Source organism: Pseudoalteromonas sp. GB56, assembly GCF_054923835.1.
Genome location: NZ_JBPCHK010000003.1, coordinates 115,343 through 346,028, shown reverse-complemented (window position 1 = coordinate 346,028; position 230,686 = coordinate 115,343). Strand labels below are relative to the sequence as shown.

At 45.3% G+C, this 230,686-nt stretch carries 194 protein-coding genes, 3 tRNA genes and 5 pseudogenes (2 of these 202 cut by a window edge); 94 read left to right on the top strand and 108 right to left on the bottom strand.

Annotation, left to right across the window (positions count from 1 at the left end; all coding sequences use genetic code 11):
- Positions 1 to 377, top strand: partial view of a diguanylate cyclase domain-containing protein gene (locus tag ACH19P_RS16915; protein ID WP_462159775.1) — the end only. It extends 970 nt beyond the left edge of the window; only the last 377 of its 1,347 coding nucleotides appear in the window; the start codon falls outside the window, past its left edge; the stop codon is at positions 375 to 377.
- A gap of 1 nt (position 378) precedes the next feature.
- Here the strand turns inward: ACH19P_RS16915 and uvrB are convergent, their stop codons facing one another.
- Complete coding sequence (gene uvrB / locus ACH19P_RS16910; protein ID WP_462159773.1) at positions 379 to 2,382, bottom strand: excinuclease ABC subunit UvrB; 2,004 nt, start codon at positions 2,380 to 2,382, stop codon at positions 379 to 381.
- Positions 2,382 to 3,742, bottom strand: a pseudogene (locus tag ACH19P_RS16905) (MATE family efflux transporter). Before ACH19P_RS16905 ends, uvrB begins: the two are co-directional and overlap by 1 nt.
- A 721-nt stretch (positions 3,743 to 4,463) precedes the next feature.
- On the opposite strand from ACH19P_RS16905, the gene ACH19P_RS16900 reads away from it, so the two are divergent.
- The 7 genes from ACH19P_RS16900 (at position 4,464) to bfr (ACH19P_RS16870) (ending at position 10,430) form a co-directional block, all read left to right on the top strand.
- Positions 4,464 to 4,540 (top strand) — tRNA-Asn (locus tag ACH19P_RS16900).
- 24 nt (positions 4,541 to 4,564) lie between these two features.
- Positions 4,565 to 4,641 (top strand) — tRNA-Asn (locus ACH19P_RS16895).
- 19 nt (positions 4,642 to 4,660) lie between these two features.
- Positions 4,661 to 4,737 (top strand) — tRNA-Asn (locus tag ACH19P_RS16890).
- Between the two features lie 348 nt (positions 4,738 to 5,085).
- Positions 5,086 to 7,032, top strand: a complete 1,947-nt coding sequence (locus ACH19P_RS16885) for an EAL domain-containing protein (protein WP_462159772.1) — start codon at positions 5,086 to 5,088, stop codon at positions 7,030 to 7,032.
- A gap of 149 nt (positions 7,033 to 7,181) precedes the next feature.
- A complete protein-coding gene (locus ACH19P_RS16880) occupies positions 7,182 to 9,296 on the top strand; it encodes a TonB-dependent receptor (RefSeq protein ID WP_462159771.1) in 2,115 nt (704 codons plus the stop codon).
- A 184-nt stretch (positions 9,297 to 9,480) separates the two neighbouring features.
- Positions 9,481 to 9,969, top strand: a complete 489-nt coding sequence (gene bfr, locus ACH19P_RS16875) for a bacterioferritin (protein WP_462159770.1) — start codon at positions 9,481 to 9,483, stop codon at positions 9,967 to 9,969.
- Positions 9,966 to 10,430 carry a bacterioferritin gene (bfr, locus tag ACH19P_RS16870; protein WP_462159769.1) on the top strand — a complete coding sequence of 155 codons (465 nt, stop codon included), beginning with the start codon at positions 9,966 to 9,968 and terminating at the stop codon, positions 10,428 to 10,430. The genes bfr (ACH19P_RS16875) and bfr (ACH19P_RS16870) overlap by 4 nt, the downstream gene beginning before the upstream one ends.
- 51 nt (positions 10,431 to 10,481) lie before the next feature.
- Here bfr (ACH19P_RS16870) and ACH19P_RS16865 read toward each other — a convergent pair whose 3' ends face one another.
- Both ACH19P_RS16865 and ACH19P_RS16860 read right to left on the bottom strand, forming a co-directional pair.
- Positions 10,482 to 12,035: a phospholipase D-like domain-containing protein gene (locus tag ACH19P_RS16865; protein ID WP_462159768.1), complete on the bottom strand. Its 1,554-nt coding sequence runs from the start codon at positions 12,033 to 12,035 to the stop codon at positions 10,482 to 10,484.
- A gap of 100 nt (positions 12,036 to 12,135) precedes the next feature.
- A complete protein-coding gene (locus tag ACH19P_RS16860; protein WP_462159767.1) occupies positions 12,136 to 12,330 on the bottom strand; it encodes a (2Fe-2S)-binding protein in 195 nt (64 codons plus the stop codon).
- Positions 12,331 to 12,649: 319 nt separating this feature from the next.
- Here ACH19P_RS16860 and ACH19P_RS16855 point away from each other — a divergent pair, with 319 nt between their 5' ends.
- Positions 12,650 to 13,351, top strand: coding sequence for a TorF family putative porin (locus tag ACH19P_RS16855; protein WP_462159766.1), 702 nt, complete (start codon positions 12,650 to 12,652; stop codon positions 13,349 to 13,351).
- 15 nt (positions 13,352 to 13,366) lie between these two features.
- On the opposite strand, the gene ACH19P_RS16850 is transcribed toward ACH19P_RS16855, so the two are convergent.
- A complete protein-coding gene (locus ACH19P_RS16850; protein ID WP_462159765.1) occupies positions 13,367 to 13,909 on the bottom strand; it encodes an isochorismatase family protein in 543 nt (180 codons plus the stop codon).
- Positions 13,910 to 14,104: 195 nt separating this feature from the next.
- On the opposite strand from ACH19P_RS16850, the gene ACH19P_RS16845 reads away from it, so the two are divergent.
- Positions 14,105 to 18,664, top strand: coding sequence for an EAL domain-containing protein (locus ACH19P_RS16845; protein WP_462159764.1), 4,560 nt, complete (start codon positions 14,105 to 14,107; stop codon positions 18,662 to 18,664).
- Between the two features lie 30 nt (positions 18,665 to 18,694).
- Here the strand turns inward: ACH19P_RS16845 and ACH19P_RS16840 are convergent, their stop codons facing one another.
- The gene (locus tag ACH19P_RS16840; protein WP_462159763.1) at positions 18,695 to 19,621 is read right to left on the bottom strand and encodes a cation diffusion facilitator family transporter; all 927 of its coding nucleotides are present in this window, start codon (positions 19,619 to 19,621) and stop codon (positions 18,695 to 18,697) included.
- Positions 19,622 to 19,814: 193 nt separating this feature from the next.
- On the opposite strand from ACH19P_RS16840, the gene ACH19P_RS16835 reads away from it, so the two are divergent.
- The 6 genes from ACH19P_RS16835 to ACH19P_RS16810 all read left to right on the top strand — a co-directional run bounded on the left by ACH19P_RS16835 (position 19,815) and on the right by ACH19P_RS16810 (position 25,781).
- Entirely contained in the window at positions 19,815 to 20,495 is a 681-nt protein-coding gene (locus ACH19P_RS16835; protein ID WP_462159762.1) for an ABC transporter ATP-binding protein, read from the top strand.
- A complete protein-coding gene (locus tag ACH19P_RS16830; RefSeq protein WP_462159760.1) occupies positions 20,483 to 21,454 on the top strand; it encodes an HlyD family secretion protein in 972 nt (323 codons plus the stop codon). Before ACH19P_RS16835 ends, ACH19P_RS16830 begins: the two co-directional genes overlap by 13 nt.
- Positions 21,447 to 22,451, top strand: coding sequence for an HlyD family secretion protein (locus ACH19P_RS16825; RefSeq protein WP_462159759.1), 1,005 nt, complete (start codon positions 21,447 to 21,449; stop codon positions 22,449 to 22,451). The genes ACH19P_RS16830 and ACH19P_RS16825 overlap by 8 nt, the downstream gene beginning before the upstream one ends.
- Positions 22,448 to 23,653: an efflux RND transporter periplasmic adaptor subunit gene (locus ACH19P_RS16820; RefSeq protein WP_462159758.1), complete on the top strand. Its 1,206-nt coding sequence runs from the start codon at positions 22,448 to 22,450 to the stop codon at positions 23,651 to 23,653. Before ACH19P_RS16825 ends, ACH19P_RS16820 begins: the two co-directional genes overlap by 4 nt.
- Entirely contained in the window at positions 23,650 to 24,885 is a 1,236-nt protein-coding gene (locus ACH19P_RS16815) for an ABC transporter permease (protein ID WP_462159757.1), read from the top strand. The genes ACH19P_RS16820 and ACH19P_RS16815 overlap by 4 nt, the downstream gene beginning before the upstream one ends.
- Before the next feature lie 62 nt (positions 24,886 to 24,947).
- A complete protein-coding gene (locus ACH19P_RS16810; protein WP_462159756.1) occupies positions 24,948 to 25,781 on the top strand; it encodes a patatin-like phospholipase family protein in 834 nt (277 codons plus the stop codon).
- Here the strand turns inward: ACH19P_RS16810 and ACH19P_RS16805 are convergent.
- The 4 genes from ACH19P_RS16805 to ahpC form a co-directional block, all read right to left on the bottom strand.
- Positions 25,778 to 26,980: a methyl-accepting chemotaxis protein gene (locus tag ACH19P_RS16805; protein ID WP_462159755.1), complete on the bottom strand. Its 1,203-nt coding sequence runs from the start codon at positions 26,978 to 26,980 to the stop codon at positions 25,778 to 25,780. The genes ACH19P_RS16810 and ACH19P_RS16805 overlap by 4 nt on opposite strands.
- Positions 26,981 to 27,024: 44 nt before the next feature.
- Positions 27,025 to 27,402, bottom strand: coding sequence for an MCP four helix bundle domain-containing protein (locus ACH19P_RS16800; RefSeq protein ID WP_462159753.1), 378 nt, complete (start codon positions 27,400 to 27,402; stop codon positions 27,025 to 27,027).
- Positions 27,403 to 27,647: 245 nt separating this feature from the next.
- Complete coding sequence (gene ahpF / locus ACH19P_RS16795) at positions 27,648 to 29,198, bottom strand: alkyl hydroperoxide reductase subunit F (RefSeq protein ID WP_462159752.1); 1,551 nt, start codon at positions 29,196 to 29,198, stop codon at positions 27,648 to 27,650.
- A 74-nt stretch (positions 29,199 to 29,272) separates the two neighbouring features.
- Complete coding sequence (ahpC, locus tag ACH19P_RS16790) at positions 29,273 to 29,842, bottom strand: alkyl hydroperoxide reductase subunit C (protein WP_347389532.1); 570 nt, start codon at positions 29,840 to 29,842, stop codon at positions 29,273 to 29,275.
- Positions 29,843 to 30,143: 301 nt separating this feature from the next.
- Between ahpC and ACH19P_RS16785 the strand changes: the two genes are divergently transcribed.
- From ACH19P_RS16785 to ACH19P_RS16775, 3 genes are read left to right on the top strand one after another with little or no spacing between them, the layout of a single operon-like run.
- Positions 30,144 to 30,467, top strand: coding sequence for a hypothetical protein (locus ACH19P_RS16785; RefSeq protein WP_462159751.1), 324 nt, complete (start codon positions 30,144 to 30,146; stop codon positions 30,465 to 30,467).
- Positions 30,418 to 31,464, top strand: a complete 1,047-nt coding sequence (locus ACH19P_RS16780; RefSeq protein ID WP_462159750.1) for an ATP-binding protein — start codon at positions 30,418 to 30,420, stop codon at positions 31,462 to 31,464. Before ACH19P_RS16785 ends, ACH19P_RS16780 begins: the two co-directional genes overlap by 50 nt.
- Complete coding sequence (locus ACH19P_RS16775; RefSeq protein WP_462159749.1) at positions 31,461 to 31,871, top strand: response regulator; 411 nt, start codon at positions 31,461 to 31,463, stop codon at positions 31,869 to 31,871. Before ACH19P_RS16780 ends, ACH19P_RS16775 begins: the two co-directional genes overlap by 4 nt.
- 39 nt (positions 31,872 to 31,910) lie before the next feature.
- On the opposite strand, the gene ACH19P_RS16770 is transcribed toward ACH19P_RS16775, so the two are convergent.
- Positions 31,911 to 32,333, bottom strand: coding sequence for a GNAT family N-acetyltransferase (locus ACH19P_RS16770; RefSeq protein WP_462159747.1), 423 nt, complete (start codon positions 32,331 to 32,333; stop codon positions 31,911 to 31,913).
- Positions 32,334 to 32,513: 180 nt separating this feature from the next.
- On the opposite strand from ACH19P_RS16770, the gene ACH19P_RS16765 reads away from it, so the two are divergent.
- From ACH19P_RS16765 to ACH19P_RS16745, 5 genes are all read left to right on the top strand, one after another.
- Entirely contained in the window at positions 32,514 to 32,933 is a 420-nt protein-coding gene (locus ACH19P_RS16765) for a DUF3429 domain-containing protein (RefSeq protein ID WP_462160191.1), read from the top strand.
- Positions 32,934 to 32,993: 60 nt separating this feature from the next.
- Positions 32,994 to 33,362 (top strand): hypothetical protein, encoded by a 369-nt coding sequence (locus tag ACH19P_RS16760; RefSeq protein ID WP_462159746.1) that lies wholly within the window; start codon positions 32,994 to 32,996, stop codon positions 33,360 to 33,362.
- 12 nt (positions 33,363 to 33,374) lie between these two features.
- Complete coding sequence (locus ACH19P_RS16755) at positions 33,375 to 34,178, top strand: class I SAM-dependent methyltransferase (protein ID WP_462159745.1); 804 nt, start codon at positions 33,375 to 33,377, stop codon at positions 34,176 to 34,178.
- Between the two features lie 230 nt (positions 34,179 to 34,408).
- Complete coding sequence (locus tag ACH19P_RS16750) at positions 34,409 to 35,890, top strand: FG-GAP repeat domain-containing protein (protein WP_462159744.1); 1,482 nt, start codon at positions 34,409 to 34,411, stop codon at positions 35,888 to 35,890.
- Positions 35,891 to 36,088: 198 nt separating this feature from the next.
- Positions 36,089 to 36,652, top strand: a complete 564-nt coding sequence (locus ACH19P_RS16745) for a DUF2799 domain-containing protein (RefSeq protein ID WP_462159743.1) — start codon at positions 36,089 to 36,091, stop codon at positions 36,650 to 36,652.
- 41 nt (positions 36,653 to 36,693) lie between these two features.
- Here the strand turns inward: ACH19P_RS16745 and ACH19P_RS16740 are convergent, their stop codons facing one another.
- From ACH19P_RS16740 to ACH19P_RS16715, 6 genes are all read right to left on the bottom strand, one after another.
- On the bottom strand, positions 36,694 to 38,073 hold the full coding sequence (locus ACH19P_RS16740; RefSeq protein ID WP_462159742.1) for an SLC13 family permease: 1,380 nt from the start codon (positions 38,071 to 38,073) through the stop codon (positions 36,694 to 36,696).
- A 169-nt stretch (positions 38,074 to 38,242) separates the two neighbouring features.
- Positions 38,243 to 39,694 (bottom strand): SLC13 family permease, encoded by a 1,452-nt coding sequence (locus ACH19P_RS16735; protein WP_462159741.1) that lies wholly within the window; start codon positions 39,692 to 39,694, stop codon positions 38,243 to 38,245.
- 8 nt (positions 39,695 to 39,702) lie between these two features.
- On the bottom strand, positions 39,703 to 40,650 hold the full coding sequence (locus ACH19P_RS16730) for a porin (RefSeq protein ID WP_462159740.1): 948 nt from the start codon (positions 40,648 to 40,650) through the stop codon (positions 39,703 to 39,705).
- Between the two features lie 165 nt (positions 40,651 to 40,815).
- Positions 40,816 to 42,171: a sigma-54-dependent transcriptional regulator gene (locus ACH19P_RS16725; RefSeq protein ID WP_462159739.1), complete on the bottom strand. Its 1,356-nt coding sequence runs from the start codon at positions 42,169 to 42,171 to the stop codon at positions 40,816 to 40,818.
- Entirely contained in the window at positions 42,171 to 43,676 is a 1,506-nt protein-coding gene (locus tag ACH19P_RS16720; protein WP_462159738.1) for an ATP-binding protein, read from the bottom strand. Before ACH19P_RS16720 ends, ACH19P_RS16725 begins: the two co-directional genes overlap by 1 nt.
- Positions 43,677 to 43,687: 11 nt before the next feature.
- A complete protein-coding gene (locus ACH19P_RS16715; RefSeq protein WP_462159737.1) occupies positions 43,688 to 43,876 on the bottom strand; it encodes a hypothetical protein in 189 nt (62 codons plus the stop codon).
- 171 nt (positions 43,877 to 44,047) lie between these two features.
- Here ACH19P_RS16715 and ACH19P_RS16710 point away from each other — a divergent pair, with 171 nt between their 5' ends.
- Positions 44,048 to 44,920, top strand: coding sequence for an EamA family transporter (locus ACH19P_RS16710; RefSeq protein ID WP_462159736.1), 873 nt, complete (start codon positions 44,048 to 44,050; stop codon positions 44,918 to 44,920).
- Between the two features lie 148 nt (positions 44,921 to 45,068).
- On the opposite strand, the gene ACH19P_RS16705 is transcribed toward ACH19P_RS16710, so the two are convergent.
- The 4 genes from ACH19P_RS16705 to ACH19P_RS16690 form a co-directional block, all read right to left on the bottom strand.
- A complete protein-coding gene (locus ACH19P_RS16705) occupies positions 45,069 to 45,620 on the bottom strand; it encodes a GNAT family N-acetyltransferase (protein ID WP_462159735.1) in 552 nt (183 codons plus the stop codon).
- A complete protein-coding gene (locus ACH19P_RS16700) occupies positions 45,617 to 45,997 on the bottom strand; it encodes a VOC family protein (protein WP_462159734.1) in 381 nt (126 codons plus the stop codon). The genes ACH19P_RS16705 and ACH19P_RS16700 overlap by 4 nt, the downstream gene beginning before the upstream one ends.
- 34 nt (positions 45,998 to 46,031) lie before the next feature.
- Positions 46,032 to 46,259: a hypothetical protein gene (locus tag ACH19P_RS16695; protein WP_462159733.1), complete on the bottom strand. Its 228-nt coding sequence runs from the start codon at positions 46,257 to 46,259 to the stop codon at positions 46,032 to 46,034.
- Between the two features lie 64 nt (positions 46,260 to 46,323).
- The gene (locus tag ACH19P_RS16690; protein ID WP_462159732.1) at positions 46,324 to 46,731 is read right to left on the bottom strand and encodes a GFA family protein; all 408 of its coding nucleotides are present in this window, start codon (positions 46,729 to 46,731) and stop codon (positions 46,324 to 46,326) included.
- Positions 46,732 to 47,042: 311 nt separating this feature from the next.
- Between ACH19P_RS16690 and ACH19P_RS16685 the strand changes: the two genes are divergently transcribed.
- The gene (locus ACH19P_RS16685; protein WP_462159731.1) at positions 47,043 to 48,542 is read left to right on the top strand and encodes a M4 family metallopeptidase; all 1,500 of its coding nucleotides are present in this window, start codon (positions 47,043 to 47,045) and stop codon (positions 48,540 to 48,542) included.
- A 101-nt stretch (positions 48,543 to 48,643) separates the two neighbouring features.
- Here ACH19P_RS16685 and ACH19P_RS16680 read toward each other — a convergent pair whose 3' ends face one another.
- Genes ACH19P_RS16680 through ACH19P_RS16670 form a run of 3 tightly spaced genes read right to left on the bottom strand, consistent with a single transcriptional unit; the run spans position 48,644 to position 49,570 of the window.
- Entirely contained in the window at positions 48,644 to 48,892 is a 249-nt protein-coding gene (locus ACH19P_RS16680; protein WP_462159730.1) for a transcriptional regulator, SarA/Rot family, read from the bottom strand.
- Positions 48,868 to 49,086 carry a hypothetical protein gene (locus tag ACH19P_RS16675; RefSeq protein ID WP_462159729.1) on the bottom strand — a complete coding sequence of 73 codons (219 nt, stop codon included), beginning with the start codon at positions 49,084 to 49,086 and terminating at the stop codon, positions 48,868 to 48,870. Before ACH19P_RS16675 ends, ACH19P_RS16680 begins: the two co-directional genes overlap by 25 nt.
- 1 nt (position 49,087) lies before the next feature.
- The gene (locus tag ACH19P_RS16670) at positions 49,088 to 49,570 is read right to left on the bottom strand and encodes a glutathione peroxidase (RefSeq protein ID WP_462159728.1); all 483 of its coding nucleotides are present in this window, start codon (positions 49,568 to 49,570) and stop codon (positions 49,088 to 49,090) included.
- Positions 49,571 to 49,712: 142 nt separating this feature from the next.
- Here ACH19P_RS16670 and ACH19P_RS16665 point away from each other — a divergent pair, with 142 nt between their 5' ends.
- The 3 genes from ACH19P_RS16665 (at position 49,713) to ACH19P_RS16655 (ending at position 52,651) form a co-directional block, all read left to right on the top strand.
- Entirely contained in the window at positions 49,713 to 51,428 is a 1,716-nt protein-coding gene (locus ACH19P_RS16665; RefSeq protein WP_462159727.1) for a collagenase, read from the top strand.
- A 198-nt stretch (positions 51,429 to 51,626) separates the two neighbouring features.
- Positions 51,627 to 52,127 (top strand): GNAT family N-acetyltransferase, encoded by a 501-nt coding sequence (locus ACH19P_RS16660; protein WP_462159726.1) that lies wholly within the window; start codon positions 51,627 to 51,629, stop codon positions 52,125 to 52,127.
- 26 nt (positions 52,128 to 52,153) lie between these two features.
- A complete protein-coding gene (locus ACH19P_RS16655; protein WP_462159725.1) occupies positions 52,154 to 52,651 on the top strand; it encodes a nuclear transport factor 2 family protein in 498 nt (165 codons plus the stop codon).
- 4 nt (positions 52,652 to 52,655) lie between these two features.
- Here the strand turns inward: ACH19P_RS16655 and ACH19P_RS16650 are convergent, their stop codons facing one another.
- On the bottom strand, positions 52,656 to 53,042 hold the full coding sequence (locus ACH19P_RS16650; protein WP_462159724.1) for a TonB-dependent receptor: 387 nt from the start codon (positions 53,040 to 53,042) through the stop codon (positions 52,656 to 52,658).
- A 149-nt stretch (positions 53,043 to 53,191) separates the two neighbouring features.
- On the opposite strand from ACH19P_RS16650, the gene ACH19P_RS16645 reads away from it, so the two are divergent.
- A complete protein-coding gene (locus ACH19P_RS16645) occupies positions 53,192 to 54,397 on the top strand; it encodes an iron-containing alcohol dehydrogenase (protein ID WP_462159723.1) in 1,206 nt (401 codons plus the stop codon).
- Between the two features lie 27 nt (positions 54,398 to 54,424).
- Here the strand turns inward: ACH19P_RS16645 and ACH19P_RS16640 are convergent, their stop codons facing one another.
- Positions 54,425 to 55,303, bottom strand: a complete 879-nt coding sequence (locus ACH19P_RS16640) for a LysR family transcriptional regulator (RefSeq protein WP_462159722.1) — start codon at positions 55,301 to 55,303, stop codon at positions 54,425 to 54,427.
- Positions 55,304 to 55,499: 196 nt separating this feature from the next.
- Between ACH19P_RS16640 and ACH19P_RS16635 the strand changes: the two genes are divergently transcribed.
- Entirely contained in the window at positions 55,500 to 56,195 is a 696-nt protein-coding gene (locus tag ACH19P_RS16635; protein ID WP_462159721.1) for a cation transporter, read from the top strand.
- A gap of 6 nt (positions 56,196 to 56,201) precedes the next feature.
- On the opposite strand, the gene ACH19P_RS16630 is transcribed toward ACH19P_RS16635, so the two are convergent.
- The 5 genes from ACH19P_RS16630 to ACH19P_RS16610 all read right to left on the bottom strand — a co-directional run bounded on the left by ACH19P_RS16630 (position 56,202) and on the right by ACH19P_RS16610 (position 62,604).
- Positions 56,202 to 56,495 (bottom strand): hypothetical protein, encoded by a 294-nt coding sequence (locus ACH19P_RS16630; protein WP_462159720.1) that lies wholly within the window; start codon positions 56,493 to 56,495, stop codon positions 56,202 to 56,204.
- Positions 56,485 to 57,435 carry a bifunctional Delta(1)-pyrroline-2-carboxylate/Delta(1)-piperideine-2-carboxylate reductase gene (lhpI, locus tag ACH19P_RS16625; protein WP_462159719.1) on the bottom strand — a complete coding sequence of 317 codons (951 nt, stop codon included), beginning with the start codon at positions 57,433 to 57,435 and terminating at the stop codon, positions 56,485 to 56,487. The genes ACH19P_RS16630 and lhpI overlap by 11 nt, the downstream gene beginning before the upstream one ends.
- A gap of 2 nt (positions 57,436 to 57,437) precedes the next feature.
- Positions 57,438 to 58,523 carry a M24 family metallopeptidase gene (locus ACH19P_RS16620; RefSeq protein ID WP_462159718.1) on the bottom strand — a complete coding sequence of 362 codons (1,086 nt, stop codon included), beginning with the start codon at positions 58,521 to 58,523 and terminating at the stop codon, positions 57,438 to 57,440.
- Complete coding sequence (locus tag ACH19P_RS16615) at positions 58,520 to 59,545, bottom strand: proline racemase family protein (protein ID WP_462159717.1); 1,026 nt, start codon at positions 59,543 to 59,545, stop codon at positions 58,520 to 58,522. The genes ACH19P_RS16620 and ACH19P_RS16615 overlap by 4 nt, the downstream gene beginning before the upstream one ends.
- 68 nt (positions 59,546 to 59,613) lie before the next feature.
- The gene (locus tag ACH19P_RS16610) at positions 59,614 to 62,604 is read right to left on the bottom strand and encodes a TonB-dependent receptor (protein WP_462159716.1); all 2,991 of its coding nucleotides are present in this window, start codon (positions 62,602 to 62,604) and stop codon (positions 59,614 to 59,616) included.
- 599 nt (positions 62,605 to 63,203) lie between these two features.
- On the opposite strand from ACH19P_RS16610, the gene ACH19P_RS16605 reads away from it, so the two are divergent.
- The 3 genes from ACH19P_RS16605 (at position 63,204) to ACH19P_RS16595 (ending at position 66,641) form a co-directional block, all read left to right on the top strand.
- Entirely contained in the window at positions 63,204 to 63,773 is a 570-nt protein-coding gene (locus tag ACH19P_RS16605; RefSeq protein ID WP_462159715.1) for a hypothetical protein, read from the top strand.
- A gap of 14 nt (positions 63,774 to 63,787) precedes the next feature.
- Entirely contained in the window at positions 63,788 to 65,332 is a 1,545-nt protein-coding gene (locus tag ACH19P_RS16600) for a S8 family serine peptidase (protein ID WP_462159714.1), read from the top strand.
- Positions 65,333 to 65,522: 190 nt separating this feature from the next.
- The gene (locus ACH19P_RS16595; protein ID WP_462159713.1) at positions 65,523 to 66,641 is read left to right on the top strand and encodes a hypothetical protein; all 1,119 of its coding nucleotides are present in this window, start codon (positions 65,523 to 65,525) and stop codon (positions 66,639 to 66,641) included.
- Positions 66,642 to 66,686: 45 nt separating this feature from the next.
- Here ACH19P_RS16595 and ACH19P_RS16590 read toward each other — a convergent pair whose 3' ends face one another.
- The 4 genes from ACH19P_RS16590 to ACH19P_RS16575 all read right to left on the bottom strand — a co-directional run bounded on the left by ACH19P_RS16590 (position 66,687) and on the right by ACH19P_RS16575 (position 70,935).
- Positions 66,687 to 67,355 (bottom strand): GntR family transcriptional regulator, encoded by a 669-nt coding sequence (locus tag ACH19P_RS16590; RefSeq protein ID WP_462159712.1) that lies wholly within the window; start codon positions 67,353 to 67,355, stop codon positions 66,687 to 66,689.
- A 153-nt stretch (positions 67,356 to 67,508) separates the two neighbouring features.
- Positions 67,509 to 69,005, bottom strand: a complete 1,497-nt coding sequence (locus ACH19P_RS16585; protein ID WP_462159711.1) for an aldehyde dehydrogenase (NADP(+)) — start codon at positions 69,003 to 69,005, stop codon at positions 67,509 to 67,511.
- Positions 69,006 to 69,015: 10 nt separating this feature from the next.
- The gene (locus tag ACH19P_RS16580) at positions 69,016 to 70,017 is read right to left on the bottom strand and encodes a 4-hydroxyproline epimerase (protein ID WP_462159710.1); all 1,002 of its coding nucleotides are present in this window, start codon (positions 70,015 to 70,017) and stop codon (positions 69,016 to 69,018) included.
- Positions 70,018 to 70,020: 3 nt separating this feature from the next.
- Entirely contained in the window at positions 70,021 to 70,935 is a 915-nt protein-coding gene (locus ACH19P_RS16575) for a dihydrodipicolinate synthase family protein (protein ID WP_462159709.1), read from the bottom strand.
- A 178-nt stretch (positions 70,936 to 71,113) separates the two neighbouring features.
- Here ACH19P_RS16575 and ACH19P_RS16570 point away from each other — a divergent pair, with 178 nt between their 5' ends.
- From ACH19P_RS16570 to ygjK, 3 genes are all read left to right on the top strand, one after another.
- Positions 71,114 to 72,394, top strand: coding sequence for an NAD(P)/FAD-dependent oxidoreductase (locus tag ACH19P_RS16570; RefSeq protein ID WP_462159708.1), 1,281 nt, complete (start codon positions 71,114 to 71,116; stop codon positions 72,392 to 72,394).
- Positions 72,395 to 72,411: 17 nt separating this feature from the next.
- Positions 72,412 to 73,623: a M24 family metallopeptidase gene (locus ACH19P_RS16565; protein WP_462159707.1), complete on the top strand. Its 1,212-nt coding sequence runs from the start codon at positions 72,412 to 72,414 to the stop codon at positions 73,621 to 73,623.
- Between the two features lie 84 nt (positions 73,624 to 73,707).
- Positions 73,708 to 76,002 carry an alpha-glucosidase gene (gene ygjK, locus ACH19P_RS16560; RefSeq protein ID WP_462159706.1) on the top strand — a complete coding sequence of 765 codons (2,295 nt, stop codon included), beginning with the start codon at positions 73,708 to 73,710 and terminating at the stop codon, positions 76,000 to 76,002.
- Positions 76,003 to 76,101: 99 nt separating this feature from the next.
- On the opposite strand, the gene ACH19P_RS16555 is transcribed toward ygjK, so the two are convergent.
- From ACH19P_RS16555 to ACH19P_RS16530, 6 genes are all read right to left on the bottom strand, one after another.
- Positions 76,102 to 76,503, bottom strand: a complete 402-nt coding sequence (locus ACH19P_RS16555; protein WP_462159705.1) for a cupin domain-containing protein — start codon at positions 76,501 to 76,503, stop codon at positions 76,102 to 76,104.
- A 66-nt stretch (positions 76,504 to 76,569) separates the two neighbouring features.
- Entirely contained in the window at positions 76,570 to 76,857 is a 288-nt protein-coding gene (locus ACH19P_RS16550; RefSeq protein ID WP_462159704.1) for a hypothetical protein, read from the bottom strand.
- 15 nt (positions 76,858 to 76,872) lie between these two features.
- Positions 76,873 to 77,328 carry a GNAT family N-acetyltransferase gene (locus ACH19P_RS16545; protein ID WP_462159703.1) on the bottom strand — a complete coding sequence of 152 codons (456 nt, stop codon included), beginning with the start codon at positions 77,326 to 77,328 and terminating at the stop codon, positions 76,873 to 76,875.
- A gap of 76 nt (positions 77,329 to 77,404) precedes the next feature.
- Positions 77,405 to 78,466 carry an ATP-binding protein gene (locus ACH19P_RS16540; RefSeq protein WP_462159702.1) on the bottom strand — a complete coding sequence of 354 codons (1,062 nt, stop codon included), beginning with the start codon at positions 78,464 to 78,466 and terminating at the stop codon, positions 77,405 to 77,407.
- A 20-nt stretch (positions 78,467 to 78,486) separates the two neighbouring features.
- On the bottom strand, positions 78,487 to 78,825 hold the full coding sequence (locus ACH19P_RS16535) for a hypothetical protein (protein ID WP_462159700.1): 339 nt from the start codon (positions 78,823 to 78,825) through the stop codon (positions 78,487 to 78,489).
- Positions 78,826 to 79,500, bottom strand: a complete 675-nt coding sequence (locus ACH19P_RS16530) for a response regulator transcription factor (RefSeq protein ID WP_462159699.1) — start codon at positions 79,498 to 79,500, stop codon at positions 78,826 to 78,828.
- Positions 79,501 to 79,758: 258 nt separating this feature from the next.
- Between ACH19P_RS16530 and ACH19P_RS16525 the strand changes: the two genes are divergently transcribed.
- Both ACH19P_RS16525 and ACH19P_RS16520 read left to right on the top strand, forming a co-directional pair.
- The gene (locus tag ACH19P_RS16525; RefSeq protein WP_462159698.1) at positions 79,759 to 81,393 is read left to right on the top strand and encodes a phosphoethanolamine transferase; all 1,635 of its coding nucleotides are present in this window, start codon (positions 79,759 to 79,761) and stop codon (positions 81,391 to 81,393) included.
- Between the two features lie 15 nt (positions 81,394 to 81,408).
- Entirely contained in the window at positions 81,409 to 81,801 is a 393-nt protein-coding gene (locus tag ACH19P_RS16520; protein WP_462159697.1) for a diacylglycerol kinase, read from the top strand.
- 65 nt (positions 81,802 to 81,866) lie between these two features.
- Here ACH19P_RS16520 and ACH19P_RS16515 read toward each other — a convergent pair whose 3' ends face one another.
- The 3 genes from ACH19P_RS16515 to ACH19P_RS16505 all read right to left on the bottom strand — a co-directional run bounded on the left by ACH19P_RS16515 (position 81,867) and on the right by ACH19P_RS16505 (position 83,956).
- Positions 81,867 to 82,538: an alpha/beta hydrolase gene (locus tag ACH19P_RS16515; RefSeq protein ID WP_462159696.1), complete on the bottom strand. Its 672-nt coding sequence runs from the start codon at positions 82,536 to 82,538 to the stop codon at positions 81,867 to 81,869.
- Between the two features lie 145 nt (positions 82,539 to 82,683).
- Positions 82,684 to 83,097, bottom strand: coding sequence for a hypothetical protein (locus ACH19P_RS16510; protein WP_462159695.1), 414 nt, complete (start codon positions 83,095 to 83,097; stop codon positions 82,684 to 82,686).
- The gene (locus ACH19P_RS16505) at positions 83,090 to 83,956 is read right to left on the bottom strand and encodes an alpha/beta hydrolase family protein (protein ID WP_462159694.1); all 867 of its coding nucleotides are present in this window, start codon (positions 83,954 to 83,956) and stop codon (positions 83,090 to 83,092) included. The genes ACH19P_RS16510 and ACH19P_RS16505 overlap by 8 nt, the downstream gene beginning before the upstream one ends.
- Before the next feature lie 71 nt (positions 83,957 to 84,027).
- On the opposite strand from ACH19P_RS16505, the gene ACH19P_RS16500 reads away from it, so the two are divergent.
- Positions 84,028 to 84,393 (top strand): MerR family transcriptional regulator, encoded by a 366-nt coding sequence (locus tag ACH19P_RS16500; protein ID WP_462159693.1) that lies wholly within the window; start codon positions 84,028 to 84,030, stop codon positions 84,391 to 84,393.
- Positions 84,394 to 84,442: 49 nt separating this feature from the next.
- Here ACH19P_RS16500 and ACH19P_RS16495 read toward each other — a convergent pair whose 3' ends face one another.
- Entirely contained in the window at positions 84,443 to 86,173 is a 1,731-nt protein-coding gene (locus ACH19P_RS16495; RefSeq protein WP_462159692.1) for an MFS transporter, read from the bottom strand.
- 140 nt (positions 86,174 to 86,313) lie between these two features.
- Between ACH19P_RS16495 and ACH19P_RS16490 the strand changes: the two genes are divergently transcribed.
- Positions 86,314 to 87,963 (top strand): sensor histidine kinase, encoded by a 1,650-nt coding sequence (locus ACH19P_RS16490; RefSeq protein ID WP_462159691.1) that lies wholly within the window; start codon positions 86,314 to 86,316, stop codon positions 87,961 to 87,963.
- A 30-nt stretch (positions 87,964 to 87,993) separates the two neighbouring features.
- On the opposite strand, the gene ACH19P_RS16485 is transcribed toward ACH19P_RS16490, so the two are convergent.
- A complete protein-coding gene (locus tag ACH19P_RS16485) occupies positions 87,994 to 90,456 on the bottom strand; it encodes a S9 family peptidase (RefSeq protein WP_462159690.1) in 2,463 nt (820 codons plus the stop codon).
- A gap of 264 nt (positions 90,457 to 90,720) precedes the next feature.
- Here ACH19P_RS16485 and ACH19P_RS16480 point away from each other — a divergent pair, with 264 nt between their 5' ends.
- From ACH19P_RS16480 to ACH19P_RS16470, 3 genes are all read left to right on the top strand, one after another.
- Positions 90,721 to 91,740 carry a LacI family DNA-binding transcriptional regulator gene (locus ACH19P_RS16480; protein ID WP_462159689.1) on the top strand — a complete coding sequence of 340 codons (1,020 nt, stop codon included), beginning with the start codon at positions 90,721 to 90,723 and terminating at the stop codon, positions 91,738 to 91,740.
- On the top strand, positions 91,737 to 92,966 hold the full coding sequence (locus ACH19P_RS16475) for a glycosyltransferase (RefSeq protein WP_462159688.1): 1,230 nt from the start codon (positions 91,737 to 91,739) through the stop codon (positions 92,964 to 92,966). Before ACH19P_RS16480 ends, ACH19P_RS16475 begins: the two co-directional genes overlap by 4 nt.
- A gap of 92 nt (positions 92,967 to 93,058) precedes the next feature.
- Positions 93,059 to 94,285 (top strand): threonine/serine exporter family protein, encoded by a 1,227-nt coding sequence (locus tag ACH19P_RS16470; RefSeq protein WP_462159687.1) that lies wholly within the window; start codon positions 93,059 to 93,061, stop codon positions 94,283 to 94,285.
- A 126-nt stretch (positions 94,286 to 94,411) separates the two neighbouring features.
- Here the strand turns inward: ACH19P_RS16470 and ACH19P_RS16465 are convergent, their stop codons facing one another.
- The gene (locus tag ACH19P_RS16465) at positions 94,412 to 95,050 is read right to left on the bottom strand and encodes an MlaC/ttg2D family ABC transporter substrate-binding protein (protein ID WP_462159686.1); all 639 of its coding nucleotides are present in this window, start codon (positions 95,048 to 95,050) and stop codon (positions 94,412 to 94,414) included.
- A gap of 202 nt (positions 95,051 to 95,252) precedes the next feature.
- Between ACH19P_RS16465 and ACH19P_RS16460 the strand changes: the two genes are divergently transcribed.
- Positions 95,253 to 95,792, top strand: coding sequence for an acyloxyacyl hydrolase (locus ACH19P_RS16460; RefSeq protein ID WP_462159685.1), 540 nt, complete (start codon positions 95,253 to 95,255; stop codon positions 95,790 to 95,792).
- A gap of 124 nt (positions 95,793 to 95,916) precedes the next feature.
- A pseudogene (locus ACH19P_RS16455) lies at positions 95,917 to 96,869 on the top strand (LysR family transcriptional regulator).
- 2 nt (positions 96,870 to 96,871) lie between these two features.
- Here the strand turns inward: ACH19P_RS16455 and ACH19P_RS16450 are convergent.
- Entirely contained in the window at positions 96,872 to 97,774 is a 903-nt protein-coding gene (locus ACH19P_RS16450) for a response regulator (RefSeq protein WP_462159684.1), read from the bottom strand.
- Complete coding sequence (locus tag ACH19P_RS16445; protein WP_462159683.1) at positions 97,764 to 98,903, bottom strand: histidine kinase dimerization/phospho-acceptor domain-containing protein; 1,140 nt, start codon at positions 98,901 to 98,903, stop codon at positions 97,764 to 97,766. Before ACH19P_RS16445 ends, ACH19P_RS16450 begins: the two co-directional genes overlap by 11 nt.
- A gap of 327 nt (positions 98,904 to 99,230) precedes the next feature.
- Here ACH19P_RS16445 and ACH19P_RS16440 point away from each other — a divergent pair, with 327 nt between their 5' ends.
- The 3 genes from ACH19P_RS16440 (at position 99,231) to ACH19P_RS16430 (ending at position 102,846) form a co-directional block, all read left to right on the top strand.
- Positions 99,231 to 99,806 carry a hypothetical protein gene (locus ACH19P_RS16440; protein WP_462159682.1) on the top strand — a complete coding sequence of 192 codons (576 nt, stop codon included), beginning with the start codon at positions 99,231 to 99,233 and terminating at the stop codon, positions 99,804 to 99,806.
- Positions 99,807 to 99,867: 61 nt separating this feature from the next.
- On the top strand, positions 99,868 to 100,617 hold the full coding sequence (locus ACH19P_RS16435; RefSeq protein WP_462159681.1) for a hypothetical protein: 750 nt from the start codon (positions 99,868 to 99,870) through the stop codon (positions 100,615 to 100,617).
- Positions 100,618 to 100,782: 165 nt separating this feature from the next.
- A complete protein-coding gene (locus ACH19P_RS16430; protein WP_462159680.1) occupies positions 100,783 to 102,846 on the top strand; it encodes a S9 family peptidase in 2,064 nt (687 codons plus the stop codon).
- Between the two features lie 63 nt (positions 102,847 to 102,909).
- Here ACH19P_RS16430 and ACH19P_RS16425 read toward each other — a convergent pair whose 3' ends face one another.
- From ACH19P_RS16425 to ACH19P_RS16400, 6 genes are all read right to left on the bottom strand, one after another.
- Complete coding sequence (locus ACH19P_RS16425; RefSeq protein ID WP_462159679.1) at positions 102,910 to 103,689, bottom strand: alpha/beta hydrolase family protein; 780 nt, start codon at positions 103,687 to 103,689, stop codon at positions 102,910 to 102,912.
- Positions 103,676 to 104,833 (bottom strand): hypothetical protein, encoded by a 1,158-nt coding sequence (locus tag ACH19P_RS16420; RefSeq protein WP_462159678.1) that lies wholly within the window; start codon positions 104,831 to 104,833, stop codon positions 103,676 to 103,678. The genes ACH19P_RS16425 and ACH19P_RS16420 overlap by 14 nt, the downstream gene beginning before the upstream one ends.
- Positions 104,834 to 104,903: 70 nt before the next feature.
- Positions 104,904 to 108,092 carry a TonB-dependent receptor domain-containing protein gene (locus ACH19P_RS16415; protein ID WP_462159677.1) on the bottom strand — a complete coding sequence of 1,063 codons (3,189 nt, stop codon included), beginning with the start codon at positions 108,090 to 108,092 and terminating at the stop codon, positions 104,904 to 104,906.
- Positions 108,093 to 109,068: 976 nt separating this feature from the next.
- Positions 109,069 to 110,991, bottom strand: coding sequence for an alpha/beta hydrolase family protein (locus ACH19P_RS16410; protein ID WP_462159676.1), 1,923 nt, complete (start codon positions 110,989 to 110,991; stop codon positions 109,069 to 109,071).
- Between the two features lie 71 nt (positions 110,992 to 111,062).
- Positions 111,063 to 114,251 carry a TonB-dependent receptor domain-containing protein gene (locus tag ACH19P_RS16405; protein ID WP_462159675.1) on the bottom strand — a complete coding sequence of 1,063 codons (3,189 nt, stop codon included), beginning with the start codon at positions 114,249 to 114,251 and terminating at the stop codon, positions 111,063 to 111,065.
- Positions 114,252 to 114,732: 481 nt separating this feature from the next.
- Entirely contained in the window at positions 114,733 to 115,272 is a 540-nt protein-coding gene (locus ACH19P_RS16400) for a flavodoxin family protein (protein WP_462159674.1), read from the bottom strand.
- Positions 115,273 to 115,345: 73 nt separating this feature from the next.
- On the opposite strand from ACH19P_RS16400, the gene soxR reads away from it, so the two are divergent.
- Positions 115,346 to 115,801: a redox-sensitive transcriptional activator SoxR gene (gene soxR, locus ACH19P_RS16395; protein ID WP_462159673.1), complete on the top strand. Its 456-nt coding sequence runs from the start codon at positions 115,346 to 115,348 to the stop codon at positions 115,799 to 115,801.
- 54 nt (positions 115,802 to 115,855) lie between these two features.
- Positions 115,856 to 117,055: an Nramp family divalent metal transporter gene (locus ACH19P_RS16390; protein ID WP_462159672.1), complete on the top strand. Its 1,200-nt coding sequence runs from the start codon at positions 115,856 to 115,858 to the stop codon at positions 117,053 to 117,055.
- Here the strand turns inward: ACH19P_RS16390 and ACH19P_RS16385 are convergent, their stop codons facing one another.
- Entirely contained in the window at positions 117,056 to 117,292 is a 237-nt protein-coding gene (locus ACH19P_RS16385; RefSeq protein ID WP_462159671.1) for a hypothetical protein, read from the bottom strand.
- Between the two features lie 160 nt (positions 117,293 to 117,452).
- Here ACH19P_RS16385 and ACH19P_RS16380 point away from each other — a divergent pair, with 160 nt between their 5' ends.
- The 4 genes from ACH19P_RS16380 to ACH19P_RS16365 all read left to right on the top strand — a co-directional run bounded on the left by ACH19P_RS16380 (position 117,453) and on the right by ACH19P_RS16365 (position 120,200).
- On the top strand, positions 117,453 to 117,968 hold the full coding sequence (locus tag ACH19P_RS16380; RefSeq protein WP_462159670.1) for a hypothetical protein: 516 nt from the start codon (positions 117,453 to 117,455) through the stop codon (positions 117,966 to 117,968).
- Positions 117,969 to 117,988: 20 nt separating this feature from the next.
- Positions 117,989 to 118,486 carry a GNAT family N-acetyltransferase gene (locus tag ACH19P_RS16375; protein ID WP_462159669.1) on the top strand — a complete coding sequence of 166 codons (498 nt, stop codon included), beginning with the start codon at positions 117,989 to 117,991 and terminating at the stop codon, positions 118,484 to 118,486.
- Between the two features lie 39 nt (positions 118,487 to 118,525).
- Positions 118,526 to 119,596 carry a TonB family protein gene (locus ACH19P_RS16370; RefSeq protein ID WP_462159668.1) on the top strand — a complete coding sequence of 357 codons (1,071 nt, stop codon included), beginning with the start codon at positions 118,526 to 118,528 and terminating at the stop codon, positions 119,594 to 119,596.
- A gap of 127 nt (positions 119,597 to 119,723) precedes the next feature.
- Positions 119,724 to 120,200, top strand: coding sequence for a hypothetical protein (locus ACH19P_RS16365; RefSeq protein WP_462159667.1), 477 nt, complete (start codon positions 119,724 to 119,726; stop codon positions 120,198 to 120,200).
- Here ACH19P_RS16365 and ACH19P_RS16360 read toward each other — a convergent pair.
- The gene (locus tag ACH19P_RS16360) at positions 120,197 to 121,402 is read right to left on the bottom strand and encodes an anhydro-N-acetylmuramic acid kinase (RefSeq protein WP_462159666.1); all 1,206 of its coding nucleotides are present in this window, start codon (positions 121,400 to 121,402) and stop codon (positions 120,197 to 120,199) included. The two genes, ACH19P_RS16365 and ACH19P_RS16360, sit on opposite strands and share 4 nt — an antisense overlap.
- 214 nt (positions 121,403 to 121,616) lie before the next feature.
- On the opposite strand from ACH19P_RS16360, the gene ACH19P_RS16355 reads away from it, so the two are divergent.
- Entirely contained in the window at positions 121,617 to 122,918 is a 1,302-nt protein-coding gene (locus ACH19P_RS16355; protein ID WP_462159665.1) for an NAD(P)/FAD-dependent oxidoreductase, read from the top strand.
- A gap of 3 nt (positions 122,919 to 122,921) precedes the next feature.
- On the opposite strand, the gene ACH19P_RS16350 is transcribed toward ACH19P_RS16355, so the two are convergent.
- The 6 genes from ACH19P_RS16350 to ACH19P_RS16325 form a co-directional block, all read right to left on the bottom strand.
- Entirely contained in the window at positions 122,922 to 123,683 is a 762-nt protein-coding gene (locus tag ACH19P_RS16350; RefSeq protein ID WP_462160190.1) for a substrate-binding periplasmic protein, read from the bottom strand.
- 125 nt (positions 123,684 to 123,808) lie between these two features.
- The gene (locus ACH19P_RS16345; protein ID WP_462159664.1) at positions 123,809 to 124,567 is read right to left on the bottom strand and encodes a substrate-binding periplasmic protein; all 759 of its coding nucleotides are present in this window, start codon (positions 124,565 to 124,567) and stop codon (positions 123,809 to 123,811) included.
- A 94-nt stretch (positions 124,568 to 124,661) separates the two neighbouring features.
- The gene (locus ACH19P_RS16340) at positions 124,662 to 127,277 is read right to left on the bottom strand and encodes a glycosyl hydrolase family 18 protein (protein ID WP_462159663.1); all 2,616 of its coding nucleotides are present in this window, start codon (positions 127,275 to 127,277) and stop codon (positions 124,662 to 124,664) included.
- Between the two features lie 117 nt (positions 127,278 to 127,394).
- Entirely contained in the window at positions 127,395 to 128,990 is a 1,596-nt protein-coding gene (locus tag ACH19P_RS16335; protein WP_462159662.1) for a lytic polysaccharide monooxygenase, read from the bottom strand.
- A gap of 127 nt (positions 128,991 to 129,117) precedes the next feature.
- Positions 129,118 to 132,222 (bottom strand): glycosyl hydrolase family 18 protein, encoded by a 3,105-nt coding sequence (locus ACH19P_RS16330; protein WP_462160189.1) that lies wholly within the window; start codon positions 132,220 to 132,222, stop codon positions 129,118 to 129,120.
- A 423-nt stretch (positions 132,223 to 132,645) separates the two neighbouring features.
- The gene (locus ACH19P_RS16325; RefSeq protein WP_462159661.1) at positions 132,646 to 134,199 is read right to left on the bottom strand and encodes a methyl-accepting chemotaxis protein; all 1,554 of its coding nucleotides are present in this window, start codon (positions 134,197 to 134,199) and stop codon (positions 132,646 to 132,648) included.
- 694 nt (positions 134,200 to 134,893) lie between these two features.
- On the opposite strand from ACH19P_RS16325, the gene ACH19P_RS16320 reads away from it, so the two are divergent.
- From ACH19P_RS16320 to pelG, 8 genes and pseudogenes are all read left to right on the top strand, one after another.
- The gene (locus ACH19P_RS16320; protein WP_462159660.1) at positions 134,894 to 137,653 is read left to right on the top strand and encodes an endo alpha-1,4 polygalactosaminidase; all 2,760 of its coding nucleotides are present in this window, start codon (positions 134,894 to 134,896) and stop codon (positions 137,651 to 137,653) included.
- A complete protein-coding gene (locus tag ACH19P_RS16315) occupies positions 137,650 to 141,147 on the top strand; it encodes a tetratricopeptide repeat protein (protein WP_462159659.1) in 3,498 nt (1,165 codons plus the stop codon). Before ACH19P_RS16320 ends, ACH19P_RS16315 begins: the two co-directional genes overlap by 4 nt.
- Positions 141,148 to 141,162: 15 nt before the next feature.
- Positions 141,163 to 141,642, top strand: a complete 480-nt coding sequence (locus ACH19P_RS16310) for a hypothetical protein (protein ID WP_462159658.1) — start codon at positions 141,163 to 141,165, stop codon at positions 141,640 to 141,642.
- 38 nt (positions 141,643 to 141,680) lie between these two features.
- Entirely contained in the window at positions 141,681 to 143,048 is a 1,368-nt protein-coding gene (locus tag ACH19P_RS16305) for a PelD GGDEF domain-containing protein (RefSeq protein ID WP_462159657.1), read from the top strand.
- Positions 143,011 to 143,988 (top strand): tetratricopeptide repeat protein, encoded by a 978-nt coding sequence (locus tag ACH19P_RS16300; RefSeq protein WP_462159655.1) that lies wholly within the window; start codon positions 143,011 to 143,013, stop codon positions 143,986 to 143,988. Before ACH19P_RS16305 ends, ACH19P_RS16300 begins: the two co-directional genes overlap by 38 nt.
- Positions 143,975 to 144,601, top strand: a pseudogene (pelF, locus tag ACH19P_RS16295) (GT4 family glycosyltransferase PelF); the annotation flags it as partial. The gene ACH19P_RS16300 and the pseudogene pelF (ACH19P_RS16295), both read left to right, overlap by 14 nt.
- Positions 144,602 to 144,690: 89 nt before the next feature.
- Positions 144,691 to 145,479, top strand: coding sequence for a GT4 family glycosyltransferase PelF (pelF, locus tag ACH19P_RS16290; RefSeq protein ID WP_462159654.1), 789 nt, complete (start codon positions 144,691 to 144,693; stop codon positions 145,477 to 145,479).
- Positions 145,467 to 146,834: an exopolysaccharide Pel transporter PelG gene (pelG, locus tag ACH19P_RS16285; RefSeq protein ID WP_462159653.1), complete on the top strand. Its 1,368-nt coding sequence runs from the start codon at positions 145,467 to 145,469 to the stop codon at positions 146,832 to 146,834. The genes pelF (ACH19P_RS16290) and pelG overlap by 13 nt, the downstream gene beginning before the upstream one ends.
- A gap of 202 nt (positions 146,835 to 147,036) precedes the next feature.
- Here pelG and ACH19P_RS16280 read toward each other — a convergent pair whose 3' ends face one another.
- Complete coding sequence (locus ACH19P_RS16280) at positions 147,037 to 147,861, bottom strand: endo alpha-1,4 polygalactosaminidase (RefSeq protein WP_462159652.1); 825 nt, start codon at positions 147,859 to 147,861, stop codon at positions 147,037 to 147,039.
- A gap of 142 nt (positions 147,862 to 148,003) precedes the next feature.
- Between ACH19P_RS16280 and glsB the strand changes: the two genes are divergently transcribed.
- Complete coding sequence (glsB, locus tag ACH19P_RS16275; RefSeq protein WP_462159651.1) at positions 148,004 to 148,924, top strand: glutaminase B; 921 nt, start codon at positions 148,004 to 148,006, stop codon at positions 148,922 to 148,924.
- Here the strand turns inward: glsB and ACH19P_RS16270 are convergent.
- From ACH19P_RS16270 to ACH19P_RS16245, 6 genes are all read right to left on the bottom strand, one after another.
- Entirely contained in the window at positions 148,910 to 149,872 is a 963-nt protein-coding gene (locus tag ACH19P_RS16270) for an ATP-grasp domain-containing protein (protein WP_462159650.1), read from the bottom strand. The genes glsB and ACH19P_RS16270 overlap by 15 nt on opposite strands.
- A gap of 86 nt (positions 149,873 to 149,958) precedes the next feature.
- A complete protein-coding gene (locus tag ACH19P_RS16265) occupies positions 149,959 to 150,138 on the bottom strand; it encodes a hypothetical protein (protein WP_462159649.1) in 180 nt (59 codons plus the stop codon).
- A gap of 7 nt (positions 150,139 to 150,145) precedes the next feature.
- Complete coding sequence (locus ACH19P_RS16260) at positions 150,146 to 150,811, bottom strand: methyl-accepting chemotaxis protein (protein ID WP_462159648.1); 666 nt, start codon at positions 150,809 to 150,811, stop codon at positions 150,146 to 150,148.
- 38 nt (positions 150,812 to 150,849) lie between these two features.
- Positions 150,850 to 151,893: a cache domain-containing protein gene (locus ACH19P_RS16255; protein WP_462159647.1), complete on the bottom strand. Its 1,044-nt coding sequence runs from the start codon at positions 151,891 to 151,893 to the stop codon at positions 150,850 to 150,852.
- 99 nt (positions 151,894 to 151,992) lie between these two features.
- Entirely contained in the window at positions 151,993 to 154,149 is a 2,157-nt protein-coding gene (locus tag ACH19P_RS16250) for a putative bifunctional diguanylate cyclase/phosphodiesterase (protein ID WP_462159646.1), read from the bottom strand.
- A 380-nt stretch (positions 154,150 to 154,529) separates the two neighbouring features.
- Positions 154,530 to 155,996 (bottom strand): sensor domain-containing diguanylate cyclase, encoded by a 1,467-nt coding sequence (locus ACH19P_RS16245; protein ID WP_462159645.1) that lies wholly within the window; start codon positions 155,994 to 155,996, stop codon positions 154,530 to 154,532.
- Between the two features lie 461 nt (positions 155,997 to 156,457).
- Between ACH19P_RS16245 and ACH19P_RS16240 the strand changes: the two genes are divergently transcribed.
- The 3 genes from ACH19P_RS16240 (at position 156,458) to ACH19P_RS16230 (ending at position 159,917) form a co-directional block, all read left to right on the top strand.
- Complete coding sequence (locus ACH19P_RS16240) at positions 156,458 to 156,652, top strand: hypothetical protein (protein WP_462159643.1); 195 nt, start codon at positions 156,458 to 156,460, stop codon at positions 156,650 to 156,652.
- A gap of 134 nt (positions 156,653 to 156,786) precedes the next feature.
- Complete coding sequence (locus ACH19P_RS16235; protein WP_462159642.1) at positions 156,787 to 159,309, top strand: NERD domain-containing protein; 2,523 nt, start codon at positions 156,787 to 156,789, stop codon at positions 159,307 to 159,309.
- Positions 159,310 to 159,404: 95 nt separating this feature from the next.
- A complete protein-coding gene (locus ACH19P_RS16230) occupies positions 159,405 to 159,917 on the top strand; it encodes a GAF domain-containing protein (protein ID WP_462159640.1) in 513 nt (170 codons plus the stop codon).
- Between the two features lie 59 nt (positions 159,918 to 159,976).
- On the opposite strand, the gene ACH19P_RS16225 is transcribed toward ACH19P_RS16230, so the two are convergent.
- Positions 159,977 to 160,393 carry a hypothetical protein gene (locus tag ACH19P_RS16225; RefSeq protein WP_462159639.1) on the bottom strand — a complete coding sequence of 139 codons (417 nt, stop codon included), beginning with the start codon at positions 160,391 to 160,393 and terminating at the stop codon, positions 159,977 to 159,979.
- A gap of 250 nt (positions 160,394 to 160,643) precedes the next feature.
- On the opposite strand from ACH19P_RS16225, the gene ACH19P_RS16220 reads away from it, so the two are divergent.
- Positions 160,644 to 162,620, top strand: a complete 1,977-nt coding sequence (locus ACH19P_RS16220) for a GGDEF domain-containing protein (RefSeq protein ID WP_462159638.1) — start codon at positions 160,644 to 160,646, stop codon at positions 162,618 to 162,620.
- A 1-nt stretch (position 162,621) separates the two neighbouring features.
- Here the strand turns inward: ACH19P_RS16220 and ACH19P_RS16215 are convergent, their stop codons facing one another.
- Complete coding sequence (locus ACH19P_RS16215) at positions 162,622 to 164,097, bottom strand: cytochrome-c peroxidase (RefSeq protein ID WP_462159637.1); 1,476 nt, start codon at positions 164,095 to 164,097, stop codon at positions 162,622 to 162,624.
- 201 nt (positions 164,098 to 164,298) lie between these two features.
- On the bottom strand, positions 164,299 to 165,327 hold the full coding sequence (locus ACH19P_RS16210) for an NADP-dependent oxidoreductase (protein WP_462159636.1): 1,029 nt from the start codon (positions 165,325 to 165,327) through the stop codon (positions 164,299 to 164,301).
- Between the two features lie 258 nt (positions 165,328 to 165,585).
- Between ACH19P_RS16210 and ACH19P_RS16205 the strand changes: the two genes are divergently transcribed.
- From ACH19P_RS16205 to ACH19P_RS16190, 4 genes are all read left to right on the top strand, one after another.
- Positions 165,586 to 167,928, top strand: a complete 2,343-nt coding sequence (locus ACH19P_RS16205; RefSeq protein ID WP_462159635.1) for a TonB-dependent receptor domain-containing protein — start codon at positions 165,586 to 165,588, stop codon at positions 167,926 to 167,928.
- A gap of 213 nt (positions 167,929 to 168,141) precedes the next feature.
- Complete coding sequence (locus ACH19P_RS16200; RefSeq protein WP_462159634.1) at positions 168,142 to 169,251, top strand: alkaline phosphatase family protein; 1,110 nt, start codon at positions 168,142 to 168,144, stop codon at positions 169,249 to 169,251.
- A complete protein-coding gene (locus ACH19P_RS16195; RefSeq protein ID WP_462159633.1) occupies positions 169,248 to 170,321 on the top strand; it encodes an alkaline phosphatase D family protein in 1,074 nt (357 codons plus the stop codon). Before ACH19P_RS16200 ends, ACH19P_RS16195 begins: the two co-directional genes overlap by 4 nt.
- 98 nt (positions 170,322 to 170,419) lie before the next feature.
- Complete coding sequence (locus ACH19P_RS16190; RefSeq protein WP_462159632.1) at positions 170,420 to 171,328, top strand: histone deacetylase family protein; 909 nt, start codon at positions 170,420 to 170,422, stop codon at positions 171,326 to 171,328.
- Positions 171,329 to 171,481: 153 nt separating this feature from the next.
- Here ACH19P_RS16190 and cyoE read toward each other — a convergent pair.
- From cyoE to ACH19P_RS16160, 6 genes and pseudogenes are all read right to left on the bottom strand, one after another.
- Positions 171,482 to 172,370 (bottom strand): annotated as a pseudogene (gene cyoE / locus ACH19P_RS16185) (heme o synthase).
- Between the two features lie 17 nt (positions 172,371 to 172,387).
- The gene (cyoD, locus tag ACH19P_RS16180) at positions 172,388 to 172,744 is read right to left on the bottom strand and encodes a cytochrome o ubiquinol oxidase subunit IV (protein WP_462159631.1); all 357 of its coding nucleotides are present in this window, start codon (positions 172,742 to 172,744) and stop codon (positions 172,388 to 172,390) included.
- Positions 172,744 to 173,367 carry a cytochrome o ubiquinol oxidase subunit III gene (gene cyoC, locus ACH19P_RS16175; protein WP_462159630.1) on the bottom strand — a complete coding sequence of 208 codons (624 nt, stop codon included), beginning with the start codon at positions 173,365 to 173,367 and terminating at the stop codon, positions 172,744 to 172,746. The genes cyoD and cyoC overlap by 1 nt, the downstream gene beginning before the upstream one ends.
- Positions 173,364 to 175,352: a cytochrome o ubiquinol oxidase subunit I gene (gene cyoB / locus ACH19P_RS16170; RefSeq protein WP_462159629.1), complete on the bottom strand. Its 1,989-nt coding sequence runs from the start codon at positions 175,350 to 175,352 to the stop codon at positions 173,364 to 173,366. The genes cyoC and cyoB overlap by 4 nt, the downstream gene beginning before the upstream one ends.
- A 2-nt stretch (positions 175,353 to 175,354) precedes the next feature.
- Entirely contained in the window at positions 175,355 to 176,260 is a 906-nt protein-coding gene (cyoA, locus tag ACH19P_RS16165) for a ubiquinol oxidase subunit II (RefSeq protein ID WP_462159628.1), read from the bottom strand.
- A 345-nt stretch (positions 176,261 to 176,605) separates the two neighbouring features.
- Positions 176,606 to 177,016 carry a hypothetical protein gene (locus ACH19P_RS16160; protein ID WP_462159627.1) on the bottom strand — a complete coding sequence of 137 codons (411 nt, stop codon included), beginning with the start codon at positions 177,014 to 177,016 and terminating at the stop codon, positions 176,606 to 176,608.
- Between the two features lie 298 nt (positions 177,017 to 177,314).
- Here ACH19P_RS16160 and ACH19P_RS16155 point away from each other — a divergent pair, with 298 nt between their 5' ends.
- The 5 genes from ACH19P_RS16155 (at position 177,315) to ACH19P_RS16135 (ending at position 185,223) form a co-directional block, all read left to right on the top strand.
- A complete protein-coding gene (locus ACH19P_RS16155; protein WP_462159626.1) occupies positions 177,315 to 180,071 on the top strand; it encodes a cadherin-like domain-containing protein in 2,757 nt (918 codons plus the stop codon).
- Positions 180,072 to 180,093: 22 nt separating this feature from the next.
- A complete protein-coding gene (locus tag ACH19P_RS16150) occupies positions 180,094 to 182,793 on the top strand; it encodes a TonB-dependent receptor plug domain-containing protein (protein WP_462159625.1) in 2,700 nt (899 codons plus the stop codon).
- Positions 182,786 to 183,877 (top strand): cytochrome-c peroxidase, encoded by a 1,092-nt coding sequence (locus tag ACH19P_RS16145; protein WP_462159624.1) that lies wholly within the window; start codon positions 182,786 to 182,788, stop codon positions 183,875 to 183,877. The genes ACH19P_RS16150 and ACH19P_RS16145 overlap by 8 nt, the downstream gene beginning before the upstream one ends.
- Before the next feature lie 81 nt (positions 183,878 to 183,958).
- On the top strand, positions 183,959 to 184,699 hold the full coding sequence (locus tag ACH19P_RS16140) for a ferredoxin--NADP reductase (protein ID WP_462159623.1): 741 nt from the start codon (positions 183,959 to 183,961) through the stop codon (positions 184,697 to 184,699).
- A gap of 14 nt (positions 184,700 to 184,713) precedes the next feature.
- Positions 184,714 to 185,223: a nuclear transport factor 2 family protein gene (locus tag ACH19P_RS16135; protein WP_462159622.1), complete on the top strand. Its 510-nt coding sequence runs from the start codon at positions 184,714 to 184,716 to the stop codon at positions 185,221 to 185,223.
- A gap of 46 nt (positions 185,224 to 185,269) precedes the next feature.
- On the opposite strand, the gene ACH19P_RS16130 is transcribed toward ACH19P_RS16135, so the two are convergent.
- Entirely contained in the window at positions 185,270 to 186,196 is a 927-nt protein-coding gene (locus ACH19P_RS16130) for a tetratricopeptide repeat protein (RefSeq protein WP_462159621.1), read from the bottom strand.
- Positions 186,197 to 186,451: 255 nt separating this feature from the next.
- Here ACH19P_RS16130 and ACH19P_RS16125 point away from each other — a divergent pair, with 255 nt between their 5' ends.
- From ACH19P_RS16125 to ACH19P_RS16115, 3 genes are all read left to right on the top strand, one after another.
- Positions 186,452 to 187,141 (top strand): substrate-binding periplasmic protein, encoded by a 690-nt coding sequence (locus tag ACH19P_RS16125; RefSeq protein ID WP_462159620.1) that lies wholly within the window; start codon positions 186,452 to 186,454, stop codon positions 187,139 to 187,141.
- A 182-nt stretch (positions 187,142 to 187,323) separates the two neighbouring features.
- The gene (locus ACH19P_RS16120) at positions 187,324 to 188,028 is read left to right on the top strand and encodes a spondin domain-containing protein (RefSeq protein WP_462159619.1); all 705 of its coding nucleotides are present in this window, start codon (positions 187,324 to 187,326) and stop codon (positions 188,026 to 188,028) included.
- Positions 188,029 to 188,040: 12 nt separating this feature from the next.
- On the top strand, positions 188,041 to 188,766 hold the full coding sequence (locus ACH19P_RS16115) for a spondin domain-containing protein (protein WP_462159618.1): 726 nt from the start codon (positions 188,041 to 188,043) through the stop codon (positions 188,764 to 188,766).
- Positions 188,767 to 188,854: 88 nt separating this feature from the next.
- On the opposite strand, the gene ACH19P_RS16110 is transcribed toward ACH19P_RS16115, so the two are convergent.
- Positions 188,855 to 189,244, bottom strand: a complete 390-nt coding sequence (locus ACH19P_RS16110; protein ID WP_462159617.1) for an ExbD/TolR family protein — start codon at positions 189,242 to 189,244, stop codon at positions 188,855 to 188,857.
- 202 nt (positions 189,245 to 189,446) lie between these two features.
- On the opposite strand from ACH19P_RS16110, the gene ACH19P_RS16105 reads away from it, so the two are divergent.
- Both ACH19P_RS16105 and ACH19P_RS16100 read left to right on the top strand, forming a co-directional pair.
- Positions 189,447 to 189,737, top strand: a complete 291-nt coding sequence (locus ACH19P_RS16105; RefSeq protein ID WP_462159616.1) for a hypothetical protein — start codon at positions 189,447 to 189,449, stop codon at positions 189,735 to 189,737.
- Positions 189,738 to 189,840: 103 nt separating this feature from the next.
- Entirely contained in the window at positions 189,841 to 190,533 is a 693-nt protein-coding gene (locus ACH19P_RS16100; protein WP_462159615.1) for a tellurite resistance TerB family protein, read from the top strand.
- Positions 190,534 to 190,588: 55 nt separating this feature from the next.
- Here ACH19P_RS16100 and ACH19P_RS16095 read toward each other — a convergent pair whose 3' ends face one another.
- The 5 genes from ACH19P_RS16095 to ACH19P_RS16075 form a co-directional block, all read right to left on the bottom strand.
- Positions 190,589 to 191,053 carry a hypothetical protein gene (locus tag ACH19P_RS16095; RefSeq protein ID WP_462160188.1) on the bottom strand — a complete coding sequence of 155 codons (465 nt, stop codon included), beginning with the start codon at positions 191,051 to 191,053 and terminating at the stop codon, positions 190,589 to 190,591.
- A 34-nt stretch (positions 191,054 to 191,087) separates the two neighbouring features.
- Complete coding sequence (locus ACH19P_RS16090) at positions 191,088 to 191,579, bottom strand: hypothetical protein (protein ID WP_462159614.1); 492 nt, start codon at positions 191,577 to 191,579, stop codon at positions 191,088 to 191,090.
- A gap of 2 nt (positions 191,580 to 191,581) precedes the next feature.
- Positions 191,582 to 192,361: a hypothetical protein gene (locus ACH19P_RS16085; RefSeq protein WP_462159613.1), complete on the bottom strand. Its 780-nt coding sequence runs from the start codon at positions 192,359 to 192,361 to the stop codon at positions 191,582 to 191,584.
- Positions 192,362 to 192,567: 206 nt separating this feature from the next.
- Positions 192,568 to 193,269: a purine-nucleoside phosphorylase gene (gene deoD, locus ACH19P_RS16080; protein WP_347389637.1), complete on the bottom strand. Its 702-nt coding sequence runs from the start codon at positions 193,267 to 193,269 to the stop codon at positions 192,568 to 192,570.
- A 14-nt stretch (positions 193,270 to 193,283) separates the two neighbouring features.
- Positions 193,284 to 194,504 carry a phosphopentomutase gene (locus ACH19P_RS16075; RefSeq protein WP_462159612.1) on the bottom strand — a complete coding sequence of 407 codons (1,221 nt, stop codon included), beginning with the start codon at positions 194,502 to 194,504 and terminating at the stop codon, positions 193,284 to 193,286.
- Between the two features lie 301 nt (positions 194,505 to 194,805).
- On the opposite strand from ACH19P_RS16075, the gene udk reads away from it, so the two are divergent.
- The 4 genes from udk to ACH19P_RS16055 all read left to right on the top strand — a co-directional run bounded on the left by udk (position 194,806) and on the right by ACH19P_RS16055 (position 198,400).
- Positions 194,806 to 195,435 carry a uridine kinase gene (gene udk, locus ACH19P_RS16070; RefSeq protein ID WP_462159611.1) on the top strand — a complete coding sequence of 210 codons (630 nt, stop codon included), beginning with the start codon at positions 194,806 to 194,808 and terminating at the stop codon, positions 195,433 to 195,435.
- 14 nt (positions 195,436 to 195,449) lie between these two features.
- Positions 195,450 to 196,673, top strand: a complete 1,224-nt coding sequence (locus ACH19P_RS16065; protein ID WP_462159610.1) for a NupC/NupG family nucleoside CNT transporter — start codon at positions 195,450 to 195,452, stop codon at positions 196,671 to 196,673.
- Between the two features lie 306 nt (positions 196,674 to 196,979).
- Positions 196,980 to 197,657: a substrate-binding periplasmic protein gene (locus ACH19P_RS16060; RefSeq protein WP_462159609.1), complete on the top strand. Its 678-nt coding sequence runs from the start codon at positions 196,980 to 196,982 to the stop codon at positions 197,655 to 197,657.
- Positions 197,658 to 197,665: 8 nt separating this feature from the next.
- On the top strand, positions 197,666 to 198,400 hold the full coding sequence (locus ACH19P_RS16055; protein ID WP_462159608.1) for a hypothetical protein: 735 nt from the start codon (positions 197,666 to 197,668) through the stop codon (positions 198,398 to 198,400).
- Here ACH19P_RS16055 and ACH19P_RS16050 read toward each other — a convergent pair.
- The 13 genes and pseudogenes from ACH19P_RS16050 to agaR form a co-directional block, all read right to left on the bottom strand.
- Positions 198,383 to 199,075 carry a hypothetical protein gene (locus tag ACH19P_RS16050; RefSeq protein ID WP_462159607.1) on the bottom strand — a complete coding sequence of 231 codons (693 nt, stop codon included), beginning with the start codon at positions 199,073 to 199,075 and terminating at the stop codon, positions 198,383 to 198,385. The genes ACH19P_RS16055 and ACH19P_RS16050 overlap by 18 nt on opposite strands.
- Positions 199,072 to 199,788, bottom strand: a complete 717-nt coding sequence (locus ACH19P_RS16045) for a hypothetical protein (protein WP_462159606.1) — start codon at positions 199,786 to 199,788, stop codon at positions 199,072 to 199,074. Before ACH19P_RS16045 ends, ACH19P_RS16050 begins: the two co-directional genes overlap by 4 nt.
- Positions 199,785 to 200,126 (bottom strand): cupredoxin domain-containing protein, encoded by a 342-nt coding sequence (locus ACH19P_RS16040; protein WP_462160187.1) that lies wholly within the window; start codon positions 200,124 to 200,126, stop codon positions 199,785 to 199,787. Before ACH19P_RS16040 ends, ACH19P_RS16045 begins: the two co-directional genes overlap by 4 nt.
- A complete protein-coding gene (locus ACH19P_RS16035) occupies positions 200,111 to 201,397 on the bottom strand; it encodes a sensor histidine kinase (protein ID WP_462159605.1) in 1,287 nt (428 codons plus the stop codon). Before ACH19P_RS16035 ends, ACH19P_RS16040 begins: the two co-directional genes overlap by 16 nt.
- Positions 201,394 to 202,067, bottom strand: a pseudogene (locus ACH19P_RS16030) (response regulator). Before ACH19P_RS16030 ends, ACH19P_RS16035 begins: the two are co-directional and overlap by 4 nt.
- Before the next feature lie 9 nt (positions 202,068 to 202,076).
- Entirely contained in the window at positions 202,077 to 202,721 is a 645-nt protein-coding gene (locus tag ACH19P_RS16025) for a tetratricopeptide repeat protein (protein ID WP_462159604.1), read from the bottom strand.
- A gap of 3 nt (positions 202,722 to 202,724) precedes the next feature.
- Positions 202,725 to 203,510, bottom strand: a complete 786-nt coding sequence (locus tag ACH19P_RS16020) for an SDR family oxidoreductase (protein WP_462159603.1) — start codon at positions 203,508 to 203,510, stop codon at positions 202,725 to 202,727.
- Positions 203,507 to 204,196, bottom strand: coding sequence for a TenA family transcriptional regulator (locus ACH19P_RS16015; protein WP_462159602.1), 690 nt, complete (start codon positions 204,194 to 204,196; stop codon positions 203,507 to 203,509). Before ACH19P_RS16015 ends, ACH19P_RS16020 begins: the two co-directional genes overlap by 4 nt.
- A gap of 6 nt (positions 204,197 to 204,202) precedes the next feature.
- Positions 204,203 to 205,636, bottom strand: a complete 1,434-nt coding sequence (locus ACH19P_RS16010) for an AMP-binding protein (protein WP_462159601.1) — start codon at positions 205,634 to 205,636, stop codon at positions 204,203 to 204,205.
- Positions 205,633 to 206,349, bottom strand: coding sequence for a thermostable hemolysin (locus tag ACH19P_RS16005; RefSeq protein WP_462159600.1), 717 nt, complete (start codon positions 206,347 to 206,349; stop codon positions 205,633 to 205,635). Before ACH19P_RS16005 ends, ACH19P_RS16010 begins: the two co-directional genes overlap by 4 nt.
- 342 nt (positions 206,350 to 206,691) lie before the next feature.
- Positions 206,692 to 206,847, bottom strand: coding sequence for a twin-arginine translocase TatA/TatE family subunit (gene tatA, locus ACH19P_RS16000; RefSeq protein WP_347389653.1), 156 nt, complete (start codon positions 206,845 to 206,847; stop codon positions 206,692 to 206,694).
- A 59-nt stretch (positions 206,848 to 206,906) separates the two neighbouring features.
- Positions 206,907 to 209,726 carry a TonB-dependent receptor gene (locus ACH19P_RS15995; protein ID WP_462159599.1) on the bottom strand — a complete coding sequence of 940 codons (2,820 nt, stop codon included), beginning with the start codon at positions 209,724 to 209,726 and terminating at the stop codon, positions 206,907 to 206,909.
- 304 nt (positions 209,727 to 210,030) lie between these two features.
- A complete protein-coding gene (agaR, locus tag ACH19P_RS15990) occupies positions 210,031 to 210,795 on the bottom strand; it encodes a transcriptional repressor AgaR (protein ID WP_462159598.1) in 765 nt (254 codons plus the stop codon).
- A gap of 148 nt (positions 210,796 to 210,943) precedes the next feature.
- Between agaR and ACH19P_RS15985 the strand changes: the two genes are divergently transcribed.
- Positions 210,944 to 212,275 carry a sugar MFS transporter gene (locus ACH19P_RS15985; protein WP_462159597.1) on the top strand — a complete coding sequence of 444 codons (1,332 nt, stop codon included), beginning with the start codon at positions 210,944 to 210,946 and terminating at the stop codon, positions 212,273 to 212,275.
- A 38-nt stretch (positions 212,276 to 212,313) separates the two neighbouring features.
- Here the strand turns inward: ACH19P_RS15985 and ACH19P_RS15980 are convergent, their stop codons facing one another.
- Genes ACH19P_RS15980 through ACH19P_RS15950 form a run of 7 tightly spaced genes read right to left on the bottom strand, consistent with a single transcriptional unit; the run spans position 212,314 to position 219,033 of the window.
- Positions 212,314 to 212,814 carry a hypothetical protein gene (locus ACH19P_RS15980; RefSeq protein WP_462159596.1) on the bottom strand — a complete coding sequence of 167 codons (501 nt, stop codon included), beginning with the start codon at positions 212,812 to 212,814 and terminating at the stop codon, positions 212,314 to 212,316.
- Positions 212,815 to 212,816: 2 nt separating this feature from the next.
- The gene (locus ACH19P_RS15975) at positions 212,817 to 214,358 is read right to left on the bottom strand and encodes a GMC oxidoreductase (RefSeq protein WP_462159595.1); all 1,542 of its coding nucleotides are present in this window, start codon (positions 214,356 to 214,358) and stop codon (positions 212,817 to 212,819) included.
- Positions 214,325 to 214,516 (bottom strand): FAD-dependent oxidoreductase, encoded by a 192-nt coding sequence (locus ACH19P_RS15970; protein WP_462159594.1) that lies wholly within the window; start codon positions 214,514 to 214,516, stop codon positions 214,325 to 214,327. Before ACH19P_RS15970 ends, ACH19P_RS15975 begins: the two co-directional genes overlap by 34 nt.
- A 14-nt stretch (positions 214,517 to 214,530) precedes the next feature.
- Complete coding sequence (gene nagA, locus ACH19P_RS15965; RefSeq protein ID WP_462159593.1) at positions 214,531 to 215,703, bottom strand: N-acetylglucosamine-6-phosphate deacetylase; 1,173 nt, start codon at positions 215,701 to 215,703, stop codon at positions 214,531 to 214,533.
- Positions 215,687 to 216,604, bottom strand: a complete 918-nt coding sequence (locus tag ACH19P_RS15960) for an ROK family protein (RefSeq protein ID WP_462159592.1) — start codon at positions 216,602 to 216,604, stop codon at positions 215,687 to 215,689. Before ACH19P_RS15960 ends, nagA begins: the two co-directional genes overlap by 17 nt.
- Before the next feature lie 21 nt (positions 216,605 to 216,625).
- A complete protein-coding gene (locus ACH19P_RS15955; protein ID WP_462159591.1) occupies positions 216,626 to 217,741 on the bottom strand; it encodes an SIS domain-containing protein in 1,116 nt (371 codons plus the stop codon).
- 23 nt (positions 217,742 to 217,764) lie between these two features.
- On the bottom strand, positions 217,765 to 219,033 hold the full coding sequence (locus tag ACH19P_RS15950) for a D-tagatose-bisphosphate aldolase, class II, non-catalytic subunit (protein WP_462159590.1): 1,269 nt from the start codon (positions 219,031 to 219,033) through the stop codon (positions 217,765 to 217,767).
- A 280-nt stretch (positions 219,034 to 219,313) separates the two neighbouring features.
- Here ACH19P_RS15950 and ACH19P_RS15945 point away from each other — a divergent pair, with 280 nt between their 5' ends.
- On the top strand, positions 219,314 to 220,810 hold the full coding sequence (locus ACH19P_RS15945; protein WP_462159589.1) for a Gfo/Idh/MocA family protein: 1,497 nt from the start codon (positions 219,314 to 219,316) through the stop codon (positions 220,808 to 220,810).
- 69 nt (positions 220,811 to 220,879) lie between these two features.
- Here the strand turns inward: ACH19P_RS15945 and ACH19P_RS15940 are convergent, their stop codons facing one another.
- Positions 220,880 to 222,331: a RimK family protein gene (locus tag ACH19P_RS15940; protein WP_462159588.1), complete on the bottom strand. Its 1,452-nt coding sequence runs from the start codon at positions 222,329 to 222,331 to the stop codon at positions 220,880 to 220,882.
- A gap of 73 nt (positions 222,332 to 222,404) precedes the next feature.
- Between ACH19P_RS15940 and rimI the strand changes: the two genes are divergently transcribed.
- On the top strand, positions 222,405 to 223,496 hold the full coding sequence (rimI, locus tag ACH19P_RS15935) for a ribosomal protein S18-alanine N-acetyltransferase (RefSeq protein ID WP_462159587.1): 1,092 nt from the start codon (positions 222,405 to 222,407) through the stop codon (positions 223,494 to 223,496).
- A gap of 91 nt (positions 223,497 to 223,587) precedes the next feature.
- On the opposite strand, the gene ACH19P_RS15930 is transcribed toward rimI, so the two are convergent.
- Positions 223,588 to 227,577 carry a rhombosortase-dependent M36 family metallopeptidase gene (locus ACH19P_RS15930; protein WP_462159586.1) on the bottom strand — a complete coding sequence of 1,330 codons (3,990 nt, stop codon included), beginning with the start codon at positions 227,575 to 227,577 and terminating at the stop codon, positions 223,588 to 223,590.
- A gap of 79 nt (positions 227,578 to 227,656) precedes the next feature.
- On the opposite strand from ACH19P_RS15930, the gene ACH19P_RS15925 reads away from it, so the two are divergent.
- The 4 genes from ACH19P_RS15925 to ACH19P_RS15910 form a co-directional block, all read left to right on the top strand.
- Positions 227,657 to 228,079: a hypothetical protein gene (locus ACH19P_RS15925; RefSeq protein WP_462159585.1), complete on the top strand. Its 423-nt coding sequence runs from the start codon at positions 227,657 to 227,659 to the stop codon at positions 228,077 to 228,079.
- A gap of 183 nt (positions 228,080 to 228,262) precedes the next feature.
- Positions 228,263 to 229,444 (top strand): BamA/TamA family outer membrane protein, encoded by a 1,182-nt coding sequence (locus ACH19P_RS15920; RefSeq protein ID WP_462159584.1) that lies wholly within the window; start codon positions 228,263 to 228,265, stop codon positions 229,442 to 229,444.
- A gap of 55 nt (positions 229,445 to 229,499) precedes the next feature.
- Entirely contained in the window at positions 229,500 to 230,285 is a 786-nt protein-coding gene (locus tag ACH19P_RS15915; RefSeq protein ID WP_462159583.1) for a hypothetical protein, read from the top strand.
- 268 nt (positions 230,286 to 230,553) lie between these two features.
- Positions 230,554 to 230,686: the start of a tetratricopeptide repeat protein gene (locus ACH19P_RS15910; RefSeq protein ID WP_462159582.1), read on the top strand. The gene runs 2,060 nt beyond the window's last position; only the first 133 of its 2,193 coding nucleotides appear in the window; it begins with the start codon at positions 230,554 to 230,556; its stop codon lies off the right edge, out of view.

Below are 230,686 nucleotides of genomic sequence, written 5' to 3'. Positions count from 1 at the left end.
TCGATTTAAATGACTTTAAATCGGTTAACGACAGCTATGGGCATGATACGGGTGACGCTCTATTGGTTCATGTCGCGAACGAATTAGATGAACAACTCAGAGACACAGATATAGTCGCTCGACTAGGTGGTGACGAATTTTTGATCCTGTTACATCGAGTAAAAGATGAGGAGCAAGTGGTCGCTATCGTAGAAAAACTCCGAGAACATATGGCGCAAACGCCACTGCACTTCAAAGGTCATGAAGTGTATGCATCATTAAGTTTTGGTTACAGCTGCAATAGTGAGCTAACACTTGATTTGGAGAACCTATTAAGCGAAGCGGATGCTCGCATGTATGAGGATAAGCGGCGACAAAAATCCGCCGCGACACAATAGTCTAGCTATTAATCAGTTGCTGCTGCAAAGCGTGTACTTCATCTCGCACTTTGGCCGCTTTTTCAAATTCCAGTTCTCTGGCAAATTCATGCATTTGCGATTCTAAGCGAGAAATTTCTTTCGCCAATTGCTCTGCATTCATCGCGCTGGCCTTAGCAGGCTTCGCGGTTGCTTTGCGTGCACTGGATGTCTGTTTCGGTGAGTCGCCTGTGTCCATCACATCCGTGATGCGTTTTTTCAGCGCTTGCGGTGTTATGCCATGCGCTTCATTGTGAGCAATTTGCTTTTCACGACGTCGATTCGTTTCATCAATTGCTTGTCGCATGGAACGTGTAACTACATCTCCGTATAGAATAGCCTTACCGTTAATATGTCGCGCTGCACGACCAATGGTCTGGATAAGCGAGCGCGCCGAACGCAAGAAGCCTTCCTTATCTGCATCCAAAATAGCGACTAAAGAGACCTCTGGCATGTCCAAGCCTTCTCGTAATAAGTTGATTCCAACCAATACGTCAAACACACCCGCACGCAAATCGCGAATTATCTCCATCCGCTCAACTGTATCTATATCGCTGTGCAAGTAGCGCACTTTAACATCATGATCGCCCAAGTAATCGGTCAAATCTTCCGCCATGCGTTTAGTTAAAGTGGTCACCAGTACGCGTTCGTCAATGTCCACACGCTTGTATATTTCTGATAATAAATCATCAACTTGCGTGCTAACTGGGCGAACTTCTATTTCTGGGTCAACAAGACCTGTTGGGCGAATTACCTGTTCAGCCACCTCGCCCGCTGATTTATTGAGTTCGTAGTCACCTGGTGTTGCCGACACATAAATCGTTTGTGGCATGATGGACTCAAACTCTTCAAATTTAAGTGGGCGATTGTCCATGGCTGAAGGCAAACGGAATCCATACTCAACTAAGTTTTCTTTACGTGAACGGTCACCTTTGTACATAGCGCCAATTTGCGACACGGTGACATGGGATTCATCAATGATCATCAATGCGTCATCAGGCAAGTAATCGAGCAGTGTCGGCGGTGGCTCGCCTGGTGCTCGTCCTGATAGGTATCGGCTGTAGTTTTCGATACCGGAGCAATAGCCAAGCTCTTGCATCATTTCAATATCGTATTGGGTGCGCTGTGCCACGCGTTGCTCTTCTATTAAACGATTGGCGTCAAGCAACTGCTGACGACGGTCTTTGAGTTCAACTTTGATGTTGTCGATGGCACCTAAGATTTTTTCCCGAGGCGTCACGTAGTGTGTTTTCGGATAGATAGTGGCACGAACCAAATTTTTCTCTACGTGCCCAGTCAATGGGTCAAACAAGCTTAATCGTTCAATTTCATCGTCAAACATTTCTACACGCACGGCGATATCATCAGATTCAGCAGGGAAAATGTCGATAACTTCTCCACGCACTCGATAAGTACCACGGCTAAAGTCAATATCATTGCGTATATATTGTAGCTCCGCGAGGCGGCGCAGCATGTCACGCTGGTCTACGGTATCGCCGACTTTAAGCAACAGCATCATCTTCATGTAAGAATCAGGGTCACCCAGACCATAAATAGCTGACACCGATGCCACAATCACGACATCACGACGCTCCAGCAACGCTTTGGTCGCTGACAAGCGCATCTGCTCTATGTGTTCATTGATAGAGGCATCTTTTTCAATAAAGGTGTCGCTGGCAACCACATAGGCTTCTGGTTGATAGTAGTCGTAATACGAAACGAAATATTCCACGGCGTTATGTGGGAAAAACTCTTTCATCTCGCCGTATAATTGTGCGGCCAAGGTCTTGTTGTGCGCCATGATGATAGTAGGACGGTTTAAGGTCGAGATGATATTCGCCATAGTAAACGTTTTGCCCGTCCCCGTGGCTCCAAGGAGCGTTTGGTGAGCAAGGCCCGCCTCGAGGCCATCGACCAATTGGGCAATCGCTGTGGGTTGATCACCCGCTGGGGAATAACTTGATTTTAATTCAAACACATCTTTCATTATGTCGCCTCTTGAGGTTCGACCTCAGTACACTTAAGCCCTTGCGAAAACCAATAATACGCAATGATTGCTGTGAACAGATTACCAATGGCTGCACCAACAAATAAACCTTCGAGGTCAGCCAGCAAACTGCCGACATAGGCAATGGGTACATAAAATACAAACAAGCGTATTACGCTCAGTGCCAACGCGTTCATTGGTTTATGAACAGCATTAAAAGATGAATTTGTAAGAATAATCACCCCTTGCAATCCATAAGTAAGCGGCAGGATGTACATAAACAGCTTAATTAAATCGCGGACGTTGTCGTCGTCAGCAAACGCATTTGCGATAAGTGGTGCCACTGCTATTAGGACTAAATAAATAAAGAACTGCCAAATCATTACAAACTTGAGCGTTTGCTGATAGGCCTCCTTCACACGCTCTTTTTTTCCTGCACCGAAATTTTGGCTAATAAAAGGCGGCAAGGTCATCGATAATGCCAACACCACAAGTGACGCTATCGACTCAATACGGCTGCCTACCCCGAACGCGGCTACCGCTGGCGCGCCAAAGTGAGCAACAATCGCAGTCATCACAGCCATTGCCAATGGAGTCAACATATTTGCCCCCGCAGCCGGCAGGCCGATTTTCAAAATCTTTCTGATAGCGTTTGAGTAAGTCTGTTTTGCGCAGCGCAAACTGATGAGCTGGCGTTGCACTATTAATATATACAAAATAGCCACGACACCAATGATCCAAGAAATAGCACTGGCAATGGCTGCACCTTGTACCCCCATAGGTTCGATTGGACCAAATCCAAAAATCAAAATAGGGTCAAGTATTGCGTTGACTAGACCTGAAGCGCCCATAACTATACTGGGGTTTTTGTGTCGCCATTCGCTCTCAGCACTGAGTTACCTATCATAGGAGTAACAAGCAACACACTCGCTAAGAACCACACGCCCATGTATTCGTGAATAACCACGAGTAAATGTGGCTGTGCACCCAAGAGTAAAAAAATCTCATCAATGAAGATAAAGCCGACAATTGACAATGCAGTTACCATTACTGCCGACATCGCAATTGCGACCCCTCCATGAAAACGAGCTTGGCTCTGACTCCCCGATCCCAATTCGGTGGCAATAACAGCTGACGTACCAATACCCAATCCTATGGCTAGGCTAATTACGGTAAAGGTAACTGGAAACGTAAAACTAATTGCAGCCAACGGCTCAGTGCCTAGCATACTGATGAAGAAGGTGTCGACTAGATTAAACAGCATTAAGAAAATCATACCGAAGATCATGGGGATGGTCATCTTGCGCAATGTAGGCACGATAGGAGCAGAGAGGATCATTGATGATTCGGCTTTTGCCATGACAACACTTATTTGCTGTTTGAGTGAAGGTCTATTCTAAAGCATCCGTGCATCCCCTTCCATGGTTAATTGGCGCATAAAAAATGTTCATTTCTCGTATTTGGATAATTTTTCAAGGTGAAAGCACTCAAAAAACAATTAATTTACACCTTTGAAACACACTTGTTGAATAGTGCTTTATTTTTGCACAGCAGAAAAAATCCTGTGGGCAAACACATTATAAAAAACATTTCTTTAGTAACTTTTAAGAATAAACACGTAACCACTTGTTTTTTATTGAAAATATATTTTACACAGAACCCCTTGCATTATGCTTAACCGCTTGTCGGAGCCTGATTTCTCTGCATTCTCAACATTCATAAACAGAGTTATCCACAGATTTCGTGGATAAGTTAACCGAGCCCTTTAAATATAAGGGATTACACAATATCAGAAAAAAGTAATGCACTATCAACTCCGACGCCTAAGCAAACTACATGCAAATTACTCATCATTTAAATCTGATTAAGTACTTGATAGTTAGGCAAGACGTACAAAAATACAGCGTTTAGCTTGCGTGATTATATGTGCATACCCAATAAAGTTAAGAATTTCGCTTGCTTTACAATCAATTTGAGTGAAAAAACGGCGAACGAGCTGTTTTTTTTATTTTTGCGAGTTTTATTAGTTGACACTAAGGGGTGTCGTCATTAATATTTCGCCCCGTTGAGAGACAGGCGCTTCCCCCTTAGCTCAGTTGGTTAGAGCGACGGACTGTTAATCCGCAGGTCCCCCGTTCGAGTCGGGGAGGGGGAGCCAAATATCTTTCAGCACTTAGGTTGTTCCCCCTTAGCTCAGTTGGTTAGAGCGACGGACTGTTAATCCGCAGGTCCCCCGTTCGAGTCGGGGAGGGGGAGCCACTTCCTAAGACGTAATTGTTCCCCCTTAGCTCAGTTGGTTAGAGCGACGGACTGTTAATCCGCAGGTCCCCCGTTCGAGTCGGGGAGGGGGAGCCAACTACGCTCCTAAATCTATCTAAATAAAGCACCTATTCCCTAGACATCACTCCGTGAGTGAACTACTCTTCTTCTATATTTCTGTTTAGATTCAACACAATACTAAATGTAATTCATTCCCCTGTTTTATAACAAATTGTATCAATGCATTGTCATATTCATGCTGCTGGTTAATAATGCGCACTTGATTCATGACGATAAGCCGTTGTGAATTCAGGGAATTTTTACGGATAACGCTTCAAACACTAAGAAGTATAAACAAACTCGCGTAGTTTCCGAGTTCATTGCATTGGTCGGTGACGATATACTACATCGCTGACTGCTTAGAAGAGTAAAGGATAGGCAACTTTGAAACGGTTCACTCTCTTACAATTTACATTATGGCTGTTGGCGCTGTGTGCGGGGATAGTGGCTAATATCATGGTTTTCCATGCATTTAGTACGCAACAGCAGGATAATATGCAAGCTCAACTGCAACGCTATCTTGATACGCACGCTCAAATTACTGCTGGCGAAGCAGCTGAGCGAGCAACTGTAATAGCCGATCAATTAATCGCGTTAATGCCTATACAAAAACTTTGGGTTCGCAGTAGTGAAGGCGACGTACTCGCCACCAAAAGTAAGAAATCAGAAGATGCTTTGATTTCGCAAATTTCCCAGTCCCAGTTTGAGTCCATTCGCAGCCAATTTGCAATCAGTGAAAATGGCGAACTGAGGATAGAATTCATTGCCGATTTAAGTGAAGTTGCAAAAGCTTTTGAGCAAGGACTCATCTATTTCGTTCTTGTGATTACCTTTATATGTTTTGTGCCAATCGCCAGTCTAAAGACCGCGTATCGTGGTTATAGACGTCGCATAGCTGATTTAGTCACCGCAATCATTGACCAGTTTGTTGTTAGTAACGACCTCCCTGATCATTTCAGCCATGCATTTGCTGATGACAAAGAAAAGCTAAAAATTGCCAACCAAATCTCCCCTGCCCTAAGTCGATTAAATACTCACCTCGGCAGGCAGATGGACAACATTGCCAGTTCGGCAGTGGAGATCAAAAAAGAAGCATATAAAGATGTAGTGACTGAGTTGGGTAATCGCAATATGTTTGTCGAGTACTACGAGCGACATATTGAACATGCTGAAGCTGATTGCTTTGGGTGTATCGCGCTTGTGCGTGGTACTGAGTTACAACACATCAACCAGTCCAGTGGATACCAACAAGGTGATGAGTATATTCGTAGTATCGCAGAGATGCTCTCCGGCGCCGTTAGCAATTACGCGGGTAGTCATGTGTTTAGGTTAAATAGCTCTGACTTTGCGGTGGTACTACCCAATATTCCCCCAAAAGAAGCTGAGCGCTTTGCATCCTCTGTTCAGGCCAAACTGAATCAATACCAAAAAGTACATGAACTACCATCCGTAGCTTACACAGGTATCGTTCCTTACGAGCAACACAAGCCTCTTGGTGAACTACTCGCTAACGTAGATGTAGCGATGAATATTGCACAAAGCAAGCAAGCAAACGCTTGGCATATTCAACGACCTGAAGACGTGAGTGAGAGCTCAGTGCAAGGAACTCAAAACTGGCGCAAAATGATCAACGACTTGATTGAAAAACAATCCGTTGAACTTGTGATTCAAGCCATTATGCCGTTAGGCAAAAGCAATGTCGCCTACTCTGAAATTCAGGCTCGCTTTAGAGACAACGAAGAGCATATCTTGCCCACATCTTCATTTATGGCGATGGCAGATCAACTCGGTAAGTCTATCGAGCTTGACCAGATGATCATTGAGCACTCACTCAGAGCAATTAAGAGTAAGAACTTAAACGCTCAGTACTTCGGGGTGAATGTATCGGCTGCCAGTGCCCATGACGATAAGTTTTTAATCTGGCTAGAGCGTCGTTTACTTAAAGAGGGTGAATTCGCGTCACGATTGGTATTTGAAATATCAGAATTGGGACTGCAACAAAACATTATCGCGAGTAAGCGTTTCATTTCCATGCTTCATCGCTGTGGTGCACGAATCACCGTTGAGAAATTTGGAGTGGGTCTGACCTCGTTTAAATTCTTTAGAGAGCTTAAACCCGATTACATTAAGATGGATGCGAGCTACACACGCGGTCTTGAAGATGACAAGAACAACCAGTATTTCATGCGCTTAATGGTCGATTTAGCGCATAGAATCGGGGTTCGAGTGTTTGCTGAAGGCGTTGAAAGCCAAGAAGAAAAACATATCATCGAAGTTCTGTGTCTTGATGGCGCTCAAGGGTATTACATAGAAAAACCCAGAGAGCTGTAGAATAAAAATTCTATAATAGGAGGGAGTTCCCTCCTATTTTTTTGCTTAAAATTCAATTTAATGGCTTCATTTTCGACACCATAAAAAACTTGTTATTGAGATTGATTTGCATTACTATTCGCAAAAATATCAATATCAAGGAATTTGTTGTGCGTTTTCCCCTTTCTTTACTAACTCTCGCGCTTAGCGCTTCTGTGTATGCTCAACAGCCGACTGAGGACTTAGAACGAATAATCGTCACTGGCAGCCGTGTTGTCGAGAATATTGATGAAGTTCCCGCATCAGTTACCGTTATTACTCGTGAACAAATTGAAGCACAATTAAAAGTAAGTCCAGAACTACAAAATCTGTTAGAAGTGCTGGTTCCAGGTATGGCACCAAGTACCAACAGCTCAAGTAACACAGGCCAAACCCTGCGTGGCCGCGCCCCATTGGTAATGATTGATGGCGTGCCTCAGTCTACGCCTTTACGTAACGGCTCGTTGGGTATTCGTACACTTGATCCTAGCGTCATAGAACGTATCGAAGTAATTAAAGGTGCCACTTCCGTTTTTGGTAATGGTGCAGCAGGTGGTGTTATCAATTACATCACAAAAAAACCACACACAGGCAATGGTGCAACAGTGTCGGTTGACGCCTCAAGCCGATTCAGTGCTGTTAAGGCGGATGAATCAATGGGTGGAAGATTAGAGGTGTCAATCAACGGTCGTCAGGAGAAATTCTCTTACCTCGCCACTGTCAGTGTTGAAGAAAATGGTGTTCAACGGGACGCCGAGGGCGATATTTTAGGTTTGCAATACGGCCTGAGCGATGTAGAGACACAAAACTACTTCACCAAACTGGGTTATGACTTCGACAATGAAAAGTCACTGTCACTGACGTATAACTACTATAAATCACAGCAAAAAACAGACTTGGCGGATGTATTCGGCAACGTTAACACGGGTGAGAAGTCCTACGCGATACACGTGCCAAAAGAGCAACAGAAACAAGGTCTACCGCAAGGCCCAAGCGGTAATACCAATATCATGCTCAAGTACACCGACAGTGAAGTATTCAAAATGACGGCACTGACACTCGATGTTTACGCTCAAGACATCGAAAACGTATTCTTTTTCTCTCCTAATCTAGCTAACCCCACAGAAGGTTACGATGGAGGGCAATCGATCATTGCTTCCGAGAAGAAAGGTCTTAGAGCGACCTTCAATACCCTCTTCGATGTTAAAAGCGCTGAAGCGACGCTTATTTACGGGGTTGATATCCTCAACGATGTCACGTCACAGCCTTTAGTAGACGGGCGAGTATGGGTACCAGAAATGGACATGAGTAATTTTGCTGGATTCTTACAAAGTAAATGGGTCTTCAATGACCATTACGTGCTCAAAGCGGGTGTACGCCACGAAGACATTGATTTGAAAGTCGACGATTATCGTACGTTAGAGCTTTGTCGCAGCGAAACCCAGTGCTCTGTGCCAATAGATGTACGTGGCGATACCCTCAACTACACCGCCACGACGTACAACATCGGTCTGAAGTACAATGCCTATGAAGCATTTAGTCCATTTGTTAGTTACTCTCAAGGCGCTGATATTTCAGATATTGGCCGCCTATTGCGCACTGCAACCGTCAATGACATTGCGCTCATTCATACGCAAGCATCGGTGATAGATAACTATGAAGTTGGCTTCACATCTGTGATTGACAAGTTACGCGTTGAAGGCTCTTTGTATCGCAGCACATCAGAGCTTGGCACAACGAATTCATTTGACCAGACCACTGGAGTCTATATGCCAGTGCGTGCACCTCAAGAGATTTGGGGATATGAATTGCTGGCTGACTACCGCTTTAATGAGGCGTGGCGTACAACATTAACGTATGCCTATGTAGAAGGTAAAAATACAGAAGATGATATCTACTTAGGCGCGCGCCAAATCAGTCCACCAAAAGCAACGGCTAACGTCCAATGGCAGCCTACTCAAAAAACATCGTTGAGCCTGTCAGCCTTGTATGTAGGTGATAGAAAGCGATTTGACGCCGATGAGGCTGGCAATTATGTGGGCGATCAAGCGCCTATTGACGATTACCTCGTATTGAATATGAGTGGCCAACATCGCTTTAATGATCAACTTAAAGGTTACCTCGGTATCGAGAACCTATTAAATCGCGACTACTACCCTGCCCGAGCACAGGCATATACCTATGGCGGTTACAACATAAAAGGTCTTGGCACAACCATAACTGCTGGTATTAATTACCAATTTTAAGTCTTCAATAATACCTGCCCACGTTGCATACGAATGTGGGCATTTTTTACTTAAAAGTAGACATAAATCTTAATTGGAATGCGAATAAGTCACAATTGTAACTGGCTGATTTTTAAGAAAATAATTGATTTATGAAGGAAATAAACTAGAATTGTGGCATCACATAACTACGAGGCCGTAGCAAATGCAAGGTAAACAACGAGTTATAGACAGCCTGAATAAATTACTCGCAAATGAGCTGGCTGCAATCGACCAATATTTTATCCACTCTCGCATGTACGAAGATTGGGGATTAAACAAATTATACGTGCGATTAGAGCATGAACGTGAAGAAGAAACCGAACACGCAGACTGGCTAATCAAGCGCATTTTATTTCTTGAGGGCGTACCTAACATGACAAAACGTCGTGATTTGTTGGTAGGTAAAGATGTAAAAGAAATGATGGCGAACGATTTAATCCTAGAACTTGAAGTAGTCCAAAGCGTTAAAGAAACCATCAAAATCTGTGAAGAAGAACAAGATTATCAATCTCGTGAAGTATTGGAAAAACTGCTTTTTGACACGGAAGAAGACCATGTTTATTGGCTTGAGCAACAGTTAGGTCTGATTGAAAAAATTGGTATTCAAAATTATCTACAATCGCAAATGGGTGAGTCTGAGGTGCCGTCATGAAAGGTGATAAAGACGTCATAAGCGCATTGAATAAGGTACTTGCGAATGAGCTTGTTGGTATTAATCAATATTTTCTGCACGCACGTATGTTTAAAGATTTTGGATTTTCAAAATTAGACAAAGCAGATTACAAAGTGTCTATCCAAAAGATGAAGAATGCAGATCGTCTAATCGAACGCATCTTATTTTTAGAAGGTTTACCTAATCTACAAGATTTAGGCCGACTGCGCATAGGTGAAGACCCAGAAGAGATGATAGCTGCCAACATGCATTTTGAAACTGAGTCTCTTAAAGATTTACAAGCAGCTATAAAGCTGTCAGAGGACCGTTTAGACTATATTAGTCGCGAAGCACTCGATGCTATTCAACATGAACAGGAAGAGCAAATCGACTGGCTTGAAACGCAACAACATCTAATTAAAGTGACCGGCATAGAAAATTATCTGCAGTCACAAATGTAGTCCCTGCATTATAAAAAAGCCGCAGATTATGCGGCTTTTTTTATGCGCTGATTACAATGCTTTTTCTATGGGCAAAATTGACATAAACCATACTGTGAAGCGCTGCCATCCAGTAGTTTCAGGTTCATCATGCAAAACCGTGCCACTGGTATCTTGCCACTGCAAATCCCCATTTTCATCGAGTGTCACTCGCCAAGCGAAATCAGGCATGTTGTCTTTAACCCAATCACGTAGCATTTTGTTGAAGCGATGAGATTCCATCACCACACCTTGTTCGGTATTCAAATTAAATGAACGTGGGTCCAAGTTCAACGAGCCAATAAAAATGCGGTCATCGTCAAATGCCATTGTTTTGGCGTGTAAACTGGCTGTGGAAGAACCACCGAAACTCTTAATCTTTAAAGGTTCATCAGTGTCCTCAAAGTTACGCTTTAATTCCCATACGTTTACACCCATTTCCAGTAATTCTTTACGATAATTAGAATAACCAGCATGAACGACAGGTACATCCGTTGCAGACAAAGAATTGGTTAAAATCGTTACATCCACTCCCTTATCTCGCCAACGCTTGATAAGATCGACGCCGCTTTTACGAGGAATAAAGTAGGGTGAAACAATAACCGCTGACTCTTTAGGTGTTCCCATCGCAGTGAGCATTTTTGGTGCCATATGCGTGGTTGTGTCGCGGCTATCTGTTATTAACTTATTCGGATCATCGACGTACAAGTATCCCTGTGACCAATCCAAGTTCAATTTTCCTTGGCGCAGTTGGGCTACAATATCAGAATCTTTTAAACGCTTAACATAAGGGCTGTCTAGACCATAGTCCTTCGAGCTATAACGCTGCAAATTTTCAGTAAGTTGCTTATAGTGACGCTCGTCACCTTCGCCATATAAACCCTCAATCGTCTCCGCTAAAGGGTTATTCCAGTACAAGTCAAACGCATGCGCGGCCTTTTCGACGATGGGGCCAATGCCAAGTACATCTAAGTCCACAAACTGCGCATGGTCTTCACCAGAGAAATAGGCGTTACCTATGTTTCGGCCACCTGTAATGAACACTTGGCTGTCAACGATAAAGGTTTTGTTATGCATCCGTCTTGAGACCCGAGGATAATCAGTCAAAAAGCTTAAAAACCGCAAATTACGGTGACTCAAGGGGTTAAAAAGTCTGACTTCAATATTTTTGTGAAGAGCCAGGGCCGCCAAGTCCTGTTCTGATTCTGCTTGAGACATATCGTCGAGCAAGATTCGAACACGCACGCCTCTGTCTGCAGCTTTGTGAAGATAGGCCGCCAATAGCGCGCCGCTTTCTTGGCGATGATATAAATAATATTGAATATCAACTGATGTATCTGCCGCCTCTATCAGAGCAATGCGGGCGGCAAACGCATCTAACCCATCTATTAGGGGATAAAAGCCTGACAGGTCTGGGTCAGGTTGATCGTCGAAGAATTTTTCAACCAACTGGGTATCCTCCACTGATAAGGCATAGCTTGGCTCCTGCACTGACACCGACTCATATTCAGGTACAGAAGTGCACCCCAAAAGGTACCCTAAAACGAAGAAGATAAAAAGGAAACGAAAGTAAACGTGTTGATCCATGCTGCCTCGGCCGATTGCCGTAATCCATGTTTATAAAATATAACAAAGACGCACAGATATAAAAGGATTTAACTGATTAAAAGTTAAACGGATTTAAGAGTTAAGCGACTTCTTCTGTCACATCAACAATGTCGATAAGTTTTTGGTTAAGAATTTTTTTAGCGCAATTACAACACTTACCACATTGAGAGCCCACTTTAAGCTCCGAGCTTAAATCTCGCATAGAACGCGCGCCGTTATCGATCGCTTGCTCAATCTTCTTATCAGACACACCATGACAAAGACAGATATACACGAATAAAAACCACTCTCAATTAGATTATGCCGAGGATTTTAATCTAAACAAAAATAGTTATCAATAAGAATTTGAATACGGTGGTGTGCCAAATCTTTCCTTTCGTTACCAGTGAAATTCGCTTCTGACATGAACATAAAGCTAGCTATCTATTTTTGTTCAACATTTTTCAACAACCTGGACTTTGAATAGAAAAATTGAACTATGCTTTAGCTATATAGGCACATTTTATTAAGCAGTATGTGTTAGCGCGCGAACCTAATACCCAGACTCTGCGTAAAAGGCACGCATTTACTGACCTTGTTCACTAGGAGTACAAATGAAAAACGTACTTTATCCATTGAGCGCACTCTCACTACTACTCACATCGCACATCAGCTGTGCGCAGTGGTCAACCACAATTACGGGTGCGAGCGATTATACTTTTAATGGTGTGAGTCAAACCCTTAACGACCCTGCGTTACAAGGAAGTATCGATTATGCCCATGATAGAGGTTGGTATGTTGGAACGTGGGCGTCTAATGTTGATTTCGGTGATGGCACTGACTTAGAAGTTGATGTTTACTTAGGCAACTATCGTGAGTTGAACGATGCGTTATCTGTTGATTATGGCATTGCTTATTACACATATCACGGCGCCTCATACTCGAGTGATACTGACTACCCAGAAGCCTACACTAAATTTGCATATCAATCCTCTTTAGGAGTGAGTGAGGCTAATATTTGGTATTCATGGGATTACGCTGGTACGGATGCGGGTCATATCATCACCATGCTCGCCCATAGTTTTGATATTGCAGAGGGTCACACAATACGAGCAAGTATCGATTCATCAAATTCCTTGGATGGTAACAAGTTCATGTGGCAGGACAACCATAAGTCCTATTACCACTACCGCTTGGCCTATCAAACATCGATTGCGGGATTTGACTTTGAACTCGCGGCAGAAGATACCGATATAGACAGTCAATACGCGGATGAGCGCCTTGTTCTATTAGTTAGTAGAACATTTTCATTTTAGTCAGAGTATTAGCACTTATCTTATAAGTGCTAATATTTCCTTAAATTGGGGATGTTCACAGCTGTTAAGCCAAGAGAACATCACCGTCTCACTCGTACACACCTGCACGCCATTGGCCCTCAGCTGGTTCAAAGCCAGCTGCTTGTTGTCTTCTTCACGAGAGCATACAGCATCAGCAATGACGGTTACTTGATAACCCACGCGTTGTAGTTCATTGGCAGTATGATAAACACACACATGACTTTCCATACCGCATAGATATATCTGACATCGATCACTAACAGCGAGTGAGTTTAAAAACGATTCATTCTGAGCCGCGCTAAACGTGCTCTTTTCAACAACATCTGCTTTTGTACTAAGTAAGCTTGGATCAGTACGCCCTAGTCCTTTTGGATTTTGCTCAGTAATTACATGTTTAATATCGAGTAATTGGGCCGCTTGTGTCAGTTTGGCAACAACACCACGGACTTGCGCATAGTTTTTCATCGCTGGAGCGAGTCTCATTTGCATGTCTATGACGACAAAAACTGGGCTATTACAGTGCTCCACATCTGGCATACGTCCTCCTTAACAACGGCACAATTGTACCACTTATGTTTACAGTTTTTTTTAAGTAAAATTATAAAGATATAGTGACAATCTGTACTTCTATGCTAGATTTATAACATATTTGTTAATTCTGTGTTGATAGACCCATTCAGTCAAGGGAATCAGGCTGTTGAATCGGTTTCATCGTTCAATTGGAGTCGAAAGTTGCGTCGGTATATAAAGATCGTGCTTTGTGCGTTGTTGTTCTTTTTAATGCTACCCGCTAGTCCTCTTAATGCTTTGCCAAGTACAGCCAACTACGGCTATCAGCTGCAGCGCCTGTCAACTGAAGAAGGGCTGAGTCAAGGAACCATTAACACTATTGCTCAAGATGAGTTCGGATACTTGTGGTTCGGTACACAACGCGGATTAAACCGTTACGATGGTTACAACCTGAGTTTGTTCGAAAACTCAGACACTCCTTTGAGCACAGATAACATCATCAATATAACTAGGCTAAACAACGGCCATTTTCTCGTTTCTGCAGAATTGAAAGGTCTGTATCTTGTCGACCCAGCGACACTTACTTCAAAGCTGCTGTTGACCAATACCGAGTCTGAACTTGGTGCCAGTTACGCTGCGGTATGGCATATCGCCCAAGATAATAATGACTCAGACTTAGTTTGGCTGGCAATTAATAGCTTTGTTTATAGCTACAACTTGCGCACAGAATCCCTCAACAAGGTGATCAGTTTAGATAAGTCATCACAAATGGTAAGGGTGATATTACCCAGCGATGATGCGCTCTACATTGGATCTTCCGACGGCTTGTTCAAATACAGCTTCGCAACCGGTGAACTTGATTTACTAAAACATACTCCTAGCGAAAAACCTTCAAGTGACCAACGAAATGTTAAATTTCTACAATTTGATAGTGAGTACACCTTACTGGTTGGCACAGTAGAAGGGCTGTATAGCAATGACCTCAACGACAAAGAACCACGGATAAAAACGCTCATAGCCAACAAAAATATTTGGTCTTTGCAGCGCTATGGACTTATAGACTTTGTAGCGACAGAAGAAGGCCTACTTGAGTTTGACCGTTTGACCAAAAAGACCCGAGTTTTGGTTCAATTTAGTGATTCTCGCTACCCCGTGCAAGACAACACAATCATGAGTATGTTTCGTGACAAAAGTGGTATGTTGTGGTTAGGCTCTAGGGCCCAAGGCGCGTTTGCGTGGTCACCATTAGCCATGCGCTTCAAACAACTTGAGCTAATAACCTCGCAGTTTGAACATGGCGCCGCTGCTTGGGGAATGTACGAGCAAACTGATGGTACGTTATGGGTTGGCAGTGGCAATGGTGTAAACCGGATTAACGCAGATGGTTCAGGTGCCACCTATCTATCATCCGAAGATGATAAAATAGCCATGGATCAAGAAGCTATTTACCGAGTGAGTGCAGCGGTGCACGAAGAAGATGCACTGTGGCTTGATACCCGTATAGGTACGCAGTTACTCAACACCCAAACGGGTGAAATCAGCAACCCTATCAAAGAAGCAGCGCTGCCGCCTCAGCTAAATAAAGACGCAATTTTTTGGGGACTACAACAATTACCCAATGGTGATGCGTATTTTATATCTGAAAGTGGATACTACCGTTATCGTCCAGACAGCAATACCGTAGAATTATTAGACGCACTAAGCCAACAGCTTCCTGCTGAGAACGCATCTCACTTTCTCGCGCCTATACCTACACATAAAGATGATCCTTTGCTTAGTTACAATGGCGCGTTATACCGCTTTGATGTAGACAACGACACCACAAAAGTCATATATCAATCGAAGGGTTCAAGCTCACTGTCATTTAACTTTATCGACTCGTGGGTACTGGATCAAAATAACAGCCTGTGGATTAGTATTGACGGTGAGGGCCTGGTTGCCCTCGACTTAGAGACGCTTGAAATTCGCGACACCATTAATGTTGAAGATGGATTGTTAAACACCAACGTATACATGCCAATTCTCGATAACTTTGGCTTTCTTTGGTTTGGTTCCAACAATGGCCTCTATCGCTATAATATAAACACCGAACATTTGCGCCACTTTAGTGTAAAAGATGGCCTGAGCGCCGCTGAGTTCAACAGTTTTTCTGCGCTAAACTTATCTTCTGGCGAGCTGGCGTTTGGTACCGTAAAGGGCTTGATAATCGTCGACCCTGCCGACTTTATAACCAGTACCAATCATTACATCGCCCCTGCCCCGCAAATAACGAATGTGTCTTTGCTGTCTAGACCACTAAGCTACACCCCCGTTAGTTATGCCAGCAGTCCACTAGAGCTTGAATACGACGACCTAGGCTTAACCATTTCCTTTTCTAGCTTTGATTTTATTCATCGAGACCAAGTGCGCTATAAAATTGCACTCAGTGGTGCTAGCGAATTTAAATACCCAAATTACAAAGACAACACCTTACAGTTCGCCAAACTAAACCCCGGGCATCATCAACTGAGTATCAGTGCTTACGATCCAGTATCTGGCAATTGGTCCCGCACATTACATTTGGCCATCGTTGCAAAATACGCACCTTGGCGCTCCCCTGCCGCAATTACCTTTTATATCGTGATGGGGATTGTAATTATCGGTGGTTGGATATTTTGGTTGCGTAGGGCACAAACCAAAGCACAATTGGCACACAATCAATTGCTGGCATCGCAACAGCAAACTGAACTAGCGCTACAAAGTAATGACAGTGGTACATGGCATTATAGTGTGAGTGAGCGCTCATTTGTGCAAAAGCGTTTAGCTGCAGAACTTGGCTACAGTAAAAAGAACGACAATTGTTCATTTGAACAGTACTTGGAATACATTCACCCTCATGACATTGATAGATACCGTCTTAATTGGAAGCGATTTTTAAATCAAGGTGAAGACGCGACCTGGGATTTCACCTATCGGTTAAGTCATAATCTCGGCACTTGGCATTGGTACCATGAAGTGGGAAAAATCACTGAATTTGATAGTTTCGGTCATGCTAAAGAAGTGTCAGGGATCTACACCAATATCACCGAAGCCAGAGCATCAGCCCAACAAGCTACTGTATTGGGTGAAGCAATAAGCCAAATCAGTGATTGGTTACTCATACTCGATGAAAATCTTGCGCCATTCTCTGCAAATGAAAGTTTTCAACGCGCTTTCACCACCACTGATGCTGAAGAAATCAAAGTACAACCTTTCGTCCGTGCGCTTGGAAAAGAAAAATTTAACCGCTATATGAAGGTCATCAGCCGCCTAAAAGCGGGAGAGAACTGGCGCTTAGAAGAGCAGATCCGCACCCAGTATGATAAAAAGCATCCTGTGCAAATAAGCGTTACCGCTGTATGCCGAGACAAGCAAGACAATACCGATGAAATCAGTTATTACGTCATCGTTATTACCGACTTAACAGAGCAAAAACGCGCTGAGGATGAATTACGTTATTTGGCAAATTACGATCCGTTAACGGGTCTTCCAAATCGCTCGATGATGCGTGGAAAAATATCGCAAGCAATAGAATACGCTAAAGAAAATGCGCAACTTTTAGCGCTGTTGTTTATCGACCTTGATAAGTTTAAACCGGTTAATGACTCCTTCGGTCATGCCGTGGGTGACCAAGTACTGTGCTGTATTTGTGAACGAATCAGTGAGGAGCTCGACGAGCACTCCTTACTCGCGCGCCAAAGCGGTGATGAATTCTTGTTGTTAATCGAACGGGTGCAATCACCGCAGGCATTGAGTGAATTATCTGAACATTTAGCTAAAACACTTGAGAAACCGATAAAAATTGGCAACATCACTATCAACATTTCTGTCAGCATCGGTATCGCCTTGTCACCATTTGACGCTGATAATGCAGAAGACCTCATTCGTAACGCAGATATGGCGATGATATACGCTAAAAATGCGGGACGAAACGGCTATAAATTCTTTACTGAACAAATGAACAATCGCATTACCCACAAGCTTATGTTGGAAAATGCGTTGCAAGATGCCTACCGTGATGAACTGCTTATCAATCACTATCAACCGATCGTGCACATTCATCAAAAGCGTATTGTAGGCGTTGAGCTGTTATTGCGTTGGCAAAGTGAAGGCAAGTTTATCTCTCCTGGAGAGTTTATCCCAGTAGCCGAAGAAATCGGCTTAATTGATGCCATTACAGAGCAAGCACTGCATCGTGCACTCAGAGAATTACAGCAATGGTTTGAAAGCTATGATGACTTTTATTTGTCCGTCAATTTGTCACCGATTCATATATTAAAATCGAACCTGACGGAGCGATTTATTGATATTCTGGCGATGCATAATGTACGCCCCAGCCAATTGCGTTTAGAGATCACTGAAAACACCCTACTCGATGATAAAGCAAAAGCGGCTGAGCAACTTAATAAACTGCGCGCGGCTGGGCTTAAGCTGTTTTTAGATGACTTTGGGACCGGGTATTCATCACTGACTTATTTAAATCAATTCCCTATTGATGTGATTAAGATTGACCAAAGTTTTGTCCGCCAAATTGGTGTAAACCCAACCAATGAGGCCATCATTCGCACGATACTCAACTTATCGAATAGCCTAGGCTTGTATTGTATAGCCGAAGGTGTAGAAACGCGTGAGCAAATATTCTTCCTTAATAAGCTCGGCTGCCATCATTTACAAGGTTTCTTTTTCGCCAAACCAACCGATGCTATGACGCTTGCTTCAAAAGAATATATTGAGCAGACATTAGATAAAATGAAGAGTGTTTAAAGCGTACTTGATTGGAGCAAAGAGCGTTGATTAAACGCTCGCTGAGGCATTTGAGCAATGCTGATGGTTATGATCGTGGGTATTCGCTTCAATTTGCAACACACTGTGAGAGATCTTAAAGCGTTGTTTAAGCATGCTCTGTGCGACATTTCTAAGCGCCTCATCATGTGCTTCAATGGTACATTGGTGCTTCAACACGAGGTGCGCACCCACTGCTGGGGAATTGTCTACCATTGACACAGTAACGTTATGAACACTGGCGACATGCTCTAATTGCGCCAGCGCCTTTTCAACTTTTGTAGCTTTAGGTAAAGCGTCGTTGCCAGAGCGTAGGCGTTGCACACATTGGAAAATAAGGCGCAAGCCTGTAAAAAGTACGAACACTGAAATCAACATACTGAAAATAACGTCGATTTGTTGCCAACCTGTGTAGGCGATAATCACGCTGGCCAACAAGGTTGTTACCGTCGACAGAAGATCAAAGAAGGTATGCAAAAATACTGCATAGACGTTAATACTGTCTTTACGGCCTTTATACAACACCCATGCCGCTGCACCATGGAATAGAAAACCAAGCATGGAAACAAGCGCCATAATTTGCGTATTCACGCCATCTTGCTCATGACCATGATGAATGTCGATGTAACGCTGCGAGCCCACAGACAAGATGGTCAAGCTGATCGCCAAATACAAGCCGCCGTTAACTAAACCACCTAGTAATTCGGCCTTGTTATACCCCTCATTGAAATTGCGCGCCAAATGGATAGCAATTGATGACGCAAGAATAGCGATAAACAATGAACTGTTGTGAACGAAAAGATGACCGGCGTCAGCGAACACCGCCAGCGAGTTGGCAAAATAAGCCCCGACTAACTGGATCACCATAAAACTACACGTTATCGCAAGAGCGATGAGCAGGCGTCGACGTGATGCTTGGTGTGTGGTGATGTCAGTCATGAATGCTAATAGGCCGAAAAAGAAATGATATATAGTTACAATTCTACTCTGTTTGCGTAAAAATTACATCCGTTTTGCGCGATATGATCGTCCGTTCGCACAAGAAATCGGCGCTTCGCTTCCTCTCATAAAGGTTTTATCGAATCTAAGAGTATGTTATTAAACCTATATCTGTCATAAGCATTACAATAAAATGATACAAGTTCAGGGACTTAGAAAGAGTTATGGGGATGGAGAATCCCGCGTGGATGCACTTGCGGGTGTATCACTGAGCGTTAAACAAGGTGAATTCGTTGCCATCATGGGCGCATCAGGTTCAGGAAAATCAACGCTAATGAACATTTTGGGATGCCTCGATACTCCCACTGCAGGTACCTACCACTTAGGTGATGAAGCCATCGCCGATGTTGAAGACGAGCGTCTGTCATCTATCCGCAACCGCCATATCGGTTTTATATTTCAAACGTTTCACCTGCTATCTCGCCTCAGTGCGCTTGAAAACGTCATCCTTCCCCTTAGATACACCGACATTGATGCAGAATCGGCGAAGGAGAAAGGGTTAGAAATGTTGGACAAAGTGGGGCTGAGTCATCGTGCCCACCACAAACCTAATGAAATGTCCGGCGGCCAACGCCAGCGTGTCGCCATCGCTCGAGCCCTCGTGAATGACCCAAAAGTTATTTTTGCCGATGAACCAACCGGTAACCTAGACAGCAAAACATCCTATGAAATCATGGCATTACTTGAGGATTTACATCAACAAGGTAATACCCTTGTGATGGTGACACATGAAGCCGATATAGCAGCCTACGCCCAACGTACCATCACCATGCGCGATGGCCACATTATCGAGGATTCACAATGCCAACAATAATGCGCCTAACAGTAAACCTCATGCTGATGCTTGCTTCCCTCAACAGTACGGCTAAAACCCTGCTATTAAGTGGCGAACTCAAAGCCAGTGAACAGCAACGATTCTACGCACCGAAAACCGATAACTGGCGCGTACAAGTACAATGGTTGATGAAAGAGGGAGATATAGCTCAACCCGGTGATGTTGTTGTCGTTTTTGACAGTGGCTCAGTCGCGGCTGAGGTTGAACAAACTCAGCAAAGCCTTATTAGCAAACAAGAAGAGCTCCAAAAAGCGCAAAATGATGGCAAACAGAAATTAGCGGAAGCACAATTCGCGCTCGAACGCGCACAATTAGTGGTTGATAAAGCGCGTATCGACGCACGCATTCCCGAAACAAACCTTAGCCGTTACGACTATGAAGAAAACCAGCTGGCTCTGGAGCGCGCGCTCGTCGAAAAGCAAAAAGCAGAATCCACATATGTTGAAACTAGCACCTCTACTGAGGTTGAGGTAAATAAAAAGCTCTTGGAAATCGAACTACTGGAATTCGATCTTCAAAACCAGCAAGCATCGCTTGAGAAAATGAGCCTCACCGCCGAGCGTAGTGGCCCAGTTATCTGGGCTAATCACCCGTGGAATGGCAGTAAATTGTTTGCTGGAGTCACCGCACAACCTGGTTGGAAAATCGTTGAAATTCCATCTCTTTCAGAGCTTTATATCGAAGCTTGGGTTCATGAAGTGGATTACCCACAATTAAAAATTGGCGACAGCGCCGAATTGGTGTTCGATGCCCATCTGGAGACTCGCCACCGAGCCCAACTCACTGAGCTCTCCACTCAACCAGAGGAGCGCAGCCAATGGGGGGAAGATGCCTATTTCCGTGCACGATTTGATTTTGACAACAGCAAAATCAGTGCCTTATTACCCGGTATGAGTGCCCGACTTGTAATCGCTGAGAAGGAGTTCACCGATGAATAAGTACCTCTATGTTATCGCCCTCACAGTGGCGCTTGTAGGCTGTAATGAGTCAACAGAACAACACCTAATTACAGACAAAGAGTCAGGACATATAATCACTGCCAGTGGCGAGATCACCTCACAAAGTACAGCGCAACTTGCTCCGCCATCCATCACACGTATGTGGCAGTATCAAATCAAAACGCTTGCGCCGGAGAATACGCAAGTGCAACAAGGTGATCTTATCGTCAGTTTTGAAGACAAACCTGTGCGAGACCGCCTATTGGAAAAACAAGCGCAATGGCAACAAGCAGTAAAAGAGCTTGAAAACAAAGAAGCACAGGAAAACGCCACACTCGAAGAACTCAAACTCAATGTTGCGCAAATGCAGATGGAATTCGAAAAAGCGCAGCGCAAGGCACAAATCGTTGATCATTCTCGATCTGAAATTGATCGCAAAAAGGCGCAAATAGATTTCACCATTGCGTCGTCCGACTTAAAGCTAGCGCAAGAAAAGCTAGCCTTCCATCATGATAATACAGCGCTGAATTTGCAACTCGCCAAAGCCAAGGTGACGCGCCTGGCGAATGACGTCGAGCAGCTAAAAAATGATGTCGAAAAGCTGAAAGTTAAAGCGCCAATTGCCGGCTTAGTCATTTACCACACCGACAACGAAGGTGAAAAGAAAGCGGTGGGTGAATCAGTGCACTTTGGTCAGCCGGTCGCACAGCTTGCCGTCCTTGAACAAATGCAGATTCGCGCACAAATCAACGAACCTGATAGCGGTAAAATTAAGCCTGGACAAAAGGTGGAAATCATTATCGATGGCAGCAATGAAATTCACACCACTGGCACTATCGACTCGCTAGGACGTGTGTTCAGAGAAAAAAGCTGGCAGGATAAACGCCGAATTATCGACGCGACTATCACTATCGATGCGATTGATACGCAGAAAATGCGCCCGGGCATGACGGCGCGATTACGTATTCACACGCAAGCACAGGAGGTGAGCGAATGAATGCTAAACACTATCCGCTGGTAGGCGCCCTCACCCTTGCATTGTTAAGTGGCTGCTCAGAACAAGTTCAACAACACGATGCGTTGACCTACACCCTGTATGAGCAAGGCTTTATAACCACAGTTCCGGCACACGGTGAGCTCATCGCAGCCCATGAAACAGTGATCACCACTCCGATGAACAGTCGCGGCCCGCAAACACTTGAATGGCTCAAAGAAGAATACTCCGTGGTTAAAAAAGGCGAGATAATAGCTCGCTTTGACGGCACCTTTATGGAACGCGATCGCCGTACCAGCGAGAACAAACAAGCAATCTCTGGTGAAGACATCGAGCAAAAACAAGCGCAACTCGCTCAGCAACAGGGACAGCTTGTTTACGATATGGACTTACTCACCCAAGAGCGCAAGTTTGCGAAGGAATTCAGCATTGATGACATTCGCATTCGCTCCAAGCTGGAGATTTTGGAGTCGATGCAAAACGTGGAGTTTCTTGACGCTAAGAGTGATTACTTCAGTTGGCAAAAAGGGCAATTTGCTGATTCAGCTGGCGGTGAACTGGACTTGCTGAACATGCAGCGTAAAGAACACAGTGACAAAATCGCACGCTTAAACGCAAATTTATCTAGCTTGGAAGTCGTGGCACCTCACGATGGTTTACTTACCCACCAAGCAAACTGGCGCGGGGAAAAGCCCAAACCAGGGGAAACTTTATGGCCAGGGCAGAAAATCGCGGCGCTGCCAGACACCAGCTCAATGCAAGTTAAACTATATGTTTCTGAACGTGAAGCGCTGGAGCTTGCACCAGAGCAAGAAGTGCTTGTCACCACTCTCGCTTACCCCGAGCAACCTTTCAAGGCAAAAGTAGCGTCTGTGTCACCCATGCCAAAATCAATCGAACGTGGTGACCCAAGGAAATATTTCGAGGTGCTCACAGAAGTCATTACGACCAATACAGATGTGAGTTTGCAACCAGGACTAAAAGTGACCGCCTTGATCACCACCAAACCTGAACAAACTGGGCTTGTGGTGCCAAGACAGGCTATTTTTAGCGAACAACAAAAGCAATTTGTGTTCGTCGATGACGGCAATCAATGGCGCCGCCAAGAAGTATCGATAAGTGGCGGAAACTTATCGCTTGTGGAGATTAAATCGGGATTAACTGCTGGCGACACTATCTCGCTGATTAACAGGGACGCATCATGAAGTACTGGCAATTATTTATCGATACGTTGGCGCAACTTTGGCAGCACAGACTGCGCACCCTACTCACTCTTTTGGGGATGATATTCGGAGTAGGCGCTGTTATTGCGATGCTGAACATCGGCGAAGGTGCCGAAAAAGAAGCACTCAAGACCATCGATTCTATGGGACTTTACACCGTTATCGCCAATGCCAAGACGTTCGAGCAAAAGGAGTTAGCAGAGCAACGCAAATATTCAAATGGGTTAACACTGCGCGATGGTGAATTAGCTTTGTCGGCCATGCCGTTTGTTACCGACTTTTCAGCAGACAAAAAAATCGACAGCTACCATATTTTCAGTGCTCACGGAGAAACCTCCAGTGATGCCATGGGCGTAAGCAGCAACTATTTTGAGATTGCTCAATTTCAGTTACAAGCGGGTCGCTTTTTCACACCCGACGAAGCACAGTCCATGGCACAAGTGGTAATGCTTGGTGCAGGCGCTGCGCAAACTCTTTTCCCTGACGGGAACACAATCGGTCAATATGTGAAAGTAAATCATTTATGGTTTGAAGTGGTGGGCGTTTTGGCACCTCCTTATATCGGCAAAGGAGAATTCCAAAGTCTCAATCTCGATAAACAACAACACAGTGTTTTTATGCCTCTGAGCAGTGCCCTACACCGCTTCGCCCAAGAAAAACTGTCGCCACAATTAAGCAGTTTGAAGTTTTCTATAAACCCAGATTACGACCCTGGCCAAGCCAGCGAAGCGATTCGTCACTTCTTAAATTACCGACACAATGATGTTGATGATTACGAACTCGTGGTCCCTGCTGCGCTATTAGCACAGCAAAAACAAACTCAGCGCATATTCAATATTGTGATGTCCTGTGTGGCGGGTATTTCCTTACTCGTTGGCGGCATTGGTATTATGAATATCATGCTCGCCACAGTGCTCGAACGCACCAAAGAAATTGGTTTACTGCGTGCGGTTGGGGCGACAAAAAAGGATATCCGCACCCAGTTTATCGCCGAAAGTTTTACCATTTCTGTCTTGGGCGGGATTATTGGCGTAGCATTCGGCATCATTCTGTCTGAGATGATAGCCCTCTATTCGCAGTGGGCAGTTGCTTGGTCTATTAGCGCAATTATTTTATCATTCAGTATTTGCGCGCTTGTAGGTCTGATTTTTGGTGTTTACCCTGCAATTAAAGCATCGAAGCTAGACCCAATCGACGCGCTTCAAAGCGAATAACAAAGGCCGAGTGCCCGCCAAAACGTGGGCACTTAGGAGCAGACCCAAGGTGTAGATACTCAGTGACTAACTCAAAACATATTCCTCACGCTTTGGTGGTTGAAGGCGGCGCCATGCGTGGCATTTTTGCCACGGGTGTACTCGATGCGTGGCTTGAGCAAGGTTATAGACCGTTTGATATGTACTTTGGCGTATCTGCAGGCGCAACCAATATCGCAGCCTTTTTGTGCCAGCAACATCGTCGAAATTACGCGGTGATTACCGACTATTCGTGCCGTCCTGAGTTTATTAACTACACACGTTTTGCTTTGGGCGGACATTTGTTCGACTTAGATTGGTTGTGGCAAAAAACCATCAGTGAAATCCGCTTAGATTTAGCCACGTTTACCAAACAAACGAGCCCTTTTTACATCGTTGTCACTGATGCCGACAGCGCACAAGCCCAGTATATCCCAGCCTGCGCTGACAATTTAGAGCACGTATTGAAAGCCTCGTGCGCATTGCCTTTGGCTTATCGAGACTACCCTGCCTACGAAGGAAAACGCTACACCGACGGTGGCATAGGTGATTCAATTCCGGTGCGCCAAGCCTATGCGATGGGCGCGCGTAAAATCACGGTGATCTTGTCACAGCCTTTAGGGTATCGTAAGAGCCCTGCACGATTTAACTGGCTAACCAAGCAATTACTGAAAGATACGCCTGCACTTGCGCATACCATGCAAACCCGCTGGCAAGACTACAATACCAGTTTGGATTTTATCGCCCACCCACCCGAAGATTGCACCATTGATGTGATAGCACCACCCGATGGATTTGGGGTTTCGCGCACTACACGAGACCTCGCTTTGCTTGATGCTGGCTACCACATGGGTATCGAGGCGGCACAACGTTTTTAAATTACAAAGGCGCTAACTTGGTCTTGTAATTTCACTGCAAGTTGAGACAGCTCTTTACTCGCATCGGCGTTTTGTTGTGAACTTTGTGACACAGAGCTAATACTGTCATTAAATTCTGTGATGTTCTCGTTTATTTCAGCCGCCACGGTGGTTTGTTCTTCAGTGGCGGTCGAAACCTGCAAGTTCATATCGACAATTTCAGCCACTGCAGCACGAATTTGTTCAATGGCATCGGCTGATAATTGACTGAACTCAGCACTTTGCTGGGCACTGTTGTCAGCACCTTGCATAGCGCTTACCGCTTGTTGCGCCATATCCTGCAACGCGTTGATCATGCGGTTGATATTTTCCGTTGCCTGTTGGGTATTGTGCGCCAACGTTCGCACTTCATCCGCTACGACCGCAAAACCGCGGCCGGAATCCCCAGCTCGAGCTGCCTCAATCGCTGCATTTAGCGCCAGTAAGTTAGTTTGTTCCGCAACGCCCTGAATCATCAAGACCACTTGATTTATTTCATTAGACTGCTCATGCAACTTATTGATCAGCATACTGTTATCCGTAACAATCCCAGATAAGGTTTGAATGGAGGCAAGATTGTTTTCAATCGTCTGTCCACCTTGTAGAGCAAGTTGGTCTGCTGCCTCAGCGCGCTGAGATGTGGTTAGCGCATTGTGCGCCACCTCTTGAATGGCGGCACTCATTTGCGTGATAGCCGTTGCTATCATCGCACTTTGCGCTTCTTGCTGCGTGGCCGTACTCGCAACTTGCTGGCTTATCATCTGCATTTGTTCAGAGGCAGAGGACAGCGTTAACGACGCCCCCATCACATCTGTTACCAAGGTATGCAAGCGGCTTAACATATGGTTGAAGTGCCCAGCGGTTATCGCTAGTTCATCACTGCCGGTCACGTCAGCACGTACGGTTAAATCTGCATTTTTGGCTATGTGTTCAATGGTGCCTTGTAACTTCGACAACGGTGTTTGAATTGAGCGATAAATGAACCAGGCGAATAACCCCACTAGCACAACGGTAAGAATAATTCCCGTAATCATCAAGGTACTCACCATTTGGCTATTTTCTTGTGCGTAATCACGGAATTTTTGTGCCTCATGCAATTGTAAGTCAATTAAATCACCGTAACTGGCGCTCAATGGGTCAAATGTGGCGTATAACTCATCGACAAATTTATTTTGATTCATTGCTTTAAATTCGCCTGAGTCGATTTTGTTCATGTACTTAAGAATCAGAGCCTGAACCGGGAGAGAAAGCGTTCAACTTCGCCTACTAGCCTTTTTTCTTCACTCGTAAGCTTGGTGCCAAGGTATGCTTGCCATTGCTGATCCGCGAGTGTACGTGCCGCCTCTATCTCGCTTATCACTTCAGAACGACTCACGACATCGGCACGGTATTTATGCAATAAATCCACAATATTGACCGCGTAATTGTCTGAAACGACTTTGATTTGCTTCAGTGGCACAACACGATCTTCGTAAATACTATCGATATTTTTCGCTAACATCCTGAATTCCCAGATACTGATAGCGGACGCAATAATAAGTAAACTAATTGGAATAATGCACAATAGAATAAGACGGGTTCTAACGGATGTGTTGTTGAGCATGGTACACCTTCGTTTAAGGTCGTGATTGATTCTTGCAATCCATGCCCCGAGTGCGCCAACTAGCGCATAACTAAGTATTTTCTATAAATTCAAATTGTGCCAGTGAAAAATGAACAGCTTACTTTAGGTGCCTGCCCAAATAAAAAAAGCCGCTCAAAAGAGCGGCTGGGAACACTGCACCACTGGAGATTTCAGGGTGTGTGTGCAGTTTGGTCTACCAAAATGGTTGGATTCACTTTAGGTCATTACTGACCATGGCGGATTAAGTAATCAAACGCGCCTAGGCTTGCAGTTGCTCCCGACCCCATAGCAATGATGATTTGCTTGTAAGCCGTGTTCGTTGCATCACCTGCAGCATAGACACCTTCTAAATTCGTCGCACCACGGTTGTCGATTTCAATTTCACCGAACTTTGACAGGGCAATACCACTGTCTTTTAACCATTCAGTGTTTGGCACTAAACCGATTTGCACGAATATGCCAGCTAAATCCAATGTATGCTGTTCACCACTTTCACGATTGGTATATGCAATCCCTGTTACCTTGTTACCATCGCCCAACACTTCTGTTGTTTGAGCATTTTTGATGATGGTGATATTCGCTAAACTGTTTGCTTTGCGCACCAATACTTCATCAGCGCGTAATGTGTCCGCAAATTCTAAAACCGTTACGTCCTCAACAATATTCGCTAAGTCGATTGCCGCTTCGATACCTGAGTTACCACCACCGATGACGGCAACCGATTTACCTTTAAATAACGGGCCATCGCAATGAGGGCAGTATGCAACGCCACGTCCGCGATATTCGCGCTCGCCTGGCACATTCATTTCTCGCCAGCGGGCGCCGGTGGCCAAAATAACGGCTTTGGTAGATAACGTCGCGCCATTTTCTAATTGAATATGGTTACCATTGTCTTGGTACATACGCGCAGCAGTTTGGTTATCTATCACATCAACATCGTAATCTTTAACGTGCTCTTCAAGTTGCGCTACCAGTTTTGGACCTTCAGTGGCTTTGACCGAAATAAAGTTTTCAATCGCTAACGTATCTGCAACTTGGCCACCAAAACGTTGTGCCACAACACCTGTGCGCAAGCCCTTACGCGCAGCGTAAATTGCCGCTGACGCTCCCGCGGGACCACCACCGACAACGAGTACATCGTATGGCGCTTTTTCGTTAAGCTGCTCAGCCTGACGCGCCGCCGCTTTAGAGTCCACTTTGTTCAAAATATCATTTAGGCTGATGGCTCCTTGGCTGAACACTTCGCCATTGAGATACACTGTGGGCACCGCCATTATGTTGCGCTGCTCAACTTCATCTTGGAACAACGCGCCGTCTATCATGGTGGTCGTAATTTGGTTATTAATCGCCGCCATGGTATTGAGCGCCTGCACGACCGCAGGGCACGTTTGGCAGCTCAAAGAGATATAAATCTCAAAATTTAACGCTTTATCAAGCGCTTGAATCTGCTCTATTTGCTGTTTGTCAGCTTTCGTTGCCGCGCCACCGCTGTGTAAGACTGCTAATACTAACGATGTAAATTCATGGCCCATTGGCACACCGGCAAAACTGATGCTGGTATTGTTTGAGCCTTTGACCGTCATCGAAGGACGACGCAACGTATTGTCATCACTAAGAGTAACGCTTATCTTCTCACTCAACGAACTTAAATCGTCAGCAAGAGATTGTAATTCTTTACTTTTGTTCGTTTCATCAAGGGCTAGAACCAGTTCTATGTCACCCGTCAACGTACTAAAATGGCTTGATAATTGATTCTTAATTGCAGTGTCTAACATGGTTTGCCTCAATAAAATCTTGGAAAAAAGGCGGTGTTTCCACCGCCATGTGTGCGATTTACTAATCGAGCTATTTAGATTTTGCCAACTAGGTCGAGTGAAGGAGCCAGAGTCTCTTCACCTGGCTGCCAAGATGCTGGACATACTTCGCCGTCGTGTGTTGCGATGTACTGAGCTGCTTGTACTTTACGCAGTAATTCAGTAGCGCTGCGGCCAATGCCTAGGTCGTGCGTTTCAACTACTTTGATTTCGCCTTCAGGATTGATTACGAATGTACCGCGAAGTGCTAGGCCTTCTTCTTCAATCATTACACCGAAGTTACGAGTAATTTGACCTGTTGGGTCACCAATCATTGGGAATTGGATTTTCTTGATAGTGTCTGACGCATCGTGCCACGCTTTGTGAGTGAAGTGTGTGTCAGTTGATACTGAATAAACTTCAACACCCATCTCTTGTAGTTTTGCATAGTGATCAGCAAGGTCGCCTAACTCTGTAGGACACACAAACGTGAAGTCCGCAGGGTAGAAGAATACGATTGACCATTTACCTAGCAAATCTTGCTCAGATACTGGTGTGAAATCGCCATTGTGAAATGCAGTTGCGTTGAATGGCTTAATTTTAGTGTTGATTAAAGAGTTGCTCATTTTGTCCCTCGTTTATCTATATTGATTTAGTGAATTATCTAGGGCGCTTACCTGCCCCGTTGACTTGATTAATAAGATAACGATGGTGATGTGATAAATAAAATTGATTGTTTAGATTAGAATAATCCAATTTTTAGATGGTAAAGATTTGTGGGTGCATTATTCTGTTTCTAATTCAAACACTAACTCATTGGATTTGTACAAAAATCGTAAGAGAGCTAGGATTAACATGACGACTGAATGGAATCAGTAGTAACAACTAGAAAAATGCTTGGCACAATTAGCTCTTTAGGTTTTATGCATGAAAGAATCACTCGCAAAGGTGACTGTACGGGGTGTTGAGCAAGCCGTTGAAGTACCCATCATGGAATTCAGTGACGAAGAATTTCAATCTAAGGTATTTGAACAATGGCAGCGTGTGCTTGACCTTATTGCCCAAATTTATGATATTCCGGCTGCATTAGTAATGCGGCTCCATCAAACTGATATTGAAGTATTCGCTAAAAGTAATTCCGAAAATAACCCTTATCATGAAAGTGAAATGGCAGCCCTTGGCGGGTCTCTACTGCGAAACAGTGATCGGGACAGACAGCCAGTTCGAAGTCGAGAATGCCCTCGAAGATGAACGCTGGCAGGATAATCCTGATGTGCCTCTCAATATGATCAGTTACTTAGGGGTGCCACTGAAATGGCCGGATGGTGAGGTATTTGGCACCATTTGTGTGCTTGATTCAAAAACGCGTAAGTTTCATGATCTCAACAAACAACTCTTGGAAGAGTGTCGTAAGACGCTTGAAAAAGATTTAGAAATGATTGTCAAAAACAATCAGCTGAATGCGTCATTGTCATTGCTAAAACGCACTCAAGACAAAGTAATTGAAATGGAGCGCAGTAAAGTGACAGCTTCTGTTGTTGCTAACATCGCTCATGAAATTAACACCCCCTTAGGCATCGCTTTAACGACTGCATCAGCACTAGACCATATTGTTGATACTATTGATAAGCAAGCATCAGAAAAACTTGACCCTATTGACGTTAAGACCCAGCTAGGTGAATTTACCGCATTGCTAAATACCAGTTTGAGCAAAACTAAAAGTTTAATGGAGTCTTACAAAAAGGTGGCAGAAGAACAGAGTAAAGGTGCAAAAACTCAGTTTCACCTCAACGAACATCTCCTGAGTTTAGCAACGGTTCTATCAGAGCAATTACAAAGCCATGATATTCAGTGTGAGATAGTCTGCCCCGCAAACATCGTTTTACATACTTATGGTGGACTGCTGTCTCAGGTTGTAGAATCGCTGATTAAAAATACGATTCATCATGCATTTTTGCCCTCTCAACGCGGTAAGATTACGATAGTTTGTGCGCAGCACACGGATAAGCTGGGTATGAAAAACGTTGTCATTGAATATCGAGATTCAGGCAAAGGCATCAACAAAGCCTATGCCGAGGAAGTCTTCCAGCCCTTCTTCACAGTACAAAGTGACTCTGAACAAAGCGGTATGGGCTTAAGCATTGCCCGCGATATAGTCGAAAAGTCGCTGCATGGACAGCTATATTGTGAGCCGGTTAATCAAGGGGCAAAATTTGTTATTTCATTACCAGTGCAGGAACCTGTATGAAAGAGTTTTCCATTTTAGTGGTCGACGATGAGCAAGATGTTTTTATCGTCACCAAGCTGATAGCAAGCACTGTAAAGGTAAACGCAGACAATGTGCAGCTTCATTATGTATCCACTGGGCGTGAAGCATGCACCTTTTTATCCCAACACGATGAAATAGGCTTGGTGTTATTAGATATTGTGATGGAAACAGATGACGCAGGCTTCAAAGTAATTGATTACATTCGCAACACCCAGCATGATAACCATACCCATATTGTGGTTCGCTCCGGCTTAACAGGCACAATTCCCGACCAATTTTTGCACCTAGCCAAAGGCATCAATGGCTACATTAACAAGCTCGACTTTACACGCATCGATTTAGAGAAACTGGTCAATGCAGCCATTACCGCACAAGATGTGCATTAAGTTTTCCTAGAACCACGCTCAAATCACTCCGCCATAACATCACACATCAAGCATGGAAAAGTGGTGACTGGCAATGTTGAAACCTTCGCGTAGATAAAATCGGTGCGCAGCAAAACGTTGCACTCCTGAGTCTAAATGTATTTGCTGTACGTCGTTTTGGCGCGCGAAATGCCTGAACCATTGCATCAAGAATGTCCCCACTCCAGCGCTGCGGTAGCGTTCACTGGTGACCAAATCATCGATGTATATATGCTTCCCCCACGCCAGTTTCTCATTGATCACAAATCCTGCGACACCCGCTACTTTATCGTCTTTAAGAGCGTAAACGAGGTGATAGCCCGCATCTTGTTGTTTTTGAATCTGCAAATGCAAACTATCGAGCGTGTATTGGCTCCTAAGCTCTTGCATCACGGCAAGTACCTGCTCATTACGTTCGCCAACTTCTAATAACTTTGCTTCCATAAAACCTCCCGTTACGATCTTGCGAATACAGATTCGTTGCGTGACTAAATACCCAAACTAGCAATCTATCTCGCCCCATTCAAGCAACAGTTATTGCAAAAACACTGAGGTTTGTTGAACTTAAGGTGGTGTCACACGTACAATTAGCGAGATAACTATTTAGTGGAGTTTTTCGTGTCTATCCAACGTTTTGTAAATCACATGCAATTGGGGTATCTCGGCCTATTACCGTTTCTCGCTTTGGTGGGTTGGGCTTTGCTGACTGGTCAAGGCAATGAGGTTGCACCACTATTTATTTACTACAGTATCGCCATTGTCGCCTTCTTATGCGGACAACTATGGCGCCCAGGTGAGCAAACTCAAGGCCGCGCCATTGCGGCAATATTACCAACATTGCCCATTCCTCTGCTGGCATTAGGTAATGACATTTTCACCTTAGCTTGGCTAAGTGGCACCTACTGGGTTGTCCTAATGTTTGAAGCGAAAACGCCCGTTTGGCAAGATTATCATAAAGACTATCGTAAAATGCGCTTTGTACTCACGTCTGTTGTATTCGTGACTCACTTACTAATGATTGCGTTTTTATTAGATATCTCTTAGACACCCACAGCGCGATGCTTTACACTGCGCCCGCCGAAAATCTTTAGTGAGCCTTAAATTATGATCGATGCATTACGCCAAGCGCTTGATGACATAGGCGAAATTTACGTTGAAAAGAACGCTGTTTTCAAAGTGAAGGTGATCCCGTTCTTTTGTGCCGTGAATATCAAAAAAGACCACAAGCGAGAAGGCAAGCTCACTTTCTACAGCAATCAGTTGTTGGAAATAGTCCTCACACTGCTGTTCATATTGTTCGGTGCTAGCATTTACAACCCTGATTTAGGTGTCACCCATGGGCCGGTACATTTTGCCATTGCAGCGCTTATCGCGATGCATGTGATAATCCGTCAAATTGCCACTGAATCGCTCAAAGCGCGTCTGTTCAGTGCCGGCGCGTTGACACCACGCGAAGAAAACAAAGACGCATAGGCGCTATTAGCAATGTATCTCAACCCTGATTGGCGCATTTTAACGGTCGGTGATGGCGACCTCAGCTTTACGCGCGCGCTGTTGAATCACATAGACCCCAGCCAATTACATGGCAGCGTCTATGACAGCGAAGAGGTGTTAAGAGATAAGTATCAGCAACACGCAGTGGACGATCTCATTCAATGCCACGTTCCTCTTTTGTTTGAATTTGACGTCACCGATCCACTCAGCTGGCAGCGGTTACAAGGTAAACAGTTTGACCTGGTTATTTTCCAATTCCCTCTACTAAGCCAACTTGGTTCAGCCGATGCGTTTAAGGCGATAAAGCAAGCGGGTGGACTTAATACGCTAAACCGTGCCTTGTTGCACCAGTATTTGTTTAATAGCGCCAAATACGCGCTGGACCCAAACGGAGCAGGGGTGTGTTACATCACCTCCAAAGATGTAAAGCCTTACAGTCATTGGGGTTTAGATCATGCACTAACAGTTCACACCCCTTTGCACTATATTGGCGAGCAGAACTTTGATTTAAAAGCGTTTGCAGGATACAAAGTGCGTAATGTTGACCGCGATAAGCATGTCAAAGACACGCTCGGCATCACTTATACCTACGCTTTACAAGAAAACAATTCATTAGCACAACACTGCCATCGACCTCATTATCTCGATAATGATAACTGCTGTTTATTGTGCCGTGCAGGTCCTTTCCAAGGCACGTTAGATAAAGATAATCATCTTAAAAGTAAGTCCCATCAACAAATGCAATTATTTGCACAGCACTGGGACGATTGGCTATCTCGACGATACGACCAATAATCGCTCACACTTACTTACAGAATCTTACTTGAACTCCCTACCCGCTATGGCACTCTAATACCCACAGGTATTTTTTGTAGCAACTCGACAAGGCTTAAACAATACCAATTAGCTAAATTAAGTGATCAACTTTAAGGCAAGAAAAGCTGTCCAATTACACCTTAATGAACATGGTCACTTCTCAGGCATGTCGGGTATAACCTAGACCAACAAGAATAAAGGGTAAGCTCTTGAAAGGACTTCTGAACATTGCATTGTTAAGCACCTTAGTCACTGGGACTTCGGCTATTGCACAACCATTCTCAGTGAATTCATTAGATTTAGATTTTACTATCAGTCGACCGCCGTTGAGTGCGAACTTAACGTCACACCCAGGCGATGAAATTGTGGTTTTTGGCCGTAATCAAACCCAAGCTCAGCAAATAGCTGTGCTGGCATTCATCGAAGGTGAACTTAAACAAATAGACAGGTTCGCCATCGGTGAGCAGTATTTTGCTTATGACGTGAGTGAACACGATGCCGAAACGGACATTTTGTATTTTTTGGCTAAGGATCATGTCGCCCAGTACGAATATCCTCAAAAGCAGGGGGATGCGCGGTTACTTGCTTTTACGGACGTGCACTCCATCTACCGTATCCCGCACAGTAACTACATGAAGCAAATTGATTTCATTTACGATATCAACAACGATGGGCTTAGCGACGTAGTTTTGCCTGACTTCAGCGAACTTAATGTCTGGTTGTCATACCCCGAACGAGAATACAAAAAGGTGTCCTTGCCTGTCGCTAGTCACACCTTGTTAGAAAGAAACGAGTTTTCTGCTTCGCCAGCTCAAGTGTTCACGCTTGATGTCAATAACGATGACTTAATAGACATTGTGTATCTAGAAGACGGCGAATTAAACGTGCATTTGGCCTATAAACGGCATTTTGAAAAGCAAAGTGTGCCAATTAGAGAGGGAGTGTATTCTGTAGATTGGTGGGATCAACTTGGTGAAGATGGCCAGCCGCTCGATCAGAGTGATTTAAAATATAGAAAACTAGAACGAGTTGAAGACATCAACGGTGATAAAATCCCAGATTCTGTCGTACGTTACACACAAAGTTCCGGCGTTTTCGATAGAACCAACGACTATGAGATGTACTTTGGTAAATTAGACGATAAAGGTGCACTGAGCTTTCCAAAGACAACCAACACCACCATCAGTGCCGACGGCACGCTCACCGACTTGCAGTTACAAGACATAGACGGTGATGGCACCAAAGAGGTTATGGTTGCTAGTTTTGAACTAGGTGTAGGGCAAGTAGTCTCTGCCATCTTAGCCAGCAGCATAGACCAAGATATCTTCTTATACTGGCAAAATCAGCGTGGCGAATACCCGAAAAAGCCAACACTCGACTACGAAACTGAAATTGGTTTCAGTATAAGTAAAGGGCGTGCCAGCGAACCATTAGTTATGCTCAGTGATATCGATGGTGACGGCCGAAAGGACTTATTGTTTTCAGAGGACGACACCCTAGTCTATCGCCTCAATGACGGAAATCGTTCTTTTGCGAGAAGTAAAAAGCAGAGTGTCCCCTTGCCTAAATCGGGTAGCCAAATCAGCCGTGCCGATGTCAATAATGACGGCAAAGAAGACCTCATCATGTATTACGGAAAACTGGATTCTACAGAACAACAAAAACAAATCAGTGTGTTGATTGCACAATAAATCAACCGTCTCAATTCACTATGCCAGCTCATGCTGGCATTTTTTTTCGGCTAACTAACTCAAGGGTATAGACAGCTCAGGTTCATCCAAGCACGATATAAATAAAAATTGTATAAAACTAAGCATTTGTTATGACTAAATATTATTTACTCTGAAAATAGCTGCTTAGTGTAAGGGTGCATTAGAAGGACAGCATTAATGAATCGAATTTCAATCGCTTTGGGGATGGTAATTCTTGCCTCAATATCAGGATGTAGCAGCATTTCAGAACAACAATGTCAGCGTGGAGACTGGTTCGATATTGGCTTCGATCATGGTCGTGAAGGTTACAGTGTGACGCGCGGCAAGGACATTATCTATGAATGCTTGGATTATGCTGTACGACCCAACTTAGCCGATTATAAACGTGGTCACAAAGAAGGTTTGAAAGACTACTGCCAAAGCGAGAACGCATTTCAATTAGGACTGCGTGGTGAGCGCTACAACGGAATATGTGGTTCAGAGGATTTCAGATTAGCTTGGCAACAAGGCTATGACCGTTACACCATTACACAACGTCGCTACGCTATCGATTCAAGGATCGCTTCGATTGAATCACAACTCAAAAACATTTCCTACCGTTTGCATACTGAAGACCTTGATTCTAAACAACGCAAAGAACTATTTCACCAGCGTCACAGACTCGAGCATGAGCAGGATGACTTGCGCCATGAAAGAGCTTCGCTGCCGGTTATTCCGCCCACTTCACCACTATACAAATGATGAATACCTGAGCACAGCGACTTCTGTGCTCAGTCACTTTGTTATTGCACCAAAATAAAGAAACACACCACAGCGACCAGGCTAGAAATCAACAAGCTTAATACAGCACCTTGTTTTACCATATCTTGAATTTCAACCTCGCCGGTTCCATAGGCTATCGCATTGGGAGCGGTAGCAACAGGTAGCATAAACGCACAACTCGCTGCCATTGCAGCCGGGATCATAAATGCTGTTGGCTCATAGCCCGCTGATAAAGCGGCGACTGCAAGAATAGGCATTAACAACGTCGCTGTTGCTGTGTTGCTGGTAATTTCTGTAAGGTAAGTGACAACAAGACACAACACCAAAATCATCAACAAAGGCGGTAAATAAGACAATGACGATAACCATTGTCCAAGCATAGTACTGAGTCCTGATGCACTGAACCCTTTGGCAATAGCTATACCACCTGAAAAGAGCAACAGCATGTCCCACGGAATCGACTTAGCAGTGGGCCAATCTAACAAACGTCCACCCTTACCATTTGGCACAATGAACATGACCACCACAGCAAATAAAGCAACCGTGCTATCGCCTGCGCCCTGAATTCCTAACATCGCACTCCATCCACCGAACGGTTCACTACGCGTAATCCAAGCCAATGCCGTTAATCCAAACACTATGAGTGTGCGTTTTTCTTCAATACGCCACGGACCTGGTTGAGGTAGTTCTATTTCATGATCCAACTTCACGTTGCGGGTGAGCCACAATGCCATTACTGGAATTGCCAAGATGACAACCGGCACACCGATTTTCATCCAATCGATGAAGCCAAATTCAATGCCTGTGTGTTCCTCGTAAATACCCGCAAAAATAACATTGGGGGGCGTACCAATTAATGTTCCTAACCCACCAACGCTCGCAGCATAGGCAATCCCAAGAATCAGAGCTGTTTTTAGCTTTCTATTGTCTACATGGCTTAATATTGCTAATGCCATCGGCAACATAATGAGGGTTGTTGCGGTGTTAGAGATCCACATACTCAAAAAACCAGCAGCAAGCATAAAGCCAAATACGAGTTTGCGCGCACTTGAAACGCCTACCATACGTACCATATACACGGCGAGCCGTTCATGTGCGCCACTTTTTTCCAGTGACTTAGAGAGCATGAACGCCCCCATAAGTAACAAAATTACATGGCTGCCCAAAGATGACGCTGCCGTTTTGTGATCGATAACCCCGAAAAGCGGTAGCAGAGCAAAGGGGACAAGAGACGTTGCCGGGATAGGTAATGCTTCAGTAACCCACCAAATCACGGTAAGTAACGTTATTGCTCCTGCAAAAGCAGCTTGTTGTGGCAGTCCTACTGATGCAAGAAAGAAATAAAATAAGACACTTACGATAGGTCCTATTAAAATAAAGTGTTGGCGAGTAATAGTCATTAACGTTTTCTTTTTATTATTTTTATTGCTCTTGGCTAAGGTATCAACACAAGATGTTGTATTAACGATTGGCCTGCATTTATAACCTTAATCATACTGTTAGAGCAACTTTACACAACAAAAAAGGCCGCTAAGCGGCCCTTGGTTAGGAAAGGTTATGAGTTGTGGATTAATAACCCAGCACACTCGGTGCGAGAAACAGAGTTACCAGCGTGATCAACGCGATGGCAATGAGGTTGAGCACAAAGCCTGCTCGAATCATGTCTTTGATCTTGATTTCACCGGAGCCGAATACAATGGCATTTGGTGGTGTTGCCACTGGCATCATAAAGGCACAGCTCGCCGCAATCGCCGCAGGGATGACCCACACCAATGGCGTGCCCGTGATTGACTCGGCAACGGGGCCAAGTAGGGGTAAAAAGCCCGCGGCAGTCGCTGTATTACTGGTAATTTCAGTTAAAAAGGTGATCAGCGCCGCGACAATTAACACCCCAACCGCTAGCTGCAATGATCCCGCACCACTAAGCATGTTAGCGATATAATCGGCCAAACCAGAGGATTTGATCTGTGCAGCAAGCGTTAAGCCGCCACCGAATAGCAATAGTATGCCCCACGGTACTTTGGCGGCATGATCCCAATCCAATACTCGTTCATCACTACCTTTTTCGGCGGGTAACACAAACAGCATCAGAGCCGCAGCAATGGCAATACCGGTATCAGAAATCGCCAGTCCCGTTAGGCTTGCGAGCAAAGGTCTGAACACCCAACACAGTGCCGCAGCAGCAAAAACAATCAGTACGCCCTTTTCCGCTCTAGACATGCTTCCAAGCTGCGCCAACTGCTTTTTAAACATACCTTTGGTTTCAAGCGTTGTGCCACTTTGATCTACCTTGTACATCACTTTTGTCAGCCAAACCCATGTCAGGATTAGCATTACAATCGACAGTGGCACACCAATCATCATCCATGTGGCAAAGCCAATTTCGATGTTGTAACTATCAGACAGGTAGGCAGCCATCAACGCATTGGGCGGGGTACCAATAAGAGTTGCGATACCACCAATACTGGCACCATAAGCAATGCTTAAAAGCAGAGCTTTGGCGAACCCCTGACATTCGCTGCCGTTGTTCTTGAGCAAATGGACTACGGATAATGCGATAGGAAGCATCATCACCGCTGTCGCCGTGTTTGACATCCACATTGATAAAAATGCAGTTACAAACATCATTGCCATAATTTGTGTGCTGGGTTTATTGCCCGCTATCAGCAAAGTGGTTAGGGCGATGCGCTTGTGTAACCCCCAGCGCTCCATCGCTATAGATAACAAGAAACCACCTAAAAACAAATAAATTAGTGGGTGCGCATACGGAGCGGCAACATCTTTTACCGGCGCAATGTCTGCTAGGGGGGCAATCACCAAAGGAAGTAAAGAAGTAGCGGGTATCGGCACCACCTCACTGACCCACCAACTGGCCAACCAAAAAGCTAAACCTGCGGTGCGCCACCCCGCTACCGATAAACCACTGGGAGGTTCAACAAAACAGGTGAGCAGCATAAACACAGGTCCAAGCCATAGAAACAGGTGTTTTGTGAGGGTGTTACGTTTTTCTTGAGCCATCATTCACCCCGTTAGAATAAGTATTTCAAACCAATAGCAGTGCTGGTATCGGATTGTGTTTCTAGCTCTAATTGCGAGGCCATGATGTAGGCGGTTGTTTGCTTATCAAACACGTAATCTAGACCCAAAGTAAATTGCTCTACTTCTTCGGAGTGACGCAATAAGCTATTGTCACGGGCATATTGCACCTTTGGCTGCCACGTGTCCGTTAATTTATAGCGGGCACTGAGCACCATACCATTGCCGTCTTTGCTGCCATCTAGGCTTTCGCTATTTTGTAAAATCGCGCCAAGTTGCAATTTGTCCCATCTGTACGCCGCACTAAAACGGGTCGCACTAATATCCAACAATGAATCGGTGTAACTTAAGGCGAAGTAATAAGGCACGGATTTCAGGCTACGGTCACCATAGCCAACAACCGCAGCCACGCCATTTTTATCACTGCCAGCGTCATCTTTTGGTGCCACAGTTAATACCACAGTCCAGTTTTTTAGGTTCGGGCTAACATAGGTAATTGAATCCCCAACTCGATATTGGCCCGCCAGTACTTGGCCGATATCCGCTTGGGTTTCATTAAATAAATCGACTTTGCCTTCACTGCGTTTAAAACCTGTGTCATTGCGGCCTAGCAATAATGAGCCATATTGAGATTTGAGACCAATGTAGGTGTTACGCGCGGAGAGCGGCTCATTGCCATTGTCGCCTTCTACGCCATTGATTTGTACTTCGTACTTGAAAATAACTTGCGTGGTTTCATTTAAATTGTGGCTGCCGTTAATACCCAAACGTGAGAATGGTGAGTCAACTTGGGTGCCTTTTTCGGTGTAGCGCATGATGCCTTTGTCTGTGTGCGCAAGTTGCACCTCGGCTTTGCCATAAATATTGTATTCGCCAGCGAAAGCGGTGTTTGACGCCAAAAGCGCCAAAGCGAGAGTTGTCAGCATAGGTTGTTTTATCATCGTTGTATCCTCTTGTTGCTTTGTAGGATACATTCAAAAAACTAACCAATATTAAAAATATATAATAAACAATAAGTTAAAAATAACACTGTATTATTTTTAAGTCGGCATGTGCGGATTTCCACACACCAAGCTCACACAAATTCACTAAAGCCACACAACGGCTTAATCATCTTGCGTGTACATAGTGCGCTGTAAACCGTACTTGGCCATTTTGTCGTACAAGGTTTTACGTGGGATCTGTAGCAGCTCCATCGCGTGTTTAATACTGCCTTGGCTCTGCGCCAGCGCATCTTCGATTAAAGATTGCTCGTAATACGCCACTTTTTGGGCAATGCTCAGGGTTTCTGACTCTTGCGCGCTGATCGGGCCTGACTGCAACGCTAGCTGCTCGCCCAGTAAAACCGTGCGTTCGGCATGATTGCGCAACTCTCGAACGTTCCCAGGCCAATCATATTGCATCAAACTGGTGCGCAGAGCATCACTGAGCGGCACAAAAGACTTATGAAAACGCGCAGCCGCAATCGATAGGAAATGCTGATATAACAATGGGATATCTGCTATTCGTTGACGCAAAGCTGGAATTGGCACCTTAACCAGATTTAAACGAAAAAATAAATCGGCGCGAAACCTTCCCTCATCCACAAGGGTTTGTAAATCCACTTTGGTTGCAGCAACCACACGAATATCCAAATTAATAGCTTGGTTACTGCCCACCGGAGTAACCGCGCGCTCTTCCAATACTCGCAGCAGCTTAACCTGCAAACTCGGCGACATAGCCTCAATTTCATCAAGAAACACCGTGCCACCATTGGCGAACGCAAATTTACCTTCTCGCGCTTGGGTTGCCCCGGTATAAGCACCGCTGGCGGCCCCAAAGAGCTCACTCTCAATCAAGTCTTCTGGAATAGCGCCACAGTTAATTGCCACAAAATGATGTTCTGAGCGGACACAATGCTCATGCAGGTATCGGGCAACCATCTCTTTGCCCGTCCCCGTCTCACCTTCGATAAGCACATCAGCTGGGGTGTCGATAACCGCATCGAGCAGCTGCATCATCTGCTGCATTTGCTGAGTTTCCCCCAGAATACGTACCCCTGGCGCCGATTTTTGCTGTACTTGTCTTTTAAGCTGGCGGTTTTCTAGCACCAGAGTGCGTTTATCTAGCGCGCGAGCGATGCAATCAAGCAGTTGTTCTGTGATCGGTTTTTCAAATAAATCATAAGCTCCCAGTTGCATCGCCTTCACCGCGGTGGAAACATCGGCATAACCAGTAAGAAATATCACCGGTAACTCAGAGTCAAACTGCTGCACTTGGGTCAAAAAATCGATGCCGTTCATCATCGGCATGCTGATATCACTGAGCACCACCCCTTCAAAGCGACGGCTCAGTGTGTGCAGCGCTTTGTTGGCATCATCAAAACACTTAACCGCGTAGCCTTCGAGCTCCAATAGCTGTTGCAGTGAGTCGCGGATACTCGCTTCGTCATCGATGACATAAATGACCTTGTTTGTGCTCATTATTCAGGCTCTTGTTGATGTAAACTGATTAAAAATTCTGCACCACCATCAGGGTGATTATGGGCGCTCAAATTACCGTGGAACGACTCTATAATTTGCTTTGAAATCGATAAGCCCAACCCCAACCCATGCTCCGATTTAGTGGTGTAGAACGGTTCGAAAATGCTGTTTAGAGCATGGTGTTCTATCCCCAAACCGCTGTCGATAATCGACAAATAGACTTTTGCATCTTGGGTCACCGCTTCAACACGCAACTGTTTGTTACTTTGCTGCTCCATAGCCTGACAGGCATTGGAAAACAAATTTACTAATACTTGTTCGAATTGGTAGGGGTCAACCCACACATTCACGTCGATGAGTGTTTTTTCAATACTAACCTGATGGCGATTGAGCTCTGGTCCAACAACAATTAAGGCATTGTCGATACACTGCACCAAGCTGGCCTCACACATTTTGTTGTCGTGCTTTTGTGAAAAGGACTTTAGCTGCGCCGCAATTGCGTGCACTCTGCGGATCAGCTGTTCAATCAACGCAATATTTTCTAAGGCTTTGTCAGTTTCACCACGCGCTATTAAGCGTTTGGTTGCTGCCGCGTAAGCACTCATGGCGCTTAAAGGCTGATTAATTTCATGATTAACGCTGGCACTAAGTTGGCCGATGGTCGCCAACTTTGCCGCACGAATAAGCGCATCTTGTGCATGTTCAAGCTCTGTAGTGCGCTCTTGCACTTGGGCTTCAAGCGAACTTTGGCTGAACAATAATTGTCGGTAGCCAGCAAGCTTTACCGACAAATATTCCACCAGCAAAATCAACAACAGCAGCACCACAAAAGCCACAGCGAGGCGCGCGGCATGGGTATCGGCGAAAGGCGATATGGGGCTGAGCATCCACAAGCGGTAATCGGTATCAGTAATATGCGCTTGGCTCATCACATAGAGTTGCTTGTTTGCACGCACCATAGTTTGGCTATCATGCACCTGCCAATCAATCGCTGTGATATCACGAAACAAAAACTGTTGTGAGGACTGAAGTTGCCGCTGTTGCTGCTCGGGTAACGTGCTCACACTGTGTAGCTGCCATTGTGGATTATTCGATAACAACACCACCTTGTTTGTGTCGAATAACACGAACTGACTACTATCAGAGGTATCCAAACGTGCTTTATCAGTCTCGAATTTGATGGCGTTGGCTTTAAGTACAATCACGCCTTGAATTTCACCGTCTATGGCAACGCCCAGTGAGAAATAAAAGCCGCGCTGTTTTGAGCGTTGACCTAGAGCAAAATCAATCACGCTCTGCCCCTGTATCGCCCGTTTAAAATAGGGGCGAAATGCAAAGTTATTGCCTTTGTAACTGTGCTCAAGCAGCCAGTTGCTCGTCGCTATCACAGTGCCATTGCGGTCCAACAAATAAACATCTGAAGCGCCGCTGGCTTGCTGTACATCGTTTAAATAACGGTCCACATCATCAGTGGCATTACCTAGACTGATCGTTTGGCGAACCATGGCACTGTCACTTAAAAACTCAACGATACGACTGTAGCGTAGAATTCACTGTCTATGTATTGGGCCAATTGCTGCGCATGGCGCTGTGTACGCACACGATTATCTTCAAGGAGCTGCTCTTTGGTTAGTTGATGAGTTGCTGCCAAGCCAACGATCAACAACACTGCGTACATCGCAAATTTAATAATCTGATTTGACACTCTTTTCCTCAGTAACACCCTACCTAGCGCATTGCAGTGTACCAATGCTGTCGCCATCTGGGTAGCAAGGCTACAAAGGAGAAAAAAACTAAACCCGAGCAAGCTTCATTTATTTACCCATAGGCTAGGCTTAGTTACACTAGCGCCCTATTTTTTCCTCGAGCTCAGTTAATGCTTTCTCCGCATCACCGTATCTTATTTACCGCCATTGCGTGTGTGTTGTTGGCCATGGTGACTATCCAATCAGGTGCATCTATTGCCAAGCAACTGTTTCCTTTAGTCGGCCCTGAGGGTACGACAGCCCTGCGTCTTGGTTTTTCGGCTTTAGTGTTGTGCTTAGTATTCCGTCCTTGGAAAGCGCTACCCCAAGGTCAGCAATGGCGTAGCATTATCGTCTATGGCCTGTGCTTAGGGGGCATGAATATCACCTTCTACTACGCGATTGAGCGTATTCCTTTGGGTATTGGTGTAGCGCTTGAGTTTACGGGGCCTCTGGCGGTGGCGTTACTGAGCTCCAAACGTAAGCGCGACCTGTTGTGGGTGGCGTTTGCTATCGCTGGTATTGTGCTATTGTTGCCAGAAATCGATGCCGAAAAGGGTTTAGATCCTGTCGGTGTCGCTTTAGCATTAGTGGCAGGGGCATGTTGGGCTGGGTATATCCTGTTCGGCAAGAAGACCGGCACGCAAAGCTCTGGTGGGCGTACAGTTGCCTTAGGTATGACGGTTGCGGCCTGTGTATTAGTGCCATTTGGCGCAGTGCAACAAGGTACGGCACTACTGAGCTGGGAAGTGATCCCGCTTGGCTTCTTAGTCGCAATCATGTCCAGCGCCTTGCCTTACACACTTGAGATGGTGGCTCTGCGCAACATGCCAGCACAGGGGTTTAGCGTGATGATGAGTTTAGAGCCCGCTTTCGCAGCATTGGCCGGCTTCCTAATTCTTCATGAGTTGCTTTCACCACTGCAATGGGTGGCCATCGCTTTAGTTATCATCGCATCGGTAGGCAGTTCAATGCAGCCACCAGCGAGCAACTCGAACAAATAGAGTTCCCACTAAATCAGATAGTGAACTGATCGTTTAATAATCAATGCACGTATTAGTGGTTACTTGTAGTTAATAGACATGATTTGAATTAACTAAACAAGTTGTGAGTACTTTATGGGCGTAAAAAGCCAGCTAAGCGCTGGCTTTTTTATTTGTGCACCACGTTATAAATATAAAAATGCTCAGTGAGGTGAGCGCCCTGTTGCGCAACCTCTTGGGAAACCTCTTGAGGAACCTCTTGAGGAACCTCTTGCAAAGTAAATCCAAGCTTATTCAGTAATTTAATTGACGCTTCATTACCTCTATCAACCCCAGCGATCAGCGTTTGCCATTGTTGCTGTGGCGCATATTGCTCAACAAATGCTGTCATCAACTCAGTAGCAACACCTTGCCCCCAAAATTGCTCTGCCAGTAAATAACCTATGTTAGTGCTGTGTTGAATATCTATTGAAGCAAACACGAGTCCCATGAGCTCACGGTTTGCACGTGAACATAGGCAATAAACTCGACTCTGCTTAAGCATATTTTCCAACAGGTCTCGTGCAGACTCCCTATCCCTCACCCTAGCAAAGAATGGCGGTAAGTAACTGACTACGGCTGGAGTCAGGATGTCGCTTAACTCCTGAGCGAAGGCATCTATTTGCTCAGCAGAGGCCAGTTCAATAACATCAATTCGCTGAGTTGAATAGGCAAGCATCATAAGGTTTTATGCACTTTCCAAGGTGGATTCAAGCGATTTTCACCTGCCCAGTAAAGCTTAACTTTGTTGCCCGAAGGGTCTCTCACAATTGCTTCTGTCCACAAATACCGCTGATCTGTCGGCATTTGCTCAAACTCGATTCCACGCTCCATAAGCGTTTGTACCAGCTCATCAAGATGCTCATGCTCGAAGTAAATCACGGCCCCACCTGAGTTCGCGTCACTATCAAGTGACAAAGAAAATGTGGCCTCGCCATCAGGACAGGAAAAACGCGCATAATGGGGCGTATCCACTATCTGCGTAAACCCTAAAGTAAGGTAGAAGTTAACCGCCAGTTCCATATTTTTAACTGGCAAAGTGACTTGATTTAAATTCATATGGTGCTCGTCAAGTAAGTTATCTGCGCGTTTTCTAACGTTTATTTTCGGGTACATCGTTACACAGTGAGCAGGCTATATTTTTCTTGAAATTATAAGCGCGCCTAAGTGCAAATACAGTGATTGAAATCGCTGCCCAGATTAACCCAAATTCGATGGCATAATCTAAATCACGCCCCTTAAAATACTGCACCCCCGCCAAAAGCATCAACACTAAAGGAAAGGCGATAAGGTATTGTATTGTCCATTTTCTAATTGGCACACTTGCTCCCTCCGCATGGTATTTTCATACCCCAAATAAACGAGTTAAAAGCCTGTTGAAAATATCATTTTCTACCAGGCTCATGGCCCTCATACCGCGGCAATTTCGCATCTAAGTCTTCCCAATTCGCTTTGGAGGTCACAAAGTTATGTGAGATAGGACGCTGTTCGATATCAGAATCTAATGACCCAAGACGCAACCGATAACGGCTAGGTGCGTTGTCATTGGCACTGTAAATCGGCGCACCGCAACAACGACAGAAGTACTTCTTCTTGCCTTGGCTACTCTCATAAAACGTGAGGGTATTGTCTTTATCGTTAATCGTTAACGCACTGGCATCAATAAAGCCATTAGTGGCATACGCGCTGCCAGTTGCTTTACGACACAACGAGCAGTGGCAATGAATAATGTCACTAACATCACCTACAAACGTATAAGTAATAGAACCACATAAACAACTTCCTTTGTACATTATTGTCCCTTAATCAAAATAGACGATGAGACTCACTCTCTATCATTCACCTGCTTGTGTCTAGTTGAAAAAGACATCATTGCTCTCGACGCGACGAAAGGAATACTCGCGCTGAGATAAAAATCACCGAGCTACAAAAATTAACTAAAAAATAACAAGCGAGCAGAAACAAAAACCTTAACGCATTGATATGATTATATAAAAATACAATGTAAATATAAAATTACACATCTAATTAATCTTTATTTTACATAAATACCTTGTGTAGGTACTTGTTGTGTGCAACATTTCTATGTGCCTATGAGGCAAACATGGGCAATCAACAACAACATCAAGGATACAAAATGAAAGCACCGATTCTTATTCCCAGTTTATTAGCTATGTGTATGGCAAGCGCCCTCAATGCTCAACCTGCAGATAAGGCGTTAGTAAAAGCTGTAGGCCTTAACGATAGTCATAGCTTTGCCGCAGGTAAATCATTTACAACGGCCAAAGGCGTTAAAAAAGTAAAACAACAACAAGTCTTTAAAGGCGTGAAAGTGTACGGTCATCATCTTGTTGTTGACCAGAATGGCGGAATTCAGGGTGCGGCTGCACACATCAATGGCAATTTCTCAGTTGATCCTGCGATTTCCAAGGGTCAAGCAATCGCAGCATTGAACAAAATCTACAAAGGCACGAGTGCGAGCGGCCATAAAGATGTAGAGCTTGTTGTATTAAGTGAAGGTGATAGCCCACGCTTGGCGTATCGCGTTTCCTACTTAAGTGAAAGTGATAAAGAAATTGTTCGCCCTGCTGGCTTAGTCGATGCCATGTCTGGCGATGTAATTCGTCACTGGGATGAATTAATGACTGCCAAAGGTGGCGGCGGCAAACCCGGGTCAGGCGGCAATGGAGGCTCAGGCACAGCGTTTGAAGCAACGGGTCCAGGTGGTAATGCGAAAAGTGGCCAATACTACTATGGCACAGACTATGGCTTCCTTGATGTAGAAGAGTCAGGCGGCGTATGTTCAATGAACAATGAAAACGTGCGCACGGTTGATATGGGCAACAGTACTCGTCGTGGTAGCTTGTATTCATTCACTTGCCCAGAGAACACCTACAAAGCAGTAAATGGAGCCTATTCGCCATTGAACGACGCCCATTATTTCGGCGGTGTGATCTTCAACATGTACAAAGACTGGTACAACACTGCCCCGCTTAGCTTCCAACTAGAAATGCGTGTGCATTACGGTCGCAACTATGAAAATGCATTCTGGGACGGCCGTGCGATGTCTTTCGGCGATGGTGCAAGTTACTTCTACCCATTGGTGAGCCTGGATGTATCGGCACACGAAGTGAGCCACGGTGTAACTGAGCAAAACTCGGGGCTAGAATACAGTGCACAGTCTGGCGGCATTAACGAAGCCTTCTCTGATATGGCAGGTGAAGCAGCTGAGTTCTATATGCGCGGCAGCAACGACTGGCTAGTAGGTTACGACATTTTCAAAGGTAATGGCGCATTGCGTTACATGGATGATCCAACCAAAGACGGTCGTTCAATCGGTCATGCAAGCGATTACACCTCTGGTATGGACGTACATTATTCGTCAGGTGTGTATAACAAAGCCTTCTACTTGCTTGCTAAAAAACAAGGTTGGGATACGCACAAAGCATTCGACGTATTCATGTTAGCGAACCAAATGTACTGGAACCCTACATCGAACTACAACAACGCGGCATGTGGCGTTGAAAGCGCTGCATCGGATTACGGTTACAGTGTTTCTGACGTAACAGCGGCGTTTTCATCTGTAGGCGTGAGCTGCCAATAGCAAACCAGTAAACATGTAAGTAATGTTTATCAAGCCGGCCCTAAGAGCCGGCTTTTTTATTAGTACAATAAGTTTCAAGTCAAGATTAGCTCGGCCAATAGCTAATGACTGACTAAGGCAATAAAGTCATCCAATTGTGATGCCAATTCTTTTAGCTTTCGTTCATGACACAATAGAGGTTCACGCAGTTTAGCTCGCCAACTCTGGGCTTTTGGTTTCAACTCCAAACCGCCCGTCGTTAAGTCAATTTTTAATTGGCGTTCATCTACTTCGCTGCGCACACGACTGATCAATTCAAGCTGCTGCATGCGCTTTAGCAAAGGCGTTAGCGTGCCAGAATCAAGGTGCAACTTATCCCCAAGGCCTTGAGAGATAGAGGCAGTAAGGCTTCTTCGCGCGCTTGCCACAGCACCATTAACACCAAGTATTGGGGATACGTAATCCCCAACTCTTTTAGCATGGGTTGATAACCACGCACGACTAAACGCGAGGCCGTATAAAGCTTAAAGCACAACTGATTGTTCAGATGTAATGCATCACTCATATTAGGCGCTCAGCAATGCCTCGATATCTTTGCGAATATCTTCTGGTTTAGTCAGTGGGGCATAGCGCTTGCGTACTTTGCCGTTTTGGTCGACTAAAAACTTAGTAAAGTTCCATTTGATTTTCTTGCTGCCCAGAATGCCAGGCGCTTGTTCTTTTAGGAAATTAAACAATGGGTGTGCATCTACGCCATTGACATCAATTTTGCTCATAATAGGAAACGACACACCATAGTTGAGCTCACAAAACTCACTGATTTCGCTGTCGCTACCCGGCTCTTGCGCGCCAAACTGATTACAGGGGAAACCAAGCACCACAAGACCTTTATCTTGCAAGTCTTTATACAAGTCGTTTAATCCTTGATACTGAGGTGTAAAACCGCACTTGCTCGCCGTGTTTGCAATTAACATCACCTTGCCTTGGTAGTGCGACAAGCTAACTTCCTCACCACGGTTATTCAACGCTGAAAAATCGTAAATGGCCATAACGGGTCCTAAGATTACATTGTGCACAATATAATTGATCAAAATTTACTTTGTTGCAAGACGAGGTAAAGATCGCAATATTGTATACAATATATTTTTAGTGTAATTTGTCCGTCACCAAACAGTTAGTGACAACAAAAAAATGAAATACCTCCTTATTTTAGCTTGCGCACTCATCCTGAGCGCGTGTAGCTCCTCACAGTACAGTAATAATGACGAGCAACCCTACGAGTATGTTGATGCTTGGGCTTTCACCCCCTCAGAACAACAGTTCAGTGCAGCACTCGACTACATCAGCGCACAAACCAACTATGCACAACCCAATTGGAACAGCATTAATGATGCACTGTACTTTATGCGTGCATATAGCTATTACGGAGATTTAGAAGCGCTTACTGACGAGCAACTCCAAAGTTTAAATGATGCGCTGGTTAGCTTAGCTGGAAAAGCAGATACTGCTTCGATGCCCCAAAAACAGCGTTTTATGGAGCAATTTGCCGTCACCGTTTATCGCTTATTAGATACACCCAAGTTGCATCAAAACGCCTCACAATGGCTCTCGACCATCGAACAACAGCTTACAGAACAAACGTCTTCGAGCACTTTGGCGAGCGATTACGCTATGTGGGAACGCTATCGCATGATTGGCTTTTTAGCGTTTAGTGCCCGCAGTGAAGAACGCCTAGCCAATGCGCTCGTCTCGGACGAACTTCTGCAAGAAGTACTAGTCGCACATATCGCCCGCGGCGACTGGCATCAAGCGCATGCTCTATGGGCGCTTGGGTACATTCATCAACTACTTGATGAGCAGGCACAGCAAGCGTTAGATCAACAAGTTTGGCAACAAATTACGCGTTATGAGTCGGACTTAGCAAAACAACAATCTCTGTTCTCAAGTATTTACCTAGTTAATAGCTTTCGAGGAATGGGCAGCTGCGAAGAAACGTTTCAAGGTCAATGTAGCGTTATTGATATTGATGATGCGCTGCCCATTAATCATGCCTGTTCAGAGTCGTTGTTCATTCGCGCCACCTCGTTAGATTCCAGCCAACTCGCCTATAGCTGTGAGAAACTGACTGCTCAAGAGGAAGACTTTCATCACTTATTAGCGACCCACAAGCAGCCTGTTGCTAATGACCATAACACTGCATTGCGCGTAGTCATATTCGACAACTACAGTGACTACAATCGCTATGGGCAACTCCTTTTTGACATCAACACCAATAATGGTGGCATGTACATTGAAGGCACTCCCAGCAATCCAAATAATCACGCAACCTTCTATTCATTTCGTGCTTTTTGGATGGAAGACCGCAACAAAGTATGGAATCTCAACCATGAATACGTGCATTACCTCGATGGCCGTTTCAATAAATACGGAGGGTTTGGTCACTTCCCCGCTCAGCTGGTTTGGTGGAGCGAAGGACTCGCTGAGCTTATCGCCAAAGGGGATAATAATCACCGCGCCAATGAAGCGATAACTGAAACGCCAAAAGAGGAGCGCCCTACCCTAGAGGAAATTTTCGCGACTAACTACGAAAACAGTAGTAGCCGCCAAATATATCAATGGTCTTATCTGGCGATTCGCTATCTCGCTGAACATGATCTTCAGGGCCTGCGTCTGCTACAACAACATCTAAAGGGTGATTTTTATCAAGGATACTCAGACACACTCGCTATGTTGGCGCAAAAACACCAAGGTCAATTTGAGGCGTTTTTAAATCACTATCCTGAAGCAATAAAACAACAAGCAGCGAAGGAAAAGCGCAAAGTAAACACGCTTTATCGCTATCTTTACCGCGATTATTTGATGCCTGAGCACTTGAGTTACGGCCAAGGGCATCAACATATTTTTTAGTCGCGTTAATGATGGGGCAATTGTTGCCCCATCATTGCTAGTTCCGCTCACCACTTTGCTATAAGCTCTAGAGTGGCCGACTCATTTGGATGACCAGACAACATCGACTATATCTTGTGATGACAAATGTCGACCGCCACCACAAATAATAAAAAAAGATAAACACTCAACAAAACAAGCAGTTAACGAGCGTAATACATGGATTTAATCACACCCACCTTGGCGTTAGAAACAAGTTACCGAAGCTACATAAAAGAGTTAGGCGATGAAGAGCGCTACCCGTTTCCACTGGATTTTGAAGATTCAGACTTCACCGCGCTGTTGGCCCGTATCGAAGAGTTTGTGCAAGGAGAGAATCTGCCTGAAGGCTATGTGCCCAGCTCAACACTTTGGCTTGTTGACCAAGGCGAAATTGTTGGTATCACCAATGTGCGCCATATCTTAAACGACAACATCGCACATTGCGGTGGCCACATCGGCTTAAGTATTCGCCCTTCAACGCGTGGACAAGGCTTAGGCAAAGTGTTGATGCAACAGTCCATTGAGTTTTTAGCAGCTCGTGGTATCGCCCAAGTGCATATCCACTGCTACAAAGACAACACGGCATCAGGGAGCACAATTAAGGCCTGTGGGGGCATTTTTCATTCTGAGATTGCCGTAGGTAATCAACTGGTACAAAGATACACAGTCACACTGTAACGGGCTCATTTACACAGGAGTAAACAATGTCGATAAAGCAGCTGATATTTGTGTTATCTCTATTTCTGGGCTTTAACCTCAATGCGAAAACCGTTGAGGCGAGTATGGACGACCTTTGGTCTGGACTGTCACATGCGGCCAACGAAGCCGCAAATATTGCCGTGCTCGATGACGTGTTTCACTCCACTGCGACAATCTATGGTGTGCGATACCAACAACAGGCTGCAAATTTGCGCGTACTGACACGCGACGAGTTTTTAAGTTCGCTCGCTAGCGTACGCGACACTGGGTTTTATGAGTGCGAAATAGCTCGGAAAATTACTCAGTATGACCGATTTGCAACCGTTTACAGCGTTGTTGAATCCCGTACTGACAAGGCACAAATCCACCCCGATTTTACCGGAGTGAATAGCGTGCAATTATACAAAGACGATGATCGCTGGCGCATTGTGTCTTTGTATTACCAAGTGGAGCATCCTAGCATCCCTATCGAGGCTACCTTGCTCAAGCGAGATTGCAAATAACACCTTATTGTTGGTTTTTTGTGCGTGTACAGCGGATAAACTCTATTTTCATCAACACCAAAGCGATGAAAACAGCGATAGATGAAATACCCAACAACGGGTCAATCGCTTCTAATGTTACGAAGCGCCCATAATACAAAAACAGCCCAATTAGCACTGTAACGGCGCCTAGTTGATGCACATAAAACTGCGCAACAGCCAGTTTAGAAGTTGAATTATTTAGCCACAACTTATGGCATAGCCCATAAATAAACGACAACAAAAAGCCAATCAACATAAAATGCGCATGGGTCACATGTTGTGTTGGGTTTTTAGATGCAGCCATGTAAATCCCAAGCAATAAACCTAAAATTGCATAGCCAAAAGCCGTTAAAATAAATTTGCGGTCCATAAGCACCTCCGTTTTGATTAAACAAAATTGTAGTCCAAGTCTTGATGTCGCGATGGTTTCACTTGATATCACAACCTTTTAGTAAAGCTGGTTTTTAAATCACAAATCTGTTTTTATAAACAATAATCAAAAACTTACAGGTTGAACTTGTGGCACTCAAACACCCTTTGTATCGGCTATACCATTTCGGGCTGCGCCTTGCGGCGTTGACTTTGCCCATTCCCGAACCGCGTGTTTTCGATGGTGACAATGTAATCAAGGATTGGATACAAGAGCTTAACTGTAAAGAATGCAAACGCGTTTTACTGGTCAGTGACCCAGGCATTATTTCCCTAAATTTACACACCCCCCTTCTCAATGCACTTAACAAGCAAGGTATTGAAGTGGTGATATTCAGTGAGCTCAGTGCCAATCCAAGTATTACTCAGGTTGAACAAGGCGTAGGTGCCTACGTGCAACATAAGTGTGATGCCTTGCTTGCCATCGGTGGCGGCTCGGCCATGGATTGCGCCAAACTAATCGGCGCACGAGTGGCTCGTCCGCAAAAGTCATTGCGACAGATGCAAGGCTTGTTTGGGGTACTGCGCAAGTTGCCACCGCTTTATGTGGTGCCTACCACTGCGGGTACAGGCTCGGAAGTCACAGTCGCTGCTGTTGTGAGTGATACTGACAAACACCTTAAATTCTCCATCAACGACTTATGCTTGGTGCCCAAAGGCGTGTTGTTTTTGCCTGAACTGACCACAGGACTCCCCCCTGCACTCACTGCAACTACGGGGATTGACGCACTCACCCATGCTATCGAGTCATACATCGGGGTAAACGATACTCGCTACACCCGTGAAAAAAGTGAGCAAGCGATAAAAATGATTTTTGCCGCCTTACCCACGGCATTTCATCAGCCAGATAATTTATCAGCACGCACCGAGATGCTCTGGGCTGCGATGTACGCGGGGCAAGCATTTACCCGCACGTCGGTGGGGTATGTGCACGCCATTGCACATCAGCTTGGGGCGCTATACGGCATAGGTCACGGGCTTGCCAATGCGCTCGTTCTGCGAGCTATGTTAGATTTTTATGGTTCTCGAATTGACGTTAAGCTGACACAATTAGCCAAGAAGGTGCTTGGAAATGACAGTACCGCCGCACAGTTACGCCAGCGTATCCAAGCGCTACACGAAGATTTAAACATTCCCTCTCATATCGAGCAATTACGTGAACAGGATATTCCACTGATTGCTTCGCAAGCACTAGCTGAAGCGCACCCTGATTACCCAGTGCCATGCTTTATGAACCAAACAGATATGGAATCCGTGTTGCATTCTTTACTTGCCTGTCACCCTAACTCAAGCTAAATAGCTAATCATGTTAGCGGGCGCTCGTTATTCTTGCGCCAAGTACACTTCAAGTTCCTTAGCAAACCACTGTGTTAAGCCCCCCAACTGGCTGTAACGGTTCTGTATCATGCCATACGCTTGGCGCTTCATGGCTTGGTCGTAATTAAGCACTTGGACGCTACCGTCATGCAAATAGGGCGTGATCAATACCGAAGGCACATTGGAAAACCCCGTGCCATCAAGCACCGCATTGCGTAAGTGCTCATAAAATGGCAGCGCGATATAGTTGCTTGAAGCGGGCTCCACTGCGCGAAGTCCTTCATCGTCAATCGATGCTAGGGCAATTTCTGTATATCGCGCCAAATCTGAACTCACCACACTCGATAACTTACACAAGGGGTGTTCACTTTTTGCCACCGTCATCATGCGTATTTCGCCTAGTTTTACATGATGGGTATTGGGCAACTTATTGGTAAAAGGCAATAAACAATAGGCAATGTCGACCATGTTTTGCTCCACCATATCATTCAATTCTGGGGGTGGCGCCATATAAACCGACACGCTGACATTGGGGAATTGCTGGCTCATTTTATGGATCAGTTCACGCCAATAGGATTCAGGTAAGGCGTCATCTCGGGCAATACGTAGCACTGATTCCACCCCTTGAAGGTGTTGTTGGCAGCGCCCTGTAATGTCGTTAGCGATCATCACCATGCGCTCACAATCATTTTTAATGACTTGGCCGATGTTGGTGAGCATAACCTGATTACCCGTGCGTTCAAGCAGTTCCACACCCAACTCATCTTCCAACGCGCTCAGTGATGAACTTAAGGTTGTGCGGCTTTTACCGACTCTACGCGCCGCCTCAGCGATGGAGCCTGACTCACTAATGGCAAGGAACATCTCTAATTGGCTTATTTTCATTTTCAGACTCCAAAGTGTGTTGATGTCGAAGTAACTGTAATCACTGAATTTAACCTTTAGTGAAACAGCACTTCCCACAGCGACGATAATATCGTCGCTCAGCGATTTTGGAAATAGGAAAAAAACCCATAAAATGGCGCTCAGTCGGTAACGACCCTACCTAGACTGACGAATTTTCGATTAATCCGAGGTGTTTATGCCAAGCAACCATTCATTAGAGAAAAAATTACTGACCTTCTCTACGCTATCAGCCCTGCTCTTTGCCCTAATGGGGATTGGCTTGGGTGTGTGGATGGGATCTTTGGTGATCCTATTTGATGGCGCGTATTCGTTTGTCAGTTTACTGCTCACAATGCTGTCTTTGGGTGCAGCTTGGTACATCAACTCTCCTAAAGCAAAACGCTCAAATCCGCACATCGATTTGGTTGAGCCACTTGTCATCGCGATAAAAGGCTTTGCCATTACGCTCATGTGTGTGGCGTCTTTCACTTCAGCCGTGTTTGCCATTATAGCAGGTGGTCGTGAAGTGGATACGGGTTTGGCATTGGTGTTTGGCGTGATTAACCTAGCGGGTTGTTTGGGTACCTATTGGGTGCTGGCAAAACGCGGCAAACAATCTAAATCCGCCTTGATTGAAGCAGAATCAAAACAATGGTTAATGGACTCAGTGATAAGCGCTGCGGTAATGGCTGGATTCGTGCTTGCAAGTATTCTAACTTACGCTGGTTTATCGCATTACGCAGTGTACGCCGACCCAATTATGGTGGTGATGGCCTCAGTGTACTTTACAGTCGTGCCGTTGAAGATGATGTTTGGGGCGCTAAGTGAAGCGTATGATATCTATTCTAAGAACACTGGAACCTTTAGTAATACAGCACAAAAAGCTAGCTGATTGAGCTTAGATTAATAAGCTCCCACCGATCACTACGAAAATTAGTGCCAAACTAATCAACACATACGTCAGTCGGCGTTGTGCCAAGGTGGTGATCACACCGTGTTCATCGGCAAGTACATAGCGCGGAGCGGGATCGTTAGGTTCAACCAGCATGACTTGCGAGCGTAATTCATTACCATAGCGGTAGGTCAACAGCATGTGCTGCTGACCTACCAGTTCCAAGGGAAGAACTCGGTTATCTCGCACGGCAGTAATTTCAACCACCTTGCAGCTTCGTGCTTTGGGTTTACGCCACATGGCTAATTTCATCGTAGGCCAATTTTGCCGCAATCAAGTCACTCAGAGCCGTGCCCACAGATTTAAACAAGGTAATATCCGTATCATTCGCACGCGCAAAAGTGTTGTCTCTTGCTAAGTCCTTTAGTTCACCTAATACATCTGATTCACTAAACACGCCTTCACTCATAGGAATGAGCAACTCGCCCGCCTCGTTCAGTACGTTCTCGCGGCTATCAACAAACACCTTTGCCCTTGTCACCGTCTGGCTATCGCACTCTCGGGCATCACGGTGGTGGTTACCAATTAAATCTACATGCGTGCCAGTGCTGAGCCAGTGACCTTCAAACAAAGGGGTATGACTGCCAGTGGCGCAGCAAATGGTATCTGCACTGGCAATCAGTGCTTCATTGACTGCTTCATGACTAAATTCACACGCTGGGAACTGCTCTCGCAGTGACTCAATCACCCACTGCGCTTTTTCACTACTACGAGCAACAATGCTCACTTTTTTGTAATCACGCACAGCCAAATGAGCTCGAGCCATAAAAGGCGCAAGTTTGCCCGAACCGAATAACACGAGATGTTGGGCATCTTTTTTTGCAAGATAATCCGCTGCGAGTGCAGAGACTGCCGATGTACGCCACAAAGTCACCTCGGTGCCATCAACCAGTGCCAGTGGCTCACCATATTGGCGAGAAAACAGCATAATTTTGGAGTACAAAGAAGCGCGACCTTGTTGCTCATTCTCAGGAAAATAAGTGAACGCTTTTACACCAATAACGTCGTCATTCCATGCTGGTAATACCGCAAATGCATCGTGATTATTGGGCATCGTATCTAGCGGATACACACTACGCCTGGGCGTACCAGCCTCGCCAGCAAAGCCTTTTTGCAACGCTTTGAGCAAAGGTGGATACGCCATAACCTGTTGTACGTGTTCAGCACTCACAATTTTCAAAACTAGCCTCCTAAAATAAACTGCTGTGGAGCGTGGGTTAAGCATTCATAGCCATTTTCAGTCACCACAATATCTTCTTCTAAACGCACACCACCAAGATCAGGAATGTAAATACCCGGTTCGATGGTGATCACATTGCCTGCTTCAAGCTGGTATTGCACACCGGGCTTCAAAAATGGAATTTCATGTAAGAACAAACCAAGACCGTGGCCAAGCCCCTCTCCAGCATATTGCGCGAATGGACTCGCTTGCAGTACTTCATGCGCTATGGCGTTAAGGTCATGGGCACTGATACCCGGGCGAACTGCGCTGAGCGCTGCTTGCTGTGCCTTTTGCACCGTGTCGAATATGGCTTGTTGCTCAGCACTGGGTTGGCCCCACACGTAGCTTCGGGTCATATCTGAGCGGTAGCCATTTACCACTGCGCCAAAATCGATAAGGATAAAGTCTCCTTCGCGCAGTTGTTTATCACCTGGGTTGCCATGAGGCAAAGCACTGCGCTCTGCAAACAATAAAATCGTGTTAAAAGAGGTGCCGTTTGAGCCTCGTAATTGCATCTGATAATCAAGTTCAATAGCTAGCTCACGCTCAGTGATACCTGTTTTTATGCGTGCGAGCGTATGCGCCAGAGCACTATCTGCGATTCCCGCCGCTTGTCGAATACAGTCAATTTCATTGGCATCTTTAATACGACGCAACGACTCCACTAAGTCCGTGCGAGGATTCAACTGCGCGGCGTTTAGTTCGCTGGCAATGCCTTGCCACTGGGCCACATTGAAGTGCGCGGCCTCAAAGCCTACACGCAGATTGGCCCCCGCTAAACGGGAAATACATGCCCCTAACGTCTCGTTGTCGCGGTCACGCTGCACCACGTCGATATCCTTGGTCTCAGCCAAGGCGCGTTGATAGTAGCGGTAGTCTGTGATCATCACCGCTTTTGTTGGCATTACTAATAAGGTCGCGGCATTGCCAGAGAAACCAGTGAGGTATGAGATATTCTCAAACCCTTGAACAATCAGTAGTTCATCGCCCAATGAGGCAACGAGATTTTGTAATCGAGCTAAACGCGCTAAAAAAGTCTGAGTCATCGTAAAATAAACCCTTGAATGAGAGGATCCTGCGGATCGAGATAAAACTGATGTGTGCCAGTAATATACGCTTGCCCTGAAACGACAGGTACAATGGCATCGCGTTGGTAGGCAACGCATAGCGCATCAATGGCAACATGAAAACCTGCCCCTAAGATACCCTCAATAAAGACACTTTGCCCCTTTTTGAGTTGGTTGCGCTGATGCAAAATTGCCACACGCGCACTCACGCCTGTGCCTGTTGGGCTTCTATCAAGCTCACCTTCAGCGAAGATGCACACATGGCGAGAAAAGTGTTCTGTGTTGTGCAACTGGGAATTACTATAAAAAATAATGCCATATAGAAAATTCATGTCTGCATCTGGGTGGTCCAAGTTCAACTTGGGAGCCAGCTGTGCCTTGATTTGCTGCCCCACGCTAATAAGTTCACTGTGATTGTCGAGGCTGAAAGAAATATCGAGCTCGTCAGCATTAACAAACCCGTAAAATGCGCCGCCAAAGGCCACATCGCAGCTCACTTGTCCATACAAAGGTAAATGCACACTCTCATCTAAAGAATGCACGTAGGCTGGCACATTGGTAAATTTGACAATATCGCTGTCATCACGATAAAAGCTGTGGATAGTGCCTGCTGGCGTATCAATGCTCAGCGCGACTTCCTCATGCCCATTGTGTGTATTGGCATGTTTATGTAATTGGGTTAAGGCAATAATGGCATGCCCACACATGGTCGAATAGCCTTCGTTATGCATAAATAACACACCAAAATTACTACTGGGATGCTCTGGCTGAGTAATGAGCGCGCCATACATATCAGCATGACCACGCGGTTCAAACATCAACGCTCGGCGAAAATGCTCATATTCGCTTTGGCAATAACGCCTTTTCGCTAGCATCGTCTGTCCCTGAGGTTCAGGTATCCCCGCAACAATAGTGCGTAAAGGCTCACCCGCTGTATGGGTATCGATGCACTCTACAACATACTGTTTATCAAGCTTGATTGCGTTTAAATCTAGGCTCATACATGCTCCAGGCAAAAGGCCGAGCACCGTGTGCTCGGCATCGTGTCACGTTGAAAACGTGTTAGGGGTTAAAAGCTAATACGCGCCATGAGCGACACATAACGCGGTGACTGACGCCACGTTGTCATTCCATAATCAGGGTTAAGTTCAATGCCGTTCGCACCGTACTGTGTGCGCTCTTCATTAATGCCTATTGCCGTGTCGCTATTGAGTAGGTTGTACACCGTGCCTTTTACCAACACGTCTTGTCCAAATAACTCAGCGTTGTAGCTCAGTGACATGTCAATATCCGTGCGCCATGGCAAATTGCCCTCACTGCCACGTGGCGATGGATTACCGTTTTCATCATAATGTGATGCATGGTCATAGTAACGACTGATACACGCATCCCACGGATTACCCTGCTCGCAGCTGTCTACACCAGCGGGGTGAACACTGAAATAGCTCTTCGGACGGCCAGAAATGCTTCGCGCGACCAAACCAAAAGTGAGGGTATCAGTAATATCGTATGTACCAGATAACTTGATTGAATGACGGTGGTCGTTTGGCAAATTACCATAACCGTGGTCCATCAAATCGCCGTAGTCATACGATGTTGTCCAACCTGGATCAGCCTGATCATTGTCGGTTTTAACAAGACCTTCTGTGTTACCCCAGCTGTGTGACCAAGTGTAAGATGCATCAATACGCATTCTGTCTGTAATGTTGCCATCAAGGGTGAACTCAAACGCGAGGTATTTACGCTCAGCTTTGGGTAAGGCCAGCTCTTGTGCACTGAGTGTGACGTCATCAATCTGGCCGTCGCCATCAAAGTCATAGCTCATTTGCACACTCTCACCAGGGTTATTCAACACATAGTAAGAGCCTTGACCCACGTTATCCTCAATCCCCAGTTCAGCCAGCTTTTTCGCTAGTACAGGGCCTACATCAGTGTCTTCTACACTGCGCCCGAGCTCGCGATAAATTGCCCGCGCACCAAAGGCCATGTCACCAAAGACTTCTTGCTGATAACCCAAGGTAAACTCATCAGAATACATAGGTTTAATGTTGCTCGATGCGATTAACCCTGGCTCAGTGATACCGCGCTGACGCCAACGACGCTCACGCAACATGTCGCCACGACTTGGTGAACCATCCGCCTCTAAAACTGGCTCGCCATTGGCATTCACTTGGTCTAAATCGAAATATTCAAACCACTCTACCGAGGCTGAACCTTGAGTGATGTTCATGTTGGCTGAAACCGGCTGGAAGTAACGACCAAAGGTCGCGAATATTTTCGCGCTACCGTCGCCATGTAAGTCATAAATGGCTTGTAAACGTGGCGCGATTTGGTTGTCGATATCCACGTAGGCGCGACCATCCGTTACTGTGTTTTCAAACTCGCTATAACGCACCCCTAAATTAAGAACGAGCTGATCGCTCACCTGCCAAGAATCATTGATATAGAAGGCCAATGAGCTGGTGTCCGAATCAACTTCACGGGTGCGCACGCGGCGTTCAATGTAATCTTGACCCGTCGCAGCACCAGAGATGTCATTGTCGCCAGCAGTGGCAATTGTCCACCATCCCATAGCGTCACCGATGCCGTTTTGGCCAGAGAAGTAATCCACATCAACCTTGGTGTAATCAACACCAAATTGCACTGCGTGCTCGGCTAAATCCCAGTTGAAGTCGATACGCAGCTGGTCGCGAATGAATTCCTGTTCAGATACGCTTGATGCGGTGTGTTCAGACAAGGTAGTGAACCCATCTCGCTCATCCCATACACCTGGATTTGGCGATGCCACAACGTTCTCAACGTTTTCTGTTACGCGACCGGCAACGGCGGATACAGATAAGTAATCACTGAGGTAACCGTTATACGCCAAGCTATACATGTTGCCGCCATCTTCGCCCGGTGCTGTCACACCTTGTTGGTCGCCAATTTCATTACTACGCCAATTGTAGGCAAAGGTGTCAGTTTCCCATTCACGCTTATTGCTCATAGCGGAAAAGCCGAGTGAGTGATTCTCATTGATAAACCAGTCTAGTTTGGTAAACCAGCGGTTTTCGTCACGGCTAAAATCACTGAACGTGGTCTGCCCTGCTCCCTCAGATGAATCGCGACGCGGGTTGAATAGCGCATAAGCAAATAGTGTGTCCTCAATCAATGCACCACTTGCCCATACTTGCAGCTCACTAAAGTCATAGCTACTGCGCATGGTATTACTACTGATGGTGCCATTGCTTTGGTATATTGAGCCGTGGTGAGCAGCGAGACTGTCGGGCTCCCAGCGTACTTCAGCGCCTGCAGTGAAGTCGTTGTCACCGGATTTCGATACGGCGTTAACTATACCGCCCATGGCGCCACCAAATTCAGGATTGATACCACCCGTTTTCACTTGGGTTTGTGAAATTGCTTCCCAAGGGAGGCGAATCGAGCCTAAACCTGTCCGAATACTCGTGACATTTAACCCATTGAAGTAATAACCATTTTCTGCTGACGATGCGCCACCAAAACTCGAGGCGCCGTTGAAGCTACTGCCGCCGGTTGCCGCAGTCCCTGGCGCTAACAGCGCCATACTTTCAAAACCACTTTGTACCGGCATAACTTTAATTTCTTCATCCGAAAACGTAAGACCAGAAGTGGATGAGCTTAAGTCGACGCGGCGGATTGCAGCACCGGTGACCGCAATGCGTTCCATTGTGTCGGCGGTGGCTTGCTCCATAGTCACATCAAGAATGATTGATTGACCAATCGTGACCGCTACATTGTCTTGCACCACACTTTGATAGCCTGGTTTACTAATAGTAATGTTGTAATTACCCACTGGGACGTTACGCAGAATATATTCCCCATCTGCGCCTGTTTTGATTTCATATTTAAGGCCTTTGGTGGTGTGAACCAAAGTGATCACCGCATCAGAAATATCCTGACCACCATTCGTTTCGATACTGCCTTTGACGATACTACTGCCATCAACCGCCAAAGCGGGGGCAGTAGCAAAAAGCGCTAAGGCGATTGCGCTTACCTTAAATGCCTGCTTGCAAGAGCGCGTACGCTGCATTGATTTTGCCATTGTTGTTTCCTGTTTGATGTTGTTTTTATTTGCTTGAAGCAAGAGCACCATAACGCTTTTACATATTGTATACAATATTAAATATACACAATTTACTTATATGGTTAGTCCAAATTTTTATTAGCGCTCCTAAAAATCACAGGTAAACCAATGGGGAGAAAGATATATAAAACAATAAAAATCAATTAGTTATTTGCAGTTCAGCGTGCTTGGTTGGTGCAGTTTTTACTTTTAGACCACCTGCATATATCAGCCAACTCGAAACTGAAAGCCGAGTAATTCTCAGGGGAATTTAGCTAAACCTTTTTACCCACAGAGCAAATATTCTAAAGCAATAACAAAGTTGTAACTGTCTCAAAAGCACACAAAACAGCACACTTTAACACCAAAATGAACATCTTGATTTACTTTTAATTAACATTTTGTTAATCAACGAGTTTTTCTATACAGCTGTCCTATCTCTTTCTTTTTTATGCCTTTTCATCACTTATCAGGGGATTGCAAAGCCTTAGTAGCTCGTCTAGTTATGGATGTGAGATGACATTGGCTTGACTAAGCCGCACTAAAACAAAAAACCATTCTCTACGAAGGAATATTAGATGAAATCAACGTATTTAGGGTTACTCGTGTTAGGCACCATCACCACGCTCAGTGGCTGCGCAAAACTAGACGGGCGCGTGACAGCTGGCGGCACACTAAATTCACAAGGTGGTGACGGCAAAGCAGTATTTACTGCACACGCCGCACGATGCGATGGCGAGATCAGTGGTCGCGTGAACTATCAAGATAAAAGCGCAATCGATTGGCAGCAAATGGGCGGCGTCGCATTTAACGCCAAGGTCTCTGATGCGGGCCTGTGTAGTGAAGACCCTGTTGCTCCGGACGGCCTAGAGGATGAAACTCGTCATTGTAAACAAGATATCTGCACCGAGGGTATGTTCCAAGTTGAGTTCAATTACAACTCAACCAACCCCGCAGCACCGGGAGAAGGTTCAGGCTTTGCGTGCATGATTGATATCGGTGAAGGTGTAAAAAGTGGCTTTGGTGCAAACGGCATTCTTAATGTCATGCTCCTAGAGTCTGGTCCATATCAGGGCTACCACAATGCCGGCACTATGGGTGGCAACGTACAGGTTCACCACTGTCCATCAAGTGATGACGACGCATAAGCGCAAGGAGCAATATGATGAAACTATTAAAAAATAAAACCTTACTTGCGGCGAGTATCGCCTCGGTGTTGAGCTTACCTGCCGCAGCACAATCAATGCGCATGGTGGTCGAAACCAATGGTAACGATTTCGATAAAGTGAAAACTGGGTTAGTGGCTCAAGGGATTGAAATTAATCGCGAACTCGCTGATTTAGGCAGCTTCGCTATCACTTTGGATAAATCACAACTTGGTGCAGTATCAGGACTTAAGGGCGTTCAGGGCTTTTACCCCGATGTGCCAAGAAAATTGATGTCTGAGGGCTCTGCTCAATTCATCCCATACGGCTTACCCATGGTACAAGGTGACCAAGTAAGTTACCAAGGCGGTCAAAAGGTGTGTGTTATTGACAGTGGCTACGATATCACTCACCCAGACTTACCATCAGCTGCGGTGACAGGCTCAGATAACCACGGCGCAGGTCCTTGGTACGAAGATCAATTCGCCCACGGCACCCATGTAGCGGGCACTATTGCCATGGTAAACAATAATATTGGTGGCGTTGGTTTTGTCTCAGACCATTCACTGGATATGCACATCGTACGTGTATTTGCTGGAAACGGCGCCTGGGCCTATTCGTCAGACCTTGCCCATGCCATCAATGAATGCGAACAAGCTGGCTCGAATATTATCTCCATGAGTCTCGGTGGCACCTTCTCCAGCCCACTTGAAGAGCGCGCGATTGATCGCAGCGCACGCAATGGTGTGCTGATGATTGCTGCTGCAGGTAACTCAGGGCAACCAACACACAGTTACCCTGCTTCCTATGACAGTGTTATTTCAGTTGCTGCAGTTGACAGCATTAAACAACGAGCATCATTCTCTCAACGTTCCAGCCAGATAGAATTCAGTGCACCGGGCGTGGAGATATTCTCAAGTACGTATCAAGGACGTGGCGCACGTTTTAACAAGTTCAGCATTGAGCAAGATGACCTCAATCTACTTTATTTCGCGATGGAGAACTCAGGACTAGGCTCTGTAACGGGTGAGCTCGTCGACTGCGGTAAAGGGACAGAAAGTTGTGGTGATGTAACGGGCAAAATCTGCTTAGTTGAGCGTGGCGAAGTGCCGTTTTTCCAAAAAGTGGATCAATGTGCGGCGGATGGCGGTGTGGGCGTGATCGTACGTAACAACATGCCAGGGCGATTAATTCCCATGATTAATTCAACAGATATGATTGCTGGTGCTGTGACGTACAGCGAAGGTTTAAAACTGATGGAAAACTTGGGTAAGGAAACCACTATTTCAACGGCAAACTTCCCTGACCATGACTTTATGTCGGGTACTTCTATGGCCACTCCCCATGTAACAGGGGTTGCGGCACTGGTTTGGAGTAACTTCCCTGAATGTTCTGCACAAGGAATTCGCATGGCACTGCGTGCCTCAGCCGAAGACTTAGGCAAGGAAGGCTACGATTATGCCTATGGCTGGGGTCTGATACAGGCAAAGGATGCCGTGGACTACATCCAAGAAAATGGCTGCCAAGCACCGCAAGGAAAAATCAAGGGTGGCCAAGGTTAATTATGCAACCAGTTGATTCCTGATGATTGTTACCCAAGCGCTCTTTATGAGCGCTTTTTTGTTTGTGCTTCCTCTTTTCTTTGAGAGCGTTGTATCTTATGTCTGAACCTGATATCAATACATAAGATCCGAATAGGGTTTAATTGAATAATTTCATTCATTTAATAGGATATTAGGGAAGTATACCGACATGGAAAAAATGCAAAAAAAAGTATTATTCAGTGCATCGGATGCACAAGGAAATGAACGAAATGGGTTCATAGACGCCAATACCAACTCAGAAGCTATACAAAAACTAGAAGAAAATGGTTTCTCAGATATTACTCTTCACTACGATGCAATAAGTTGTGGTAACAGAGATGATCTCGAAGGCTTAAGCGAACGAGAACTTCAAAGAATTGCCAATATCGAAATACAATCCCTCCAAGGTGTAGGCTCTGGTACACTATTTTTGCAAGCACTTAGACAAAACTGGGTCGTCATTTGTATTGGTCTTGCAGGGTGTGCTTGGGGCATCTACAGCAGTAGCACAGTCTTCTTTGTGCTCGGCGGCATCATTGCCTTGGTTGCTCCAGTCATCAGTTTAAAGAATTTAATCACTCTATCTCAGTACACACGGCTGCATGAAGCCACTGCACTTGGTGAGCATGACAAAGCATTGAAGCTTATCCACACCCTGAGACCCAAGTTCAAAGCACCTGAAATGGCTTTCGACTTAGATATTAAAGAAGCCTGTATTATGGCAAAACAGGGCAATGTGAGTGGTGCTTTTGATTTTCTAGCTCCGTGGCAACAGAAGTTTGATTTCTCTTCTCCTGGTATGTATGAAAGCCGAGCTGCCGCAATCTACTATATCAGTGGAGACTTCGACGATTTATTAGAGATGATGCGAGAGGCTTATGATAAATCAGATAACAACCAAATGATTCTCTTAGATTTGATATCGATGGAAGCTCGCTACGGAGATATCGATAATGCTCAATCCCTCATGTCAAACATTGAAATGCATGCACTAGCGCCAATGTGTTTACCTTTTTTAGATTGGGTACGCGGACTGATCGCCAGTCGCACCAATGATCCAAGCGCTAGCAATTCACTTGCAGCTGCTGTGAGCAAGATGCTCGAGTATGGAAATGACTCAATCACGTTAGTGTTACTTGCCCTGATGACCGGCTCATATGCACGCGAATTACAGCGCAACGGAGATAATGAGGGTGCCCAAAAAGTACTTCACAATATTTGGCCAGTATTGAAGGAAAATGGTGATGAGCAACTGGTACAAGAGCTAGCGCCGCTCATGGAAAAGTAGTATTAGTTCGCAAGATGCAGACTTTGGAGTCTGCATCTTCAATGTCTATGCGCCCTGTTCTTCCATTTTGATCAGTAGCTTTTTGATATCTTCTTTCGCACCTGTGATATGACGAATCAAATAATCACACGCAGCATCAACGTTCTTGGCTCGGCAGAGTTTTAATAACTCTCGGTGTTCTTCTGGTGCGGTATTAAGGCCACCAGCTAAGAGAATATGCATACGCACATAACGTTCAGAGTTTTTACTGAATTGCTCGACGAGCTCACGGGTTTGTGGACGCTCAGCTTTACTATATAACTTACCATGGAAAGCACTGTTTAAGTGACCCGTCGCCGCTTGTGTATCACCCGCAGCCATCGCAGCTTCGAGTTCTTGCAACAGAGCTTCAGCACTTTGGAAGTCATCTTCTGTCAGCTTTTCTAAGGAGTGGCGAAGTAATTCGGCTTCTAGCAATGCACGCAAATCAAAAATTTCGTCAACCTGTGAGGCACTGACTTCTGTAACAGTCGCGCCTTTATGTGCTTCGAAATTAACTAAGCCTTCAGCTTCAAGTTGCAACAAAGCTTCACGCACAGGAATTCGACTAACATTAAGCTCCTCGGCTAGCGCAGCTTGACGCAGCGGCTCACCTGATTTGAATTCACCAAGTAGAATTTTTTCTCGGATCGCTTCAGCGACCAATTGGGTGCGGGTTTTATGTTCGATTGCCATAATACTTTCAATAAGTTGCATCTTTTATACAGTATACCGATGCAATTGCGCGATTTCGAGTCAATTGTATCCATTCGAAAAAAAGCGCCACCGCTAACAGGGATGGGTGGCGCTTGGGGACGTTTTGCTTAACGCATAGTTCCAACTAGGAATCTAACTTTGCACACATAAAGGGCGCATAAAGCGACGCATGGCCTCAATACCCACAGAGGTAGAGCGTACATCGGTTGACGATGGGAACGGGCCACCATGATTCATGGATTGACACACTTCGACGCCTGTTGGCATTTGTTCAAATATAAGACGCCCAACTTTATAACTGAGTGCTTCTAGCAAGGTAGCATCATCGTCATTGTCTGAATCGATACCATGTACTGACGCGGTAAGTTGACCTTCAAGTGCATTGACCAACGCCATAAGCTGGGCCCTATCCTTATAATGGACAAGGAGCGCACATGGCCCAAATACTTCTTCATGCAGCAAGGGGGTTTGCAAAAATTGCTCAGCATCACAACTAAACACATGGGCATTAGCATGAAAGTCCTGTGACTTTTCTCCCGCTGCCAGCAAGGTTGTCGACTCACACTGATTGAGGTCATGGATCGCTTGTTCAAAGGAGCGCAAAATCCCCGGTGTGAGTAAGGTGTCTGATGGTGCGGCGTTAATACTCTGGCGTACATGCTGTAAAAACTCATCACTTCCTTCGCTCGGCACTAGCCAAAGCCCCGGGCTCGTACAAAACTGGCCGTTGCCCATTAACATGGATGCACACACGTGCTGGGCCAGTTCAGGTTTTTGTTGCAACGCTTTTGGCAAAATCACTTGGGGATTGATTGAGCCTAACTCTCCGTAAAATGGGATTACCTCTTCACGGCTTTGAATAGTGGCCATTAATGCTTTAGCTACGCCCATAGACCCAGTAAAACCCACAGCCTTGATTTGCTTTGCCACCACTAAACGGTGCGCAATGTCGTAATTTACGCCTTGTAGCATTGAAAATACGCCTGCTGGCATAGTGCAGCGAGCAATCGCGTTATCAATTGCCCGCGTCATTAACTCGCTGGTACCCGGATGCGCGCGGTGACTTTTCATTACCACAGGACATCCAGCAGCTAACGCCGCAGCCGTGTCGCCTCCCAAGGTTGAAAAAGCATAGGGGAAGTTGGATGCACCAAACACTGCAATAGGACCGACAGGAATATGCTTCAACTCAGTACGCGGTTTGGGCAGAGGTTGACGCAAGGGATCTGCCGCATCGCTACAACGCATATGCAGTGGCGCTAAATCATCTGCCAAGGCATCTGCAAATGCGCGCAACTGATTGATAGTACGACCACGTTCACCTTGTAAGCGGGCCATTGGCAAATTGGTCTCTTGCTGCGTCACCTCCAGTAACTGCTCGCCCAGTGCCTCTATTTCGTCAGCGATTGCATGTAAAAATTCACTACGCGCTTGCATGCTTGTTTGTCGATAAGCGTGAAACGCCTGGTGTGCAGCTTCACATGCCGCATCGACTAAATCTAAAGTAATGTCATAGTATTCGTGATTAAGGGGTTCATTTTTTGCTGGGCTAAAGCTGTTGAAGCGCGCATCGCTCCCTTGTTGCCATTGACCCGCAATGTAACTATATCCGCTTAGCGTAAGTGGCATTACTTTCTCCTTATAAAACTTGAAAACCAAAGGCGTATGGATCGTCGTCATCGACGACAATGCTGTTGTGGCCGGTCACCCGAGCCCAACCTTCAATACTTGGCAAAATTGCCGCTTTACCCGCTACTTCTGTGACCGATTCAATGCAACCGATAAACTGGCTGCCTATGTAACTTTCATGCACAAAGGGTTGTCCTTGGCGCAAATGACCTTTTGCAAATAATTGCGCCATGCGCGCACTTGTGCCGGTACCGCAAGGTGAACGGTCGATTGCTTTATCACCGTAAAAAACGGCATTGGCTGCATCTGAGTCACTATTTTTGGGTTGACCCGTCCACAGTACGTGGGAAGCACCCTGCATCGTGGCATCTTCTGGATGGATGCATTCGAGCTGGTCATTAATGGCATCACGAACAAGCGGGCTCCAGCGTAATAGTTGGGCTGCTGTGCAATGTTCAATGCCTGGGAAATGTGATTGTGGTTCAACTATGATGTAAAAATTACCGCCAAAGCTGACATCGACACTCAATGTGCCAAGCTCCGGCACATCAATCTGCACATTCTCATGGGCCAGGTACGCTGGTACATTGAAAATTTTCACCGCTTCAACCTTGTCGCCATTAATTCGGTAATGTGCTTCAACGCGTCCGGCTGGGGTATCAAGTTTAACCACACCGGGCGTACGTGGGTGCACTAGTCCACTTTCAAGAGCGAATGTCACCGTACCAATTGTGCCGTGACCACACATAGGTAAGCAGCCTGATGTCTCTATAAATAAAATGGCCGCGTCACCGTCCGTTGTTGTCGGTGGATAGAGAAATGAGCCAGACATCATGTCATGACCACGGGGTTCAAACATCAGCGCTTTACGTATCCAGTCATAGTCACGCAAAAAATGTTGACGCTTTTGGCTCATACTCGCACCAATGAGAGGCGGATGGGCGCTTGTTACCAAGCGCACCGGATTACCGCAGGTATGGCCGTCAATACAAAAGAAGGTTCCGCGGTTCATACGCTAGTCCAAATTGTACTTACTTAAATCGATGCGATTCTCGAGCGCTTCGTTATAAAGACGTTCAACGTATGCTTTTTGATCCGCTGGGAGCGATAAACGGGGTGCGCGCGTGCGCTCACTACCACGACCTGCAAGTTGCTCAGCGTATTTGATGCACTGCACCAAAGTTGGAATCGTATCCAAGCGTAATAAAGGCAAAAACCAACGCCATAACTCTCGCGCTTCCTCATAACGGCCTTGTTGAGCCAGTTTGTAGATGGCGACTGACTCACGCGGGAACACATTTGTTAAGCCGGAAATCCAGCCAGTCGCGCCCAGCATCATAGACTCAAGAGCGATATCATCTACCCCGCCGAATACTACAAAGCGATCACCAAAGGCACTGAATAGCTCAGTGATACGACGGGTATCTTCAGTTGCTTCTTTTACTGAGACAATATTTGGCTCTTCAGCAAGTACGCGCATGCCATCGATAGACACATCAACACCGTAGGTAACTGGGTTGTTGTAGATCATGATTGGCAATGATGTAGCACGGGCGATTTGCTGGTAGTGGTCAATCGCTTCACGCTCACTACTGCGATAAACCATACCCGGCAACACCATTAAGCCGTCAATCCCTAGTTTTTGTGCATCTTGCGCGAATTCAATAGCAAACTGTGTTGTGGTCTCAGCAACACCACTTAATACAGGTACTCGACCCGCCACCACCTCTTTTGCCATGGCAAGTACTTGGCGTTTCTCTTCATTTCGTAGTGAACAGTTCTCACCGACAGTACCGAGCACAATAATGCCGTGCACACCTTCTTTAATAAGGGTGTCAATCATCGCTGCGGTGGTTTCAAAATTAATGCTGTCATCGTCATTAAACTGGGTCGTGACCGCTGGGTATACACCCTGCCAATTTACCTTCATGGTTAATCCTCATGTTGTCGTTATGCTTGCCATCATAGATATATTGTATACAATATTCAACATTGAAAATTAATTTACATCGTAATCATGCAATAAAGGGTCACCAAAAGGACTCGGTTAACGCATCAAGACATTGAAATTAATAAATAAAAATATTTTGCGAAATTAGGGTGAAGAAATGAAAAATGCACGCATGCAAAATCATTCTAACGACAAACACAGTAAACAATTGCCCATTGCCGTCGTTGGCGCCGGCGTTGTCGGCCTCACATGCGCGTTGCAGTTGCAACGCCAAGGATTCGACGTCCATTTATACGATGCTCAAAAGCCGGGCAGTCAATGCTCCTATGGTAATGCAGGTCACTTTGCCACGGAGCAAGTGTTTCCTCTTGCGTGCAAAAGCTTATTGCCCAAGCTCCCGAAAATGTTGCTAACACCCTCAAGTGCGCTGCGTATTCGCCCCAATTACCTACTCAAGTTGCTGCCTTGGCTTTGGCAGTTTTGCAAGAACATGCGTGAAACACCTTTTACGGCCCACACTGAAGTATTAACTTCACTTAATGAGCAAGCCTTAGACGCGTGGAAGCAACTGCTTGGGAATAATTTTGCAGCACATATTCAATGTAAGGGGTCGTTGCTCACATTCGAGCACACCAAATTGAAAGTGATTCAAAAACTGTGTGCCAAATATCGCGCACATGGCGTTGATGTTGAATTGCTAACAAAAGAACAAGCGCAACAGCTTGAGCCCGAGCTTAATAACAATATCACTTACGCACTTTACTTCACTCAGGTTGGTCATACCGCTTCCCCTAAGAAATTAAGCGATCACCTTTTTGCACAATTCATACAACAAGGCGGGCGGTTCATTGCGCAACATGTAATGCAATTACGCCATCAGGACGATTGCTGCCAGTTAGTCACCGCAGAACACCTATGTGATTATCGCAAAGTGGTTGTGTGTGCGGGTGCATCCGCTAAAGTGCTATGCCAACAACTAGGCTACACACTGCCACTTGAAGCTGAGCGTGGGTATCATTATCAATTGACCACACACTATACTGTTAATCGCCCTATTGCCTGCGCAGAACGTCAGTTTATAGTGACGCCTATGGAGGATGGTTTACGCTTGGCAGGAACCGTCGAGTTTGCAGGGTTAGAAGCGCCTGCCGACTATCGCCGGGCGAAAAATTTACTGAACCATGGTAAAGCGCTCATCCCCAGAATCAGTGAGCAATATCAACGAGGTGCTTGTTGGCAAGGCGCTCGCCCATCACTGCCCGACTCATTGCCAGTGATTGGCCAAGCACCGAACCACCAGCATATTTATTTCGCGCTCGGGCACCAACATTTGGGGCTCACCCAAGCGGCGATAACAAGTGAGCTGATTGCAGCAAGTATTAAACAACAACCGACTGCGGTAAATCTCGATGCATTGAGTATCTCGCGGTTTCAATAATTAAGGAGCTAGGCGCAATGAAAGGCATTGGCTATCAAACACAAGAACAAGCATTGGCGCAATTAAACGACATGACGGCTGATATTAAGCCTATTGAAGAGGGTGAATATCGTGCGCGCATCGCCAAAGCGCAGGCCTACATGCAAGCGAATAACATAGACGCTGTATACCTCAACGCTGGCACCAACATGACCTATTTTACCGGCCTAAAATGGTATGCGAGCGAGCGTCTTGTAGGTGCATTGCTTCCCGCACGAGGTGATATCGCATTCGTAGCTCCCTTTTTTGAAATTGGTTCACTGCGTGACTACCAAGTGATTGATGCCCCAATCCACGCATGGCAAGAAGAAGAAAATCCGTATGAGTTAGTGCGTGATGTGATGATGCAATTAGGTTATGGCGACAACGCCACCCTCGCCATTGATGAAAGCGCGCAATTCTTTATTGCTGATGGCATCAAAAAGGTTGCGCCAAATTACACCTTGATTAACGGTGGTGACGTCACTAAGCATTGTCGCATGCAAAAATCCAGCAATGAACTGGCATTGATTCAACGTGCGATGGATATGACCTTAGAAGTGCATAAAGCCGCCGCGTCGATTCTTCATGAAGGGATCACCACCCGCGAAGTTGAAGCCTTTATCAATGCTGCGCACAAAAAAGTAGGCGCGGTGGGCGGCAACTACTTTTGCATCGTGCTGTTTGGCCAAGCCACCAGTTTTCCACATGGAGTAAAAGACGCGCAAACGCTCAAAAAAGGTGACATGGTGCTAATTGACACTGGCTGCCAATTAAAAGGCTACCTCAGTGACATCACTCGTACTTATGTGTTCGGTGAAGCCACACCGCGTCAGCGTATGTTCTGGGAGTTTGAGAAGAATGCCCAACTCAAAGCGTTTGCTGCTGCACAAATAGGCAACACCTGTGGCGATGTTGATTACGCTGCTCGTAGCTACCTTGCTGAGCAGGACTTGGGCCCAGATTATCAACTTCCAGGTTGCCCGCATCGTACTGGCCATGGCATTGGTATGGATATTCACGAATGGCCTTACCTTGTGAAAAATAACCCACAAGCACTGGCACCCGGAATGTGTTTTTCAAACGAGCCTATGCTGGTGATCCCCGGTGAATTTGGCGTGCGTTTGGAAGATCACTTCTATACCTCAGAGGTAGGCCCGGTGTGGTTTACTGAGCCGGCACACAGTATCGACAATCCATTCGGTTTATAAAATAAGTGTGACCGTTGTGCAGCACCTTCGATGGTGCTGTATTCCCGTACCCAACAACAAAATTGCCCTGAATAAAGGAATACTATGCGCCAACGATTACTTGTGCTTTTGCTCATTTTCCTACCTCTGCAAAGCGATGGTAGCGAATCCCAGCGTTTCATCGATTTAATCGACCGCGAAGGCAAGGTACTTGCCATGCAAGACCAAGATAAATATGGCCACTCTCGCCATAATCCTTTTTTCGACATGGGTGCGTGGCATGGTCACTTACTCAATGACAATCAGCTAGCGGGGCTAGGTGGATTAGCGCTGCTGACGGAGGAATACCTCAACTATTTTGCCAATGAGTTTGAGCGGTTGGTAGTAACCCAGAAGGGCCAGCCAATCAAACTCGACGTTCATCAGTACGCCGCCCCCGATGCATTGGTGCAAGAACTCACCTCAACCAACATTCATATTCGCCATACACTGCGATTTGTCGATGCCCGCACATCCTTGTTGCGAACAGAAATAATCAAAGGACACAACGTCACCCTGCATTATCGCGGTAAGTTGTTGAATCTGTTCCACGCCAAAGAGCAACAACTTAGTGAACAAACCATCGCATCGCGCTTCGACTCGCTTAACTTGCACTGGCAGCAACAAGGACAACAAATCACCCTTAACCTAGGACGCACTCGAGATAGCTACAACTTAATGACATCAGGCAGTGCGCAATTTTCCATCGCTCGCAGTACTGCACAATCGCTCACAGTTAACCGTGATTCTTATCAAAGCGACATAGCCTTATCCCAAGGTGACGTCTTATACAGCCGCTACCGTTATATCCTCGATGAAAATGAAGCCACTTTATGGCCGAGCGTGCCAAACTGGACGGCTCTTATTGCCAAATTTGCCCAAAGCCAGACGCGCTGGCGTAACATAATTAGTCAGGCCACAGCTGGAATCACATCGCAAAAAGGCAAGCAAATTGCTGTTAAATCAGTGCAAACTTTACTCGGTAATTGGCGCTCCCCTGCAGGAGCCGTTAAATTTGATACGGTGTCGCCTTCTGTAACCGCTCGGTGGTTTTCAGGGAACCAAACTTGGCCATGGGACAGCTGGAAGCACATAGCCGCACTGTCTTACTTTGCCCCAGAGTTAGCGAAAGAGCACATGCAAGCTGTGTTTGCAGAGCAGATTCAAACCGATGACTCTGTGCGCCCTCAAGATGCAGGCATGTTGCCTGACCTTATTGCTTACAATCGCAGTCCACAGCGCGGGGGCGACGGCAGTAATTGGAATGAACGCAATACCAAACCCTCATTAGCGACCTGGGCATTAAATATCCTGTACCACCAAACTAACGATAAGGCGTTTGTAAAAGAGATGCTCCCTAAGTTAATAGCTTATCGTATGTGGTGGTACAACAACCGTGACAGTAATCACAATGGCTTGCTGGAATATGGTGCTACTCGAGATGAGGCTCACAACAATGAGCAAGGTGATCTGCTTTTTTATCACAATAAACAAGCAAAATATGGGCTTGATGCATTAACTCGTGCACGTGCTCTGGGCGGTGATATAGATATTCCCGCGCTGACTGCCGCGTCTTGGGAAAGTGGGCGCGATCATGCCGCAACATTTGGATTTATCGGAGACAAACAGCTTGAAGACTACCTCGCTGGCGGTGGAAAACGAGAAGATTGGCAGGTTCAACTGGCTCCCCGATTCTCCGCAGATGGCAAACATGCGGGGTTTGTAACTGACCAAGAATCCGTAGATCAATCCAGTTATTTCGCTAACGAAGCACGTTTGCTCAGTGAGCTGGCCGGCGTTATTGGTGATACCCAATTGCGTGAGCGCATGGCCAAAGAATATGTGACACTCAAAACGGCCCTTCAAACCTGCATGTTCAGTCATACAGATAATTTCTTCTTTGACGTGCGTCTATCACGTGACAATGGCAAGTGCATCCCCATCACACAACGCGGTATGGGCCCTGAGGGCTGGTCTCCTTTATTCAACGGCATAGCCACCACGGAGCAAGCAGCCAAAGTTCGCAAAATCATGCTTGATGAACAACATTTCAATACGCTTGTGCCCCTTGGCAGTGCTGCAAAGTCGAATCCAGCATTTGGCGCCGATATTTACTGGCGGGGCCGAGTATGGCTTGACCAAGTGTATTTTGGGTTAAAAGGACTCAGTGATTACGGCTACAGTAAGGATGCGCGTATGCTGGGGGCCAAACTACTCAATAACGGTGATGGCATTTTAGATAACGCCCCCATTCGCGAGAACTACAACCCGCTTACCGGAGAGCAACAAGGAGCACCGAACTTTTCATGGAGCGCAGCGCACCTGTATTTGATGGCAAGAGAGAATTGGTTCACTGACTAACTTAGGTTGATAACAATTCACTCAAATAACGCTTTATTGTTCAAACGTAATAGTAAATTAAGACGTTACACGATGACTATGAGGCGCAGCAGAGTATGATTAATGCTGCTTCGCCTCATCGACATTGACCCGCACCGGCTTTCCTTCTTCGTGAACGCGAAACACGACAATAGTGACAGGCTCGTCACCTGTGATAGCAGTATGGATTTGCTTCAATGGAATTTTTACTGCATCACCGGCTTTCATAAGAGTATCGGGTTTCCCCTGCTGCCATAGCGTGACACTGCCAGATACAATATACGCATATTCTTCCCCATGGTGCCAATGCTTGGGAAGGCTCGTATTTGCTGGAATATCGACCTGACTCATCATCACCTCTGTGCCATCAGCAACGCTGGATACCTCTTTCATAAAATGGGTCACAGAGGGCGTTGTAGCATGGGCGTTAAACATTATCGCTGTGCTGACAGCCAACATGGCTAATGGTTTATTTTTATTCATTATTTTCGCCCTTACTTACGATTCTTTGGCGTCTATCTTGGTTAATCAACTATAGCTGCTACACGGCTAATTTGCGTCACCGCATTTGATGGTTTTTTCGCCTAGGTGATAGGTGTTGTTCACCAAAACATAAGCGCCGGACACAATCGCCGTGGTAGGCACCAAAATAGGCGATAACAAAATGCCACTGACGGAGTAATAAGTATTTGTTTCTTCTGCAACATCAACGATTTGTAACGTTTTTTTGTCGGAAGATAGTTTACACGTCTGAACTTGTTCAGTGTCCTTTACTGGCACAACCACACACCCGCCTAAAGTCACAGCGCACATGAGCGAAATAATATTTTTATTCATTCTAATCCTTTGAAATTAGGTTTCTTTATCTATCAACAACGCCACTTTTTCTATTCCATGTGCTGGTGTCCACCGTTTACATTGCACAAACCCGTGTTTTTCATACAAGCGTATGGCAGGTAAATTAGCGACAGCTGTTTCAACACTCGCCGTGTGCCAAGCATAGCTCTGGAGTACGTGTAGAATAAGTTTACTGCCAATGCCTTTTTTAAAGTGTTCAGGGTCAACGGTTAAACTGTGAATTTCAACGTCACCGGCACATAGTGTTATCTCGATCACGCCTGCCAACTGCTTATCAATAAAGTAACCGATGAAACATGAGGATGACCTTTGAATATCTGTAAGCGTTCGCGCCAAAGGTGGAAATTGGTCAACGCCAATTATCCGTGCTTCTACTTTGTACGATGCTTGAAATACCTCGAAAATGTGTTGTGCGATGTGCTGTTCGGCATTGTTTATAATTGTTATCACCGCGGGCTTTTCCTATAAAATTTAAGCCGTTAGTTCAGACTAACAAGATTTATAAATGCCAGCTAGGGATCATTTGTTAGCGTTTGTTAGAGAAGCACTCTAAAACAAACACAATGTGCGTGCTATCTGACTCAACATAGAGGGTGGATTGTATCGCCGCTGCAAGCGCTTGCGAAATAGACAACCCCAAACCAAAGTTTTCATCCGATGTGCGTGCCGCGTCCTTTTGCCACAGTGGTTCAAAAACGTGGGATAACTCATCCTCGCTCAATGGGTGAAGCAGTTGATTTTTAACATACAGCTTGGGTTGGCCGTGGGGTGTTGTCGAGGTGCCAATTTCAATCGCTGAATTGTCAGGGCTATGTTGCAGCGCATTTCTCAGCAAGTTTACGATGATGGACTCTAATGCTGACAGATTACTCACTAATATGGGTAGCTCAGGTGCCAAGCGAAGCCTAATCCGGCTTTGCTCATACCCTTCGCAAAGTCGTTCAACCACCTGATTTAAATCGAGCACATCTTCACACGCTAACTGGTGATTAGCATAACGATTCAAAGCCAGTAGGTTTTCAACAATACTCTTCAACCTTTGTGAAATTCTAAGCACTTCAGGTGTAAAATCCTCTTCCAGTTCTTTATTGCCTGGGAAACGGATCACCACTTGCGACAAGTTAATAAGCTCCGCAATGGGGGTTTTTAGTTCGTGTGCGATGTCTGAGGTAAGGCGCTTTTCACGCAAAAACAGTTGCCTGTTCTCATCAATAAAGCTGTTCAAACTCTCCACCATGGGCACCAGTTCACTAATGGGTTCGTCAAGGGTGACTTTGGCGCCTTTTTGCGCGATGCTCAGTTGGCTGATGTCGTTATTTAATTTGTTCAGCGGGCGCAATGAGGTATCCACTGATTTACTCACAAATAAACGAATGAAGATCACCACAGCGATGGTTGTGGTCACAAACACAAAATCAATGAGCCACAGAATAAAGTTTAACTCTTCTGCTGACGCAGCGTACGCCAGCGTCATTGGCGACTGCACGGTCGTTTGATTTTCAAAAAAAGTGGCGCGGTCTTCAGTGTCGACTTGCGGAATGAAATGGGTGTAGATGACTTTACCATCACGTCCGTCGGGGAGCGTCACAGAGGCTATCTTAACTTCCCCTAACTTAAGCTGTTCGAAGGGAAAGATACTTTTTGTTTAAACAAGTTTAGGCTATCAGAGCGTTCAAATGTCTCACCCTCGTACCATAACTGAAAATATTCAGGTTCGGTTCTGCCTTCAAATTCCGGCATGAACTCCCCAGAGAACTCAAATTCCACGCCGTCTTCATCTTCATCGATGAGCGTCATCAACATCCCTGATTTCGCTTTTAACGCACGTGTAAACTCAGCTTCAAACCAGCTGTCTACGGCGATATCGGTGGCCAATAAAATGCCAAACACCAAGCCCGAAATTGTTAAGGACAGGGTTCTTACAAGGGACTGTCGTATTGATTTCATTTAAGTTTCTTGTACAAAATAACCAAAACCACGCTTCGTTTTTATTGGTAATTCCCCACCAGCTGCTCGCACTTTTTTGCGCGCAGATGATAAATGCGCTTCAATCGAATTCTTTGAGATTAAATCATACTGCCCCGCTAAGTAAGTACTTATTTTTTCGGCAGTGAGCACCTTGTTTTGATTGGTAAACAAACATTCCACCACCTTGTACTCTTTAGGGGTGAGGTCGATCACCATGTTGTTTACTCGTAACAACTTAAGTTGCAAATCGAGCGACAAGTTATTGATAACAACTGTATCACGACTCGCTTTAAGTGACCCCCGGCGCAACAAGCTAATGATTCGCGCATGCAATTCATCGAAGGAGAAAGGCTTAGTCAGGTAATCGTCCGCCCCGGTCAACAAGCCTTGCACCTTGTCTTCTGGCTCATGTTTAGCGGACAAAATTAACACTCGAACATCACTGTTTTTTTGTCGCAGCGTTTTAAGTAATGTGATGCCATCCAAACTCGGTAGCATGATGTCTAAGATCACGACTTCATAATCACCCATCAAAGACATACTCAGTCCTTGGGCACCATCATCAGCTTCATCCACAGTGAATCCCAAACTGGTGAGACCGACTCGAATACTTCGTCGCAATGACGCTGAGTCTTCAATCAAGAGTATTTTCACACTTAGGCTCCAAGCTTTATAGCAATGTAGCAAGCAGATTACGTTACAAAACTTAAGGTTTTCTGAAGAAGCACTGAAGTTTTACCGTAGTAGCAAAGATTAAGATTTTCATAAGGATTTCTTAAGGTTTAGCTCCTAGCATCGCTGCAAACATTAATCATAGTCAATCGTGAATTGTCCTGTCTCTGGCTGTTTATAAACAGCCGTTAATTCGTGATTCCGATGAATTCGTTTGTGCTGTAAACGCAAGGTGATGCCATGCAACTTAATTTAATTTCGCGTTTTAAAAACGTCAATGTCTCAATGTCGTATGGCCACTTTATGTTGGTTGTCGCACTGTTGTTGGTGACTCTGTTCAATGGTCAATTCTTGTATAAAACCTACAGTGCAACGACAGCTACCGGCGAGCCGATAAATTATGTGTTTTTACTGAGCGTGCCCTTCTTACTCACCGCGTTAAGTATCATAGTGATCAGTTGGCTTTCCTTGGTCACTTTTGCCAAACAGCTGGCCATTGCCAGTGTGTTGGTCTCCTCAGTGTTGTTTTATGCCAGCCTCAATTATGGGGTTATCTTCGATAAAAGCATGATGCAAAACATCATAGAGACTAACACGGGTGAAGCATTCTCTTACTTAAACCTTGATTTGCTCTTGTATGTCGTGATGTTAGGTATACTCCCCTCACTGCTTCTTTATAAAATCAAGATCACCGGCTCGTTCACGCAAAGATTAAAAAGCTTCGTTTGGGTGAACTGTGTTGCCGTATTGGTGTGTATCGTCACAGCCGTCCCTTTTTACAAAGATTATGCCGCCGTCGGTCGCAATAACCGCGACTTAACGAGCTACATCACCCCATTTGCGTTTTATACCGCAGGGTATAAATACCTAAGAGACAACTATTTTTATCCACCGCTACCCTTTACTGTGCTCGATAGCAGTCCATTCCAAGCACACCCACAAAAGAGTGTATTAACGGTGGTGGTGGTTGGTGAAACGGCCCGGGCGCAGAACTTTTCTCTGCATGGCTATGAACACCCAACCAACCGATACACTTCTAAAATGGGTGTGAAGTATTTTAATAATGTCTCTTCATGCGGCACTGCCACCGCAATTTCGGTGCCGTGCATGTTCTCGCGACTCGGCCATGACAATTATGATGCGCGTACAGCTTCCGCCCAAGAGAACGTACTCGATATTGTTCAGCGCAGTGGCGTTTCAGTGACTTGGATAGACAACAATAGTAGCTGCAAAGGCGTGTGCGCACGTGTACACAATGAAACCGTTGACCCTTCCATAAAAAGTGACTTATGTGATGGCGATTATTGCTTCGACCAAGTGTTGGTTGAGCGCCTTAAACAAGCGTTAGCCCAGCCAGGTGCTCAACAGCGATTGGTAGTGTTACACATGATTGGCTCGCACGGCCCAACGTATTACCGTCGTTATCCTACCGATAAGGGCTTTTTCCAACCAGATTGCCCAAAGAGTGACATTCAAAATTGCTCGCATCAAGAACTGGTCAATACCTATGACAACACCATCGCCTATACGGACTTTATTCTCAGTCAGTTGATAGACGTCACTGCGAGCACCGATTTCGAACAAAAAAATGTCCTGTATGTTTCGGACCATGGTGAGTCTCTGGGTGAGAAAGGTTTGTATCTTCATGGCTTCCCGTATTCACTGGCGCCACAGGAGCAAACTCGCATCCCACTCATTTATTGGAGCAATGAACTCGCTGATGCAGATTTTGCTAAGTGCGTGAGTGAGCGAAGCTCTGAGGCTCTTTCCCATGACAATATCTTTGACACTATCTTGGGGCTTTCATCTGTTAAGTCTTCTCTTTACCAAGCGAACCTGGACATGTTCCATGGTTGTAAACGTGTAACAATCTAAATAAAAGGTTATTTCATGCAATTCGATACTTCGAGCAAACCTGTTGGTTTTAAACGCATCACCCTTGCTTTTGGCAACACACTTCGAGCACTCAATTGGCTTACAAAAAATGAATCTGCTTTCAAGCAAGAACTGGTGTTACTCGTGAGTACACTGGTGTTAATGGCCCTACTTAATATCACAATTTATGAAAAAATCGCCCTGCTTGTCTCAGTGCTCATTGTACTGTTGGCTGAAATCATTAACACCGCCATTGAAGCAACGATAGATAGGGTCAGTCTCGATATACACCCGTTGTCTGGCCTAGCAAAAGATTTAGGATCCGCGGGGGTATTCGTCGCAATGGTGATTTGTTTTGCCGTGTGGGTGGGCGTTGCTCTGACTAATCATTGGTTAAAGTTTTGGTAAAATTTCTGGCGTTGTTCAGCAAATGAGGGGCACACAGCCCCCTGAAACTTGACTAATAATAGGCATTAATTGCCTCTGGAAAGCCATATCTTTAGTGGCATTAGCCATTGTTCACTGGGCTGGTAAAAAGCACCATGCTCTTTGCCTGTGGTGATAGCAACCTCTTGATAAGAAGCAATATTATCGGGATTACGTGCCACGACCTCATCGCACGAACCGACACTGTCCGAGGTTTCATAAATAGACAGAACATGGCCATACAGCTGAATATGTGGCTGCTTCGCTAAACCACTGGTGCAGGCAGCAAGAATAACAACCTTGATGTCTTTATTGGCGAGGTAGCTTGAGGTAATAGCGGTGATGTAGCCGCCGCGAGAAAAACCAATTAGAGTGATGTTCTTTGCAAGAACGCCTCGAGAGATAAGCTGCCTGACTTGTGATTCGAGTTTTTTAGCATGGGCAAATGAGTCTGTGTTCTTAGCTCTGTGCTCAGCAATAATAGTGAAATTTCTTTTAGGGGCACCAAGCTCAGCAATTGCACTGACCACTGCGGGGAAGTCATACACGCCCCAGCGTGGATGCTCAGGTCTTGAATCATCCCCCTCAACAATATAACCGTGGGAATAAAAGATATAACTAGCAGTTGGGTCAACAACCTCAGGCAGCTCAGAATAAGTATTTCCTGCATGCACAAATGCACTGAAAAACAACATCAGTGTAATAGATAGTCGATTCATTAGTTTTCCAATAAGCCCGCTAAAGGTGATCATATTACTTTATTGATCACCTTTAGCGATACATTTATAGAAGCGCTAGAGTGGTTAACTCGTTAAGTAAGTTGGTATTATTCAAAGCACAGACTCACACTCGCACGGTTTCGGGCTAATGCGTGTGGTACTGGTAGATTGCTCTATTGGTGGCGATATAGCCTACCAAAAACAACGCACACAGTGTTTCCAGCCAAATGAATAGATGCATGGTTTGGGTCATTACGTTGTCACTGTCGACGCCATAGTGTAGCACTGACAGCATATTCATCACGCCATAGGAAACTATCAGTCTAACGCCGATTCGCACGCGCTGGGTTAACACACAATACGCGCCAGCGGCACCAATAAATGTCATCAAAAACCAAAAGTAGTCAACCAGCTGGGCGTTTAACCAATCAGGTTCTGGGTAGTGTTGGAAATACATAACGTTGTGCACATAGTGCAGCACACTCGCAAGCACATTCGCCGCCAACAACACAAACAGTATTGTGTGCTGCTTTAATTGATTGTTCACCGACTTAGCCATTACACAACTCGTCCAGTTTAGTAAGAATATCTATCCAAATCTGTTTATTGGACTTTCTAAAGTAGCCAAAGTGACCAATTTTCCCGCTCGGTGATAAAGATGAGTTGTAGTACTTAAATTTAATTGGCTGTTTCGGGGAGACCTGTTGCCAAAAGTTATCAACATTTCTTGGTGTGCTAATTTCATCATCATCAGCGGTAAACACATATGTCGGTACGCTAAAGTTTTGATAAGTGCCGTCGGGTACAGACTTGCCATAAAACTTTTTGGCAAAAAACAAATTCTTTTCTTTACACCACGCCGACCATTCTTTGGCAAAGCCCGTTGGCAAATCTTCCATAAAGTTAAACTTCTTAGCTGGAACATAGTTAAAAATAGCGGCTGTAATAGGTGCGTAAATGCGAAAAAAGAAGTTCGCTTTGAGCCGATAAGCCAACGGCATATGAGCGAAGTACCCTGCAGACACTGCCACGGCGATAAGTGCATCCACTTTAGTATGGTTGTGTGCTAATCCAAATTGCTGTCCGCCCGCACTGTGGCCTATGCAATACAGAGGCAATTGTGGGAACAAGCGCTTAGTTTTATCAATCACCGCGGGAATATCGTATCGGCCAATATCGGAATAGCTGTAATTACACTCGCTTAACGGTGATGTCTTCGACTCGGCAAAACCACGGTAATTCCACAGCACGACGTGATAACCATGCTCTGCCAGAAATTGAGCGAAAGGGGTGTAAAATGAGGTGCGTGTTGCTGTGCCTGGGTTGATAAGTATCACGGCCTTTGCAGCTTCAGATGGATAGACTATGCCATTCAACGTGACGTTATCCTCTGTTTTTACTGTGAAATTCGTTGTCATTTTATTTCCAGTTGCGGTGTTAGTTCGCACATCATAAACTATGGAGTAAACTCCACAGTCAAGCAAATAATATGAAAACCAAACACGTCGTCGAACTTACAGGATTGAGTAAAGACACCATTCGCTTTTACGAAAAAGAGCACCTTATCCCATTACCCTCTCGTGATACCAATGGCTATCGAGTTTACGATGAAGGCACAGTAGAGCAATTAAAGATGATTACGCTTGCCAAGAATTTGGGCTTTACACTCAAGGAAATTAAAGAGTTGAGTCAGCTGCTCTATACGAACAACCTTACGCCAAAGGCTATGGCCGAGAAACTCACCCTAAAAGGACAAGAAATTGAGGCGAAAATATCCGAGCTTAGCCAGATTAAATCACTCATCGATAAAGCCCTCGCAGGAATGTGCGAATACAAAGGCAAACTCGACCAATAAAATAGTGACGCATAACCGCTCACACACTGCGGGCGGCTACGAAAAACACCTATTTTTGCGCTTGGGTATGGTGAAACCAGAACAAACCGATGGCTGTGACCAAGGCTATCGCAGCGAACACGCCCCACATTAACGCTGGATGATGCATTTCTAGAGTCAGATGTGCGTAACTCCACCCCGACAAAAATCCTGCAAACAAAAACCCCAATGCCATAGATACAAAGTAATAACCCATATACAAAGCGGCTTGGCTTTTGTCTGCGATACTCGCCACATACTCTTGGCTTTTTGGTGAGGTCAGCATCTCTGCTAGTGCGATCAACAAAATAACTGTCACAACCAGTATGCCACTGGTGTACATACCGGCATTCATCAACACCACAAACGCTACCACCATCACAACTAACCCTGCACTAAGCACATAAAAGGTTTTGAATCGCTGACACAAGGCACTTAACGCTATTTGCGCTAACACAATGGCCGCAAAGTCGAGATTGATCAGGTATTCGGGATTAATTTGTCGAAAAGTTGTGAGTCGCTGTGCGAACGTGTTTACTTGCTCAATTGTGAGCTCAGCCTGAAAACCGCTTATTGCAGAAAGCTCATTGACCAGCACAGTCATCTCGCTCGTCGGTACGTTTATCTTGTCATGGACCCACTGTAAACGTAGAGACTCAATATTAATATGTGCTCCTTGGTGGAGTTGACTAAACAGTGACTGCACATTGCCTTTAATTTGACTCATATCAACATGAGCAAAGAAATCGACGGCCCCCTCTCCAAATAACCCAATAAGACTTAACAAATCTCGTGTATCCACATAGTCTCGAATGTACAAAGGTAAGGTGTAAAACAACTGATTGTATACCGTCCAAAAGCCAGTGAGTATCAGTAAGTACAATGCAAAACGAGGATTACTCACTTTGATTTTTTGCTGCCACCAAGGTAATTGTTTGTGCTCGCCACCGGCCACCTTGTTCCATGCGTAATTTGCCACTGCCCACGCAGCCATCAACACAAACGCACGTTCATAACTTAACCATTGCACACCAGCAGACATTAACAACGCAATCGCTACCGCCAACAGTAATGCAAGACGCGCATTACCTAGCACCTGTTGTGCCTGAGTAACGACTTCTTTTAATGAGCTTTTTTGTGTATTTAACGAGGGAGGATCGCGATAGTAGAACAGCGCAGGAATAAAGTTAATGAGGATCCACCCAGCCGACATCATAAACACCGCATCCCAGCTAATTGCGCGCATGGCGCCTGCAACCATAGGCCCGATAAATCCCCCCACATTAACCATGGTATAAAAGATACCGAAGCCAAGCCCACGGTTATGGTCGTTGGTACAATGGCTTATCGTGCCGACGACCACTGGTTTGAAACAGGCTGCACCCAATGCGACTAAAGACAAAGCGCCAAAAAAGGCCCAAAAACTATCAGCCTGACCCAGCAAAAAATAGCCTGGAGCCATAATCGAAAATGAGAAGATGAACATCCGCCGGTACCCAAGCTTATCTCCCATAGCCCCTGTGAGTACTGGCAACAAATACAAAAAGAATGGAATGATACCTTGTACAGCACCCCGTTCAATCTCAGAAAACTCGATGCCTCCTTGGCTCTTTGGTGTGGTCATGTATATCGAGGACACCGCAAAAAAGCCATACCAAGCTAAGCGTTCAAACACCTCCATTAAATTGGCAATATAGAAACGCGAATCAAAATTGCCAACAGAGGCTTTGTGGGGGGCAGCAGAAGACGTTGACGAGAACATAGTTTTCACTTTTTATTATTGTATACAATATACATAACATACATTATCATTCAAACGCAATGTTAGAGCTGGGCGAAATATCAAAAAACTAATCTATACTTTTAACGACAATATCCATTGTGAAAACAAGCGACTAGCGTATGACGGATGTAGCAGGCACAAACAATCTAAAAAACTTTTTTAGCTTTAAATACTTCGAGCAGTTTGTGGTCGCATCCATCCTACTGTTTGTATGTGCCATGCTTTTGGTTGTGCTGGCTTTTATGAGTAAAAACGCACAACAAGAGGGATTACAAAGACATTTTAATTTGGTGCACCTCTCTCAGGAGCTTAGGTTGAGTTCTGATCAACTCACCGTGATGGCGAGGGCCTATGCCGCCACGGGCAATGACAAATTCAAAGATTTCTTTGAGCAGATCATTGCTATTCGCTCGGGCTTGAGTCCGCGACCAAAGCACCTCAACCGTGTGTATTGGGATATGATGATGGTCGAAAATGGCCACGCCCCCTCAGAAAACACTGAGCCTCAATCACTATTAAGTTTACTCGAAGAAAATGGCGCCTCGAGCGCTGAATTAGCTGCACTTACTCGAGCATACAATCACAGTGAATCTTTAGTAAAACTTGAAAAGCAAGCATTTGCCTTGGTTGAAAAAGGTGAAAAAAGCCGCGCACTCGCCATCTTATACAGCGAGCAATACCTTCAGAGTAAAGTGGCGATCATGACACCAATTAATACCTTTTTGGCTACTCGCGAGGACGAATTACAAACATTCATTGATGAGTCGTCACGGCAGTTAACGGCGTTGTACAGTGGTGCCTTAATTTGTTTTTTATTACTACTTACAACCCTTTTGGTCCTTTACAACGCCCGTTCGAGTATCCGTAAGAACATCATCACTTACTTGAATAATGAAGTCAGAGATCAAACTAAACAGCTCACAGTTAAAAACAGTGCACTCAATGAAGCGATAGCCGATTTAAAGCACGCTCAGGCACGACTCGTGAGCGCAGAAAAATCGGCAACCTTGATGCGTTTAATTCCTGGATTAGCGCATGAAATCAATACGCCTGTCGGTATCGCAGTGACAGCTTCCAGCAGTCAACGGGTTGAACTAGAAGAAGTAAAAAATAGAGTGAATGAGAACAAGCTCGCAAAAGCCTCACTATTAGAGTCAATCGAATCAATCGAAAACTGTGCAACTCTGGTAGAGAGCAGCGCGAACAGAATAAGCACAATTATCAATAAGCTCAAAGTAATAACCCAAGATGGGTTTGCTGAAAAAGCCCAATCGCTGGTGCTGGTTGATGAAGTCTGGGCCTGTATCGAAGAGGTCAAAAACCCAGATTCAAAGGTAACAGTGCGCGTAGATATTGATGCACAAATTCGTGTTGATGCGCCCCAATTTCTTTTACACCAACCTATCAGTGCCTTACTGGAGAATTGCTTCAACCATGCGTTTGAAAATTCATCCCCCGAGCATGAGATTCTTATTGAGGCAAGTGTGCTCAATGAACAGTTAAGTATTCGTATCTGTGATAATGGCTCAGGTATTCCTGATAGCATTAAAGACAAGTTATTTGATGCCTTTGTTGTAGGCAACCGCAACGCAAAAGGGATGGGACTGGGACTAAGTCTCGCACTTGCGATCATTAATCAGTATTTCTGTGGCACGTTGGAATATCAGCCACATAGTGAGGGTGGCGCCTGCTTTTTGATTTCCATGCCGATAGACGGCTTTTTACAATCAACAAGCCGTGAGCACATCGCATTAAAAACCCACGCATAACGCGTGGGTTTTTAGGTCAGTTAAAGCGTATTATTCTGACGCTTCTTCACTCAATAAGTATTTATCTAACCATTGCTCTTGCTCCCACAATACGTGTAGCAAGCTCTTACGTGCCTTATAGCCATGTGCTTCATAAGGCAACATCACCAAACGCGCATCCTTGCCTAGCCCTTTCATTGCGGCGAACATGCGCTCACTTTGCATTGGAAAAGTGCCGCTATTTGGGTCTTCTTTACCATGAATCATCAACATGGGTTCGTTGATTTTTTCTGCATGGAAAAATGGCGACATATTGGCGTACACAGCCTGACCTTCCCAGAAGTTACGCTCCTCACCTTGGAAACCAAACGGCGTTAGCGTGCGGTTATAAGCACCACTTCGGGCTATACCAGTTTTGAATAAGTCACTGTGCGCAAGCAAATTCGCCACCATAAAGGCACCATAAGAGTGACCGGCAATAGCAATCTTATCTTTATCAGCCACGCCTTTTTCTACCAATACATCCACTGCCGCTTTGGCACTGGCAACCAATTGTTTGCGGAAAGTATCGTTCGGTTCTTGCCCTTCTACACCCACGATCGGCATTTTCGGATCATCGAACACTGCAATGCCTTTTGCCAAGTAAGGCATCGGTCCCCAATAACCTATGTAGGTAAACTCATACGGTGACTCACGCACCTGAGACGCTACGCTTTTATCCTTGTATTCAAGTGGGTAAGCCCACATAAGTACAGGAATTGGACCTTGCGATGCATCATATCCCGCGGGCAGATACAAGGTGCCTGAGAGATCCACGCCGTCATCGCGCTTATAACGAATCTGCTCTTTTTGAATTCCCTTAAATGCAGGATACGGATGCGGGAACTGAGTCAATTGCACCAAGGTGTCTTCATCTAAGTCACGCACGAAAATGTTCGGCTGCTCAGTCTTTGATTCACGAATCGTGATAAAGCGACGTCCGTCATCATCAAGTAGTGCCACCACTCGCTCGTAATAAGGCGCTTCGCTGCGCCATAGACGCTCAGTGGTGTTTGTTTTGACATCAAAACGGTCTAAAAATGGAATGTTACCTTGCTCTGATGCACCGTTACCGCGTAAGAAAATATAGCGATCCCCGATAACCTGCATCACCCCCACGCCAAGATCGTTGTAGGTATAAATTGGGTTACCTGGGTCTTTATAGGCATCATTGTAACTGCGCTCTGAGAACAGCACTGGATTGGCATCTGCGTTATTTGGTGCAATGATCCAGGTGCGCACATTACGATCACTAAAGCGCCATTCAGACAACATCGCGACATTCTCATTACCCCAAGTGAAACCGGAATAACGACGCTCAGTTTTTGCCAATAAGCTTGGTTTGCGTTTAAAAGGTGAGCTCAGAGTGTAAATAAAGTCATGATGAGCAACGTCTTTTTTCATGTCGCCCCCGTCTTGTGCCTCAGCCCAAACCAAGGTTGCGCCTTTATCACTGCGCCACTCAAAATCGCGAGGGCCGGTGCGAACGCTGTCGAACCCTTGTGGAATATTGTCGGCAAGAGGTTGCTTGACTAACTCTTTTAATTCATAACCACTCATGCCCCATACAGACCAAGTGCTCGCAAAGCGAAAGTAAGGCACTTGATATGAGAAGGGTTCATCAAGGGAAGATACGAGAATATTGTTACTGTCAGGTGAAATGCTGAAATTGCTAAACAACTTAGCTTTACCAATCGCTTTCGCCTGCCCATCCAAGCTCACACGCATCAACTGGCCTTGCCCATAAAATGAAAACAGCGCTTCGTCGTAAGGGCTCGTAAGCAAGTTTTGATACGTGCGCGCAGGGGCTTTTTCACCTGTTGTTTGTTGAATAACAGGCACCACAGTATTGGCGTCATCTGTAGGCTGCACTTTGCCCATATTCACTGCGTGGTTGATAATAATTCCACTGGCGTCAGGCATCCATTCATATGGGGTTGCGGTCACCACAGAGTTAAGTGCGTACTGTGTTAACTGCTTAAGCTCTCGAGTCGTGATGTCGTAAAGCCATAAGGTTGCATCCGTCGGAGTCTCGAATACAAAACTCAAGTATTTACTGTCACTGGACCACTGAGGTGAGCGCAGTGTGCCCTCTCCTAAACTTGTCACATCGATGGTGACATCACCCTCGAGCGCTTTAAAGCTCAACGCTGTGTATTTGTTGCGCACACGCGAGCGCGAAAAGTTGTCAGGGTTGAGTTTAATACCCGCAAGCTTCAGCTCAGGCTTGGCAAGTTCTTGCAAACTTTCTACACGACGACGCTCTAGTAACGCCAACCATTTACCGTCCGGCGACAACATGGAGCGTGGCGCTAACTTGGCGTCCACCACTTGAGCTAATTCTGGCGAAGGTACTTGGTAACCGCTGGAACTCGTCGCATTGGTTGACGCAACGCTCTCCTGAGCATGCGCATTTGCTGCACCTAGCAAGCCAAATGCGCTAATAAGAACGCTGGCAATGAGGTGTTTTTTCATAGAAAACCCTTTTATTTTGATTATTATCCGTTCAGGTACAGTTTACCTTGCTCTACTCGAGAGGCAACTAAATACGCCTAAGCAGTTATTTTTTCAGTTAATTCACCAAGCACATGCGTAATGACTCATACACGCCATAGGCAACGCACACTCGAATTTATGCTCACTTAGCGAAGCTTGCATCCACACCGAATGACGGTTTTTGGCTGACTCGATTGTCGGTGTTCTGCTACTATACAGAGCTTAATCAGAGCATTACGAAACATGACCCACTCATCTATGCCATCAAAAGTCACCATTATCGACGTAGCCAAGCACGCAGGCGTGTCTAAATCGACGGTGTCTTTGGTGCTGTCACAACCAGAGAAAGTAAGCCCTAAAACGAATGATAAAGTGCAACAATCCATGGTTGAGCTCGGGTATATTTACAATCGAGACGCTGCCTCACTGCGCTCCAAACGCTCAGGGCTCGTTGCCATCATTCTGCCTTTTTTAGACAACCCTACCTTCAATGACATTGCCAACACCCTACAAGAAGGCATTCTGAGTATGGGCTTTGTGCCCATGTTGCTGTGTAGCAACGATGATGTGAACATCCAAGCTAGGCTCATCAATCGCTTGAGGGAATCCAATGTCACTGCGGTGTTGTTGTGCCCAGCACACAATACCGATGTAAATTGGCAAAACGCACTGTCGAAATCCGGTATCACGGTCATAAATATTTTACGTGAAGTGTCATTCAGCGAAGCTCCGTGTGTGCTTGCTGATACCAAACGCGGCACATTTTTGGCAACCCAAGCAGTGTTGGATAAAAACGTGAGCGCGTTAGTGTTACTCGGCGGCAGCCCCACAATGAGTGGTTTCAGCCGTATTCTCGAGGGGTTTCAACAAGCTGCTCAATTACATGAGCATAACGCGAATATCCACCTGCTTGAATGTGCCAACACTCGCAGCGCAAGCCAAGAGACCATAAGGCAAAGTGCACTGCTCGATAACCCAATTAGCACAATAGGCATCGTGTGTATAAGCGATACCGTCGCCTACGGAGCGCTCGATGTGCTGGCTGACTATGGGCTCGTTGCAGGTGTGCATGCACATGTTGTAGGCTTAGGTGATTTTCCAGACTCGCAAATATTGCCTTACCCTTTGAGCTCAGTAGCAATTCGCAGTCAAGAAATAGCCGAACACACTCTCAACAGTTTAACCGCCCTGCTAAACCACCAAAGTGTCGCCCGTCGCACACTTATCGATGTAACTTTAATTAAACGAGCGTCTTGTTCATGACTCAAGTATTAGTAATTGGCTATGTGTGGCCAGAGCCCAATTCGTCTGCTGCGGGCACCCATATGATGTCGCTACTCAAGCTATTTCGTGCCCAAGACTGGCACGTTGAATTTGCCTCTCCTGCTCAGCGCACTGAGCACATGGAAGACTTGAGCCAACATGGCATTAGCAGTGCTGAGATTGCCTTAAACTGCAGTAGTTTTGATGATTATATCCAAACACTACAGCCCGATATTGTGATGTTCGATCGCTTTATGATGGAAGAGCAGTTTGGTTGGCGCGTTGATAAGTGTGCGCCTAACGCTTTGAAAATTCTCGATACTGAAGACCTGCAATGCTTGCGCGGCGCGCGACAAGACGCACATAAAGCACAAAGGCCTTTTGAGCAGGCAGATTTGCATAGCGATTTGGCGAAGCGTGAGATTGCAGCCATCTTGCGCAGTGATGTGAGTTTGATCATCTCAAGTTATGAAATGCAGCTGCTTAAAGAGGTATTCAAGGTTGATGAACAACTCATTCATCACCTACCCTTTTTAGTCGACCTTGAAGCATTACCGCAACAAGTATTGTCGTTTGATGAACGCCAACACTTTATGACCATAGGTAATTTTAGGCATGCCCCGAATTGGGATGCGGTGTTATATCTACAGCAAATTTGGCCGCTCATTCGTAAAAAACTCCCTAAAGCAGAGCTGCATATTTACGGTTCGTACCCACCACCAAAAGCAACGGCATTACACAATCCTAAAACAGGGTTTCTCATTAAAGGTTGGGCACAGGACGCATTTGCAGTCATGGGTAAAGCCAGAGTCTGCTTATCACCTTTACGCTTTGGCGCAGGCATTAAGGGTAAATTACTCGAAGCCATGATCACCCAAACTCCGTCTGTGACCACCACCATTGGCGCAGAAGGAATGCATCAGTCCCTGTCTTGGAATGGTGCCGTTGAAAACGACCCACAGGCCTTTGCAGATGCAGCTGTGAAATTGCACGAAGATGAAGCACACTTTGTTGAGGCTCAACAAAATGGATTGGCTATACTTAGACAAGTATATGATAAACAAGCGTTGTCTGATGGTTTATTAAAACGAATTGCAGCAATCCGTGAAAATTTAGAACAGCATAGGCAACGCAATTTCACAGGGCAAATGTTGAAACATCATACGATGCGCAGCACCCAATATATGGCACAGTGGATTGAAGCAAAAAATTCACCAAAATCTTGATAGAAATCAGTAGACAGGTAACGTTAGATCACTAAAATGCGCACGCTCTAAGTGGCTTGGCGCCGCTCACCCTAACACCGAGGAACCATTGCGTGGAAGACGCTCTATTTAAAGAAAAACGAAAATTTATCGTCAAGCTTGGCAAAATGCTGCACAAATACGGCACGCCAGCTTATCGATTAGAAGCACACCTTTTGGAGGTTGCCACACACTTAGAGCTGAAATCATCGTTTGTTATGTCGCCCACTTCTGTGACCTTCGTGATTTGGACTGAAGGCCATGAAAATGAATACACCCATGTCGCACGTGTGGACCCAGGCGACCATGATCTAGGTTCATTGGCAAACACCGACGAAGTGGTCAATGAACTGCTCAGCGGCGATTTAACTATTAGCGAGGCAGATCAACGCCTTGATGAAATAGCTGTCATGCCAGCGCCATACAACCGAGTTATCACGGCCGGTGCGTTTGCGATGACGGGTGGTGCGTTCGCAATGTTGATGGGCACCAGCTGGAACGACGTGTTTTGGTCTTCACTTTTGACCTTGGTGGTCTACTTGTTTGTGCTATGGTCAAGCTATTCGCGACGCGTGGCCCATATGCTCGAACCAGTTGTTGCTGTGGTATCCGCCATTCTTGCGTGTGCAATCAGTGTGTATCTAGACCCTCACATCAATATTCGCTTAGTGGTACTGTCCAGCATCATTGTGTTTATACCTGGTTTAGCGCTCGCTTTAGGGCTTGCAGAACTGGCAGCGAGGCATTTAGTTTCCGGCACAGCAAGAGTCATGGACTCTTTTATGTTGTTGTTTAAACTGTATTTTGGTGCTTTTATTGGTATTGGGATAGGTTTTGCTTTGTTCGGACAAGCAGAGTACATATCACCGAACCCTCTACCAAAGTGGACGCCTTGGTTGGGCGTGTTATTCCTGTGTATGTCTTTGGTTGTGATTTTCCGTACTAAAACCAAACATGCACTGTGGTCTTTAGCTTCAGGCTTTATTGCGTATGGCGTGAGTATCGCTGGTGCTACCTATCTGGATTACACCCTGGGTACCTTTGTTGGCGCGATGGCTGTGGGGGTGTTCAGTAACCTGTTTAACCGTATCGCGAATGCGCCTGCATCTATCGTGGCAATGCAAGGTTTGATTGTACTTGTACCGGGTTCGAAAACCTACATTGGGCTTAACTCGCTAATTGAAGGCCAAGATTTTGTTTACGCCGACCATATCGGTCAGCAAACATTCTTGATTTTCATGTCACTTGTGGCGGGGCTTATTTTCGCAAACGTCCTGTTGCCACCAAAGAAAAGCTTGTAAAAAAGAGGGTGAACTTCCAAACGGAAAAGCCTCATGGGTAAAAGAAGGCTAAAGTTCACCCTAAAACGCTGCAGGAACAACAATGGAATGTATTACTTACTCTTTGAACTTAATACTCGCTAGGAGTTAACCTTTCGCGAGTAGCTCCTTATTTACGTTATCAATGCCCACCTCTGAAATTCGGGTGATAATCTCTTTTTGTTTCGCATCCAATAGAGAGATACCTTCCGCAACTAAGTCATATACACGCCACTCTCCCGATTTGTCTTGGCGTAACTTGAAGACGATATCTATGGTAGGTTTACCTGGTTCAACGATTTCTGTTTTCACTGATGCATAACCATTTGTAGACTCAGCATTGGGCGCAATGAATCGCACTTCTTGGCCGTTGTAGCTCATCAAAGCAGTTGCATATGTGGTTGTTAAATATGACTCCACCGCATCAATAAAACTGAGCGCTTGCTCTTTGTTTATCTCGCGAATGTGTTTACCCAGTAATTTGAAAGACACGAATTTAATGTCGATATGGGGAATAAGCTGTTGCTTCACAACTTCACGTAACTGCGCTTTTTTTTGTGCTTCAGTTGCATCAATTTTGGCGATATCGATAAATAGCTGCTCACCCACTTCTTTAAGTAAGGTGTATGGCTGGTCTTGCTCTTGGGCAAAAGCTTGGCCTGCAAATAGGGCAAATACCAAGGTCACCACAGAAAATAATTTTTGAGCTCTCACGGACGCACTCCAGACAATGAATATGGGCGGCATCTTAGAGGATTATTTCTCGCAATATAAGCAACAAAATCGCACATTATTGATTCCAAAAATGCACAATTGAAAAAACACCATACTTTCAATCAGTTAGGTTATTGATGCCATGATTGCACAGCTCCTGTGCACATTCACGCGTTGAATGACTATACGCCAATGTAGATAGTACGCGCCCATTTCGCAGTATCAGGGTAGAAGTATGAAACCTTTTTTAGTGGCATTAGTTGTTGTTTTAATGAGTGTTAGTCAAGGAGTCAGTGCAAAGAGTGCAAAGCTATCTCGCCATGGTTACACTGTGCATTACATTCAAGGAGAAGGTGATGTGCAAGGCATCAAACTGGGATACCAACATTATTTAAGTCAGTATCTACCCGAGCAGTTCGCCCAATTTGAGTTGTTGTTCGAAAGCAGTGTTAACTTTTGGCGCTACGGCGACAGCAACGATTATGACCGAAATTTTGTGCTCGCACTCACGCCTGTATTTCAATATCCCATGACCACATTCAAAGGAAAACCCCTGCTGTTTGAATTTGGTATTGGTCTGTCATTACTCGACGATACCAAATTTGCAGGTAAAAATATCAGCACTCACTACCAATTTGAAGACCGTATTGGTGTGGTATATAAGCTGGATAAGGCAGAGCTTGGGTTACGATACCTGCATTACTCTAACGCAGGCTTTAAGAGCCCTAATCCAGGCTTAGATTTCATCTCCTTTTCCTATTCGAAACGTTTTTAGGCCTGTAATCATGACGTTCAAACAGTTAAATTTGCTCTACAGGTCCCGTGGAAACTGGTCTTATTCCAGCGTTAATGCCAAAATAGCATCAATCCCACCAAATATTATCTGTTGGACGTCACATATGGATACCAGTAGCCGACTCATTATGTTGCTTGAAGTGGTTGAGCAAGGCTCTTTTTCAAAAGCAGCGGCAATGCGTAATATTGACCGCAGCGTTATTTCTAAGCAAATTAGTAAGTTAGAAGAAGATTTAGGCGTTAGGCTACTTAATCGTACTACGCGCTCATTTTCGCTTACTGCCGCAGGTGCGGAAATGGTAAAAATGCCAAAGAGCTGCGCATGCTCTTATCAGAAACTGTGCGTCTTGCAGAGAACTACCACCAAGAACCACGTGGATTATTGCGTATTGCGACATCGCACACCTTGGGGCGACGCTACATCCAACCGGTGATCAACGAGTTCCAAAAGCAATTCCCTCAGGTGAATGTGCATTTGCAACTTGATGACCGCCCTGTTGATTTAATATCTGAAGGTTACGATCTGGCTTTTCGTATTGGCGAGCCTAGAGACTCCTCCTTGATTGCGCGAAAAATTGCACGTAATCGCATGCTGCTGTTAGCCAGTCCAGCATTTATCGATACCTATGGTACGCCACAATCAATGGAAGAACTCGCTCTGTTGCCCGCGGCGACTTATTCCAGCGCACACAAGCGACTCGATTCCATCACCTATATCAACGAGCGCGGCGAGCAATGCGAACAGGTGGTCAATTCGGTTTATACATCCAATGACGGCGAGGTTATTCTGGATAAAGTGCTCTCCGGCACTGCGTATTCCATTGTACCGGCGTTTTTGATTGAAAATGAAATTACTGAAGGATTACTGACGCCTCTGTTGCCTCAGGTAAATTTGCCCGATTACAGCGCTATGTACGCACTGTATCCACACAGAGACTTGCCCGTGAGAACTCGTTTATTACTCGAAGCGGTGCGTGAATTTATTGGCGAACCTGAACCTAGATGGGAGCGAAACATACCCAATCTTGAAGCGCTTTATCGCACGCAAAGCGGCTAATCTTACAACGTGGATAATGCCTGTGTGAGTTGCTCAAACCCCACAGGCTTACCGATAAAGTCATCCATTCCGGCATCTAAACAGTGCTTTTTATCCAACTCTGAGGTGTTGGCAGTCAGCGCAATAATTTGCGGCTGATTGATGTCATCATTTTTGCGAATTTCCCGAGTCGCTGTAAAACCATCCATCACCGGCATAACGCAATCCATAAAGATAACGTCATACTGACCCTCGTCACTAAGTGCTTTATTGATCGCTTGTTCGCCATTCTCAGCAAAGTCAGCCTCCAAGCCCAACTTACCTAATAAAGCCTTCATTACGAGGCGATTCATCTGGTTATCATCAACCACTAAAACACGAATATCTTTATTGAGATCATTCACCTGAGGCAGTGATCTAAGCTGCTTTTGAATCGGCTTACCTTCAGCTACCTGAATTGAAAATGCAAACTGACTGCCCTGGCCAAGCTCACTCGATACAGAGACTTTACCTTGCATCATGCGGCAAAGCTCGTGCACGATAGATAAGCCTAAACCTGTACCGCCATATTCTCGGGCGATATTAGTGCCACCTTGGGTGAAAGGTTTGAATAACGTGTTTTTCACTTCCTCACTCATACCAATGCCCGTATCCTGCACTTGGCAACTGAGCTGATATCCTTGCGCTGTGTTTTCCAATTGCGCATGCAAACGAATGCAACCGTCCGCGGTAAATTTAAGCGCATTACTCAATAGGTTAATGAGTATTTGCTTGATTCGAGTGCCATCGGCGCTGATCCACACATCAGGATTGATGGCAAAGTCATATTCCAAGCGCACTCCTTTGTCGGCGCATAACGGAGTGTACATAGACAAAACATCATTTAATAAAATGCTGACATTGAGGTCTTGTGCTTCAAGCTGCATTTGACCCCGCATCGATTTTTGAGTAATCAAGTACGTCATTAACTAAGCGCACTAAGGTGTCAGCGCCACTCAATGCCAAATCGATTCGCTGAGAGATCACCTCTAAATCACGTTCACCACGCATGGCCAATAACATGCCGTTGATGCCATTGATGGGAGTACGCAGTTCGTGGCTAATTTTGGCAAGGAATTCAGATCGTGCTTTAAGTAAGGCTTCTGCATGTTGGCGTTGCTTGGCCAATTCATTTTTGGCTTCTACCACATGACTGATGTCTTGGATTGCGCCACTTATTGATGTGCATTCGCCCCCAATAAATTCTGGCTTGCCCATAATCGCAACCCATTTTCGTTTATTGTTGCTGGCGATAAGTTGCGATTCACAATACCACTGATTGCCATCTGCCATCGCTTCTTGGATATAGTTCTCGATACGACTGCGCTCATGCTCAGGGTAGAAAGACAAAGCGGCCGATAAATTGGGAACATAACTTTGTTCGACTTCATGCAACGCCTTTGTTTGTTGTGACCAATACAAAGTGTTCTTTGTAAGATCCACCTCCCACGCACCAATTTTCGCCATCTCACTCATCGCATTGAGAGACTGATGTTGAAGTCGCAACTCTTTATTATCGTAGTAGCGCGCTATCTCTATGCCTATCCACTGTGCGAGTAAGGTCACATAATCTAATTCATCGGCTGTGAACGCGTGTTCACGTGCACCAGCAGAGGAGAAGTTAACAGTGCCGTACACAGCGCCTGAAACCACAATTGGCGCACCGATATAGCTTTCAAGTTTAAAATTTTGATAGCAAGGGTGGGTGGCAATGTGGCTTTGACCCGCATGCTCAAAAGCAAGTGCAGAATCTGCGACCAAGGTATGGGCACAATAGGTCTCCCCCAAAGCAAATTGAGCGCCGCGCGATACTGAATCATCAGGTGTTATTACGTGTTCGACTGTGTAAACATCCCCTACGACGCAACTAACAATACCTATATCTAACGCGAATTCTTCCAAACCAAATTGCAATAGTTGCGAGAGTTTTGATTCAAAGTCTAAGTTTTGATCAGAGGTGATGTGATGGAGTCTTGCTAGCGTCGTCATTCCCTGCATCCCTACGAAGTTTGCCAATTAGCGTTCACCCACCCGTTATTCTTCTGGCTAGGCGATATTGTCAGTGTTTATGTGATACTAGCAATAATAATATAAATATCTAGTTTTGATTAAGTTAATTAAATTCAAGTAGTTATATTGAGTACAAAAGGAAGAAGTGGATATTCCCCACTCACACCGCGCACAAAATTGCGACCAACCAAATATGTAAAAAAAATGGAGATTTGACTACACTTTTTAACGTCTTTGTAAGGGACTGTAAAGGCGAGTAATACTATGTAAAGGTGAGAATTTTATTGAATTTCTGTCGTCATATAGAGCAAGTTAACAAACATGGACTCAATAATGACACAACTCAATAACAACAAACTAACACCCATTTTTACTGCGCTTGGCAGTGCTGCACTACTCACGCTAGGAGCTTGCTCCAGTGATTCCGACGACAGCTCTGACACGGGTGCAATCCAGTTATACAACGGCACTATCAATGGGCCGACGATGACGCTCTCAATCGAGGATGTAGCGCGTACCTCTGCAGAGCTAGGCGATGTGACCACCACACACAGTTACACCAGCGATGACTACACTTACGCCATTCAATACACTAATGACCAAGGCAACTTGGTGGATCTCCTCACTGATGAGATTGAAATTAAAGGAGACACTAAATCACTTCTGGTGATGTACGGCGACATTGCAGACCAATTGATGATGAACATTGAACTGCCAATGGATGATTTCGATGACGAGTTTACCTTGCAGCTATTAAACATCACGCAAGAAGGCCGCAACTTTGATTTATACATGGCTGAAGATGATGGTGTATTCGACCAAGCACAACTTGTTACATCGGCTGCGTTCGAAGCACTTTCCGAGGCGGTCACGATCGACAACGACAGCTATACCTTCTTTTTTAACTGAAGCGGGTGATACAACCCCCATTTGGCAGTCTGACGTTGTCAGCATCAGTGCCGACGAAGCCTTGGTTTTTGTATTACGTCCAAGCTATGACAACAACAGCGACTACCTCACTATGGACATTATCTCTAACAGTAACTCAGCGTATGTATTAAAGAACCAAGATGCAGGCGCACAAGTCCAGTTCTACAACAGTATGGATGAGTACACTAACACGACATTTAGAGCGACTAAAAACAGTGAGGTCCACAGCACCGAACCTACGTTGGCCGACACCGTGACCCCCTATTTGGCGCTATCGGCAAATAGCTATTCCATTTCAATGGCGGATGAAAACGGTGAAACGCTAGTAGACAACTACTTGCTGACCTTGGAACAAGAGCAAAGTGCACTTGGGGTGTTTTACAACGATGAAGAATATGGCCCTCGCCTACTCAGTGTTGAACAAAACCTGGTACCAAGTAGCGTGAGCCACGCAATCACCGTCGTCAACTTGGTCGATCAATATGCGGGGTTGCCAGTGACCAAATTAGATTTCTACTTCACTTTAGATGGGCAGCCGATTTCACAAACGGAGCACCACCTAGACGGTGTCACACGATACAGTACGAAGTCACTCTACTTACTCGATAAAGCCTATGAGTTTTACGCCATTTTAGAGGACAACGGCCAAGAAATTGTGATTCACCAAGAAGGCGACGTCGACTTTACCGCCGATGGCAACTACATCCTCATTCTGGAGCAGGACTCGCAAAGTTCATCGGGTTACAAACTAACGCCAATCCACACTGTGATTGAAGAAAACGAAGAATAACCCCCACCTACCCCAACCAGCGCCAGCTGCTGTGTAGATTAAAGCAGCGGCGCTTTTCCCAACTTGTGTCATTTATCCCACAATGGGGCGCCTTAATCGCAAACACTGGCATTGTCTGGGTCGATTTGTAAAATGTGCTGCGCACACAACAAGTGAAGGACAGACATGAAATTATTAAAGACGACCTTGGCATTAGCAATGGGTTTAAGTGCAAGTACGCACGCCATCGCCAATGACACGATTACGGTAGAAGACATCCCTAAAATTAAAAGCGTAATTCAAACCGCTGTCAGCCCTGATGGTGAGCAAGTTGCGTTCACTCGCTCTTTACCACGCGAGTTATATGTTGACGAAAACGGCACAAACTTCAGTGAACTTTACGTGATTGATGACGAAGGCGTTGAGCGTCCATTCATAACAGGCAAAGTAAATATAAACAGCATTAGCTGGTCTGCAGATGCAAAACACATCTACTTCCTCGCTAAGATGGCAGACGACAAGTTCACATCACTTTACAGTATTCCTGTAGACGGCGGTCAAGCGCAAAAAGTGATGGCGCTAAAAGACCGTTCAATTTCTAGTTACGCCTTGAACCCAAATGGTGAGCAAGTTGCGCTTTTGGCCATGCCAGCGCCAGCAAAATCAGAAAAAGAACTTAAAAAACTGGGCTTTATGGCCGAAGTTTATGAACTTGGGCTCAAAAACAAACAACTTCATATCGTTGACCTTGTTAAAGCAGAAAAGCCGCTTACACCTGAGTCACTGGATATTGAAGGGTATGTGAGTGAAGTAAACTACTCAGCTGATGGTAAAAAGCTACTAGTAAAAACTCAGCCAACGGCACTTATTGACGACAAGTACATGAAGTCGCAGTGGCACCTGTTTGACCTTTCGAGCAAACAGGTAACCATGTCGTTTAAAACAGAAGGTAAGTTGGGCACAGCGGAGCTCTCTCACGATGGTCGTTACGTTGCCATTCTTGGTGCACAAGACAAGCACGACCCAGCCACTGGCCGTCTATATCTGGCAGATACTGACACGGGTGAAGTAAAAGAATGGTTGCCTAATTTCATGGGTCACATCAGTGACTTTGAATGGTCAAACAAAGCCAACACCTTAAACTTTGTTGCTCAAGTAAGCCCTGAAAGTTTTATTGGCCAAATTAAAGTTGGTTCAAACAAGTACAAGAAATTGGTTAAAGAAGGCAAGTTTATCGCTGGCTCTTTAAGTATTTCTGACTCTGATAAAACCATGGCGCTTCGCGCAAACACCGCAAAGCACCCTAATGAAGTGTTTATGGTTCGTGGTTCAAAGACGACGCGTTTGAGCGACTCAAACCCGTGGTTGAATGACAAACGTTTCGCGAAGCAAGAAGCACTCACTTTCAAAGCTCGCGATGGCGTAGAGATCGGTGGCGTACTGGTTTACCCACTGGATTACCAAGAAGGTAAGAAATACCCGTTGATCATGGTCGTTCACGGTGGCCCAGAAAGTCACGTGAAGAATGGCTGGATTACAACCTACTCAAACCCAGGTCAGATGGGTGCGGCGCGTGACTATGCGGTATTCTATCCAAATTACCGTGGTTCAACAGGTAAAGGCGTTGACTACTCAAAGCTGGGCCAAAACGATTATGCCGGTAAAGAGTTCGACGATCTTGTTGATATGAAACAGCACCTTGTAGATATGGGTTTGGTTGACACTAAGCGTGTGGGCATCACAGGTGGCTCATACGGTGGCTATGCATCGGCATGGGGCGCAACAAAACTAACAGAACACTTCGCAGCAAGCGTCATGTTCGTGGGTGTGACGAACCAACTATCTAAGTTTGGTACAACTGATATCTCAAACGAAATGCACCTCGTTCACGCACGTTCATACCCGTGGGATAAATGGCAATGGTACCTAGAGCGCAGCCCGATTTACTGGGCTGGTCAATCAAAGACGCCACTTCTTATCATGCATGGTAAAGACGACCCTCGCGTTCACCCAGCGCAGTCAATGGAGCTATATCGCTATATGAAGGTGCAAGGTAAAGACGTGCGCTTGGTGTACTACCCAGGCGAAGGTCATGGTAACCGCAAAGTAGCAGCCCAATACGACTACAGCTTGCGTCTAATGCGTTGGATGGACAACTACTTAATGGATGGCAACAAAGACATGCCAGAATTTGAGATTGACCACGCAGCTAAGTTAAAAGCGGTGAAAGGCGCTAAAAAAGAAGATTAATTCATAGTAGTAATCCGCTGAATTAATAGTAAAAAAGCCTGCTTATGCAGGCTTTTTTTTCGGTTATTTCAAACCACAGGTATTGTCTAACCAGTCAATCAGTTCTGAGTAGAACTTCTGCTTATGACCGTAGAACAAGGTGTTCATGAAGTGATCCGCATCTTCTAACACCACATATTTGTGTTGCTTGTTATGCTTTTTAAGCTCGCTAACAAATGCATTACTGTGCTCGATGGGCACTCGACCATCAATATCACCGTGAATAACAAGTATTGGTACGTTTACCTTTTCAACTTGCTCTACGGGCGAAATACCTTTGATAGTCGGGCGTTGAAGTCGACTTAATAATGGGTTGTCATTCAGAGTCGCATTGATCCGCGATAAGTCACTCACGCCCGCTCCAGCTACCGTACACTGGTACATGTTGTTTTCACGCATGGATGCAGCAAACGCCGCATAACCACCGTAACTCCAGCCAAACATCGCCACTTTATCTTTCGATGTAATGCCTTTATCAATCATGTACTGAGCAGCGTCATCCAAATCATCCTGCATCTTCAAGCCCCAGTTTTTATCACCGGCTTTCCAGTGCTCTAAACCGTACCCCGTAGAGCCACGATAGTTAGGCTGAATAACGGCATACCCGTGCGACACAAGCAGCTGCGTCCACTCATCAAAGGTGATGACATCACGCACCCAAGGACCACCGTGCGGTAGTACAATACTTGGGAATGGACCTTTACCTTCAGGAACTGTCAGATAAGCGCGAATTTTACGGCCATCACGGGCGTCATAAGAAATATATTTGGATTCGGCAAGTTTCGACTTATCAAGAAACGGCATGCGCTCGCCAATTTTGATAATGCTCTTTTTTATCTTTCAACAAATAGTAGGTGCCCGGATCGGTGCCCGATTGGGTCATCAGTACAACAGTATTGTAGTCATCTGAAGTGCTAGACAGGGATAAAAAGCTATCTGGGAATGCTTGTTTTACCCCTTCGTACACCGCCTGATATTCTGGTTCAGTGATGTAATACTCTGGGTGCTTGCTGTTATATGAGAACCCTCGGACATCACCTTGCTTGTCAAAAATGACGTTATTGGTATCCACTGTTTTCAAACCGAACAATCGGTCCGAGTATGTCTGTGTCTTCACATCGAATAAATAAACGCCTGTTTTGTCTTCGCCTTTGTTAGCAATGACATACAGTTTGTTTGGGTCTTCGTTTGATATACCTTGGATGTCAAAGGTTTCACGGTTTTCACCACTATTAGCGTAGATTTTTTTCCACTCTTCACTGCCCTTTTCCCTAACAAAGGTATCGATTGACTGGTCGGCTCTATTCCACCCCGTTGCGATGCGAACATCACCGTCTTTGTCCGCAACGAAGCCGCCCGTGATCTTGTCATTGCCTCGCATCACCAATGATTCGCGACCAGTGTTGATGTTGAGCTTAACCACATCAGGGATCCAATTATCATTAATGTCGACTTCTACTAGCACTTCGTCTTTTTGATCTGGCAATATATCGATAATGCTAAAGCCAATATTACCTTGTTTTTTAAACGGTACGAGCCAATTACCTTTACCATCTGCATCAGTAATGGCGAACTTACTCACCCAATATTTTTTGCCACTGTCTTCTAACAGTTGGCGAAATACAACGAGGATCTTGTCATCGTTTAACCAGCTTACGCCTGACACGCGCATTTTGTCAGCGCCTAAGCGAACGGGGTTTTGCCCAAGTTTAGCGGTGTCATGCACTTCGATGATGTAATCACCATCCTTGGAAGTCGCACGCTGCATCACCAACTTCTTACCATTCGGTGATACTTTAATCGATTGAATTGCAGGAAGAATTGAAAAGCTCTCGATTAAGCTAATATCTTTCCCTGATGTATCTTGTTGAGCATCATTTGCTCCAGCAACCTGAGTAAACAGCAATCCGGCTACTGCAAGTGATTGTATAAGACGTGTTGTTTTCATCACTTCTCCTGAATTGAAAATGGCTTCCCGAGAGAAGCCATATGGTTATCATCAACTGATTACGCTGTTATTAGAATGCAGCTTTGAAGTTGATGAACGGCGTACGACCAAAGATGTCATAGCCAACACCCAATGGGATGTTGTGGCTTGAGAATGAACCAGCTGGGTCAACTTTTGGTGGCTCGTCGTTGAATACGTTACGAACACCTGCGTTGATGCTGAATGAATCAAACTTGAAGTTGAAGCTGATGTTATGTACCCAGTAGTCTTCAGTGTATGCAAGAGGACGACACATAAGTGCTTCGCCAGATGCATTCAATAGACCCGTACAACCGTCAGTGTATTCTTCGAATTCACCTAGGTCATCTTCTTCACCTTTACCGATGTAACGTGCTTCCCAGTTTACTGAGTAGTCGTCATAAGCAAGCTTAATACGACCGTAACCACGCCATTCTGGGTAGTCTGGCTCACCGACGTTATCATCAATTGTACCTAATACATCGTACATTGATTCGCTCATCTTCGTGGCTTGAAGGTCAACGGTTAAACCAAGGTTTCTCTCATTCACTACGAAGTCTTGGTCGTAGAAAATGTTGAAGTCAGTACCTTTAGAGGAAATCAAACCAATGTTGATGAATGTACCGTCTACTAGGTTGATTTGACCGTTTTCGTCACGATTGATGCGCTCACAGAATGCACGGTTACCGTCTGCTGCATAACACTGATTAACGCTGTATGCTGCTGAAGGCTCCGCAATACTGTTCGTCACTTCAATATCGAAGCGAGTTGCAGAAAGGGTTAGTTCAAAATCATCACTGAACGGTTGTTCAAAGATGAAGCCGTATGTTTTAGCAACTGATGTTTCTGGGTTTAACAGCTCAGAACCACCCGAATTGACCTCGATGTTTGTCGATTGGTTGAACGACGGGCTACCATCTTGGCCAAGACCCAGTGATGTTGGATCGACGCCTGATGCACGACATGCGTCAAGTGTTGCTGCAGAACGCTCATCTAGAGAAGCATCATACACAAATGAATCTGGTACTAGAGGGTCACCTACACGCGCATCACCAGGAACAACACAGGTATCAGTTACGTCTGTAAAACCAGTTGTACCATTTAGGAAGCGCTCACGTAAGTTAGGTGCACGGTACGAAGTACCTTTCGTTGCACGTAATGTGAACCACTCAACTGGACGGTAAATTGCTTTTAAGCTGTATGTGCTTTCTGCGTCATAGAAGCTCTCTTCTGAGATACGACCTGATGCAGTTACTGTGATTTCTTCCGCGAATTTAGCACCACGCGCTAGCGGGAAGTCTATCTCAGTAAATACTTCTTTCAGGTTACGCGAACCATCTGCACCTTGGTCTGAGAAGTAGTGCATCAAACCACCGTTTGCAGCTACATCATTTGGATTTGATTCAATCTCATCACGACGGAACTCTGCACCCACGATGATGTTCACAGCCTCATTGTTCCAAGGGATATTGAACATTTCACCGCCAACAAAACCATTAACCACTAACTGATTAACTTTGGTTTCCATGTAGCGCTCAGTGAATAGGAATGCCGCTTCGGCATCCGTGAATGCACCACCACCGGTTTGGTAGATGTTGTCAGCAAATAGGTTTACTGGCACACAGCCATTTGACTCATCAGCACAGCTCACAGTGCCGTCATCAGCGACTACTGTGGCTAGAGATTGCGCAAGACGTGCGCGGTCAATACCGTTTAATGAGTTTGTACCTTTTGACGCACTGTACGACGCATAAACATCATAGTACCAACCGTGCAGATCAGCAGCTTCAAATACAGGTAGGTCACCGGTTAAACCAGCCACTACGCGGTATTGATCAACTTCTACATTGCTTTGGTCGCGGTCACCACGAATATTAACAACAGGTTGAACCCATTGTGGACCCGTTGTGCCAGCACCTAGCATTTCATAACAGTCAATACCGTATACGCCACATGGGTTGTAAGCGTTGTCTGCACCAACTGTAGGGAAGAACTGAGCACCCGGGCTGAATGAATCAGATTCACGCTTTGCGTATAAACCTTCGTAGTAGAAGGTTGTATTTGAATCACCACCGAGTGTGTGTTCACCGCTTAACATAATTGAATAACGCTTATTCTGGCTTAAGTAGTCACCGCTACGGTAGTAGTCAGAATTTTGGAACGCGTAGAATGGGTCAGAGAAATCAACATCACGAAGACCGTCGCCGTCACCGTCAATAAACACGCCATCGCCTTTATCAAAATCGATGATGCCGTCACCGTTGAAGTCACCGCCAACCCATCCAGGTAGGTAACCTTCAAGGCTAGAACTTACCGTAGTTTCACTGAAACCAGGAATACCCGTGTTAGAGAAACCCGGTGTTGCATATACATAACCCCAGAAAGCGTTGTTCACATACATACGGTTGGTGAGAGGGAAAATATCACAGGTGCTCTCTTGAGCGATTGGGCCGTTACCTGAGTTACGAGTAATGATATCCCCTTCTTCAGTTTCCCAAATACGCTCTTCACAACCTTGTAAGAATGGGTTACCTGCGCGTGATTGTGCTTTTTGGTCAGTGTACTCAGCACCAATAGTCACGAAACCATTGTCGTAGGTATTACCCCACATTGCAGAAAGTACGGATTCTTCACCACCGTCGCCTTTAGGTTGCTTGTATGAACCCTGTACTTCGAAGCCTTCAACGTCTTTACGTAGCATGATGTTAGCAACACCCGCTACCGCGTCAGAGCCGTATACCGTTGATGCACCATCAAAAAGGTTTTCAACGCGTGAAATCATTACACCTGGAATTAGGTTCAAGTCAGCAGCGGTTGGTGCGCCACCTACCCCCGCTGGTGCCATACGACGACCGTTGATAAGTACAAGCGTACGCTCAGCACCTAGACCACGGAAACCGATAGTTGCAGCACCTGGGCCGTTATCTAGAACATAACCACCGAAGGTGTTATCAATCTGTGTACCCGATGCTTGGTTCGTTGTTTGTAGCATCTCACCTGCGTCGAAAAGACCCATTTCACGTGAGAAGTCACCGCTGATTACTTGGATTGGAGAAGCGTTTGAGAATTCAGCACGACGGATTCGCGAACCCGTAACTTCAATGCGCTCTGGCGCTTCTTCTTCAATGGTAGTCCCTTCTTTGTTTTCTTCTTCTGCGGCATATGAAGAAAATGCAGTAACACTCGAACCAAGAAGCAAAGAGTATTGAATCGCCCTGCCGATTTTAGATTTGTTAAACATTTTTATTCCCTGAAAATTATAATAATTAAACCCCAGCCTTCCTAATAATTTAATTACACACAGAAGACCAGACCTATATTTATTAACATGAGGGACAACAACATGACAACAAAAAATAGATAAACAAACATTTATTTTAAAATTAAACGTACATATTTTCTTAGCAGACTGTTCAAAACCGACAAAAGAAAAGTCAGCACCAAATACAATTAAATCATTGATTTTATTAACCTTTAATGTAAAACCTTGTCGGATTGTGAATCATCCCAAAAATACAAACAATTAACAAACCAACGCATTAACAATTTATTTATATTGCTTAAAATCAAATAATACATTTACAATTAATTAATTTTAAAAGCACATTTATATTAATATAAAAATCAAATTATTTACTACAACAACCATAAACAACGCTTATATACCAAATACAAAACAACCGGTGAGTTTAATTATCCTAATATAGAAGCCAAAGTTTCGTGTAAGCCTTCCCGTTGAGCGCTGTGAATTTTCGTTCACTCTCATCTAAAGCGCGCATTCACATTGTCTCAAAGTTGATATAGAAACAGGTACCTTGCTGGTGGATGTGTAGCATTCGCGCAAAGAAGTCGACAGAATATTTAGATTTCAGCAATAGCCACATCAAGGCTCTGAAACTCTGATTGTGTCTGTGGCTACAACAATCTCATAAACAATTAGCAAGATAGGTTGGCAAGAAAGTTTGGGGAACAGGTGCAATGAGCACCGTTTATTAACTATTAGCTTAATCTCACTGCTCATCCGCACATCCACTATGAATTCATTAACGATACAGGTGTGCCGAAGGAATGACTTGAAAGTAGGAGCGAACCCCTAATTTGCAGTTAGCCATGCAACTGACTTGACAGCGATGAAAGGTGTTAAAAAAGAAGATTAATTCGGTGAATGAGTTCACGAACTAAAGGAAAAAGCCTGCATGACGCAGGCTTTTTTTCGGTTATTTCAAACCACAGGTATTGTCTAACCAGTCAATCAGTTCTGAGTAGAACTTCTGCTTATGACCGTAGAACAAGGTGTTCATGAAGTGATCCGCATCTTCTAACACCACATATTTGTGTTGCTTGTTATGCTTTTTAAGCTCACTGACAAAGGCATTACTGTGCTCGATGGGCACTCGACCATCAATATCACCGTGGATAACAAGTATTGGCACGTTTACCTTTTCAACTTGCTCTACGGGCGAAATACCCTTAATAGTCGGACGTTGCAATTTATTTAAAAGTGCGTTGTCATGAAGTCGTGCGTTGATACGCGATAAATCACTCACGCCCGCTCCTGCTACGGTACACTGGTACATGTTGTTTTCACGCATGGATGCAGCAAATGCCGCATAACCACCGTAACTCCAGCCGAACATCGCCACTTTGTCTTTCGATGTAATGCCTTTATCAATCATGTACTGGGCTGCATCATCCAAATCATCTTGCATCTTCAGGCCCCAGTTTTTATCACCAGCTTTCCAGTGCTCTAAACCGTACCCCGTAGAGCCACGATAGTTAGGCTGAATAACGGCATATCCGTGTGACACAAGCAGCTGCGTCCACTCATCAAAGGTGATGACATCACGCACCCAAGGACCACCGTGCGGTAGTACAATACTTGGGAATGGGCCTTTACCTTCAGGAACTGTCAGATAAGCACGAATCTTACGACCATCACGGGCGTTATAAGAGATGTACTTAGAGTCCGCTAGCTTCGTTTTATCGATGAACGGCATGCGTTCGCCAATTTTTATAATGCTCTTTTTATCTTTCAGTAAATAATAAGTGCCCGGATCGGTTCCAGACTGAGTCATAAATACGATAGTATTGTAATCGTCCGAGGTGCTTGAAAGAGACAAATAGCTATCTGGGAATGCCTGTTTTACCCCCTCGTACACAGCCAAATATTCAGGATCTGTAATATAGTATTCTGGGTATTTGCCACTGTAGGTATAGCCACGAATGTCGCCCTGCTTGTCGAAAATTATGTTGTCTGTATCAACCGTTTTTAAGCCGAAAAGTCTGTCTGAGAACTTTCCAGTTTTAATGTCATACAAGTAAGCGCCAGTTTTATCTTCACCATTATTCGCTATGACATAAAGTTTGTTAGGATCGTCATTTGAAACAGCTTTAATCACAAACGTTTCACGGTCTTCACCGGTATTAGAGTAAATAGTTTTCCACTCATCGCTACCTTTTTCTCGAGCAAATGCATCAACTGATTGATTATTTTGATTCCAACCAGAAGCAACACGAATTTCACCGTCTTTATCAGCTATAAAGCCGTTATTTACTTTAGTACTTCCACGCAAAATCATGCGCTCGCGACCGGTTTTGATGTTGAGCTTAACCACATCAGGGATCCAGTTATCATTCACATCAACTTCAACCAAAACTTCATCTTCATGATCTGGCAGAATATCAATAATGCTGAAACTTACATTACCTGATTTTTTGAACGGTTGAAGCCAATCACCTTTTCCATCGGCATCAGTAATGGCGAACTTATTCACCCAATATTTTTTGCCACTGTCTTCTAGCAGTTGGCGAAATACAACGAGGATCTTGTCATCGTTTAACCAGCTTACGCCTGACACGCGCATTTTGTCAGCGCCTAAGCGGACGGGGTTTTGCCCAAGTTTAGCGGTGTCATGCACTTCGATGATGTAATCACCATCTTTGGAAGTCGCACGCTGCATCACCAACTTCTTACCATTCGGTGATACTTTAATCGATTGAATTGCAGGAAGAATTGAAAAGCTCTCGATTAAGCTAATATCTTTCGCTGATGTATCTTGTTGAGCATCATTTGCTCCAGCAACCTGAGTAAACAGCAATCCGGCTACTGCAAGTGATTGTATGAGGTTTTTTGTTTTCATCACTTTCTCCTAAATTGAAAATGGCTTCCCGAGAGAAGCCATTTAATTTTCATTAACTTATCAAGCTGTTATTAGAATGCAGCTTTGAAGTTGATGAACGGTGTACGACCAAATGTGTCGTAGCCAACACCCAATGGGATGTTGTGGCTTGAGAATGAACCAGCTGGGTCAACTTTTGGTGGCTCGTCGTTGAATACGTTACGAACACCTGCGTTGATGCTGAATGAATCAAACTTGAAGTTGAAGCTGATGTTATGTACCCAGTAGTCTTCAGTGTATGCAAGAGGACGACACATAAGTGCTTCGCCAGATGCATTCAATAGACCCGTACAACCGTCAGTGTATTCTTCGAATTCACCTAGGTCATCTTCTTCACCTTTACCGATGTAACGTGATTCCCAGTTTACTGAGTAGTCGTCATAAGCAAGCTTAATACGACCGTAACCACGCCATTCTGGGTAGTCTGGCTCACCTACATTGTCATCCACTGTACCTAATACATCGTACATTGACTCGCTCATCTTCGTTGCTTGAAGATCAACGGTCAAACCAAGGTTCTTCTCATTTACTACGAAGTCTTGGTCGTAGAAGATGTTGAAGTCAGTACCTTTAGATGAAATCAAACCGATATTGATGAAGCTTGCATCAACGTCGCTGATACGGCCATCCGCACCACGGTCGATACGGCTACAGAACGCAGCGTTACCGTCTGCTGAATAACACTGGTCAACACTGTATGCAGCTGAAGGCTCAGCAATACTGTTGGTTACTTCAATGTCGAAACGAGTTGCAGAGAAGGTTAGCTCGAAATCATCGCTGAACGGTTGTTCAAGGATGAAACCGTATGTTTTAGCTACTGATGTTTCAGGGTTAAGCTCAGTAGTACCACCGGTAGTTACTTCAACGCTTGTGCCTTGAGTAAAGGTGTTAGTACCGTTTTGGCCAAGACCAAGTGAAGTTGGGTCTACGCCATCAGCCGAACACGCCGCTAGTACTGCTGCGCTACGTGAATCACCGTTTGCATCATACGTAGGTGGTGCAGTTGGATCTGTTGGATCAGATACACGCGCTTCATCAGGAACAACACACACGTCAGTTACGCTGTTGAAACCAGATGTACCGTTCAAGAAACGCTCACGTAAGTTAGGTGCACGGTACGAAGTACCTTTAGTAGCACGAAGTGTAACCCACTCAACTGGACGGTAGATTGCTTTTAAGCTGTATGTGCTTTCTGCGTCGTAGAAGCTCTCTTCTGAGATACGACCTGATGCAGTTACTGTGATTTCTTCCGCGAATTTCGCGCCACGTGCTAGTGGGAAATCAAACTCAGTAAACACTTCCTTCAGGTTACGCGAACCGTCTGCACCTTGGTCAGCAAAGTAACCCCAAGCAAGACCTTCTGCAGAAACGTCATTCGGGTTAGATTCAATCTCATCACGACGGTACTCAGCACCGATGATCATGTTCACTGCTTCGTTGTTCCAAGGAATGTTGAACAACTCACCACCTACGAAACCGTTAATCACTAGCTGGTTAACTTTGGTTTCCATATAACGGTTGCCGAATAAGAATGCCGCTTCAGCATCTGTTAGCGTACCGCCACCTTCTTGGTAGATGTTTTCAGCAAATAGGTTTACTGGTACACAGCCGTTTGACGTGTCAGCACAGCTTACCGTACCGTCTGCTGCAACTACTGTATCAAGCGCTTGAAGAAGGTTTGATTCAAGAATTGCTTGGCGATTATCTGTACCGTTTGACGCACTGTATGAAGCATAAATGTCATAGTACCAAGCTTTCTGCTCAGCAAACTCAAAGATAGGTAGGTCGCCAGTGAAACCAGCTACTACGCGATACTGTTCAACTTCTACGTCAACACGATCACGGTCACCACGGATGTTCACGATTGGACGAACCCACGTTGGGCCACCTTGCGCACCTAGGAATGACAAACAGTCGATGTCGCTGTAAGCACCACACGGGTTGTATGCGTTTGAAGGTGATACCCACTCAAATAACTGCGCGCCTGGGCTAAAGATTGGTGATTCACGCTTAGCGTACAAACCTTCGTAGTAGAACGTAGTGTTTGATTCACCACCCAGTGAATGCTCACCATTAAGCATTACAGAGTAGCGCTTGTTACGGCTTAGGTAGTCACCGCTGCGGTAATAATCAGAGTTTTGGTATGCATAGAATGGGTCAGAGAAGTCAACATCACGAAGACCATCTAGGTTGCCATCAACAAATACACCATCGCCTTTATCAAAGTCGATGATGCCGTCACCGTTGAAATCACCAGGAACCCAAGTTGGGAAGAAACCAGCGTACGCTGAGTTTACAGTTGTTTCACTTAGGTTAGGAATATCTGTGTTAGTAAAACCAGGCGTGTAGTACAAGCTGCCCCAGAAGTTGTTCAACTGAACACGGTTTGTAAGAGGGAAGATGTCACACACGCTTTCTTGTGCGATTGGGCCATTACCTGAGTTACGAGTGATGATATCACCTTCCTCAGTTTCCCAAATACGCTCTTCACAACCTTGTAAGAATGCGTTACCCGCACGTGATTGTGCTTGTTGGTCAGTGTACTCAGCACCAATAGTGATGAAACCATTGTCGTAAGTGTTACCCCACATTGCCGAAAGCACAGTTTCTTCACCGCCGTCGCCTTTAGGCTGCTTATAAGAACCTTGGATTTCGAAACCTTCTACGTCTTTACGTAGCATGATGTTAGCAACACCCGCTACCGCATCAGAACCGTAGACCGTTGATGCACCGTCGAAAAGGTTTTCAACGCGTGAAATCATTACACCTGGAATAAGGTTCAAGTCAGCAGACGTTGGCGCACCACCTACACCCGCAGGCGCCATACGACGACCGTTAATAAGTACAAGTGTACGCTCAGCACCTAGACCACGGAAACCGATAGTCGCAGAACCAGGACCGTTATCAAGTACATAACCACCGAAGGTGTTATCAATCTGTGTACCCGATGCTTGGTTCGTTGTTTGTAGCATCTCACCTGCGTCGAAAAGACCCATTTCACGTGAGAAGTCACCGCTGATAACTTGGATTGGAGAAGCGTTTGAGAATTCAGCACGACGGATACGAGAACCCGTGACTTCAATGCGCTCTGGTGCTTCTTCTTCGATTGTAGTGCCTTCCTTGTTCTCTTCTTCTGCAGCATACGCGCCAGTTACAAAAGAAGCAGAGCCAAGCAATAGCGAATAGGTTACAGCTTTGCTTAGTAATGTTTTCTTAAACATTGTTAATACCCCTGAGATGTTATTATTTTGATGTCGTATTTTGTTACATGTAAGACAATACGACTAGGCTAATACTTACATAAAAAACCCAAAAAACACAACAAAATGAGTCAATCGCAATAATAAATATTGCTTCACTGTAAATAAAACGTTACCCACACACCACAAGACAACCAATACCCCACTAAATACAAGCACTTAGTAATTATTTCGCTAATTAAAACAATAAATTACACCACTTCATTTACTCACCGACAGCACCCAAATATTGCAACAAAGGCGTTTATGGCCATATAAAAAACCGGTAAAAAGCCCACCTCTTGTTAAATTAAAATGATTAAACGGCGTTTTTACAGCTAATTTTTTGTTTAGAAAACACATCCATTCACTTTGTGCAATTTTGTAACAACTAAAGCAATTAAATCGATTCACAACTTCGTTTTGACGAAAAATTTCAGCAAAAAACTAGTGCGACTTTGCGTTATTTGTTAATCATTACAGTGTGAAAAAGGCGATGAAACCGTGTCATGCTGGGACGTTGACTGCGGCCGAAGATGGTTATTTCGTTCGGTTTATTCGATCTAGCGTGATAATGCGTCTTAAAACTCATGCCTAAATAATTAGCTGTTAATTTGAAAGGGGCGACAAAGGCATCGACACCCTCAATTGCATTACTGGTGGACAATACTGACATGTGCTTTTTCCTCAATTGCCGTAGTTGTGGTTGCAGCTGTTCGTCGTTCATGTAGTCAGTGATTCGGTCGAAGAAGTTTTTGATGTCGATAGTGGTGTTGTACCAATACACTGGAGAAGCAAAGACCCAATGTTCAAATTTCAACAATTGCTCCATCAATTCTGTGAAGTCATCATTGTGCTGCACCGCCTCGTAGTCATAGGCATTAATTTTATAGTCATCTAAGTACAGAGTTTGTGCACCTAAGCGGCTGGCTAGCGTTTTCGCTGCTGTGTAAGTGTTACCCTTTCGTCTTGCGCTGCTAAAAATAATTATGTATCCGCTCATGTCTCATTGCCTTGTTCGTTAAATAAGAATAGGCTCAGGCTAAAAGCTCAACTTAAGTTCAGGTCAATGAAAAATGACATTAGAAGCTAATTTATCTGTTGGAACAGTCGCAAAAAGGGCTGATGTGGCAGTATCCGCGCTCCATTTTTACGAGAAAAAAGGCCTGATTCGCAGTTGGCGAAATGAAGGCAATCAACGGCGATACAAACGTGATGTGCTCAGGCGTATTGCCGTTATTAAGGCAGCGCAAAAAATGGGGATCACGCTTGAGGAAATAAAAGAGACCTTGAGTTCCTTGCCTGATAATCGCACACCGACGAAAGCAGATTGGGAGACATTGTCGCGTCAATGGCAACAACAATTGGACGAAAAAATTGCGTATATGCAACGAGTGCGAGACTACGTAAATGGCTGTATAGGCTGCGGTTGCTTGAGCATGCAACGCTGTCCCATATATAACCCTGAGGATAAATTAGCCAGTGTCGACAATGGCGCTGTACTGTTAGATCATCCTGAAATTAATGACTAACGTGTATTACTCCTGTATCAATAACAAAACAATAAGAAAAATAAGGCTATTTCCGTGAAAAAATTTGGCCCCGGTTTACTCGTTGCTGCAGCCTTTATAGGCCCAGGCACTATCACCACAGCCTCCGTAGCAGGCGCTAATTTTGGCTTCACCCTATTGTGGGCGTTGGTTTTTTCAGTATTTGCAACCATATTATTGCAATCAATGGCAGCCCGACTCGCTGTTGTCAGCGGGCTGGATTTGGCCCATGCGCTGCGCGCGAACATCACTCACCCCATCGCCCAACTCATTGCAATCTTTTTGGTCATCGGCGCTATTGGCATAGGCAGCGCCGCCTATGAAGCGGGTAATTTGACTGGTGCGGGTATTGGCCTGCAAGCACTCTTTACCCACGTCCCTTCTTGGATTTGGGTGCCACTCATTGCTTTTGTCAGCGGCGCGTTACTGTACAGTGGCATATATAAGTTAATTGAAAAGGCGCTCATCGCTTTAGTCATAGTGATGAGCCTAGTGTTTATCAGCACATTGTTTATCGCCGCGCCAGATATCATGCAATTGATGGGGGGCTTTCGTCCTAGTATCCCCGACGGTTCCTTGGTCACAATACTCGCCTTGATTGGCACTACCATAGTGCCATACAACCTGTTTCTTCACTCTGGTGTCATCGCCAGAGAAAAGATTCATTCAGATGCAGTCGAAAAAGCCATTAACACGCACAATGTGGATACCACCATTTCCGTCAGTTTAGGTGGCCTGATTACGCTCGCCATCGTGGCAACAGCCAGCGTCGCCTTCTTTGGGCAAAGTTCAGGACCGCTAAACGCGGCGAATATGGCTAAGCAACTCGAACCACTCCTTGGTAGTTATGCCCATTACTTTTTTGCTTTGGGATTGTTTGCTGCAGGAATGACCAGCGCCGTAACGGCTCCACTGGCTGGCGCCTATGCGGTGTGCGGTATGTTAGGCTGGAAACTGAATGTGGAAGATAGGCGCTTTAAGTTTATTGCATTGGCCATACTCGCGTTTGGTACTGTGGTTGCAAGCTTAAGTTTAGACCCAGTGGCAGTTATCATCTTCGCACAAGCAACCAACGCCATTTTACTCCCGATTATTTGTGTGTATTTACTGTGGCTACTCAACAACACTCAGGTGATGGGGCAATATAGAAATACCCTGATATTGAACTGTTTAAGCGTCCCTGTAGTGCTTACAGTCGTGGGGCTAAGTGTTTACAAATTGTATTCACTCATTTAATCAACGGTTGTAATTAGGCTCGCAAACTCTTTGGTTTGCGGCCTCAATACACGTAACCTCTATCGGCTTTTGCCCACGAATTAATGCTCCCAGCACCGCTTTATCGATTTCAAATCCCAACTCAGTAATAGGCATCTGCTCATCGTCAGTATCAAACTCAGTGTCGAGCATGACACCGATAGCCGTGCAACCGTTTAGACAAGTTAACATTAACAGCAGCAATAATTTGTTCGCCATAGTTACCCTAAAAAGGCGGTTGTTCATTGCGATAAACTTTATCAAACACCTGGCTGCCTTGATGTAAGAAATTGTTAAATATGATTTTATCGTCAAACTTGTATACGCACAGAAATTAGTTCACTCTTAAGAACTGCAAATAATTAACATCAGGCACGCTATGAAATACATCCTCACGCTCAGCTTCTTAGTTGTTAGTTGCTTTAGTTATGCAACCTCTAGCTTGGACCCAAAACTCGCTGTTTTCGAACCTTATTTAGGCACATGGGAAGCCAGCTTTAGTATGGCAAAAGGGCAACCTCCCATGACCGATATAAGCATGTGGGAGCGTGCACTCAATGGTAAAGCAATTCGCACCAAGCACAGCATTAATAATGGCGTGTATGGCGGTGAATCTTTTATCTTTTGGGATAAAGAAAAAGAACAAATGGTGTTCTATTACTTCACCACTGCCGATTTTTTCACTCAAGGAACATTGGAGATAACCGAAGACGGTTCATTCATTGCTTATGAAGATGTGACCGGCAGCAGCGAGGGGATCACACAAGTTAAATCGACCAGCTCATTCAAAGACGGTCAATTTACGGTAACGACTCAGTATTTAAAAAAGGGCGAATGGACAAAGCCTGAGCAGCGCGTCTATTCTCGCTCAGATAAAGAAGTCATATTTAAGTAATCGACAATGTGAGGCAAAGGATGGCAGTTTCAGATAGTAGGGTCTCGTTACGCAAAGGGACAATGGCAGATACCCAATTTGTCATTGCATTACTTAATGACCCCAGTTTTATAAATCATATTGGCGATAAGCAGGTACGCACGCAAGAGCAGGCGCACGAATATATCAATAACACCTTTATCGCCCCCTTGGAGTTAGGATTGGGTTCGAGAATTATCACGTTAGCTAACGGCCACCCTATCGGCATGGTTGGTCTATTTCAACGCCCTATGCTCGAACACCCCGACCTTGGCTTCGCCATGTTAAGTGAGTATCAAGGTCAAGGTTTGATGTACGAAGCAGCGAGCGCCTTTTTAACTCAATTCACGCAAAACTTTTCAACCTTGTACGGCATCACTTCACCCATGAATGAAGCCAGTTACGCCCTACTTAGAAAGCTCGGATTTACCGATTTGTCACTCATTCAATTGGAAAATAAAACTGAACAAGACAGGTTGCTAATACGACAACACGGATAAGAAAAATAATATCAACGACCCATCATCAAGGAGCGAATAATGCTAACAAAACTAGCCCCACTGGCTGTAGCAATAATACTAAGCGGCGCTGCTAACGCTGCAGATGACGAATTTAGCACGGCCTACCAAGAGTACTTGGATGCCATTGAGTCAGGAACTAATGTTGAAGAATCCGCCAAACGCGCTTATCAATTAGGTAGCGAGAAGTTCGGAGCGAGCTCTCAAAGCACGGCAAACTTAGCGATCAATTATGCAAATGTGATGAAAACGGGTTCTGAAGAAGCCATGATCGCAAAAAAGGGGCTCTACAAACTTGCTATTACCAATTTGAAGCAGGCCCATGGTGAGGATGACATATCAATCATCGACCCCCTTTTGGGAGTGGCAGATTCCACATACAACTTTAGTGAAGCAAAAGACGCGACCGAGCGTGCGATTCAGATAGCCCAGAAACAAGGCGATGCAAATTTAACCGCTGAAATTACTTTAAGTGCGGCAGAAATTCTATTGGCACGTTTCAACAACAAAAAGCGCAACACCACCGAAGAATATTTGCTCAGCGCAGAAGACTACTACAGTAAAAATCAGGTGGAAAATAGCGTCAACAATGTAAAAGTAAATATGTACTTGGGTGTTTATGACAGCCGATTTGGCGACCGCTCACAGGCAATCGAGCGATTAAACAAAGTCGTTAAAGTGTTTGATGATAACCTAGAATTCGACCACCCAATCGAACTTCAAGCTCACACTTTGCTAGTTAACTTATATGAAGACCAAGGCTTACGCGATGAGGCCACGAAACACTGCGTGGCAATAGCAAAAATGAGACCTTGGACACAAGACATCGAACAACAACCCTTGTATCAAAAACATCCTGAAGTGTCAGTAGACATAGCAAAAAATGGCAGAGACAGTAAGGTCATTGTTGAGCTGACGATTGATAAATCTGGCTTTGTTTCCGACACCGAAGTAATAGCTGCTAAGGGCGATAGAGGATTTGAACGCGCAACGGTCGATGCGGTTAAGAAGTGGCGCTACGCGCCTAAATTCGAAAATGGTGAAGCCGTAGTAGCGAAAACTCAAGTGCAGATGGTGTTGAATCTTAAGTAGCACTTTGCGTATTTAATCGCTGAGTAAAGACATACTCAGCGATTATTCCAACAAAATAGGAACATGTAATATTTCTGTCATCTAGCTGCTGCATAATTGTCCGCAAATCATCAACAATCTATTGGATATGTCGCAGTTTCGTTCACCCTTGGCTGTATTTGCACTTCGAAATGAAGAACAATTAGCTGACTTTGAGAGTATGACTCAACACCCTTTTACACTGGGCGGTCCCTCTGCACCCGTGCAATTTTTATGTCGTTTACCAAGTAACGCGCAACAGGGTGATTATTTACATGCGAGTCTTACCTTTCCAGAACAACGACAATCCATGTTAGCGGCACAATACTCATTGACACAAAGAGATGTTGATAGCAATGTGGTTGCATTGACTATGCTGAGTACAGTGCCAGTAAACTTAGCTAAGCTATCTGAATTTGCGTTGTTACAATTAAACTTACATGGTCGCCATAACATTATCAAAGAAAGTGCGCAGTTTACGGTAAAAGTACACCCCGAAACTGAATTGGCGCACCACCCAGTGTTAACGCCATCTACCAGCGTAGGTAAGCGTTTAATGGGGTATTGCCAACGCTTGTTGAGCTAGTCAGGAAAACTAATTTTCCCCATGGTAATAGCGGGCATAGAACCGCTATTATCCGCTTTATTAGCCGCATTTCCCGCCAATGTTTCGTTAGCAAGTAACGCAAACAACACCGCTTCTTTGGCATCGGGGTCAATCCCTAACTCCGACAATGAAGTCAGGTTGACTCCATGTGCACTCAGTGAGCGTATTCTTTCAATCAGCAAAGGGTTATGTAGCCCACCTCCGCTCACATAAACACTCACTGCATGTAAGTTCTCCAGTAATAAATTCAATTGATGAGCAATACTGCGCGCTGAAAACTCGGTCAGCGTCGCTAACACATCCTCGTGACTCAAGTCAGTTACGCCACTGCTTTCAAGACACGCTTGTAAATACGCCAAATTAAACACTTCAGGCCCCGTGGTTTTCGGCATGCCAAGAGATAAAAAAGGATGGGTTAATAAAGCCGACAGCAAAGGTTCATTCACAATTCCCTGCTTCGCTTTATTGCTGTCTTTGTCGTATTGCAGGGGTGCAAAATGACGCTGGATATAGGCGTCAATCATGGTATTACCAGGGCCTAAATCAGCACACGTTGTTTGTTGCAACGAAGCACCTTTTGGTAGCACTGTAATGTTGGCAATACCACCGATATTGAGCAACACACGATGTTCATTTTTATCAGCAAAGTAGAGATAATCACCATACGCCGCTAAAGGTGCTCCTTCACCACCAGCAGCGATGTGCTTTTGGCGAAAGTCGCTGATTGTGGTAATACCCGTAGTAACAGCAACATGGCAGCCATCACCTATTTGCAGCGTTGCATTTGGAAATTCAACAAGCCCATGTTGCTTTTTTGGGCAGTGATAAACGGTTTGGCCATGGCTGGCAATCACATCAATTGTATTGGCTGGCACCTGCCATTTTGCAATACATTGGTTCACTAACTGCGCGTGTAACTTTCCTATCCATGCATTTAACAGCGTCAACTGTTGCAGATCGATATCTCGTTTAGCAAAGATTTCTCGCACATAGGGCTGATACTCATCTGGATAGCTACACGTTTCAAATTGCTTCACTTCAATCTGAGTTTCAGCGCCCGAACCTGTGATCACACACAGCGCAACATCTAGGCCATCCATAGACGTGCCACTCATCAATCCAATAATAGTGCGCTGTGGCTTTGACGAGAGATTAGCTAAATGTGCAATGTGTGGGTGCATGTCGATGACCTAAGAATAATTTATGCCAAATTTAAGTTATTACATATAATAACTCAATAGTTAGCGGGCTAATGACTTTTGTTAACATTAGGCGTAAGCTTGTCGCAACTCTTCCTCGAAAACAAGAGAATGGCCGACCCACTGGCCAAAAATACCCAAGTGTATTTAGCACTGTGGTACGTGCATTTGGGTATGCAATTTTTGAGGAATAACTATGAATGACGAATCAATACCCCGCATCGTAATTGTCGGTGGCGGCGCAGGAGGATTAGAACTCGCTACGGGCTTAGGCCACAAGTTAGGCAAAAAGCACAAAGCCGAAATTATACTCATAGATAGAAATCGCACCCACATCTGGAAACCTCTGCTGCATGAGGTTGCAACTGGCTCGCTCGATGCTAGCTTGGATGGTGTTGTCTATTCAGCACATGCTGCAAAACATCATTTTATCTTTCAACTAGGTACATTTTATAATGTCGACCGCCTTACCAAAACAATTTTACTCGCTCCCTTATTTGACGACCGTGGCCAAGTTGTGCTTCCTGAGCGCACCTTAAAGTATGACAAGCTGATACTGGCAATTGGCAGCGTAAGTAATGACTTCAATACCCCAGGCGCACAAGAGCATTGCTTCTTTTTAGATTCGGTCAGTGGTGCTGAACGTTTTCAACATACCTTATTAGACAGCTTTACTCGCTTGCAACAAGCGGATGAGAGCACATCAAAACTCAACGTGGCTATCATCGGCGCAGGCGCAACGGGTGTGGAACTATCCGCAGAGCTCTATCATGTCACAAGCCTATTGAAGATATATGGACTCGATAAGGTCAACAAAGATCGCCTCAACATTCACCTTATTGAAGCAAGCAACCGGATCCTCCCCGCACTGCCAGAACGTATTGCTACCAAAGCGACAATGGAGCTCAAGAAAATTGGCGTAACCTTACATTTAGGTAAACGGGTATTGCAAATTGATGAGCGTACTATTCATTTTGAAGACCAATCATTGGATTGCGACATAAAGGTGTGGGCTGCAGGTGTAAAAGCGCCTGACTTTTTGAAAGACTTGGGCGTATTCGAACTCAATCGCAACAACCAAATTGTGGTTAATGCTTACCTACAAGTGAGCGACGACGAACATATTTATGTGGTCGGTGATTGCTGTGCGTTCACGCAGGAAGATGGTTCATTGGTGCCACCACGCGCGCAATCCGCACATCAAATGGCCAGTACTGTGAAAAACAACCTCATTCGCGAGTATCAGGGTAAGCCTTTGCAACCTTTTGTGTATAAGGATCATGGTTCGTTAGTGAATTTGGCCCGTTTTAGTGCCGTTGGTAATTTGATGGGTAATCTCAACAGTGATGTATTTATTGAGGGAAAAATCGCTCGATGGATGTATATGAGCCTGTATAGAATGCATCAACAGGCAGTGCACGGCACACTAAAAATGATGGCGCTTTGGCTGAGTGAAAAGCTGATGCGTGTAGTGAGGCCGAAGATGAAATTACATTAGGAGCTAAGGGTGAACAACGTGTCCTTGCTCTAGAATATGCGCGATAGCGTCTTTATTTTCAGCTATCGCGCGATTTAATCGCACCATAAATTCTTCACTGCCTCTGCTATGGCCAATCAAAAAGTGTATTTTTTCCGTCGTCACTGCTGTCGGATGTAATTTTATATAATTGCCCGGGTAGGCTTGTTTTAAGTGCATAGCAACATATTTATCCTCAAGGGTCATATCGACTCTGTCGAGAAGCAGCATTTGGTAGCGCTGGATAGGCGTAGCCACATCAAATATTTGCCGAGAGAAACGCGCATCAGAACGCAGTTTTTCCACAAGAGGGCCGTAATACGCTCCAGCATTTATGACAAGGTATTTACCCTTTTTGAGTAGCTCTTCAAAGCTCAATTGAACATCAGGTACGTTGTGAGTATTGACCAACAAACGCACTTCTTCTTCACGATAAGCATCTGAGTAAACGCCATATTTGAGTCTTAAATTAGTGTAACTCGCGCCTGGAACTAGGTCTATTCTGTTAGCCTCTAACTCAGTAAGTAACCGAACAGAAGAAGGCAAGCGTACAAACTCCACACACTCATCCATGGATGCCAATAGCATTGATACGATTTCCATATCCGTCCCGCTAATCGCTTTATCCGTCAACACTATGTATGGCGGCCAATGACTGTTGACTCCTACGCGCACAGGATCAGAACACTCGGCTTGCGCGAGTATTGGAAAGCATAAATAGCAAAGCAGTAGCCAGCGAGCGTACATCACCCTAAGGTCCCAAACACAATGTTCATTATAGTATTGAGTCTAATGCCAATTTACGCAATTTTAGTTCGCTGTTACGTTTTGTTTTTTATCGGAAAATTAACTACTTCACCTGAATTAGCGCGCTAATCTAAACGCCTTACTGAGGCTAATTTCTTTTCGATGTCAGCCTGTTTATGGGTAATAGCGTTGTTGATTTTAGCGACAAAATCCTCACTCGCGATACCCTCGTTAATGAGAAAATGGACGGGTTCAGTAACAAGGGGCGCACTACTAAAACGCAGACCGGTGTGTTGACTGAGTTTCATTAAATGACTTGCCACGAGTTCATCAATCACGGTCATATCAACATGACCATTTGCCACCATAGCGAATCGCAGTGGCACTTTAGATACATAGACGATTTGCTTAGCAAAGGTCGCATCCGACATCACCTCAGCGACGGCTTTACCAAAATAGGTATTTTGAGTGAGCACTAAGGTTTTCTTCTGTTTTAACTGTTGCTGCAAAGGTAAATCTGGGTTCACGTCTGTTTGATTGTTGACCATTAGGCGCAACGTTTCGCTACGATAAGCAATTGAGAACTGCCCCAAGGTAGCACGCTCTTCGGTGAAACTGGTTGCCATAAGCATGTCTATACGACCGTTGACGAACTCAGTACGCATGCGGTTGGGAGAGGGTAAACGGATAAACTGCGCACAATGTCCAATGCTTTCGAGGATGAGGGAGGTAATATCTAAATCTATCCCTGACAGGTCACTATCTGAAACAACGAAATAAGGCGGCCAATGCGCACCAACTCCGACACGAATCGGCTTTTCACATTGTCCCCAAGCGCATTGCGCAATGAACATAGAAATGATGACTGCAATACATCTGTACATGAGTTGTTTCCAATAAGAAACATTACTTAAGCCTATTTTATGAATTTAAAAAAGGCAACTTAAGACGTTGCCTTTGCTGATGGGTACGAATTACTTAAAGTGATTTCCACACATCGGCAACACCCGGCTCTTCACCTTGCGTCCACCATTTCGCTTCATAGCGCGCACCATTGTGAGTGACCACAGAACCGCCGACATAGCTCGCTGATGACTGCCATACTAGGTCGCCACCGTCTGTCGGTACGCTTACCAACTCCCACGCACCGCCTAAATCAGGTTGGTCGCCTTGAGTCCACCATTTCGCTTTGTACTCTAAACCACCATAGATGACAGTGTCACCACCAACATAGATTGCGGAAGCATCCCATGTATCACCTGGCGTTGTTGTCGTGCTATCAAGCACCGTCACAGTAAACGTCTGCGTTGCTTGTGCCTGAGAATCACTCACCATCACAGTGACCTGATACGCTGTATCTTGGCTCACTTGCCCTGCAATCAATGACACATTAGCGCCACTGCCAGACAACGTAAGTCCAGCAGGTACATCCCAACTGTAAGTAAGTGAGTCGTTATCTACATCACTGGCTGAAACTGACACATTCACACTTTGTTCTTCACTCACGCTCACATCATCAATCGCTTGCACGACTGGCGCATTGTTTTCGCCAACAACAACGTCAGCTTGTACATTGACGGTCACAACCTTAGTCACACTGTCTTTACCATCGCTTACTACCACGCGAAGAGTATATTGTGTGTTTTGTGTCACGCTTGGTGCACTCACTGTGACCGTTGCACTGTTCGTATTGGCCAAAGCCAGCGCATTGTCACCTTGCCAGCTGAACGTCAATGGGTCGTTATCTGCATCCGTCGCAGTGGCTGTAATGGTAACAGACGTACCGCTTTGCACTGTGATACTACTGGCTACACTGACAACAGGCAGTTTATTGGCGTTCGCAATGTCACCTAAGCTTTCGTGCATCGCATTAAGGATATCGCCGTTATCCGCATCAATTTCCCACGCGAACAAACCGCCAAGGTTGTGCTGCTGAACGTATTGACCTTTCTCCATCACCGTTTTTGGCGTATCTAACGTAATGAGCTTGCCATTGCTGCGGTTCCACACCCACGCAGCTTTAGCTTGGGCGTCGTAACCCACTTCAAAGCCATTCACACCTTGGAAATTGGTGCCCAACATATTGGCTTTTACACCCTTATAGTCAATCACGCCATCTTCCCACACGCCTTCACTGGTTGAACCTTTGAGCTTGCCGTTACCCGGCGCCGTCATTGGATTATCGGCAACCGTTGCATTTTGAGGGTAAACACCTTCCCAACCTCGACCATACATTGCTGCACCAACAACAATTTTCTGCGACGGCACATTTTGCGCTAGCAATAGTTTAATCGCGTTGTCGATTGTGTAAGCAGGCCCTTTATAGGGTTGACCTTCTTCATCCACTCCCGTGCCATCACACTGACCAGGACGGAAATGCTCGCCGCAGTATATAGCCGTTTGGTGGCCTGTGATGTTATTCCATGCCCCGTAGAAGTCATAAGTCATGGCAAATATGTAGTCCATGTATTGATGCGCTTGACCATAGTCGACATCTTCAATTTTATCCGCACCCGCACCGATTGCCGAGGTAAGCTCATATTCCCTGCCCGTTTCAGCCTCAAGCTCATCAAGCATAGCGCGCAGTTCACGCATCAGAGCAACATATGCATCGCCGTCTGTCGCTGTGTTACCCAACGAAGGATTGGCACCATCACCACCTGGGTATTCCCAGTCGATGTCGACTCCGTCATAGAATTTCCATGTTTTTAAGAATTCTTTCATCGATGCGACGAAGGTGTCGCGGTTCGCTTTATCCGTAAATGAGTAGAAAGGATCCGTCAGTGTCCAGCCGCCCACAGACGGTACGATTTTCAAATCAGGATAACGTTGCTTAAGTGCCATCATCTGCGCATAGGTACCGCGGATTGGGTCATTCGTATCTACACCTGGAAGGGCTTTTTGAAATGCTGCCCATGGATCGTGCACCACTACTTCAAAATCTTGTGCACCTTGACAGGCTTTATCTAACGCCTGTTTAGGGCCACCCGTTAGTGAATCATTGGGCCCACAAATGGGAATGAATCCATAGAGGATGTGGCTTAAGTTATGCGCTGGAATATTGGTTACATCATAATCGCGACCATAAATGCCCCACTCCACAAAGTACGCACCTGTGACCATGCCGTCCTTGATGCCGTAATCACCATTGTTTGGATCATAGTCCATTGGCAATGGCGCCAAATGCGCACCATCGGTATCAGCGATAACAATCGGTTTTGCATCACTGCGGGCGCACACTTGCCCCTCACAGAGCTCGACATACAAGTTATGACGCCCAGCTTGCTCATGAGGGAAGCTGATTGTGCCGCCCATAACACCTGCGCCAATACTGCCTTCATTCACCAATTGGTCGTCGAAATATACCTTGTAGCTATCGCCACCATCACCGCTGTATGCGTTCCACTTAATTTCAATATTGACAACATCTTGGCGCTGAACAAGGGCGTGATAGCCACCCGTACCTTCAAGATCGACTTCAACAAATGAGTACTCTTGTGGCTCCCAACTGATACTGGGGGTAGAAGGAGCGCTCAATGCACTGCCTGACGCACATGCCAACGCAATCGCCAATGTAAGTTGTGTTAATTTCATAATTTTCTCTTCTTTTTGTGTCGTTATTTGGCTCAGCACAACGCATTCGCATAAGCCTGTTTATTGCTGAGTAAGGCGCGTCCTTGCGACCTGTAACAGCAAGGGAAATCGATGTGATTAAAGTGCTTCCCACACTTGGGTTGACCCCGGCTCATCACCTTGAGTCCACCATTTGGCGCGATACTGAACACCATCATGAACAACAACCGCGCCGCCTGAATACGGGGTATTGATGTGCCACGGCAGTGGCACATCAGTGTTACTGATGCGCTTCCAGGCATCAGAGATATCTGGCTGAGCCCCTTCGTTCCACCACTTTGCTTCATAGTCGTTGCCAGCAAAGCTCACCCGTTGGGAAGCGTGGTATTGCGCGGTGGCAGACCACTGTGGATATTCGCCGATAGTGGTTTGATCATTTACAACAGTTACTTGGAAACGAGTGGACGCGCTCAACGCACCATCATCTACTGTCACGGTGATAGTAAAAGTGCTGTCACTGTCCACTTGTGGTGCATTAATGGTGATATCGCCGCCGCTGCTTGAATAACTCAATGGCTGAGGTACATCCCACGTGAAGTTCAGCATCGATTGTTGGTCATCAAACGCGTGCACATGCACACTTTGCGTGGTGCCCTCAAGCAAGGACACATCCTCTGGTTTCATTACCGTTGGAGGAGTATTTTCGGGGGCAACTTGGACGCTGAGCTGGAAAATGTAATCGCCATCTTTGCTGTACACCTTGTTGACTAAGGGATCCTGTGATTGATAGCTGATATCGCCTTGAGCATCTTGCAAACCGACTTGAATAAGGTGGCCATAATCTTGATTGAGTGACACTGCGACATGCTCTTGCCAATTCGCGTGATACTCGCTGGTAACCGCATAAAGTTGATCGATCACCTCACTTCCTGAGGCATCAAACAAACGTACCCAAATGCTGTCTCCAACTTGCGCCTGCTGACCTTGTTTTACAAAATGACCCACGTCCTGCCACTGCGTCGGATCAACAGGTGTGCTATCTGTTTTAATGACGATATCCGAACAATTAAAGAATCCTTCACCTGCCGCATCTTCGCGCTGCCAATGAGTGTACAAAATGGCATCGCCACTGCGTCCGGCTGGGACAGCGACATTCATTTCGTAATAACGCTCACCTTCTGGCGATACCGTGGTGTCGATATTTTCGAAGGTATCGATGAGGGTTAAGTCGTTCCATGTCAGCGCTTGTGTACTCGCATCAAAGTCAGGTTTACTCAAATAAAAGCGCCAAAAGCTGGGGTTGTGGGGTACAACCGCTTTAAAACGTACTTTCATTTCACCAACGCCATTGACGTTCATTTCTGTACGCGGCCAATGAATCGATGGAATATCGATGCCTCGCTTGTTGTTATCGCCAGCGCTGCATAACTGACCATCGGGGACGCTTTGTTGGATTGCAGCTTGATTAAGGTAATCAGCGGTGTTTGCTGAAAACTCATGCTCTTGCACGAATTGATAATGCCCAGCTTCGACAAATGCAGCGCGACATGCCAAATTGGCGATGCCAGAACCATCTTCAGGCCACCAGTAGCCTCCCTGTTGCTGACAAAACGCCTGCCGCGCCTTGGGCACGTCCATGAATCCGTGAGCGTACGCTTGTGAGCTTACTGACATAGCCAGTACTGAAGCCCCAAGCCCGCCTAGGGAAAATAAAGACACAGATTTCAATGTCATAATGTATGTTCCTTGGTTTTAATTAAATGAGGCTGCGTGCGTATAGCGACGCAACCTCAGATCGAAGTTCTCGAATGAATGTTCTCGGAACGAATGTTCTCAGAACAAACGTTCTCGAAACGAAAAGTTAGATGCCACACACCTCTTGCCAATCCGCACTGGTGCCGGGCTCGGTTTGAGTCCACCACTTCGCTTCATAGACAGTGCTGTTGTTGATCATCAGATCGCCACCCACAGCATGACTTGGGTTGCCCGCCCAGTCGCTTTGCGGCCAATTGGGATAAACCGGAATATCGGTAACATTGACCCCCTCACACTCGCCAGCAGAGCCACTGTCACCGCCACCATTGTTGCCGCCGCTATCGCCTGGCGTGCCTTCAGCTAAGTGTGGATATTCCGATTTGAACGCATAGGTTTTGCCATTGTGTTCAACAGTGAAATTGGCAGGGCCCGTTATAGGCATGTAGTACATCACTTCAGCGTTCACGGTCTGACCTGGTGCAAACGGTTTGTCTTCGCCACCCCATTCATTGTTCAAGGTGATTGAGAAGCGGTGGAACTCGTTGTCGAAACCACCAATGTTATTGCCCGCCGCATTTGAACCATTGGTTTCAACCGCCATGCCCAACTTCTCTTGTGCATTCCAATTCGATTTGAATATAGCGGAGGTCGAAACTGGCACATCAAAAGCGATTTTCGCGCCACTGAGATCCAATTGAGAGTTGTTTGTGAAGGCGAAAATAGGGGCGATGGGGTAGTTATCATCACCCACAGGGAAGCCCTTCGCTTCAAAGGTAATATCAACCGCCTCTGTGGGCACAACAAATGACTTATCACCACGTTGAATATCGTAAGCAACACCGCTTTGATTGAATTTGTCGTAGGCTAAAGAAGTGAGGGTTGAGCCCATGAAATACTCACCGGATGCACTGTCGTAGTCGTAATCACCGGCCAACTCCCAGAACATGATGCCGCCGATGCCTTGATCAATCACGTATTGCACTTTGGCTGCCATGGATTGCTCGTCTTCCATCGACAAGAACACTTTTTTATCTTCATTCCACAACCAAGTTGCAATGGCAACGCTGTCATAATAGCGTGTGTAAGTGCCACTTAGTTGGTCATCTGCGTCAGTCTGTGGGGACAAGCCATAGCGCTCGCCGTAACTTGGGTAGATACCGTTTTCTAAATTCTTGGCATGCCACAATGGGTTCGAACCCGCAGGCATCTCCAAGCCTTTTAAGTCTTTGTCATGCCATAGGTTGTCGATGCCCACCGCGCCGTTACCGCAGTAATTCCCTTCGCCTGAGCCTGTGCCTGTTGGGCACTCGCTTTGGTTAGGTAGTCGTGCTTGGCCCCATAAACCATGGTCGCCACCTTGCACATCCTTAAAGCCACGGGTGTAGTAAGGAATGCCAATATTGATGCGCCCTGCCGATAACGCGCCGCGGAAGTATCGCACCGCCCAATCAGTGTTGAGATAGCCGATGCCTTCAAATTCCTTGGTTGAATACACATTCCATTGCGCTAACTCTGAGTCTAAGCCCGTATCAAAGAGCGCAGCATTGTGGCCTACATGTGAGTTCCAGGCTCCGTGTAAGTCATACGACATGATGTTGACATAATCGAGGTATTTCGTAACTTGGAACGTTTCCATGCCGCGTAGCAAGTAACCTGATGAAGGCGATGCTATGGTCAACATGTAGTGCTTGCCGTCTTGCTCACCCGCTTTATCTAAGGCTTCACGTAATGCTTTCATCAGTTCTTGGTAAGACGCATTAAGGCTAGCACGCAGCGGATTTGAAATAGCAAAATCGTCCGGGTGCCCAGAATCTTTCATTGATGATGGGTATTCATAGTCAATATCAACACCATCAAAGCCATAGGTACGAATGAACTGCACTGCACTTTGCGCAAAGGTTTGAATGCCCGCAGTGTTGATTGAACCATCTGGGTTGGTGGTCATCGAATAAAAGCCACCGCTGTTCACGCGCGCGCCATCCTCAGCAAAGAAACCACCGGTTTCCGCCCAACCACCAACGGAAATCAGGGTTTTCACATCTGGGTATTGTTTTTTGTATTTATTCAACAGGTTAAAGTGACCTGTGTAGTTGAAACTTGGGTCCATTTCAGCGCCAGCCACACCCGGCCATTGCATGTTAGTCGCAGGGTTGTTCGCGGCGTCTGGGTTGCCAATAGACAGAGTATTATCTGCTGCAACATGCGCGAACGCATAGTTAATGTGGGTGATCTTGTCCCAAGGAATGTCGTTGACAAGATAGCTGGGTTGCTCGTTTTGCCCATTTCGCCAACTGGTGAAATAGCCGATGATACGACGCGGATGATCTACGCCCATCAATTCGCGGCCATTGTCATCATACACACTGCAATACGGCGTATTCACACCTGGCGTTTGATACAAACCAGCTGGACGACATGCGTCCACTCCAGTGCCGGGCTGTGAAATATCAACAATATTAAGCTCAAGGCTCGCTGTGGCCGTGGCGCCTTCGTTGTCGGTCACCGTTAACGCAAAGTCAAACCGTCCAGCGCTGGGTGCTTGCCACGCGATTGTGTCAGATGCATTTGTTGAATTAACAAACGCTTGGCCATTCACGCTCAACGCCATGGCGACAACACTGCCATCGTCGTCCGTCCCCGCTAGATTAAATTGAAGCGTATCTCCAACCTGAATTTGACTTGGTTGATTGGCTAGTTGCAAGGCTGCCACTGGCGCTTGGTTTTGCTGGGCGTTGTCCACGCTAACGGAAATATTGCTAATCTTTGCGCTTGATGCTGCGCCTTTGTCATCAAAAGCGATAGCTTTGATAACCACATTGCCAGCTACAGCCTGCCAAGTGACAGAGTATGGTGCTACGACATCACTCACCAGTAACTCATCGTCTATATAAAAGTGAACAGCTGCAATCTGCCCATCTTCATCCTGGGCGAGCGCAGATATGACAACGCTGTCACTTTCAGCAAAAGTTTGACCTTCACTCGGGTTTAAAGAAGTGATGTTGGGCACCTTGTTGACAGCGCTGTCACAACTACCCAATAAAAACCACGCATCAAATTCTCCAGAAGCTTGGACAGGGTTAAGTTGGTTCCACCATTTTGACTCATACGCATTGCCTTGAGTTTGCACTTGCTCGCCAGTCGGATACGCATTGCCCTGTTGCCAATTTGGTAATTGTGAACAATCGACCGCCAATGCATTTGCACTTGCCAAGGAAGCGCCAAGCGCTGCTGCTACCACACTCAACCTGTAATTGGAGTTATGCGCTCCAAGACCACTACTCGTCGTTAATTTTTTCACGGTGTTCTCCACTATTTTAAAGTAACAATTAATTTACATTTATCTTATAAACTAACACATGAAATTAGATGTTCAAGTGAGAAGAGATGTTTTTTTATACAGACGGTGAATTTTTAAAATCCTTTTTGATCATCAAACTGCTTTACTGGTAATGAAAAAGTACCAACAAAATAATGAGTGAGCACAAGCTTGTGAGGCAACGTTACCTTACCAAAAGTGAACAAAGTGTTAACAAATTATAGGGGCTACAAAGAACGGGCGGGGGTTGTATGAGGTGACGATGAAGTATTTGTAGGTTAAAACCCCTGCCATAAATACAGGGGTCACTTAAAAAAATTATTTACGTGAAAATCGTTCAACAAGCTCACACAAATCATCTGAGATCTTGGTGAGGCGGATAATCGCTTCCTGAGCCTGCTCAGAACTTTTTTGGCTATCGTTTGCCAATTCTGAAATACCGACAACTTGCTGATTTATATCCTCAGAGACATGCGCTTGCTCTTCAACTGCTGCAGCCATTTGATTGGCCATGTCATTAATATTGGCAACTGCTTGCGCGATGCCTGACAGCATTTGTGTGCTACGTTCAACCTCTTGTAGGCCTATTTGAGATTCTTGTTGACCTTGCGCTGCGATCGCAACGGCCTGTTCACTTCGAGCATTAAGTTCATTAATAATCCCTTGGATCTCGCCTGTTGAAGTTTGTGTGCGCTGCGCTAGCTGACGTACTTCGTCTGCAACGACAGCAAAACCTCTGCCTTGCTCTCCGGCGCGAGCGGCTTCGATAGCAGCATTCAGTGCAAGTAAGTTAGTTTGCTCGGCAATTTGTTCAATCATTTGTGCGGCAGCAGCAATATACCCAGACTGTTCGGAAACACCTCGTACCGAATCACTGATTTGTTCAACAGTGTTGCCCAGAGTTTCTATGGTCGCGCGTGTCTTTTGCGCAACTTCAGCTCCCTCCATTGCTAGCTCATTTGCCGCTCTCGCTTGCTCAGACGTCACATTTACATTTTGCGATACCTCAGCAATAGTTGCGGTCATCTCGTTCATAGCAGTGGCCACTTGCTCGGTTTGCTGGTGTTGCGCATCAATTTGTTGACCCGCATTTTTTGATAACATGAAGCTTTGCTGAGCATCACTGGCGACGCGTGTTGCGGCATCATCAATTCGAGTAAGGATAGTATTTAAGTGCGCACGCTCAGCCTTCACTGCCACATGTAATCTGCCCAGCGCACCATTGTTATCGGTGTAACTTTTCACTGCCAGAGGGTCGTTGAAACTCCCTTGAATCAACGTGTCTAAACGCGCTTTTAAACGCACACGGGAGAAGGCGTTAAAAACAGAGAAAGAAATAACGCTCAATACCAAAATGAGTTCAGCTGCAAAAAGATGACCTGATAGCCACAAAACAAAAGCGACAATAAAAGCGAGGCCAAGGGCATAAAACTCGGTGTTTGCAGGAATAGAAAACGTACGTTTGTTTGCATTAACATTGGCATACAATTCACTCGCGCGATTTACATCATCCCGAGATGGACAGCTTCGGACTGACTCGTAGCCAACAACCTGGCCATTTTCAGTAATCGGAGTCACATACGCATCAACCCAATAAAAATCGCCATTTTTACATCGATTTTTCACCAACCCCATCCAAGGTTGACCGCTTTTTAGATAGCGCCACATTGTTGCGAATGCAGCAGCGGGCATATCCGGGTGACGGATAAGATTGTGGGGTTGCCCAATTAACTCTTCGCGGGTGTAGCCGCTAATATCTTCAAATGCTTGATTGCAGTCGGTAATTATCCCGCGCAAATCGGTAACTGAAATTAACTTTTGTCCCTGTTCAAAATGAACTTCTTTATTTGTTACCGGTAAATTAGTCCGCATTCACTGTCCCTCTTAAAAACACAACGCAAGATTTAAAATGCACTTCCCGATAATAGCAAAAAAATCACGAACATGCGGATTTATAAGCGATGAGTTGAGGGACAAGAACATTTATCAACCAACCGAGGAAAATTATAGATAAAATAGTTCAATGTACCTAAAAAGCTGGGGTTGACATCGTTGTCAAAAATTACCGCATTCACGTTGCAAATAGGTAAAAGTTATTATAAATTGCCAAAAATTTTACATTAACTGCAAATGAACAAGCGGTTAAAATAGCAAACCTGAATACTCAACTACCCTATTAAATTTCGGTCTATTTTTGAATTTGTTATACGTGCAACGAGTGCCCGTTGTCATAAAACTTATCAAAACCTCACATCTGTACTTATAATAGGTAAAGCATTCAATGGTTTCAGTGTGTATGTATCTGTCTTGACTGAATCTGCTCAGTGACACTGCAATGTGTGATTTGGCTCAAAGTCTAAGTGAAAATCACCGCATTGTAATGGACTCTAACCAACGCAAATTGTAATGTGCTGTAATAGCTTACTTTTAATTCGCGATGATATAAAAGTCATTGTTTAGTAGACATTTTGTTCTTCAATGTGACAAAATCACATAAAAATAAACTTAAAGTATTAGAAAAAAAGCTAAGATACTGAAAATAAAATAAATTATAAGGCTATAAATCTTGGTTAAATTTGCGCAAACTCTTTATTACATCGCTCTGTTGAGCTTTGTGCCTTTGCTGTGGGCACAAACTGAAGATGCGCACGCGCCAAAATCACCCTCTTCAATAGCCTTTTATTATGCCGATATAGATTCCACCCGAGAACTGCTCAGCTACGAGCGCGTTGTTGTAGACCCACAACACCTATCACAGATTCAACTGCAACAGTTAAAACAAGCGCAAACGAGTGTTCTTGCGTATCTGAGCGTTGGTGAAGCACCTGCAAAATTGGCGCAAAAGTTTGACGATGCCGCCATTGGTTTCAATGATGTTTGGCAAGCGACCATAATGGATAACGCCAATCCTCAATGGCGAGCGTATTTAATTCAACAAGCGCAACATCTAAAAGCCCAAGGGTATGATGGTGTCTTCTTGGATACACTTGATAGTTATCAATTGGTTGCTGACATCACAGAGCAACAGGAGCAGCGTGCTCAACTAATTAGTTTGGTCGCACAAATTCAACGTGAACTACCCGTGATTCTTAACCGTGGCTTTGACTTATATACACACTTACCACAGCAACCCATTGCAATCGCCGCTGAGTCCTTGTTTCATACCTACGATTACGGCAATGACGTATATAAGGCCCAAAGCCCCCAAGATACACAGTGGCTAGAAACAAAGCTAAACGAAATAAAAGCTTCGGGAATAGAAGTGATTGTCATCGACTATCTCGAAGCAAACAGACAAGCTCGTATAGACGCAGCCAAACACATCTCTCAATTGGGATTCACGCCATACGTTGGCGATGCAATGCTCAGTAAGTTTGGTGTCTCAACCCATTATCCGTATCCCCGCCGCGTATTAACTTTTTATAATTCCAAGGTAAACCTTAAGAAAAATTCAGAGTGCCACAAGTTTCTTGCAACCCTAATTGAGTATGCTGGGTATGTGCCTCAATGTGTCGACATTCATGACCCTGATATAAATAACATTGATTTGACGCGATATGCGGGGGCTGTTTTTTGGCTTTCTCAGGCAAGTTATCACTACGCATATACGCAAGATATTCTGAGTCGTAGTATCGAAACGCTACCAACGACTGTCATGGGGGAGTTGCCCGAACAACCAAGTTTATTGCAAAAGATGGGTGTAAAAGCTGATGGTACCTACCTAGGTGAATTTACTGTTCAAGGTGCAGATACACTCTACCCTTTACCTCACGCTGCTCCGTCACAATATGTCAGATACACAGCTACTACCAATGAAGTTGAAGAACTTATCTCACTGGTAGATGAAAACGGAAACAAAGGAGTTGGCGCCGCAAAAACACCTTGGGGTGCCTTATGGTTAGAGCCGCTCATTGTTCAAGAGCTCATTGGTGATCGAAACCGTTGGCCCGTCGACCCTTTCACGCGTCTCATGCCTCTTTTTGGGTTACCAAAAATTCCAGCACCCGATGTGACCACCGAGTCTGGGCTGCGAATCGTCACAGCCCATATTGACGGCGATGGCTTTCCTTCGGTCGCTTGGATACCCAGTCGCCCATATGCTGGGGAGTCCATTCTAAACAGCGTATTGCGCAAATCAACATTACCTCACACTGTCTCCGTTATCGAAGCGGAGGTGGGCGCCAAGGGTCTGTATCCAGACATATCACCGCAATTAGAAGCTATCGCCCGTAAAATATTTGCTTTAGATAACGTTGAGGTTGCTTCACATACCTTCAGTCACCCGTTTTTCTGGGATCCGCGAGTCAGCGCCAAAGAAAAACTGTATGGCGATTCCTTGCCTGTGCCTAATTATGTCCTCGATTACGATACTGAAGTATTTGGCAGTGTGCGCTATATCAATGAACACCTTGCTCCAGATGACAAAAAAGTCAGTGTATTTTTGTGGTCGGGTATGGCGAATCCCACAGAGGAAGTCATTAGCAAAACGAATCAATTGGGCATTTATAACGTCAATGGCGGTAATACCTATGTGCTTAATGACAACTACTCTGTTGCGCAAGTATACCCGCATGTAAATTGGTATGAAGATGCCGTTCAGGTGTATGCACCTGTGATGAATGAAAACCTCTACACAGAGCTGTGGACTGAGAACTTTAATGGTTTCTCACGAGTGACAGAAACGTTTGAATTACTCGGTGCACCACACCGTTTGAAGCCTGCGAGTATTTACTATCATATGTACTCGGGTGTCTACCCTGCCTCATTAAATGCCTTAAAAGAAATTTATGAATGGGTCGATAACCATGAATTAACCCCTCTTTATCTTGGGGAGTTTGCGCAACGCGCGCACAGTCTTTACGAGACGGGTCTTGGAAAATCAATTTACGATGATGCTTGGTATATTAGCAGCACAGGCGTGCGCACTGCTCGACTGCCTAAAAATCAAACACCGTCGGGGCTTAGCTCTGGAATTGCAGGCATAAACAGTGGTCCCGATGGAAACTACGTGACATTAACGTCACCTCGCTCAAAGCTTGTTGTAGCAAACAATTCAACAGCTTTCTCTGGCAAACCGTACCTACAAAAAGCCAATGCGATTGTTGAGCACTTCTCTGCACAAGCCAACATTATTGAAATGACGGTCCTGAGTCATCAGGCGCTACAGGCAACCTTTGCTAATGCCCGTGACTGTGCTATCAAAGAAAATGGTCAAGCTACCATTGCGACTCAAGAACAAGGTGATTCGTTACAGGTATCAACTAAGCGCAAAGGACGCTTCGCCCTGACTCTTATCTGCAGCAATATTGTGGGGGGCGACGGATGAATCCGCCACAGTTCGTATTAGGCAGTCGCAACGATAAAGACAAACGCATCGTTCTAGCTAATCGCAGAACATTGTTTACGCTCACACTCGCAACCTTAGCATTGCTGTGGATTTTACAACCCAACAGAGCATTATTAATTGATATGCTTGACGAGGCACAAGACCCAACTGTGGCACTGGCGTTTTTGCGAGTACTGAAAGACGAGTCACCAGAAGTGCAAATGGCCCTCGCGAAACAATATGCGCGCCTCAACGACTACCCTAAGGTGCTAGAGCACTTAATGCCGTTAACGCAATTTGACAACACCCCATTTTTGGAACGTGCGCATAACCTCTATGCGATCAGCCTTCTACGATTGAGTGGTGATCCGAAGCAGCGAAGTCAGGCACGCGCACAGTTGGTCAACTACCTTGAAAACTTGCCAAAACAATTGAGCGCTGAGCAAGCACATGAATTTATCGATTTTGCCCTGCAAGTAGGTGAACCAAGTATTGCGTATTCACTGCTAAGCAGACAGCCTGACGCTGATGAGTCTCAGTTACTGTCTTTAGCACGTCAAGCGGGGTTAGGCCCTCAGGCCGCTGGACATGCGCTTAACCTGTATCGGCAATCACCGTCTAAAAAAACCTTCGCACAAGCGCTACGAATCCATCGCGAGCAAGGGTTGTATCAAGCCGGCCTAGAATTATTGATGGACCATGCACAAACATCTATGTGCGCACTGCCGTGTTTACAGCAAGGCATTGAATTTGCGCTCAGTGCTGACAGCGCTGCCTATGCAATGGCATTAGCACAAATTAAAGCACAGCGCAGTGAAAACCCGAAAGATTGGCTTCAGGCAAGTCGATTGCTTGCAGGAGCCGGCAATATCGATAAAGCGATTTACTGGCTATCTAAAGCCAATGATGTTGCACCGTCGGTTGAGCACATTCAACAACTTCATGAATACTACTTGTGGCAGTCAGATACCGAGAATGCGCTGGCTATGAGTAAAAGGCTCATCAAATTAAATCACACTGTAGCGCACTTAAATCAAGGTGTTAAAGAAGCGCTGGCGCAAAGCGATCTGTTAGCATTGAGTGACTTTTATTATCAGTTAGCGCTTGAACAAGAACTTGACCCCGCGGCCACGCTTGAATGGATTAACTACAACGACAAAGCTTACGGAGCACAACAGACCGTTGTAAGACTGGAAAAGCTACACAGCAAATTCCCAAACAATCAACTCTTTTGGTTTCAGTTAGCGCGGTTTTACAATTTTGTCGGTGAGCCAAACAAGTCCGTTGCTTTGTGGCAGAAAATAAACGTGCCAAAACCAAGCAATTACTCAGACCTAAATTTCTTTGCTCAGAGCTTCGTCGCTGTGGGGCAGCAACAACAAGCGTTAGCTATTTTACATGGTTACACACAACAATCCGCACTGGATTTAGAGCAACTAATCATCGTACAAGAGCTTGCCACTTACACCGCGTCTCGAGATCTTCAAAGGCAATATCAAAAATTACGCCTAGACAATAACGATGACACGCTTGATCCTTACTTGATGCTGGCAACATACAGTAACTGGGATAACGATGATATTGCCGTGCTTTGGCAATATTATGAGCAATCTCAATCGCCTGTTATTTTGATGCAGTTGCTCAATCGCGCACTTGATGCAAATAACAATCAGCAAATTAAACGAGCTAAAGACGCGCTGGTTCAAAACCACTCGCAAGACACCAGTTTAGCGATGCAACTGGTGCGCATTCGTTTAGCGATGTTTGAGCAAGATTTCTACTATGCTAAAACCCTTCTTCAAGAGCTACTCGCTCTGTACCCAGAAAATGACGATGTCCAACAAAATGCACTGTGGTTAGCAATCGGCAGTCAAGATAAAGTGTGGTTAGCTCAACTGTATTGGCAAGTTACTCAGGAAAATACCAATTCGCCGCATTTATACCAAGCATTTGCTATTGCAGCTCAACAACTCGGTTTGTTCCAACAAGCACAGTTTTGGTTCCAACGCCTGAACAATACCGAATTCATGAGCGCTGCGGATAAACTTAGCTGGGCTTCACTCAGTGAACAACAAGGTAATGAAGCGCTTGCTCAAACATTGCGCTGGCAAGTCTTTTCAGAACTAAGTAAAGAGTTAAAACAAAGTCCTGAGGGCGAAGTAAGTTATCGCTCATTAGTGAGTTTGTTTGTCTCACCTGCATTGGCGAATACAACACTCATCTATCAACTTATGTCGGCACCTCAAGCGCTCGATGCTGGTTCGCTCTTGGCTGATCCGCATCACGGTGCTTTGCAAAAGCTCGCAATATTGCAAGCTCATACTCAATTACAAAATGCCGATTTAAATGACAGCGTACAGCTCGCTATCGCCATTGCCAATAATAACAAGGACGCAATATACAACCTCGCACGCAACTCAATCACTCTCAGTCAGTTTGAGCGCGCATCAGCAATGGCGTTGATAGGTGAAAATGCAACGGGTTGGCATTGGGGAGAAGAGTCTTTGGGTGAACATACAGCGAAAAAAGATTTAGCTCCCTTGCAGCGATATCTGACTCAGTTGCACCCTCTGCGCAGCCACGGCCTTCGCTATGAACATGAAATAAAAGATTCTTGGAAGCTGCAATCTGAAAATCTGCGCTACTATCGCCCCTATGGCAATAATCAATGGTTAGTTGAGTCACGTTATGATCACGGACAACCTGTAAGCAATTTGATGAATGATTACAGTCATAGAGCTGCGCAAATTAGCTGGCGATTTAGAGGGCAAGACGTTATCTCACAAGGTGAACTTGGTGCGTTCTATGGCTCTCGCCATGGTCAGCAATACCTAGGTCAATTCGCCAAGGTAAGCCTAGCGACGAGAAGTCGTATTAGCCACAACGTTGAAATTCAGCACAATATGCCAACAGAGCAAAGTGAGAACCTCTATATGCTCGCCTTAGAAGACAAAGCGCAATGGCAAATGAATTGGCAGCCTACACGATATGAACAACTAAGCTTCACTGTGTCCCATTCTGCATTTAAATCTGATTTTGGTGATGACATCGCAACACAGTGGCAAAGTTCATTGCGACTCAGTGAACAATTTAGTTTCACGCCATTTTGGCAAGCCTATTTACAATATGACCACCAGCAAAATTCACTGGACAGAGGACCGCTTATTCATGTTTCTCAATACCTCAACAGACCAGAGCCTGTGATAGCTGAAGATTTTATTACCCCACAATATCGCCGTGTGGCCATAGGACAACAATTGATGCATGGCAACGTCGGCGAACCTGGCAGAGATGTACGCGGTATTCGATATTGGCTTGACACCGCATTTGGGTACAACTTTATTAGTGAAGAAAGTGATTTTTCGGCCAACGCTGGTTTAGGCGTTCGCTTATTTGGAAGTGACGAGTTATTTGTCAAAGGTGTATGGCAAAGCGCTGATCAAAATGGTCGTGAAAGCCTCACTTTAAACATTGGCTATTTTTATGATTTTTAACCCGAGGAATGCAACATGAGAACCGTAATAACCACCGCATTGCTATTTATTTTAGCTGGCTGTGCGTCGCAGTATAGCGCCGAAAGTCCGCAACTTAGCAAGGCCAACACCTTGTATATTATGCCTTTTGCTAACCAATCAAATATGCCAATGGCACAAGCTCAGGCAGAGCAACTTGTTGCCTCAGCGTTTGCTGAGCAAGGGATCAAGGTGCGAGTTTATCCAAAAGCGCAAATTGGTGACTTACAAGCGAGTTTAGAACCAAAACAGCGATTAAAAGAAGCGCAAGCATGGCTAGTTCAACAACCTGCAGGCTATGTGCTAAGTGGTTCTGTACAAGAATGGCAGTATAAGTATGGCCTCGATGGCGAGCCTGCGGTTGGCCTGACACTGACATTAGCAACCAATTCTGGCGATGAGCTATGGCGCGGATTCTGCTTCTACAAGTGGTTGGGGTCGAGAATCACTTTCGCATGTCGCTCTGGACGCTATTGACGATTTAATCGACCAATTAGATTGGGAATAATATCGCTATGCCGAATAGCAAACGCCGTGGAATAAACAAATTAATCAATAGGTTGTTACTGGGAAGTGATAACCAGCCTATCATGTGGTTTGAACTTGGGCTTATCACCTTAATTGCACTTGTTATTTGGGTTTACCAATCTTCGTTACCACATGAAGACGCAACAGATTATTTCTATTGGCCGATGTTTGGTCCATTGCTTATTGCTCTGCGATACGGGTTTGGTCGCGGGATCATGAGCTTTGTTTTACTGCTATTTGGCGCAAGTATTTGTGAACGAATTCTTGCCATTCATATCGACGTTAGTTTTTCAGTGTCAGTGGGGACTGCTGTTGCAACTATGCTGGTCGGTGAGTTTCGTGACCATTGGCACGAAATTAACCAGCGCTTTGATCTGAACCATCGTTATATGGAGCAAAAGCTTAAGAGCTTTACCCAAAACTACCACCTACTGAAAATCTCGCATGATCAATTGGAGCAACGTGCTGCTGGCAAGCAGATGAGCCTTCGCACGGGTATCCAATTACTGCAACAAGCAGCCTCTGAGCATGCCGAAAATCGTATTGCCAACTTGGCACAAAAAAGCTTGCAGGTTTTCGCCGACGTTATCACCTTGTACCAAGCAGGACTGTATGAAGTGCGAGACGGTAAATTGGTGCCGGGGGCATTAGCAACAGTCGGTAGCGAACATCAATTACACCCAGATGACCCAATGCTAGAAGACGTATTCTTCTCGAAAGCCGTATTGTCTCCTGCGGATTTCATCGAAAAAGAGGAATTCAACTTACACTATCAGTTGGTTGTGCCTTTGGTGGATGTGAGCGGCGAAATTCAAGGCTTACTGATTGCTGAGAAAGTAAAGTTTGTATCGCTGACCGACAGCAACATTGCACTCATGGCACTGCTTGCTAGTTATATAGCCAACTTTATGTCGCACCAACTCTTTGCCCCGATACTAAAGCCAGAACAAAGACAGTTGTTTAGCCAGTACATTGATAATCAGCTTTGGTACAAGCGCCATTATGGTGTGGACAGCGCGATTGTGGTGTTCTATGACCTCAGTGAAAGCCAATATTTAGACCTCGACCATGTTACTGACTACCGTCGAGGCGCTGATATTTACTGGGCGTGCGAGCACCGTGATGGACACGCTGCACTGTGCGTGCTACTGCCTATGACCACGATTTTGGAAGCGAAACAATTTATTGGCAGAATTGAATCAATTCTGGCCAGTAAAGGGCAAATCCAAGAAGGTGATTTGGATATTGTCGGGCCGTTATTGGTGTTCGATCAGCACAATCAGGTAAACCAGATTCTGGACGACTTAGGAGCATTTGATGAAGATTTGGTTGATTCTTCAAACAATCCTCTTTGAGTCTGCAAGCCTATATTTGCTTGGTGCTCAAGACCTCAGCCTGCTCGGATGGTTGAGCTACGCTGCAAGTCACGGTGCGGCGGCGGGCACTTTCACATTTTTATGTTGGTTAGCATTACCAAGTAAGTATAAACAACCTATTATCGCGTCAATGGCATTTATCTTTGTCATTGCTTTTAGTATGCCCATTGTTGGCATGTTAGGACTCGCCACTATTTTTATAGCGGCTTTGTATTTCCCCAAAGAAAAGGTTGTGGCCTTGTGGAAGCGTTCTGATGTATTAGAGCTTCCACTGCACCCAGACCAAATGGAACATGCCCATTATGGCGCCGCGGCACTAAAAGATATTTTATTATTTAACCCATCAAACGAACGCAGACAAATTGCTGTTAATGCGTGTCGCTTTTTACCAGAAAAAGTCGCGATTCCATTACTCAAGCTAGCACTAACAGACAAAGTGGATGATGTACGTTTGCTTGCCTATGCAGCCATTGAGAAAATAGAATTTTCTATTAACCGCCAAATTGAGGTGCTCAAAAGGGAAAAAACGCCCGAACGCGCCTCTTTGCATTTTCAAGTCGCAGAGCTGTACTGGGAGCTATGTTACTTAGGGATTGCTGATGGGCCGTTGCGCTTACACTATTTGGAGCAAGCCAAAACCTACCTACTTAAAGCGCAAGAACTTCAGCCTTCGCCACGTTCAGAACTTCAATTAGGCAAAGTGCTATTAGAACTACAAGATTATGATGGGGCAACCCAATACCTTGAACAAGCGCTGCACAGCGGGTTATTGATGAAGCAAGTAGCACCTTATCTTGCTGAGGCGGCGTTTGCACAAGGTGATTATGACCATGCGGCGTTACTCGTTAGCCACCTTCCGACGGAGCAAGGTGAAGCATTAAATGAATTAAGGGAGTTTTGGCGTCGTGAAGCCCATTGATATTTGTTTGTTGCTGGAAGGTACTTATCCTTACGTACGCGGTGGTGTATCAAGTTGGGTGCATCAGTTGATCAGCGGATTACCACAGTTTAACTTTTACTTGGTGTTTATTGGTGGCAGCAAAGAGACATACGGCGAACAGTACTACACCTTCCCTGACAACGTGGTGGGCATCGAAAAGCATTATTTGATGGACAATGATGGCTTATTTTCACCCCGACCACGTCGCGGAAAGCGAGCGGCATTTGATATGTGGCAGTCGGTGTTAGAACGATTTAAGCGTCCACAAGAGTCTCTGTCAGGGGAGCACCTTCAAGGTTTATTAGCCAACTTAGGTAAAAACAAAAGTCTTTCTTACGACGACTTCCTCTACAGTGAGCGTTCGTGGGAAGTCATTGTCGATTTATATTTTAAGCATGCCCAGTATCAATCTTTCGTCGACTATTTTTGGACCTTTAGACACATCTATAGCCCGCTGTTCACACTCGTTAAAATCGCAGAAAAGCTCCCACAAGCGCGGATGTATCACAGTATTTCGACGGGATATGCTGGGTTTCTTGGTGCTTTGGCGAAACAAAAACAGAATGTGCCTTACTTGCTCACTGAGCATGGGATCTACACCAAAGAGCGAAAAATCGACCTCACTCAAGCCAGTTGGATCAAGACAGACACAGCGCACTCGATACCAGTATCCACAAAAAAATGGAGCAAACTCGGCAAACTTGGATTGATTTCTTCGAGCAACTTGGGCGTACGGCATACGACCAAGCCGACAACATCATTGCGTTATATGAGGGTAATCGTCAAAGACAAATTCACGATGGTGCGCCAGAAGAAAAAACAGGTGTCATTGTAAACGGTATTAATATGGCACGCTTTGCTCAAGCCTATCAATCTCGGCCGGAGAAAGCCCCAAAAGTGGCTGGACTTGTGGGTCGTGTCGTCCCCATTAAAGATATTAAAACGTTTATCCGTTCCATCCGTGTTGCTGTTAACTCAGAGCCAGAATTACAAGGCTGGATAATTGGTCCAACAGAAGAAGATCCTAATTATTACCAAGAATGCCAGCTGCTCGTGAGTAGCTTAGGACTGGAAGACAACGTGTTATTTTTGGGCATGCAGAATGTCGCAGACATTTTACCCAAATTAGGCGCATGTGTTCTGACCTCAATTAGTGAAGCACAACCATTGGTGCTGTTAGAGGCTATGGCTGCGGGAATTCCTTGTATTGCTTCTGAAGTGGGATCATGTCGTGAAATACTCGAAGGAATGAACGAGCAAGACGCTGAACTAGGTCGCTGTGGTTATGTTACTAACATAGCAGACCCAAACCAAACCAGTGCGGCATTACTTAAGTTACTCAGCGATGACGAAAAATGGAAGCAGATGGGTGATAACGGTTTCGAGCGAGTGAAACACTTTTATCAAGAAAAAACTATGTATAACCACTACCAAAGCTTGTATGAGGACTTATTAGCATGGCAGGAATAGGATTTGAACTACGCCGAATTCTGCAAAAGAATACGCTACTGTCTTACCTAGAAGCATACGGCCTGGCAGCAGTTGTAGGTTCTGGCCCGTGGGTACTTTCTATCATCGCCCTGATGGTCATTGGTATGTTGAGTATTGGCCGTATTTTCCCAAGCGCGCTGATCATTCAATTTCTGGTATTAGTTACCTATATGATGGCCGCATCGCTCATACTCAGCGGTCTGTTTCAATTGTTACTCACACGCTATATCTCAGATAGGTTATTTGAGAATAAAGATCACAAAGTTACGCCAAACTTATTGGGGTGTATGCTTGTGGTTTCAGTGCTTGGTACCATTTTAGGCGTGGCTGTGCTTAGCCAAACCGGACTTAATTCAGCGATAAAAATGTCACTCCTTTGTGGCTTTGTTGTGTTGTGCAATTTGTGGCTGATTATTGTATTTCTCAGTGGCATGAAGCAGTACTACCGTATTGTGTTGACCTTGTGCGGGGGCTACACAGCCATGGTGTTGGGCTCTTGGTTACTGCCACCCTACGGATTGCTGGGCTTGCTTATTATCTTCGCGGCTTGCCAAGGCTTGATCACGTTTGTGCTCCTATTTTTTGTCTTGCGTAATTACAGTGCCAACGATCTTATTTCATTCGAGTTCTTAAACCGCAAGAAAGCATTTTATTCTCTCGCTTGGTGCGGCTTTTTGTACAATGTCGGGGTGTGGATAGACAAATTCGTATTCTGGTCGCACCCAGATGTGTCATTCGCTGTAATCGATGTATTCCGCGCATCTTATATTTATGATTTGCCGATATTTATCGCTTACCTTGCGATCATTCCAGGTATGGCAGTATTCATGCTGCACATGGAAACCGACTTCGCCGCTTCCAATGAAAAATTTTACAAGACCGTGCGCGAAGGCGGAACCCTTGAGTCCGTGTATTTGCTCAAAGACCAGATGGTTTTAGATTGTAAAAACAGTCTGTATCAGATCTTTAAAGTACAGGGCTTAACCCTCGCCCTACTTCTTCTATGGAGTAAGGAAATCCTTATCTTGTTGAAAATAGATATCGCTTATTTACATCTACTTTATGTGGATTTGGTTGGCGTATCTTTGCAAGTTATCGTGATGGCAATTTTAAATGTGATGTTTTATCTAGATTGCCGATATGAAGCGTTAGCCTTGGTAAGTATCATGGCTGTTGCTAACTTTGCCTTAACAGAACTGTCGATTGCCTTGGGCCCACAAATGTATGGCTACGGCTTTGCGCTGTCCATGCTCATTACCACCCTTGCGGGATTGATTTGGCTGAATCGCCAATTCGCCCGTTTGGAATACGAAACCTTTATGTTGCAACGTTAGGGTCTGATGACCCTCGTTGTTTGTTAGGACACCAGCTTGGCGTATTTGTATACCAGATAGAGGTTATCGTGCATGAGCATGCGATATCAAAGTATCAGCACCTTACACGCCCTGCCCGATGGCTGCATACCAAAAGCGCTATGTGAGGTAGCTTGCGCAAGACCACAAGGCACGTAGAGTAACCACAAAGAATCACTAGAGCCTAGTCATCGCAACTAAAGCGATACGCATCATCCAACGCGACTGGTAGTGCAATAGTAGAAAATCCTAGCGGTTGAGTTTGCGCACATACGTCATCTAATTTGCCGTCACCTACATCGGCTACACTCAAATATTCAACGTGGAAAATTGCTTTTTTGGCATTGTAAAATGGCGATAGCCTTGTGCATTCTGAAAAGCGATAGCAAGACTCGTTAACTGCAAAATCAAAATAAGGCTGTAACTGAGCGGCAAGACCCACGTTGTTCTTCATGCCAACATACAACCCCAAACTTTGTGCATATTGAGCGATGAAAATACTGTAATCGATACTGTCGCTCGCTGTTAGTTCAAAACCTGAGTCGTTAATATGCCCGTCCATATTATCCGGCTCTACGGCATCACAGCCTTTACTGGCGGCTAACTCCATGCGAACCTTCATGATCTCTCGAACTTGGTTGCTACGTGTATCTAACCAACGCTCTTGATCATAGTTCTCCAAAGTATTGCCTAAATCCACCTCTAAAAAGTGACCGGCATCTTCACGATAAGATTCATAACTTCCAGCCGAGAAATAACAGATAACAAAACGCCCCTGTTGTTTCAGCTCCGTGATCACTTCCGCACTATTGGTAAATAAGTCGATATCATAGGCGAAGGTATCATATTCGCTGTTGATATCACCGAGAAGCTGCCACTGCCAAGTACTACCTTGTGGAGGATAAGGCGGTGGGCCACTTATTTCGGTTTCAGTTTCTCCGTCACCGCCACAACCAAGCAAGCTGATGCTCAACACTACGGATAAAAGGAAATAACGGATAGCATGCATATATTTATCTCAATAACTCGCCAATATAAGCTCATTTGAGCACTGTCCCCATTATAAAATTATCAGTGAACATTGATACCTTTTTTCTCATAGACTTATTACGTATGATTGACCCGCGTAAAGTGGTCACAGAGTACAGCACATGCATATCCAAAAAGTTATTGATGAAATCACCCTCGACGTTCAGTCAAAACTGACAAACATTGAAGGTGCCGTTGCAAGCTATATTCCCGCTTTAGCAAATGTGAGCGCAGATCAATTTGCAATGGCTGTGCACACTGTTGACGGTCACACTTTTTATGCGGGTGATTTTGAGCAACTATTTACGATCCAATCAGTTTCTAAGGTGCTTACTTTAACGTTAGCATTGCAGCGCTACGGCGATGAACTTTGGCAAAGAGTGGGGAAGGAGCCTTCGGGAACAGCATTTAACTCACTGACTCAATTGGAGTTCGAGCAAGGAAAACCCCGCAACCCGTTTATTAATGCTGGGGCCATCGTGACCTGCGATGCGCTTTATTCAAGACTGAGCGCGCCCACTCATCACATGCTCGAGACCGTGCGTTGGCTCAGTGGTAATCAGCGCATCAACATCAATCAGCAAGTTTCCCGTTCTGAGTATCAGCACCGCCATCGCAATGCGGCAATGGCCCACTTGATGGCTTCGTTCAACAACTTTGAGAACGATGTTGAAGAAGTATTAAAAGTGTATTTTGGCTTTTGTGCCATAGAAATGAACTGTGTGGAATTAGCGAAAACCTTTAGTTATCTAGCAAATAGAGGGGTTGATGTTGCGTCGCAACAACGCATATTAAGTGCAAAACAAAATTCTCAACTTAACTCTTTGCTATTTACCAGTGGCCTATACGATGCTGCCGGTGATTTTGCCTATCGAGTGGGGATGCCCGGAAAGTCGGGTGTGGGTGGTGCGATTGTTGCTGTAGTACCCGGTCAGTTTACCGTGGCTGTGTGGTCGCCTAAACTCAATAACTTTGGCAACTCCAGTGCAGGCTTGTATGCACTGGAGCAATTTGCTAACAAACTGTCGTTACACCTGTTCTAATACAGGCTGCTCAGCGTTCACTTTTTTAGTGGTCGTTTGTTTATCAAAAATACCCAAACGAATACGGATAAAGTGGAAGATTTCCCGTGCAACATCAATCGATGTGGCTTGCTCTAGCCCTTCAAAGCCTGGGCTGGAGTTTGCTTCACAAATTTTAAAATGCTGCTCATCAAATAATAAGTCGATACCCGCCACATCCAAATCAAGTGCATTAGCGGTTTGTGTAGCCAACCACTCTATTTCCGGCGTGATTTCATATAAAGTGCCTTTGCCACCAATACTCACATTGGCTTTGAAGTTGTCACCCCCACTGTTTCTCTCCATACAAGCAACTGCACGTCCACCTATGGTAAGAACGCGTAAGTCACGACCATGACTGCTCTTCACGAACTGCTGCAGTATGATGTTTGCTTGAGGACTGGTTGCTTCTATAAGCTGCATTAAATCGTCAAACTCATTGCGTGTTTTACTCAAAAACACACCACTGCCCTGAGAGCCTGACAAAGTTTTTACCACTACTGGGAAACCGATTTGGCGCTCGACTAACTCGATGTTTACAGGAAACTTAACCAACATGGTTGTCGGTGTTGGCAGGTTTTGCTTAGCGAGGATTTGTTGCGCGTAGAGTTTGTCTTTGACGGTTTCAATGGCATGCGCACCGTTGACACAATACACACCCAAGCGTTCTAAGTGGCGAATAATGGCCAAGGCAAAATAGGTGGTTCCTGCGCCCATTCGTGGCATTACGAAATCCGGTAATGGTACAGGCTTACCATCAATAAGAATACTTTTGTCGTCTTCTCGAGTCACAAGGAGATCAAATTGATCAGGGGCATACACCTCTAGCTCGATGTTTTCCTCTTTGGCGACAGCCACTAGACGATCAATTTCGTATCGTTCTGGTTTGAGTAAGTTGGCGCCATCAGTGTAGATAATCCAGCCGCGCATAATGCCCTCTCGCTAAGCAAAAGGCGGCATTATGCGTTTTTGGCTCGACACGGTAAAACAAGATTATTTTATCGTGGCGATAAATTTTATACTTTAAACTGACTTACCAAGTCCTTCAAATGCTGGGCGCGAGAGAGCAAACTTTGTGTGCTTCTTTGCTGATGTTCAGCATTATCATGAATTTCAGTAGCACTGTTTGAGATATCATGAGCAGACTGGTTTATATGCTCAACAACGGTTCCCTGCTCCTCGGTCGCTGCAGCCACTTGGTGATTACCTTGGCTGATCAAATTCAAACTTTTGCTGAATTGCCTGCAAAGACGATACCGCAACATGGGTCAACTCCGTCACTTTCTGACTACTTTGAGTGCCCTGAGCTATTGCTTCTTGCGACTGTAATGACGAATTTTGCAGACGCGAGATTTGTTCGCGAATTTCTGATGTTGATTTTTGTGTCCGCTGCGCCAACGAACGCACTTCATCTGCGACCACAGCAAACCCGCGCCCTTGCTCACCCGCCCTAGCCGCTTCGATTGCCGCATTGAGCGCTAAAAGGTTGGTTTGTTCAGAAATCGCATTGATGACCTCGACAACTGAGTTGATTTCAGCCGCTTGATTGGCGAATTCACCAATACTTCTATCCACGTCAATCAGGATGTCATTGAGTTCGGTCATTGTTTGCGCAGTGGTCGCCATACTCTCATTCGTTGCTACTGTCTCGCGCACTGCTTCTTCCGTGTCACTGGCCGTCCGATGCGCAATGTCCGATACTTCAGTGATGGTTTGCCCCATTTCAGTTATGGCTGTCGCCACTTGGTCAGTTTGTGCGCGCTGATTTTGAGTGGCTACAAAGGTGCTATCCGAAAAAGCAGCGAGTTCATCTATGCCCTCACGCATAGCCTGCTCAGTAACACTAATTTCATCGACTAACTCTGCCACTTTACCAATAATTGCATTGAAGCCCTTAGCAAGATGTCCTAATTCATTGTCGACGCTGTCATCGAGGCGCTTGCGAGATCCCCACCTTGACCTGACATTTCTAATAAATCGTCTCCCACGCGACGAATTCGAGAGCTTAACCAATTGGCAAAATACAAAGTGAATACCAAGAAAATCACTGCGAGAACAACACTCACCAAAATTGATATCAACACGACTGTATTGATAGCACCTGAGATTTCTTCTTCAGGTTGCAGTGCAACCAAGGTAAGCCCCATACCAGAAATAGGCATCACACCTGCATACATGAGCTCGTCTTGAAGTTCCACTTGTGTAAGTGAAAACCCGCTACCACTGTTTTTAGTAATGCCTTGCAGTGCGCTCAACGCACCAACCTGCGCTAGGTTTTTGCCTATATAGCTACTGTTTTCATGGGCAATGATTCGGCCACCGTCATCCACTAAAAATAAGTAACCGCGCTCACCTATTTTTCTAGAGGTCACTATCTTAGCTACGTCTGAAATATCGTACCCTAATCCTGCTACGCCCACCGGTCGTCCATCAATATTGACCATGGTGTTAACGAAAAGAGTCAGTTGACCTCCTTTCTCGCTGGCATCAAGTGCTAAGGCTTGGCGCTGATTCGCATTTAAGAAATTGAAAAACCAACTGTCGCGCGGTTCTGATTGCGACACTTGTTTGAATAACCCTGACTCGGTGTAATAGTTCAATGAATTACGACTCACCCAAAATACCGCGGCTGCGCCACTTTTCTTTTGTAGATCAGCAAAGTATTCCATCACTCTTTGATGAATCTCGGAACTTTGTTCCCCTTCTTTCATCCATTGATGCAACATTAAATTATCGGCAAGAGATTGCGAAACAGAGATGGGGTATTTCATTTGCGCATCAATTTCTGCCGCCACACGGCCCACCGCATCGGGCAATAATTGCGTTTCTGTTTGTTGGTAATACAGTTTGGAGAATTGCGAAGTATTGATAAGTGCACTTACCACAGTGACAACAAACAGCGCGACGAACACAAAACCAATGAAAATAGTTCGAAGGGTTAAATTGCGCATTGAGCGGACCTCATAATTTTACGTTACATAAAACCAAGCCCATCCATGCGCTAGATATTTTTTACTTTATACAACAGTCAGTTGACTAATAGAAGCTGTTCAATCGTTGTACCTATGCAATAAGGTAATAGCCGTGTCTAATGGCACGGGCTGTGAGTAATAATAGCCTTGACTAAAGTGGCAACCATATTGCTTTAATTTAGCTTGTTCTTCTTGCGTTTCAACACCTTCAGCAATCACTTCCATCTCTAGTTCAGATGCAATTTTGATTAAACTGGCAATCACGACTTGATGCTTGTGCTCAAACAAAATTTGTTGCGTAAATGACTTATCTATTTTGATGTAATCTGCACGTACATCTATCAAGTGACTCAGCGAAGAATACCCTGTACAAAAATCATCCAGTGCGACTTTGACACCCTGCTCACGTAGTTTATTGAGTTGATTTTCAACTTGATTTTGAGCATTAATCGACACTGATTCAGTCACCTCAATGGTTAATTGATGAGTAGGAATATCATGGGTTTCCAGCGCAGCTAAAATATGCTCCACAGGATGCAGTAAATGATTAAATTCTGTGGCTGAGCGATTGACCGTCATCGCAATATATTCATAGCCTTGGCTATGGATCGTCGCCAAATCTTTGAGTGCTCTGTTGAGTACAAACTGCCCAAGCAACGAAATGAGACCAAACTCTTCAGCAATGGCGATAAATTCATCTGGATAAATGGTGCCAAGTTCAGCATCATGCCAGCGCGCTAAGGCTTCAAATTTAGTGATCCGTCCTGAACTGTTACTCACAATTGGCTGATAGGCAACGTCGAGTTCATCGCTACGCAGGGCTTTATGCAATTTATCCCGCAATTGAATTTTGCGTAGGTAGACGCCTTCTACTTTATCGCTGAAGACCACAATATTCTCTGTGGCCGAGCGTTTAGCACTGAGCATCGCATGGTTAGCGTTACGAACGAACACCGTGGCGCTGTCTGTGTCGTCGTCTATGTGAGTAATACCAATACTGCAGCTTAATTCGATATTTAATTCACCAAGGCGAATAGGCTGACACACCCGAGATAAGATGTTTTCAGCACCGAAAAGAACTTGTTCAGGCGTTGAATCGACAATTAATATCGTGAATTCATCACCACCGTAGCGGCTTAATACATCTGAGCTCAACACACTATTTTGCAAACGCAGTGCGACCGCAACGAGGACTTTATCACCCACTTCAGGGCCATATAAATCATTGATGTCTTTAAACCTATCGAGATTTAAAAAGAGGAGTGAACAGGGTAATCTCCCAGTTCTATACAAAGAAATATGTTGCTCTACTCGTTCCAAAAAGCTGCGGCGGTTGTGCAGTCCAGTAAGCGGCTCCTGACTGGCATAGAAGCGCAATTGCCGTTCACTTTCTTTCCAATCGCTAATATCTCTAAACAGACCGATATAGTGGCTGATTGTACCATCTTCATCCCTGTTTACTGTGATAGAAAGCTCCTCAGGATAGACCTCTCCGTTTTTACGACGGTTATAAATTTCGCCACGCCAATGCCCTTGTTGCTTTAACTGCAACCACATTCGCTCATAAAATTTACCGTCATGACGTCCCGAAGACAGAATGCCAGGGGGACGCCCCACTAATTCACTTTCTCTGTAGCCAGTGTATAACTCAAATGCAGGATTGACGCGCAAGATATTGTTATCGCTATCTGTGATCATGATAGCTTCTTTACTTTGCTCGAACACAATATTACGCAAAGAGAGCTCTGCCAACAGCATGTTTTTCTTATCAATATCAATGTCATACCGTGTTTGAGCTGCAACGATAAAAGCAAGATCTTGAAACCACTGCTGTTTTGCTTCTGTAAACTGCTGAGGCTCTTGGAATAACGCAACTAAGATACCGATAGGTTCTCGCTTCACATCCCGTAAGGTAACCCCTATGTATGCTTTTACACTCAGTTCTTCGAGCATGAGATCATCTGGGAATAAGGCGGCAACGTTGTCTTCGTAAAAACACACGTCTTGGCTATGCATCGCATCTGAACAGGGAGTACATGACAAACCATACTGCATGTTTGGCTGTGTGGTCCCATCAATATGAAAAGCTTTAGTATCAATGTGTGTGCCTTGGCTATTGAGACGACCGACAAAACAATATTTCGCCGCGAACACTTCATCAATCATAGTTAACGCCAACTCATACGCTTGCGATGAACAAGTTGTTTGGTACAGCGCGTTAAAAGACTGTGGCATGGGTTAAGTTTTTAATAAGACACACATGTTTAGTAGCTTAGCACAATCTAGCTCAAATATAGGGATATATTCTTTAGCATCAACATGATGCATATCAAAGATTGGCAAATAGATGAATCCAGCTCAACACTGTTAAAGAGACAGTAATTTGTTAAACTAGTGATAGGGTTGGCTCAATTGTCAGTGTATGCAAAAACAGGTTAAAAAAGTCGTAACACGCTCCTTCGCGTATGTTTGTTTTGCTGCTTTGTCATGAGCTTCAGCTGGTTGTTTATATCAGATGGCGCAGTGCTTTTGGTCATAACACTGCTTGTCATCCTCATTCTCGTGTGGGGCATCGCCCAGCGACTCATGCTGATATTAGATGTCCAGAAACGTCGTTAACTATTTGCCATTTGTGTTTGGTTCCGACCCTGCTCTTTCGCTCTATAAAGCGCTTTATCTGCTTCTTTGAGTACATCATCAACGTCATTGTTCACTTGCCAAAAGCTTACCCCTAAAGATACAGTGACACTGGGTACTGGCGCGAATTGATGTATTTCTATCTCTTTACGAAGGCGTTCAGCCAAGTCAAATGCACGATGACGCCCGATACCTGGAAGCAATAGCATAAACTCTTCACCGCCGCTTCTGAATACACCATCATATTCTCGACACCCCTCTTTAAGTAATGCGGCCAACGATTTTATTACCTTATCACCCACATCGTGGCCAAAGGTGTCGTTGATACGCTTAAAAAAGTCGATGTCTAAGGTGATCACAGCGAACGGCTGTGCTTGAGAACACATGTTGTCTATAAAGGTTTGCATATAACGCCGATTACCTATCCCCGTTAAAGGATCTGTATGAGTAGCTAGACTGAGTGCATCAATGCGTTTGACTTGTTCATTACGATAACCTTCAAAAGCGCGCTTTAACGTTTTAATTTCGCTGTACCACAACGGAATATCTGCAAATTCATTGCTATTGTTACTGACTCTATCAGCGAGCAACTGCAAAGGTGCGCTAATTTTATATGCAAGTACCCAGATACCCAGAAGAGTTAAGAGTGTGACAGGCAATGCGTGATAGATTAATTCGTATATCGTGTCACCAACTGTACTTACGACCTTTTGTGCGTCACTGTGGACTATCACAACCCACCCTAGTTCAGCCACCGTGGCAAACGCTGTAAGTTGCTCCTGAGATGAGTGTGACGCCAGCACCCCGCTGCTGCGTAGTTGAGATTGTTTAAACGCAGCCTGTAAGAAACTAGTTGCGTCCAATTGGTTACCGACATCGCGTTCATCTGTATCAAAAATCACAACGCCATTAGCACTGACTACGCTGATACTTACTTCCTCACCATGAAAATGGGTTCCCAGTACTCGCGCGAGGACATTATCACCGTGAAGATAAATAGTGCCAGCTACATAACCAAGATACTGAGCGCTCTGGGTGTCAAAAATTGGATGAGATGGGCTCAATATCAAATTACCAGAAGGAGAAACAAAAGGCTGAGGAACGATCGGCGTCTGTGCATGAAGAGATTGCTTTGCAGCTTCAGAGCGCAGCGAAACTCCAACAACACCCAACTTCTTTGGTAGCGCTTCTAAGATCAAAGCATCCTTATTAACGATGACCACTGAGTTAAAAAAATCGTTTTGTTGCAGTAATCGAGTTGCTTGGGAATTCCTCAGCTGTGGGTCATCAAAATTTTTGCTTAACTCCTCGGCGCTATATGCGAGTTGAGCGCGCAGTGCATTCATCGCCATACCACTGATATCAGCAATCTTACGCGCATACGCTTCATTATTGCTAAGCGTTTGCGCCACTTCTCGTTTGGACTGAACGTGATAATTAATCACAAACTGATTCGCTAAGGTTATTACCACACTTAACAAACCAAAGGCCAAAATTACTAGTCTCAAATTATATTGGAATATTTTAGCTCGCAGCATTCATGATCCACTGGGTACATCTACTTCGTATACAAAAATAACACAGTTCGAAAAGTAATAACTTGTTATTAGTCAAAATGTTCATTCGTTTTTTAAAGTGCGTATCAAAACAAACTCACTCTCAGCGCATGCAATTACGTTGGCCATTAAAAAAGTTGGAAAGTACATGAGCAGCATTCACCAATGTATAGATTTATCAACACTGTCGAAAACCGAGAATCTTCACTCTGTGGTTGTGCCTGCACACCAATGCCAATCAACATGAGATACAAAACCAACTCAAAGCTGTACTTTCCAGCGAGGAAAAGGCGCAAGCCACTTTCGACGGGTGGCGCGAGGACATCTTCCGACAACTGCAAAGCAAAGGTATGCCTGACTACAATGACAGTCAGAAAACTGGGGAGTTTGCTGATTTTCTATTTTGCTTACTTAGCAAAGTGCCACAAATTGAACAAAAGTTCGCCCAAGAAATCATGCTTGTTCATCATTTTGAGCAAAATCCACAAATAAATTATCAATCAGATAATACACTTTCATCCTGGTTTTCGGATGTTTTGCACTAAAAAGCGGACATTTCGCTCCTGTTTGCAACAACATAGGTTATTGAAATAAAAAGACTCTAGCTGAATGTAGCCTAAATTGTTGAATAACTGTTAGACTAAGCTTAGATAACAGATTGTTTACGTATGTTCAGGAAATGAAACCATCTTTTCTAGTTTTCGCTTTTCTACTTCTTTTAGTAGGCCATGATTCAGAGGCTCGTGAATACAACCGAGCTATGTGCATTTTATTAAAACAACAAATGGCACAATTTGATCACGCTCGCAACCACCCTAGTTATCGTAATGCCAGCCGTGAATATAATAATAATTGTTTAAATCTGAAAGAGCAGCAACCATCACAAAACGTGCCGGCCAAATCAACCTCTCAGGTTGACAATGGGGCTGCCAATGCCTTGGGCAACGCGGCTCAAGCAGCACCTGATCCAGTAGTCGAGGAAACTGTTCAGCCAGATTCAGCCGACCTCAATGTTGAAACATCCGACATAACCGAGCAACAATCTGTCCAACCAACAGAGATTGAACAACAAACTCCGTCTGTAGAGTCGCAACCACCTCCACCGCCTCGAAAGGCAACGACAGTGGTGCCAAACGTGGTAGATGACACAGCACAATTTAGTGACAACCCACTTATTGGATTAGCGTTCCCTGCGCTTGTATGCCTAGTAGTATTAGGTATCGGTATTGCCCTGTTACTCGCGGTGAGAGGGAGCAATGAAGACAAACCTCGCGTCGTGAAACCGAAAGGCTCCGGCAATGCCAAACCCGTTCCAGTTCAAAAACAGCAAGGCTTGAAAAAAGCGTGGAATAGGATGGCAAAAAAGGGTCCGGCTACCCTCGACCCGCAACTCTACAGTAAATTTTGTGCAGTCCCAGTTCAAAGTGGCAATAATCTAAAATCAATTTCAATTGAACAGTTGCTTGTCAGTCAATTCGGCATTTTCTTAGTCTCACAACCGAAAGTTCAAGGTGATATTTACGGCAGTGCCAAAGCGGAACAATGGACCGGTAAAACTTCGGATGACGAGGAAAAGTTCTCAAATCCTATCTCTGAGTTAGCAGTGCAGGCGCAAACAATTGCAGAAGCATTTGAGATTTCTTCTTCAGATATCCACCCTATTATCATTTTTGACAACGAAGCGAAATTTAAGTCAGATATGCCGGCGTATGTCATGCATAAGGAAGACTTTATCGAATACGTATTAAGTATTGGCGAGCCAATCTTCACGAACGATCAGATTTCCGAATTCAAAGATAAAGTGAAGCAAATGCTGTCTATGGGGAATAATGCAGCACTTGGGAAAACAACAACCAAGGGCCTGATAGACGAAGCTAAACAACAAGCTGAGCAACAAGCTGAGCAACAAGCTGAGCAACAAGCTGAGCAACAAGCTGAGCAACAAGCTGAGCAACAAGCTGAGCAACAGCACCCTAGTGAATCGACAGCACACTTGCAATCATCAACCTCAGCGACTCCTGCGGATGATTCTACGAACGATAATGAAGAGTCAGAGTCACAATCTCACAATGTTTCTCCATTTATGCGCCCCGTAAATACACCAACGCAAACGGTTGAGAATAATGACCCAGTGCATCAAACGGCGCAGATTCATCACTTTGTGAAAAAAGAGGACGATGCGCGTATTGTGCATACTGTGAAAGGTGAAGACAACTCGCCAATCCAGCCAGAACCTGAAACCACACCTAATATCACGGACAATGCCCAAGATTGGTCTAGCATGTCCGATGAAGAGTTTTTAGCATATTTGGACCAAGCAAATGGCAAGAAAACTGACAATGTCAGCGCTACTAAAGCGTCTCCTGCTCAAACCGAGGACGTTGTTCTTCCCACAGACACGCCTGTAGGCGAACCTAGCAGCACTGAGCGCCCTGCGACGCCAACACAAGACAGCACTCATGAATTGGAGATACCTTCGTCAGATGCAACAAAGGATTCCGATAATAGCCAAATGCCATCGCAGGCACTCGATGATTTTGATCCAAGCAAGCCTCTACTTACGGAAGAATTCGATTCCATCGATAAGTTTCAAGCTTCAGCTGCTCAAACGCAAAACGAACAACAAGCAAGTGCTGACGATGCCAATGACCTACGTGAATCCACGAACGCCATGACAGAATCTAAAACCACTACTGGCCACGAAGCTGTGATAGATGAACTTTTGGCAAACGAAAATGACAAGCCGATTACCGACGCAACCGATCATAATCAAAAGAAAAACACGCTAGACGATTTTGATCCGAGCAAACCACTCATTTCTGATGAACAATTTGATAATGACCTGTCGCTCGGTGCTATCACTGAGTCTATTGTGGGTTTGAATCCTACAGAAGATGACGAGTCTACAAATGCACAAAGGCATTCTGAGCCTGCTCCTCCTGTGGACTCTGCATTAGACGCCTTGCATCCACAGACAACCGGAGACCATTCGTTAGATGATGCACTTGCGGAGCTAGAATCAGCACTCGAACAAGAAGAACGTGAAAAGACTGAGAAAATACAAACCGACAAAGAGGATGACAAAAAAATGGATAAGCCGAACCCCTTTGCAAACTTGTCACTCGATCCCGACTTCAAACCACAAGAAGAGCGGATTGATATCGGCGCAGGTCCACTTGATGACCAAAAACCGAAGCGTTAATCATATTGCGCATTAAGCCGTTTAGATTGGGTTAATGCGCAGTGCGTTAAAATGCGACCTATACTTTATAACGTCGATAATTCTGGGTGATAACCGTGGCTGATCTTTTTGAGCTAAACCTTACTCTAACTAACCCAAAACTAAGATACGAATCTAAGTTAAACGCTATCGTGAAGACTGCAGCGAAAAGTATTCCTCAAGCAGATATTGCTAGCCTTTGGGTGTGCGATGAAGACACGTCCGCCATTATATGTATCGCCCGTTTTGACAAACAAAATGATGAATTTTCCAGTGGCGGAACCATTAGCAAAGAAGGTGCACAGGTATATTTTGAAGCCATTCAAAAACAAGATTTCCTCGCTATCGAGAAAGCCCGCGAGCACCCATTTACTCGGGACATGAATGACGAATATTTCATCCCTACAGGTATTCACTCGCTTCTTGACTACGTACTGCACGACAACTTCAAGCCAAAAGGTGTATTGTGCTGTGAAGCACGCACTGAAGTGCAGAAGTGGCAAGATGAGGAAAAGGCCGTGCTTAAGCGAATTGCAAACAGCAGTTCCATGTTCTTCGACTTGTCAGCATACGAAAGAGAATGCGGTTAAAAATGAATTAAAAAAACGCCCCTGATGAGGCGTTTTTTTGGGGTATGCTACCGGGCATATTAATGTCGGCGGCTAATAATTTCGACAATTTCCAAACTGTTCTCTAAAAGCCTGAATACATCGCCGTGCATATCCACGATAATGTGTCCATGGCGATCACGTCGTAAAATTCGACCATGACGGTATGTGTCGTAATCTAAACGATGTCCCACTCGCCAGTAACTATCGTGATGTCTGTGACTATGGTGGTCACAACGATAATGATGGCGGTCATTGCGATACCCATAATAATCATGGCGATATTTATCACGCTTGTGCTTTTTGTGACGCTTATGTTTTCCACCTCGATCATCATGATGATCGTGCATCTTTTTAGCATGTCCAGGAGGAGTAAAATGATCCGGTTTGGCCATTGCCTGTTCTAACGGTGCTAAACAAAATAGAGCTGCACCAATACAAAGTGTAGTGAGTCGCATATCGACCTCCTTTTTCGGTCTTATGACCTATTTGTAATATGCTTACTCTAGTGTGCCGACAATGAACGTTAGCTAAACCACCAAATTCTTTACACTTTTTTACATTCGTAATTATACATAAGAATAATTTAGGAGTTTTTCGCAAATCGCTGAATATTCACTATACTTTTTTACTATTTTAATGACGTCGAGTCCTGAATAATTACTATCAAATCGTTGCAATGCAGGACTTCAAATTTCTCGGGTGAATATGGAAACTACCGCCTCAAACATGCTGCTTTTATTCGACTGCGATGGAATTTGCAGTGCAGTGTTTCCGCAATGCTTTAAACACTATATTGGTCATCACTTTGATATCTTCGAGTTTTATGATCACAACAATGCGCTCGCCGTCAACCATCTAAAAGAAGATGAACTATATAGCGTCAAAGTCACCTGCGATGGTAAAACATTTAAGGGGGAGTTACGCACATGCAGTGGCGATAAAGTGCATATCATGGCCTCTTTGAAAGTATGCGAAACGCAATATCATAAACTCAGTAGCGCCGAAAGATTACGCACAATTATTGACAGCACAAATGCAGGGACGTGGGAGTGGAATTGTCAAACTGGCGAGTTATCCGTGAGTGAGCGCTGGGCTGAAATCATAGGTTATACACTCGATGAACTAGCCCCCGTATCTATTGATACCTGGTTGAAATTTGTCCACCCTGAAGATTTGATTCGTTCTGATGCAGCGATACAGCGTCATTTCACAGGACAGGATAAAATGTATCAGTGCGATGTGCGCATGAAACACAAGCTAGGCCATTGGGTCTGGATAGGCGACTACGGACGCATTGCAACCTTTACCAAAGATAACAAACCGGAATGGATAACTGGTACACATATAGATATTACTGAACGGATTCAAACAATTAACGAGTTAGAGAAAGTTCGCAATGAGCTAAACTCTATAATAGACAGCGTTCCTGCCGCCATTTTCAAAAGTAATTTACACGACCATGAAGGGTTCAATTACATATCCTCAGAAATAGAACGTATAACGGGTTATGGAGCACAGTGCGTGTCACATAACAGTGCCTGGTGGTTGGCACAAATACACGTTCAGGACAAAGAGGCACTACAAGCTGAATTCAAGCATTGGCAAAGGGAAGGTGCAATCGGGGTGTGTAAATATGATTACCGATTTCGCCATCAACAAGGCCACTATGTGTGGCTAAGCGAACACATACAACGTGTTAAAACACCCACCCTTACAAACGGCGAAACGGAATCAATTGTTGGCTCTATTTTCGATAAAACAGAGAGTATGAGCTTGAATGCGCGAATGGATGCTTTGGCACAAATTTTACCTGGAATGATTTATCAATTCGTTCTTACAGAGGCTAGATCATGGCACCTTGTGTATGCAAGCGAGGGAATAAAACGCGTGTTCGAACTCACACCTGAGCAAGCTATTCGCAACCCCACTATTATGCTTTCGAAGATAGCGCACGAGGATAGAGAAACGCTGTTGGATGCGATTATTAACTCAGCGAACGAGCTTGAAGACTTAATGTGTGAGTTTAAAGTCATGCTCAAAGAAGATGCAAAGTGGCTATTCGCGCACGCTATACCACAGCGCCAAAGCGATGGTGGTATTATGTGGACTGGTATGATGATTGACATCACGGAGCGTAAGCAACTCGAACTCAGGTTACGAGAAGAATCGACGACCGACCCACTCACAGGGCTTTATAATCGCCGCTATTTTTTTGAACAGTTGAATCTAAAGCTCAGCCAAAGCGAGCGTGAAGAACAACCGCTATCATTAATCATTCTAGATTTAGATTTTTTCAAACAGATCAACGATCAATATGGTCATGATTGTGGCGACACAGTTTTACAAACCGTTTCTCAAGCAATCCTTGGGGTCATGCGCAAATACGACGTTGTGGCGAGAATAGGTGGAGAAGAATTCAGCATTATTTTACCGAATACTCCCCTGCATTTTGGCATAAACGTCGCCGAAAAAGTCCGCGAACAAATTGAAACTACGGTCATCAATCACAATGATTTAATGATTCAGATAACAGCCACACTGGGTGTTGCAAGCACTGAACAAACAGGTCAACGCATCGATGCGTTATTCAAGTTAGCAGATGATTGTTTATACAGAGGAAAGGATAAAACAAGAAACTGTGTCATCAGCCCGCAAGAGCCTCTGACACAGCGTGCGAACTAGCTTAGAGTAAGTTTCCATCCTCATCATAAGCAACTAGACGCAATCCATCAGGGTCCACTTCATCGCTACTGGGAACCCACTTATTCATACAAGCTGGGTCAGCCGTACACGGATCGGTTAATGTAGCTAAAAATGCTAATAGGTCATCGAGTTGGTCCTGAGAGATAGAGGTCGTTGGCAACAATGATTTATCTTGTGCTTGAAGTCTCGCTAATTGTGCTAAAGCAAGTTCTGTATTTTCTCGCCAATGCGCATGCTGAATACCTGGCTGAACGTCATCAGGCACATAATCCGCGACACTTTCACTCGGATTGAAATGATGTAAGACCATGTCACTCAATTGCGTGAATGCGCCACTGTGACTCCAAGGTCCTGTTTGCATGACATTCAGTAGAGTCGGTGTTCTAAACGCATATTTGTCATCTTCATCTTGTGTCTCTCGGAATCGACCGAAATCATCATCACCGTAAACGCCGTTGCCTTTTCCTCGGCCAATTTGTGGCACAGCGAGTACATGGAATGACTCATCAGAGAAAAAGCTTCCAGAGTGGCAACTTGCACAATCAAAACCACCCTGCTCAGCTGATTTGTAGAACAACAAAGCACCACGTTTTGCCTGTTCGCTGATCGCATCTTTGTCCCCATCTAGGTAAGTTGACCAAGGGTTGTTAACCAAAATTTGTGAGTTTTCATAGGCAGCGATCGCCAATGTAATGTTGTCGAACGTCAATAAACTTGACGCGTCGCCTTGTGGCGCTTCTAAACCTACACGAAAAGCTTCAAGCCAATTATTAATGGCAAGCTCATTCGAAGTACCATTAAATCTTTGTGTCAACGCAAGTCTTAACTCATCGTTAGTACCTTGAGAGAAAGAAAAACCACGCATCTCTTCTCGTGATGTAACGGGGAAGCGGGCTTGGGCTTGAGCAAGGGAAGTCCCTGCATTTGGATCTGCCTCACCTTTTGGTACATCTGGCGTACGCATTGCGCCTGATTCATCAATAATTTCTATGCGGCCATCATGAAAAATACTTTGTGTGTAAAAAGCAATGTTGAAAATACTTGGCGAGTTTCTTGGTACTGTTGGACCCGCATCATGGTGAAAGCCATTAGCATCATGTAATCGACCTGGGCCAAGCAAATCTTGTTCTAGCGCTTCCACACCCACTGGCAATACCAATGCGTCTCCCCCACCTAGGTTTGGATGGTGACAACTCGCACAGGCCGTATCCATATTGCCGCTAAGGGCTTTAGTGAAGAACAAATGTTTCCCCAATTGCGCCAACGGGCTATCAATGGAGACACTATCTTCAGGCGCTGTTAACGCGCCGATCTGTCGAGCGGTAATAACGCTTTGTAGCTCAAGCTCTACCATAGAGGCCTTGACTTCAGGGGGTTGTTCTTTGGCAGTATCATCTGAGTTACAGGCACTCAGCACAGAGCATAAAGCGAAAGAGACGGCTATTTTTGTTTTCATTGTGCTTTCTCATAAAGAAATTGGTTACTTACCAAACAGCCACGCCCATGACTTATTCAGCAAATGTTCAGAAGCAGCAATGATAGTTCAATTAGCATCTCATTTACATATCTTTACATTACAATACACTTGTTATTTACTGTGGTTCGACCACATAGAAGCCAAGGCACAGCCCTGGCTTCTATGAAAATTTAAAATGAATTAAAGAGGTTCGTTTACTTTAACAACCATTTTCCCGAAGTTACGACCATTTAAAAGATCGTTTAAACCTGCTGGCGCATTTTCTAAACCTTCAATTAAATGCTCTTTATACTTAATCTTACCTTCGCTTAACCACTGAACCATGTCGTTTGCAAACTCTTCATAGCGATGACCATAATCATCGTAAATGATAAAGCCCTTCACAGTCATACGCTTAGAGAGAATATTACCCATCAATAATGGAATGCGATCTGGCCCCTCTGGTAACTCAGTTGCATTGTATTGGGCAATAAGGCCACATAGTGTAATACGCGCTTTGGTGTTTAATAGCGGCAATACTGCATCAAATACCTTGCCACCGACGTTTTCAAAATACACATCAATGCCCTGGTCACACGCACGCGCGAGTTGCTCAGAAAAATCATCCGCTTTATGATCGATGCACGCATCAAAGCCCAATTCTTCAACGACATAGCGGCACTTTTCTTCGCCACCAGCAATACCGACCACTCTAGCGCCTTTGATTTTGGCAATTTGACCAACAACTGAACCCACTGCACCGCTGGCTGCCGCAACAACCACTGTCTCACCTGGCTGAGGTTGACCGATATCAAGCAAGCCCATGTAAGCTGTAAAACCAGGCATCCCCATCACACCGAGCGCCCATGAAGGATTTGTTGGGTTTTTACCTAAGTTAATACACAACTCGCCTTTACTGATTGCGTAATCTTGCCATCCGTTAACACTCAGCACCCAATCACCTTCGCTGTAGCCATCTAACTTGGACTCAATAACTTGTCCAACTGTACCACCAAACATAACCTCGTCGATTGCCACAGGTTCAGCATAGGATTCCACATCATCCATACGACCACGCATGTAAGGGTCTAGGGACATGTAAACAGTACGCACTAACATTTCACCCTGCTGAGGTTTAGGAATTTCGACTTCCTGTAAACGATAGTTATCAGCTGTTGGCTCACCAACGGGGCGTGACTGCAAGACTATTTGACGATTCATTGTGCTCATGAAATTCTCCAGAAAATATATTTGAATGTATATTCAAATATAATAAGGTGCGGTCGCTGAGTTTCAATCTATAAATGAGTTATTTTTTGTAACCGTTGAACCTACATGCTCATTGTCAACTTCAGAAAGTCACCTAAGTGTCTTATTTTAGTCTTTTTTTGTTAATTAAAGCTTCAATCAAAATTAAGCGAAACGTAACACTGAACATCCATAATCGCCCCGAATTTAACTACAAACAGTCGTATTTCGGGGAACAAAATGAACAAACAACTCAAGCTAAGCGCGCTAACCGCATCCATCTTGTGCGCCATGGCGATGACTGCACAAGCACAAGACGCCAGCACTAAATCAGATGAAGATATGATTGAAGAAATCACTGTGGTGGGTAAGAGCGTCTCATACGCAAACAACGCGGTGAGCCAAGACATGGTTAACCAACAATCAGCCATGACCAGTGCGCTTGCTGTAATTGATAACTTGCCGGGTGTATTAGTCAATGAAGGCGACACTTTCGGCTCTGATGACTGGTCAACAACGGTGTCTATTCGTGGCTTTCAGCTTTCTCTAGATGAACAACAAATCGGTATCACAGTCGACGGTATCGCCAACGGTAACTCCAACTATGGTGGTGGTGCTAAAGCCAATCGTTATATCGACACCGAAAACTTGGGCACTGTTGAGGTTTCGCAAGGTACAGCGGATGTCGCATCACGCTCAAATGAAGCGCTGGGTGGCACACTCAATTTCACCACCATGAACCCTAGTGAACAAGAGCGCTTGACTATCAGCCTAACTGGTGGTGATTTTGAAGCGAAAAAGTATTTCGCACGCTATGAAACTGGTGAGCTGACTAAAGATACCTATGCGTGGGTGAGTGTGTCGAGCAGCAGCAACTCAGATTGGGTGCAGCAAGCTGCAAACAATGAGCGTGACCACCTTGCGGCAAAATTGATCAGTCGCATCGGTGAGGTTGATTTAACAGCCTATGCTTCGTACGACGATGTATCTGAAGCCAATTATCAACGCATCAGTGCAGACCAATTTAAAGCAGACCCAAGTTGGGATCGCTTAACAGACACCATCACAGGCATCCCTTATATTGACCAAGTCTATCGCAACGGTTGGCAAACACACCGTGAGAATACGTTTGCGTATGTTGATGCAGCCTACACCACCAATGAATTTGAAGTATCAGGTAACGTTTATTACCACAATAATTCTGGCCGTGGTGACTGGGTGCCACCTTACCTTGTAGACATCATTGATGACGGCGCGGGTAATGGCAACTCTGAATTAGCATCAAACACGGCATTTTTAGGCGGCGCCCCAATTGGCCGCATTTATTTTGTCAATAAAGACGGTGAAGCACTCTCACCAATCGCTGGTTGCGAATCAAGTATTTCATTCCCGTACGGTGGTGCAGGCGCTGAATATGACCCAGCCTGTTACGCAGCAGGCGCTATTCCTGTTGGCTCATATCGTCACACTCACTACGGCAAAGAGCGTTTGGGTATTAATGCTGATTTTGCATGGTACGGCCGCATCGGTGATATGGAAAACACCTTACGTGGAGGCTTCTGGTACGAAGATTACCAGCGCCAAGAATGGCGTGACTGGCACAAACGCATCGACGCACGTGTCTCTGCAAACTTTGATGAAACCCCCTATTGGATTCAATACAGCCGTGAATTCAACGTTGATACCACCATGTTTTATCTGGAAGACGAGCTTGACCTTGGCCTTGCGCGCGTGCGCTTGGGTGCAAAAAAATTCTTAGTTGAGCTCCAAGGTGAAGACTTATTTGGTCAAAGCACTGATGTGTCGGTGGACTCAGACTCCGATGTATTGCTCAGCGCTGGTGTCGTCGTGCCAATGCCAGTTGAAGGCCTAGAGGCCTTTGCAGGTTATGCAGAAAACTTTGCAGCAATTAAAGACAATGTCCTTGAGCGCGATGCCTCTGCACTTGAAAACATTGAGCCTGAAACGGCTGAAAACATCGACTTAGGCTTGCGCTATGCGTCTAACTTGTTCAACGCCAGCATCACGTATTACGACGTCAGCTTTGATAATCGTCTGAGCTTCATCGCCCCAGACTCACCCGATGGCATCGATTATTTGATTGGCACCAATGGTGGCTATGTTAATGTAGGTGGTATTGATTCAACCGGTATCGAAGCATCAGCAACCTGGTATATCACGAATGATTGGGGTTTGTACGGCTCATACACCTATAACAACTCTGAATACACAGGTGGACTAGACGACTATCCAGCAGGAAATACCGTGTATGGCTCGGCTGAAGACTTGGCTGTATTGAGCCTTGATTGGGCACGTGGTAACTACTTTGCAGGTTTGTCTGGAAAATGGGTTGGCGACCGTTGGATGGACGCAGCAAATACCACGCGTGTCGATGCCTACACCACGTTTGATTTCTACGCAGGGGTAAGCATTAGCTCAACCGTACAAGGTGTAGAAGACATGGAGTTACGACTTACCATTAATAACCTAACGGATGAAAGCTACCTTGGCGGTATCTCAGGTCAAGCGGCTTGGATTGGCGCTCCACGCACAGCAGCAATTAACTTCAAGTTAGCGTTTTAATTTATATCGTTTCAGGCGGCCCCGCGCCGCCTTTTATGCCAATTCGCTTAATTAAGTGATCTATTTTGCGGCAATAAAACTTCGTTGATAACAAAGAAAAATTTCGTTATTTAGTTGTTCTAAATGAGAAATTTATAACGCAGTTAGCGGCAAGTTTGATCCCTCAAAATGATTAAGTATTGTTGCGAATTGGTATTCTTATGAGGAAGAATTATGCGTAATGTATTCACCGCACTACTTATGCTTGGCAGCACGTGTGCCATCGCAGCAGATAACCTCGTGCTCGTCACTATTGATGGTGTACGCTGGCAAGAAGTGTACCGAGGTTTAGATAACAACTTAGTCACTGATGACACGACACAAAACCAATCACAATTATTAGCAGACTTTGATGCGCCGAGTGATGCACAAAAACGCGAGAAGTTGATGCCATTTCTGTGGCATACCCTCGCCAAACAAGGGACATTATTGGGTAATCGAGATCTCGGCAGCAACATGCAAGTCGCTAACCCATGGTACTTCTCTTATCCAGGCTATAACGAAATTATTACGGGCCAAGTGGATGAGGGCATCAACAGCAACGATAAAATTGCCAACCCTCATATCAGCTTTATTGAATGGTTGAATAACCAAGATAAGACTAAAGGCAACAATGCCGCCTTTGCAAGTTGGGATGTTTTTCCATATATATTTAACGAGCCGCGTTCAAAGTTGCATGTAAATGCTGGCTTCATGCCCGAAAAAACGCAAGACAGCGACACCCAACTACTTAATACCTTGCAAGCACAGATCCCAAGCCCGTGGCAAAGCGTGCGACTCGACGCATTCACGTACCATTTTGCCAAAAATTACATTCAAAGCCAGCAACCTAATGTGTTGTTTTTAGGTTTAGGTGAACCCGATGACTTCGCGCATGACGGCAATTATGAGCAGTATATTCGTGGTATTCATCGTAGCGACAAATTGATTGCTGACCTATGGAACACATTGCAAGCCATGCCAAAATACCGCAACAACACGGTAATGCTGATCACCACAGATCATGGTCGTGGTAGCCACCTTGCGGATTGGCAGCATCACTCCTCAAAACGCGCGATTGAGAAAAAATACCCCGCCATGCTTGAGCAATTCCCTCAGGGCATTGTTGGGTCTGAGCATACTTGGTTCGCTGCAATTGGGCCTGATATCGCCGCCCACGGCGAACACAAAGCAAGCGATAACACCAATGCACAAATTGCCGCAACCGCCCTCATGTTGTTGGGGAAAGCGCCAAGCCAGTACAGCGATAAAGTCGCACCAGCGATTAAGGAAGTGCTCAAATGAACAAATTGCTTATGAGCGCCTTGTTTTGCGCCTCCGTTGGGGCACAGCTTGGTCACAGCGCCTACGCGAGCGAAAGCAAACACATTGAGCGCATTCGCTTTGGCTCATGCAGCCATCAATCTAAACCCATGCCGATTTTAGATACCATTATCAAAGATAAGCCTGAACTCTTTATTTTCTTGGGGGATAACATCTATGGCGACACCGAAGACATGGAGCTACTTGAGCAAAAGTATCAACAGCTGGGTGAGCAACCGGGAATAAAGGCATTACGCGCACAAACACACACCATCGCTATCTGGGATGACCATGATTTCGGCGAAAATGATGCCGGCATGGAATACCCGCAAAAAGAAGCATCACGGCAAATCATGTTAGATTTTTGGCAAGAGCCTCAGGACTCGCCTCGCCGCACCCGTAAAGATGGCATTTACACTTCCTACGAATATGGAGAAGGCGATCAGCTAGTGCGGGTGATCATGCCTGATTTACGCTGGAATCGCCCTGCCATCAATCATGTGAGTCACAGCGACTATGCTTTAAAGCGTAAACCCAACAACCAAGGTCCATACTCACCCAGTGAAGAGGCCACGGCCAGTATGCTTGGTGAGGCACAATGGCAATGGCTAGAAACAGAACTGAAAAAGCCCGCAGCAATTCGCATTATAGCATCGAGCTTGCAGCTGTTACCTGAATTCACTGGCTGGGAGTCGTGGGCAAATTACCCGTATGACCGCACACGCTTGCTTGCGTTAATACGCCAAGAACACATAGGCGGCGTGATAATGATAAGTGGCGACACCCATTGGGGAGAGCTGTCCAAAGTAGAACAAGCAGATGCTTACCCACTTTGGGAAGTCACCAGTTCAGGCCTGACCGAAGAATGGAAGCACGTGAGCCCCAACAAGCACCGCGTCGGTAACTTCACCAATGACGTAAACTACGGGTTTATCGATATTGATTGGCAACAACAAGACCCCAGCGTGCACTTCGGCCTCAAAGATATTGATGGCAGCACGGTGACAAGCAAAACCCTGCGCTTGTCCCAACTGCAGCCAACCCTGCAATAAGGACAAAAGGCTGTGCCTGCACAGCCTTTATATTGCCAAAACTTGCACGGCGACGCATGGGTCGATAGGCTATACAAAACGAGCAGTTGTTTCTCACTATGGCGCGCAATCCACATTTACCCTTGGTCTACCACCCAAATTATTCGTTTAGCTTCGACCCAAACCATCGCTTTGTGATGAGCAAATTTGCGCGCCTTTACCATCACGTTAAAGACTTAGGGTTGATTGGCGACAATCTCCATCAACCTGACGTTGGCCTCCCTGATGACTTAGCTTTTATCCATTGTGATAACTACGTGCATGACCTTTGGCACAACCGCCTAGATGACAAAGCGATGCGCCGAATTGGCTTGCCGTGGTCTAAAAATCTCATGGCGCGCACCTTTACCGCGCCACTGGGTACACTCAAAACGGCCCGTCTTGCACTTGAGCATGGCATTGCTTGCCACCTAGCCGGTGGCACCCATCATGCCCATTATGATTTTGGCTCGGGTTACTGCATGGTCAATGACTTGGCCTTCACGGCGCAAACCTTGATTCAATCGGGTGACATCACCAATGTGCTCATTTTTGATTTAGATGTGCACCAAGGTGATGGCACTGCAGCTTTGTTGCAACATCAACCTTACGCGTTTACTTGCTCTATACATTGTGAGAAAAACTTTCCATTTAGAAAGTGCGCCAGTGACTTGGACATAGGTTTGGCGAATAACATGGGGGATGACGAGTATTTAGGGATTGTTGATGACACCTTGTGCCACCTACTAAACACACTTAATCCAGATTTGGTGCTCTACGATGCAGGTGTTGATATCTGGCAAGAAGATGGCTTAGGAAAATTAGACATTAGTTGGCAAGGTATACAGCGCCGTGACCACCTCGTGCTTAAGCGCTGCATGCAACATAACACACCAGTAGCAACAGTGATTGGTGGAGGATATGACAAAGACCATGCTCGCCTTGGCGCGCGTCACGCGATAGTGGTTGAGCAAGCAGCGCGCTTCTAAGTCGAGTTCAATACATAAATTGAGATGAAAGCAACGTATTAGAGTTGCATGCATCGTTGATTATCAATGCCCTAACTTGAACGAAAAAAGGCCCCGAAGGACCTTTGATTTTCATTTACTATTGGGAATATGCCGCTATGGCGCACAGACCTTTTATGAGGTCAGTGCTAGTAACTGTGGACTCGCAGCATGATAATCCACAGCCATGGAAATACTCAGCACCGTGATATTTAAGATAGAAAATGCAAACACCTGTTTAGCCCACCCGGTCATATCTATGTTTCTGCGATACCCTTTAAGCGCCATTAACAACCACCAAAAACTGGTAGTACAGGCTACTGCCATAAAGGCTAGCCCTGTGTATCCGGCTAGAGGTAACAGCATCACAACGAGTGCGTACAAGGCGATATAAAAAACGATTCTGTTGTTTCGCTTTCTCCACACCTTGGGCAACAGGTAACACGGGGATATTTGCCACTTGGTAATCTTGGTAGCGGAATATCGCAATGGCGTATGAGTGTGGCATTTGCCATACACAGAACATAAGTAGCAGTACCCCGGCACCACTATCAAATTGTCCCGTAACTGCACAATACCCGACCACAGGTGGCACGGCCCCTGACAAGCTGCCCACCAACGTGCCATACACCGAATTGCGTTTCATGTGTAAGCTATACACGCCCACATAGATTACAAAACCAAAGACCGCAAAGCTTAACGCCAAGGTATTGGTGAACCAGTACAATGCGCCAAAACCCAGCACAGCCAAGACCAAGGCGTGAAGCAATGCTGCCATTACCGACATTTCACCAGTTACTGTTACTCGGCCTTGGGTGCGCGCCATTTTGGCATCGATATCACGGTCGATAACGTTATTAATGGCACATCCAGAGGCCACGACTAGAGACAATCCAACCAAGGTTGCCAACATCAACACACCATCTACATCACCGCGGGAAGCGAGCAAGAAACCTCCCGCAACTGAAATGAGATTACCCATGATGATGCCGGGTTTAGTCACAGTTAAGTAACGACGAAACATAAGTACGACCCCTTACGCTAGTACATCATCATGGCGTTGGACTCATAGATGATCCACACCGACAGCCCAACCACCATAACAATGATTAACGCACTAAAAATAAATGAAATACTGTTAGCTTTACCTTCTTCGGTGATGAAATTAAGGTGCAAAAAATACTTCAAATGCACCCAAATTTGCAGCAAAGCGAATATCACCACTGTGGTAAGGGCGGTGCCTTTTGATAGCGCCCCGCTCATCACCGCCCAAAATGGGATAGCAGTGAGCACCACAGACAGCACAAAGCCGATAACATAGTCTTTAATTTGACTACCACTGTGTTGGTGGCTGATTTCTTCAATTTGGTCAATATGTTGAATCTCGCTATGGCTCATTACATGGCTCCCATCAAATACACAACGGTAAATACACAAATCCAGACGATATCTAGGAAGTGCCAAAACAGGCTTAAACAACTTAAACGCGTTACCGTTTGCTTGCCCAAACCACGGCGCAACACCTCAATCATCATGACTGTCATCCAAATTAATCCCGCGCTCACATGCAATCCGTGCAACCCTACAAGCGAAAAGAACGACGTCAAAAATGCACTGTGCTGTGGACCATTACCATGTTCAATCAGGTGATGAAATTCGTATACTTCCATCCCAATAAACACGGCACCCAGTGCAAACGTCGTTACAAGCCACCCCAGAGTGAGTGCCTTTTTCTGGGCATTCGCCGCAATCATAGCGAAACCAAAAGTAATACTACTGAGAAGTAGTGCAGCAGTTTCGACTGCCACAAAGTCAAGTTCAAAGATGTCTTTACCCGACACGCCGCCTGCGGTGTTCATGTAAAGCACCGCATAGGTTGCGAAGAATGACGCAAACAAGAGGCAATCGGTCATCAAGTACAACCAAAAACCAAATACCGTATTGCCGCCCGTGTCATGGTGTTCATGATGATCTTGCACACCCGCTAAGGCGCTGATAGATGCTGAAGATGTGGCGCTCATGAACGACCTCCCGCAGTAGCTTGTTGAATATGTGCAGCTTCAATTACCTCAATCTCATCAACTTGCACGTAGTAATCGACATCAGAGGTATAACAACGCTTGATAAACATCGCAATCGCCCCTGCTAGGCCTATAATTGCGAGCCACCAAATATGCCAAATCATGGCAAAACAAAATAGCGTGATACCCGCACTCATTAGCACGCCCGCTGACGTGTTTTTAGGCATATGGATTGGCGCGTATTTTTGCCCTGTTTGGTAGGCGAGCCCCTGCTCTTTAACCTCTGTCCACGCATCGATGTCAGAAACAACGGGGGTTTTGGCAAAGTTATAGTATTGCGGTGGTGACGCAGTAGACCATTCAAGCGTATGACCATTCCATGGATCGCCACTGGTGTCTTTGAGCTGCTCGCGGTTTTTGTAGCTTACATATAGCTGAATTACTTGGAACAAAATACCGAACATGATGATTACAGCCCCTATAAAGGCGATGTATAACCAGATGTTCCATTCAGGTGTATTAGTGTGATTCAAACGACGTGTCATACCCAGAAAACCGAGCATATACAAAGGCATAAAGGCCACGAAGAAACCAACAAGCCAGCACCAGAATGACGCTTTGCCCCAACGCTCATCGAGCTTGTAGCCCATCGCTTTGGGGAACCAATAAGCAAACCCAGCAAGATAACCAAATACTGCACCACCAATAATGGTGTTGTGGAAATGGGCAATTAAGAACAAGCTGTTGTGTAATACGTAATCCGCACCTGGAATTGCCAGCAACACGCCTGTCATGCCTCCCACAGTGAAGGTCAGCATAAAACCAATGGTCCATAAAACTGGAACAGTAATACGTAAACGACCGCGGTACATGGTAAACAACCAGTTGAACAGTTTGACACCGGTTGGCACCGCAATGACCATAGTCATCACCCCAAAGAACGCATTTACATTGGCACTTGAGCCCATGGTAAAGAAATGATGAAGCCATACAATAAAGCCCAATATTGAGATAGCTCCGCTTGCATAGACCATAGACTTATAACCAAACAAGCGCTTACCTGTGAAGGTTGAAATCACCTCAGAGAAGACCCCAAATGCTGGCAAAATAAGGATGTATACTTCAGGGTGACCCCATGCCCAAAAAAGGTTGATGTACATCATGGCATTACCACCTAGTTCATTAGTGAAAAAGTGGAAATCCAGATAACGGTCTAGGGTTAGCATGGCTAACACAGCCGTCAGAATTGGGAATGACGCAGCAATAAGAATGTTCGCCCAAGTACACGTCCAAGTGAAAATTGGCATTTTCATCAGTGACATACCAGGTGCACGCATTTTAAACACGGTTACTAAGAAGTTCACTGCGGTCAATAAGGTGCCCAAGCCAGATATTTGCAACGCCCAAATGTAATAATCGACGCCAACACCTGGACTGAAAGACAACTCAGACAACGGTGGATAAGCCACCCAACCTGTTTTTGCAAACTCCCCCAAACCCAGAGAGAGGTTAATTAGCACCGCGCCACCAGCAGTTAGCCAGAAACTTAAGTTATTTAAAAATGGGAAGGCAACGTCTCGCGCACCTATTTGCAAAGGCACGACGATATTCATCAAGCCAATCATAAAAGGCATGGCCATAAAGATGATCATAATCACACCGTGTGCGGTGAAAATTTGATCATAATGTTCTGGTGGTAAATACCCTGCCGCTCCGCTGGTGGCCATAGCCAACTGCGTACGCATCATGATAGCGTCAGCAAAACCACGAAAGAGCATGATAAGCGCCAAGGTAATGTACATTACACCGAGGCGTTTGTGGTCGATTGAGGTGATCCACTCATACCAAAGTACACCCCATTTTTTATACTTGGTAATTGCTGCAGCCAGCAATAAACCTAATACAGCGACCACTGCCAATGTCACCATAATAATCGGTTCATGGTATGGCACGGCCTCTAAAGAAAGCTTTCCAAATAGACTCATAATCACTCCTCAACACCTTTGTGTTGATGTGCCGAATGCTCAGGTTTGGCGTAATAGTTCATCTCGCCATGACCTTGCATATACTTCATAACAATACTGTGGAATAACCCTTGCTCTACACTGGCGTAGTAGCTCACAGGGTCGTATTCGCTAGGCTTGGCCAATTGCGCATAACTCGCTTGAGTCAATGTGTGCCCTTGCGCTTTAACCTTGCTGACCCAGGCATCAAACTCAGCCTCTGTGGGAGTAGCGATGGCATCAAACTGCATACCGGTAAAACCCGCGCCACTGTAGTTTGCTGAGAAACCTTTGAACGTGCCTGGTTCATTTGCAATCAGATGAAGCTGTGTTTCCATCCCCGCCATGGAATAGATTTGACTTCCTAATTGAGGAATGAAGAATGAGTTCATGGTGCTTTCAGAAGTAATTTTATATTCCACAGGCACATTCGCAGGAAACACCAACTCATTCACGGTGGCAATGCCTTGCTCTGGGTAGATAAACAACCATTTCCAGTTTAACGACACCACTTGCACGGTAAGGTGCTCACCTTGACCTTGCAGCGGTTTATATGGGTCTAAATCCTGCGTCGAACGCCATGTGATCACCCCAAGCACAATGATAATCACGATAGGGATTGTCCACACAGCTGCTTCAATCTTGGTGGAATGAGCCCATTTTGGTGCATAGATTTCCTGTTCACGGCCATCACGGTACTTCCACGCAAAGTAGAGGGTCATGACTATCACAGGGATCACCACCAGTAACATCAGAAGAGTGGCAATAATGATGAGGTTTTTCTCATCGATGCCAATTTGCCCTTTTGGATCCAACACCCCGCCGCTACAGCCGCTGAGCGCCAGCACTAAAAGAGCCAGAGCTATTGAAAAGAGTTTTCGAATTAACAAAACACTACCCTACAACCTAAAGGTTAAACCTCGCCACGTCGCCAATTTATTAAGCCTAGGCGCATGACGTAAGAAGATGTAAACGCTGAAAAAGTGCATTTACTAGGCGTATATTCACGGTAGTTTGGTAATCCGATCTGAGCTCACAGCGTGTGTTCAAGCGCACTTAGCTGGCGCGTGAAAAACAAAGAGTGACTTAGCGAATGATGCCCTACGCACCGCGAATAATACTGCGGTGGGTTGATTGTGTTCAGTGACAGATATTAAGCAGACGCACTGATGCCATTGCAAGGGAGACGCATTTTCCCAATCACCAATGAGGTATTAGCAACGACTTATATTCAATCAACCGGCAACAACGGGTGGAGCACGACAACCATGTGCATCTTGCACAGGTTGGAGGCGCGTTGGTGCGCTTAAAGAGAGGGTCTCTTTGCGCAGGATGATACCCGCACGTTTGGCAATAAAAACGTGAAACAGTAACCAGCAGAGGCCAATGAGTAATTGGCTTGCGACCACTGGGTGGACGATAAATTGCAGTAGAGAGACAAGGATTGGATCCTGTGTCAGGTTTTGACTGGCAAGGGCTTCAAGTTCGGCGGCATCGCCTAACAAGCCGCTCATAGCCAAGGTAAGATTACCCAACACCACCACACAGATGAACAACAATTGAGTAGTCAATGCACGGCTACGCACCATACCCAGTGTAACTGGTGACGGTAAAATTACGCCGTTGTGTGAGCTATATTGTTGCACTACATAAACCCAAAAGACTACTGAAAGACCGAAGTTTTGTTTGGAACTTTCACGAAATACTGAAAATTCGAACGCGAGTATAACAGAGCCATGATGTGTTTCAACCAAAGATTATTGTTCGCTGTGTTAATAACAAGTTTACTCACGCGACTAGTCATTGAATACAATTAAAAAACACCAGATTAGACACTAATAAGCGAAGTTTAAAACTCTTTTAAAAAAGGACAAATGAAAACTATTGTTATTTGATAATGAGATCCATTATCATTTAGTTAAATTTAACTACCTATTCACTGTAATGAATTTCAAAATAACAATTTTCCCAGCTCTGTGTTCACTAGCGCTTGTTGCGTGCGGTGGAGGTGAATCAAATCAGGCTCCCACATTTAGCTCAAGCTCCTTGGAGTTTTCGCTAGTCGAAGACACTGTGTTAACAGCTAAGGTGCAAGCATCAGATAGTGATCCGCTCACTTATTCACTCAGTAACGCCCCCTCAAATGGCATCATAGCACTTGAAGCAAACGGAACGTTCACCTATACACCTAATGCCAATTATTTCGGTAATGACACCGCGGAAATTAGCGCTTCTGACGGCGCTTTGTCTAGCAGTACAACACTCACATTTACGGTGCAAAATACAAATGATGCGCCACAACTACTGACATCGAGTATTAACGTCACAACCTCCGCGACAACCGGTGGAATACTTGAGTTTCTCGATGTCGACGGCGATGACATTACTTTCAATCTGATTGTCGGTCCTTCCTCTGGTGAATTAGAGCTAGATGGTCAAACGGGTGAATTTAGTTATCAAGCAAACAACCTGGAGGTTATCGACGATAGCTTTGAAATTAGCTATACGGACGGCATCATCACTGAGCCTTTGCGTGCTGTCATTAGTCTCCAACCTGCTTACGTGACAAACGAAGATAAACGCAACTATTACTACAGCTCAAACCAATCACATTTGAAGCAAGCCCAAGCACTAGCCGATACAGTTTATGACGATTTATCTCTCAATGAGGTCAACGAGAGCCTTGCTGTTGGCTATATTTTCGCTGGGTTTGAGCAACAAGCAACAGGGTCAATTAATCGAATCACCTTGCTTGATGATAAAGCCCGCGCATATCGCAGTGTTGGAAGAGCATTGGACAGTAACGGTGAACCTGAGCGCGCACTGGAATATCGTTTGGCGGCTCAAAGTGCATTCAATCAATACATTGCAGAGAAAGGGATCGACAATATTAGCTCCAGTGATCCCGCTTTTTTTATCGGCTTGGTTAATGATTACCGTGCAGCTGGCCAAGTTCAAGCTGCTGAGGACTTACTTGTTTCTTTAAAAGCGTATGCCAATCAAGTGCGTGAACAAGAGTATTCCTCTAAGTTTGGGCGTTTTCTTACTGCTTTCAACAAATCCGCTGGGGCAGCGGTTGATGCGTGGCTTGAAAACCCTAGCCAAGAGAACTTTGATACAGCACAAAGCATCATTAATGCCTACAGCGACTTAACACTGCAAACGGGTTACCAAATTCAAAAATCTGGAGAATTCGCAGGCCAACCTGTAGAGCGTCTCAAGGCTGCATATATAACATGGGCTGCTGAACTCGCCTTTCAAATTGGCGCGCAAGATTCCGCGCGTAAACTAGTCAATGAAGCCTTAGCCCTGTATGGCGTGGTCAATTTTGACGCCAGTTATGACATCGTTGCCTCTGCGTATGCTGAGGCAACCCTTGCGACCTACACCTACCCGCTGGAATCTCTATCGGGCTTGATCAGTGCGCTATACGACGGCACATCCAACCCTGCCTTTGCCTTACTCACAGACGAGCGCGATATCAGCGATGCTAAGGAGCACATGTTCGCCTTTGACATTAGCAAACGAATCCTTGCTGGCGAATCGGTGCAAAGCGCTCTCTCGCCAGCCTATCTATATTTCAGTGAAGACGAAAACTTACGTTCTTATTTGCGCACCCTCACGCAAAAAGATGCCAGCTCAGGTGTCGCACTATTGCTGTACGAAGCGGGTGAAGTGCAACTCGCACAAGAAGTGCTAGAGGTGGCACAAAACCTTTTACTGAGCCCTGAATATGTGGCACAGGAATCATTGATGAGCTACACCACGGGCTACCGCGGATGTGGACTGCTCGTAAAAACAGCACTGCGAATAGGTGCAGATGCTAAAAGTGCTGCACAGAGTTGCGCCGAACTCCAATACACCTATTTCAGATATGAAGCTGGCAACACCACCACAGTCAATACCATTGTCGGTTATGGAAATGTTATTAACGCAATGATATTCACAGAACAATTTGATGAAGTGCCTGCACTTGCGGTGTTAGCGCAGCAAGAAATTAAACGCTTGGAAGACCCAATCAGCCGTTTTGAATACACCGTGGAAATGCTTGGTTATCTCATTGATGCTCACCATGGCGACATTGCGCTAAATTGGCTCGTGTCTGCTACAGAGGATATCGATAACTCTATTGCCTCCCTTGATGCTGAAGGTATTGAAAAAATTAGCGAACTGCTGCTCATTAATGCACTGTCACAAGCAGAAGCTGAAACGGGATTTTATGCTCGTTCCTCGTTTGTAACCGCATTGTCTGAGCAAGCAGCTCACATACAAAACTACGCAGATGTTTACGCTCATGCACATAGCACAACCGTGGATTTAACTAACAAGCTGCACACGCAATTGGCAAGTATGGCCGACAAAACAGTTCAAGATAACATGGAGACCTTTGTCAGCTTATATACCCTGTTAGGCATGCACAGCTCAGCGAAGCAACTTATCCAATCAGACCTCAATGGCGACGCTGATAAACTAAGACTCACTGTAAAAATGGCGGAGCTCATTGCCAATAGAGACGACTTCGCTGGCACACACATCGCAAGCATCGACACGGATCATGACGGCCAACCTAACTTTTTCATCAACGATGCGAGTGAAGAAGAAATAGAACTCACGGGACTTATCGCTGACACGGACGCTGATAACGATGGCATCGATGATGCCAATGATGCCACACCCATTGGTGAACACACCAACAACTAATCCGCAAATCCAGAGAAGTACCATGCAGACACGTAGACTTAACACGTGTCTGCTCATTTGCTCCATAACAGCAGTTGCTAGTCATGCAAATGAGCAGACCCTATTGCCAGCCTCTCCAGAATCACCCTCGCACCAGTGCGATGCCAAAAGCTCTGAGAATCTCCCTCACTGTAAAAGCATCGAAGTCATTGAAGTGACTGGTCGTTACATCGGCATCGAAGTGCCTGAAGTTATTGGTAGGGCCTATCTTGACAGTAAATTCATTGAAGCAACCCCCAAAGGCAATGGCGACATTAATGAATTGGTTGCACTGCTACCTGGTGTGCAATTGAGTTCCGACGCCTTACTTATCGATAATTTACAGGAAATAAGTGCACCTGAGATTTCGATATCGGGCGCTCAACCGTGGCAAACGGCATTTTCTCTTGATGGCATGAATTACAATAACCGCATTGATCCCGGCGAGAGCAGCCGTATCAAAGCCAGTGCGAATGACGTATCGGGCGGCGTGCAAACAATGAACATCAATAGTGATATTGTTGATTCCATTACCGTCTACGACCATAACATTCCAGCCCAATACGGTGGGTTCTCAGGCGGCGTAGTTGACGCTCAAACAAAGAGCCCATTCTTAGACGACACATCGTTTAACTTTGGCGTGCGCGCTAATCAAAGCGATTGGGGGCGCTATCATGTCATTGCCCCAAGCGATGAAGGAACTGGTAATGAAACAATTCAGGACAATGAGCTCGCACCGCCCATTTTTGAAAAAGGCAGCTACTCGCTCAATGCGCAAACGAAGTTGAATGAACACCATGCACTTATGTTCAGCATGAACGCGTTGCGTAGCACGATTTCTGACATTTCTTTGGCTCAGGTGCAGACCCAGCGTCGAGATAATATAAATTCGCTTATAAAATACGGATATCGAGATGGCTGGGTCGACAAACTCGACCTTTCATTCCTTTACTCACCGTATAAAGACACCACATACTTAAAAAATGTGCGAAATAGTCACTATGTTATTGAAGGGGGTAACAGCGGAATCATTGCAAATTTGGTAGAGAATACCAACTTTGGGCAATGGCAAATGCAATTGAATATTAGCCACAGCGATAGCTCTCGCGAAGCACCCGAGCATTACTACATTTGGCGACAAGCAAAAGGAAAAGAGTGGGGACAATTTGCAGAACAAAGCGTAGATGATCTTCCTGTCTCCCTTGAAGGGGGTCATGGTAATATCGACAAGAATCAAACCTCCTATGCCTTAAACAACAACTTAGATTTTCATGCGTTTACTATTGGCGCTAGCGAACATGTCCTCAGTGTTGGTGCGCAAATCACCCGTCAAGAAGTAAAACGAACACGCCACCAAGACAGTTATAATTACAATGCTCCTGTACTTTGGGCAAGTGATACAGCACAGCTCAATTGCAGTGGTTACACATTGGATTGCATCGAACGAGCGCTTTATGTTGACCTAGAGACATTGGCGCAGCAGCTTGGTGGAAGTATCAACTTCAATAACCCAGACCATGTTTTGGCTTATTCCAACAACATTGCCACTACGGCACAGTACTTTTCAGGGCGTGCAGTAACCCCTCAAGAACACATCAGTGTGGCACTGCAACAAGCAGCCCTATTCGCAACAAATAAGATTGAGTGGGGCGACTGGCAATTCAATCTAGGTCTGCGTTACGAATACGATGACTTTTTAAAAAACCACAATCTTGCGCCTCGCTTTAGCGCCGGTTATCACTTGTTCAGTGATACAAACACACTACTCACCATCGGCCTAAATCGCTATTACGACGCATCAATTATAGGCTACAAGTTGAGAGAGCATCAGCGCTTCTCATACCAACAATATCGCCCTATTCGCAACGGTTATGTGCAAAATTGGTTAGATTCGAACTACACAGGTCAGTATCGCTATCGCTTCGACAATGTGCATACCCCTTATGACGATGAAGTGGCGGTGGGCTTAAAGCACGCAACTCAACACGTGGGGACCTTCTCTTTTAATTATGTGCACCGCAACAAGCGACAACAATTTTCCCGCAACAACGACGCACCGATTGCCGCGGATGGTTACCGCTATATCTACATGACTAACGAAGGGACAGGTCAATCCCAGCGATACTCCATTGCTTGGAGTGCACAATTTGGAGTACATTCTCTGTGGGCAAATGCCTCCTATTCAGACAATGAAATATCGAATGAAAGCTACACAGCAAGTGCGATTAACACCCCATTGGATGAACTTGTTTTCTACGATGATGGCAAATCAACTCAGCCTGTGTCACTCAGTGAATTAACCCGCATTCGAACAAATTTCGGTACTCCCGTCACTGCTGCATTAGGGTGGAATGTTGATTGGAGCCGTCATTTCAATACCAGCCTCAGCGCAACCTACAGTGGTAGTTATGATACTGCTGTAAAGGCTGACTATCAGCGCCCTCTCACATTGAACGTCGAGTGTGCAGACTGTGAGCTAGACAGCGTGTTTACCGACGTATACAAAAAGCGCACGATTAAAGAACGTGTCATGTTGAATCTAAGCGCTCGATGGCAAATTCCCTTGTCCCACATGCAACAACTTGAACTACGTGCAGATGTTTCCAACTTGCTCAATGCACGTTCATATTTGATTGATGAGGGTGAAAGTGGGATTGAACCAGGTCGCATGTTTTGGCTCGGAGTCACTTATTACTATGAGTAAGCTACAGCCCATTATTGTCACGTTATGTTTATTCAGCAGCTTTGCCACCTACAGCGAGACTGACGACCAATCAACTTTATTCTTGCGAAGCACCTACGCCCAGCCCCAAGCTCTGTGGCCGCCAATCACAACCGCAGATGGGAAGCCGGCGAAGAAGCTCGCGCCTCTTACACTTTTACAAGGAGCACCACAACGAAAACAAGTCTTACTAGGTAAACGCTTATTTCACGATCCACAATTATCTCGAGACAAAACGGTTAGCTGCGCCTCTTGCCACGAGCCTAGACTTAGCTTTGCCGACAAGCGAAAAGTTGCCATAGGTATCGACGCACAAGAAGGAACGCGAAATACACCGGCTATTTTTGGTCTCGATCATTGGCAGTCGTTTTTTTGGGATGGTCGTGCTGACAGTGCTCAGCAACAAGCAATCATGCCAATACAAAACCCTATTGAAATGGATTTTTCAGTGCCAAAAGCATTGCAGCGTATTAACTCAGACAGTACCTACGACAAGCTCATTCTTTCCGCTTTTGGCACACTGCAATTAAACGAATCGCAGTTTGCGCAAGCACTCGTTGCCTTTGAGCGTACTCTGCTACCACCTGATTCTACATTCAGTGCCTATATCAAACGTGTACAAAGCGATCCCAAAGATGCGCTGACATTACTCACAGACGCTCAACTTCGTGGCATGCATCTATACAGGACTAAAGCAAGATGTATGACCTGCCACGAAGGTGCATTGCTGAGTGACAATGAATTTCATGTAACCGGGCTGCACTTCTTTGGTCGCCGGTTTGAAGATTTTGGTCGCTTTGATGCAACTCATAAAATTGAACACATAGGACAATTTCGCACACCTTCGTTACTTGGTATAGAGAAAACGGGCCCTTGGATGCACAATGGACTTTTTCCCAGTTTGATTGGCGTCGTTAACTTTTACAATGCCGGAGGGGCAAGACCAAAGCCGCGAGAAGAATTTGCTGATGACCCACGATTTCCTGTTACCAGTGAGCTGCTACATAAACTCGAATTATCCCCCCAGGAACGTCAAGATCTTGTTGAGTTTCTCATGATTCTCTAGCTGTGTTTGTTATTGTTTTGATTGACATTTGCGCACTGTATTGCCAGATTTAAGGAATATATTCGTGGCATTGGAGTGCGCATGGCAAATTGGCTGGAAGCAGAAGTTACCCGAATTCATTGGTGGAGCGATAAGCTCTTTAGCTTAGTTGTGCAAGCTGACATTGCCCCATTCAAAGCAGGGCAATATACCAAGCTCGCGCTTGAAATCGACGATAAACGAGTGGCCCGTGCCTACTCTTTTGTAAACCCTCCGAGCAGTAAAGAGCTTGAGTTTTACTTAATCAAAGTCGATGACGGTGCATTATCCCAAGCGATGGCAAAGCTGCAACCTGGCGACAACATTGCAATTGCCGAGCAAGCCACTGGCTATTTTACCCTCGATGAAGTGCCCAACGCACAACAAATGTGGATGCTTAGCACTGGCACTGCAATTGGGCCATTTTTATCTATGCTCCAAGCGCAAGATGTATGGCAACAGTACCAAGATATCGTGCTGGTACACTGTGTGCGCACGCGCGAAGATCTCAGTTATCAAGCGCTGATAAAAGAAATACAGAACACACATCCGCAGTTAAGGTATGTGCCTATCGTGACGCGAGAAGCCAACAGCACCGAACTGACACAACGTGTTCCAGAGATAATAAAGAACGGAAAACTTTTTGAAAGTGTTCAGCTTGTGGCTAATCCCGAGGTGGCACAATTTATGATTTGCGGTAACCCCGATATGGTAAAAGACACCAGCCAGTGCTTAGCGGATCTGGGTTATAGCCGTAATCGTCGGCGTAGTCCGGGGCAAATCACCGTTGAACAGTATTGGTAAGTCGAGGAAGTATTATGAAGCGCCTGTGTTTATTGTTGTTGGCAGTGCTCAATAGCCAACTTGTTTTTGCCAACGATGATGAAGCTGTCCAAGGTGAAGGCTCACCTGAAATTGTCGAGAATCAACTTGATAAAAAAACCGCCAAGAAGCTTAACAAAGAGCAACACAATGCTGTGTCTATCGTCGATGCTGTTTCGCAAGCCTACAATGAACAAGACATCGACTTGTTCATTAGCTACTTCGCTGAAGACGTGGCATTTTATATGTATCCAAACCAATTGATGTTTTCAGGCAAAGAGCAGCTCATAGCTCGCTATGGCGTCATGTTTAAAAATCTGAAATGTGTGAAAAGCACACCGATTAAACGTATTGTCCATGGCAACTTTGTGATTGATCAAGAACTGTCTGAGTCGTGTTCTGCAGACCCTGATGTTATCGACAAACGTGGCGAAGTGGTTGCCAGTTATGAGGTTGTGAATGGCTTAGTGAAAAAAGTGTTATTTTTTAAATCCACTTCTAAGTAAAAATTTATGCCTAAAAAAAGCGGCTTGTGAGCCGCTTTTTTTTTACTTATCCGCTAACGATTTCATTAAAGCTATCGTTGTCATGCAAACTTGCAAACGCACTCTCGTGCATCAGCTCGTTACGTAAACTTGGTGAATACTCAAGTGCCATGCGGATATCAGCCATAGCGTCACTATGCTGGTGTTTCATCGCGTAGGCACACGCTCTTTGCCAATAGGCGTAGCCGTAATCTGAATCGATATCCAATGCTTGGTTACACAACACAACCGCTTGTTGAGTGTCTCCTAATTCAAGCAACGCATCCGCTTTGTATGCAATGGCTTCAACATCTTCTGGTTTACGAGTCAAAATTTCATCGTAAATTTCCACTTTATTGTTGTAGTCACTTTCCAAATTAGCGCGCATCCACAATGAATGAATTTCATTGGTGATGGTAATTTTCTTCTGGTTGTTGAGAATTTCTTCTGAGCGCGCACGCAGCTGACTTTCTAGCCCGGCTAAGCGTGCTTCGTACTCTTCTGTAATCGCTTTAACTCGGGTGTTAACAATGTCTTCTACTTTGTTTTTCACGTCACGCAGTGAATTCCACCCCACCAATACGAGAATCGACACGGTAGCGGTAATCAAAATGAACAAATTATTCATCGTATTCGCTGTGTAGCCAATTGCTCGGTCAGCTGTTTCTAGCTGCGCGTGCGCTATTTTTTCAGCGTATTCGGCACGTAACGCTTGCTGATCTTTGCGCACCGATTGCAGCTCGTCCAAAATATATCGTTCAATCAAGGGGCGATACATAGGTTCTTGAAGCTGTGACACAGTTTGTTGTACCTGAGATTGCTGCTCTTTTGTAAGCCCTTTGGCTTGCTGCTCTGGCAATGTAATTTCACGCTGCTCTTCTTGCGCCTGAACGTTTGATACAGATGCGAACAACAACGTAAAACCAACAAACAAATAACTTAGCCATTTCAGCATGCTTAGACCCTTAAAATATAAAATTGCGGCTTATATGATGCCAGCTTGCAAATCTCTTGCAATAAGATAGGCAAAAAAAAGCCAGCTACAAGGAATAGCTGGCTAACCTGCTTAACAACAATAAAGGTTCAAAGGAACTTTAACAGGAGTGAGATTAAAAGGTACAACTCTATGGCTGAACACATACTTAATTGATTTTGCTAAAAGTTAATTTTTAAACTAGTCTAAGATTGAGTTCTTTTTTGAGTGTAACCCGTGAAGTATTTGTTGTTGTTTTTGGCGTTAACCAGCTTTGCAAGTTGGCCGATTGATCGCGTAAAAATCGTCACCGAAGATCTCCCGCCGCTCAGCTATAAAAACAGTGACGGTGAAGTAATCGGTGCCGCAACAACAAGAGTCAAAGAGCTCATGGCTCAAGCAGAGATAGATTACGATATCGCGATATTGCCTTGGAAGCGGGCACTAAAACGAACGCTTGAGCAACCTAACACCCTCATCTATACGATTTTAAAAACACCGCAGCGCGAGCAGAACTTTGAATGGTTTTGTCCAATAGCGCCACCGTTAAAAATATTCTTGTACTCATTGCCCGATAACTCCAAAGTGGCGTTGCAGTCAATTGACGATGCAAAATCTGCGTTGGTTGGGGTGTCACGCGGCTCTGTGGCACACGGTATATTGCTGTCAAAAGGTTTCAAAGAAGACCATAACTTAATTGTGACAAACGGCATGGATGTATTGAAAAGGAACTTACAAAATGGGCGCTTAGATTACATATTAGTTATCGACACTGCCGTGGACGATATGACAAACATTACTAAAGCCCTGCCCAACAGCTTTTCAAAAAACTATATACCTTGTCTGGCACTGAATAAAAATAGTGATGAAGACATCAAACAACGCTTACGTGTTGCCTTTGCTAAACTCCCCGCCATCTCAAATTGAGCTATTAAAAACATAGAGTTATAAATTTATTTAATTTATTTGAAAGTATATTTTGACCACTCAGGTCTTTTTGTTGTGAGTGCTGAAAACGGCCGATTCACACTCAAATCATTCCAATATTCACACAGCTTATAGCGCTTTGTGAGTGCTGCAATATGCATAAAAAATGAAGAGGATTTGAGATGAAATCGTTGCCAAAATTAACAGTCGCAAGTGCAATTTTAGCCCTTGCTCACCATGCCAATGCCGCAGAGATAGAAATTCACGTGCAAAACCTGACGCAAGGCATTTATTTCACCCCTTTACTGGTCACCTCACACAGCAATGAAGTACAACTGTTCAACGTTGCTCAGCCAGCAAGCACCGAGTTACAAGCAATGGCTGAAGGCGGAGCTATTGATGGTTTGATGACCTTAGCAACAGGAGCAGGAGCAGATACTTTGGCCAACCCCGCGGGTGGCTTGTTGTCTCCAGGACAAGTAGCGCAAGGAACGCTGAGCACAAGTGATGGTAATACACAGCTTTCATTGGTGGGTATGATGCTGCCAACCAATGATGGATTTGTTGGCCTTAATAGTTGGACCTTACCCACTGAGCCTGGTACGTACCATGTTTACCTCAATGCCTATGACGCAGGGACTGAAGCAAACGATGAAATTCGTGGTGGCGGTGCTCCCGGCACACCAGGCATGCCAGTCCCACCTCCCCTTGAGCCCATGTTAGGCAACGGCGGAAGTGGTGTAACAAGCACTGTTGCAAATACCACTGTCCATATCCACCCAGGTAATATCGGTGACGACGATGCAATGGCTGGAAAAAGTGATGTGAGTAACACTGTGCATCGCTGGTTAAACCCAGTCGCTAAACTCACAGTAACAGTGCAGTAGGAGGGGACATTTATGGCTACCCTAAATAGACCCATACTACAAAATGCAGCACTAACTGGCCTCATATTGCTTGGCTTGAGCGCATGTGGTTCTGATAATGACGACATGAATGTAACCATGCCTGTCCCCCCACCGGCACCGGTGAATTACACCTATGAAGTCACAGTGACAAACCTCACCAATGCTCAACCTTTCAGCCCCATTGCAATTGCACTGCACCAAGAGGGTGACTTTTGGACGTTGGGTGAAAGTGCTTCAGGTGCACTGGAAGTGTTGGCCGAAGGTGGCGACAACTCAGCACTTCTCGCTGAGTCAACGGTGATGGCGAGCACTTCGGGCTCTGCCCCTTTAGGTGCAGGAAGCGATGAGACGTTAAGCGTAACTATCCAGGACATCAGCGATGCAAAACTCACCGTTGCCACTATGTTAGTGAATACAAATGATGCCTTTACCGGCGTGAATGCAGTAAGTCTTGCTTCGTTGAGTGTTGGCAGTTCAATGTCGCTGTATGGCAACACTTATGACGCGGGCACTGAAGTAAACAGCGAAGCTATGGGCACGATCCCTGGCCCTACTGACGGTGGTGAAGGGTTCAACGCTGACCGAGAAGACGGTGGCTTTGTGTCTATGCATCCGGGTGTTGTTAGCATGGATGACGGGCTAAGTAATTCAATACTCAATGCAGAGCATAAATTTGATAATCCAGCGGTCATGGTCAAGATCACTCGTGTACAGTAGCAACACCGTTATAAAAGTGAGGAGCTAGCGATTCATGCTTAGCTCCTCAAATAAGATAGAAGTGCACCTATGTTCTGTGCTGCAACTATCAGTTTGTCAACGCCACAGGCCATGGCCCCATAGCCTTCACATCATTGAGTACCCGCACCAAGGTATTGTGCGAACTACTGTTATGAGCCATAAGCTGCACCTGTTTAAATGGCATCAATGCCGCTTCCTTCGCTATATTTACAGCCAGTTGCTCTGTAGCGATGAGCCTTCCTTGCACCCAAATTCTGTCCTGTGAATCAATCCTAATCTGCAAATTCTTTGCCTCACTTGGGCTTGCCAAACTTGCCTTTGGGCGCTCAATATTTAAGCTATATGAACGCGAAAATGTGGTCGTGACCACAAAAAATATCAATAAGATAAACACCACGTCTAGCATGGGTGTCATATCCGCACTGGCATTGCCTTCAACCTGTATTTTTCTTTTCATATCCATTCCTTTTTTGTTGTTCCTATTTAAAGCTAGAACAGCAATGAAAAGATAAAGTTATAAAAACAAAGGAATATAATTTTATTTTTATGATTCTTTTTGTAACAAAATACGAATCCTCAGCTTTAGCCCACAGATGTATTCTCAACGGCTGAATATTTGCTAGGCTTAACACAACCAACAATTGTAAATGTGACCACTAATGCCCACCACCATCAGCAATGAAACCGAGTCAAACAGAGATGAATGGATTGTCGCAACCGTGCGTTTTATCAATCTCGAAGGTGGCTTTTTTGGCCTAATCTGCACTGATAGCACGCGTCTTTTACCGCTCAATCTCGACTCCACCTACGCCCTCGATGGTGCACAGCTAAAAATTCAAGGTCACAAATGCCCTGAAACGTTAACCATCCAACAATGGGGCACGCCCTTTACAATCACTCACATTGAACTGATCGAGCCAGGCCGCGAATCAGTAAATTCCATGATTTAACAACCCGCTGAAGCTACTTTGTAGTGCTTTGTAACAAAGCTGTCGTTTTCACCTTGGTGTAAATCGCATAAGGTAAAAGGCAACACATCTATAAGGAGCAAAGATGAAGGATTTACAAAAACTCGTTGGTAATCTCAATAAATCTGGCGCACTCAGTGGCTTTTTAGGCGGCGTTGCGGGCGGTGGGCTTACAAGTTTAGTAACGAGTAAAAAGGGCAAGAAAACAGGTAAGAAGGCGCTGAAGTACGGTGCGCTTGCTGCTGTTGGCGGCCTAGCGTGGAAAGCTTATCAACAATACTCACAAAAAAATGAATCCACTCAAGGCCAAGTAAACAGAGAGTTCACCAATACAAGTGCTCGCGACAATCACACTGGCCGAACATTTGATTATACGCCATCTCGCATGCCCGAGCAGAGCTTTGAGGAAGTGGTCGATGACAGCAACGAGTCAGGCCAATTACTTCTTATGCGCGCAATGATTGCAGCGGCGTATGCGGATGGCCACATTGATGAATCTGAGCGACAAAAGATATTTACCAGTGTTGAGCACATGGAGCTGACCGTGAATGAAAAAGCCATGTTATTTGACGAGTTACGCAAGCCTATGATGCTCACTGAACTTGTCGCTGCGGTGCCTAATGCCCAAACGGGCATTGAAGTATACGCCGCCAGTGCCAGCGCAATTGACCTCAAACAACCTATTTCAGGCCAGTATTTACAAGCGCTTGCTAATCAACTGTGCTTACCACAAGAGTTAGTGAGTAGTATTCATAAAGAGCTACAAGAGAATTCTTAAAGATCTATTGATTATGCTGGGTTTGTTTCAGTTCAAGCCCAGCTTCCAAACTACTTCATGATGATTCGGCTCGTGATTTCATTAATTTAAGTAAAGAATTATGAAAATCTCGAAAAATTAACTCACCCCAAACTCTAGAGTAGAGCCCAAAATTAGTGTTATCCCTTAGCGTAGTTTCTAGCGTTAAAACAGTATTGCCATTTGCATCAACAGTAATGATATAACCACCATTGATAGGCGAAAAATATTCACCTCCTAGTTTTACGTGTTTGTCCAGCGCGTTGTCAGGGATAGCATCGGGGTCAATATCAAACGCATACATCATTCGCTCATCGGGTTCCCAGACAGTGATAACCTCTTTAAAAGCCACACCTTTTTCCCAGGTACTAATACGCACAGCGCCTTGTTCACCTTTTTGCATGTTAGCTTCGACTGGCGCTGGGATACCGATAATTGAAGTCAATGAGCGTTCCCACTCATGGGGTTGAATTGTTTGTACTTCGCCTAGTTGTTCCCACACTTTTTCAGCAGGTGCGTTTATGACAATGCTGTTTTCAACCGTGTAAATGTTGCTTAGTTTTAGGAAATTGATTCTCAATAGGAGCGACCAAAAGGGGCAAGAAGGCAACGCTCATTAAGGCTGTCTTTTTTCGATTTACCAGATGGTAAAAATACCCTGCCGTCAGACCACCTAAACTAGAGAAAAACATAAAAGCAGGTAATGCCATTGCAATACATATACTGCCCTCTAACAGGCTCACCACAGTCGCTGCGAGGAAAGCAAAAATGGGCTGCCAAGCAAGCACAATCATTTTTCTTTTGGTCAATTCAGCGGTCACCTTGCACTCGAAATAGATACGAATAAAACCAATAACACACGGCACAAGGAACATAAACGAAGCCGTGACTAAACCGCCTATGTTGCTAAGCGCTTCGAGTTCCCACAAGAGCCTGATTGACAGGCCATAGATTACCCCTAGCGCAATGCCTAAGTATTTTGGAAAATACGTATTCATTTGTGTCGAAGTTGGACCATTATCAGACAAGCTTAAAACCTAAACTCTAGATTAAGGTTTGCAGCGGTTTCGCTATTTGTACGATCAAACCACTTGGCATGGTGATAAACCACCTCTGCAGCAACAACAAACCACGAAGTAAACTCATACTCTAACCCTAGGTTTGCGCCATATCCTTTGCCATCTCCACCAAAGTACTCAATCTGACAAATATCACTTTCTGTGCATCGTTGTGGACTAACCTCTGTGGACAATGCGCTGCGGATTTCTCCCTCAACATCGCCATCTTGATAGAATAAGCCGCCATACATCAATAAGCGTTCATTAAATCTATACCCTGAAATCAGCGCAACATCCAACGCCTGCTGTTCTAATTCCCACCATTGTGAAAAAGCGGGGTTCACTGAGAGTGAAGAACTTGGATTATAATCATCACGCTCAGAACGGATGTAACTTAAGCTTGTTGCGAGTGACACATTGCCTGCAGCTTTTTGTTCAAGAGGTGCCCCCAAAAGCTGATATTTTATGCCGATCTTGTCTTCGCCACTATTGCTGTACTTTATTTCGAAACCGTTACCTAATGTCATTGCTGCTGACAATCGAAGCGATGAGCCTTTGTCTGTTTTTTCTATTTCTGCAAGAGGAATTTGGTTGGAGCTATCACTGCCAACCGATAATTTAAAGTTGAATGCTTCGCTGTTGACTTCAGAACTATCGAAACGCGCCATGCGCGGTTTTACTTCCGGAGTAGAATAACAACCACTCAGTATCAAGCAATTAAAGAATAGTAAAAAAATTCCGGTTTTTTTCATTGCAACATCCTGTTTATATTAATTTTTCCGCTATATGCTAATCCAAACGTACCTGTAAATAAACGAATAAATTTCATTCAGCTTCTTTGAGAACACTATTTCAACGAGATGGGAATTGCTAGGAAGTGGATAAAAAAAGCCCCGCTTGTAGCGGGGACTTTTGAGGTTAACGTATTTTACGTATTACCAAGGAACTCTATTGTTTGTTAGATTGACTCGAGGGCAATCTTCACCATTTCATTAAAGGTGCTTTGACGCTCTTCAGCCGGTGTAGCTTCACCTGTAATTACGTGATCGCTCACCGTAAATAATGCCATTGCATTTGCGCCGTATTCTGCGGCAACACCGTATAAGCCTGCGGTTTCCATATCAACCGCCATTACGCCTAATTTGTCTAATTCTTGATAGAATGTTGGGTCGGCTTGATAGAAGGTATCGGTTGTGAAAACGTTACCTACTTTGGCATCAATACCTAATTCACGCGCGGCACGAACACCATTTTCTAGCAAACCAAAATTGGCCAACGCGGCGAAATCGTAACCACGAACACGTGCACGGTTCACATTCGAATCAGTACTCGCGCCTTGTGCGAAAATCACATCACGAATTTTAGTGTCTTGGGCAATACCGCCGCAGGTACCAATACGAATGATATTTTTCACACCAAAACTACAAATAAGTTCACGCGCGTAAATTGACATCGATGGAATGCCCATACCAGAACCCATGATGCTTACAGGTTTACCTTTGTAAGTACCGGTAAAGCCATACATGTTACGCACACCCGTCACCTGCTTGGCATCATCCAAAAAGTGTTCGGCGATGTACTGGGCGCGAAGTGGGTCGCCTGGCATTAAAACTGTTTCGGCAAAATCACCCATTTGTGCGCTAATGTGCGGCGTACTCATATGCAGTCCTCTTTTTATGCTGTTGCAGGCACGAGTGCCGACGCAAAGCCTTTACCATATTCTAGTGTTGTTAAATCAAACCATTGCGCCAACGTTTGGCCAATGTCTGCAAAACTATCTCGCTCACCTAAAGGAACGCTTTGCATCCCTTTTCGGTAGGCGATAACTGGCACATACTCGCGGGTATGATCTGTGCCTTTTGCCGTCGGATCACAACCATGATCCGCCGTGATGATAAGTAAATCGTCATCTTTTAGTTGCGTGATAATACGCGGCAGAAAATCATCAAATACTTTCAATGCTTCTGCGTAACCAATAGCGTTGCGTCGATGACCGTATAGCTCATCAAAATCAACTAAATTCGTGAAGATTAACGAGCGCTCGGGCGCAGCACTCATTACTTCTTGCGTTTTGACTAGTAAATTCTCTAGTCCGGGAGCTTTGTACTTTTGGGTGATACCTTGATGCGCGTAAATATCAGCAATCTTACCAATGCTGATGACTTCACCACCCGCTTCGGCTAATTTGTCCAAAACGGTAGGAGATGGTGGTAACACTGAGTAATCACGACGATTACTTGTGCGTTTAAAATCATCTACACTCTTGCCCTCAAATGGACGCGCTATCACTCGGCCTATGTTGTAATCGTCAAGCAGTGAGCGTGCAACTTCACACACTTCGTACAACTTATCTAAGCCAAAGCTTTGCTCGTGTGCGGCAATTTGGAAAACGCTGTCTGCCGAGGTATAGCAAATCGGCTTACCTGTTTTCACGTGCTCCTCACCAAGCTGAGCTATGATGGTCGTTCCTGACGCATGGCAATTGCCCAGAATACCCGGGATACCTGTGCGCGCTATCAACTCATCTATAAACTCTTGCGGGAAACACGGCACAGACTGAGGGAAATAGCCCCAATCAAACAGTACTGGCACACCCGCCATTTCCCAGTGTCCTGACGGCGTATCCTTGCCGCTAGACAGTTCTTTTGCAAAGCCCCAAGCACCGTGTGGTGATTGACGTTGTGCAACATTGATTGTTCGAGAAGACGCCGCCTCACAGGCATCAATCAAACCGAGGCGCGATAAATTGGCTAACGCCAATGGCTCACCTTTTTCTTGTTCGTAGGTATCAAGAATATGTGCCAAGGTGTTGGCACCTAAATCGCCAAATTTCTCAGCGTCAGGGGCAGCCCCTATGCCAAGACTGTCGGCCATCAAGATAATCGCTCGTGCCATAATTGCCTCGCTCAATGCTTTATTAACCTTACTTTAACCACTTGCCGTGCACGTAAACAGGACAAAAGTCCTACAGCAAGTATAGGTAACTTAAGGTTCGATGCGCTTATGCATTGATGTTTTTTCAAGCGGACATAAGTCCTTAATAGAAACACCCCAAAACCGATACATTTGTCGGAATAACGTGAGGATTTGCGTCACTTCGGCGCTCGATAGCGCTAAAGGATGGCATCAATTGAGATTATTTGTAGCTAATTTGCTAAAGTAATCCTTTGTCTTATATCAGTCTGGGTGCTTGTCAGTGACACAAACCATAATCGCGATTGCTGGTGCGTCTGCATCGGGCAAATCTTTGTTTAGCCAAACGATTTACAAAGAATTGGTGAACGAGTTAGAACCAGGCGCCATCGCCATTATTGAAGAAGATGCCTATTACAGGGATCAATCTCATTTACCTATGGCGCATCGCGTTACAACAAATTATGACCATCCTGATGCCTTTGAGCATGAGTTAATGGTCGAGCACCTGCGCCAACTACGTGCAGGTGAGGCAGTCGATGTGCCAGTTTATGACTACAGTGAACACACACGTAGTGATGAAACTCGCAGAGTGTTGCCTGCCAAAATTCTTATTGTTGAGGGTATCTTATTACTGAGTGACCCAGCACTAAGGGAAGAATTTAATATTAAGGTGTTTATTGATACGCCACTCGATATTTGCTTGATGCGCCGCATGCAGCGTGATATTGAAGAACGTGACCGCAGTTTACAATCTGTGGTTGATCAGTATAAACGCACGGTACGCCCGATGTTCTATCAATTTATTGAACCATCGAAGCATACAGCGGACTTAGTCGTGACTCGAGGTGGCAAAAACCGCGTAGCGATTGACATAATAAAAAGTAAAATCAAACACCTACTACAAGAATAACGGGAACAACGGGCATGACAACATTTATGAGCCTGGTCGGCATGGTAGTGCTACTCGCCATCGCCTTCGCTGCGTCAACAAACCGCAAAGCGATTAACCTTCGCACAGTCGGCGTAGCCTTTTTACTGCAAGTCATTATTGGTGGCTTCGTACTATTTTTTGAATTTGGTAAAAACATATTGGCGTCGATGTCGGCGGCGGTGTCTCAAGTTATTAGTTACGCTTCAAGCGGGATTGCTTTCTTGTTTGGGCCACTGGCATCAGAGAAAACACTGGGCTTTTTGTTTGCCTTTCAGGTGTTACCTGTCATCGTGTTTTTCTCATCACTTGTAGCCGTGTTGTATTACCTCGGCATCATGGACTGGGTGATTAAAATACTCGGTGGTGCGCTGCAAAAGTTATTAAAAACATCGCGACCTGAGTCATTGTCTGCAACGGCGAATATTTTCGTTGGGCAAACTGAAGCGCCGTTAATCGTTAAGCCGTTCATCGCGACGATGACCAAGTCTGAATTGTTTGCGGTCATGGTTGGTGGTTTAGCAACAGTAGCCGGCTCAGTGATGGCAGGTTATGTGAAAATCGGTGTTGATTTACAGTATTTAATCGCAGCCAGCTTTATGGCGGCACCAGGTGGTTTCTTGATGGCTAAAATGATTGTGCCAGAAACTGAGACCCCGAAAGAAGATTTAGCAGAGTTAGACGGCGACCACGAACAGCCAGTGAATGTCATTGATGCGGCTGCATCAGGTGCTTCAAGTGGTATGCAGTTAGCGTTAAACGTGGGTGCGATGTTACTCGCATTTGTAGCCTTAATTGCGCTATTAAATGGTGTGTTAGGCTGGGCCGGTAGCTTCTTCGAACACCCTGAGCTAACCCTGCAACAGATTTTAGGTTATGTCTTCGCTCCAGTAGCTTGGGTACTGGGTGTACCTTGGAACGAAGCTATAACAGCCGGTAGTTTTATCGGGCAAAAATTAGTCGTGAATGAGTTTGTCGCTTATTTAGACTTTGTAAATTATCGTGATGAGTTAAGCCCACACACACAAGCAATCGTAACCTTTGCATTGTGTGGTTTCGCAAACTTATCTTCGATAGCCATTTTACTAGGCGGGATTGGCGGTATGGCGCCGAGCCGGCGAAAGGATATCGCACGTCTAGGGCTCAGAGCAGTATTGGCGGGATCAATGGCCAATCTCATGAGCGCCGCAATTGCTGGGTTTTTCCTCTCTATTGCTTAGAAACAAAGAGAAACCACGGTTGCAAAACAGGGTCTCATAGACCTAGGTTGTTGCTTTAAGGGGTTAAGGTAACAGCTAACTTGAACGATACTTCACCAAAGGGCCGATAGGCCCTTTTATCGTTTCTGGCACACAGAAAATTTATTGGCGCATTTAAGTGCGTAAGTGCCATCGTTTATCTATCATTAGAATGTTGTTCGTCACAATCACAATTAAATGAAATTTAGGCTGTTTTCCACATTTCGAATGTTCACTGTATTTGTTTGTCTGGTCAGTTTTGGCTGCTGGGCTCACGAAGGCTTGCACGTGGTTACTGAACTCAGTCCGCCAAATCAAATTCTCATCAATGGTAAAGTTGCAGGGAGTAGCACAGACATCGTTCGCCATGTGCTACAAGAAGCAGATATAGACTCACATATCCGTGTTTACCCTTGGGCTAGAGCGTTTCACATCGCTAAACGCACACCAAATACATTACTTTACAGTGTCGCAAAAACGCCTGAGCGCGAATCACAGTTTCACTGGTTGGGCAAAGTAGCCTTCTTTCGCTTGGGCTTTGTTAGCCTTTCTGAGCGTTCTGAAATTAAAATCACTCAGTTAGAAGACGCAAAACCTTACCGTATAGCTGTCCAACGGGGTGATATCAGCGCTTTATATTTAGCTGAAAGAGAATTCGTTATCGTCGAAACAACTGACATCAAACAGTCTTATCAACTACTTTTATCCGGCAAAGTTGATTTGGTGATTGATGATCCGCAGTACATCAATTCCATGACTCAACACTTTAATCTCGCACCGACTCAGCTCACTTTTATAAAAGCAATTGATGATTTGAGCGTGTATGGCTATTTGGCTGCGAATAAAGACACGGATCCATCATTGATACAAAGGTTACAAAAAGCATTCGATAAAATAGAAAAAACAAGTTGGTATCAACAAAAATTACTCACCCCATATCTTAATGTCGACGCATTTAACGACTGAGGAAGATAATGAATTCATCACAACGTTACTCAACTCACTCGCCGATTTTTGTACGATGTGTGTTCATCAGCGTTGTATTGCTACTTTTTTCCCTCCCCACTTCAATCGCGTTCGGTTCGCAGAAACAACCCCCTTTACGCATCAGCTACATAGAGCATCCTAGCGTGCAACAAACAGCACTTCCTCTGGTTAAAATGGCCTATCAGAATGCAGGCATTGATGCCAAGTTTATTCGCCTTCCAGACTTTCGATTCGTCAACGAAATTCACCACGAAAATATAGACGGAGATGTGGTGCAAATTGACTTCATAATCGACAAACACGCCGAGCTAAAACGAGTCGGCCCGCCAATTTCAGAAGTCGAGTTTTTATTAATATGCACTAAAAGAGTTGAGTGTAGTAACAGAATATTAGGGGATAAAGACATAGCGATAGTGACAACAGACATTGGCAGAAGGGCAATAAAAACACTATTCCCTCAAGCTGCCAACAATCGTTATTTCATCGTCAATCACCTAGGAAGAATGCCAAAAATATTGGCGACAGGCCATGCCGACTATGCATTTTATATCGTTTCGAGTTCTTGGTCTCGCCCCGCAGATTTGATCACATTGCAGCACATAACATTATTTAAATCTGAGGCTTATCACATCCTTCACGAGCGTCATGCAGATATAGCCGAACGCATAGCCCCCCAAATAGAGGCGTTGCTTGCAAACCCACCCTCAGAACTCAAATTCTAGCGCCAGTCGAACGCTGTGATCTTTGCCACCATGCCCTACTTCACTGATAAAGCCAGCTTCCCATTTTAACTGGTGTTGCCCATCATACCTATGCAATCCAATAAAACCTGGACCAACGCCGAGAAACTCCTCGCCAGCGTAGAGCTCAATGGATGGCTGGAAGGCGCTACGCAAACGATAGCGATACTGAGCCCGAAACTCCGTTTCCCATTCATTATCGATGTCATTGCCCCATTCATACACTGCAAAGGCATTCATGGTGAGGCTAGTTGGCCCAAACTCCTTTTCGAACAACAATCCTGATGTAATTTCATAGCTGTCTCGACGATGTTGCTTTTCAATTTCGAACAACGCCCCCCAATCAGCCCAATAGCGGCCTTGTTCAACAAGTTGCCAGCGCAACTCAGCTTCATAAGCAGACAGACCAAAATCACCATTGTCATCACGTTCACCCACGCCGTAAACTTCCAAGCTCAAGGTTTCGCTAATCGCCCCACCCACACCGAAACGCTGAGCTAACACATTGCCTTTATCGGTTTGATGTGACACCAAACGCCATTCAACTTCTTTTTCGTAAGGCATGACGTATGGATGATAGACCTTGTCGACAACGATGCCGTCAGCCCAACTCAGGGAGCTAAACAGCAAACACACAAAGCTTATATAACGCATCATTGTAAACTCCTTTGCCACCTAGCGGCTGCAACTAAGCTGAGCAACGTAGAAATATACACAACGGAGGACAGTGAACTTGGGGTAGCCTCATAGCCCAGCACTACTTTCGCCAACCGCCCTAGTACAGAGTGTTCATCGAGCACATATCGCAAGTCAAAAAATGCGGTTGGCATGGTCAACACTCCCGCTCCCGCGGCAATATCAAGCATTGCAACCATGCTTCCAGCGATATGCATACTGAATAAAATCACAACCCCAAACACGCCGTAATGTGCTTCCAACCAATCTAGAAAGAAAAACAACAAAATGGAAAAACTGGTGACGATACCCACACCAAGAAATATTCCCAGACCTCGCGGGGCATCAAATTCACCTTGCATTAACCAAGGCAAATAATGGCTCGCATATAAACACAGTGCACTGGCGAGCAACGCTAAGAACGCCGCCCAGTGACGATAAGCCAGTCCTGCAATAGCACACAGAGCAATCAGCACCATGAGCACTATCTGGGAATATTCAAAACCGAGATAATCAAACCATTGACTCATCGTTTGCATCGACTGGATATAAACAAATGTCGGCACCAGTAACGCGCCGATGACCCAAGGCCAGTGACTCCGTGCAGGCGCAGCCTTGCACAAACAACGGGCAAAGACAACGAGCACAGCTAACGGTAATAGTTGGTTAATGGTGACAAGTAGACTGTTGATCATGGCTGCACCTCTTTTTGTGGCACTGCAATGACCGATCCTCGTGCCGTATCCGGCGCAAATTCACCAAAGAAGAAATATTCACCCGGTTCCAATGGCCCAATGTAAATCACATTCACACGACCAGGGAAAAGTACTTTCTCCCGATTCAGATCGAAACTATCAAACTCTTCCGGATCCGTATCTTCGTTCTTAATGAGTAAGCGTATCTTTTCATTACTCGGCACTTCTAGGCGAGCTGGATAAAAAAGGTGATCTTTCAACACCAACTCAAACTCTTTGAGCTGAGCTTGAGCAGACATGCTGAAAAAGAGCAAGATGCCGATTAATCGCTGCATAATGTCTCCCGATTTACACCGAGTTTCACGACCACTTCCAAACCACCCCATTGGCTTTCTTGCAAAGAGACTTCGCCACGATATAAACCAATAACGTGCTGAACTATTGCCATACCGAGTCCAGCACCGGGAATATGGGTAGGGTGAGAATCACCCCCCACACGGAAAAATCGGTCGAATATACGCTCACGCAATTGCGCCGCGATGCCCGGCCCAGAATCCGACACTTTTAAAACAATGTGATCATTTTCATCGGCGAGACTCACCCTAATCATACCGCCCTGTGGGGTATATTTTACAGCGTTGCTAATTAAATTTTTAATCATCACATTCAATGTGAAGGGCTCACCCAAAATATCTTGGCATTCGCCATCTAGGCTGATTTCAAGCTCCTTTTCTTCTATTTGTGGGTATAGCTGTACAATGATTTGCTGGCTAATCACAGCCAAGGATTGTGCTTCGAGTTTATCTTGCCATTGCTGTGATGACGTGCGACCCAACGCGAGCATTTGTTCGACCAAGTGATTAAGCCTATCGACACTCATATTGATTGCTTTAGCGTCATCATCGTCATAGCGTTTGAGCAAATTGTGAAGGTTGATTTTCATCGCGCTTAAGGGCGTTCTGAGCTCATGAGCCGCATCACTCGCAAAATAGCGCTCACGTAAATAAGCCTGCTCAGTACGACGTAACAGGGCATTTAAGGTATGCACAACCGGTTTGATTTCCTGTGCTTTGGGCTGTGTTTTAATCATTGAAAAGTCATTCGCCGCACGAGTGCGTAACTCTCGAGACAACAAGGTCAGTGGTTGCAAGGCACGTTTAACCACTATGCTGATAAACACCGTTAATATACCGATGCCAACCAACATTGGCGCCATTAGCGCTAAAATAAGTTGCTCCGATAAAGCAAAACGTTCAGCTATGGGCTCTGCCAACACAGTGCATTGCTCGTCGGTGCAAAACTGTGCGACCCGTAAGCGCTGCCCGCGACTATTCACTGTTTGCAAAGTGTCTTTTGGTGGGGATGCTAACAGTTTAACATCCCCACTAACAAAGGTTTGCCCCTGCCATTTCTGCCACAAAAGTTCAGCTGCAATTTCATTATGTTGATTGGGGATTTCACTGAGCAGTTGAGCGCGTTCTAACAGGTGACGGTCAAACAAACTGTCTGCACGCTCCAAAGAGCGCTGATAACCCTGCACTAATGCAATAAATAGGATCAATACCAGCATGGAGATAAGCAACATGACTAGTTTAGCCCTAATACTCACGCAGCGCCGCCCGCGCTTTTATTCATCACATAGCCAATACCACGCAAGGTTTTAATGGCATTGGAAGGTAATTTTTTACGCAAGTGGTGGATATGCACTTCTATCGCATTGGAGCCAAGCTCTTCGCCCCATTGATAGAGTTTTTGTTCCAACTGCTCTTTAGATTGGACACGCCCTTGATTCTCTAGGAGAGCCTTAAGCAACATGTATTCTTTGCGTGGTAAACTTAATTCTTCACCATCAATGGTTACTTGGTGAGAGGCCATGTCCATAACTACAGTGCCGCATTGCAAAGTGCTTGATGTCACCCCGCTCACTCTTCGCCCTAGTACTCGCAAACGCGCTAAAAGTTCATCTACTTCGAAGGGCTTCGCCAAATAGTCGTCTGCTCCAAGATCTAAGCCTTTGATTTTATCATCTAAGGCATCGCGCGCGGTCAGGATCAAACAGGTAAAGGTTTCTTTCTTCGTTTGATGTCGGTAAGCAGGCTTAGCCCATCACCGTCAGGCAACCCCAAGTCAAGGATGACCAAGTCCACCTCGTCATCAGACACAAGCGGGCGCGCATCTGCCAAACACATTACGGACTCAACCGCGTACCCTTCACTTGAGAGCGTACGTGTGAGTCCAGCATTTACAACCTGGTCATCTTCAACCAATAACAATCGCACCCAGCACTCCTATTTGCGACTTAGCTTACGCTCCACTTTAGTCAATAACTCTGAGACTTCTTGTTGACGATATTTATCAGCAAGAGGCCTATCGGCTCTTGGCTCGGCAGTTTGAGCTTTAAGCAAATGCGCTTTTGCTTTTTCATACTTCCTTTCATCATAGAGGAACTGTGCATAAAAGTAATTAATATCAATGCCATCTGGATTAATTGCTAGAGATTTATCGAACAACTCTTGCGCTTTCTTATCGCTACCAAAGCCAACCGGCCACCCTGGCACTTGTGCATACAAAGTACCTAGACTGGTGTATGCAGAGCCTTGCAAGGCGTTGCCATCAATGGAGATTGCTTTCTCAAAGTCTTTTTTCGCTTCTTTGGCCAGACCAAGCGCACCGAGTCCGCCTTTGGCACCGGCAAAACTAGAGTGGACGATACCCGCCCAGATATACCCTTCGGCTTGCCCAGGATGTGACTCGCTATACAGCGCAACCTCTTTGGCTAAATTTTCAAATGCTTTTTCCTGATCATCGCCGTCAATTTCATAATTCACGTGTGCCCATTGGCGCATGATGTTTGCTAAATCGGCGTCCACTGCGGCTGAAGCATTCGTCGATAGCACAGCTGCAAGAAACGCACTTGCGATAAATAGTCTCATAAATCACCTCATGATTTGTTTGATTGTTGCGAGTTGTTTCGCCAATGCGTTATCGACCAAGTTAGGCCACAACGCATTTATCTTTGCAAAGAATGACTCTTTCGCACCGACACTATGACGACGCTTAGTTGAGTCCAAAAGTTGGATAAATTGTTGGGCGACGTACTCAGGTGAGTCCATGGTATTACCCAGCTTTTTATTCAATTCGTTCACTTTGTCTGTGTTGATCGCTGTTTGCGTAGCGCGCGGAGCAAAATACTTAACCTGAACACCTGAATCACTCAATTCCCGCGCTAAAGCTTCACTGAATCCACGTAACGCAAACTTACTAGCACAGTACTGGGCTTGCAGCGGATAACCGATAGCCCCAAACGAAGAGCCAACATTAACAATGACCCCCTTGTTTCGCTCAAGCAAAGGTAGCAACCCCTGACACAACAACATGGGCGCGCGAATATTAATATTTAACGTGGCATCAAGCTGCGCTGTGCTCAGTGACGAAAACGGCACCATGGCATTCACGCCGGCGTTATTGACCAGCAGATCAATACGACCAATATCGTTCACCAATTCAACAACTCGCGCTATGTCCTTGTCATTGGCTAAATCCACTTGCAAAGCTATGTGGAATGACTGCTCTTGACTCGGCAACTCTTTTTGCAAGGCTTCAAGTGCACTTAAGTCCCTGCCGAGTAACAACAACCGATAATTTCGCGCAGCTAATTGCTTCGCAATATGGCGGCCTATGCCACCACTGGCACCCGTCAGTAGTGCTATTGGCGCACTCATGATGCTGCCTTTTCAAGTTCCTGAGCTCGAATTCCATGATTCTCACTCAAGGTGTGAAATATATCGCCATATAAACGGTAAAAGCATTTTGCTGCATGAATAATGATTTGTTGTTCTTTCTCATCAGTAATGCGGTTCATTAAACCTTCAAAGAATTTCACATGTTCTTGGTCTAATGCGCCGTGAGAAGTAAGATAAGTAAACGCCTTTTTGGGCAATCCTAGCTGCTCGCGAACTTGTGCCGCGGCGTTATCAGCCAACGCAATCGACGTACCTTCTAGCACATGCACCATACCGAAAAAGCTCAAAGGTGAAATGCGAGCAATACTGTCATAGGCGTAACTCACCATCATTTCAGTTGCGAAGCTAGGCGCACTGGCGCGTGCTTGTTCTTTATCAAAGCCGCATGCTGCAATATCATTTAACACCCACTCTTGGTGCCCTAACTCTTCTTCAATGTATTCAGCAATGGCGTTTCGTAACCATTCTTGTCTCTCATCAACGCGCGCGCCGCAGGCCATTAATAACGGAATAGTATGTTTTACATGGTGATAAGCCTGCTGCAAGAATGCGACGTATAAATCCAAACTTACCTGTCCCGCTAGCGCCTTTTGAATCACCTCTGCACTCAACAGATAATGGCGTTCTTGCTGTGTTTCCTCTACGAGCTTTTGAAAAAATAGCATATTGGACTACTCCTGAAATAACTGAGAAATCTGTGTTGCAAAGCCGCGATTAATCGCTTCGCGCTTCGGTCTTTGATTAGCACTTAAATAGCCGTCTTCAATCGATAACGGCGTCGATAAACGCAAGAAATTATTGATGTTGGCATAATTGGGTAATTGCTCATTTGCACTGTCAACCAATGCAGATAACTGCATGTTGTCTACCCGCGGATCACAATAAATTAGCGCACACAAACAGGCCTCTCCCTCCCCAACAACAACAACTTGGGAGATTGCACTGTTGCTCAATAGCAGAGACTCCGGCCACTCCGGTGAAACATTACGTCCGTTGCTTAAAATGATTTGGTTTTTCTTGCGCCCCAGTATATGAATTTCGCCTCCCTCTAGCGCCACGAGATCGCCGGTGGCGTACCCGACTTTCTGTTGTGGCGGTTCACCTAGATATCCAAGAAAAACAGGTTTTTGAAGGATTAGCTCGCCATCAACAATGTTGTATTCAACGTGGTCAAGCGGCTGCCCCACACTGGCGCTATCAACATCAATACGGCTAGCTAAACTGACCACTGACCCCGCTTCCGACAATCCATAACCTTGATAAACAGGTAAGCCTAACTGGCGCGCGCGTTCAATTAATGCAGGGGCGACTTTTGCGCCTCCTACAGCAATGAATACAAGGGATTGGGGCGCGTTCCAGCCCATTTCACAGGCGAGGACTAACCCCTTGAGTAGCTCTGGAACAAGAATTAACGTGTTTGGCTGTACTTGTGAGATTATCGCCAATAATTTTTGTGGCTCCCTAAGCGCTGTGCCGTCGAACCCTAAGCTCGCTAAAGCCGGTACATGAATAGAGCCACCGGCAAGCATAGGTGCATACACGCCAGCCACATTTTCTAACAACACTGCTAGCGGCAATAGACACAAATGGGTTGGCTTGCTTACACCGCAACGAGAAACCAAACTGGCACCCACTTGCAAAAGCTGTTGTGCACTTAAACATACGCCTTTTGGTTGCCCAGTAGAGCCCGAAGTAAATGTGATTTTCTGTGTGCCCTGTGGAAATTCAACTGAGGTAACACTTTGATGCACAAGCGGCTCGAGCGTGATGTGTTGCTCACCGACTGACCACGATTGGGGTTCTTTTAAGTCAGGTCCAGCGGCGCGAATAAGTAATTGCGGCTGCGCTTTGTGCAGCGCGTACTCGCGCTGTGAGGCTGAGAAAAAGTGTGGTAAAGGCAATGACACTATACCAGCTTGCATTAGCGCAAAATCAACAACGAGCCACGCAAGACCATTATCCAGCTCAACGGCGACGCATTGTAAATTCATCGTACGTAAATGACTGCTTAGCGCTTCAACATGTTGCCAAAATTCATCAGCACTCACACGCCGCTCGTTCGCAATGATGTCACCTTGCCAGTTCGTTGCTAAATCAGCCATCATAACTGCGCCACCTCTGCAGCTAGGTTGTCAATGTCGACCGTATAAGACTTCGCGAAAAATGATAAGGTATCTACGGCATCAACATGATTTGCAACTTGCGCCACATCAACAACGCATACCTTAGGAGCATTAGCGTAATAACTACCCCAGTTTTTGCCGTAGTCATCTAAGCGCTCTGGGAGCGCATCTTCAAGTTCGTCGAATTGTGCTCCTACACGGGTCAATAAATTACGAATGTGCGCTGTGGCACAAAATACCAGTCTCTTTTTACCTGCTTGTTGCAGGGCTTTGGCCAGCACAACAAAATGAGCCAAGGTTGCTTGCGAATGCGTGGACACTAAGTTTCCTAACTCCACGCACTCATGCGCTGCACATTGCCATTGTTGCAAATATTCATGCAGAGGCTGACATAGGTACTGACTCAGAAACAATGTATTACTGGCACTGCGCAAGCCAAAACAGCAGTAACGTTGTGGTGAATAGGCAAGGCATGCCAGCAAAGGCATAAACTCGTGCACTTTCGCTTCGTAGTGTTTTGCGAACCCTGCTTGGATACGCTCAGCCAAACGTGAATAGACATGTAGGCCAATAAAGTTTGGCTGAGTATGCTGCGCTTGTTTGTTTGCAACATAGTATCCTTGTGAGATATCCGACAGTTCCTCATTTAAGTATTGAGGCTGGATTGCTGCAACATTCACTGACATCGTTTCCATAGCAATAACTCATTATTTAAGTCTGTAGGATTACAATAAAATCCGAACCTTAAGAAATTCTTAAGTAACTTAATAAAGTGAAATTAATTTTCAAAAGTCATGAAAATGGCTGCGCTGGAATACAAAAAATTAAGGTAAAGCAATTGTAAAACAAACACTTAAAACGCGCTCAACAATCCTTTTTACACAGAGAGACTAAAAGAAATAAAGCCACTTTTTATCGTGGCTTTAGCTACAGGGTTACACAGGATACAACTCACAGAGATTGACTAAGTAGGTCATCAATCCATGCATTATTCATCGTTGATTAGCAATGACACCTCACGGGCAGAAAAGATGTCATTAAGATTCTTGATTAGGGTTGTCGCCGACAGCGCGCTTAAACTCTTTTATAGACGTGCCTACATCAGAGCCTAATCGCGATAATTTTTTTGTGCCGAACAGCAAAATCACAATTGCAGCAATAATGACTAATTGCCAAACACTGATCCCAGCCATAAAAACCTCGTTAGCAGAGAAAGTAAACGCTCGGCTTTCGAGCGTTTACACTGATTACATTAGAAGCTGGCGCGAACACCTAGCGCCACTTGTGTACCGAAGCGCTCAAGATAGCTCACCTGATCTGTGTGCTTGGTGTAGCCCCAATAACGCTCGTTGGTTAAGTTGGTTGCTTCAGCAAACACTGTGAATTGGTCAGTGATGTCGTAGCTCATGCTGGCATCAAGTTGACCGTAATCTGAGATCCAGTAAGGTCCACCCCATGCATCTGGGTCCGACAAAAATTTGCTGCGCCAGTTGTATGCTAAACGTGCCTGGAAGCCATATTGTTCGTAGTAAACAACCGCGTTATACGAGTTCTTAGACATGCCTCTAAACGGTAAACCCGACTCTTTAAGTTCAGGCTCATCATAGCTGCTGTCTACATAGGTGTAGTTAAACTGAAAACCTAAACCGTTGAATGGCTCAGGAAGTAAATTCTCCAACGACTGTTGGTAGGCAACTTCAACACCTTGAATCGTCGCACCGTACTCACTCTTACCTGGGTAAGAAGCAAAGTAGCGCACGCCTTCCACTTCCACAGGGCCTTCTACATAATCAATAAATGACTGAAGGTCTTTTATAAACACACCACCACTTAACGAGCTACTGTCTTCAAAATACCATTCAAGGGTCATGTCAGCTTGATTAGCTTCTTCAGGAGTGAGTGACGGATCTGCCATCGATAATTGTGGTAGGCCTTCGCGATACGTATCAAAGTTTGGCGCTAACCATGGGCGTAAGTAACCCAATGATGGACGGCTAATAACCTGTGCAGCCGAGAAACGATAGATTAAGTCATCTTGCAGGCTCAGTTTAAAGTTCATGCTTGGCAGGATATTGTTGTAGTCACCTTTAAAAGATGTTTCTACCGTTTCACGCCAGCCATTTTCAAGTGGCTTGCCATCTTCTTGCAGTTCGATCAGGGTCAGGTCATACACAGAACCTTTTGAACTTACGTCCGTTTGTGAGCCTCGAATGCCCACATTCAACGAGTAAGGCATGTTAGCAATGGTGCTTTCAAGCGTTACTTGGGCATACGCTGTCAACACTTCTTCGGTAACTTCATATGTGCCAGAGGTGTTAAGCGATGCAACAATACTCGCATCCGTCGCCTGTGCATTGATTGAACGATAGTAAGCAAGCAACTTATCATAATCAAAACTAGGCCAAGGATCAGGCGTTACACTGCTCTCGCCATCAAGGAAATTATCAAAGTTTGCAGCAACAAAAACATCACTAGGGATTTCAAATAAGTTAAAGTCACCGGCGTTGATTACTGTGCTGTCATCGAACTCATAGCCATCACGAATTAAGTACTGGCCACCATTACTGAACTGGCTAGGGTTTTTCGACGCGTACTGAAGTTGACTCTTGGTTTGCTCAAGGTAAGTCATACCAAAATCAACACGGGTGATAATGTCGCTATCTGGGATATAGTTACCGACAATCTTAAAATCATTCACCGTGTCTTCAACACCCGTACCTGTGTTACGACTGTAGTGCGCACCGTAAGACTGATCTTGCGTTAAACCCGGTGACAAAAACACGTCAGGGAGCTTATTGCCGGTGTTGTAATCGATACCGATTGAATCAATAAAGCCACGGGCAACGATGAAACGGTTATCACCCGCATTTTTGTTTTCAGCTTTTGAGTGAGCCAAGTCGACAGCCACAGTTAGGCCATCCATCGGATACCACTTGGCATTAAGTGCAATTTGGTAGGTATCTGTTTTTCTTGGGTTTGTTAGGTTAAGCAACTCAACCATCGTGTTACCAGTTTGTGTCATTGACACTACACGACCGGAGTCATCAAACTCGGCATCGGTGAATACAGGTGTGCCTGGCGTCCAACTTTCATCGTAGTTTACAAAACCAATCTGGTAGCGGTGACCTTCGGTGTTATAGCGTGAATAGAGCGCGTCGAAGTTCACGTCAAGGGCGTCGCTTGGGCGCCATTGCATCGCCAATGTAGCACCTAAGCGCTCACGGACGTCTTGCGCATTGGCAAAGTACATGTAACTGGGGATTTTCGATGCAAAGATTTCACTTTGACCGTCGATTTCGCCGTTGCCATTAATATCCACTGGCACGCCCGCGCTGTCTGCGCCCCATCCCTCTTCTTCATCGAAGAAACCTGCTGCTGAGTAGGTATCAGCGCGCAATGTTTTCTTAGAATAAGCGCCAGAGAACAACACGCCAAAAGTGTCGTCATTAAAATTGTCACCAATGATGAAAGAAGCGTGTGGATGAATGTCTTCGGTACGTGATTCATAAATACCTTTGGCCGATGCACTCAAAGTGAAGCCATCTTGGTCAAGAGGCTTACGGGTTTCAATATCAACCACCGCACCGATGCCTCCTTCGATAAGGCGTGCTTCTGGCGACTTATTCACCTGTAATGCGCCCACAAGTTCAGATGCAATCGTATCGAAGTTAAAGTCACGTCCTGAATTTTCAGATGCCAACTTGCGGCCATTCAAGGTGGTGATGTTGTATCCGCCGCCAAGGCCGCGAACGAGAATGTTCTGACCTTCACCACCGTTACGTGTGATAGTAATTCCCGGAACACGCTGTAACGCTTCTGCTAAGTTCTCATCAGGGAATTTACCTATGTCATCAGCAACAACCACGTCAACGACGGTTGCAGCTTCCCTTTTACGAAAGTTCGATTCTTTGATGCTGCTGCGTATACCGGTTACTTCAATGACTTCCACTTCTTCTTCTGGATTTGCTTTGTCATTCTCGGGGTCTTGCTGAGCGCTTGCTGCGAAGCTGACCGATGAAGCCAGAATCGAGCTAATCAACAAACTGAGGTATTTTGGTTTATTAGTTGCCACATTGATTTCCTCTATTGCATTGTCGAAATACGTCACCATCTACGGTGGTTATGTAAGGTTTCGTTTGTAATCTATAACATTTCGAAACAATAAATCAACAAACAAATAGACACTGAAACTTTCGAATGTTTCGAAATATTTTTCATTTTGTCCCAAAAATCGAAGAAAAAGCGGCAATAACAGCTAATTACCATTCGAAAGTTACAACTTTCGGATGAAATAAAAAATGAAAATTCGGCAAAATTAATTTCAAAAGGCATAAAAAAAGCAGCCCTAAGGCTGCTTTTTTTATTTGTGCATCGGATTAAACAGTGATCACTTCGATGCCTAAACCGATTAACGACTCGACGAATTCGTTCGGCATTTTCTTGTCAGTGACCAGCACGTCGATCGATTTTAGCGGTAACACATTATACAAAGCACGTTTGCCAAACTTGGTCGAATCAGTGACCACAATAACTTGATCTGCACGTGTACACATAGAGCGATTAAGCATAGCTTCTGGCTCGTAATGAGTTGTGATACCTGCATCTGTGTCAATTCCATCAACGCCTAGAATCACTTTTTTAAAATTGTACTTACTGAGCGTTTGTTCAGCTTCCGAGGAATAAAAGGATTGGGACTTTTTACGCAATTTACCACCGAGCATAAACACGTCTGCATCTTCTATATCGGCCAGCACGTGACCAATATTTAAGCCGTTGGTCATTACTGTCAGCTCTTTTTTACCTGTTAGCGCTTTTGCGACTTCTTCAGTCGTGGTACCTGAATCGATAATAAGCGAGTCACCATCTTCGATAAGATTAGCCACCGCTTTCGCCAACTGCACTTTGATTTCATAATTTTCGTTATGTTTATCTTTTACAGAGAGCTCTTTCGCTATCTTGTCGCACGCAACAGCACCTCCGCGAGAACGAATAACCAAGCCACGCTTTCCTAATTCATTCAAATCATGACGAATACTTACTTCCGAAATATCAAAGGTTTTAGCGAGATCTTTTACACTCACCTTGCCCTTTTCTTCGGTCATAAGGACAATCTTCTGCCTTCTTTCAATCGTGGTTAGCATGGCTGCTCCATTCCTTTTATAGATACTTTGACATTATACACTTTACACCGTTAAAGTCCCACAATACACACTTCGAAAGAAAATAAAACTTTCAAAAGTTACATTTATTGTTTTATGATGAATAAAAATAAAACACTTCGGTAATAAAATGACAACACAAAATTCAACCGCAGCAAACGTGCAATCAGCTGACAACAGTCAGTTGCTGTCGATGCTCATCATCGGCGGCTTATTCTTCTTATTCGGGTTCGTCACCTGGTTAAATGGCTCACTGATCCCGTTTTTACAAATGGTATGCGATCTCAATCACATAGAAGCTTACATGGTAACCTTAGTTTTCTATATTGCCTATACCGTTATGGCATTACCCAGTGCCAAAGTGCTAAAGCGATTTAGTTACAAGTACGGCATGTCGTTTGGCTTAGCAACGATGGCCATCGGGTCTTTGCTGTTTATTCCTGCTGCGAAAACACAAGCTTACTGGTTGTTTTTGATGGCATTATTCACACTGGGGAGCGGGCTGACCTTGCTGCAAACCGCATCGAACCCTTACATCGTCTTGCTTGGTTCGAAAGACACCGCAGCAGTGCGTATTAGTATCATGGGGATTCTTAACAAAAGCGCAGGGGTTGTCGCACCGTTACTATTCACTGCCCTAGTATTTAGTGATATCGCTAATTTCAGTGCCGAAGCACTCGCCTCGTTGGATGAAGCGCAAAAACAATTACAACTGCAAGAGCTCGCGAGTCGCCTAGTCACGCCTTATCTTGTGATGGCGGTCGCTCTGGCGATATTGGCTGCGCTTATCATGCTTGCACCATTACCGGACATCGAAGAGCCGACATTACCTGAGGGGCAAGATGAAAAGTCTATTTTACAATTCCCTCATTTAATCCTCGGCGTTGTCGCCCTATTCTTTTACATTGGCGCGGAAGTGATTGCCGGTGACACCATCGGTCTCTATGGTAAAGAGCAAGGAGTGCTGCAATTTGCCGAACTCACGTCATACACTATGGGGTTTATGGTGCTTGGCTATATTCTTGGCATCGCGCTGATCCCACGTGTTTTTAGCCAACAGCATGCACTGATTTTCTCAGCAATCAGTGGCTTTGCGTTTTCATTACTGATTATTTGGGTGCCGACCGACCAAACCGCGATTGCAGATATACTCCTGTTTTGGCTTGATGACGGCAGCTTCCCTGATACCGTACTATTTGTCGCTTTGCTGGGCTTATCAAACGCTTTAGTGTGGCCAACGATTTGGCCGATGGCCCTATCTAACCTCGGCAATAAAACCCAAACGGGCGCCGCGCTATTAATTATGGGTATCTCTGGAGGCGCGCTGCTACCTTTGGTTTACGGTGTGTTTGCTGAATACACGGGCGATTCACAGCAAGCGTATTATCTACTTGTACCCTGCTATGGTTTTATTTTGTATTACGCTTTGGTAGGACATAAATTGACGAGCTGGCGTAAATAGAGGTTGATGGCACCGAGGTGGGGGTAACAACCTCGGTGCTAATTTTTTTGCGCAGTAAAGTACCCAAGTAGAAGGAATTCACGCACAGTAAAAATAAATTTGTATATCAAATATTCTTGCTGCCGTGCTTCAACCACTTCATTAAACATCAGTGCTTGGTCGGCCAAAATACATTCAAGACGTTCTGGGGTTACATCAAATAAAGAACGTAAAAAGACATTTATTTCAGCTTCTTGGCTCATACGACTAGCAATTACCTCAGCCCCCTTCAAACACTCAGCACGCTCTCCCAGCGCCACGGTATGAGCGAGCATCAAATCAACAAAGGCAACCAAGTTATAAATAGGTTTTTGCGGCTCATCCAACGCCAATATCAGGTCATTCAAGTGTTCAACAAGCGAAATATGTGCGCTGTTAAGTACCTCAAAACCATCAGCCGTTTCCTGTGTTCTAGCGAACAACCGCGCCTGTGCTGACGGAGCGACGGCACCACCGATGAGCACAGAAATTGCTTTAAGCGCCTCACGTCTGTTCATCATTATCATCCCGTAAATATACCGTTTTTATAATGACGCACCGCGTGATCCGCCGCCCGCGCTGTAAATGCCATATACGTCAGCGAAGGATTTTGATACGCCGAGGAGCACATAAATGAGCCATCCGTCACATAGACGTTGCGAACAGTGTGTATTTGGTTGTATTGGTTAAGCACAGAGGTACGTGGATCGCGCCCCATTCTCGCGGTGCCCATTTCGTGAATCGCCTGGCCGGGCGCGGAGCCTTTATCATACGGCTGAACGTTGTTATACCCAGCCTCTTCTAACATAGCAACGGCCTCGCGTTTCATATCTTCACGCATACGCTTTTCGTTATCACCAAACTGACAGTTAAAATTCACCACTGGCAGGCCCCATTCGTCTCGCTGACTTGGGTGCAAGGTGATTTTATTATGGTGATACGGTAAACATTCGCCAAAGCCAATGAGTGCAATGGTCCAGGGGCCGACTGTCGATAGCGACTCACGCATTTGCTTGCCATAAGTCAGTTCTTTAAAACCACGGCGCCAATCGCTGCGCGTGGCGTAGCCTTGGTAGCCATAACCACGCACAAAATCCTGTGGCGGCTTTTGCTCTGGATTCAAATTACGAAAGCGCGGAATATGAAAGCCTACAGGGCGGTCGCCATCACGCAATTCACTTTCAAAACCAACGGGCTCTGCGGTTGCACCCACACGAAAGTGGTGATCCATCAAGTTGTGCCCCAACTCGCCACTGTCGTTACCCAAGCCATTAGGGAAGCGCACTGATTTTGAATTGAGCAATAAAGCCGTTGAGGCAACCGTTGATGCACAGCAAAAGATGATATTAGCCTTAAACTGCACGTGCATTTTCGATTGCGTATCAACCACTTTTACCCCTGTAGCGAGTTCGCTTTTGGGATCGTAAATAATCTCACAAGCAATACTGTTAGGGCGAATAGTCAGCCTGCCTGTGCGCTTTGCAGCAGGAATTGTTGATGCAAGACTGCTGAAGTAGCTGCCCGTTGGACAACCACGCATACAGCGATTACGCTTGCTACAGACGGCACGCCCCTGCTCTGGCTTTGCTTGGGTAAGGTGCGCCACTCGGCCAATGGTGAGGTGACGTTGGCTGTAATTCTTACGCAGTGTCTTTTTAAAATGTTGTTCAACCGCATTGAGCTCAAAAGGGGGAAGAAAGTGGCCATCGGGTAACTGCGCTAAGCCTAGCGATTCACCCATCACGCCGATATAGCGCTCGACTTTATCATACCAAGGGGCAATATCTTGATAGCGCACAGGCCAATCGATGCCATGTCCATCTCTTTGATTTGCCTCAAAATCCAAGTCACTCAGGCGCAGGCATTGTCGCCCCCAAGTGAGCGAGCGTCCGCCAAGATGATAGCCGCGTATCCAATCGAATCGCTGTGTTTCAAGATAGGGATGCTGCACATCGTTCACAAACCAGTGCTTAATAGATTGCTTGGTTGCGTAGCCAGTTCGCGCTTGTTTAGGTTGCAGACGTTCTTCAACTAAACTGGGCGGTCGCGAAAGGGAAGTTGCCAATCGTCTTTAAATGCAGTCGTGTAGTCACTCCCGTGTTCAACCATGCGCCCACGCTCGAGCATCAAGACGTTAAGCCCTTGCTCGGTAAGCTCTTTGGCCGCCCACCCTCCAGTAATTCCACTGCCTATGACGATAGCGTCATACACTGTTTCCTGCATCTGATGTAATTCTATTATGCTAAATAAATAGGTCGCCCTGCGCACAATGTCGCTTGCACGTTGAAGTGCTCGTCCAACACGGCAAAATTTGCGTCTTTACCCACCGCAATACTGCCAAGCTTACTCGCCTTATCCAAAAATTGAGCGGGTACTAAGCTGGCCATCTTGGTCGCTTCAACCAAGCTTGCGTCGGTCAAATTGTAAAAGCGCTTCACCCCTAATTCCATAGTCAGGGTACTGCCCGCTAGCGAGCCTGATTCAGTGCGTGCAACGCCCTGTTCAACCACAATTGGCATTTCACCCAGTTGATATCTGCCATCTTGCAAACCGCCTGCGCTCACACAATCTGTGATTAACGCGATTTTGTCTGCACCTTTAAGACGATAGACCATGTTCATTATGGTAGGGTGCAAATGAATGCCGTCAGGGATCACCTCAACCATGGCGCTGTCATCCATGAGTAATGCGCCAGCACAACCTGGGTCGCGGTGATGAATACCGCGCATACCATTGAAAATATGCACACCGCCACAGGCACCATGTGCTAAAGCGTCTTGAGTGGCGTCAAAACTGGCGTCGGTATGGCCTAACATCACCCGCACGCCTTTGCTGGTGATGTAGCTGATCATATCGGCACTGTTGAGTAATTCCGGCGCCAATGCGAACGATGTTAAACAGCCATCACAGGCGTCATAAATTTCGTCAAACCGTTGCTTGGTGAGCGCTAAAAAGAAAGACTCATTGTGCGCGCCCTTGTGCGCTTCAGCAAAAAATAAACCTTCGTTGTACGCACCTAATAGCTGCGCCCCTGATAAGCCATTTTTATAAGCGTTCGCCATGGCTTTGTAAGCCGTGATAGACACCGCCCAATCGGCCGTCACTGTGGTACCGACAAAGCCGGTGACGCCATGCTGCGCTAAGGACTTGGATATGATATTTAGCGACTCTTGAGTGCCATCCATGATGTCACACCCTTCGCGGCCATGAATGTGCAAGTCAATAAAGCCTGGGAATAGGGTGTTGTCCCCCAAGTCGACCACTTCTATGCCTGTATCGCACTCGCTGGCGATCGCCGCAATTTTGCCGTCATCGACAAGCACTGCATGATCAACCAACACCTCAGTTTCAGTGACTATTTTCGCCGCTTTAAGATAATAGCGAGTTAAATCGTTACTCAGATTGCGCATGCACACTCCCTATAATCGCAGCCCCACGGACACCGCTTGAATCACCGAACTTAGCCAATTTCACTTCTGGGACCGCAAATCCGGAAAACAGGTGTTCACCGATAGCACGTGGCAGTTGTTCAACAATCTCATCCACTAAGGATAAGCCACCGCCAAGAATAATGACTTCTGGATGCAAACTTTTGGTAATAGCCGCAAAGGTTTCACCAAGAATATCTAGATGGCAAGCAAGCACGTCAAGTGCGCCTTTGTCGTTGCTTTTAATTGCTTGCGCCCACTCAATAGCCGTCTTGCTTTGCCCCGTAAAATGCGCATTAAGCGCCTTAATGCCAGGGCCTGCAATGTAGCTTTCAACGCACCCGGTTAGGCCGCAACCGCACTTCAAAATTGGCAGCTGGTATTTTTGCTGCAAATAGGCCGACAATGGCAAATGACCATACTCACCAGATAAACCTAGGCCTTGGTTAAGCAGTTGGCCTTGAATACACATGCCTCCCGCGGCACCTGTGCCGAGAATAGCACCGAATACGCGTTCAAAACCTTGTCCTGCACCACCATTTGCCTCAGACAAGGCAAAGCAGCGAGTATCATTAAGAATCGCGACAGGTCGTTGCAACAATGCTTGTAAATCTTTACCAATCACCTTTCCTGAGGCGCAAGGCACATTGGCAGAAAGTACTTTGCCATCGTCATTGACAATACCGGGCATGCCGATGCCAACAGCACCTCTGCAACCACTGATTTCGTCAGCCTTTTGCACTTGTTGGCAAATGGCGTCTAACAGCGCTTGATAGTCCTGCGTTGGCGTGGAAATTCGCCAACTCTGCTGCTGCTCTAAATCTTTGCTAAAAATGGCGGTCTCTATCTTTGTACCACCGATATCGAGTCCAAAAACAGCCATACTGCGTCCTACCGATCCAAACTAGACATTTAATGGGTAAATCGTTACCCCTTTCACAACTCGATTTACCTCGCCTGTCGGGCAAGGATTATCAGGCGTTAGACCGAGTGACATTGATTTATAAAAGGCGAAAACCTGACAATAAACGATATAATATAGACCTTGCCACACATCTTCCAATGTTGTCGATTGGTGACCACTTTGCAGTTGGGTTACTGACATGCATTGTTGGTCATTCACCAACTCCTTATACAAATCAGCGTCGTATTTACTACTGTAAAGATTATTCGAAGCCATTAAAATAATTGCTGTTTTATCATCAATGATGGTTTTAGGTCCGTGACGAAAGCCCAGTGGCGATTCAAAATAACTGATCACATCACCATTTGTAAGCTCCAAACATTTCAGTGCTGCTTCTTTTGCATAGCCAATCAATGAGCCCGCACCTAAGAAGACAATGCGCTGCATAGAGGTTTCGGCAAGAGTTCTAATGTCATCAAGCTGCGTATCAAGTAGATGCTCAACTTGCTGTGCTAAGCTTTCCAACTGCTGCTCATCAGGCGTAAAAATACACAATGTGGCCAGTAGCATAGACGTGAAGCTACTGGTCATGGCAAAGCTTTCATCTAGCGTTTCTGCTGGCATTAACAAACAAAAGCTATTGCTGCGCCCTTGCGCCTGCTGAGCCAATTGACCTTGTTCGTTACACGTGATCACCAAGTGAAAACAATTGTCGAGCACTTGGTCAGCCAACTCAACCGCGGCAACACTCTCCGGACTATTGCCTGAACGAGCGTAAGAAACCAAAAGTGTTGGTGTGTGTTGTTGTAAATAGCCCAGTGGGTTAGAGACTATGTCTGTGGTGCTAATAGCACGCACATCTAACGACGTTTTCTCTGTGATATGCGGTGCGAGTGCTTCACCCACATACGCCGACGTACCAGCGCCTGTTAACACGATTTGTAAGCTGGGCAACGCCAGTATCGGGCTTAAAAAATCATTTAAGGCCGCATGGCATTGTTCAACAATGGCTGCGGTGTTAAGCCAAGAGCGAGGTTGTTGAGCAATTTCTCTTGCCGTCCAGTATGCATTCTGTTGCTTAAGAGTAGTTTCATCCAGTGATAAAAAGTGCGTCATGGTCAATGTCTCCAAAACAACGCTTATTGATTGCAAGCAAGCGAATAGGCATTCGTTACTTCCATAATTTTATTGATTACTAATTCTCGTGGCGCAAGGGTAATTTCACCATTACGGTATGCCTGATATTGATTGGGCATAAACTGGCTCAATAATGTTTCACGAATTGTCTGTGCTTCTAAATTCCCAAATAGCGTAGCAACCGCCTGCTGTAATGCCGGCTCTGGCCAGTAATAGCGAATACGATCGCTGTAACTGTATGCGCGGTATAACTGCGCGTTGTCGCCACTTGTTGGATAAAACTTGTTCCAGTAACCTGGTTTATCCAACATCACTTGTTCGCAAACCGCTCGCAAATTTGAACGTTTACTTGGCTCAGTAATCATTTGTTCTTCGATATAAGACAGAGAAAAGAGTGCTTCACGCAATGCGTAGGTTAATTGCGGGCCTACTTTTAAAATCGCAAAATGGTCCTGAACCAATTCGTGGTAACGTTCGCTACTTTGGTAATCTGTCGAATGCGCTTCATACACAAGGTTATCAACCGATGTAATAAAGTCTTTTAGCTGCTTGGCTTCATTGCGCTGATAATCAACAACCTGATGGTTATCAAATTCCACTCCCGGTTGCACCACAACCGCGATGACGCGCGACCAAACATCTGCAACATCGAAGTGCCTAAACGCACTTTGGTGCAACTCAATGGTTTGTTGCACGCCTGCTACGTCTGATACCTCAATAACATCCAGTTCTTCGGTCGCCCCACCTGGAGGAGGTACTTCTGTGCCGACAACGTAAAGAATGTCGCCTGCTTCACTGGCTTTTTCAGCAGCCTGACACATCATCGCTGCGCGGCGAGCTATTTCTGCATCTGCCAATCGTTCACCATCGTCAATACACGGCATACTGGCATCAAGATGTATCTTCTTAAAACCCGCTTTTGCATACGCACTCACCAAGTCTAATGCCTTTGCCATCGCTTGCTCAGCCGGTTCATTAACCCAACATACCGGACCAAGATGGTCGCCGCCAAGAATAATTCGCTCCCTCGCCAACCCTACTTTGCCAGCAATGCCATGTACAAAAGCCACAAAGCCATCAGGCGTCATACCTGTGTAGCCTCCGAACTGATTTACTTGGTTTGCTGTTGCTTCGATTAACAGCACACTGTCATGCTTTAACGCTTGGCGCATGGCTGCTTCAATCACCAACGGATGGGCACAGCACACGGAATAGATCCCCTGTTGTTGCCCAGTACGGTTGTTATTAATGATGGTCTTTAATGCTTCCATGGTTCTCTCCAAGCAGCAATTTTTAACAGTTAAACTAACGATTTGAAACTACACTAACACAAACCGAAAGAACAAACAACAAAACAAAAGAAAACGAAAGTAAACAAATAAAACCATTAAAAACAACAATATACAAACAAATAAAGCAAATCACATAAATAAAAATGGATTTTACGAAAGATTTTGAAAGAACACGCATTGTATTCCCATTAGACATGAGTTATAAAGTAAGAAACTGAAACAATTCTCTAAAATAAATCTCAGTGACTTAGGTATCGTTATGACATTAGATAGACGTAAATTTTTGAAATCTGCCGCGGCTATGACAGCCGCGACAGTTGTTGCCGGATGTGCAAAAGGGCAACAAGGCGAAACACAGCAGCCTGTTTTAGCCGCTCAAGGTAAGAGTGTGATGGGTCTTGCTGTACCAGCGATGGATGTAGTACGTGTAGGCTTTATCGGCGTAGGTCAACGTGGTAGCGGCCATGTTAAGCACCTGTGCCATATCGAAGGTGTTGAAATCAAAGCGATTTGTGATACCGATTCGGTGATGTTAGAGAAGTCTGTAAACTATGTCACTGAGAAAGGTTTACCTAAACCAACTGCATATACAGGCTCAGATAAAGCCTATTTAGATATGCTAGCACGCCAAGATATCGACATTGTGATCATCTCTACACCATGGAAATGGCACACGCCAATGAGTGTCGATACCATGGAAAGTGGTAAGCACGCCTTTGTTGAAGTGCCGGCAGCCACCACGATTGAAGAGTGTTGGCAACTCGTTAACACCGCTGAGCGTACTCAGAAAAACTGTATGATGATGGAAAACGTCAACTACGGTCGAGATGAGTTGATGGTTCTGAACATGGTTCGCAAAGGGATATTTGGTGAGCTACTTCATGGTGAAGCCGCATATATTCATGACCTTCGTTGGCAAATGAAAGAAATTGACCGCAGTACAGGTTCTTGGCGTACATACTGGCACACCAAAGCAAATGGTAACCTTTACCCGACTCACGGCTTAGGCCCTGTTTCTCAATACATGAACATTAACCGCGGTGACCGTTTTGATTTCGTGACCTCTGTATCTTCACCCGCTCTAGGTCGTGCAGCGTACGCACAACGCGAGTTTCCAGCAGGACATGAACGTCGCTCATTGAAGTTTGTTGCCGGCGATATGAACACCAGCATGATCAAAACGGTGAAAGGTCGTAGCATCATGGTGCAACACGACACCACCAGCCCACGCCCGTATAGCCGTCACAACCTCATTCAAGGTACTAACGGTACATTTGCTGGCTTCCCGAACCGTATTGCACTTGAAAACGTGCCTTCAGGCATCGCAAAGATCTATGAAAAGCAATATGAACAAGAGTTGCAGCAATGGGAAGCAGCGGGTTCACAAGGTTACAAACCTCATATGCAAAACTTCCATAGCTGGGACCAAGATATGGAGAAATGGCGAGCAGAATTCGACCACCCTCTTTGGAAACGTATGGGTGAAGAAGCGGTGCGCAATGGCGGCCATGGTGGCATGGACTTCATTATGCTGTGGCGCATGATTTACTGCTTACGTAACAATGAAGCGCTGGATCAAGATGTATACGATGCCGCCGCTTGGTCTTTATCTTCCCACAAAGCATGGCTTCTGTGGCAGATAGAAGTAACAGTAAAACCATCCCAGACTTTACACGTGGTGCATGGCAAACTGGTAAACCTCTGGGTATCGTTTCTTAATTCCTCTCCCCGGGAAATGAAAAAGGCACGCCCGTGAAGGTATGCCTTAACTGCAAAAATCCCTCACTTTGATGAGGGATTTTTTTATCTTACGGATAATCGTGCACTAAAATCCACGCATCTGCATGCGACGTAAAAATTCAGTAACGATGCGGTCATATAATAAGTCGCCGAGTAAAGCATCTTCGATATGATGATCTAAGCTGGGGTTGTCGTTGACTTCAATCACGTATGCGCGGTCATCAATTTCTTTGACATCCACGCCGTAGATGCCTGCGCCTATTAGATTCGCTGCCTTGGTTGCCGCATCCAGCACACATTTTGGTACCATTTTAACATCAAGGGTTTCAAAACCACCCGAGCTCACCCGACCGCTGTCATGATGCTGATAAATCTGCCAATGGCCGCGGCTCATCATGTATTTGCAGGCATAAATTGGTTGGCGGTTAAGTACCCCGATACGCCAATCAAAATCTGTCGGCAAATACTCCTGCGCCAACACCAACGCGCTTTTTTCAAACACTTTTGCGCTTTGTATTTCCAGCTCTTGGTGATCTTTGACTTTCACAACGCCGATTGAGAATGCGCCATCTGGCACTTTCAAAACCATGGGGAACCCGATTCTGCTGGCTGCTTCTTCGAGCATTTCAGTGGCCCCAGCGCGCATAATGGCGCTTTTTGGCATAGGCACCTTGTTAACCGCAAGCAACTCAGTGAGGAACACCTTGTTAGTGCATTTAACAATTGAATCAGGGTCGTCCATCACCACAAGGCCTAAGTTTTCCGCGGTTTTTGCGAACTTATAGGTGAAATTCGCAATATTGGTGGTGGCGCGAATAAACAGACCATCGAACTCACCTAAGCGCGCTAAATCGTTCGGGCCAATGATTTCCATATTGATGCCAATACGATTGGCGGCCCGTTGAAACCGGCGCAACGCTTTGGGGTCTGACGGTGGCATTTTTTCATTGGGATCCACCAACATCGCGATATCGTAACGAAACTTTTTACTTTTGCGCTTGCTACGCCACACCTTCTGTGAGAACAACTCCAATGATTCACCAAAGAAGTCTTGTTCTTCGTCAGCCAATGATTGAAATGCACACGCCTCCAAAGACGCTAATTGCCAATTACCGTTAACTCTAACAAAGCAGGCTTTGAGCACTGGGATCATAAAATGCTCGAATACTTGCTGCGCGACCCTCTGTAGCCCTTGCACCTTTGTGCGGCCAAAATAGATCATCGCCTGCACTTCATCTTGGTCGTTAAAATGACGTTCGAAGTGGCTTTGTTTTAAACGCAACATAAACTGTTGGTCTAAGTCATTAATGGTCATCACCTTAGGAATAACACGATGGCCTCGCGCTTCTGCCATGAGCGAGCAATAGTAGCCACTACTTAGGTATTTGTATGATTTACATAGATTAATGACCTGCATGCTTTTGCTTTCAGTAAATGCGCCGCTGGTGAGGTACTCATTGACGGTGACAACTTTTTCAGATGGGAAGTAGTCTTTCCAGTCTGTCGATTCGTCAGTAACAATGAGAATGTTTGCCATGACTATAATTCCTATTGAGAGATATCAATTTTTGCTTTTAAATGACAACTTCGATGCGCGTCTTTGAGGTCTTATGGAATACCGTTGCGCCCTACTTTCTGATCTGGATGAATTACTGCACCTTGAAAACAAGGTCTTCAGTACTGATACGATCAATCGCCGTCAAATGAAGCGGTTTATTCAATCCGAACACAGTATGCTACTTATAGCATGTGCTGACGATAAACTCTCAGGATACGCCCTGTTACTTTTCAATCAGGCCACACAACTTGCACGGCTCTATTCCATCGCTGTATCACCGGATTTCCGAGGTCAAGGCGTTGGCGAACAGTTACTTTCGCTCTGTGAAAAAAGCGCGGTTGAACGTGGATACATTACGCTAAGACTGGAAGTTAGGGAAGATAATTTTTCAGCCATAAAACTGTATGAAAAACATGGGTTTAAACCTCTAAAAACACTCATACATTACTATGATGATCTCGCCGATGGCCTGCGTATGCAAAAGCGTGTGGGTACCTCCGGACCACACACTGCGCTCCCCATGCCCTTATATGTACAAACCTTGCCATTTACCTGTGGTGCAGCATGTTTATTAATGAGTTTTTCTGCACTTAAACACCCTTTAGCGTTAACGCGTAAAAATGAGGTGCAACTGTGGCGTGAAGCCACTACCATTTTTATGGCTGGCGGTCATGGAGGGTGCAGTGGGCAAGGCTTAGCACTGGCAGCACATCGACGCGGTTTTGCCGTGGAGTTATGGTCACACTCACAAGGCACGCCGTTTATTCACTCAGTGCGTGACCCTGTTAAGAAGTCAGTCATTGAACTAGTGCATGAAGATTTTGAAGAGCAAATTCAACAAACCGATATTCAAGTAAATACGGCACCGCCGACAATTGAACAGATAGAGATTTGGATTGAACAAGGCGCTGCTGTGCTACTGTTAATTAGTACTTTTCGTTTTAATGGCTGTAAAGAACCCCATTGGATTGTGCTGTGTGGTATGAATGAGCAGTTCTTCTATTTTCACGATCCGCTTGTTGAGGAGCCTGGCGATGCAGTGTCGGCAGCCAATGTCCCTATAGGCAAAAAGGCGCTCAATCAAATCGTGGGGTTCGGCAAACAAAAACACACAGCGTGTGTGGTGATTTACCCAAATAGATAACCCCCTCAACAAGGTTGAAGGGGTTATGTCTCAGATAAGCACAGGACCACTGTGGACCTGTGCCAATACTGTCGATGCTTTGATAGCTTGGTTATCGTCTGCGCAGCAAACGCACCGCTACCAGTGCCATCAATGCAAACCAGCCCATTGAACCCGAACCGCCTGAATCTGGTTGAGGCTCTGGATCCGGATCAGGCGTAATAACAGGTGGAACGACATTGTTAACCGTCACCTGCGCTGTTTGTTCAACACTTTCACTGCCATCATTTACTGTGACTTTAAACGCCAACACTTCAGTTGCTGTTACCTCTGGCGCAGTAAAACTCACTGTCGCACTGGTGTCATTATTCAAGGTTACTGAGGTGCCCTGTGTTTGCAGCCACTGATACGTTAAGGTGTCGCCGTCTTCATCCGATGCTTGCACAGCAATGGATACCTGATCACCCTCATTGACCGTTTGTGCAGCAATATTACTCACCATGGGTGGGCGATTATCACACGCTGAGGTATCGGGAGTGACAACAGTGTAAAACGCAGAGGTGTCGATGCCTAACAGCATCAGGTTATCAATCCACCAGCCTGCATCTGCGGTGTTGCCGTCGCTGCTGATCCGAAAACGCAGTTGCACTTGCTTTCCTGCCAACGACTGCGCAAAATCGATTTGTTCTTGGTTTCCCTTAATACCGCCTGTTTCATTGCGGCCCGTAAAGGTTTCTCGTTGCTGCAAAGACTGGCTTGGGTTATCGAAAAGCACCGCATCATAACCAACAGAGAATGTACCACCAGCAGCGGTCACATCTTGCCAGCCAGTATCATCAACATTGATTTCGACCACCGCACCATCCCAATCTTGCTCCAGCGCATAGTAGTGCCAGAACGACACTGAGAAGTCCGTGTCTGTGGCTATGGTGAAGGCGCGGGTAGTAATCGCCACATCCGACTCAAACGCATTGTTGTTTAAGAACAAACTTTGCGTTCCTAGGTCCACTCCACCAAGCTCAAACTCATCAATTTGTGCTGAACTATCAAAGCTTAGCGTCGAGACAGCTTGCGTGGACTCTTTGAGTAATGTCAGTGGCAAGTTTTGCTTACTGAGGACCGCACTTTCCATGTTGTCCTGCTGAGCACCGGCATTCAGTGCCGCATCTTCAAAAGCCAGTTGCACTACAAAGCGACCAATCGCACTGGCCGGTTCAACGATGCTATCACCCACTGTCTTTTCTGGAAAACTCACCTGTACTTGCAACTCACTGGCAATATCCGCACTGTTCAACGCAAGCGTAATAGGTGTACTCGATGCCGAAGCAAAAGGCTCAACTTGGGCAACACTGGACATACCGCCATCACTCCATGTCACACCTTGATTTGATAAAATCTCAAATTGTACTGGCACGTTGGTCAGAGTTTCACTACCGGTGTTGATAATTTGCACTGACAACGTCCCCACTTCACCCACATCTAAGAAACCGTCGGCGCTGCAAAAACTACCTCCTTCGGCATTCAGGACAACGTCTTCCACCGCAAAAGCAGCCAGTTCAGTTTCGAAAGACTCCACGACGCCTTCTAACGTATCGCTGTAACGCTCGGGCGACACGGCGCCTAGACCCATACCACGCTTGGCGAAAGCGGCAAGTACTAAACGATAGTCACTGAGACTTTCTGCTGCGATAGCCGCCAACAAGGCATCTCTCGCTTCAGTATACAGCGGCGCATTCGGGGTCATCTTATAACCACCCACTAAATAACGCATCATTCTATCCTGCGCTTCGCTGAAGCCATGTTCGTTAATCAATGCCACATAGCTGTCCCACAACACAGTAGCCCAAAACTCACCTGGCGCATGTGGCGAGCCAACGAACGTCGGAGGCAAGCCCACATCCGCGCCCGCTCCCTCTGTGATATGTCTAAAGTTCAACGGGTTGATATCTTGATTCGGTGTATACGGAACGCGACGAATACCAAAGTAGAAGTCTTCTACGTAAGTGCCGGTTGCGTATGGTTTAGAGAAATCACTGTTACCAACAATCTGTGCATCACTGGCTTTAGCAATAAAGAGTAAGGAGTGGAAATCGCCCCAACCTTCGCCCATCGCGCGACCTTGGAAGTTCGATAAGCCTGAAGCGTTGCCCACCAGACGGTTACTAATATAATGGCCCCATTCGTGGGCGATGATACCGTTATCGAACGTGCCATCTTTGAGTGCACGGGTACTGAATAGACGCACATTGACATCTGCACCGCCCAGCGCATTGTACAAAGATTCTCCATCAGCGAAATTTAAGCCCATGTTAGCAATGGTGATTGTGGCATCAGAGCCGCCCATTGGTGCGGGTGTCCCATCATTCACATTGTTCGTGATGAGGGCGGCAATTGCGCCTGCATCTTGGGCATTTTTCACTTTCACGGTGAAGTTACAGCTGCCGCGCTCAATGATCGCTACTTTGCCAGCAAGAGTGCTGGCATCAACTGGCGCTTCACAGCCATCATAGATACTCGCTGAGTCAGTGCTGTTACCGTCGTTGAATCGCGCCAACACACCACTGACATCAAATTCAGATGGACCAAATTGCGATCGCTGCGACGATGACAAGGTTCCGTTTGGCCCCACCACACCGAAATCTGCGCCGACAGCGATATCTTTGGAGTCATACAAATACATTTGCATTCGTGGACGACCACCATCTGCCGGCGTTGACATATTGGCGTTATTCAAACCACTGTAATCTTGAGCCTGAGCTTCAAGGGGGTCGCCATCGACCCCACCTCTGCCAAAGTTGTCGAACTGCGCTACGCCAGCACTTTCATTGAAACCATAGTCATAAAACACGTCATGCAGAAAGTTGTTCATGTAGAACAAGTTAACAATCGCCGCTTTAACATTGCCTTCAGTACCAGGGTCAGCGTCAGGGTCCAGTGGGTAATCGAACGTAAATGCTGAGGTCGTTTCTGCAGCCAAATCGCCTTCATTGAATCCTTGCGGCGCGGCTATATCTGCGTATGCATAGACATTGTTGCCATATGCTTGAGTTGCGGTATCACTTAGCCAAGGGTCTTGGGTCGATAGGCTTGAATAATGGCTGAGGCTAACAAGGGGTGCCGTCAGCACCGCCGTTTCATCAACTTGGTTTGGTCCATCCGCGGGGATCACATCACCGTGCGGCCCCTCTAGTGGATACCCTGTTTGCGCATCTGCATAGACTCGATAATTGTATGGCGTAGCGTGTGATTGCAGGTTCTTTTTAAACAGCGTTTTACCTGATGCGCTATCAATGACGTACGCGAAGAAATCACTTTCTAATGACGCTGCTGGCCTGCGCTCAACTTCCACATAATGCGCTGCAAGCAATTGCCCATTCAACGGATAAAACACAGGTTTTACTCGGATATTAGCAAAATGCTCTTGTGCCGTTGCGTTGGCCTCAAAATGACGGTATTGACCTTGCTTTTGTGTTGCGTTTAGTTGTAATTCTGCGTTTGAAAAGTGACTTAACGCGCTGCGCAACGCCTGTTCTGGCGTTGAAAATTCATCAAGTGCAGTGAAGTATTGTGCTTGTTGCGGCACATCTGCAAAGTAACCCGAACTCGCAACCAAATCTCCTTTCCTATTGAGCATCACATTATATTGGCGATTGAATACTTCAATACCCTGTACATATTGCTGATAACGGGCGATCACTGCCCCTTTACCTGTGTCATGCCAATCACTCAATTGCGTGGCAACGTTGCTCATTTTACTCGCATTAAGACCAGACAATTGCTGCATATACATCTGCGCTGTTTCTGGTAATGACTTGTTGGCAAATGCACTCAAAGCAGGCTCTTTTGGTGCCCATAAAAACGTTGTGCGGTTAAGTCGTGTATCGAAGTGTGACGCTAAACCAATTTGAGTTTGCTTGGCTGCTAATTGTAATTGTGCTTGGGATTGTGTCAGCGGCTTATTGGAAATCGCCTGAAACGAGTCAGAGTGGTTTTCACCTGATTGAGCTTGGGTTTGAACGCCTGTTAACGCAAAGACTACAGCTAAACTCAGTGCCGTCCGTGTGCATTTGAAACGCTTTGTACGTCGTGTGTTGTTTTCCATGATTCACCTTGCTTTTGTGTTCTTCGTCGGTCTAACTTAAATGTAGACATCATTCTTGTTATACCCAACTGGAGTCGTAATGCGATCATCATTGTTTTTGTTAATGTGTTTGGCGTTGGCCGCATGTACTGGCGAGTCCAGCACTGCAGATGATCACGCTTCCATTAAGTCAGGTACAAACATACACACTCTGGATAACAATGGCGATAAAATCCGTTGGGAAAAGAGTGAATTACGCAAAGGCGTGAAAATATTTAACTTAACAATGCAAGAGTTTGGTGTCGTTACAGGAGAGATTGTCGTGGTGAGTAAACAGCTGCCTATAGAAGAGCTTAAGCAGCAGTATATTGTTCGACAACAGCAAGGTGCGAGTTACACGTTAGTTTTAAAAAGCGAATCCGATCTCGCCTTGGCACTAAAGCGCCTTAGGGCCATGCCCCAAATTCAAGTAGTCGAACTGCAAATTGACTACTCACCCATAGAGACAGTGCAAACCATGTAACAACTGCAAATGTCTCGCTTGACGACGTTAGCAAAAATAGAGTATTCAATAAATGTGGACGAGAATTCGAAATCAAGGAGTATAGATTTCACTCAAAACGGTTCTTTTTCGCTCAAAAAGAATACTCAAGAATATGTTAGCTTGGTATACTTATTTGCTTAAAATACAGACAAAGAGATTCTCATGCGCACGGATAAGCTAAACACCCTCTCTCTTCTTTTTTTACTAGTCAGTGCAGTAACAGCTGCGGGTACAACCACGTTTGCGTTTGCAGACGAATCCGACACAACAACCACACCAGAAACTGCGGCCGAAGAGCCAATCACCATGTTGCCAGTACCAACAATCATCACAGAGCCTGCGGTAGGTGCAGGTTTAGGTGGCGCTATGTTGTTTTTCCATGATTCGGATGAAAACAAAAACGTGGCGAAGTCAGACACCCCAATGATGCCAAGCGGAATTACCTTAGTCGGTGGTGCATACACTCGCAATAAGAGTATGGTATTCGGCTTTGGACATATAGGTTATTGGCAACACGACACCGTTCGTTACAAAGGGTTCGTTGGCTATGGCGACATCAACCTCGATTTTTATAGCCTTGCTGGTATCGAATTATCAGACCCAATAAAATTAAACTTAACCGGTCCGGCAATGTTACAGACATTAAGTTGGCGTATTAACGACAGTGACTGGTTTGTTGGAGCGAAACAGACCTATCGTCATGTCGAAATTGGGCTCGCTGAATCGCCTTTTAAATCATATGAAGGACGTGTATTCGACGAGTTAAACTCCATCCTAGAGCAGTTGGAACTTAAAAATAATACCTCAGGTCTTGGCCTAATTGCGGAATATGACTCAACTGACAGTCCTTTTGACCCAGAGAAGGGCTATAATTATCACTTTGAATACTTAGTGTTTGACGACGCGATTGGCAGTGACACTGACTACCACAGTTACATTCTATCGGGATTAAACTACTGGCATCTCGGTAAACAAACACGAATGGGGTTGCGCGTTGATTATGAAGGTGTGCGCAACAAAGGGGATTCTGCACTGCCTGTGTATGTGTTGCCGTTTATTGATTTACGCGGCATTCCTAAGTCTCGTTACCAAGGCGAAGATGTGTTAGTCGCCGAAGCTGAATTCAGCTACCACTTAACGCCAGATTGGAAAGTGTTAGGCTTTAGCGGCATAGGTAAGGCCGCTAACAGTTGGGGCGATTTAGGCTCTGCAAGTTCTCGTGTAACTTTTGGGGCAGGTTTTCGCTATCTAGTTTCACAACGCTATGGTGTACGTATGGGTATTGATGTAGCCCATGGCCCCGAAGAAAATGCATTTTACATACAAGCAGGCAGTAGTTGGTAAACGTCTCTCACAAATAATTTATTGAATAAGAACCGGAATGTTATAAGGAAGTCACATGTTCAAACCTTTTCTTTCATTGTGTTGTGTAGCACTTTGCAGCAATGCATTTGCACAGCAAGACGAAGTCCAAGATATGTCCGACCCACTTGCCATTTATACCCAAGCAGGCGTGGGGGCCACGGACAAAGGCCTTAACTTTAAGGTCGGTAAAGCCTACGATACTGGCGATGATACGACCTCAGCTCAATTTGTTGTAGAGGCCAAAGGTATTTTAGGGGACACATTAGGTTGGCGTTCAGACAATCGTACCACGCAATCCCTCGACTCGGTGCGTTTCAGAAATTTTGGCGTTAAGCTCACAAACATGCGCGCTAGCCAGCTAGATGTAAATTACAACTTCAAAAGTAATCTAGTCGCCGATGAAAGTGCAGATATTTCCTACTCAATGATTCAAGCCCTCAAGCCAATGGGGCCTCTCACGCTCTTTCCATTAGCGGGTGTGGGCACGTCGGTCGGAAAGGATGAGCGCCAAAAAGATGGTTCAATCGATGATGGATACTCATTTATGGGCACCTATGGTTTGATTGGTATGTACTCAAAAATCACGATCACCGATAAAATTTGGCTCAACTACAACCCATTTTGGCTAACCACGCTTACTGGTTCAAGTACTTATCGCGATAACTACTATGGACGAGATGAAAGTAACATCCTTACTCATGAGTTTTCTGCAAGCTACCAAATAAACCCACGCATGAACGTTCGCTACTTTGCCAACTGGAATGAAAATGTGGATGTATTCGATGGCGATCATCGCATCGAATTTAACTACCAGTTATAAAGCAGGAAATGCACTAACCGAGGGAGCTGAACACTCCCTTTTTATTTGTTCTGAGTATTTCCACTACACCTACACACTCATCTCTAAAACCATGTTATTTCTTTGAAAAACGTTGCACTAAAGAGTATCAAACGATAATTTAGAGATTCACGTTCTAACATCTCAGTTTGAGCGCACGCTATCGAATTCAAGGGACATCAACTTCATGCACGAAGGCGCGGCTAGATTTTTTCTCACATTAATATTGATACTTGTCGCAACACAGGTTGTGGCTGAAGAAACATGTCAATCATGCCATAGCGAACAAGTTAAAGATTGGCAAAGTTCGCACCATTATCATGCTATGAACCCCGCAACATCCGAATTCGTCCTAGGTGCATTCGATGGACAACAGGTTGCGT

Coding starts and splice junctions, on each gene's coding strand:
- uvrB (WP_462159773.1), bottom strand. CDS start 2,382: ATGAAAGATGTGTTTGAATTAAAATCAAGTTATTCCCCAGCGGGTGAT.
- bfr (WP_462159770.1), top strand. CDS start 9,481: ATGCAAGGTAAACAACGAGTTATAGACAGCCTGAATAAATTACTCGCA.
- bfr (WP_462159769.1), top strand. CDS start 9,966: ATGAAAGGTGATAAAGACGTCATAAGCGCATTGAATAAGGTACTTGCG.
- ACH19P_RS16865 (WP_462159768.1), bottom strand. CDS start 12,035: ATGGATCAACACGTTTACTTTCGTTTCCTTTTTATCTTCTTCGTTTTA.
- ACH19P_RS16855 (WP_462159766.1), top strand. CDS start 12,650: ATGAAAAACGTACTTTATCCATTGAGCGCACTCTCACTACTACTCACA.
- ACH19P_RS16850 (WP_462159765.1), bottom strand. CDS start 13,909: ATGCCAGATGTGGAGCACTGTAATAGCCCAGTTTTTGTCGTCATAGAC.
- ACH19P_RS16840 (WP_462159763.1), bottom strand. CDS start 19,621: ATGACTGACATCACCACACACCAAGCATCACGTCGACGCCTGCTCATC.
- ACH19P_RS16835 (WP_462159762.1), top strand. CDS start 19,815: ATGATACAAGTTCAGGGACTTAGAAAGAGTTATGGGGATGGAGAATCC.
- ACH19P_RS16830 (WP_462159760.1), top strand. CDS start 20,483: ATGCCAACAATAATGCGCCTAACAGTAAACCTCATGCTGATGCTTGCT.
- ACH19P_RS16825 (WP_462159759.1), top strand. CDS start 21,447: ATGAATAAGTACCTCTATGTTATCGCCCTCACAGTGGCGCTTGTAGGC.
- ACH19P_RS16820 (WP_462159758.1), top strand. CDS start 22,448: ATGAATGCTAAACACTATCCGCTGGTAGGCGCCCTCACCCTTGCATTG.
- ACH19P_RS16815 (WP_462159757.1), top strand. CDS start 23,650: ATGAAGTACTGGCAATTATTTATCGATACGTTGGCGCAACTTTGGCAG.
- ACH19P_RS16805 (WP_462159755.1), bottom strand. CDS start 26,980: ATGAATCAAAATAAATTTGTCGATGAGTTATACGCCACATTTGACCCA.
- ACH19P_RS16800 (WP_462159753.1), bottom strand. CDS start 27,402: ATGCTCAACAACACATCCGTTAGAACCCGTCTTATTCTATTGTGCATT.
- ahpF (WP_462159752.1), bottom strand. CDS start 29,198: ATGTTAGACACTGCAATTAAGAATCAATTATCAAGCCATTTTAGTACG.
- ahpC (WP_347389532.1), bottom strand. CDS start 29,842: ATGAGCAACTCTTTAATCAACACTAAAATTAAGCCATTCAACGCAACT.
- ACH19P_RS16785 (WP_462159751.1), top strand. CDS start 30,144: ATGAAAGAATCACTCGCAAAGGTGACTGTACGGGGTGTTGAGCAAGCC.
- ACH19P_RS16775 (WP_462159749.1), top strand. CDS start 31,461: ATGAAAGAGTTTTCCATTTTAGTGGTCGACGATGAGCAAGATGTTTTT.
- ACH19P_RS16770 (WP_462159747.1), bottom strand. CDS start 32,333: ATGGAAGCAAAGTTATTAGAAGTTGGCGAACGTAATGAGCAGGTACTT.
- ACH19P_RS16760 (WP_462159746.1), top strand. CDS start 32,994: ATGATCGATGCATTACGCCAAGCGCTTGATGACATAGGCGAAATTTAC.
- ACH19P_RS16755 (WP_462159745.1), top strand. CDS start 33,375: ATGTATCTCAACCCTGATTGGCGCATTTTAACGGTCGGTGATGGCGAC.
- ACH19P_RS16745 (WP_462159743.1), top strand. CDS start 36,089: ATGAATCGAATTTCAATCGCTTTGGGGATGGTAATTCTTGCCTCAATA.
- ACH19P_RS16740 (WP_462159742.1), bottom strand. CDS start 38,073: ATGACTATTACTCGCCAACACTTTATTTTAATAGGACCTATCGTAAGT.
- ACH19P_RS16735 (WP_462159741.1), bottom strand. CDS start 39,694: ATGATGGCTCAAGAAAAACGTAACACCCTCACAAAACACCTGTTTCTA.
- ACH19P_RS16730 (WP_462159740.1), bottom strand. CDS start 40,650: ATGATAAAACAACCTATGCTGACAACTCTCGCTTTGGCGCTTTTGGCG.
- ACH19P_RS16725 (WP_462159739.1), bottom strand. CDS start 42,171: ATGAGCACAAACAAGGTCATTTATGTCATCGATGACGAAGCGAGTATC.
- ACH19P_RS16720 (WP_462159738.1), bottom strand. CDS start 43,676: ATGGTTCGCCAAACGATCAGTCTAGGTAATGCCACTGATGATGTGGAC.
- ACH19P_RS16710 (WP_462159736.1), top strand. CDS start 44,048: ATGCTTTCTCCGCATCACCGTATCTTATTTACCGCCATTGCGTGTGTG.
- ACH19P_RS16705 (WP_462159735.1), bottom strand. CDS start 45,620: ATGATGCTTGCCTATTCAACTCAGCGAATTGATGTTATTGAACTGGCC.
- ACH19P_RS16700 (WP_462159734.1), bottom strand. CDS start 45,997: ATGAATTTAAATCAAGTCACTTTGCCAGTTAAAAATATGGAACTGGCG.
- ACH19P_RS16690 (WP_462159732.1), bottom strand. CDS start 46,731: ATGTACAAAGGAAGTTGTTTATGTGGTTCTATTACTTATACGTTTGTA.
- ACH19P_RS16685 (WP_462159731.1), top strand. CDS start 47,043: ATGGGCAATCAACAACAACATCAAGGATACAAAATGAAAGCACCGATT.
- ACH19P_RS16675 (WP_462159729.1), bottom strand. CDS start 49,086: ATGAGTGATGCATTACATCTGAACAATCAGTTGTGCTTTAAGCTTTAT.
- ACH19P_RS16670 (WP_462159728.1), bottom strand. CDS start 49,570: ATGGCCATTTACGATTTTTCAGCGTTGAATAACCGTGGTGAGGAAGTT.
- ACH19P_RS16665 (WP_462159727.1), top strand. CDS start 49,713: ATGAAATACCTCCTTATTTTAGCTTGCGCACTCATCCTGAGCGCGTGT.
- ACH19P_RS16660 (WP_462159726.1), top strand. CDS start 51,627: ATGGATTTAATCACACCCACCTTGGCGTTAGAAACAAGTTACCGAAGC.
- ACH19P_RS16655 (WP_462159725.1), top strand. CDS start 52,154: ATGTCGATAAAGCAGCTGATATTTGTGTTATCTCTATTTCTGGGCTTT.
- ACH19P_RS16650 (WP_462159724.1), bottom strand. CDS start 53,042: ATGGACCGCAAATTTATTTTAACGGCTTTTGGCTATGCAATTTTAGGT.
- ACH19P_RS16640 (WP_462159722.1), bottom strand. CDS start 55,303: ATGAAAATAAGCCAATTAGAGATGTTCCTTGCCATTAGTGAGTCAGGC.
- ACH19P_RS16635 (WP_462159721.1), top strand. CDS start 55,500: ATGCCAAGCAACCATTCATTAGAGAAAAAATTACTGACCTTCTCTACG.
- ACH19P_RS16630 (WP_462159720.1), bottom strand. CDS start 56,495: ATGTGGCGTAAACCCAAAGCACGAAGCTGCAAGGTGGTTGAAATTACT.
- ACH19P_RS16620 (WP_462159718.1), bottom strand. CDS start 58,523: ATGACTCAGACTTTTTTAGCGCGTTTAGCTCGATTACAAAATCTCGTT.
- ACH19P_RS16615 (WP_462159717.1), bottom strand. CDS start 59,545: ATGAGCCTAGATTTAAACGCAATCAAGCTTGATAAACAGTATGTTGTA.
- ACH19P_RS16610 (WP_462159716.1), bottom strand. CDS start 62,604: ATGGCAAAATCAATGCAGCGTACGCGCTCTTGCAAGCAGGCATTTAAG.
- ACH19P_RS16605 (WP_462159715.1), top strand. CDS start 63,204: ATGAAATCAACGTATTTAGGGTTACTCGTGTTAGGCACCATCACCACG.
- ACH19P_RS16600 (WP_462159714.1), top strand. CDS start 63,788: ATGATGAAACTATTAAAAAATAAAACCTTACTTGCGGCGAGTATCGCC.
- ACH19P_RS16595 (WP_462159713.1), top strand. CDS start 65,523: ATGGAAAAAATGCAAAAAAAAGTATTATTCAGTGCATCGGATGCACAA.
- ACH19P_RS16590 (WP_462159712.1), bottom strand. CDS start 67,355: ATGGCAATCGAACATAAAACCCGCACCCAATTGGTCGCTGAAGCGATC.
- ACH19P_RS16585 (WP_462159711.1), bottom strand. CDS start 69,005: ATGCCACTTACGCTAAGCGGATATAGTTACATTGCGGGTCAATGGCAA.
- ACH19P_RS16580 (WP_462159710.1), bottom strand. CDS start 70,017: ATGAACCGCGGAACCTTCTTTTGTATTGACGGCCATACCTGCGGTAAT.
- ACH19P_RS16575 (WP_462159709.1), bottom strand. CDS start 70,935: ATGAAGGTAAATTGGCAGGGTGTATACCCAGCGGTCACGACCCAGTTT.
- ACH19P_RS16570 (WP_462159708.1), top strand. CDS start 71,114: ATGAAAAATGCACGCATGCAAAATCATTCTAACGACAAACACAGTAAA.
- ACH19P_RS16565 (WP_462159707.1), top strand. CDS start 72,412: ATGAAAGGCATTGGCTATCAAACACAAGAACAAGCATTGGCGCAATTA.
- ygjK (WP_462159706.1), top strand. CDS start 73,708: ATGCGCCAACGATTACTTGTGCTTTTGCTCATTTTCCTACCTCTGCAA.
- ACH19P_RS16555 (WP_462159705.1), bottom strand. CDS start 76,503: ATGAATAAAAATAAACCATTAGCCATGTTGGCTGTCAGCACAGCGATA.
- ACH19P_RS16550 (WP_462159704.1), bottom strand. CDS start 76,857: ATGAATAAAAATATTATTTCGCTCATGTGCGCTGTGACTTTAGGCGGG.
- ACH19P_RS16535 (WP_462159700.1), bottom strand. CDS start 78,825: ATGAAATCAATACGACAGTCCCTTGTAAGAACCCTGTCCTTAACAATT.
- ACH19P_RS16525 (WP_462159698.1), top strand. CDS start 79,759: ATGCAACTTAATTTAATTTCGCGTTTTAAAAACGTCAATGTCTCAATG.
- ACH19P_RS16520 (WP_462159697.1), top strand. CDS start 81,409: ATGCAATTCGATACTTCGAGCAAACCTGTTGGTTTTAAACGCATCACC.
- ACH19P_RS16515 (WP_462159696.1), bottom strand. CDS start 82,538: ATGAATCGACTATCTATTACACTGATGTTGTTTTTCAGTGCATTTGTG.
- ACH19P_RS16510 (WP_462159695.1), bottom strand. CDS start 83,097: ATGGCTAAGTCGGTGAACAATCAATTAAAGCAGCACACAATACTGTTT.
- ACH19P_RS16505 (WP_462159694.1), bottom strand. CDS start 83,956: ATGACAACGAATTTCACAGTAAAAACAGAGGATAACGTCACGTTGAAT.
- ACH19P_RS16500 (WP_462159693.1), top strand. CDS start 84,028: ATGAAAACCAAACACGTCGTCGAACTTACAGGATTGAGTAAAGACACC.
- ACH19P_RS16495 (WP_462159692.1), bottom strand. CDS start 86,173: ATGTTCTCGTCAACGTCTTCTGCTGCCCCCCACAAAGCCTCTGTTGGC.
- ACH19P_RS16490 (WP_462159691.1), top strand. CDS start 86,314: ATGACGGATGTAGCAGGCACAAACAATCTAAAAAACTTTTTTAGCTTT.
- ACH19P_RS16485 (WP_462159690.1), bottom strand. CDS start 90,456: ATGAAAAAACACCTCATTGCCAGCGTTCTTATTAGCGCATTTGGCTTG.
- ACH19P_RS16480 (WP_462159689.1), top strand. CDS start 90,721: ATGACCCACTCATCTATGCCATCAAAAGTCACCATTATCGACGTAGCC.
- ACH19P_RS16475 (WP_462159688.1), top strand. CDS start 91,737: ATGACTCAAGTATTAGTAATTGGCTATGTGTGGCCAGAGCCCAATTCG.
- ACH19P_RS16465 (WP_462159686.1), bottom strand. CDS start 95,050: ATGCCGCCCATATTCATTGTCTGGAGTGCGTCCGTGAGAGCTCAAAAA.
- ACH19P_RS16460 (WP_462159685.1), top strand. CDS start 95,253: ATGAAACCTTTTTTAGTGGCATTAGTTGTTGTTTTAATGAGTGTTAGT.
- ACH19P_RS16450 (WP_462159684.1), bottom strand. CDS start 97,774: ATGCAGCTTGAAGCACAAGACCTCAATGTCAGCATTTTATTAAATGAT.
- ACH19P_RS16440 (WP_462159682.1), top strand. CDS start 99,231: ATGACACAACTCAATAACAACAAACTAACACCCATTTTTACTGCGCTT.
- ACH19P_RS16430 (WP_462159680.1), top strand. CDS start 100,783: ATGAAATTATTAAAGACGACCTTGGCATTAGCAATGGGTTTAAGTGCA.
- ACH19P_RS16425 (WP_462159679.1), bottom strand. CDS start 103,689: ATGCCGTTTCTTGATAAGTCGAAACTTGCCGAATCCAAATATATTTCT.
- ACH19P_RS16420 (WP_462159678.1), bottom strand. CDS start 104,833: ATGAAAACAACACGTCTTATACAATCACTTGCAGTAGCCGGATTGCTG.
- ACH19P_RS16415 (WP_462159677.1), bottom strand. CDS start 108,092: ATGTTTAACAAATCTAAAATCGGCAGGGCGATTCAATACTCTTTGCTT.
- ACH19P_RS16410 (WP_462159676.1), bottom strand. CDS start 110,991: ATGAAAACAAAAAACCTCATACAATCACTTGCAGTAGCCGGATTGCTG.
- ACH19P_RS16405 (WP_462159675.1), bottom strand. CDS start 114,251: ATGTTTAAGAAAACATTACTAAGCAAAGCTGTAACCTATTCGCTATTG.
- ACH19P_RS16400 (WP_462159674.1), bottom strand. CDS start 115,272: ATGAGCGGATACATAATTATTTTTAGCAGCGCAAGACGAAAGGGTAAC.
- soxR (WP_462159673.1), top strand. CDS start 115,346: ATGACATTAGAAGCTAATTTATCTGTTGGAACAGTCGCAAAAAGGGCT.
- ACH19P_RS16385 (WP_462159671.1), bottom strand. CDS start 117,292: ATGGCGAACAAATTATTGCTGCTGTTAATGTTAACTTGTCTAAACGGT.
- ACH19P_RS16380 (WP_462159670.1), top strand. CDS start 117,453: ATGAAATACATCCTCACGCTCAGCTTCTTAGTTGTTAGTTGCTTTAGT.
- ACH19P_RS16375 (WP_462159669.1), top strand. CDS start 117,989: ATGGCAGTTTCAGATAGTAGGGTCTCGTTACGCAAAGGGACAATGGCA.
- ACH19P_RS16370 (WP_462159668.1), top strand. CDS start 118,526: ATGCTAACAAAACTAGCCCCACTGGCTGTAGCAATAATACTAAGCGGC.
- ACH19P_RS16365 (WP_462159667.1), top strand. CDS start 119,724: ATGTCGCAGTTTCGTTCACCCTTGGCTGTATTTGCACTTCGAAATGAA.
- ACH19P_RS16360 (WP_462159666.1), bottom strand. CDS start 121,402: ATGCACCCACACATTGCACATTTAGCTAATCTCTCGTCAAAGCCACAG.
- ACH19P_RS16355 (WP_462159665.1), top strand. CDS start 121,617: ATGAATGACGAATCAATACCCCGCATCGTAATTGTCGGTGGCGGCGCA.
- ACH19P_RS16350 (WP_462160190.1), bottom strand. CDS start 123,683: ATGTACGCTCGCTGGCTACTGCTTTGCTATTTATGCTTTCCAATACTC.
- ACH19P_RS16345 (WP_462159664.1), bottom strand. CDS start 124,567: ATGTACAGATGTATTGCAGTCATCATTTCTATGTTCATTGCGCAATGC.
- ACH19P_RS16340 (WP_462159663.1), bottom strand. CDS start 127,277: ATGAAATTAACACAACTTACATTGGCGATTGCGTTGGCATGTGCGTCA.
- ACH19P_RS16335 (WP_462159662.1), bottom strand. CDS start 128,990: ATGACATTGAAATCTGTGTCTTTATTTTCCCTAGGCGGGCTTGGGGCT.
- ACH19P_RS16325 (WP_462159661.1), bottom strand. CDS start 134,199: ATGCGGACTAATTTACCGGTAACAAATAAAGAAGTTCATTTTGAACAG.
- ACH19P_RS16315 (WP_462159659.1), top strand. CDS start 137,650: ATGAATCCGCCACAGTTCGTATTAGGCAGTCGCAACGATAAAGACAAA.
- ACH19P_RS16310 (WP_462159658.1), top strand. CDS start 141,163: ATGAGAACCGTAATAACCACCGCATTGCTATTTATTTTAGCTGGCTGT.
- ACH19P_RS16305 (WP_462159657.1), top strand. CDS start 141,681: ATGCCGAATAGCAAACGCCGTGGAATAAACAAATTAATCAATAGGTTG.
- ACH19P_RS16300 (WP_462159655.1), top strand. CDS start 143,011: ATGAAGATTTGGTTGATTCTTCAAACAATCCTCTTTGAGTCTGCAAGC.
- pelF (WP_462159654.1), top strand. CDS start 144,691: ATGGAGCAAACTCGGCAAACTTGGATTGATTTCTTCGAGCAACTTGGG.
- pelG (WP_462159653.1), top strand. CDS start 145,467: ATGGCAGGAATAGGATTTGAACTACGCCGAATTCTGCAAAAGAATACG.
- ACH19P_RS16280 (WP_462159652.1), bottom strand. CDS start 147,861: ATGCATGCTATCCGTTATTTCCTTTTATCCGTAGTGTTGAGCATCAGC.
- glsB (WP_462159651.1), top strand. CDS start 148,004: ATGCATATCCAAAAAGTTATTGATGAAATCACCCTCGACGTTCAGTCA.
- ACH19P_RS16270 (WP_462159650.1), bottom strand. CDS start 149,872: ATGCGCGGCTGGATTATCTACACTGATGGCGCCAACTTACTCAAACCA.
- ACH19P_RS16255 (WP_462159647.1), bottom strand. CDS start 151,893: ATGCGCAATTTAACCCTTCGAACTATTTTCATTGGTTTTGTGTTCGTC.
- ACH19P_RS16250 (WP_462159646.1), bottom strand. CDS start 154,149: ATGCCACAGTCTTTTAACGCGCTGTACCAAACAACTTGTTCATCGCAA.
- ACH19P_RS16240 (WP_462159643.1), top strand. CDS start 156,458: ATGCCTGACTACAATGACAGTCAGAAAACTGGGGAGTTTGCTGATTTT.
- ACH19P_RS16235 (WP_462159642.1), top strand. CDS start 156,787: ATGAAACCATCTTTTCTAGTTTTCGCTTTTCTACTTCTTTTAGTAGGC.
- ACH19P_RS16225 (WP_462159639.1), bottom strand. CDS start 160,393: ATGCGACTCACTACACTTTGTATTGGTGCAGCTCTATTTTGTTTAGCA.
- ACH19P_RS16220 (WP_462159638.1), top strand. CDS start 160,644: ATGGAAACTACCGCCTCAAACATGCTGCTTTTATTCGACTGCGATGGA.
- ACH19P_RS16215 (WP_462159637.1), bottom strand. CDS start 164,097: ATGAAAACAAAAATAGCCGTCTCTTTCGCTTTATGCTCTGTGCTGAGT.
- ACH19P_RS16210 (WP_462159636.1), bottom strand. CDS start 165,327: ATGAGCACAATGAATCGTCAAATAGTCTTGCAGTCACGCCCCGTTGGT.
- ACH19P_RS16205 (WP_462159635.1), top strand. CDS start 165,586: ATGAACAAACAACTCAAGCTAAGCGCGCTAACCGCATCCATCTTGTGC.
- ACH19P_RS16200 (WP_462159634.1), top strand. CDS start 168,142: ATGCGTAATGTATTCACCGCACTACTTATGCTTGGCAGCACGTGTGCC.
- ACH19P_RS16195 (WP_462159633.1), top strand. CDS start 169,248: ATGAACAAATTGCTTATGAGCGCCTTGTTTTGCGCCTCCGTTGGGGCA.
- ACH19P_RS16190 (WP_462159632.1), top strand. CDS start 170,420: ATGGCGCGCAATCCACATTTACCCTTGGTCTACCACCCAAATTATTCG.
- cyoD (WP_462159631.1), bottom strand. CDS start 172,744: ATGAGCCATAGCGAGATTCAACATATTGACCAAATTGAAGAAATCAGC.
- cyoC (WP_462159630.1), bottom strand. CDS start 173,367: ATGAGCGCCACATCTTCAGCATCTATCAGCGCCTTAGCGGGTGTGCAA.
- cyoB (WP_462159629.1), bottom strand. CDS start 175,352: ATGAGTCTATTTGGAAAGCTTTCTTTAGAGGCCGTGCCATACCATGAA.
- ACH19P_RS16155 (WP_462159626.1), top strand. CDS start 177,315: ATGAATTTCAAAATAACAATTTTCCCAGCTCTGTGTTCACTAGCGCTT.
- ACH19P_RS16150 (WP_462159625.1), top strand. CDS start 180,094: ATGCAGACACGTAGACTTAACACGTGTCTGCTCATTTGCTCCATAACA.
- ACH19P_RS16145 (WP_462159624.1), top strand. CDS start 182,786: ATGAGTAAGCTACAGCCCATTATTGTCACGTTATGTTTATTCAGCAGC.
- ACH19P_RS16140 (WP_462159623.1), top strand. CDS start 183,959: ATGGCAAATTGGCTGGAAGCAGAAGTTACCCGAATTCATTGGTGGAGC.
- ACH19P_RS16135 (WP_462159622.1), top strand. CDS start 184,714: ATGAAGCGCCTGTGTTTATTGTTGTTGGCAGTGCTCAATAGCCAACTT.
- ACH19P_RS16130 (WP_462159621.1), bottom strand. CDS start 186,196: ATGCTGAAATGGCTAAGTTATTTGTTTGTTGGTTTTACGTTGTTGTTC.
- ACH19P_RS16120 (WP_462159619.1), top strand. CDS start 187,324: ATGAAATCGTTGCCAAAATTAACAGTCGCAAGTGCAATTTTAGCCCTT.
- ACH19P_RS16115 (WP_462159618.1), top strand. CDS start 188,041: ATGGCTACCCTAAATAGACCCATACTACAAAATGCAGCACTAACTGGC.
- ACH19P_RS16110 (WP_462159617.1), bottom strand. CDS start 189,244: ATGAAAAGAAAAATACAGGTTGAAGGCAATGCCAGTGCGGATATGACA.
- ACH19P_RS16105 (WP_462159616.1), top strand. CDS start 189,447: ATGCCCACCACCATCAGCAATGAAACCGAGTCAAACAGAGATGAATGG.
- ACH19P_RS16100 (WP_462159615.1), top strand. CDS start 189,841: ATGAAGGATTTACAAAAACTCGTTGGTAATCTCAATAAATCTGGCGCA.
- ACH19P_RS16085 (WP_462159613.1), bottom strand. CDS start 192,361: ATGAAAAAAACCGGAATTTTTTTACTATTCTTTAATTGCTTGATACTG.
- deoD (WP_347389637.1), bottom strand. CDS start 193,269: ATGAGTACGCCGCACATTAGCGCACAAATGGGTGATTTTGCCGAAACA.
- ACH19P_RS16075 (WP_462159612.1), bottom strand. CDS start 194,504: ATGGCACGAGCGATTATCTTGATGGCCGACAGTCTTGGCATAGGGGCT.
- ACH19P_RS16065 (WP_462159610.1), top strand. CDS start 195,450: ATGACAACATTTATGAGCCTGGTCGGCATGGTAGTGCTACTCGCCATC.
- ACH19P_RS16055 (WP_462159608.1), top strand. CDS start 197,666: ATGAATTCATCACAACGTTACTCAACTCACTCGCCGATTTTTGTACGA.
- ACH19P_RS16050 (WP_462159607.1), bottom strand. CDS start 199,075: ATGATGCGTTATATAAGCTTTGTGTGTTTGCTGTTTAGCTCCCTGAGT.
- ACH19P_RS16045 (WP_462159606.1), bottom strand. CDS start 199,788: ATGATCAACAGTCTACTTGTCACCATTAACCAACTATTACCGTTAGCT.
- ACH19P_RS16025 (WP_462159604.1), bottom strand. CDS start 202,721: ATGAGACTATTTATCGCAAGTGCGTTTCTTGCAGCTGTGCTATCGACG.
- ACH19P_RS16020 (WP_462159603.1), bottom strand. CDS start 203,510: ATGAGTGCGCCAATAGCACTACTGACGGGTGCCAGTGGTGGCATAGGC.
- ACH19P_RS16015 (WP_462159602.1), bottom strand. CDS start 204,196: ATGCTATTTTTTCAAAAGCTCGTAGAGGAAACACAGCAAGAACGCCAT.
- ACH19P_RS16010 (WP_462159601.1), bottom strand. CDS start 205,636: ATGATGGCTGATTTAGCAACGAACTGGCAAGGTGACATCATTGCGAAC.
- ACH19P_RS16005 (WP_462159600.1), bottom strand. CDS start 206,349: ATGGAAACGATGTCAGTGAATGTTGCAGCAATCCAGCCTCAATACTTA.
- tatA (WP_347389653.1), bottom strand. CDS start 206,847: ATGGCTGGGATCAGTGTTTGGCAATTAGTCATTATTGCTGCAATTGTG.
- agaR (WP_462159598.1), bottom strand. CDS start 210,795: ATGCTAACCACGATTGAAAGAAGGCAGAAGATTGTCCTTATGACCGAA.
- ACH19P_RS15985 (WP_462159597.1), top strand. CDS start 210,944: ATGACAACACAAAATTCAACCGCAGCAAACGTGCAATCAGCTGACAAC.
- ACH19P_RS15980 (WP_462159596.1), bottom strand. CDS start 212,814: ATGATGAACAGACGTGAGGCGCTTAAAGCAATTTCTGTGCTCATCGGT.
- ACH19P_RS15970 (WP_462159594.1), bottom strand. CDS start 214,516: ATGCAGGAAACAGTGTATGACGCTATCGTCATAGGCAGTGGAATTACT.
- nagA (WP_462159593.1), bottom strand. CDS start 215,703: ATGCGCAATCTGAGTAACGATTTAACTCGCTATTATCTTAAAGCGGCG.
- ACH19P_RS15960 (WP_462159592.1), bottom strand. CDS start 216,604: ATGGCTGTTTTTGGACTCGATATCGGTGGTACAAAGATAGAGACCGCC.
- ACH19P_RS15955 (WP_462159591.1), bottom strand. CDS start 217,741: ATGACGCACTTTTTATCACTGGATGAAACTACTCTTAAGCAACAGAAT.
- ACH19P_RS15950 (WP_462159590.1), bottom strand. CDS start 219,033: ATGGAAGCATTAAAGACCATCATTAATAACAACCGTACTGGGCAACAA.
- ACH19P_RS15945 (WP_462159589.1), top strand. CDS start 219,314: ATGACATTAGATAGACGTAAATTTTTGAAATCTGCCGCGGCTATGACA.
- ACH19P_RS15940 (WP_462159588.1), bottom strand. CDS start 222,331: ATGGCAAACATTCTCATTGTTACTGACGAATCGACAGACTGGAAAGAC.
- rimI (WP_462159587.1), top strand. CDS start 222,405: ATGGAATACCGTTGCGCCCTACTTTCTGATCTGGATGAATTACTGCAC.
- ACH19P_RS15930 (WP_462159586.1), bottom strand. CDS start 227,577: ATGGAAAACAACACACGACGTACAAAGCGTTTCAAATGCACACGGACG.
- ACH19P_RS15925 (WP_462159585.1), top strand. CDS start 227,657: ATGCGATCATCATTGTTTTTGTTAATGTGTTTGGCGTTGGCCGCATGT.
- ACH19P_RS15920 (WP_462159584.1), top strand. CDS start 228,263: ATGCGCACGGATAAGCTAAACACCCTCTCTCTTCTTTTTTTACTAGTC.
- ACH19P_RS15915 (WP_462159583.1), top strand. CDS start 229,500: ATGTTCAAACCTTTTCTTTCATTGTGTTGTGTAGCACTTTGCAGCAAT.